The sequence below is a fragment of the Affinirhizobium capsici genome (assembly GCF_977018625.1).
Map to the genome: position 1 here is coordinate 119772 of NZ_CDRNXD010000007.1, position 228813 is coordinate 348584.

Sequence of the window (228813 nt, forward strand, 5' to 3'; positions counted from 1 at the left end):
TACAGACAATGTACTTCTGGTCGGCTCTGGCGTCCGCTACCGTCTTCCACTTGATGCCTGTGGGGAAACCAGCACCGCCGCGACCGCGCAAGCCGCTATGGGTTACCTGAGCAATGATCTCGGCAGGCGAAAGCGACAGAGTCTTTTCCAGACCTTTGAGGCCCTGATAGTGGCGATAGTCTTCCAGCGACAGCGGATCGGTCACGCCGCAGCGGGCGAAGGTAAGCCGTGTCTGACCTTTCAGGAATGGGATCTCCTTCGTCAGACCGTGCCTGAGAGGATGGTCGCCCCCGTTCAGAAATCCTGCTTCGAACAGGGATGGAACGTCTGAAGCCCGCACCGGCCCGTAGGCCATGCGCCCGCTTTCGGTGCGGACTTCGACCAGAACTTCAAGCCACAACATACCGCGTGAGCCGTTGCGAACAATCCGCACATCCTGGCCACGCGCTTGCGCCTCACGTCCAATTGCAGCAGCAACCTTATCGGCACCAACGGCAAGTGCGGCGGCATCGCGAGAAACGAATACAGTAACGCTCATTTGCGCACCTCCGCCAGAATTTCGGTGAGACAGTCTTTATCGAGACGCGCATAAACTTCGCCATCCAGCATGGCTGCGGGGGCAGATGCGCAAAGGCCGAGGCAGAAAATCGGCTCAAGGGTAACGGCCTCATCCGACGTTGTTTCATGCCAATCGATACCAAGGCTTGCTTTCACCTGCTCTGCCAGCGCATCGGAGCCCATGGACTGACAGGCTTCAGCACGACAGAGCTTGAGACAGTGCCGCCCGGCGGGATGATCGCGAAAATCATGATAGAAGGTAACGACCCCATGGACTTCGGCGCGAGACAGGTTGAGCGCTGTGGCAATGACCTGCTTGCCACCTTCTGGAATGAAGCCGAACTCCTCCTGCACGCGGTGCAGGATTGGCAGCAGCGGCCCTTCCAGATGCCGACACTCTTCTACGATTTCGGAGATACGCGTCGCCTCATCCACGGCAACCGCACGAATGTTCATGAGCCAGTCCTCCCAAACCGACCGGATATTCCGTCAGGCAAAGCCACATCTTTCGGAGAAGGCCTCTTCCGCCGGTCGGCCAGATTTGCCTTTTTCAAAGCATGGCGAAAACAAGGGCATCAGGTCAATAATGGCGTACCGTCGGTCGATAGGAAATTTCTATCAAAATCTTGCGCTGCAGCTCGTTGCCGCGCCTCATGTAGGAGAGCTGAGACTAAAGGTGTATGTGGCTCACGGTGCGTGGCAACCAAGCCGACCAGATGCTCCGCATCCGGCTCGCTGATCGGTATCATGCGAATCTGCTCAGGAAAGCCGAATGATTCTGCGACGTTGCGCGGCATGATCGAGGCCCATTGGCCTGTGCGGATATGAGAGAAAAGCACGATCATGGAATTAGATTCCAGTGTTGGCTTGGCCCAGACACCCGCTTCCGCCATGTGCTTATTGATAATCCGCCGGTTCTGCATGTCAGACGTCAATAGACAAAGCCGAAGACCGGACACCTCTTTCCATGTCACGGTTTTCTGATCCGCAAGCGGTGTTCCGGCTGCTGCAATCAGATGATAGCGCTCGGAATAAAGCGGAACAGTTGTCACGCGGCCCAGCGGTTCATTATCGAGGTAAGTAATGCCGGCATCGATCTCGAGATTTTCCAGCTGGCTGAGAACCTGCAACGATGTGCGTGAGGCGACCGAAAAGGTAACCGCCGGATGACGCGCCTGAAACGACTCTGTCAGGCGCGGTACCATGGCGAGGGCCGTTGGAATAACGGCGATGCGAATGTGCCCTGCAAGCCCCTTTCGGGCAGCCTTCATTTCCTCCCGCATCGTACGGGTATCGCCCACAATCCTTCGCGCCCATTCCAGAACACGCTGGCCCTCTGGCGTCAGACCCTGGTATCGCGAGCCACGCACGACAAGGACCACGCCTAGCTGGTCTTCCAGCTGGCGAATGGCGGCAGAAAGGGTCGGCTGTGAAACACCGCACTCTTCCGCCGCCCGTCCGAAATGAGCAGCGCCTGCCAACGCGATGAAAAATTCCAGCTTGTCGATCATGATCTGTCCCTTCACTGCCGCCGCGAAAGATAAGGCCCCGATGATCCCTTTGAAACCATTTTCGTATTTGATGAGGTGCGTCAGTTTTCACTAAGCAAGAAAACTGTTCTATATGACATTCCCAAACAGGCCGCGTCGGCGGCAGCAAGAAGAGTGGAGACAGACGTGGCAGGCGAAAGTCCGGTGGACATCCTCGTAATTGGCGGCGGCATCAATGGCTGCGGTATCGCCCGCGATGCCGTAGGACGCGGCTATTCGGTGACACTGGCTGAGATGAACGACTTCGCCTCCGGCACATCCTCACGCGCCACAAAGCTTATCCATGGCGGCCTTCGCTATCTGGAACATTATGAATTTCGCTTGGTGCGGGAAGCGCTGATGGAGCGCGAAGTGCTGTGGGCCATGGCACCGCACATCATCTGGCCGCTACGTTTTGTTCTGCCCTTCCAAAAAGGCGGCATTCGACCTGCCTGGTTGATCAGGCTCGGTCTCTTTCTCTACGATCATCTGGGTGGCCGTAAACTTTTGCCGGCGACGAAAACTCTTGATCTTCGCACGGATCCCGCTGGCAAGGCGCTCAAGCCTCTTTTTTCCACCGCGTTCGAATATTCCGATGGCTGGGTGGATGATGCCCGCATGGTGGTGCTGAACGCCCGCGATGCGGCCGATAAGGGTGCGGAGATCCTACCCCGTCACAAGGTGGTTTCAGCCCGGCGCGAAGATGGTGTCTGGACTGTGGAATTGCACGATCAGCTTTCCGGCAAAACGCTCGTTCGCGAAGCGCGAATGCTGGTGAATGCCGCAGGCCCTTGGGTTGACCGTGTGATTGCGTCCACAGGCGATAATCGCCGCGCCAGCGTGCGGCTGGTGCAGGGCAGTCATATCGTGATCGCCAAGAAGTTCGAGGGTTCACGGGCCTACTTCTTCCAAAACCCGGATAACCGCATCATCTTTGCCATTCCCTATGAGGATGATTTCACCCTGATTGGCACGACCGATCAAGATTACCTGGGCGATGCCAAGGACGTGGCGATCACGGACGGCGAAATTGATTACCTCTGCAACGCCGCAAGCGAATATTTCGCCAGCCCCGTCACGCGGCAGGATATTGTCTGGACCTATTCCGGCGTTCGCCCGCTTTATGATGACGGCGCATCCAAGGCGCAGGAAGCAACCCGCGATTACGTGTTGAAGGTGGAGCGGGAGCAAAACGGAGCACCAATTCTCAACATCTTCGGCGGCAAGCTGACGACCTATCGCCGTTTGGCGGAGCACGCGCTGGAAAAGATTGAGGAAGCGATTGGCAAGAAAGGACCGGCCTGGACGGCAAAGAGCCATCTGCCAGGTGGTGATTTTGCTGTTCAGGGGCGTGATGCTGAAATCAGCAGGCTGAAGACGGACTATCCCTTCCTCACCAAAGAACAGGCCGACCGCCTGATCCGATCCTACGGCACCAAAGCGCGCGCTATCCTGGGCTCTGCCAAATCGGCGGAGGATCTCGGCGAAGATTTCGGCGCTGGCTTCCATATGGCGGAACTCCGCTATCTGGTGCAGCACGAATGGGCCAAGACGGCGGAAGATGTGCTTTGGCGCAGGAGCAAGCTTGGCCTGAAACTTTCAGATGAACAGCGCGCGCGTGTGGAAACAGCACTTCAGGAAATTGCCTAACTGGAGTGCCACCCTAAATCCTTGACTGCGAGGCAGTGCATTCTCATTGCGCCTCGCAGCGGAAGAGGAGCAAGCGGTGGCCGAGCAAGACAGTGTTCGTTTTCTGGAACTGGATGGACAATCAGCCAAACTGGTGCGTGATTTTGACTGGACAAAGACTCCGCTCGGTCCGATTCATGCCTGGCCAATTTCCCTGAAGACGGCTGTTGCCAATATACTCAGCTCGCATTTCCCTGCGGCAGTGGTATGGGGCGAGGGCCTAACCACCATTTACAATGACGCGTTTCGACCTCTGCTCGGCCAAAAACCAGAGGCCGTGGGACGGCCCTTTTTTGAAATCTGGGCGGAGGTTTGGCCAAGCATCCAGCCAATCGCCGCGAAAGCCTATGCCGGTGAGGCGACATTTATTCAAGATTTCGGCCTGACAATCGAACGCAACGGGTTTGCCGAAGAGGCCTTCTTTACCTTTTGCTACAGCCCGCTCTTCGATGACAACGGCAAGGTTGCCGGGATGCTTGATACCGTCTTTGAAACAACCGCACGGGTTGAGGCAGAGCGGCGCATGCAACTGATGAATGCAGAGCTTCAGCATCGCATGAAGAATATGTTTGCGACCGTCAACTCCATCGTCAGCCAGACCATGCGCGTTGAACGACCAGTTGCTGAACTTCGCGCTTTGCTGCTGCAACGGATTGGAACGCTTTCAAGCGCCCATGCCGTTGTCACCGAGGCCAAGAAGGGCAGCGTTCCGATCCGTCAGGTCATTGAGGCGGCGCTTGCGCCACATCGCACGGGCGCAGGCCGGATGACTCTCGATGGACCAGATATCGCCTTGGCAGAAAAGCCAGCGCTTTCCCTGTCGCTCGCGATAAACGAGTTGGCGACCAATGCCATCAAATATGGGGCCTTGTCACAGGAAGGAGGCAGGATTTCTATCCAATGGGCTGGAGCGCCTGGCGAGACGTTCGAGCTTTCCTGGCACGAGCAAGGAGGACCTGAAGTTTCCTCTCCGCAACGCCGCGGTTTTGGAACAACTCTGATCGAGCGGGTTGTGGCACATGATTTTGCGGGGACCGCCAAAATCAGCTTCGAGCCCTCTGGGCTTCGATATCGACTTGAGACGGATCGGCTGCCTCACCCACAAAGCTGAACCGCTGAAGCGGTTTCCGACAGGAGACGTGCACTGAGAGCAAGCCCGGCCCGCTCATCCGGCGCAAGGTCGGGATGAAGGGTTGCCACCACGCCTTCCCTACCCACAACGCGCGGCAGAGAGAGCGTCACATTCGCCACCTCTTCCACCCGTTCGGTGCGCATCGAGACCGACAGAACGGCCTGCTGATCCAGAGCAATCGCTTTGACCATACGCGCTAACCCACCTCCGATGCCGAAATAAGTCGAACCCTTGCCCTCAATGATGCGGTAGGCAGCATTGCGAACATCATCATCGATCTGCGCACGCACTGCCGCATTGATAGGTTTACCGGTCTGTTCAGCAAAAGCATGGATGGAGACCGAACCCGCACGCGCATTCGACCACGCCAAGACTTCGCTATCGCCATGTTCCCCAAGCACATAAGCATGTACCGACTGTGGCGAAATACCCAGATGGTGCCCGATCAAACTGCGGAACCGCGCCGTATCCAGAATTGTCCCGGAACCGATCACTCTGTGCGGCGAAAGGCCGGATATTGTCGTCGTGATATCCGTCATGACATCGACGGGGTTTGATGCGACCAGCAGTATTGCATCAGGCGCAGATGCAAGCACCGAGGAAACGACGCTGCGAAACACAATGGCGTTGCGCTCCAGTAGGGCCAATCGGCTCTCACCGGGCCTTTGACTTACACCTGCAGCAAGGATAACGACGTCGGCCCCTTTGAGCTCGCTATAGGTGCCCGCGCTGACCTTTGTTGCGGAGTGAAATGGCGTTGCATGCGCGATGTCCTGCGCCTGTGCGAAGGCGAGTTTCTCATTTGCATCAATCAGCACGAGTTCAGTAGCGGTACCAGATAGAGCCAATGCAAAACCGGCAGCGCTTCCGACCATCCCGGCGCCAACTATACCAACTTTCATCTGCCGAACCTCATCCGCACTGGGTGGCCCAGCCTCTCTACGAGCCCCTGCCGTTCAAGGGACCATAGAAAGCAAGGTATAGCCAGCACTGATCCAGATCAAACTAGAGCGCAGAACGATGCTCGAGTTTTTTACCCACCCTTCTGAGTAGATATTTGTACACACATCGCTGCCAGAGCCGCTACACATCATTGCTTGGTACGCGCGGAGGTAGACGCGCTCGAAGATGAAATCTCTAGCAGGAAGGTGGCTGAACTTCATCATTAAGCTGCGCGTGGTACAACAAGTTACCTGCGGATGACAGGCAGTTGCAAACTGCACCACCTTTCATCCGGCATGGCCGAAGTGAATTTGAACGCACTGTCATTCGACGAGGTTCTCCAATGCAAAACGGCGACCCAAGGGCCGCCGCTTCGAGCTTTTGAGATGCCAGAAAATCAGCCTGGCAGAATGTTCTGGTTCAAATGGGTCAGTTCTGACAGCATGTGTTCGAGCTTCGTGCGGTGCTCATCTGTCGGAGCATCCGAGATATCCGCACGCAGAGCGTCAATGCGCTGCTGGAAGAGATCACGATTTGCTTCTTCCTTGGCCACAGCAGATTCAGCGAGAACCGTGCAGCCAGTCGGGAGAATATCAGCGAAACCGCCGAAAACGACGTATTTGCGCGTCTCGCCGGAGACGAGCTTTACCGTCAAGACACCTGGCTTGATGGTCGTCATCGTGGGCGCATGCTTCGCCAGCACGGTCATTTCACCCAGCGTCGCCGGAATGATGACTTCCGTCACCTTTTCGGAAACGAGAAGGCGCTCGGGCGATACCAGTTCAAAATCGAAAGAGTCGGCCATGACGGTCCACTTCTCTGGGCGTTCTGCAGGAGGGAGCGGCGCGCGATAACCGCGCGCCCACTCTCAATGGAATTAAGCGGCTGCTGCCAGCTTCTTTGCCTTTTCGATGGCTTCGTCGATCGAACCGACCATGTAGAAGGCAGCTTCAGGCAAGTGATCGTACTCGCCGTTCACCAGGCCCTTGAAGCCCTTGATCGTGTCTTCGAGAGCAACCAGCTTGCCCGGCGAACCCGTGAAGACTTCAGCAACGAAGAACGGCTGCGACAGGAAGCGTTCGATCTTACGAGCGCGAGCAACCGTCATCTTGTCTTCTTCGGACAGTTCATCCATGCCGAGGATGGCGATGATGTCCTGAAGCGACTTGTAGCGCTGCAGAGTCGTCTGAACCTTACGCGCCACTTCGTAGTGCTCTTCACCGACAATCATCGGGTCAAGCATACGCGAGGTAGAGTCGAGCGGATCAACAGCCGGGTAGATACCCTTTTCAGCGATCGAGCGCGACAGAACCGTCGTTGCGTCCAAGTGGGCGAACGAAGTTGCAGGAGCCGGGTCGGTCAAGTCGTCGGCAGGAACGTAGATCGCCTGAACCGAAGTGATCGAACCCTTGGTCGTCGTCGTAATGCGCTCCTGCATCGCGCCCATGTCCGTTGCGAGCGTCGGCTGATAACCAACGGCAGACGGAATACGGCCGAGCAGAGCCGACACTTCGGAACCAGCCTGCGTGAAGCGGAAGATGTTGTCCACGAAGAACAGAACGTCCTGACCCTTGTCACGGAAGTCTTCAGCGATCGTCAGACCCGTCAGAGCAACGCGTGCGCGCGCACCCGGAGGCTCGTTCATCTGGCCGTAAACGAGGGCAGCCTTGGAGCCTTCGCCGCCGCCGTGCTTGTTAACGCCGGATTCGATCATTTCGTGGTAAAGATCGTTACCTTCACGCGTACGCTCACCAACGCCAGCGAATACCGAGTAACCGCCGTGTGCCTTAGCAACGTTGTTGATCAGTTCCATGATCAGAACGGTCTTGCCAACGCCAGCGCCGCCGAACAGGCCGATCTTACCGCCCTTAGCGTAAGGTGCGAGAAGGTCAACAACCTTGATGCCGGTGACGAGGATCTGGCCTTCCGTCGACTGCTCAACGTAGGCTGGAGCTTCCTGGTGGATGGCGCGGAGTGTGGACGTATCCAGCGGACCCGCTTCGTCAACCGGCTCACCGATCACGTTCATGATGCGGCCCAGAGTCTGGTCACCAACCGGCACTGAAATCGGAGCGCCCATGTCCTTGACCGGCTGTCCACGAACCAGACCTTCGGTCGAGTCCATAGCGATGGTGCGGACCTGGTTTTCACCGAGGTGCTGCGCCACTTCCAAAACAAGGCGGTTGCCGTTGTTGTCGGTCTCAAGCGCGTTCAGGATTGGCGGAAGGTCGCCATCAAATGCGACGTCAACGACGGCACCGATAACCTGGGTCACCTTGCCGTGGGACGAGCCCGTTGCGATAGCCATGATTCTTACCCTCTTTGTTCCTTAGAGCGCTTCCGCGCCCGAAATGATTTCGATAAGTTCCTTCGTGATCTGGGCCTGACGCTGACGGTTATAGGAGAGCGTCAACTTGTTGATCATGTCGCCAGCATTGCGTGTCGCGTTGTCCATTGCGGACATCTGCGCGCCGTAGAAGGAAGCGTTGTTTTCCAGCAGAGCGCGGAAAATCTGCACCGCAATATTGCGCGGCAGCAGGTCTTCCAGGATTTCCTGTTCGCTCGGCTCATATTCATAAAGCGCAGCCGTTGCAGGCACTTCTGCCCCATCGAACTTCGCTGGAATGATCTGCTGCGCCGTTGCCACCTGCGAGATCACAGAGGCAAAACGTGCGTAGAACAGCGTGGCGACATCAAATTCACCGGCATTGAAGAGCGCCAGAACTTTCTGGGCTACTTCGTTTGCCTGAACAAAGCCAAGCTGCTTGACTTCGCGGAACGTGATGTAATCCACGATGTTTTCGCGGAAGCTGCGGCGCAGGATATCGTTGCCCTTGCGGCCAACGGTCAGGATCTTGACGGTCTTGCCTTCCGACAAAAGCTTCAGCGCATGGTCGCGGGCCAAGCGGATGATCGAGGAGTTGAACCCCCCGGCCAAGCCGCGTTCGCCGGTCGCGACGATGAGAAGATGGGTCTGTTCCTTGCCCGTACCGGTCAGGAGCAGCGGAGCCTCTGCACTATTGGCAGAGGCAGCGCTGAGACCAGCAAGAACACGGTCCATCCGTTCCGCATAAGGGCGAGCCGCTTCGGCTGCCTCTTGCGCACGGCGCAGTTTCGCCGCGGCGACCATTTTCATCGCCTTGGTGATCTTCTGCGTCGCCTTGACGGAGGCGATCCGGTTTTTCAGATCCTTAAGTGAAGGCATCCGTTATCGGTCCTTGAGCTTATCCGTTCAGGCGAAAGTCTTGGCGAAGTTATCCAACGCCGACTTCAGCTTTGCACGTGTATCGTCAGACAGCTGCTTTTCCGTGCGGATGGCATCCAGGATAGCCTTGCCGTCGTTGCGAAGGTAAGCGAGCAGAGCCTGCTCGTACTTGCCAACCTGGCTAACAGGCAGCTTGTCGAGGTAGCCGTTCACGCCTGCGAAGATCACCGCAACCTGCTCTTCCGTCTTCAACGGCGAGAACTGTGGCTGCTTCAGCAGTTCGGTCAAACGCGCACCACGGTTCAGCAAACGCTGTGTGGAGGCATCGAGATCGGAACCGAACTGCGCGAAGGCGGCCATTTCACGATACTGGGCAAGCTCGCCCTTGATCGAACCGGCAACCTGCTTCATCGCCTTGACCTGAGCGGCAGAACCAACGCGGGAAACCGACAGACCGACGTTAACAGCCGGACGGATACCCTGATAGAACAGGTCCGTTTCAAGGAAGATCTGACCGTCGGTGATCGAGATAACGTTTGTCGGAATAAAGGCCGAAACGTCGTTACCCTGCGTTTCGATAACCGGCAGAGCCGTCAAGGAGCCAGCGCCCCGCTCGTCGGAAAGCTTGGCAGCGCGCTCGAGAAGACGCGAATGCAGATAGAAAACGTCGCCAGGATAAGCTTCGCGGCCCGGAGGACGACGCAGCAACAGGGACATCTGGCGGTAAGCAACAGCCTGCTTGGAGAGATCGTCATAAGCGATCAAAGCATGCTGGCCGTTGTCACGGAAGTATTCACCCATTGCGCAACCGGCGAATGGAGCGAGGTATTGCATTGGAGCCGGATCGGAAGCCGTTGCGGCGATGACGATGGAGTACTGCAGAGCGCCACGCTCTTCCAGAACCTTCACGAACTGTGCAACGGTCGAACGCTTCTGGCCAATAGCAACGTAGACGCAGAAAAGCTTGTCGTTTTCCGGACCATTATCATGGATGGCCTTCTGGTTCAGGAAGGCATCAAGAATGATAGCGGTCTTGCCGGTCTGGCGGTCGCCAATGACGAGCTCGCGCTGGCCGCGGCCAACCGGGATCAGGGCGTCGATAGCCTTGAGGCCAGTCGACATCGGCTCATGCACGGACTTGCGCGGAATGATGCCAGGCGCCTTGACGTCAACGCGCGAGCGGCGCGATGCATTGATTGGGCCCTTGCCATCGATCGGGTTTCCGAGTGCGTCAACAACGCGGCCCAGCAGTTCCGGACCAACCGGAACGTCCACGATAGCGCCCGTACGCTTGACGGTATCGCCTTCCTTGATGTCGCGGTCGGAACCGAAAATAACGACACCGACGTTATCGGCTTCGAGGTTGAGCGCCATACCGCGGATACCGCCCGGGAACTCGACCATCTCGCCGGCCTGAACATTGTCCAGACCGTAAACACGGGCAATACCGTCACCTACGGAAAGAACCTGGCCGACTTCGGAAACCTCAGCCTCCTGGCCGAAGTTCTTGATTTGATCTTTGAGAATTGCGGAAATTTCCGCGGCGCGGATATCCATCAGCCAACCTCTTTCAGTGCAAGCTTAAGCGTGGAAAGTTTGGTGCGAAGAGACGTATCGATCTGACGCGAGCCGACCTTGACGATCAAGCCACCCAGGATCGATGCATCAACCGTAACGTCGAGCGTGACGCTCTTGCCCGTTACGCTCTTCAGCGTCGATTTCAGTTCATCTTCCTGCGCCGAAGTAAGCGCATGTGCCGTGCGAACCTCTGCAGTCACCTCACCCTTGTGCTGGGCAACAATGGTGCGATAAGCGCTAATCATACCCGGCAGAGCGAAGAGACGGCGATTGCCCGCAACGACCTTCAGGAAATTTGCAACGAGACCGGAAATACCTGCCTTCGCGCAGAGCGCTGCTACCGCACGCGCCTGATCTTCCGAAGAGAAGACAGGGCTTGCGATCAGACGCTTGAGGTCATCGCTCTCGCTGATCATTGCCTGAAAACGGTCAAGATCTCCGCGCACGGAATCAATCGCGTTAGCTTCAAGCGCGAGCTCAAAGAGCGAACTTGCGTAGCGTTCAGCCACGCCGGAGGTCCGATGGGATGTGTCAGCCACGGGCACAATTTCCCTGATTTCTATCCAAGCAACGAGCCTGATTTCGGACTTCAGACAAGCGCTTGAATTTGCTTCTTTTTCTCAACACGGCCAGAGGCCCCCCTCCGCCGTTCTCCGAAATTCGCGGTTCGTCTAGCATAGGAGATGGGGACGCGCAACACGCGGAGGGGTTCAAATCGCCTGTGATCCAAGGCCTTCAAACGATTTTGTCTCTTTTAAAGAAATTGCTGCAATGCGACGAGGCGGCCAATAGCATGAAAATTTCTCAGAAATAGCCCAGAACATAGCCCAGCGGCAGCCCCGCGATCAGCAGTTGAAGCACGGCTAACGCGATGTTCCTGACGGTTAGGCCCCGATCAAAAACAAATGAGACGAGACGTCCGAAGAGGCCGACCGCTACGGATGCGCCGAGCGCCAGATAGGTCCAGTCCTGCGCCAGAAAAAGTGCCGCGAGCGCCAGGCCCAGTTGCATGCCACCGTGAGAACGGGTCGCACCATAGCCTTCGGGCGTAATTTGCCCGACTGAAAAACCGGCAAAACGCAAGGCAGTGGAAGGCAGAACAAGCTGAAACAGCCCGACAAGCGCGAGGAGCGCCGCTCCGAAATAAGCCAGCTGTTCCGGCAATTCGGTGGGAAAATAAAGCTCCATGGCCTTCACCTCAATCTCTTCATTCACAAGCGAATCATGCGGTGAGCGGGATATCAGGAGATGCTTGTCTTTTCAAAGAAAGCTTTGTGGATCGACATCCAGTTGCACATGCACGCTTCCCCGTACCTTGGGGCCTGCCGCCAGCATGGTGCGCAAATAGCTCTGCATGTCACTCGTTTTGCGTCCATGCACCAAGAGACGGAACCTGTGCCGTCCGCGAACGAGAGCAAGCGGTGCCTCGGCAGGGCCTAGAACGCTGATACCGGAAACCTTCGGAGCCGCCGCTCTCAATCCACGCGCATGCGTCTCCGCGTCAGCGCGCGAATCGGCAGATATGATAAGCGAGGCCAGGCGGCCGAAAGGCGGCAAAAGAGCCTTTTCGCGCTCCCCGATTTCCCGCTCATAAAAGGCAGAGGCATCGCCGGAAACGATAGCCTGCATCACCGGATGCTGAGGCTGGTAGGTCTGCAAAAGACCGTGACTTTTCAAACCTGTTCGCCCGGCACGGCCCGTGACCTGGCTCAGAAGCTGGAACGTGCGTTCAGCTGCTCGTGGGTCCCCATTGGCAAGACCAAGATCCGCGTCAACAATGCCGACGAGCGTCATAAGCGGAAAGTTATGGCCTTTTGCGACAAGCTGCGTGCCGATGACGATATCTGCCTCGCCATTGGCAATGGCCTCAAGCTCCAGCCGCATCCGCTTCACGCCGCCCAGAAGATCGGAAGACATGACGATGGTGCGGGCCTGCGGGAAGTGGCGCTCCACCTCCTCCGCAATGCGCTCGACGCCTGGGCCACACGCCACCAGATGATCGAATGTGCCGCATTCCGGGCAGGCTTCCGGTGTGCGTTCTGAATAGCCGCATTGATGGCATTGAATCTGATGGCGGAAACGATGCTCCACCAGCCAGCTGGAACATTGTGGACATTGGAAACGATGGCCGCACACACGGCAGAGGGTGAGAGGCGCATAGCCTCTACGGTTCAGGAAAAGCAGCGCCTGCTGTCCCTTCTCGATCGTCTTGGAAACTGCCCGCAACATGACGGGGGATAGGAACCCGCCCCGCTCCGGCGCGTGCCTGCGCATGTCCACCAGATGCAAATCCGGCATCGCCGCATCACCATACCGAGTAGGCAGATGCACGAGATGATAGCGGCCGGACTGGCCGTTCACCTGACTTTCGACGGAGGGTGTGGCGGAAACGAGAACGACTGGAAAATTGCCAATGCGGGCGCGAACGACTGCCATATCCCGCGCATTGTAGAATATCCGGTCTTCTTGCTTATAGGCTGGATCATGCTCCTCATCCACGATGATAAGGCCAAGCTCTTCAAAGGGAAGAAAAAGCGCTGAACGGGCACCTGCAACCACTCGAATCTCGCCGGTTACCACGCCCCGCCACACTTTTTCTCGCGCACGCGGCGCAAGGTCGGAATGCCATTCCGCAGGTTTTGCGCCGAAACGTGCCTCGAATCGCTCCAGGAAACTCGCGGTCAGTGCAATCTCCGGCAGAAGGATCAATACCTGCTTGCCACGCCGGATCGCTTCCGCAATCGCCTCGAAGTAGACCTCCGTTTTGCCTGATCCCGTCACGCCATCAATCAAGGATGCGGCGAATACACCCGCCTCGACCGTCTCCACAATTTCCGATGCGGCCTGTTTTTGCGGACCTTCGATACGTGGAAGCGTGTAATCCGGGTCTGGCGGCGCCACGAAGGGAGGCGGCGGAAGAAACACGGTTTCGAACAGACCTTGCTTCACCAACCCATCGACCACGCTCAAGGAAACACCTGCCGCATGAGCGAGGCCGCTTCGGGTCCAGGCAATATCGTCCTTCAATACATCCAGAACCCGTGCTCGCGCTGGTGTCACGCGATCAGGTTCGCCACCCACATAGCGCAACGCCTCCACCATCGGCTCCGGCTCCAGCGCCGCCGGTGCGCGAATCGCCATCCGCGCTACGAGACCCGGAGGTGAAAGCGTGTAGGACGACACCCATTCGATGAAACTGCGCATCTCCACAGTCAGCGGAGGGCAATCGAAGACAAGTGTAATGGGCCGCAGTTTCTTCGGATCGATGGTATGCGCGTCTCCACCTTCCCAAACCACGCCAATGTGCTGACGCGGACCGACCGGAACCTGAACGACCGAGCCGGGCTCAACAGCCATGCCTTCCGGGACGGCATAGCTATAGGCTTCCGGCACCGGCAAAGGCACCAGAACGGGGACAACGCGAACCGCGGCCGGAGCATCAAACAACGCGCCGAAAAGACTTTCCGAATCTTTGGTCATTGAGCCGGAACATGCCCTGATAGAGAACAAAAGGGAACCCGGCTGGAATGCTTCACGGCAAAAGCGGCTGGAACCGCGCAGCCGGGTCCTTTTCCAGATTGAAAACGGAGTGATTTTCCAATGCCTTGGTAACCTCGGCAGGATCGCCATCCAGTTCATCGGGAGAAATCATCTTCCCCACGGTGAATTCGAAAAGATCACCCTTCTTGTTCAGCAGCTCGTAGAACACAGTCATGTCCCGCAATTCGGTAGACCATTTGGCAAACCAGTAGAACAGGCCGGAATTGCGCGCCTTCATATGCATGGGCAGGATCGGCAGATTGTATTTTCGAGCGAGGCTGACTGCTGAAGTCTTCCAAGGCCGCTCATTGAGGCAACCATTTTCCCAGTAAGCTATGCGGCCAGAGGGAAACAGCACGGTGACCTTGCCCGTCTCAACCGCATGATTGGTCAACCGTAACGTCTCACGCGCCTTGAGCTTGCTTTTATATTCCTCACGCCACTCCACAGGAATGATCATCTCGGAAAAACGCGGATTGACGCGCACGGCATCCCGGTTTGCAAAAAACATCATATCGGGGCGGCGCGTCTTCAACAGATCGAACACGGCAACGCCATCGGCAATCCCGGTGGGATGGTTGCTGACGAGGATAAAGCCACCCTTGGCAGGAATATTCTCTTCTCCGCGCACGTGAATATTGAGATGCAGCATATCGCTGAGATGCTGAAAGGATTGATGGCCAGAAAGGCCCTGGATATCGTTGGCGAACCTGACAGCCCGTCCGTAACGAAGAAGCGAATACAAAAAAGGGCGCATGACCGGCCAGAGCGGGTGCTTCACGATTCGTGTTCCGCGCTCAGCGATCAGTGTATCGACGATGTGTCCCGGTTGCCCTTGTGAAACCAGAGCAATTGCCTCGGCAATCTGCCCGAAAGTAGATGTCGGTGCTCGGCGTTGCATGAGGTCTCCCGCCAACAGGCTGTCATCATTACAGCGCTGTATGATCGAACTATGACATTCCCGTGCCGCAAGCAATGCTTAATGGAATGGTAACGCCAACGGGTGAATCTGGCATTCGATATTGTAAAATCAACGGATGCTTTTGGCGTGAACGAGATTCTGATCATCGCGGCCCCCGATATCCTTGAGCATCGAGCCCGCTGGCTCGAAAGCCTTGGAAACGAGCGTCGGCTATCTGCCAATACGCTAACGGCCTATGAGCGTGACACGCGCCAGTTCCTGCAATTTTTGACCCGCCACCTCGGCGGCCCGGCAAAACTTGCTGATCTCCACACGCTGAGAACTGCTGATCTTCGCGCCTTTCTCGCACAGAGACGGCGCGATGGTTCCGGTCCCCGCTCCCTTGGGCGGCATCTAGCGGGCCTGCGTTCCTTCCTGCGCTATCTGGAGCGCAAAGGTCTGGTGAATGCTGCCGCTGCAGGGGCGATTCGTGCGCCACGCCAGCCAAAATCCCTTCCCAAGCCCTTGACAGATCGTCAGGCGCTGGAAGTCGTCAGTACGCAAGCGCAATTACAGGAAGAACCGTGGATTGCGGCGCGCGACTGTGCAATCCTCATGCTGCTCTATGGCTGCGGCCTTCGCATCTCGGAAGCCCTGGGACTTACACCTTTGGATGTTCCCGAAGGCGCAACCTCCGTTAGAGTGCTGGGCAAAGGCGGCAAAACACGGCTTGTGCCGCTTCTACCCTCCGTGTTGCAAGCGACCCAGCAATACCAGAAGCTTTGTCCCTACACCCTGCCGGAGGATCAGGCGCTGTTTCGTGGCGCACGGGGCGGCCCGTTGCAGCCAGCCATCATCCAGCGGGAAATGCAAAAGCTGAGAAGCGCGCTCGGCCTGCCGGAAAATGCAACACCGCATGCGCTTCGCCATTCCTTTGCTACTCATTTACTGGCTGGTGGCGGAGATTTGCGGACGATTCAGGAACTGCTTGGACATGCGAGCCTCTCCACCACGCAGGTGTACACAGGTGTAGATGCCGCAAGACTGATTGAGGTTTACGACCGGGCGCATCCGCGTGCATGAGCCTCGATTCTGCTTAATTGCGCTACATAAATCGTTTTTAACTATTCCTATTAAGCCTCTGTCGATGGCTGGCGGATAAGGAAATATCATGACCTCACGCGTGAATGATTCTTCGCTCTCCCGCCGCCTTGGGACTGATGTGCTAAGCCTTTTGGCAACGCTCCATGCTGTCGCCTTCCTTAGCTTTTTGCTGATCGTCATCCTTAGTGCCTTCGGGTGGACAGGCAAAGCCCATGCGGCAGAGCAGGCTTGCAACGGCCAGAACCTGGTAGAGGACCTGAAGCGGAAGAACCCAACAGCCTATCAAAAGCTTGAGCAAGAGGCCGCAAAGGTTGCCAATGGCAGAGGCCTGTTCTGGCAGATTGAAAAACCAGGCACCCCAAAATCCTATCTGTTGGGTACCATGCATGTCACCGATCCGGCCGTTCTGAAAATGCCTTCTGGTGCACCTTACGCCCTGTCGAAGGCGAGCGTGGTGATAGTGGAATCGGATGAAATTCTCGATGAGAAGAAGGCCATGGCTGGCATGCTGGCCAAGCCGCAGCTGAACATGATGCCGGATGGCAAAACCATCGAGCAATATTTGACGCCCGAGAGCAAGGAGAAGCTTGCATCTGCTCTTAAGGAGCGTGGCATCCCGCTCGCCGCTGTATCACGAATGCAGCCTTGGCTCCTTTCCAGCTTCCTCGCCCTGCCTGCCTGTGAGCTGACCCGGAAGGGACAGGGCGCAACCTTCCTTGACAAGAAGATTGCGCTGGAAGCCGCTTCGAAAGGCGTGCCGGTGAAGGGCCTGGAGACTATGGAAGAGCAACTTTCCGCCATGGCTTCGATCCCTGTCGAATTCCACATCAAATCACTGATCGAAATGATCGATCTTGGCCCCCGCATGGATGACGTAACGACCACCATGCGCGATCTCTACCTTTCAGGCGAGATCGGCATGACCATGCCCATGCTGAAAATGATTGCGGCAGATGGCGCCGATGGCGAAGGCTATGCCGAGTTCGAGGAGCGCATTGTCCGGCAGCGCAATCACATCATGGCTGATCGCGCAGAGCCGCTGTTGAACAAGGGCGGAGCCTTCATGGCCGTGGGTGCGCTGCATCTGGTTGGCGATGAGGGGCTGGTTGCACTTCTGAAGTCCAACGGATTCTCGGTTTCACCCGCCAATTGACAAAGTCGTTCGTCAGACCCCCTTTGTCATCCGAGCCAGCACATTGGTCTTCCAGTAGAACTGGTGGACAAGCACCCCAGCGACATGTGCGCCGAGAAGTAGCCACAGCACGACTTTCAGGACATCGGCGTGGAGATCGCCGGCAGAGCCTATGGAGAAGTAGTAGGCGGCGATGCCGGAAAGCGGCATGGCCAGGAGCAGCACGTAGAGCAGGCCATGTGCGGCATGGGCTCCCATGCGAAAGATCGCTGGTTCTCCTGCCGGAGCTTCAGGAACGCCCTGCACAAAGCGGAGCACTATACGTACCAGCGCCAGCGCGAGGATAACGATGCCCACATAAGCGTGGATATTGGCACCTGCAACGTCATCCGACGTTACGGGCTGTCCGCGCCTGACCAGATGGTGCCAATGCTCCATCCCGTCCGCAAAGAGCAAATTGAACAAGATGAGCGCCGCCATGACCCAGTGCAGAATTCGCTGGGGTGCGGAGTAGGATGTTGGATGCATTCGTCACCTCTATAACAATCGGCTTCATGGCATCGACCGGCTTTTGCGAGGATTGGATCGCGAACGAAAAGGGGAACCGACACCGTTGCTATTCTTATTCTTCGCAAAGCTGCAATGAGGCTGAACGAACCAAAAAAACACCCCGCCTGCAAAGCAAGCGGGGTGAGTATGACAAATTCGATTTTAAACTGGAGCCTTACATGTGAAGCGGCTTGAAGAAGGTTGCCAAAGCGGCTTCCTTCACGGCTTCGGACATGGTCGGATGCGCGTGGCAAGTGCGGCCGAGATCTTCCGAGGAACCACCAAACTCCATCAGCACAGCTGCTTCGTGGATCATTTCGCCAGCGCCGAAGCCGATGATGTGGACGCCGAGAACGCGGTCCGTATCCTTGTCGGCCAGAACCTTGACGAAACCATCAGTCACCTGCATGGCGCGTGCGCGACCGTTTGCAGTGAACGGAAACTTACCCACCTTGTAGGAAACGCCAGCGGCCTTCAATTCCTCTTCCGTCTTGCCCACGGAAGCGACTTCCGGCTGGGTGTAGACGACGCCTGGGATAACTTCGTAGTTCACATGACCGTGTTGACCGGAGAGAATTTCCGCCAAGGCCACGCCTTCGTCTTCCGCCTTATGCGCCAGCATGGGGCCTTTCACGACGTCGCCGATAGCGTAGATGCCTGCAACATTGGTGGCATAATGTGCGTTGATTTCCACCCGACCGCGATTGTCCAGCACGACGCCAGCCTCTTCCAGACCGAGACCCGCCGTGTAAGGCTTGCGACCCGTGGCCACCAGCACGACATCCGCATCAATGGTCTGCGCTTCGCCGCCCTTTACAGGCTCGAAGGTTACCTTCGCGCCGTTCTCAGCCTTCGCAACAGCCGTTACCTTGGCACCGAGTTTGAATTCCATGCCCTGTTTGGCCAGCATGCGCTGGAACTGCTTGGAAACTTCGCCATCCATGCCGCCAAGGATCGTATCGAGATATTCAACCACCGTGACCTTGGCACCGAGGCGAGACCAGACGGAGCCAAGCTCCAGACCGATGACGCCGCCACCAACCACAACCATATGGCCCGGCACTTTTTCCAGCGCGATACCGCCCGTGGAGGAAACGATCACCTTCTCGTCAATCTCGACGGCCACGCCCGGGATGCCCGCAACGTCGGAGCCAGTCGCGATGACGATGTTCTTCGTCTCCAGTTCCTGCACCTGGCCATCTTCGCCCGTCACGGAAACCTTGCCGGCAGCAACGATCTTGCCCGTACCGATGAAGCTATCGATTTTGTTCTTCTTGAACAGGAAGGCCACGCCGTCGACGTTCGCCTTCACCGTCGCATCCTTGTGGCCCATCATTTTTTCAAGGTTCAACGTCGTGCCGGAAACTTCAACGCCGAGATCCGCCATGCCGTGCTTTGCATGAGCAAAAACTTCAGAGGCGTGCAGCAGCGCTTTGGAAGGAATGCAGCCGACGTTAAGGCAGGTGCCACCAAATGTAGATCGCTTCTCGATAACTGCGACCTTCATGCCCAGCTGTGCTGCCTTGATTGCGCAGACATAACCACCGGGGCCGGTACCGATTACGACGACATCATAAGCCATTTCATTCATCCTTTGTCTTGTTTCCGCAGCCGCGTTGAAACACGGCAAAATTTATCGAACGCCTCGCGCCCGCTTGAAAAGCTCAGCCCGCCTTCTCTGTTGCGAGCTTCAGGCCCAGCACGATGAACACCGCACCGCTGACCCGATCAATCCACTGGCTAGCGCGGGAGAATGCCGCCCTCATCCGCGCTGTTGTCATAAACGTGCTGACGCCGATGAACCACGCGATCAGGCAGCTGGCCATCACCAGGCCGTAACCGAATTTCACCACCATCGGCGTATGCACGCTGATGACGGCCGAGAAGATGGAGAGAAAGAAGAAAACCGCTTTCGGGTTGAGCGCATTAGCGGCAAAGCCCAAGAGGAAAGCCTTGCCTGCCGATTGCTGCTTCGGCTCCGCATCGACCAAAACGGGGGCCGTTATATCGGTCTTGCCTGCCCGCAATGCCTTCACGCCGATGTAAAGCAGATAGGCGACACCGCACCATTTTACGATATTGAACAGGTAGATCGATTGGGAAATGATGAGACCGAGGCCCAAGATCGTGTAGCTGACATGCAGCATGAAGGCGGCACCAATACCGAAGCTCGTAATGTTGGCTTGGCGGCGGCCGTGCACCAAAGCCTGCCGCATGACCATAGCCAGGTCCGCGCCCGGCGACACGATAACGAAGGCGAAGATTGCCATGAGCGAGGCAAGTTCGAAAAGGTAAGGGTGCATCTTCTGCTCCTAGAGGCCCGCGTTCGGCATTATCAGAACATCAGGACCACAAACATCAAGCCGAGCCCGGCCATGGACCCCAACCAGACGAACGACCGAATATAGGGAATGCCCGCAAGGTAGAGTGGAATATAAATCAATCGACAGGCGAGCCAGAGCCAAGCACCGATCAGTCCCAATGTATGCGGGTCACCCGCAAGAATGAGACCGAAAGCAAGCGCGATAAAAGCGGGATAGGTTTCGCGAAAATTCGCGGAGGCGCGTTCGGCGCGCCCGGCAAGCTTGCCTTTCGGCTTTTCGTTGCCGTCGCGCGGGCCCGCATTCCAGTTTGTGCCAAGTTCTTTCGTTGCAGTCATTCCCTGCAACAGAATGTGCGCCACCAGCAGAACAACGCTCAATCCGATGATTGGCAGAAAGGGTGATGCAGCAAGAAAGGTCGGTTCCATGGGAATGGCTCTCCTTCTGCGCATCTGGCGTTGAGGAAAGCCCTCGATGCGCTCCCTGATATTGGAGCGGCGGAGGCTTTCGCTTCCGCCGTTCGATGCAATTGCTTAGAGATCGAGAACCAGACGCTCGGGATCTTCCAGGCTTTCCTTGACGCGGACGAGGAAGGTCACCGCTTCCTTGCCGTCAACGATGCGGTGATCGTAGGAGAGAGCAAGATACATCATCGGACGGATGACGATCTGGCCGCCGACGACGACCGGGCGCTCCTGGATCTTGTGCATGCCGAGAATACCCGACTGCGGTGCATTCAGGATCGGCGAAGACATCAGCGAACCGTAAACGCCACCATTGGTGATTGTGAAGGTGCCGCCCTGCATGTCGGCCATGCCGAGAGAACCGTCACGCGCTGCCTTGGCAAGGCGACCCAGTTCCTTTTCAACGCCAGCGATGGAAAGCTGGTCGGCATCACGGATGACCGGAACCACAAGACCCTTGTCCGTACCGACAGCCATGCCGACATGGCAGTAGTTCTTGTAGATGATGTCCGTACCATCGATCTCGGCATTGACAGCAGGCAGTTCCTTCAGGGCGTGCGTAACAGCCTTGGTGAAGAAGCCCATGAAGCCGAGCTTGACGCCATGCTTCTTTTCGAACACATCCTTGTAACGGTTGCGCAAGTCCATGACCGCCTTCATGTCCACCTCGTTGTAGGTGGTCAGCATGGCAGCCGTGTTCTGGGCATCCTTCAGACGCTTTGCGATGGTCTGACGCAGGCGTGTCATCTTCACGCGCTCTTCACGAACGGAATCTTCCGCTGTCGATGGTGCGCGAGGAGCCGCCGGAACGGCTGCCGGTGCAGCCGAAGCAGCAGGGCCCTTGGCAATTGCCGCCAGAACATCACCCTTCAGGACCTGACCGCGCTTGCCGGAGCCATCGACATCAGCCGTGGCGATGTTGTTATCGGCAGCAAGCTTGGCAGCAGCTGGCGCGGCAGGCATGGACGTGCCCTGAGCCGGTGCAGCAGACGCTGCAGGTGCCGGGGTTGCAGCAGGGGCCGGAGCCGCAGGTGCAGCAGCCGGAGCGGAAGCACCAGCGGAGCCAGCAGCACCTTCGGCAATCTGGCCGAGCAGTGCGCCAAGACCTACGGTTTCGCCAGCCTGAGCGACGATTTCCGTCAATACGCCGGATGCAGGTGCCGGTACTTCAACCGTAACCTTGTCGGTTTCCAGCTCAACGATAGGCTCGTCGGCCTTTACCGTGTCGCCCACCTTCTTGAACCAGGTGCCGACGGTTGCCTCGCTGACGGATTCGCCGAGGGTGGGGACGCGAATTTCGGTGGCCATGATCTTTTTCCGTTTTTGATCCGATATCGTGTTTCGCTTTGAGAAGAGCGCGACGGCTGAATTAGCCGCCCAGCGCGTCTTCCAGGAAGGCTTCGAGCTGTGCCAGATGCTTCGACATCAGGCCGGTTGCAGGCGATGCTGCAGCTGGACGGCCCGTGTAACGAACGCGCTGATACTTGGCATCGATATGCGCCAGAACCCATTCCAGGTAAGGGTCGATGAATGCCCAGGCACCCATGTTCTTCGGCTCTTCCTGGCACCAGACCATTTCGGCATGGCGGAAGCGCGACAACTCGTTGATGAGCGCCTTGGCCGGGAACGGATAGAGCTGTTCCAGACGCAGAAGATAAACGTCATCAATGCCGCGCTTTTCACGTTCTTCCAGAAGATCGTAATAGACCTTGCCGGTGCACATGACGACGCGGCGGATCTTGTTGTCCTTCTGGAGCTTGATCGGGCCGTCCTTGATCACTTCGGCATCGTCCCACAGCAGACGGTGGAAGGAGCTTTCACCCGCCATTTCAGCCAGTGTGGACGTCGCACGCTTGTGACGCAGCAAGGACTTCGGCGTCATCAGGATAAGCGGCTTGCGGAAGTCACGCTTCATCTGGCGGCGCAGAATGTGGAAGTAGTTCGCTGGCGTCGTGCAGTTGGCCACCTGCATGTTGTCTTCGGCACAAAGCTGGAGGAAACGCTCCAGACGTGCGGACGAGTGCTCCGGACCCTGGCCTTCATAACCATGCGGCAGAAGGCAGACGAGGCCGGACATGCGGAGCCACTTGCGTTCACCAGAAGAGATGAACTGGTCGAAAACAACCTGAGCGCCGTTGGCGAAATCGCCGAACTGGGCCTCCCACAGCGTCAGAGCATTCGGACGCGCCAGCGAGTAACCGTATTCGAAGCCAAGAACAGCCTCTTCCGAAAGCATCGAGTTGATGACTTCATAGCGGGCCTGGTTCGGGGCAAGGTTCGCAAGCGGTATGTAGCGCTCTTCCGTATCCTGATCATAAAGAACGGAATGACGCTGGGAGAATGTGCCGCGTTCGCAATCCTGGCCGGACAGACGGATCTTGTGGCCTTCCGTGACCAATGAGCCGAAAGCAAACGCTTCCGCCATGGCCCAATCGATGCCTTCCCCGGTCTCGACCATCTGAGCGCGGTTTTCCATGAAGCGCTTGATCGTGCGGTGCGCGTTGAAGCCTTCCGGAATGGTCGACAGCTTGCGACCGATTTCCTTCAGGGACTTCATAGGCACTGCCGTCTTGCCGCGACGCTGCTCGTCGGCATTGTCGGCGGAGCGAAGGCCAGACCATTGACCATCCAGCCAGTCAGCCTTGTTGGGCTTGTAGCTCTGGCCCGCTTCGAATTCTTGCTCGAGATGCGCGCGCCAATCGGCCTTCATCTTCTGGAATTCGCCGTCGGAGATCAGGCCCTCGGCAATCAGGCGCTCGGCATAAAGCTCGGTCACAGTCTTGTGGCCGCGGATAACCTTGTACATCTTCGGCTGCGTGAACGCTGGCTCATCGCCTTCGTTGTGGCCGAAGCGACGGTAGCAGAACATGTCTACGACCACCGGCTTGTGGAACTTCATGCGGTATTCGGTTGCAATCTTCGCCGCGTAGGTCACCGCTTCCGGATCGTCGCCGTTCACGTGGAAAATCGGCGCTTCGATCATCTTGGCCACATCGGACGGATAAGGCGAAGACCGCGAGAAGGCCGGGTTCGTGGTGAAGCCAATCTGGTTGTTGATGATGAAATGCAGGGTACCGGCAACGCGGTGACCGCGAAGACCCGACAGGCCCAGAATTTCAGCCGTTACGCCCTGGCCCGCAAAAGCCGCATCGCCGTGCAGCAACAAAGGCAGAACCTTTGCGCGCTCGCGCAGTGGCACAATATCGCCTTCCCAGCTCTTGGTCAGCATGTCCTGCTTGGCGCGCGCCTTACCCATGACAACCGGGTTGACGATTTCCAGGTGGGAAGGGTTTGCCGTCAGAGACAGGTGAACCTTGTTGCCATCGAATTCGCGGTCGGAAGAGGCACCGAGATGGTACTTCACGTCGCCGGAGCCTTCGACTTCATCAGGCTTGAACGAACCGCCCTTGAACTCGTGGAAGATGGCACGATGCGGCTTGCCCATGACCTGAGAAAGCACGTTCAGACGGCCGCGATGCGCCATGCCCAGAACGACTTCTTCAAGCCCATCCTGACCACCGCGCTTAATAATCTGCTCGAGCGCCGGGATCAGCGATTCACCGCCATCCAGACCGAAACGCTTCGTACCCTTATACTTAACGTCGATGAACTGCTCGAAACCTTCCGCCTCGACCAGCTTGGAAAGGATTGCCTTCTTGCCCTCGGCGGTGAACGCAACGCCCTTATCAGGACCTTCGATACGCTCCTGAATCCAGGCTTTTTCTTCTGGATTCGAGATGTGCATGAATTCGACGCCGAGCGTGGAGCAATAGGTACGCTCCAGGATCGCGAGCATTTCCCGAATCGTCGCATATTCGAGACCGAGAACGTTATCGATAAAGATCTTGCGGTCGTAATCCGCTTCCGTGAAGCCATAAGCCGTTGGAGACAGTTCGTTATAATCTTCCACCGGGGCAGCAAGACCGAGCGGATCGAGCTTGGCATGCAAATGGCCGCGCATGCGGTAAGCGCGGATCATCATGATGGCGCGAACGCTATCACGCGTCGCCTGCAGCACATCAGCCGGATCGACAGCCTGGCCGGAGGTTTTGGCAGCAGCTTCAGCCTTTGCCTTTACCTTGGTCTCAATGGCCTTCTCGACCACGGGCCAATTGCCATCCAGCGCGGAAACCAATTCTCCATTGGCGGGAATAGGCCAGTTCTTCCGCTGCCAGGATGCGCCCTGGGCGGCCTTCTTGACATCTTCCGGGTTGTCGGCAAGCGCCTTGAAGAAGGACTGCCACTCTGGCCCCACCGAATTCGGGTTCTCCTCATACTTCGCGTAAAGCTGCTCGATGTAAGCCGCATTCGCGCCGTCGAGGAACGAGGTGATAAGGAACTGCTCGTTGGCTTCTTGCCGTGCCATGGTGCTTTCGCGGACGTGGCGCCCGCCTCCTGACGTATCTTGGATGCCGGTATCGTAGCGCCGGTCGTCGCTGTCATTTCAACTCAGCCGCTCCGGAAGGATTGCTCCATCCATTTGCGGCAGAGGCAGGCGAACCTATGCGGGTTCGCCTGCCTGAAGCTTGTTTAGCTCGCCGTAATGTGGCGTCAGCCCTTGAGGACTTCAACCAGCGTCGTTCCAAGGCGTGCCGGAGAAGGCGAAACCTTGATGCCAGCCGCTTCCATGGCTGCGATCTTGGATTCTGCATCGCCCTTGCCGCCGGAAACCACAGCACCGGCATGACCCATGGTGCGGCCCTTCGGCGCGGTGCGGCCAGCGATGAAGCCAGCCATCGGCTTCTTGCGACCCTTCTTGGCTTCGTCGATGAGGAACTGCGCTGCGTCTTCTTCAGCCGAGCCGCCGATTTCACCAATCATGATGATCGATGTCGTCGCGTCGTCTGCGAGGAACATTTCGAGCACGTCAATGAACTCGGTGCCCTTGACGGGGTCGCCACCGATACCGACAGCTGTCGTCTGGCCAAGACCTTCGTTCGATGTCTGGAACACGGCCTCATAGGTCAGCGTGCCGGAGCGGGAAACAATACCGACCGAACCCTTACGGAAGATGGAGCCCGGCATGATGCCGATCTTGCACTCTTCCGGTGTCAGGATGCCGGGGCAGTTCGGGCCAAGAAGGCGTGACTTGGACTTATCCAGCTTTGCCTTCACGCGAACCATGTCCATCACCGGAATACCTTCGGTAATGCAAGTGATGAACGGGATTTCCGCGTCGATGGCCTCGATGATGGCATCGGCAGCACCTGCTGGCGGAACGTAGATCACGGTCGCATCCGCGCCGGTCTTGTCCTTGGCTTCGGCAACGGAAGCAAAGATCGGCAGGGTTTCACCCTTGGAGCCAGTCCAGGTTTCGCCACCCTTCTTCGGGTGAATACCGCCGACCATCTGCGTGCCGTAATAGGCGAGCGCCTGCTCGGTGTGGAAAGTACCGGTCTTGCCGGTCAGGCCCTGAACCAGGACCTTGGTGTTCTTGTTAACAAGAATGGACATTGTATTCCGGTCCTTCCGATTAGGCGTTGATCGCCGCGACGATCTTCTTGGCCGCATCGTCCAAGTCGTCAGCTGCCGTGATGGCAAGGCCAGATTCGTTCAGCAGCTTCTTGCCGAGTTCCACATTCGTGCCTTCCAGGCGAACAACGAGTGGAACCTTGAGGCCGACTTCCTTCACTGCGGCGATCACGCCTTCAGCGATAACGTCGCACTTCATGATGCCGCCGAAGATGTTGACGAGGATGCCCTCAACCTTCGGGTCCGCCGTGATGATCTTGAAGGCTGCTGCAACCTTCTCTTTGCCAGCGCCACCGCCGACGTCGCAGAAGTTTGCCGGCTCTTTGCCGTAGAGCTTGATGATGTCCATGGTCGCCATGGCAAGGCCCGCGCCGTTCACCATGCAGCCGATATTGCCATCGAGAGCAACGTAGGCGAGATCCCACTTGGAAGCTTCGATTTCCTTGGCATCTTCTTCGGTCTCGTCACGCAGTTCGCGCACGTCATCGTGGCGGAAAAGCGCGTTGCCGTCGAAGGATACCTTGGCATCGAGAACGCGCAGATTGCCATTGGTCATGACGATCAGCGGGTTGATTTCGAGAAGGGACATGTCCTTTTCGTTGAACGCCTTGTAGAGCGTCGGGAAAAGAGACTTGGCGTCTTCAGCGGCAGCAGCATCGAGCGCGAGAGCTGCGGAAATCTTTGCCACGTCATCAGCTGTCACGCCGGTTGCCGGGTCGATAGCGATGGTGTGGATTTTCTCAGGCGTGTCGTGCGCAACAGCTTCGATATCCATACCGCCTTCGGTGGATACGACGAAAGCAACGCGACCAACGGAGCGGTCAACCAGCAGCGAGCAGTAGAGTTCGCGGGCAATATCCGCACCGTCTTCGATGTAAAGACGGTTGACCTGCTTGCCAGCTTCGCCCGTCTGGGCCGTCACCAGCGTGTTGCCGAGCATATCCTTGGCATGTGCCACGACTTCGTCGATGGACTTCGCCAGGCGAACGCCGCCCTTCGCATCCGGGCCGAGTTCCTTGAACTTACCCTTACCGCGACCGCCAGCGTGGATCTGGCTCTTGACCACATAGAGCGGGCCGGGAAGCTGCTTTGCGGCAGCTTCAGCCTCTTCTACGGAATGGATCGCCACGCCTTTGGCGACCGGCGCGCCAAAGCCCTTCAACAGAGCTTTGGCCTGATATTCATGAATATTCATCGTCTGGTCCTTGGAATAGGGGGCCGCTTGGCGATTACTTCAGAGAAGGCGCAATGTTGGTGCAGGCTTCGCACAGACCAGCGACAGCACCGACCGACTTCTCGAACGCGGCCTTTTCATCATTATTGAGATCGATTTCGATGATGCGTTCAACACCACCAGCGCCGATCACGGTCGGAACGCCGACATACATGTCGTTGACGCCATACTGGCCGGAAAGGTGCGCGGCGCAAGGCAGAACGCGCTTCTTGTCCTTGAGGTAGGACTCAGCCATCTCAATGGCGGAAGCGGCAGGCGCGTAGTAGGCGGAGCCGGTCTTCAGGAGACCAACGATTTCCGCACCGCCATCACGCGTGCGCTGCACGATCTGCTCGAGACGCTCGGCAGTGACCCAGCCCATTTTGACGAGGTCGGTCAGCGGAATACCGGCAATCGTGGAATACCGTGCAAGCGGCACCATGGTGTCACCGTGGCCGCCGAGAACGAAAGCCGTGACGTCTTCAACGGAAACGTTGAATTCTTCGGACAGGAAAAGACGGAAGCGAGCAGAGTCCAGAACGCCAGCCATGCCGACAACCATGTTCTTCGGCAGGCCGGAGAACTTCTGCAAAGCCCAGACCATCGCGTCGAGCGGGTTGGTGATGCAGATGACGAATGCGTTCGGGGCGTATTTCTTGATGCCGGCGCCGACCTGCTCCATGACCTTCAGGTTGATGCCGAGAAGATCGTCGCGGCTCATACCAGGCTTGCGGGCAACGCCAGCGGTGACGATGCAAACATCAGCACCTTCGATTGCGGCGTAATCGCTCGCGCCAGAAAGCTTGGCATTGAAGCCCTCAACCGGACCGGACTGGGCAATATCCAGACCTTTGCCCTGGGGAACGCCGTCCGCAATATCGAACAGAACGATATCGCCGAGTTCCTTAAGGCTGGCCAGGTGAGCCAGCGTACCGCCAATCATGCCAGAGCCGATAAGTGCAATCTTCTTGCGAGCCATTGAGAAGTTTCCTCTCTTTCGAAGGCGTGGTCGGCATCAATCCTGTCGACCAATCTGGGCACATCGCATAGCTCTACTTGCTGAAAATGGCAATCGATTCTTTTGTCGCTAATCTTTTCAATCGGTTAAAGCATCAATATCTTACGTAAACGTAAGACATTGCGTCATCAATCTGTCAGGCAGCGGGATGTTTTTCTTGATGAAGCGCCAGATAGTCAGGGCTGCGCATCTCGAAAAGGCGTGAGGCTGTACGGTCAAACTCGAAACCTTCGGTCCCGTTCCGCTCCAAGAGCAATTCTTCCGGTGATGCCTGCGCGGATATAACCACACGAATGGTGCGATCGTAGAATGCATCAATGAGATTAATGAAACGCTTAGTTTCATTTCGCTTATTTAGGCCCATCTGCGGCACCCGCTCAATGAACACAGTGTCAAAGCGGTTTGCTATTTCGAGGTAGTCTGCGGCTCCGAGCGGTTTCTCGCATAAATCGGAAAATGAGAAGCGAGCGGCTGTGCCGAACGCAAACGGAACCGTAATGCTTCGTCCTTTGCGTGGTATCTCTGCAGGCTCGCCTTTGTGACCGCCCGTCACTTGTTGCCAGGCCTTCTCCAGGGCGGCGTCGGTCGCATCATTCAGTGGTGTCAGATACACGGGCAGGCTGGCATGTTTCTCCATGCGGTAATCGGTGGGTGAATCAAGCGTCACCACCTGCACATACTGCTTCAAAAGGTCCAGAAAAGGTAGAAAGAGAGACCGGTTGAGGCCTTCGCGGTAGAGATTATCCGGCGCAACGTTCGATGTGGCCACCAGCACGCAACCCAGACGGAAGAGTTCTGTAAAGAGCCGGCCGAGAATCATGGCATCGGCAATGTCGGTGACCGAGAACTCATCAAAGCAAAGAAGTTCGGCTTCCGCAAACAGACTGGCCGCCACGGGGGGAACAGGATCGGTCTCTTTCGTTTCGCCAGCCTTCAATTTCTGTCGGTGCGCATGAATGCGCCCATGAACATCGGCCATGAATTCATGGAAATGGCATCGGCGTTTTGCTGCCACGGGCGCCTTGCTAAAGAACATGTCCATCAGCATGGTTTTGCCGCGGCCAACCGAGCCGTAAATATAAAGGCCCCTGATGTCTTTATCGGCCGTCTTGCGCTTTGCACCGAACAGCCAGCCCAGCGCGCTGGACTTCTTAGCAGGCACTTTCTCGCGCAAGGATGCGAGCACTTTGTCGAGCGCATTGGACACAGCCATCTGCGCCGGATCAGCCTGAAGCGTACCGGCCGCATTGAGCGCTGTCAGCTCATCACTGACACTGAACTTGAAATCGGGAAGAGATGCCATGGATAAATACCTGCGGCAGGGGCCCGCTTCATAGGAAAAGTCAAAAGCGGGAGAAGGGAGACGCAGAAAATTGCGTCATTTGGTCAATCACGACTGCATCGTGATTTTGAACGGTGCAGCTTTTTCGATCTGCACCGTCGTCGAAATTCGGCTGTTTACGCTTAGCGGCTAAGGCTAAGCTGCTGGCCGGAGCCTGTGGTGCCGTCATAGCGGGTATCGGCGCTCTTATAAACGCGGCCGATCACATCACCATTGCGGTTCTTGAAGAGAACCGTCTTGCCGGATACTTCCCAGGAACCCATGGTCGTCAACTCGCCAACGCAACCACGTGTACCACCGCGCGAGCCGCTTCCAAGGTTCGTCAGCGTCAGGAACATATCGCAACTGGTTCCCGCAGCGTTCACACGCCAATTGCCGACCAGCGCATCCTTGGACACATCCATGGCCGTCGCGGGCTCAGCACCGCCACCCGGAGGCAGAGACGCCATCTGCGTGCCGCCATTGTTAGGGGCAGCAGGAAACTGCGAAGCGTTTGCGCCGCCAGGTGCAGGCAACTGGTTCGATTGAACGGATGGTACCGGCTGCGCTTGCAGCGGCGCTGGACCTGGCAGATTTGTGTAAGGGCTGGAAGATGTCCGCTGGCAACCGGCCAAAGCCATCGTCATCGCAATGCCGGTTACCACATATTTGAACTGCATCATAAAGCTCCCGCTTTCCACTTCTGCACGACTATCACCTGCCGGTGCAGCCGAATTATCGCCAAGGACCATGCCAAATCAAGCCAAGGAACACAAATGGACCTTGGTGTGAAGGTTCTGACCGCGCAGATGGAACACATCTGCGCGAGGTCAAGCGATCATTCATCGCTAGATACGGCGCTCGATCATCATCTTCTTGATTTCAGCAATGGCCTTGGCCGGGTTCAGACCCTTTGGACAGGTCTGGGCGCAGTTCATGATCGTGTGGCAACGATAGAGGCGGAAGGGATCTTCCAGGTTGTCCAAGCGCTCACCCTTTGCTTCGTCACGGCTGTCGATCAGCCAGCGATAGGCCTGAAGCAGAACTGCTGGACCGAGGTAACGGTCACCGTTCCACCAGTAGGAGGGACAGGAGGTGGAGCAGCAGGCGCAGAGAATGCACTCATAAAGGCCGTCCAGCTTCAGACGGTCGTCATGGCTCTGCTTCCACTCCTTGGCAGGCGTTGGAGAAACCGTCTTCAGCCACGGCTCGATGGAACGGTGCTGGGCGTAGAAATTGGTGAGATCGGGAACGAGATCCTTCACGACTGGCATATGCGGCAGTGGGTAGATCTTCACCGTGCCGTTGATGTCTTCCATGCCCTTGGTGCAAGCGAGCGTGTTGGAGCCATCAATGTTCATGGCGCAGGAACCGCAAATGCCTTCGCGGCACGAGCGGCGCAACGTCAAGGTCGGATCCACCTTGTTCTTGATGTAGAGAAGCGCATCCAGCACCATCGGACCGCAATCATCGACATCCACATAATAGGTATCGATCCGCGGGTTCTGGCCGTCATCCGGATTCCAGCGGTAAATACGGAATTCCCGCACATTCGCGGCACCCGTCGGCTTTGGCCAGACCTTGCCTTCGGTCATCTGGGAGTTTTTGGGGAGAGCGAGTTCAACCATTTCTGGACCTTCGATCCTCGGCGGTTACCGCCTTGCTGTTTACCTTGTTATAGTCATCCGGCGCCCATTGCGCCATCGTCGCATTCATCAATCGCATTGGCCGCCCATCACAGGCTGACCAGAGGAGAGCCAGCCGCTCCCGCATTCGTCGCAGCGCCGTCCAGACGGACCGTCCTGGAAGCTTCGGTCCAGCCGCCTTCTTCGCCTCACGGGTCGTGGCAATCACGCTTGCCGCACCGGATTGCATAACAACCCAAGGCGCAACATCCATGACCTTCAGGCCATGCCAAGCCGGTGACCAGAGGAAGTCGTCCGGCGGCATCAGAACCTTGCCCACCCTCGCCAAGAGCTTTTCCGCAGCACTTCGCGTTATGAGATAGGCCGCGGAACCGGAACATGGTCGAAGTGATCGAACCAGCTCCCGATCACCAATCCCTGCAACATGAATAGCCTTTCGGGCGCCTGGCTTATCGATGCCCTCAAGCTTCACGACGGTGTCCTTCAGGCCTTCTTGCCCTATCAGGTCTTCAATCGCCGATTGGAAACCCGCCTGCGGAACGGCATCGTCTTCCAGAACAATGGCGAACTCGAAATCCGATGCCAGAAACGCGCGCCAAGCCAGAACATGTCCGGCAAAGCAGGCCTCCTCCGTCAGCATGAACAACCGGTTGCGATGCACGTTCCACCCCACGCCAAGCGGAGGATGGCGCATTTCGAGCCCACGCACGGCTAAGACGTCTTCAGGCTGCTTGCGCGCATCGATGCCCGCAACACGCTGCAGCGGCCATGGCAGATCGCCGAATCCTTTGACGATTTCATCCCACCGATCTGGAGACCGATCGAGATTAATCGCAAAAAGGCCGAGCGGCCTCCCACCAGGAGCGTTTTTCACCAATCCGGGGTGGGCGACCACATTGCTCATCGATCAGTACACGCGTGCCTTCGGCGCGATCTTGGATAGCTCTATACCGTCCGCGATCAAGTCGGTGTGCACCGGACGGTAGTCCAGCTTCACGTTGCCTGCCTCGCCAACCCAGGCAAGCGTATGCTTGCGCCAGTTTTCGTCGTCGCGACCACCCATTTCGCCGTCTTTGTAGTCTTCGCGAGCATGGGCACCACGGCTTTCCTTGCGGGCCTCGGCGCTGAACACCGTGGTAATCGCGTTCGCCATCAGGTTCTGCAATTCCAGCGTTTCAACCAGATCGGAGTTCCAGATCATCGAACGGTCGGTGACCTTCGTATCCTTCATCTCGCCCCAGATTTCCGTCAGGCGCTGGCAACCACTTTCGAGCGATTCCTGCGTACGGAATACAGCAGCGTCTTCCTGCATGGCGCGCTGCATCTTGTCGCGCAGTACAGCCGTTGGTGTTCCACCGGCAGCATGACGCAGACCGTCGAAGCGATCCATGATCTTGTCGCAGGCAGCGGTGTTGAGTGCCGGAACCGGAGAGTCGCGGTCGATCACCTGGGCAGCGCGGATGGCTGCTGCACGACCGAAGACCACGAGGTCGATCAGCGAGTTGGAACCCAGACGGTTTGCGCCGTGAACCGATGCGCAACCGGCTTCACCCACTGCCATCAGGCCGGGCAGAATGCGATCCGGGTTATTGGCATCAGCGTTCAGCACTTCGCCCCAATAGTTGGTCGGAATACCGCCCATGTTGTAGTGAACCGTCGGCAGAACCGGGATAGGCTCGCGCGTCACATCAACACCTGCAAAGATCTTGGCACTTTCCGAAATGCCCGGCAGACGCTCATGCAGAACAGCTGGATCGAGGTGATCGAGATGCAGGAAGATGTGATCCTTGTTCTTGCCAACGCCACGGCCTTCGCGAATTTCCATCGTCATGCAGCGGGATACAACGTCACGCGACGCCAGATCCTTGGCAGATGGGGCATAACGCTCCATGAAGCGCTCGCCTTCGGAGTTGACCAGATAGCCGCCTTCGCCACGCGCACCTTCCGTAATCAGGCAGCCTGAGCCGTAGATGCCGGTGGGGTGGAACTGGACGAATTCCATGTCCTGCAGCGGGAAGCCGGCGCGTGCCACCATGCCGCCGCCATCGCCCGTGCAGGTATGCGCGGAAGTAGCGGAGAAATAGGCGCGACCGTAGCCGCCCGTTGCCAGAACGACCATCTTCGCAGCAAAGCGGTGAATCGTGCCGTCATCGAGATTCCAGGCGACGACGCCGGTGCAGCGGCCGTCATCGGACATGATGAGGTCGAGCGCGAAATATTCAATGAAGAATTCGGCGTTGTTCTTCAGCGACTGGCCATAGAGCGTGTGGAGAATGGCGTGGCCCGTACGGTCGGCAGCAGCACAGGTGCGCTGAACCGGAGGGCCGGCACCGAAGTTCTGCATGTGGCCGCCGAATGGGCGCTGATAGATCTTGCCTTCGTCGTTACGAGAGAACGGCACGCCGTAATGCTCAAGCTCATAGACCGCCTTTGGCGCTTCCATGACCATGTACTGCATGGCGTCAACGTCGCCCAGCCAGTCGGAACCCTTCACGGTATCGTAAAGGTGCCACTGCCAGCTATCCGGCGTCATGTTCTGCAGGGAAGCTGCAATGCCACCCTGCGCTGCAACCGTGTGCGAACGGGTGGGGAAAACCTTGGTGATGCAGGCGGTCTTGAAGCCTTGCTCGGCCATGCCGAGTGTCGCTCTCAGACCAGCGCCGCCGGCACCGACTACGATAACGTCGTAGGAGTGATCGACATAGGTATAGGCCTTGCCGTTCTGAGCGATGGGAGTGATCGATGCCATGGAATGTTATCCTGCGAATGCAATCTTCAGGGCAGCGAAAAGACAGAGCCCGCCGGCCAGAAGCGAAAAGAAGGAATTGAGCACCAGAAGCGCAAACTTCGTGGTTTCGGTGTGGATGTAATCCTGAATGATCTCTTCCATACCGAGCTTCATATGCACGATGCTGGCAATGATCGTCAGCGCATTGATCGTCGCAATGAACGGGTTCGAAAGCGCCGAAACAACATCCGCATAAGGCTTGCCCGCATACATGATGAGGAAGACCACGTAGAACAGCATGAGCGGAACGAGCGCGAGCGATGTTGTCCGCACTTTCCAGAAGTGGTCGGTACCGCTTTTGGCGGAACCCAGGCCACGAACCTTGCCGAGGGGAGTACGCATATCCATCAATGTTCTCCTCAACGAACGATCAGAACGACGATCCACACAAGGACAGTCAGCGCAATCGAAGCAACCAGGTTGGCCTTGGCGAGCTTGGTCGAGAATTCTTTCTCGAACCCATAGCCCAGATCCCACATAATGTGGCGAAGACCACCCAGAAGGTGATGCAGCATGGCCCAGGTGTAGCCGAACAGAATGATCTGTCCTACGAGGGAACCAAAGAACCAGTTCACATAGTTGAATGCTTCTTCCCCGGATGCGGCGGCAATCAGCCAAGCCGCAACCAGCACCGTGCCGAAATACAATGCGCCGCCGGTAATGCGGTGAACAATCGACATGGCCATGGTGGGGATGAAACGATAAACTTGAAGATGCGGCGACAGAGGCCGCTTATTTGTCACATTCGCCATCATATCCTCGCGGCGTTCGGTGCGCGGTTTGATACGGGCGCGCTCCCGGCAATGCACTCTGCCGAAGATATGTGCATTGCATCATAGGGTGATTTACCTACGGCTCGGCAATATCACAAGCCAATTCAAGAAGGATTTTAAATTTAATCGATTGTGAAACCACATCTCATCGTGGTGAAATTTTTGTTTGCGCGACGAACAGTTCTTTTGCTTGCTTGAGAGAACCAATTATCAATAAATGGCGTTAACCTTCTCTTAACCATACGAGAGAGATGTCGCCATGATGGCCGTATCGCGTAAAATTGCCGCAACCTCGCTTTTTCTGCTGTTGGGCTGTGCCCCGATGGGTCACGCGGAAGGTTTTTCATCCGGTGGGCCAAATACCGTGACGCGCTCCGTTAGCAGCCATCATGAATTTCGCCAAAGAGGCTATCACGACGCCCGAGGCAATGAGCATCACGGAGGCCATTATGGTCGAAGCAAAGGATACCGCCCTGATATCGTCGGCGGAGATGGCATCCCATCCTATGTGAGGGGCCTTGGAACATTTGCTGGTGATCAAGCTGTCGCCCGCTTTCCGCGCAATGGCATCTATTACAGCGCTCAGGCCTTTGCCTCTACCACCCTGCTCCCTCAAACAATCAATGTCCTAGCGCCGAAAGCCAAGGTCATCGTGGTTGATCCATCCTTTGAAGTCGCAAATCCAAAATCCGGCTGCACCATGGAGCACGGCGTTTGCGTCATTCGCGGCGCACCGTAGCATCACCTCTTGAAGCGCCACACAGTCGTGCGCTTAACCTCTGAATCTTCCAATGCGCGAGTTACCGGCACTTCATAGCTCGCCAGACATTCCAAACGATCCTTTGGCAGATAATACCGTCCGGGATCACCCACGATTACATCCACGCCGCTCTCGACCAGCTTGCCGAACCATCTCACGAGAGTGGCAGCGAAGTCCCTGTCGTAGAACACGTCTCCGGCCAGCACCACCTCGCAGGCCAGCGGTGTGTCAACGAGATCACTGCCGTTGAATGCGACAGAAACCTCATTCGCGTCAGCGTTCAGTTGCACGGCGTGGGCAGCCCAGGGATCGATATCGGCGGCCAGAACGTGGGCGGCACCCGCCTTGGCGGCTGCAATTGCCACCAAACCCGAACCAGTGGCAAAATCCAGCACCCGCTTGCCCGCAACCAATTGCGGGTGATCAAGGATATAGCGGGAAAGCCCCTGCCCTCCCGCCCAGGCGAAGGCCCAGAATGGCGGCGGCAGGCCAATCATCTCCAGCTCTTCCTCCGTCTTCTGCCACAGGTCATGTGCCTCATCCGCCAGATGCAACCGGATTTCCGGCACATGCGGCGGAGAGGTAAGCGCCGTATTGGCACGGATGAAGGAAACGGGTTCAGTTTTCAGGATTGGCCCCTATTTTGGAGAGCGAGGTGGATTGTCGAGCCCGCCCATGCGGCACACTTCGAGATATTCCTCTTCCGTCACAGGCTGAACAGAGAGACGCATGGACGTGACCAAAGACATCTTTTCAAGCTTGGGGTTGGCCTTGATGTCTTTGAGCGAAACGGGCTTTGGCATGTCGCAGACGGCACGAATATCCACGCAATCCCAACGCTGATCGCCTTCTGCCGTGGAATCCGGGTGGGAAAGCGCGCACACTTCCGTGATGCCCACCACATCCAAGCCTTCATTCGAGTGATAGAAGAATCCCTTATCGCCAATCTTCATGGCCCGCATGTTGTTGCGTGCCAGATAGTTGCGAACGCCGGTCCACTCCTCGCCCACCTCACCCTTGGCCTTCTGCATCTCCCAGGACCATTTGAAGGGCTCGGATTTATAAAGCCAGTAAGCCATGGCTCATCACGCTCCCGGCTTATTGAAGACCCAGTTATAGGGCTTCACTTCAACCTTCTCGAACAGGCCTGCCTTTGTGTAAGGGTCGGCATCGGCAATCGCCTGTGCTTCTTCCAGGGTTTCCGTCTCAACGATCACGAGGCTGCCATTCGGCTTGCCCTCACCATCCAGAAACGGGCCTGCCATCTTCAAAATGCCTTTTTCATTCAAGGCATTCAGGTGGTCTACATGCGCCGGGCGTGTCTCCATGCGCACATTCAAATGGCCGGGCTTATCGGTGCAGAGGAAGGCAAACAGTGCCATACCGCAAATCTCCTGTTTTGATTTTATTCCGTGGTGATGGGCCGAGACATCAACTGCTCCAGAGCCGTTGCAACGTCCAGCCGCCCTTCGATGATGGCCGCCACCGCATCGGTTATGGGAAGCTCGACGTGGTGACGCTCTGCGAGATCAGATGCAATGGCTGCTGTAAATGCGCCTTCGACCAGCGCTCCGCCAGCCATGGCAGCTGGATGACCTTGGCCCAGCGAAATGCCAAAGCGCAGGTTGCGCGATTGATGGCTGGTGCCGGTGAGAACCAAATCGCCCAGCCCGGAAAGTCCGCGAATAGTATCGCCTCGACCGCCAAGCGCCTCCGCCAGGCGAGACATTTCTGCAAGGCCACGCGAAATGAGGGCGGCGCGGGCGGATTCACCAAGCCCCGCGCCCTCGGCGATACCGCACGCAATGGCCAGCACGTTTTTTAACGCCCCGCCAAGCTGCACCCCCACCGGATCAGCAGAAGCATAGAGTCGGAAGGTCCGCCCGGAAATCACGCGCGCCAGCCGCTCCGCCACCGTTTGATCGGCAGAAGCTACCGCCATGGCAGTGGGCAGACCGCGTGCGATATCTGCCGCAAAACCAGGGCCGGAAAGAACACCCACTGTCAGGTGCGGCAATTCCCGGTTCAACACCTCCGTCAACAGGCGGCCGCTCGAGCGTTCAATGCCCTTGGCGCAGGATACCAGAACGGTTTCCTTAGCCAGGTAAGGACCGTAATGGCGAGCCGCATCCGCATGGGCCTGCGAGGGCATGGCAAACAACACCACGCTCGCCTCTTCCAGAGCGTCCGGCTCAGCGGAAAAACTCAAGCTGTCTGGAAGCCCTACTCCTGGCAGGGCTGCATCATGAACCCGGTCATTGCGCAGATCCGCCATCAGCGAAGGATCACGCCCAATCAGGGTCACCGGCACGCGGCCCTCAAGTGCAATCACGGTGGCAAGCGCGGTTCCGAAGGCACCAGCACCAACAACAACGACAGCCTCATGTCCGCTCATGCCTTTGCTCCTCGTTTTCCCGATCCGATCAAGGCTGCCGCATCCTGGTCCAGCGGCCAGCGAGACCGTGGCGCAACCGATATGGAATCCTCCGGCAGACCCGCCGCCATGCGTTCAAGACCTGCCCACGCAATCATGGCAGCATTATCGGTGCAAAGACGAATGGGCGGCGCGATGAAGCGAAAACGATGCTGATCGCATAGCTCTTGCAAAGTTGCGCGAAGAACCTGATTGGCCGCAACACCACCAGCCACCACCAGCGCTGGTGCCTGAAGTGTCGGGTAACGCTCCTGAAAACGCGCCAGCCCTCTTCCGATCCGGTCCTTCAATGTGCGGGAAATCGCCCTCTGGAACGAGGCACAAATATCAGCAATGTCCTGTTCGGTCAGCGGCTGAATGGCCGTTGCCGCCTGCCTGACTGCCGTCTTCAAGCCGGAGAAGGAAAAGTCCAAACGGCTTTCACCCACGAGAGGCCGGGGAAAATCAAAGCGGCTGGCATCACCTGTTCGAGCCGCCTTCTCAACCGCCGGGCCACCTGGATAGGGAAGACCCAGAAGCTTGGCCGTCTTATCGAAAGCTTCGCCCAGAGCATCGTCTATGGTCGTTCCCCAGCGCTCATAATCGCCAACGCCCTTAACCAGCACCAGCTGGGTATGACCGCCGGAAACGAGCAGCATCAGATAGGGAAATTGCAGACCATCCGTCAGACGCGCGGTCAAGGCATGTCCTTCGAGGTGATTGATCGCATAGAGCGGCTTTCCCGCCGCCATGGCAATCGCCTTGCCGGTCATCAGCCCAACCAACAATCCGCCGATCAGACCGGGGCCAGAAGTGGCCGCAACGGCATCGACATCCTGAACCGTCAACCCCGCCTCGGCCAGCGCCTGATGGATCAGGCCATCCAGCGCTTCCACATGGGCGCGGGCTGCGATTTCCGGTACCACGCCGCCAAAAGCACTGTGTTCTTCCAGCTGCGACAAAACGACATCGGAGACGATCTCCCCGGTCCCATCTTCATGGCGAAGAACCACGGAAGCGGCGGTTTCATCGCAGCTTGTTTCAATGCCGAGAATGCGAATTGGACGGGTCATGGCAGGGCCGAAAGCTCGGATGAATTGCGATACCGGCGAAAGCCGGGTACGAAGCTACCGCGTAACAATGGATGAAGACAGATGCAAACAAAACCTTTCCGCATCGGCACCCGTGGCAGCCCGCTGGCGCTGGCACAGGCTTCCGAAACCCGCGCCCGCTTGATGGCTGCACATGGTTTGCCGGAGGATATGTTCGAAATCGTCGTGCTCTCCACCAAAGGAGACCGCATCACGGATCGTTCTCTGGCGGAGGTGGGCGGAAAGGGCCTGTTTACGGAGGAACTGGAAGCACAATTGCTGACGGGTGAGCTGGATTTCGCCGTTCATTCATCCAAGGATATGCCGACGCTCCTTCCCGCCGGGCTCCAGCTTTCCGCATATCTGCCGCGTGAAGATTTTCGCGATGCGTTCATTGGCCGTACAGCCCCGAGCCTGATGGCCCTGCCGGATGGTGCCACAATTGGCTCGTCTTCGCTGCGGCGTCAGGCTCTCATTCGTCGCAGACGCCCGGATATCACCGTCATCACTTTTCGTGGCCTGGTGGAAACACGCCTCCGCAAGCTGGAAGAGGGCCAGGTGGATGCAACGCTTCTGGCGCTTGCGGGGCTCAATCGCCTTCGTATGACCGATGTGGCGACCGAATTGATGGACCCGGTCGATTTCCCGCCCGCACCGGCCCAAGGCGCAATCTGCATCGAAAGCCGCATTGGCGATCAGCGCGTTCTGGACCTGCTGGACCCGATCAACGATCGCCCCACCTGGGATGCCGTCTCTTGCGAACGCGCCTTTCTGGCGGCACTGGATGGTTCTTGCCGCACACCCATCGCCGGCTATGCAATTTGTGACGGAGAGCACCTGAAATTTTCTGGCCTCATCCTCACGCCGGATGGAACGCAGGAACATGCGGTGGAGATGGAAGGCTTGCGTACCGATGCTGGAATGCTCGGCGTCAAAGCAGGCACCATGGTGCGGGAAGCAGCAGGCACCGGCTTCTTCGAAGGCTGGAGCTGATCCCATGCGGGTGGTGGTGACGAGACCAGCCCCAAGATGCGCCAAAACAGCGGCGAAATTGGCGGTACTCGGTCACCATCCCATCATCTTGCCGTTGAGCGAGGCTGTGCACAGGCCCGAAACGGCTCAGGCCGCCCTTCAGCAAGGCTCGAAAGCCCTGGTCATAACCAGCAGCGAGGCCCTGCGATCCATCGCATCTCTGCCGCTTGCTCCTGTTCTTGAACTGCCGCTTTATGCAGTCGGCAGCGAAAGCGCCGCTGCGGCCACAAGGGCGGGTTTCACGAATGTCATGCAAGGTGGTGGCACTGGTGCAAATCTGGCTGCACTCCTTATCGCCCATGGCGTTCAGGATATCCTCTATCTCGCTGGAAACCCGCGATCACCAGAACTTGAAGCCGCCCTCACCCAGGCTGGCGTGCGCTATCGTGTGGCCGAATGTTATGAAATGAAGCCTCTGTCGTGGGATGAAACGCAACTGGCGCTCCTCACACCTGCGCCAGATGCCGTCTTGCTCTATTCCCGGGAGGCTGCACGCCTTTTTGCGGCTCAACGAAACCTGTTCAACGAGCCACAGAATTGGCGGGATTGCCGGGCGCTTTGTCTCAGTAAAAAGGTGGCTTCCGGTTTGCCGGAGAATTTTCCGCTCGCCATATCAGTGGCGGATAGGCCTACGGAGGATGACCTTTTCGCAAAGCTTTAGAAAGAGATCGGGAACCAAAATACGTTCAGGCTCTTTCAATCGTCTTTCCGGCTGACTAGTTTCAGACAGAACAGTTCTAAAAGAGGTTGCTATGGTTTCGGATAAGCCGCCCCGCCGTTCCCGCTCCGGAAAAACGCCGGCCACACTCGATCTGGCAGCCAATGAGGAGGCGGTTGTTGCTGAACCTGTTCGTGCAAACGATAGCGACGGTTCGATTGACACGTCTGAACCTCGGAAGATCGCGGAACTCAACGAAACGACGACTACAGCTGCGCAGAGTGCTCCAGCTTCCGGTGATGTAGGCCCCCCTGATGAACCAGTGGTGATCAAGACCGAACATGTGAGCGAGACATCAGGCAACACCGCGTCGGATGAACCACCAACCGCTCCCCAGCAATCGGAACCGACCACTCCTTTCGAGCCCAAGGCGGAGGAACCGACCGAAGCCATCGCTGAGCGGCCATATGAGCAGCCATCCGCTTCCGTCTCGCCGCCGCCTGTAAAGCAATCACCGGCCACCTCTTCCATGGTGGCCTCTGGCATTGTGGGCGGCCTCATCGCGCTTCTTCTAGCGGGCAGCATGCAATATGCAGGCATTATTCCGGGCTTATCGCAGGAACGCAGCAGCAGTTCTGCGGATATTGAAGGCTTGAGGCAGCAGGTAGCCGCTTTGCAAAAAGCCGGCCCCTCTGCGGATGTGACGACAAGACTTGACGCATTGGAGAAGAATGCGGGCAATGGTGGCAGCGATGTCAGCCGAGAGGTTCAGGCTCTCCAGCAGGAACTGGCCGATGTGAAATCTGCCAGCGCGGCCATGGGTGATAACAGCGCCCAACTTGGTCAGAAACTTCAGGCGCTCGAACAGCGGATCAACCAGCCAGGCCGTGAACAGGCCATTGCCCGTGCGCTTGCTGCGGCGGGCCTCAAGGCTGCAACAGATCGTGGCGGTTCGTTTGCCGCAGAGTTCGAGACCTATTCCAGCGTTGCGGGTGACGATCCGTCGCTGGCAAAGCTGCAGACTTATGCCGAAAAAGGCGTTCCCACACGGGCCGAACTCGTTCGCCGCTTTCCCTCGGCAGCCAATGCGATGATCGATGCGATCCACCAGCCGACGGAGAACGAAGGCATTGCGACGCGCTTGATGTCGAGCGCCATGCGGGTGGTCAAGGTCCGCCCGGTCGGTGAAGCGGAAGGCGACACGCCGGAAGCCAAGATCGCCCGCATCGAAGAGCGCATCAAGAACGGAAATCTGAAGGCCGCCGCCAGTGAATGGGATGGCCTGCCGGAAGCCGCCAAAACAGCGGGTCAGGATTTCCGCCAGGCACTGGATGCGCGTATCGAGGTGGACGATCTTGCCACAAATACATTGACACGTGCCATGGCCGCCAGCGGCTCGAACGGTTGAGGAGAGACTGAATGATCCGACTTTTCATTTTCGCGGTCGTCACTCTTGCTCTCGGCTGGGGCTTCTCCTGGCTGGCAGACCGTCCGGGCCTCATTGCCATCACCTGGCAGGATCAGCTCATCGAAACAAGCATCATAGTGGCAGCCACCGCTGTCGTTGCACTGCTCGGCGCAGTCATGTTTGTCTGGTGGCTGATCCAGACCATCTGGACCTCGCCCCATTCTGTTCGACGCTATTTCCGCGCCCGCAAGCGCGATCGTGGCTACCAGGCCCTCTCGACCGGGCTGATCGCGGCAGGCGCTGGCAACGCTCTCCTCGCTCGCAAGATGACAGCACGCGCCCGTGGCCTGCTTCGCGCCGACCAAGAGCCTCTGATCCATCTTCTGGAAGCCCAGACCGCACTTATCGAAGGCCGTCACGAGGAAGCGCGCGAGAAATTCGAGAAGATGGCGGATGATCCGGAAACCCGCGAACTGGGCTTGCGCGGTCTTTACATGGAAGCGCGTCGTTTGGGTGCAAACGATGCTGCCCGTCAATATGCGGAAGCGGCCGTTGAGAACGCGCCCTATCTGCCTTGGGCTGCTGAAGCCACGCTTGAATATCGCTGCCAGGCCGGTCGTTGGGAAGATGCCATCCGTCTTCTCGATCAGCAGAGGGTAGCCAATGTCATCGACAAACCGAAGGCCGACCGATGGAAGGCCGTGCTGTTGACGGCACGAGCATCGGATCGGCTTGAATCAGACCCGAAGGGCGCGAAGGAGGATGCAAAGGCCGCTCTCAAGCTGGCCAAGGATCTCGTCCCCGCCGCTATCGTCGGAGCCAATGCCTATCTGCGGGAAGATAACCTGAAACGCGCCGCTGGCCTTCTTGAAGGCGTCTGGAAAATCGAGCCGCACCCGCAGGTCGCTCAGCTTTACGTTCGAGCCCGCCATGGGGATAGCGCCGCCGACCGTATGCTTCGCGCAGAACGGTTGGAAAAGCTGAAGCCCAACAACGTCGAATCGCTTCTTGCCATGGCGCAGGCAGCGCTCGATACGCAGAATTTCAAGCTGGCGCGGGAGAAAGCCGAGGCAGCACTTCGGATGGACGCTCGCGAAAGCACCTATCTCCTTCTGGCGGATATCGAAGATCGTGAAACAGGTGATCAGGGCCGGATCCGTCACTGGATGGCACAGGCGGTTCGCGCACCTCGTGACCCCGCATGGGTTGCGGATGGTAAAGTGTCAGATCACTGGCTGCCTGTTTCGCCGATCACAGGCCGCTTGGATGCATTCGAATGGAAGCGGCCCTTCGGTCAGCTGGAAGGCCCCATCGAGGAAGGCACTCTGGCTGCGGATACGGCCATTGCCAGCCTGCCCCCGGTGGCAAAGACCGCCGCGCCAGAACCTGCACCAAAGCCTGAGGTCGTGGTGAGCCGGGAACAGGCAAGACCAGCTGCCAAATCGCCTAGCCTTTCGGTGATTGAGACCCCGGCACCCGCCGCAAAACCAAAAAGCCCTGAGCTTCAGGGTGACAAAGAACCGCCGGTTGATCCGTTCAATGGCAGGCCGCCGGATGATCCCGGCGTGAAAGATACAGCCACCACCTCTGAGACGCCCACCAGACTGCGATTGTTTTAAGCCATGCTGATGTTTGACCGGATACAGGAATTCTTTCAGGACCTCGGCGTGGGTCGTTCGAGTGACGAATACGCGCCAGATGATCCTCGCGTTGCCTTTGTTGCCCTCTGTTTCCAGTTGATGGAGGCAGATGGCAGCGTATCGGCCAAGGAAAAGACGCGGCTGGAGGATATACTGCGGGAACACTACCAGATGGATAAAAGCCATCTGGACGCGCTGATCGACGCCGGTCGGACAGCAGGTTCGGAAGCGGTGGATTATTACCGCTTCACATCCGACCTCAAGCGCCACCTCACCCCGGAAGAATGCGTGGCTCTCGTTGGCGCCCTATGGGATATCGTCTATGCGGACGGAGAACGTAGCGAGATGGAGGATCACGTTATCTGGAGGATTGCAGACCTTCTTGGCGTGTCGGCACGCGACCGCGTGACGGAGCGACAGAAGGTTGCCGCAAGAACTGTTGGGAGGGACAAGGGAGGCGATTGAAGGAACCTCAGAAATGCTGATGTCACCCAGCCCGCATAATCACAAGCTGCCCATCCTCATCGTCCTTCATCAGGAGCGGTCTTCACCAGGCCGTGTAGGCCAGTTGCTGGTGGAAAAGGGCTATGCGCTTGACATTCGCAGACCCGTCCTCGGTGATCCCCTGCCGGAAACTCTTGCCCATCATTCGGGTGCGGTAATTTTTGGTGGACCGATGAGCGCCAATGATCCGGAACCTTTCGTGGCTCAGGAGATCGACTGGATTTCTGTTCCTCTCAAGGAAAACAAGCCCTATCTCGGGATCTGCCTTGGCGCGCAGATGCTGGTCCGCCATCTCGGCGGCAAGGTGGGCTCGCACCGCGACGGCCTGACTGAAATCGGTTGGTATCCGTTGCGACCCACGGAACACGGTCGACTTCTCATGAAATGGCCTTCGATGGTCTACCAGTTCCACCGTGAAGGCTTTGACCTCCCACGCGACGTCAAGCTCTTAGCGGAAGGCGACGCCTATCCTCATCAGGCAATCCGCTATGGGGAAAACGCCTGGGGTGTTCAGTTCCATGCGGAGCTTACCCGCGCCATGATGCAGAGTTGGGTCGTGCGCGGCGCATCCCGCTTCGTCATGCCCAACGCACAACAGGGCCGTGAGCATCTTGAAGGCCGGATGATCTTCGATGCCCCGCTGAAAGCCTGGCTCCACGAATTTCTCGATCTTGTGTTTGACCGGCAAACATGGGCTGCAAACAAGCCAGTGCAGCCGAAATTTCACAACGTCGAAGCTTGAAAATCACCGATCGGTTGGCGCATCGAGATTATCGATCCGCCGCAGTTTCGGGAAGGACAAGGCCCAGATCACGGCAACGGCCAGCGTGCCGAAACCGCCAATCACTACAGCGGGAACTGCACCAATCAAATGCGCCATGGTGCCAGCGCGGAACTCGCCCAGCTCATTCGATGCCCCGACAAAGACCATGTTGACGGCACTCACACGTCCGCGCACCTCGTCCGGCGTCCAGAGAAGGATAAGGCTTTCTCGGACATAGACGGAAATCATGTCTGACGCGCCCATCAACATCAGCGCGGCAATGGAAAGCCATGGCGCCTGTGAGAGGCCAAAGATGATCGTGCCAAGCCCGAACAACCCGACGCCAATGAACATGGCCAGACCAGCATGGTGACGAATAGGATAGGCGGCGAGCAGCATGGCGACAATCAACGCGCCGATACCCGGCGCAGAGCGCAGCAAACCGAGACCCCAGGGACCAAGTTCAAGCACATCGCGGGCAAAGACCGGCATCAGCGCCACAGCACCACCCAGCAACACGGCGAACAGATCGAGCGAGATTGCGCCCAGAACTACCTTCTCACTGGCGATGAAACGGAAGCCCGCCAGGATTGTCGACCAGCTGACGGCCTTGGAGCCAGTATGTTGCGGCGGCTTCGGTACGCTGATGATCAACACCGTGCCGGCCATCATGAAGATCAGCGCGATGGAATAAGCGGCAATTGGGCTCACGCCATAGAGCAGACCGCCAGCAACTGGCCCGAGAATGGAAGCCGTCTGCCATGACGACGAGTTCCAGGCAATCGCGTTGGGCAGGTCCGCTTCCGGCACCAGATTGGGTGCCAGCGATTGCACGGCAGGGCCCATGAAGGCGCGCTCGATACCGAAGACAATCAGGATCGCAAACACCGGCCAGGGCGAAAAACTATGAGTAATGGTTAGCGCAAGCAGGGCTGCCGTACAGAGGCTCGCCAACACCAGACAGATAGCCACAATGGCGCGGCGGTTATAACGGTCGGCGACCGATCCCGTAATCAGGATCAAAAGCAGCGATGGCAGAAATTGAAACAACCCGATCAGGCCGAGATAGAGCGTATTGCCAGTGACATCATACATCTGCCAGCCAACGGCGACGCTGACAATCTGGATTGCGAAGGCTGCCAGAAAACGGGAGAAGAAAAACTTTGTATAGGCTGAATGCCGGAATGCGGCGAAACGGTCTTCAGAAGCGGATATGGACATCGATTCGGTACGCTTTCGGCAGGGCGTGGACACTTGGTCTCCTGCCCGTTCACTATGATTCGCCTTCGCTAAAACTCAGGCCTTGTTCCTCAACTCGCCAATGTCTACATGTCTGTCAACTGAGAAATGGAGATATAGATGCTCGCGCTGTTTCAGACCATCGATTTGGCCTTGAACCTCTACACCTGGGTTTTGATCCTGAGTGCCATTTTCTCATGGCTATTTGCCTTCAACGTCATCAATTCCAGCAACCAGTTCGTCAATGCCATTGGCACAATGCTCTATAACCTGACGGAACCGGCACTACGCCCCATCCGCCGCGTGATGCCAAACCTCGGCGGCATCGATATTTCACCGGTCATCCTGTTGCTGATCATCTTCTTCATCCGCTCTCTGATGTGGACGACCATCGCCCCCATGTTCATTCGTTGAGCGCTGCCAAGCCCTTCACCGACCATATACGTCTCAGCGTTCGGTTGACGCCGAACGCTTCGCGGGATGCTGTGGAACAGGTGGAGGTCGCCGATGACGGCGAATTCTGGCTTCGTGCGCGTGTCACTGCCGTGCCGGAAGACGGAAAAGCCAACAAGGCGCTCATTCAGCTTCTGGCAAAATGGCTGCGCGTGCCAAAGAGTAGCCTCTCAATTCTTTCAGGCGAAACAGCGCGTAAAAAAATCCTCCGGATCGAGGGCGAACCGGAGGATTTGATGAGCAAAATCAGTGAACGCTTAGAAGGCTAAAGCTTACTTCTGAGCGTTGTAACGCTCAATCGCTTCCACGATCAAACGCTTGGCCACAGTCACATCCTGCCAGCCGCCGATCTTCACCCACTTGCCGGGCTCCAGATCCTTGTAGTGCTCGAAGAAGTGCTCGATCTGCTTCAGCGTGATTTCCGGCAGATCGGTATAGTTCTGGATCTTGTCGTAACGCTGGGTCAGCTTCGGAACCGGAACAGCGATGATCTTCTCATCCTTGCCGCCATCGTCTTCCATGATCATGACGCCAATTGGACGCACGGATATGACGCAGCCCGGAACGAGCGGACGGGTGTTACAGATGAGAACGTCTACCGGATCACCATCTTCAGACAGCGTGTGCGGAACGAAGCCGTAATTGCCCGGATAGGTCATCGGTGTGTAGAGGAAACGGTCAACGATCAGCGCACCGGCTTCCTTGTCCATCTCGTACTTGATCGGATGGCCGCCAACCGGCACTTCTACGATGACGTTAACGTCGTCCGGCGGGTTCTTGCCGATCTTGATCGCATCAATACGCATGGTTCTCCCCAAGAGCGATTTATCGTGAGATGTCGATAATGGGAAATGCCCCGCATTGCAACACAAGCCGGGGGTAGACCGAGGCTTATGAGGGTTGGAGCGCGGGTAAAGACGACAAGGGCGCGAGTGGACGGAACAGCAATTTTCGCGCATTCCATCAGACGTTAATGACTGTCGTCGGGTGCAGCAAACTACCTTGGATTGTTCGTCACCAATCAACACGCTCTGGAAATATGTGCCGCCTGACATAAGATGCATCGATACAAGTCTGCCAGTTTCGTAGGAGCCGCTGTTGCAAAGTTTGAAAGATGGGCGCTGGCTTAACGAGCCGAAAAGAGCAAATGCATCAGACCTCGGACTTTCCGTCACCACTGATGCCAATACTGATTTCTGGCGAGAAACACACTACGGCTTTATCCGGGACAACGGCCACTTCTACTCATTCAATACCGCGGGAGATTTTACCGCTCAAGTAAGAGTTCAGGCACAGTTTGAACATCTATACGATCAGGCCGGGCTCATGGTCAGGCTTGATGAAAGACAGTGGGTTAAAGCTGGCATCGAATTCTCAGACGGACATGGCTTGCTAAGCAGTGTGCTGACAATCGAACGATCCGACTGGGCGACGGGTCGATATACCGGCGACCCATCAGATTTCTGGATCAGGGTGACCGTCCAGAACGGCGTCCTGAGAATTCAGGCGTCGGAAGATGGGCGGACTTGGCCTCTCGTCCGCCTTAGCCCGTTCCCGAAAGCGGACCATTATCTCGTAGGCCCAATGTGCTGCACTCCCGAAAGAGCAGGTCTGGAGGTAAAGTTTAGCGAATGGCGAATTGGGCCTGCGCTGGCCAGGGATCTCCACGACCTGACATAAACACCGGAGTGTTCGTTGCGAAGCTTCCGTCGCTGTTGGCGCATCTCACCAGACTGAGGTACGGCAGACGAAACTCGGTCCGTCCTCTACACCGTAAAACACCCTTCAGAACCACCAACCATGGTGGTTCAATTGGGAATATATTGAGGCCCAGGTGTCCAAACACCCTCGCCGGCCCACTCAAGGCCAGACAAAGCCGATCTTGCGAAGACTAACGGAGCCGAAGCCTTCCATGCCCTCCGCAATATCCTGACCGCCGTGACGACGGAAAAAGCGAACGGCGTGCTCGCTATCTTCCAGGCACCAGACAACAAGGCCGTTGCAGCCGAGAGACCTCAAGAGGCGGCGGGATTCACCGAACAGGCGACGCCCCATGCCGATACCCTGAAACTCCGGGCGCAGGTAGATTTCGTAGATCTCGCCATCCTGCGGCAAGGCCCGCGCCCGGTTAAGGCCAACCGTTGCATAACCGGCAATTGTTCCGGCCACATCCAGAACCAGCAGCGTTGCAGGCCCCTGCGTTGCGCGCCGCCACCAGCTTTCACCGCGGCGTTCCAGCATTTCCGTCAATGGCTTGTGGGGAATGAGACCGGCATAGGCCTGATGCCAAGCCATGCGGTGCACTTCAGACACAGCTGTTGCATCATCGGGTTCGGCCCGTCGCACATCGATTGTGAGTGTCTTCATGACGTCAACCCGGTTTTGCCAGCAAAGCGAGGAATGTTTCGCGACAGTGCCGCAGATCATTCGCGGCGCAGGCAAATTAACGCATCTTTAAGGGGTTGAACAAGACGTCGATCTCAGTGGTCCAAGAAAAAAGGCCCCGGACGAACCGGAGCCTTGATCTTTGTCAGGTCTCTGCGCTGGATTAAAGCATGTCGCGCAAAAGTGTGTAGCGGTTTTGCGAGTACGACATGCTTCAAAACAAAAACCTAAAGCGTGATGAGCGAATCTGAAAGATCGCGAAGAGCTTTAGGCTACGCGGGACTTTTCGAAACGCTTGCGATCGTTCGGATCGAGATACATCTTGCGCAGACGGATGGACTTTGGCGTCACTTCCATCAATTCGTCGTCCTGAATCCAGGAGAGAGCGCGGTCAAGCGTCATGCGGATCGGCGGCGTCAGCTTCACGGCTTCATCCTTGCCAGCGGCGCGGATGTTGGTCAGCTGCTTGCCCTTCAGCACGTTCACTTCCAGATCGTTATCACGGCTATGGATGCCGATGATCATGCCCTGATAGACCTTTTCACCCGGCTCGATAATCATCGGGCCGCGATCTTCCAGGTTGAACATGGCGTAAGCAACAGCTTCGCCCGAACCGTTGGACAGAAGAACGCCGTTGTTACGGCCAGCAATCGCGCCCTTGAACGGCTGATAGCTGTGGAACAGGCGGTTCATGATGGCCGTGCCACGCGTATCCGTCAGCAGTTCCGACTGGTAGCCGATGAGACCACGGGTCGGAGCCAGGAACTTCAGGCGAACGCGGTTGCCACCGGATGGGCGCAGTTCCGTCATTTCAGCCTTGCGCTCAGACATCTTCTGAACAACCACGCCGGAATGCTCTTCGTCGACGTCGACAACGACTTCTTCGATCGGCTCCATGGTCTCGCCGGTCTCTTCGTCCTTGTGCATGACAACGCGTGGACGCGATACAGCCAGCTCGAAGCCTTCGCGGCGCATGGTTTCGATCAGAACGGCCAGCTGCAATTCGCCACGGCCGGAAACAAAGAACGAATCCTTGCCTTCCGCTTCCTCGATCTTGAGGGCAACATTGCCTTCCGCTTCCTTGAACAGGCGGTCGCGGATAACGCGGCTCGTTACCTTGTCGCCTTCCGTGCCAGCCAGCGGGCTGTCGTTGACGATGAAGGACATGGTGACCGTCGGCGGGTCGATTGGCTGCGCCTTCATGGCTTCCGTCACGGCAGGATCGCAGAACGTGTCGGCAACAGTCCCCTTGGAGAGACCGGCAATCGCCACGATGTCACCCGCATGGGCTTCCTCGATGGCCGTGCGCTCAATGCCACGGAATGCCAGGATCTTGGAAATACGACCGGTTTCGATGGTCTTGCCATCCTGGCCCAGAACCTTCACAGCCTGGTTCGGCTTGATCGAACCCGAAGCAATACGGCCCGTGATGATGCGGCCGAGGAAGTTGTTGGCTTCCAGGATCGTGCCGATCATGCGGAACGGGCCTTCTTCAACCGTTGGCTCCGGCACATGCTTCAGAACGAGGTCGAGAAGCGGTGCAAGACCTTCATCCTTCGGGCCTTCCGGGTTTACGTTCATCCAGCCATCGCGGCCAGAACCGTAAAGGATCGGGAAGTCGAGCTGCTCGTCCGTTGCGTCCAGGTTGGCGAACAGGTCGAACACTTCGTTGATGACTTCTTCGTGGCGGCCATCGGGACGATCGATCTTGTTGATCGCAACGATCGGACGAAGACCGACCTTCAGCGCCTTGGAAACAACGAACTTCGTCTGCGGCATCGGGCCTTCGGACGAGTCGACGAGAACGATTGCGCCGTCCACCATCGAGAGAATACGCTCAACTTCGCCGCCGAAATCGGCGTGGCCGGGGGTGTCGACGATGTTGATGCGAACGCCCTTCCACTCAACCGAAGTTGCCTTCGCCAGAATGGTAATGCCGCGTTCTTTTTCAAGATCGTTGCTGTCCATCACGCGCTCTGCAACGCGCTGGTTGTCGCGGAACGAGCCGGACTGTTTCAGAAGCTCGTCAACGAGGGTCGTTTTCCCATGGTCAACGTGCGCGATAATCGCGATGTTGCGAAGTGCCATATTAAAAGTCTCTGGGGCTGTGGCACGTGGACAATGCATGACGCGCCAATTTTCGTTGGCGCGCTCATAACCTGTTTTTCGCATTTGCGAAAGGGGGGCAGCGCATGGAAGCCTTGCACCCCTTGCGTGTCGGCTGTTCTTAAGCGTCGCTGCCCGCCAGTTCCTGCACCATGGCAAGGCCCTTTTTCTTCAGCATGGCATCCGGGTCCGGCAACTTTCCGCGGAAAGCCGTATAGGCTTCTTCCGGATCAATGGAGCCGCCGACAGAATAGATGTTGTTCTTGAGCTTGCGGGCCATTACCGGATCGAACGTATTGCCGGATTCCTCGAATGCCGCAAATGCATCCGCATCCAGAACTTCCGACCACATGTAGGAATAATAGCCAGCCGAATAGCCATCGCCTGAAAACACATGCTGAAAATGCGGCGTCGCATGGCGCATGACGATAGCAGACGGCATGCCGATTTCGGCAAGCACCTCTGCCTGCACCTGCATGGGGTCATCCACGGCCCCACGCGTGTGGAAGGCCATGTCCACCAGCGCGGACGATGTGAACTCCACTGTGTTGAACCCGGCATTGAAGGTGCGGGCTGCCAGAACCTTGTCCAGAAGTGCCTTTGGCATCGGCTCGCCGGTTTCGTAGTGAACGGCATAGCGGGTCAGAATATCCGGCACCGTCAGCCAATGTTCGTAAAGCTGTGAAGGCAGCTCCACGAAATCTCGCGATACGCCCGTGCCTGAAACGGAGGGGTAGGTAACGTTCGACAACATGCCGTGCAGCCCATGGCCAAACTCATGAAACAGCGTGCGTGCATCGTCGAGCGAAAGAAGCGCGGGCTTGCCTTCCGCAGGTTTTGCAAAATTGCAGACATTGTAAATAATGGGCAGCTCACCTTCCGCACCATTCTTCAGCTTCAGCTTATGCTGGCTTTGGAATGAACTCATCCAGGCGCCGGAGCGCTTGGACGAGCGGGCGAAATAATCCCCCAGGAACATGGCCTTCAGCGTACCGTCCTCATCGCGCACTTCAAATACGCGCACATCCGGGTGGTAGGCAGGCGTACCCTTCACCTCGGTAATCGTAACGCCAAACAGGCGATGGGCCACATCGAAGCAGGCTTCGATGATCTTTTCCAACTGCAGATAGGGCTTCAATTCGGATTCGGAGAAGTTGAACATGCGTTCGCGCTGCTTTTCCGCGTAATAGCGCCAATCCCAGGGCTGAACTTCGCCATTGATGCCATCTTCCGCCATCAGGCCAGCAATAGAGGCTTCCTCTTCCTTCGCCTTGGCGCGTGCCTTCCTCCACACTTTCAGCAGCAGGTCATTCACCTTGGCCGGTGTCTTGGCCATAGTGTCGTCCAGCTTGTATTCGGCAAAATTGGCATAGCCGAGCAGCTTTGCCTTTTCCGCCCGAAGGCCAAGAATTTCGCGAACGATGGCGATGTTGTCGCGTGCTCCGCCATTTGCGCCGCGCTTCACCCAGGCGGCAAAGGCCTTCTCGCGTAAATCGCGCCTGCTGGAAGAAGTGAGGAATGGCTCGATGATTGAGCGGGATAGCGTTACAGCGTAAGTCCCCTCTGCGGCACCCCTCTCCTTTGCGGCTGCGGCCATCGCATCCTTCAAAAAGCCCGGAAGACCGGCAAGATCCGCCTCATCCGTCAAAAGCAGGGACCAATCCTTCTCATCGCCGAGCACGTTCTGACCAAACTGGGCGCCAAGACCCGCCAGTTTCTCGTTGATGGAGGCAAGGCGCTCCTGATCACCCTTGGAAAGTTTGGCCCCGGCACGCACGAAGCCTTTCCAGTGCCGCTCTAGAACGCGAAGCTGCTCGGTCGTCAGGCTAAGCGCCTCTCGCGTCTCCCAGAGCGAATTGACGCGTCGAAACAGCGCCTCGTTCATGCCGATCTTCGAATAGTGGCGAGACATCTTGGGCGCGATCTCGCGCTCCAGCGCCTGAATTGTTTCGTTGGTATTGGCTCCCGCCCGGCTCCAGAACAACGAAGAAATCCGCGAAAGCTCATCGCCTGCAATTTCCAGTGCCACGATGGTGTTATCGAAGCTCGGCACCTCACTATTGTCGGCAATGGCGTCGATCTCTGCTTCATGCAGCTTCAAGGCTGCATCGAATGCCGCACGAAAATCGTCGTCACGCACATTTTCGAAGCGTGGAAGCCCATGTAGGCCATTCCATTCCACCAAAGCCGGGTTGATTTCACTCGCCAAAGTCATGGGTCCATTTCCTCAAGGTTCACGCACATCCATCATGCTCGCCAAATAGGCGATTGTAGGAAGCTTCAACTCACCCAATAGAAGAATTATTAACTGATTATTGACAATTGACGGAATTGCAGGGTGAGCTAAAGGTGCGGCACGCTATCCCAACCAAGTGGATATGGCCACCGTGGAAATTACTTCCTTGCATTGGTCGAGCGGCCTGTTCAATCGTGACCAGACCCGCGACACCAGAACCGATAGACCGCAGTTCACGCTCCCTTCGGAAAACCAGCCGGTTTTCGAAGTTCCGGCGGATGCATCCTCGTCACTGGACTTTACGGCCATCTCACCCCGGTTTTTGCGAGAGCTGGCTCTCCAGCGCTACATTGGCGGCGATATCGACCAGAACACCTATATTGCTCTGGCTCAGGAACTGCCGATGGAAACCTCGGACATGGCTGGCAATGTTATCGACCTCTCTCGCGTGACGGACGATACCGAGTTTAATTTCGCTGCCTATTTCAACGATCAGCGCCAGCTTGCCATGCTTATGGGCGATGATGAAAAGGCTCAGACACTCACGTCCGTCATGAAATTCATCCGCGGCTAAATGCGCGCCTCTTCAGGCTGCACGACGTCTCGCGGGTAAGTGACCTGGATCGATCTGGTCAGTGGTCCGCCCACCGTGATAATAAGGATATCTTATTATTCGGAAGAAGAGATCTTGGCAGACAATAATATTCACGGCTTGGGCTTTTTATTGACCGATGCGGCGCGCTGGCTTCGCACGGCTTTCGAGCGGCGAATTTCCGAGGCGGGCCTTGGCGTTACAGCGGGTGAAGCAAGAACGCTTTTAAATGTGTATGCTCTCAAAGATTGCCGCCAGTTGGATATTGCCCAGCGCATGGGTGTGGAAGCCATGACGGTCTGCACCTTTCTCGACAAGCTGCAAAATCTCGGTTTGATCGACCGCCAACCCGATCCCACAGACCGGCGGGCAAAGCGCGTAACCCTCACCCCTGCCGCCATGCCGCTGATCAAGACGATCGAAGATGAACTGGATCGCATGCTGTCTTTCGCAACGCGCGATTTGTCGCCGGAGCAGACGGCAGCACTTCAGGCTGGATTGCAAGGCATGATCATCAATCTGCAGGAAGATGCGGCACAGCCGAGCGACCTTCGCTTGCAAGAAACGAAAATCGCGTGACAGCCGAAATCACTGAAGTGCTTCCGCGCATGTCAGAGCGCCGTGTCACCTATCTCGGCGCACTTTTAACGACGCTTGGCCCCATCTCCATGGCCATTTACACACCTGCCATGCCGGAACTGGTGCGTGCTTTTGCTACTACGGAAGCGGCGATCAAGCTCAGCCTGTCCATGTTCTTCGGCGGCTTTGCCGTGGCGCAATTGGTGGCAGGCCCGCTGTCGGATGCTTTAGGCCGCAAGAAGGCAACGCTCATCTTCATCGGCATCTATCTGGTGGGCTCCATGCTGGCCGCCCTTGCACCCAACGTCGGCACCATCTTGGCCGGACGTCTGATACAAGGCATTGGTGCCTCCGTCGGGGTTGTGGTTGGCCGCGCCATCGTTCGCGATCTTTATACCGGTGCCAATGCTGCGCGCATATTGAACACTATCGGCATATTCCTTGCCATCGGTCCTGCGATGGGGCCAACGCTCGGCGGATTGACCCTTGCCACCTTTGGCTGGCACGCACTGTTTTTGCTGATGATCGCCTTCGGCCTTCTCGCCGCAAGCTGTACGACGCTCTTCCTGCAAGAAACAGTTACCCCGGATCCCGCCAAACTGGAGCGAGAGCAGCTTATCCGTAACTATTGGGAGGTTGCGCGCAACGCACGGTTTCTCGCCACGGCACTCATCCTGAGCGGCACTGTCGGTGCACTGTATGCCCAGGCCACCATGTTGCCCTTCGTGCTGATCAATCGCGTGGGTCTCACCCCAACCCAGTTCGGCATGGGCATGTTGATGCAGTCCGGCTTTTATCTGCTCGGTTCACTTTGTCTGAAATTGGCAGCAAAGCGCCTTGGCAATCCGCGCTGCGCCCTGATCGGCATTATCATGTGCGGGTCGGGTGCAATCGTCATGGCGCTCAGCGTGGCACTTGTAGCGCCCTTCTTTCTCTCGATCATGGCCCCCGTGGCCATCTGCACCTTCGGCCTTGCTTTCCTCACGCCCTATGTTGTGACAGTCGGACTTGCACCCTTTCCGCATATTGCAGGCTCGGCTTCCGCTCTCACCGGCTTTATGCAGATGACCGCAGGCTTTTTCGGCGGTTTTGCGGCTGCCTCCATCGGTGATCCCTTGACTGCTTTCGGCATCATCATTCCGATCATGGAGCTCACAGCCTGTCTCGCCTTCCTCTGGCTCTCTCGCCAGATGCGGCAGACATAAAAAAGCCCGCCCTTCCACAGAGAAGAGCGGGCTGCAATCATCGAAAAATCAAGACGTTACTTGCCGAGATTGCGCTTGGCCAGCGTGCGCAGGCGTAGCGCATTGAGCTTGATAAAGCCTGCTGCATCCTTCTGGTCGTATGCGCCCTGGTCGTCCTCGAAGGTCACCAGCTTGTCGGAATAGAGCGACTTCGGCGATTCGCGGCCCGTGACCATCACATTGCCCTTGTAGAGCTTCAGCGTCACTTCGCCTTCCACATGTTCCTGGCTCTTGTCGATCAAGGCCTGGAGCATTTCGCGCTCCGGCGAGAACCAGAAGCCGTAATAGATGAGTTCCGCATAGCGCGGCATCAACTCGTCTTTCAGATGGGCCGCGCCACGGTCCAACGTAATGGATTCGATTGCGCGGTGTGCGGCCAGCAGAATCGTACCGCCGGGGGTCTCGTAAACGCCGCGGCTCTTCATGCCAACAAAGCGGTTTTCAACGAGGTCGAGGCGGCCGATACCGTTGTCGCGACCGTAATCATTAAGCTTGGCCAGCAGTGTCGCAGGCGACAGACGCTCGCCATTGATGGAAACGGCATCGCCCTTTTCAAAGCCAATCTTGATAATGGTGGCCTTGTCGGGAGCGGCTTCCGGCGAAATCGTGCGCATATGCACATATTCCGGGGCTTCCTGGCTTGGATCTTCCAGAACCTTGCCTTCGGAGGAGGAGTGCAGCAGGTTTGCGTCAACCGAGAACGGCGCTTCGCCCTTCTTGTCCTTCGCCACTGGAATCTGGTGCTGTTCGGCGAAGTTCAGAAGATCGGTGCGGCTCTTGAACGACCAGTCGCGCCAAGGGGCAATGATCTTGATATCCGGATTCAGGGCGTAAGCGGAAAGCTCGAAGCGAACCTGGTCATTACCTTTGCCGGTTGCACCGTGGGCAATGGCATCCGCGCCGGTTTTCTTGGCAATCTCGATCAGATGCTTGGAAATCAGCGGGCGGGCAATGGAGGTGCCGAGCAGGTAGACGCCTTCATAAACTGCATTGGCGCGGAACATGGGGAACACGAAATCGCGAACGAATTCCTCACGAACATCCTCGATGAAGATTTCCTTGATGCCCAGCATCTCGGCCTTCTTGCGCGCGGGCTCCAGCTCTTCGCCCTGGCCCAGGTCAGCGGTGAATGTCACCACTTCTGCGCCAAGCTCCGTCTGAAGCCATTTGAGGATGATGGAGGTGTCGAGACCGCCGGAATAGGCAAGAACGACTTTCTTCACGTCTTTCGGGAGTGCCATGTCGAATAGTTCCGTCTGGAGGGCGCGGAGCTGCCAGCAGATCCGCCATAAATCTTGAATGGCGGCACTTTTAGCGGTTTTGTGTCTGCGTGCAAGGGCATGGCTGTATATGAGCAGCCCCCCTTTGCCGCATTGAAACATCCATGACAGACGCCATATGGCCTTGAGCATTTCCAGCCGAAGATAATCGCTTCGGCGTCGGACAATGCGGTCATGATAGAGACGTAAGAGTATTTCCGATGATCCCCGTGATCACCGGAAATACTCTGGCCTCAAAGGGTCTTGAAGGAGGATATCCATGAACCTGCAACACCCCGCATTCGCCAAGGGCCACGTGGCCGTGATCACAGGTGCCGCCTCCGGCATCGGTCTTGCTGCGGCCAAGGAATTTGCCCGACAGGGCCTTTGCGTCGTACTGGCTGATCTGGAAGGAGACCGGTTGGAAGCCACCTGCCAGGAGGTCAGATTATTGGCCGCCGGTGGCGAGGCGGATGTCGTGGCTATCGCGACGGATGTGTCTCGCCTTGATCAGGTTGAATCCTTGGAAAGAGCCGTGATCCAGCGCTTCGGCCGCGTGCATATTCTGATGAACAATGCCGGCATCCAGCCCGGAAGTGCGCTGTTTGGTCCTCAAGCCAATTGGGATAGCGTCTTGGCTGTCAACCTGATGGGCGTGATCTACGGCACGCGCACCTTCGGCCCCAACATGATGAGCCACAATGATCCGGCCCTCATCATCAACACCGGCTCCAAGCAAGGCATTACCACGCCGCCCGGCGACCCCGCTTATAACGTCTCCAAGGCTGGCGTGAAGGCGTTTACGGAAGCGCTGCAACACGAATTGCGCAATACAGAAGGCTGCCACGTCTCGGCGCATCTTCTCATTCCAGGCTTCGTATACACGTCGCTGACAGCCAATGGCCGCGCGCAAAAGCCGGCCGCTGCCTGGACGCCGGAACAGACAGTGGAATTCATGCTGCAATCCATCGAGCGCGGAGACTTCTACATCCTTTGCCCGGACAACGATGTAGATCGCCGCACGGACGAGCGCCGCATTGCCTGGGCTGCAGGCGATATCATTGAGAACCGCCCACCGCTTTCGCGCTGGCACAAGGATTATCAACAGGCGTTTAAAGATCACCTGGCTTGAATACGAGTCATTGACATAATCTCATAGTTGAAAAATGATGTTAATATTTCAACTATGAGGTTTTAAAATGACGGACTTATTTGCGTGGGTCGTTCCGGCCTATGTCACCGGTTCTCCTGTCGATCACACCTGGGTCACCACATACGACAGCCGGGTCACGCCCTACGCGACGATCAATGATGTAAAGGCGGCGGGGCAGAACAACTGGTTCTGCTGGGGTGACTTTCATCCCAAGGGCGGCACGCCGGTCAACGCGACAGGTTTCATCGGTAGCCAGAAGGGCAATCTTGCGCTGGCGTCATGCCTCGTGGAACCAAACCTGATTTCATCCGGCAATCCGGCGGCACAGGGTACAATCTTCACCTACGGGATTGATGGCGTTTGCCATCAGCTGGCCAATCAGGTGCTTTACTCTACGAAGACTGCCGGTCTTGAGCCTTTGACCGTAAAGGAAGCCCGGGGCTACGCCCTCAGCTCCTTCATCTACGGTACTTACGGCTTGCAACACGCAGCATGGCAACGCAAACTCGCAACATGCACTGGCCAGAAGCTGGTTCTGGCAACAACGCCGGGAGAGCAGGAAATGAATGACGACCTGCCCGATGATTTCGAGAAGCTGGCTCGGGAAGCGCTTGCCGACAAACCGGATGTCCTCAACAGACTGATGAGCCTGCGGGGACAGGTCCAAACCTTCGCGACGGTGGCGACCCCCGGTCTCCTTGCACCCAGCACCGATTACCTCAACGCGCGCAACCAGCACCTGATTGATCAGGCAGCCGCCATTCTCAGTGCGGATGATTTCCGTAAACTCTTCGGCATCGAACCGGGTGAGAAGGTCAATCTGGTCGATCCTGCCGTCAAACGATAGTCACGTTCGGCCAGAGATTGGCAAAACATCGAAGCCGCGATAAAGCTTCGGGACAATCTTGTCCCGAGGCTTCCCCATGGACTTTCTGCCAAGCGCCGCCACCCTCGTCACCTTCACCGGCATGTGCCTGCTTCTGGCGATTACGCCGGGACCGGATATGACGCTTTCGATCAGTCGCGCCCTTTCGCAAGGCAGCAAGCGCGCGCTCTATGTTGTGCTGGGCACCACCATCGGCATCATGATCCACACACTTCTGGTGGCCTTCGGCGTATCGGCGCTCATCACGGCCTCACCCACCGCCTTCTTCCTGTTGAAGACGGGTGGCGCTGCCTATCTTCTGTGGCTTGCCATTCAGGCCGTGCGCTACGGCTCCAGCCTCAAGGTGGAGGCCGTTGAAACAGAAAAGAGCTCGATCTGGAGCAATATATCGACAGGGCTCTGGGTCAATCTCTTGAACCCGAAGGTCATCATCTTCTTCATGACCTTCCTGCCGCAATTCGTTACGGCAGGAGACCCGGCTGTCACGCAGAAGCTGATTTTTCTCGGATTCTTCTTAATTTTCGTGGGAAGCCCGGTCAATGTGCTGGTCATTCTGGCAGCGGATCGGCTTGCAAAGTGGCTGCAAGCCAACCCGAAGGTTCTGCGGGGGATCGATTACACCTTCGCAGGCGTGTTTTCGATGTTCGCCATCAAGATCTTCATGACGCAGTCGAGATAAGGGCAGCGCCCTTATCCGATCAGCAATTCATCATCATCCAGCTTCTGGCCACGGATCTTGCGGAACATTTCAATCAGGTCTTCCACCTGAAGATCCTTGCGGCTATCGCCGGAAACGTCGAGCACAATCTCACCTGCATGAAGCATGATGGTGCGTGTTCCAAAATCCAGCGCCTGACGCATGGAATGGGTGACCATCAGCGTCGTCAGCTTGCGTTCTGACACCACCTGATTGGTCAGGTTCATCACAAACTCCGCCATGCCTGGATCAAGCGCTGCCGTATGCTCATCGAGCAGCAGCACGTCGGAACCGGAAAGCGTTGCCATGACAAGCGATACGGCCTGACGCTGACCGCCGGAAAGAAGATCCATCCGGTCTTTCAAACGGTTCTCAAGACCGAGGTTAAGCGAAGCAATCCGCTCCTGGAAAAAGGCACGACGCTTGGCGCCCAAAGCAGGAAGAAGGCCACGGCGCTGTCCCCGCGCCGCCGCGAGCGCAAGGTTTTCCTCAATGGTCAGCTGGCCGCAACTACCGGCAAGCGGGTCCTGAAATACACGTGCCACCTGTCCTGCGCGGGCAGCGGTCGGCTTGCGTGTCACGTCCGTTTCGCCAATCGTCACTTTGCCAGCAGTCGGCAGCACATCGCCTGCCAGCACGCCGAGCAGCGTGGATTTGCCAGCACCGTTCGAGCCAATCACCGTCACGAAAGAGCCGGTCTCGATAGTGAGATCGATTTTGGCCAGCGCCTTCTTTTCCAGCGGCGTGCCGCGACCGAAGAGGACCTGAATGTTTTGAAGCGAAATCATGCAGCACCTCCCGAACGGCGCAGGCGCGGCAGAATGAGCGCAATCGCCACCAGAACCGCCGTGACGAAATTCAGGTCGGAGGCCTTGAGGCCCAGCACATCGCTGGAAAGCGCCAGCTGAATGGCAAGACGATAGGCAATAGAGCCGAGCACGCAGCCGATGAGCGCCATCAGGATACCACGTGCACCCAGTAGCGTTTCACCGATGATGACGGCGGCAAGACCGACAACGATGGTGCCGACACCGGAGGTCACATCGGCAAAGCCATTGGTCTGGGCAAACAAGGCACCACCCAGTGCCACCAGCGCATTGGAAAGCGCCATGCCAAGATAGATCTGGCGGCCCGTGTTTACCCCTTGCGCCCGCGCCATGCGAGCGTTGGCACCGGTTGCGCGCATGGCAAGACCAGCGTCGCTTTCCAGAAAGCGCCAGACAAGGATCACAGCCAACACGACGAGGAGACCGACGAAAAGCGGGCGAACCAGATATTCAGGAACACCCTGCCCATAGAAAGGCGAGATCATCGTATCCTGGTTGAGCAGTGCCACATTCGGCTTGCCCATCACGCGCAGGTTCACGGAAAACAGCGCGATCATGGTCAGGATCGAAGCAAGCAGATTGAGGATCTTGAAGCGTACATTCAAGGTCGCTGTCACCAATCCAGCTGCTGCACCGGCCACCATGGCGACACCGCTGGCGACCCACGGGTTCAAGCCACTGATGATCAGAACCGCCGCAACGGCTGCACCAAGGGGGAACGAGCCATCGACCGTCAGGTCAGGAAAGTCGAGAATGCGGAAAGCGAGGTAGACGCCGATCGCCACGAAAGCGAATACCAGTCCAAGCTCCACAGCGCCCCAGAAAGCAATTTGGCTCACGGTGAACAGTCCTTGAAAGAAAATTCCCTCTCGCAACAGAGGGCAAAGAAGGGCCGCAGATCAAACAACCTACGGCCCGGATGGTGTTATTCGATGATCTTGGTGGCGCGCTTCAAAGCGGCTTCCGGGAAGGTGACGCCAGCAGCAACAGCTGCCTTCTTGTTCAGCACCAGATCTGTTCCAACGGCAACCTTGGCCGGAATGTCGCCCGGCTTTTCGCCCTTGAGGATGCGAACAACCACTTCACCAGTCTGCTTGCCCACGTCGAAATAGTTGAAGCCGAGAGCAGCAATCGCACCGCGTGCAACTGAATCCGTATCAGCGGCATAGAGCGGAATCTTCGCCTCAGCCGCAACGCCGGCAGCCGCCTCGAAAGCGGAGACAATGGTGTTGTCGGTCGGAACGTACATCACGTCAGCCTTGCCCACCAGCGAACGGGCAGCGCCCTGCACTTCGGAGGACTTGGTGGCAACCGATTCCACGACCTTCAGGCCAGCCTTGTCAGCGGCAGTCTTCAGCGCCGCAAGCGTCGAAACGGAGTTGGCTTCCGCAGAGTTGTAGAGGTAGCCAACGGTCTTGGCATTCGGCGTGATTTCCTTGATCAGCGCCAGATGGTCAGCCACAGGCAGCATGTCGGAAAGGCCCGTCACGTTGCGGCCAGGCTTGTCCATGTCCTTGACCAGCTGCGCACCAACCGGATCGGAAACAGCTGTGAAGACCACCGGAATATCGCGCGTGGCGGCAACAACGGCCTGTGCGGACGGCGTGGAAATCGGAACGATCACATTCGGTGCCTCACCAGCAAACTGGCGCGCAATCTGTGCGGCCGTGCCTGGGTTACCCTGAGCGGATTCGTAGAGGAACTTGAGGTTTTCGCCTTCCTTGTAGCCAGCATCGGCCAAGGCTTTCTTCACACCATCACGTGCGGCATCGAGGGCCGGATGCTCAACAATTGCGGTGACAGCAACAGTAACATTTTCAGCCTTGGCAGGAATGGCCAAAACAGTGGCGGCAGCAAGTGCCAGGATAAGGCGGCGCATAGGGTTCCTCCGAGTGTTTATTCTTGCGCCGTTCTTTTATGCATCCAGCGCCGCTGTGGGAAGGGACTGCACCCACCTTTGCGCGAAAAATGCGCTACTTTAGCAGTGCAATCGCCTCAATCGTCATCCTCGCCATGGCCAGCAATCATCATGGCCTCAAAGGCCAGGCGTTCAGTCTTGCGCATACGCTCTGATTCAGACTTCAACTGGCCGCACGCCGCCAGAATATCGCGACCACGGGGGGTGCGGATCGGCGAGGCATAACCGGCCTGATTGATGAAATCAGCGAACTTCTCGATCGTGGCCCAATCAGAACACTGGTAGTTGGTGCCGGGCCAAGGGTTGAACGGAATGAGGTTGATCTTGGCCGGAATGCCCTTCAGCAACTGTGTCAGAAGCTTTGCATCTTCCAGGCTATCGTTCACATCCTTCAGCATCACATATTCGAAGGTAATGCGGCGCGCATTGGAAAGGCTCGGATATTTGCGGCAGGCTTCCAGAAGCTCCTTCAGCGGATACTTCTTGTTGATCGGCACCAGCATGTCACGAAGTTCATCGCGCACCGCATGGAGCGAGATTGCCAGCATCACACCGATTTCCTCACCGGTGCGATAGATTTCCGGCACGACACCGGAGGTAGACAGGGTAATGCGGCGCTTGGAAAGCGAAAGCCCGTCACCATCGGAGGCGATCAAAAGCGCGGTCTTGACGCTCTCGAAATTGTAGAGCGGCTCGCCCATGCCCATCATCACAATGTTGGTCACTTTCCGCTCACCCGTCGGCACAAAAGCGCCGGGAGGGGAATCGAGACCGGGGAAATCGCCCAGCCGGTCCCGCGCGAGAAGAAGCTGAGCCAGAATTTCTTCCGAAGTGAGGTTGCGCACAAGCCGCTGTGTACCGGTATGACAGAAGGAACAGGTGAGCGAGCAGCCAACCTGGCTGGAAATGCACAGCGTGCCGCGTCCCTCTTCGGGAATATAAACCGTTTCCACCTCAACCGGACGCCCCGCGCCCCGCGGCGGAAACCGCAGCAGCCACTTGCGTGTGCCATCGTTGGAAATCTGTTCTTCAACCACTTCCGGGCGGGCAATGGTGAAATGCCGCTTCAGCATTTCCCGCATGTCCTTGGCCACATTCGACATGGCATCGAAATCGGAAACGCCGCGAATGTAAAGCCAGTGCCACAACTGGCTCACGCGCATGCGCACCTGCTTTTCCGGAACGCCCTTCTCCTTCAGCGCCGCGCCAAGCTCTTCGCGCGTCAGGCCGATCAGTGAGGGCTTGCCGGACATCAGATCCGGTTGTGGCACAAGCGGCGCCTTGACGGCGGGTGCAATGGCAGTGGCATCAATGGCCGACATCACTCAAAATCCTATTCAGCCGGGCGGTCGCGACCACCCCTATCAGGCACACGGAAGCCAAGTAAACCTGACAACCGAAACAGCCAGACCCGCGCCGACAAGACGAGGGACACATGTTGCGTTGCGTGTGAAATGCGAACCAAGCTCAAATTTCACAAGAGGGCCTCTCCTGGAAACAAGCAGTTTTGCGGGGCGTGTAGCACTCTTTTGCGCTTTCGTCACCCCCAACGCAAAAAGGCCGGCGAACCGGCCTCTCAGTCTATTGGGATCGAAATGCGCTTACTTGCAGGTTTCGATCTGCTTCAAGGCCTGCGAAAGACCAGCAAGCGAATAGGAATAGTTGGTGCCGGTGCCACGCGCCGAGGTTGCCTTTACCGTCATGCTGGAGCCACCCTTCATGGCAGCAACCAAAGCCGGCTCTTCAGCGGCATTCTCCACCCAGGCTGCCTTGTCCTTTACGAACATGACAAAGTTTTTCTTGTCGATGGTCACATTCACCTTCGAATCCGCCTTCATGGTGTAACCCATCATGGCCTGCGGCTCATAGGAAATGTTCTGGCCTGGACGCTGCGAGATAATGAAGAAAATATCTCCATGATCCACACTTGCAGGCTCCTTGGTGGTCGGAACAGACAAGACATAGCATACGGTGGAATTGCCAGACTTATAGGAATATGCACCCCAGGCCTTGAATTGCTGAATGCGCGTTGGCGACGGCGCCTGCGCCGCAGCAAATGAAGTGCCAGCGAGCAAGAGTGTCGACGCGATGGCGATCTGTTTTAGAAACATTGTATCCTGCCAGTTTTCTCAAGATAGGGCCGACCGCACGGCATGGCCGGGCCTCAGGGTCGCGATCAGTTAGACTTTGACTTAATTCTGGTTACCAAACCGTCAACAGCGGGATGAAGAAAACTGCCGTCATCCGGTTTTGAGAGATCACCAAAAGGAAGAGGCGTCACATGAGAGCCGATCATCATGAAAGGCGCTCACTGCCGTCCAAGCCAGAGAAATGCGTTGATTTGCGGCAAGAATTAGGCCCACCCCATCGATCCGTGGTGCAGGCATGAGAATGTGATGGAGATCAACCCGCTGGCGCTGGCTTTAAATCCGGGTCGTCGGCCAGTGCACGATCAGCCAGTTGATAGTGATCGTCCTTGATATGCGTCTGAACCATGCGGAAAGCAGCCGCAAGCACTGCAACATCATCTGTAAAACCGACGACAGCCAGGAAATCCGGCACGATATCCAGTGGCATCACAAAATAGGCGAGCGCTGCCAGCAGAACGCCGCGCACCCGCGTCGGCGTTGCAGGGTCTGTCGCACAGTAGAAAGCAGCCACCACATCCCGACTGAAGGGAACATAGCGGGCGGCACGTTTCAATGTCGGCCAGAATTTGGATTGAACCTGTTTCGTTCGACGCTCCTGCGTCTCATCGTCACCCGGAGCCAAAATCTCGCCAATCTTCACGTCGTCCATCTGTTCCTCCGAAATTCGGGAGCGCCTCAGATATGGGGTGGCGGCAGCCGGTGTTCAATGAAATCGGGAAAACGCGCTGCTCATGGCCCTGGCAAGTTTAATATCACGCTCCGTGAGCCCACCGGAATCATGCGTCGTAAGTGTCACATCAACACGAGAATACACGTTGAACCACTCTGGATGATGATCGAGCTTCTCCGCCATCAGGGCGCACTCGGTCATGAAGGCAAACGCCTGCCGAAAATCCTTGAACCGGAACGAGCGGGCGATCGCCAAGCCGTCATCGCGCAAAGCCCATTCCGGCAGGTCGGACAAAGCTTGCGCCAATGCTTCAGCAGTCAGCTTTTCATCCCTCACTGGCAACCTCAATACGATGCAGATTCAGCAGCCAGATCATCCATTGCGTAGGATGCACCGCTCTCAGCCAGCGGAAAAATCTCTTCCGTCACGTAAGGACCGCCGCCAAACGATTCCTTGGAGGACATCAGAACGAAACGCCCCACATTGAAGCTCATCGTGTGGAAATTTCCACGTCCCGCCAGATAATGAACCACGTCGTCCAGCCGAGCATTCTTCAGTCGGGCCAAGGTTACATGCGGCGTAAACTTGCGCGGGTCCGGTGCCAAGCCAATCCGCATGCAGATACGATCAATTTCTGACTGAAGCGCCATGAGTTCTGGCGAGGGAGAAACGCCTGCCCAGATGGAGTGCGGTTTTTTCGATCCGAAGGAACCGATGCCCGTAAGGCTAAGCTGAAACTCTTCCCGGTCGATCCGGTCCAGACGGTCGACGATCTCATCGGCCGTGCGATTATCCACGTCTCCGATGAAGCGCAAGGTGAGGTGATAATTGTCGACATCGATCCATCGCGCACCAGGCAGTCCCCCTCTCAAAAGAGAGAGACTGAGCGCAGCACTGCGCGGAATTTCGAGGGCGGTGAAAAGTCTCGGCATAGCGAACCTCCTCGAATCTTATTCGGTAACAATAGCGGAACACGCATTAGGGTTCCGCGCAAGCTGCTTTTTTTGCCCTGCAAAAATCACTTGTGGGTTGGGAGGGTTTTCATAAAGCTTTCCAAGGTAGGAAGAGACCGTTCTACCATCACCGCAACCCCCTTCGCATTGGGGTGCATGCCATCTTCCAACTGCAGATTGGCTTGTGTCACAACGCCGTCCAGAAAAAACGGATAGAGCGCCACCCCATATTTCTGCGAGAGCTTGGCATACATGCCGTTAAAACGTTCGGCATAATCGCCGCCCATGTTCGGCGGGGCAATCATGCCAGCCAGCAAGACCGGGATCTTGCGTTCCTTCAGCCGCGCCAGCATGGCATCGAGATTCTTCTCCGTCTGGTCGGGTGAAACGCCGCGCAAGGCATCATTGGCACCAAGCTCCAGAATAACCGCATCTGTTCCATCTGGGATGGACCAGTCGAGGCGCGCCAGCCCGCCGGATGTGGTATCGCCCGAAACGCCCGCATTGGTGATTGCCAGATCGTATCCCTTCGCCTTCAGCGCCTTCTCAAGCTGCGCCGTGTAGGATTCGGAAGGCGCAAGCTGGTAGCCTGCCATCAGACTATCGCCAAATCCCACGATCTGAAGTGTCTTGGCCTGCACCGGAGACAGAAGTGCAACTATTGTTCCTGCAATGACAATCACGTGAAGCCAGACTGCTTTGAATTTCATCGTGCTATTCCTAGATTGGGCTCTCCTCCCTCAGGTGGCCTATTCGGCGCCAAGAGGAAGTTTCTCATTCGATATAGGATCGATTTTCGTGAGCAACACCATCATCGAGTTGAAGAAGGCGGATCTGACGCTGGGAAATGCAGCAGCTTCCGTTCACGTGCTGAAAAGCATCGACCTCAAGATTGATGAAGGTGAGGCAGTGGGGATCGTTGGCCCGTCTGGCTCTGGCAAATCGACCTTGCTCATGGTTCTTGCGGGGTTGGAGCGGCTCGATTCGGGCGAAATCCATATTCGCAACACGCCCTTGCACTCCTTGAACGAAGACCGGCTGGCCGACTTCCGTGGCAAGAATATTGGCATCGTCTTCCAGTCCTTCCACCTCATTGCCAATATGACCGCGCTTGAGAATGTCGCCGTTCCTCTCGAACTCGCCAATGTCGCAAACCCGTTCGAGATCGCCCGCAAGGAGCTGACGGCTGTTGGCCTTGGCGAGCGGCTGAATCATTATCCCGGCCAGCTTTCCGGCGGCGAGCAGCAACGTGTGGCCATCGCACGCGCTTTAGCCCCCTCACCTGCCGTTTTGATTGCCGATGAACCGACCGGAAATCTGGATACGGAAACCGGCAAGCAGATTGCTGACCTGCTTTTTTCCAAACAGATTGAGCGCAAGATGACCCTGCTGCTCGTCACGCATGACAATGCCTTGGCGGCGCGATGCTCCCGCCAAATCCGTGTTCGCTCGGGCGAAATCGCGGCGGATAGCAGGTCTGAAACCACTGCAAAGATGGCGCTGGCATGAGGTCGGCCCGCCTTCCCTCCATTTCCATAGCTTGGCGCCTGGCCCTGCGGGAGCTGCGCGGCGGTCTCTCTGGCTTCTACATTTTCCTTGCCTGTATTGCGCTTGGAACCGGCGCAATCGCCGCCGTCAATTCCGTTTCCAAAGCCATTACCGATGCGATTGCAAGCCAGGGCCAAACGCTGCTGGCGGGCGATATCCGCTTCGAGCTGAACAACCGTGAAGCCTCCGGCGAGGAGCGCGCCTTCCTCGATAGCCTGGGGCAGGTCGCAGTCTCCACCGGCCTTCGCTCCATGGCACGACTCACTGATGGTTCCGGTCAGGCGCTGGTAGAGGCAAAAGCCGTCGATGAGCTTTACCCGCTTTATGGCAAGGTCGAATCCGATCCGCAGCGCCCATTGGCCGACCTTCTCGCCAAAGAGGGTGAAAGCTATGGCGTGCTGGCCGCCCCGCTGCTTCTGGAGCGACTGGGCGTCAAGGTGGGTGATGAACTCCTTCTCGGCACGGCAAGGCTCAAGATTTCCGGCATCCTCGTCACGGAACCGGACGCCCTCTCGGAAGGCTTCGGTTTTGCACCACGCCTGTTGATGTCGCAGGATGCACTGAAAGCCTCCGGCCTCATCCAGACAGGCAGCCTTGTTGAACATGCCTACAAGATCAAGCTGAACGATCCCTCGTCCAGAAATACGCTGGGTGCCATTGCCAACAGGCAATTCCCTGCTGCTGGCTGGTCCGTTCGCACAGCAGATCGCGCCGCCCCGTCGCTGACGGAAAATGTGGATCGCTTCTCCCAGTTTCTCACACTTGTGGGGCTGACGGCTCTCATCGTCGGCGGCGTCGGTGTTGCCAATGCGGTGCGCGCCTTTCTGGATTCCAAGCGCACCACCATTGCCACCTTCAAATGTCTCGGCGCACCGGCCTTTGTCGTTACGCTGATCTACCTCTTCCAGATTCTGATGATCGGCGCGGTGGGTATTCTCATCGGCGTCGTGCTGGGTGCCATCGCGCCTTACGCAGCCTTGGGCTTCCTGCGCGACTTTCTGCCGATCGATGCCAGAGCCACCCTCTATCCGGCAGCGCTTGGGCTTGCGGCCCTGTTTGGCCTTCTCACCACTTTCGCCTTTGCCGTGCTTCCGCTTGGTCATGCGCGGGAGGTGCCGGCCACTGCCCTTTTCCGCGAACAAAGCTTCGATCAGAGCCGCTGGCCTTCCTGGCCCTATCTCCTGGCGGGCGGCATAGCGCTTGCGGCATTGGCCGGTCTTGCCATTTTTGCTGCGGAAGATCGCTATATCGCCGTTGTCTTCCTCGCCGCCGTCGCTGGTGCCTTTGTTCTGCTGCGGTTGGTGGCGGCTGGCATTGCCGCTCTTGCCCGTCGCAGCCCTCGCGTTTCCTCGCCCGCCCTTCGCCTTGCCATTGGCAATATCCACCGTCCCGGCGCTCTTACGCCCTCTGTTGTCCTGTCTCTCGGCTTGGGGCTTGCACTTCTCGTCACCCTTGCACTGATCGATGGGAATATGCGCCGCCAGTTGACCGGCGCTATGGCACAGAATGCCCCGAACTTCTTCTTTGTCGATATCCAAAGCAGTGAGAAGGATGGGGTAGTCGATACGGTCAAGCGCCTCGCCCCGGATGGAAAAATCGTCCAGGTGCCCATGCTGCGCGGGCGCATTCTGGCCTTTAACGGTCAGGATGTAAGCCAGATGAGCATTCCCCCCGCTGGCCGCTGGGTGCTGCGTGGTGATCGCGGCATCACCTATGCGCAAAACCCGCCGGAAGGTTCTGACATCGTTGAAGGCAGTTGGTGGCCGAAAGATTACAGCGGTGAGCCGCTCGTTTCCTTTTCCGAGGAAGAGGGCCGTGAGCTAGGCTTGAAGATGGGCGATACCGTCACCGTCAATGTGCTGGGTCGCAATATCACCGCCAAAATCGCAAACTTCCGCAAGGTCGAATGGCGTTCGCTTTCCATCAACTTCGTCATGGTCTTTTCGCCAAACACCTTCCGAGGTGCGCCGCATGCCTGGCTCGCGACCTTGATGGATAGCTCCGCTTCGCCTGAAAAGGAGGGCGAAATCCTCCGCGCCGTCACGACGGCCTATCCAACCGTCACCACTGTGCGTGTGAAGGATGCGCTGGATATCGCAAGCCAGCTTCTCGGCCAGTTGGCGACCGCCATTCGTGCGGCTGCAGCCGTTGCGTTGATTGCTTCCGTTCTGGTGCTGGCCGGTGCGCTTGCCTCCGGCAACCGGGCGCGCACGCATGATGCGGTCATCCTGAAGACGCTCGGCGGCACGCGCTCCATGCTCATGCGCGCCTTTTCCTACGAATATATGATCCTAGGATTGGCAACGGCCATATTTGCGCTTTTTGCGGGTGGCGTTTCCGCTTGGTTCGTCGTCAGCCGCATCATGAAAATGCCTGCCACCTTCCTGCCGGATGTCGCCATCGGCACCATTGTCGGAGCGCTCGTGCTGACCGTCGGCATAGGCCTTGCAGGAACTTGGCGCATCCTCGGACAGAAAGCGGCGCCCGTTCTTCGGGAGCTCTAGTTAACCCTTGGCCGGCATTAAATTTTTGTCACCTGCCGGATTTAAGGCTCAAACACTTGAACCATGAGGCATAACCTCGCATATTCTATGCAGGCTTGCTGAGCTTCGCAGCGGCGCCAGGGGTTTTCCCGACACCGTATTCCATCCGAAGCTTGAGAGGACAAACATATGTCTGACCGTTACAATTTCGACAACCGTGCCGTGCGCGGTGGCGTCCAGGAAGGCGCCATGATCGATCAAGGCCTTCGCAGCTACATGCTGAAGGTCTACAATCTCATGGCTCTGGGTCTGGCGATCACGGGCGTTGCGGCCTTCGCAACATGGCAACTGGCTGTTCAGGATGGCCACATCACAGCCTTTGGCGCTGCCGTTTACCAGAGCCCGCTTCGCTGGGTTGTCATGCTGGCTCCGCTTGCCATGGTGATGTTCCTGAGCTTCCGCATCAACCGCATGAGCGTGGGCGCAGCCCAAACGGCCTTCTGGGCCTACGCGGCGCTGATGGGTCTGTCCCTGTCTTCGATCTTCCTGGTCTACACGGGCCAGAGCATCGTGCAGACCTTCTTCATCACGGCGGCTTCGTTCGGCGCTCTTTCGCTGTACGGCTACACCACCAAGCGTGATCTCTCCGCCATGGGCTCGTTCCTGATCATGGGCCTCTTCGGCTTGATCATCGCATCCGTGGTCAACATCTTCCTCGCCTCGTCCGCTCTTGCTTTTGCGGTATCGGTGCTCGGCGTTCTGATCTTCGCGGGCCTCACGGCTTACGATACGCAGAAGATCAAGGAAATGTACTATGTGGGCGATGATGCGTCGGTCATGGGCCGCAAGGCAATCATGGGTGCACTGACGCTCTATCTCGACTTCATCAACCTCTTCATGTTCCTGATGCAGTTCCTGGGCAACCGTAACAACTAATCAGAACGTTCGATGATATCTATGAAAGGGCGGTCCTTAGGATCGCCCTTTTTGCATTGCGGTAAAGCAGCGGCTTTGATTAGATCAACTTAATCAAGTTGGATGAAATGCCATGACCTACCGCCTGCGCGACCTCAATAGCACTGACCTCCCCGCCATCACTGCCATCTACCGGGACAGCGTACTCAACGGCACCGCGAGCTATGAGCTGACACCGCCGGACGAGGCAGAGATGGCAGAACGTTTCAACGCAATCCGCGATAAAGGCTATCCGTGCATCGTTGTTGAAGGCGGCGCCGGAGCGGTTCTTGGCTATGCCTATGCATCCGCTTTCCGCACCCGCCCCGCCTATCGCTGGCTGGTGGAAGATTCGATCTATCTTGCCCCCGAATCGCGGGGAATGGGCTTGGGTAAACGTCTACTTAGCGAACTGATCGACCGATGCACCGCGCTTGGTTTCCGCCAGATGACAGCTGTTATTGGAGGAGCAAGTCCTGCCTCGGCACGCCTGCATGAAAGTCTCGGGTTTGAGCACGTTGGCATCCTGAGAGGCACCGGCTTCAAGCACGATCGCTGGCTGGATACTATCCTGATGCAACGGGAACTGGGTGAAGGAACATCATCAAAGCCAGATATGGCAATCTATCCAGGCAATTTATTCAAAGCCTGATACGAAACCTATTCGACCAGTTTTAGCACCTTATCAAACACTTTCAAAACCTGCGGCAGTTCATGGCCACGCTTCAACACCATGCCATGCGTGTTCAAAACACTGTATGCGCCCTGCTTGTTCGCCAGCTTGGGGTTCTTTTCGATGCGGAAAAGCGGAAACTCGCCTGATCGTTTGAAGATGGAAAAAACTGCCTTATCCTTCAGCTGATCAATGGCATAATCTTTCCATTCCCCTTCACCCACCATGCGCCCGTAGATCCTGAGGATGGCATCCAGTTCCAGGCGATGAAACATCACCGGCGGGGGCTCGTTGTTCTGTTGGCGGAACTGGTTCAACTCGACAACAACAGCACCATCTGCCTTTTGATCGGTCATGTGAGCTCCTGGGCATCATGTGACAGTTTCGTTTCAGTGTGCCTCAGGCTTGGCAAAATGCAAGCGGCACCGCGCTCAAACCGTTCATTCGAGACCAAGGTTTCGAGAGTGCGGCGAACATGTGTGAGAATTTTCTGAAAATCTATCGGATGCCCGATTTCGAACAAATCCCTGCCGGATTTCTTCGACATCTTCCACGCCATCCAGTTGGCGCCCTGCGCCAGCCGGTCCGGCCCAAGGCGTTGACCTTACCCCCAGCCCCCAACGCTTAGGGCCGGACCTCTGCCGAGGTTCTCTTGCGCCCTGCCATCAGAACTGTTGCGCCGATGATGGAAGCCGGTTCGCCGTTCGGGCCGGAAGATTGCAGCAAAATTGCGCAGCCATCCTTCTTGGAACTGCCCATGCTCTTGGCAGGCAGTGTAATATTCAGCTCCTTGCCATCCCACATGCCAACAGTCTGCACATCATAAACATTGTGCCAGTATTCCATCTGGCGCCCGCTATTGTCGCCACGTTCCACATTCACCGCTTCTTTCTTGGTGAAGTAGGCAACCACCACATCGGCCCTGCCCTCGCCCGGCGGTATGGTGATCTCCATCTCCTCGCCGTTCATGGCCGCCTTGATCGGCACGGAAAGCCCCTGCCCTTCATTGCGCAACTCATCCATCTTCCCGTTGATGGCGGTAATATCCGTGCCCTTCACATGCACCCGGCCATTGATGATAGCCTGCGGCGTATAGACACCGCTTCGTCCCATGGAATGGGCGTAGCCATATTGACGCTCAGTATTTTCCTTGGAGCTCAGCGTATCCGTCCATCCAAGATAGTTCCAGTAATCGACGTGATAGGAGAGCGCCACCACATCGCCCTGCTCCACCAGATGCTTGAGCGTTTCATCGGCAGGTGGACAGGAGGCGCAGCCCTGCGAGGTGAAGAGTTCAACCACGCCACGCGGCGAACCGATATCGCCCGCCATTCCTGCACCTGCTGGCAGAAGACAAACAGCGAGCCAGCAGAGCGGCTTGGAAATGCGCGGAACTTGGAACGACGACAGAAGCATGATGGTCTTTATCGTGTGAGGATCATTGAATTGATAGCAGCCTACCCTGTGCAGGTCATCAATCGAAAGTCACAACCGGGTGACAAATGCTGCAGATCTTCACCACCCTGTTTATTCTCAAAGAAATGCCGCCGGAGGGTAAGTCCGGCGGCACACAATTCAACAGCGAGTGATCAGGCAGCCAGATCGCGCAGAACGGTCTGCAAGATGCCGCCATTGTTGACATAAGTCACTTCGTCCAGCGTATCGATGCGGCAGAGGATCTTGATCTCCTTCACCGTTCCGTCAGCATAAGTGATCTTGGCGGTCTTCCACTCGCGCGGCTTGATCTCGCCGTCCAGGCCTTCGATGGTCACGGTCTCGTCACCCTTCAGGTCCAGCGTCTGCCAGCTGGTGCCTTCTTCGAAGACAAACGGGACAACACCCATGCCGACCAGGTTCGAGCGGTGAATACGCTCGAAGGACTGGGCGATGACAGCCCGTACGCCAAGCAGGTTCGTGCCCTTGGCAGCCCAGTCACGCGAGGAACCGTTGCCATATTCCACGCCTGCGAAGATAACCAGCGGCGTGCCTTCAGCCTTGTACTTCATGGCCGCGTCGTAAATCGACATCTCTTCCTTGGACGGATAGTGGACGGTGTAGCCGCCTTCCTTACCGTTCGGGCCGAGCATGAAGTTGCGGATGCGGATGTTGGCGAAGGTGCCGCGCATCATCACTTCATGGTTGCCACGGCGCGTACCGTACTGGTTGAAGTCTGCAACGGAAACGCCGTTTCCAAGCAGGTAGGCACCGGCCGGAGACTGTGCCTTGATCGAACCGGCCGGAGAAATATGGTCGGTGGTGATCTTGTCGCCGAAGAGACCCAGAACACGTGCGTTGACAATGTTCTCGGTGCCAAGGCCAGCCTGCTTCGGCATACCCACGAAGTAAGGCGGGTTCTGCACGTAGGTGGACTGGTCGTCCCAGGCGTAGGTCTGACCTTCTGGAACCTGAACAGCCTGCCAGTTGGCATCACCCTTGAATACGTCCGCATACTTCGTCTCGAAGAGTTCGCGGGTTACGTATTTCTGGATGAACTCCTGAACTTCTGCCGAAGTCGGCCAGATGTCCTTGAGGTAGACCGGGTTGCCGTCACGATCTTCGCCAAGCGGCTCGGTCGTCAGGTCCTTCTGGACTGTACCAGCCAGAGCGTAAGCAACGACGAGCGGCGGGGAGGCCAGGTAGTTCGCCTGAACGTCTGGCGAGATACGGCCTTCGAAGTTACGGTTGCCAGAGAGAACGCCAGCGGCAATCACGCCCTTGTCGTTGATCGTCTTGGAGATCGGTGCCGGCAGAGGACCGGAGTTACCAATGCAGGTGGTGCAGCCGAAACCGACGAGGTTGAAGCCGAGCGCATCCAGTTCCTTCTGCAGACCGGACTTCTCCAGATATTCACCAACAACCTGAGATCCCGGTGCCAGCGAGGTCTTGACCCAAGGCTTGGACTTCAAGCCCTTGGCAACAGCGTTACGCGCCAGAAGACCAGCTGCGATCAAAACGCTCGGGTTGGACGTGTTGGTGCAGGAGGTGATGGCAGCAATGGCAACATCGCCATGGCCGAGATCAAAATCCGTGCCTTCAACCGCCCAACGGGTGTTGAGCTGACCTGGCTTCTTGTAATCGCCTTCAAGAGCGGTTGCGAAGTTCGGAGCAATGGTTTCGAGCGGCAGACGGCCTTCCGGACGCTTCGGGCCAGCCATGGACGGCACAACGTCGCCAAGGTCGAGTTCCAGCGTATCGGTGAAGACCAGATCGGAACCGTCGCCTTCGCGCCACATGCCTTGCGCCTTGGAATAGGCTTCCACGAGAGCAATGCGGTCCTTGGTGCGGCCAGACATGTCGAGGTAACCCACAGTGGCGTTGTCGACCGGGAAGAAGCCGCAGGTCGCGCCGTATTCAGGGCCCATGTTGCCGATGGTTGCACGGTCTGCCACTGGCAGTGTGTCGAGGCCCGTGCCGAAGAATTCGACGAACTTGGAAACGACGCCCTTCTTGCGCAGCATCTGAACGACCGTCAGAACGAGGTCGGTCGCGGTGACGCCTTCCTTCAGCGTGCCGGTCAGCTTGAAGCCGATAACTTCAGGCAGAAGCATGGAAACCGGCTGGCCCAGCATGGCCGCTTCGGCTTCGATACCGCCAACGCCCCAGCCAAGAACGCCAAGACCGTTGATCATGGTCGTGTGCGAATCGGTGCCGACGCATGTGTCAGGATAAGCGATGGTTTCGCCGTCTTCTTCCTTCGTCCAGACTGTCTGGCCCAGATATTCGAAGTTCACCTGGTGACAGATACCCGTGCCTGGAGGAACGACGCGGAAGTTCTTGAACGCCTGCTGGCCCCACTTCAGGAAGCGGTAGCGCTCGCCGTTGCGCTCATATTCCAGCTCAACGTTGCGGGCAAATGCGTTCGGGTTGCCGAATTCATCGACGATGACCGAGTGGTCAATGACGAGATCGACAGGCACCAGCGGGTTGATCTTTTCAGGATCACCGCCGAGAGCCTTGATGCCATCGCGCATGGCAGCGAGGTCAACAACAGCCGGAACGCCTGTGAAATCCTGCATCAAAACGCGGGCCGGACGGTAAGCGATTTCGTTCTCGACCTTGCCCTTGTTGCTCAGCCACTGGGCAACAGAGAGAATGTGTTCCTTGGTAACGGACTTGCCGTCTTCGAAGCGCAGCAGGTTTTCCAGAAGAACCTTCATGGAAAACGGCAGTTTGGAAACGCCCGGCAGGCCGTTGGCCTCAGCCTTTGGAAGGCTGTAATAAACGTAATCCTTGCCACCGACGGTCAGGACTGACCGACAATTGAAGCTGTCGAGAGATTTGGTCACGGAAAAAACCCCGCTGATATTAAGAGCCAACACGCGCGTGCGGACGCCTATGCACTTCATGCACATCAGGATGCGGGTACGACCATTTCCGCTGTCCGCACGAGAAGACGAATCCTCAGGTCCGGCGCAAAGTGAAAATCACGCCGGCCGCTGGCGTGGTTGCGAAGCTTATAGATAATTTCTAAGAAGTGTTCCAGACCGAGAAGGGTCATCGGCACGATTTTTTTAAAATTGCCGCGCAACCGAGTGAACAAGGGATTAACCCATGCGGCTTGCCGCCGAAAACCTGTCTGCGCATCGTGGCGAGGATCTGATATTCTCCAATATTTCCTTTGAGTTGGCGGGCGGCAGTGCGCTCCTGCTGACGGGCCGCAATGGATCAGGCAAATCCACGCTTCTGAAGGTGGCGGCAGGCCTTCTCAAACCGGCCTCCGGCGACATTTTGTTCTGGTACGATACAACCCGCAAAGCCCCGCGGCTGTCGGAAGCAGCCCATTATCTCGGCCATCGCAACGCCATGAAGCCGGAGCTTTCTGTTCGCGAGAATCTTTCCTTCTGGAAAGATTTTTTCCGCGATCACGAAGGCGGACAAGGGCTTTCCATCGTAGACGCCGCAGCTGCGGTTGAGCTCGAAACGGTACTTCACCTACCTTTTGGCTATCTTTCCGCCGGGCAACAGCGCCGCATGGCCTTTGCCAAGCTGCTTGTCGCCTATCGCCCGGTCTGGATCGTAGACGAACCAACGGCAGCGCTGGACACAAGCGCCGAATCCTTGCTGTCCAGCCTCATGCAGGAACACCAGAAGGCTGGCGGCATGATCCTTGCAGCTACTCATCAGCCGCTGGAGCTTTTGAACGTCACACGACTGGAAATGAGGGGTTTCGAGTTTGCAGCGCAGGAGTTTGCCCCATGATCGCGCTCCTTCTTCGTGACCTGAAGCTCTCGGTTCGGGCCGGTGGCGGCGCCCTCATCGGCATTCTGTTTTTCCTCACGGTGGTGGCGGTCATCCCATTCGGTGTCGGGCCGGATTTGAACCTTCTTGCAAGAATAGGTCCGGCCATCGTCTGGATCGGGGCGTTGCTGGCAGCGCTGCTGGGTCTCGACCGGATGTTTCAGGCCGATCGTGAAGATGGCTCGCTGGATCTACTTTTGATGCAGGAGCATCCGCTGGTGCTCACGGTTCTGGTGAAATGCCTCGCCCACTGGTTGGCCAATGTTCTGCCGCTCGTCATTGCCTCGCCGCTGCTTGGCCTGTTTATGAACATGAGCGAGGTTGCCATTGGCGCGGTGATGTTGACGCTGCTGGTCGGTTCGCCAGCGCTCGCCTTCATCGGAGCGGTGGGTGCGGCCGTTGCGGTCACGCTTCCCCGTGGTGGTTTGCTTGTGTCCATTCTGGTGCTGCCGCTTACCATCCCCGTGCTGATATTCGGTGTCAGCGCATCTTACGCGGCGGTAGAAGATCCCGCCCCCTTTTTTCCACCCTTTCTAATCCTCACAGCCATCACGATGTTTTTTGCCGTCATCGGTCCGCTCGGTGCTGCACTGGCGTTGCGCAATGCCGGAGATTGACTAGAATCAACTTGGGAGAGGGCCTTTTGCCCTAGAAGGACCGCATGAACGAAAGCCTTGCCATTCGCAAATTCAGCGATCTCGCCAACCCGACGCGGTTTCTAGCCCTTGCGGCTCGGCTGCTGCCGTGGCTTGCTGGTCTAACGGCGGTTCTCTTCGCGGTCGGTCTTTATCTCTCCTTCACCACGGAGGGGGATTACCAGCAGGGCGATACCGTTCGCATCATGTATATCCATGTGCCTGCCGCCTGGCTTTCCATGATGTGCTATTCAGTCATGGCGCTTTCCGCCATCGGCACGCTGGTCTGGCGGCATCCGCTCGCCGATGTCAGCCACAAGGCCGCGGCACCGCTCGGCGCTGGCTTCACACTCATTGCGCTGATCACCGGCTCCCTCTGGGGCAAGCCCATGTGGGGCACATGGTGGGTATGGGATGCGCGGCTCACTTCGGTCTTCGTACTGTTCCTGATGTATCTCGGCATCATCGCGCTCAACCGCGCCATGGACGATCCTTCAAAGGCGGCCCGTGTTTCCGCCGTGCTGATCCTCATCGGTTTCGTGAATATCCCGATCATCAAGTTCTCGGTGGAGTGGTGGAACACGCTGCATCAGCCCGCCAGCGTGATCCGCATGGGCGGTTCGGCCATCGATGCGGAATTCCTCCGCCCGCTTTTGGTCATGGCAGCGGCCTACACGCTTCTGTTTTTCACGCTGCACATCATGGCGATGCGCAACGAAATCTGGCGTCGCCGCATTTCAACGCAGCGGCGCATGGCTGCCCGAATGGCAAGCCGGGAAAGCTGATCTCATGAGCCACGCCTTCTACATTTTCACATCTTACGGGGTGACTGCCCTCATCACGCTCTGTCTCATCGGGTGGACGCTGGCCGATGGCCGTGCGCGCCGCCGGGAATTGCAGGAACTGGAATCTTCCGGCATTCGCCGCCGCTCCGCCCAACCGAATTCGGAAGCAACAAAGCCATGAGCAAGGTCGAACGATCAGAGCCGGTGGCTCAAAAGCGGGGCCTCAGCCGCTATGCGCTGGCGCTCATTCCGCTTGCGGTTTTCGTTGGTTTTGCCGGTATCGCTGGCAAGATGCTGTATGATCAGGATGTGAATGGCCGCGATATTTCCGCTATTCCCTCAGCGCTGATCGGCAAACATGCGCCATCGCTCAATCTGTCACCGCTGGAAGGCTCGGATAAACCGGCGCTCACGGATGCGGCGATTAAAGGCAAGCTGACGCTGGTTAACGTGTTTGCCTCCTGGTGCGTGCCGTGCCGTCAGGAGCATCCGCTCCTCAAGGAACTGGCGAAGGACAGCCGTATCAGCCTCGTCGGCATCAATTACAAGGATCGCAACGACAATGCGCTGCGCTTCCTGGGAGAACTTGGCAATCCTTATCAGGCGATTGGTGTGGACCCGAAGGGACAGGCCGCTATCGACTGGGGTGTCTATGGCATTCCGGAAAGCTATCTGGTCGGCGCGGACGGGACAATTCTGTACAAGCGCGTCGGCCCCTTCGATCAGCGTAGCGTGACACAGGAACTGCTGCCCGCCATCGAAAAGGCGACGGGCAAGGCAGCCTCCTGAACCATTACAGCGCGCCCTGCCAAGCCCTGACCGCATCCAGCGGATAGACGAGCATCAGCACGTTGAGCGTCAGATTATCACGAATCAGCCAGCCGGTGAAAATCTCGAACAAAATTGCGACGATCAACGTCAGCCAGATTGGTGCGCGGGCGGCAAACAGAAAGCCGAGCGCCATGAACACCGTGTCCATGGCCGAGTTCAGAATGCTGTCACCCTCATAGCCAATGGCCATGGTGGCTGAGCGGTAGCGATCGATAATAATCGGTGAGTTTTCCAGAAGCTCCCAGGCCGCTTCGATGAAGACTGCGAGGCTGAGGCGTTTGGCAAACGAGGCTTTGCGCAAAAGCACCCAGGCCAGTCCATAGAACAGGAAGCCGTGGATGATGTGCGATGGCGTGTACCAATCCGCCAGATGCTGCGAATTTCCGGGCGTATTCACACCCGGTTCGAACAGCTTCACGTATCCGCAAGTGCATATCCACACCCGGCCCATGAAGTGTTCCGCCAGCACCTGCACTGCCAGCAGAATGAGGGCGACGGCGAACCAGTAATGCTGGCTGCTGCGAGATGGAGAGGACACGTTGGCAAGGCTCATGGCTTCTTGCTCGCATCCTGTTCAATCGAATGCTTCATGATAAGCGGCATCTGGGCGAGCGTGAAGGCGATGGTGATGGGCATGGTGCCCCAGACTTTGAAGTTTACCCAGGTCGCATCGGAGAAATTACGCCACACAACTTCGTTGAGGATGGCGAGGAATAGGAAGAACACGCCCCAGCGGAGGGTGAGCTTCTGCCAGCCTTCCGGTGTGAGCTGGAAGGCTGCGTTGAACACATAGCCGAGCAGAGACTTCCCGAAGAACAGCCCGACAAGCAGCGTAACGCCAAACAGCGTGTTCACGATGGTCGGCTTCATCTTGATGAAGGTTTCATCCTGCAGCCAGATGGAGAGCCCACCGAAAATGACGACAACCACACCAGACACGAAGGGCATGACAGGCAGATGCTTGAAGACGATCTTCGAGACAATCAGCGAAATCACCGTCGCCGCCATGAACAGTCCCGTTGCCACCAGCAGCGGCCCGCCCAGCGTGGAGAGAACCGGAAATTTTGAAACGAGCCATTCGCCCCGCAGATTGGCGAAGAAGAAGACCAGCAGCGGCCCAAGCTCCAGGGCAAGCTTCAGCCCCGGATGTTCCTTTTCCTGCCGGTTTGGAGTGGTATCGCTGTCAAAGCTCTGCATGAACGTGGTTCTCGATATCGTCTTCGGATGAGAAAATTTAACGCGGTCTCTGTGGCATCAATGGGCCACACCGGCAATGGCATGGGCGAAATCTTCAGCCTCAAAAGGTTCGAGATCGTCAATGCCTTCACCGACACCGATGAAATAGACAGGCAGCTTGTGCTTGGCGGCAATGGCAACGAGAATACCGCCGCGTGCCGTGCCATCCAGCTTGGTCATGATGAGGCCGCTGACACCCGCTACGTTGCGGAAGATTTCCACTTGGTTCATGGCGTTCTGGCCGGTCGTTGCATCCAGCGTTTGCAACACGGTGTGCGGCGCTTCGGGGTCAAGCTTGCCGAGAACGCGCACGATCTTTTCCAGCTCGGACATCAGCTCGGCCTTGTTTTGCAGACGGCCTGCCGTATCGATGATGAGAACATCCGATTTGCGCGCTTTGGCCTGCTCGAAAGCATCGTAGGCCAGACCTGCGGCATCTGCTCCCAGTTTGGTGCCGATGAAATCCGAGCCTGTGCGGTCTGCCCAGATCTTCAACTGCTCGATGGCAGCGGCACGGAAGGTATCGCCTGCCGCCAGCATGACCTTGAGGCCAGAGCCGGAAAGCTTTGCCGCCAGTTTGCCGATGGTGGTGGTTTTGCCCGTGCCGTTGACGCCGACGACGAGAATGACATGCGGCTTATGGGAAAGATCAAGCTCCAGCGGCTTGGCGACTGGTGCCAGAACCTTGGTAATTTCCGCCGACATGATGCGCGAGACATCCTCACCCGTCACGTCCTTGCCGTAGCGTTCGGATGAAAGCGTATCGGCAATGCGCATGGCCGTTTCGACGCCAAGATCTGCCTGAATGAGCAGGTCTTCCAGCTCTTCCAGTGTGGCTTCATCCAGCTTGCGCTTGGTGAACAGCGCCGTGATCTGGCCCGTTAGCTGGGCAGAGGTGCGCGACAGGCCCTGCCGCAAGCGCTGGAACCACGAGAGCTTGACCTCTGGTGCTGCTTCGACGGGGATGACCTCCTTGCGGGTGGCGAAGCCTTTGGGGAGCGTTGGTTCGGCGGGAACTGTGGGTGTTGCCTCACCCCCCTCTGGTCTGCCTGTGTCCAGGGTCGAGCCACTCGTCTCGCCCCGTCCTTCGGACCCCACCTCAAGGGGGGGGATCGATTCCGAGCTTCTGTTTTGCTCTACATCTCCCGCTTCAAATGATTTTACCTCGTTTGAACGCGGCGCAACGATTGGAGCCTCAGCAAGAGGATGTTCACGTTGCAACGAGTCGATCTCCCCCCTTGAGGGGGAGATGTCCGGCAGGACAGAGGGGGGTGTACCTTGGCCAGCAACAGGGGCGTCACTTGCGACACCATCAACCTCAGCCTCCGCTTCCGCCTGCAGCAAAGACAGCGGCACCATGCCCAATTCACCGGGCATTTCGCCGGAAGGGATCAGCTCCGGCTCGACAACTTCATCATCATCGGAAGGACCGCCTGCCGTTTCCATCTCTGCCCCGGCAACGGGATCGACAGGTGAGAGAGGAAGATCCTCCTCACGCGCATGCGGTTCGATTTCAGAGGCGAGTGCAGCCTTGTCTTCCGCTGAAAGTTCCGCTTCCGGGGAAGCGGCATCGGCAGGTGTCTTGTCCTTGCCGAAGGTGAAGACTTTTTTGATGAAACCCAGCGCCATGAATGATCCGTTCCGTCACGCCGCTTCAGCAGCGTTGACTTGCATTGTCAGATGTTTGCCGTTGTGGCCCGTAATCGTGACCGAGACCATATCGCGTGGCCTCAGATCCGGCGCTGCCACCAGCGAAAAGTTTTCCGTATGTCCGTAGCCGCTCATTTCCACCAAAATGGTCTGCTGCGTGCCGACCATGCGGGAGAGATGCGTATTCAGCAGTTCCTCACCGCGAACGCGCAAGCGCGCGGCCCGTTCCTTTACCAGCGCCCGATCCAGTTGCGGCATACGAGCCGCAGGCGTGCCGGGACGTGGGCTATAGGGAAAGACATGCAGGAAGGAAAGCCCGCACGCTTCTGCGTGGGCAAGCGCGTTGGTGAACATCTCCTCCGTTTCCGTCGGGAAGCCCGCAATCATATCCGCACCGAATGTCACTTCCGGGCGAAGACGGCGCACCTGCTCCACGAAGGCCAGTGCATCCGCGCTGGAATGCCGCCGCTTCATGCGCTTTAGAATCATGTCATCGCCATGCTGCAAGGAGAGATGCAGATGTGGCATGAAGCGCGGTTCATCGGCCAGAAGATCGAACAGATGGCTATCTGCCTCGATGCTATCGATGGAGGAAAGCCGCAAACGGCGGATATCCGGCACCTGTTTGAGCAGTGTTTTGGCGAGCAGACCGAGCGTCGGCGTCCCGGGCAGGTCAGCACCATAGCTTGTGGCATCCACCCCCGTCAGCACAATCTCTCGATAGCCTTCCGCCACCAGCTTGCGGGCCTGATCGACCACGGCACCCATGGGAACCGAGCGGGAATTGCCGCGACCGTAAGGAATGATGCAGAAAGTGCAGCGGTGGTCACAGCCGTTCTGCACCTGAATGAACGCCCGCACATGCCCATCAATGTGCTTGACCATTTGGGGGGCAGTGGCCTTCACGCTCATGATATCGTTGACGCGAAGCTTCTCTTCCGCCGCGACGCCAAAATCCGGCAGCGCCCGGTAAGAGGTGCTTTTCAGCTTTTCCTCATTGCCAAGAACGGCATCCACTTCCGGCATTTCGCCAAAGGTGGCGGCTTCTGTCTGGGCAGCGCAGCCGGTGACGATGATCCGCGCATGAGGGTTTTGCCGCCGCGCACGGCGAATGGCCTGACGCGCCTGCCGCACCGCTTCGCCCGTGACGGCGCAGGTGTTGACCAGGATGGCATTGTTCAAGCCAGCTTTTTCCGCCTCTGACCGCATGACTTCGGATTCGTAAGTGTTGAGACGGCAACCGAAGGTGATGACTTCGACACCGCTCACTGGGCCTGCACCTCAGCGGCTTCATCGCGCTCGAAGGATCCCCAAAGCGGATCGAGACGGCCAGACCACTCCCATTCCGCCGGTCCTGTCATGATGACATGATCATCCTGCCGCCATTCAATGGAGAGCTTGCCGCGATTGGGGCTTGAGGCCACGATGATATCCACCTTGCGCTCCGTGCGACCCGTGCGGGCACCGGAAACGCCGGCGGAACAGGCAGCGGAACCGCAGGCCAGCGTAAGGCCAGCGCCACGCTCCCAAGTGCGGGTGACCATTTCATTGCGCGAGGTGACATGCGCCAGCGTTATATTGGCCTTTTCCGGGAACATCGGGTGATTTTCGAGAAGGGGACCGAAACGCTCCAGCTCGAAGGACATCGGATCGCGATCCACCCAGAAAATGGCGTGCGGATTGCCCATGGACATGACGGAGGGCGAATGCAGGATCGGCTGATCGATCGGGCCGATTTGCAGCTCGATGCGGCTGGTATCGAAGAATTCTTCCGAAAGAGGGATCCTGTCCCACTCAAAAACCGGCTTGCCCATATCGACGGAAATGGTGCCATCGGCATGTTCTTCCGCGTTCAAAATGCCAGCCAGCGTCTGGAAGGTGAAAAGCTTGCGGCCTGTTTCCGCAGAAAGCGCCTGCACCACGCAGCGCGTGCCATTGCCGCAAGCCTGCGCCCGCGTGCCATCGCAATTGACAATATCGATATAGGCATCCGTGCCAGAAAGCTTCGGATCATGGATCGCCATGATCTGATCGAAATTGGTGGCCGGATCGGCGGCAAGGGCAATGGCGGCTTCAGGTGTCACGCGGTCGGTGCGGCCACGCATATCGACAACCAGAATCTTGTTGCCAAGCCCGTTCATCTTCGCGAATTCGACCACTGCACTCATTGACGCCACCTTGCCTTGCAGGAAAGCCTGCACCTTCGGTCCTAAAGCGCGTCGCGATCTCTCAGATTCGCTCTCCACGCTTTAAGTTTTTGTTTTATCGCATGTTGTTAGCGCAAAACCGCTGCACACTTTTGCGCAACATGCTTTATATGGCGGAAAATGGCGGCTGTTTCCAGTATAGTGCGGGCCTGATCTGTGCCCAAACGCCAATATTCACGCGGCGTTTCAGCCCGTGCTGTGGTGCTTGTTCGGCCGGGGCGCGAAAAGCTGCCTCGTATGGTAGTTAGTAAGTGACACCTCTCAGCGCCCCGTTCAGCGGTTTATGCACGCGACTCCAGTCTCTCTGCCTAGAAGAATGAGCTTTAGCTTTTGACCGCCGCCTGACCGGAAAACCAGTCGGACCCAGACGGCGAAGCTTTCCCTCACCCTTCCCCATGTGTGCCGCACAGGCACGCCCGGCGCGCTCCTTCGGAGATGAAGAGACAGGCTGACGTCCGACGCCTGACCGCTTCCCCCGTTGTCGCCAGAGGGAGACCATTTTCCGCGCACCCGGACATGAGAGTTTTGCGTCTTGCCTCTCACACCCGCGCCGGCCCCGCATCGCCAGCACGCCTGCTGGTGTAACCGTTGCGGAACGGGCAAATTGAAACACAGGTTTTGAGCGTGGTGTATGGAAAAACGCTAAGTGATTGATGGGGTTGGCGTGAGGATGGCGGACGTGCGCGGCGGGAGAGCGTGATTGCATGCGCATCCACGGAAAAAATCCCTCACATCTTGCAGTGGATGCCACAACCGCAGTGACATAACGTGGTTGTGGGACCGGCTTGAACGGGTCTGTCCTGGGGCGTAGAAAACCCCTCCAACGACGGCTGGCATCCACCGCATGAGATGCCCTCTCAGCCATTCTTTGGTGGCTGAGTGCGTGAGCTTGTCTTATAAGCTCTCCACCTTCTATGGCTGGGGAGGCCCTGACGTATGTCCAAGGTGCTTGCACCTAAAGGTCAGGGCGGTCGTTTGTTGGCGATTTTTCTAACTCCCCGGCCGCCAGGGGCCTTACCCAAGCAACTGGCCTTTGGCGTGCCAAACCCTTCGTTCGTGTTTCGTGTGTTGCGTCACGCGCCGTCAGGCTGCGCCGGTTTGTGCTGGCTTGCCTCAAGCCCAAGCCGCACCCGCCGACCGGGAGCCACCAGGCCATGGATGATTATAGTTTCGCAGCCGATCTACTCGCCACCTTCCGCGAATCCCCGGATGCCATCAAGGCGCTATGGCTCATCATTCCACCGGGGTTCGTATTATGTGTATTGAGGCTGCTGCTGTCGTGGCGCGGGATTGGGCAGCGTTGGGGCCGAGGCTTTCGCCAGCCGGTGGTGGAAGGTTTTCAGTCCGCGCGACGGCAAGGTGCAAGACAGGATGCTCTCAGCCATGAAGAGTTAAGCGGTATCGATAGTGTCCAGCCAAGCCAGACCCTGCTTCGCTTGAAGGAATGAAGGGGTGCTTGGCGGCCAACCGCCACTTAGCGCTTCTGATGTATAAATAGCGTCGCGCATTGGGGCGGTGGCTCATAGTGCCCGACGCAAAGGTTTGAGCCTGCCGCTTACACCTGCAAGCATGGCGTCGTGTACCGCGCGACATGAGCGGAGAAGAGCGTGATTGCATGTGCATCCACGGAAAAAATCCCTGACATCTTGTAGTGGATGCCACAACTATAGTGATATAACTTGGTTGTGGGACTGACTTAAACGGGTCTGTCCTGGGGCATAGAAACCCCAATAGTAACGGCTGGCATCCGCGATATGAGATGCCCTCTTGGCCACTAATCGGTGGCTGAGTGTATGAGCTTGCCTTATAAGCTCTCCACCTTCTATGGCTGGGGAGGCCCCGACGCATGTCCAAGGTGCTTGCACCTAAAGGTTGGGGCGGTCGTTTACTATCGGCTTTCTAGCTCCCCGGCCGCCAGGGGCCTTACCCAAGCAACTGGCCTTTGGCGTGCCAAACCCGTTCTTGTTTCGTGTGTTGCGTCACGCGCTATTGGGCTGCGCCGGTTTATACTGGCTTGCCTTAAGCTCATGCCGTACCCGCCGACGGGAGCCATCAGGCCATGGATAATTACAGTTTTGCAGCCGATCTACTCGCCACCTTCCGCGAATCCCCGGATGCCATCAAGGCGCTATGGCTCATCATTCCACCGGGGTTCGTATTATGTGTATTGAGGCTGCTGCTGTCGTGGCGCGGGATTGGGCAGCGTTGGGGCCGAGGCTTTCGCCAGCCGGTTGTGGAAGGTTTTCAGTCCGCGCGACGGCAAGGCGCAAGACAGGATGCTCTCAGCCATGAAGAGTTAAGCGGTATCGCCAGTGTCCAGCCAAGCCAGACCCTGCTTCCTTTGAAGGACTAAGGAGCCCTGGGTCAAAACGGAGCCCATAGCACACGACGCAAAGGTTTGAGCCTGCCGCTTTACCCCCTCTTCCTTGCCAGATTGAGACGCGCGTTTCGCCCTGGCATCCGGCCGGACAGAGGGGGCTATCTTTCGCGAACACAGAAACAAACTACACGAACACCGCCTTGCCGATGACCGGCGTGGAAGGAACCGCCATATCGCGTGGTTCCAGCAAACCTGCCGAGAAGCCGAGCCTGCCCGCTTCGATGGCCAGTGCGAAAGCCTTGGCCATGGTTGCGGGTTGATCGGCACCGGAGACGGCTGTATTGAGCAGCACGGCATCGAAACCCAGTTCCATGACGCTTGTGGCGTGGGAGGGACGTCCGATACCGGCATCGACGATCAGGGGGATATCCGGAAACTCTGCCCGCATGGCCCGCAGCCCATGGATGTTTTGCGGCCCAAGAGCACTGCCGATGGGCGCGCACCAGGGCATGAGAAGCTGACAGCCCGCTTCCAGCAGACGTTCGCCCACCACCAGATCATCCGTCGTATAGGGGAAGACGTCGAACCCATCCTCGCAGAGAATGCGGGCTGCTTCCACCAGCTGGAAGACATCCGGTTGCAGCGTATCCTGATGGCCGATGAGTTCCAGCTTGATCCATTGGGTGGCGAAGAGATCGCGGGCCATGCGTGCCGTCAAAACGGCTTCCTTGACCGTATGACAACCCGCTGTGTTTGGCAGGACATGAACGCCCAGTTGCCGGATGAGATCAAAGAACGCACCGCCGGTTCGCGCACCTGCCGTTTCGCGCCGAAGCGAAACAGTGACGATTTCTGAGCCCGATTGGCTGACCGCCTGCGCCAGATCATCTGGCGAGGGGTAACGGGCCGTGCCGAGAAGAAGGCGGGATTGGACGGTTTTGCCGTAGAGTTCCAGTGTCATTTCAACCTCCCTGCCTTGGGGAAAGCACCTCGATGCTGTCTCCCTCCGTGAGGCGGAAATGCTCTCTCTCCTCACGATGAACCAGTTCCGCATTCACCGCCGTTGCCAGCCACTCGCCCTCATATTCCAGCGCGGATAGAAGGTCGGTGAGTGTTGAGACGGAAAGCTCGTGGGTTTCGCCGTTAACGATGAGTTTCATGCGGTCAGTCTCCGCGTATTGAGAGTGTGGTCGAGCATATCCGCCGCTTGGCGGGCGAGCGAAGGGGCGAGCAGAAAGCCGTGCCGGTAAAGCCCGGCAATGGCCAATCCGTTCGGGGTTTGCAGAACACGCGGCATATTATCGGCAAAGGCGGGGCGAACGCCTGCGCCAAGCTCAAGAATGCGCGCCTCGCCAAAGGCCGGGTCCAGCGTATAGGCGGTGTTCAGCAGTTCCATGGCGGAACGGGCGCTCACCGGCGCATCGTCATTGGCTTCCACCATGGTGGCCCCCAGCATGTAACGCCCCTCCCCACGCGGAACGATATAGACCGGGTGGCGCGGATGCAGCACGCGCACGGTTCGGCTGAGGTGAACATCCGGCGCATGCAGCATCAGCATTTCGCCGCGCACGCCGCGTAAGCCCTCAATTGTGCCAATGGCGGCGGCACCGGTGCAATCCACCTCAATCTCACCTTCCTGGATGGAGGGTGAATTATCTGCATGAGTGAAGCGAACGCCTGAGGAAGCCAATGTTTCGGCAAGCTTTGCCAAGGCTAGACGCGGATCAAGATGCGCTTCGCAGGGGAAGAAAAGTGCGCGGCGGAAGCGGCCGGAAAGGGATGGTTCCAGAGCCGCGATTCCCGCCTCATCCAGCCATTCGAAACCGCTGGTGCGCCGTGCAAAGCGTTCCAGCTCGCCCCTGTCACGATTGGGGGTGACAACGAGCGTGCCTTTGCGCACCACAAGGCCGGGGACTGCCCGATCCCACCAGTCTGCTGCCGACAGCCCCATTTGCAGCACCGCTTCCGAAGCTGCCTCACGCTCGCACCACGGAGCAAGCATGCCCCCCGCATAGTGGGAAGCACCGAGCCCTGCCGCAGGCTTTCGATCATGAACCGTGACATGAAAGCCGCGATGGTGAAGCTCATGCGCCAATGTGAGGCCGGCAACACCGGCCCCTTTGATGAGGATGGACATTTACTGCTCCTGAGCCGGCTCATGAAGGGGCATATAGAGATCGCCGCCTTCGCGGAACTTCGCCGCCATGGCCTCCAACCCCTCCTTCTGCGCCTCGGCGCGGATATCGTGCGAGATGCGCATGGAGCAGAATTTAGGCCCGCACATGGAGCAGAAATGCGCCACCTTATGCGCTTCCTTCGGCAGGGTTTCATCATGATAGGAGCGGGCCGTTTCCGGATCGAGCGAGAGGTTGAACTGATCCTCCCAGCGGAATTCAAACCGCGCCCGCGACAGCGCATCATCCCGCACCTGTGCCGCCGGATGGCCCTTGGCGAGATCCGCCGCGTGGGCCGCGATTTTATAGGTAATGACGCCGACCTTCACATCGTCGCGGTCTGGCAGGCCGAGATGCTCTTTCGGCGTGACATAGCAAAGCATGGCCGTACCATACCAACCAATCATGGCAGCGCCGATGCCCGACGTAATGTGATCGTAACCGGGGGCGATATCCGTGGTGAGCGGCCCGAGCGTGTAGAAAGGAGCCTCGCCGCAGGTCTTCAGCTGCTTGTCCATATTCTCCTTGATCTTGTGCATGGGAACATGGCCGGGGCCTTCGATCATGACCTGGCAATCCTTCGCCCAGGCAATCTTGGTGAGTTCGCCCAGCGTTTCCAGTTCCGCGAACTGGGCTGCATCATTGGCATCGGCAATCGAGCCGGGGCGCAGGCCATCGCCGAGCGAGAAGGACACATCGTAAGCGCGACAAATATCGCAGATTTCGTCGAAGTGTTCGTAGAGGAAGCTTTCCTTGTGGTGATGCAGACACCACTTGGCCATGATGGAGCCGCCGCGCGAAACGATGCCCGTGACGCGATTGACCGTGAGCGGAATGTAATGAAGCCGCACACCTGCGTGGATGGTGAAGTAATCCACGCCCTGTTCCGCCTGCTCGATCAGCGTATCGCGGAAGACTTCCCAAGTGAGATCCTCGGCAATGCCGCCGACCTTTTCCAGCGCCTGATAGAGCGGGACCGTGCCGATGGGCACCGGCGCGTTGCGGATGATCCAGTCGCGAATGTTATGAATGTTACGGCCCGTCGAGAGGTCCATCACCGTATCGGCACCCCAGCGGATGGCCCAGACCATTTTTTCCACCTCTTCCGCCATGGAGGAGGTGACGGCGGAATTGCCGATATTGGCGTTGATCTTGACCAGGAAATTGCGGCCAATCGCCATCGGCTCCAGTTCAGGATGGTTGATATTGGCGGGGATGATGGCGCGACCCTGCGCCACTTCCTGCCGCACGAATTCCGGCGTCACATAATCGGGGATGGATGCGCCGAAGCTTTCACCGTCTCGTTCCAGCTTCTCCTTGAGCGCCTTGCGGCCAAGGTTTTCACGGATCGCAACGAATTCCATTTCCGGCGTAATGATGCCCGCCCGCGCATAGGCAAGCTGGGTTACTGCTTTACCGCCGATAGCGCGGCGCGGACGAGGCTGGATGGGGAAAGCGGGGGTGGCCTTTTCCGCGCTGACGAAGCCGTTGTCTTCCGGCTTCAGATCACGGCCAGCGTAGAGCTCGGTATCGCCACGGGCGGCGAGCCAGTTCTCACGCAGGCGAGGCAAGCCCTTCTCGATATCGATGGAAACGGCCGGGTCCGTATAGGGGCCGGAAGCATCGTAGACATTGACCGGGGGCTCGCCTGAGGTGGGGTGAAGCGCGATCTGCCTGAGCGGCACGCGCAGATCCGGGTGCAACTCGCCGGGAATATGGATCTTGGTGGAGGCGGGCAGCGGGCCGGTGGTGACTTCGGGGGTCGGAAATTGTGGGGCGATATTCATTTTGAGGCTCCAAGTGTTCAGGTTGGAGACCCAGTCATGTCAGCCGGAAAGATGGAAAGACGCCATTTGAGGGCAGCAAAACCCGCAAAACATCAAGCGCTCGCACCGTCCCTACGCCAGTATGAACTGGATCAGGTTCAACGGGTCACCGCGCTGCCTGCTTTTGAAAGCAAGCCCAGCGGAATCTCAGCCCCTTGCGGGACACCCCTGGTGAATGAGCGGCAGTTTGCGAGCCAAATTCCTGGAAGTCAATGCCCGACTTTGCACGGGCATAAACAACCTTAGATAGTCATTTTCGACTATAATGGATAAGTCGGCTTACGCATCTGGAACATCGAAGGCTTCGCCGGGGCGAAGGGCGCGAAACCGTTCCGGCTTGATTTGCGCCGCTTGAAGCGCATTAGAAAGCGCCGCCAGAGGCTCCTCGATCCCCTCATCCGTGAGCTTCACCGTGCCCCAGTGATGGCCGATGGCATAAGACGCCTTGGCGAGCTGCATGCCCGCCACCGCTTCCTCCGGGTTCTGGTGCTGCGCCTGCATGAACCAGCGCGGCTCATAGGCCCCAATGGGCAGGATGGCGAGGCGGAAATTGCCGTGCTTTTCGGCAGCGGCCTTGTAATTGATGCCCTGGTGGAAGCCGGTATCGCCTATGTGGTAGATTTTACCAGCATGGGTTTCGATGACAAACGCACCCCACAGCGCCATGCGCCGGTCATTCAAGCCGCGTGCCGACCAGTGGTGGCAGGGCTCGCAGTGGATGTGAACGTTCTTGCCGATATAATCCTTCGCGCCCCAATCCATGACCGTAATGCGCGGATCGTCGAGCTCAGGCCCGAAGATCGCATCATTGCCAAGGGGGGTGATATAGCGAGGGCGGTGCAGGGCATGAATGCGCTTCAGAGTATCCAGATCAAGATGATCGTAGTGGTTGTGGGTGATAATCACGATATCGATAGCTGGCAAATCGTCCAGCCGTATGCCCGGCTCATTGACACGCTTGGGACCGGCAAAGGAGACAGGGCTTGTTCGCTCTGACCAGACAGGATCGGTAAGGATGTTGAGCCCCGCCACCTGAATGAGCATGGAGGCATGGCCAACCATGGTAACGACAAGGCGATTACCGCTGACGCGCTTTTCCGGCACGGCACCTGCGAAGGGGCTGGGATAGGTTTGCGGCCAATCCACGCTCTTGCCGTTGAAGCGCCATTTCAGCAGGCCCGCAAAGCCTTTTGGTTCCTCTCCACCCGGATTGAAGAAACGCGTTCCATCGAAATGATCCGATATCGGACCCTTATAATAGCGGTTCGCAGCCATTGCTCTCCCTGCGAGCAGCCCACCGCTTAACAGCGCAAGACCGCCGACACCTGATAATTTGAGGAAATTCCGTCGTTTCATGGAGAATCTATAGGGTGCGAGTGAAGGGGCGACAAGCAGAAGCCGAGATTCTCTTGAAGCGACAAATTTAAGATCGCCTTGAAGGATCGCGACCCCATTTCTAGTTGCTGCACCTTACGAGAGAGCTCTGGAGTCAGTTCATGATTTTAAAGCATTTGCTTGCCGTACTCATTGTTGCATCCCTACCCCTTTCCGCTATTGCGCAGAATGTGCCGGCACCGCGCCACGGCGTGAGCTTTGAGGAATGGGCGGCCGCCAGCGCGCGCCTCGCCAATAACGAGGATAAGGAAAAGGTGCTCAAGGTTCTGGAGATCGATGACAAAACCTTTGACGATCTTAATACCTACTATGGCGAGGCCTTGAAGAACGACAAGGATTTCAAACTGATCACGCTTTATGGCGAGCTGTTTAGCAATCCGAATTCAGGACGATTCGCAACGGGCGCTGAGCAGATCGGCAAGCAACGCATACTCAAGACATTTGAGGACTATGCGCGGGTGCAAGGGCATCTGGAAGCTTCAACGGCTGCAAAAATCGATCCGCAGGAGGTTTTGAAAGAACACGGGCTGACGGTCTACCAGTACAGCCAGGACAGCGCTTATTGGGTTGGCAAAATGCGCGAGCAAGGCATGGCAGGCGACACGGATGGCATTCTCAAGTGGAATGCGACGCTCGCCCGCTTTAAGGCTGAATATGCCGCACGCTATGCCAAGAAGTAGCACCGCAAAGGCCAGAAGCCCGGCCTTTGCGGCCGTTGCGCACTTGACTCACACCCGCTTCTCCTATTAAAGCGGCGCGATCTGCTGAAAGTCGCAAGTACTTTAGCCGCCGACCGGGACCCGCAATGGTATAAACAGATCCCGGAGGTCAACACCCGACAGCGCGTTGCGCCCTCGGGTGCTTTTTGGCTATGCGTCTTGTTTTTCGGCAGCAGAGACCCGACGTTTCCGGTCTACCCCGGTCAACGTCTAGAAGGATGAAACGATGTTCGAAAACCTCCAGGACCGTCTTGGCTCCATCTTGAGTGGACTGACCGGCCGTGGCGCGCTCTCCGAGGCCGATGTCTCGGCGGCCATGCGCGAGGTTCGCCGTGCGCTTCTGGAAGCGGACGTGGCGCTGGAAGTCGTTCGTTCCTTTACCGATCGCGTTCGTGAGAAAGCCGTTGGCGCATCCGTTCTGAAGTCGATCAAGCCCGGCCAGATGGTCGTGAAGATCGTTCATGACGAACTGGTCGAAATGCTGGGCTCCGAAGGCGTTTCCATCGATTTGAACGCGCCCTCGCCCGTCGTCATCATGATGGTAGGCTTGCAGGGCTCGGGTAAAACCACCACCACCGGCAAGATTGCCAAGCGCCTGACGGACCGTGATCGCAAGAAGGTGCTGATGGCATCGCTCGACACGCGCCGCCCGGCAGCACAAGAGCAGTTGCGCCAGCTCGGCATCCAGACGGGTGTCGATACGCTTCCCATCATTGCAGGCCAGTCTCCTACTGATATCGCTTCGCGCGCCGTGCAGGCGGCAAAGCTCGGCGGCCACGATATCGTGATCCTCGATACGGCGGGTCGCACGCACATCGACGAGCCGCTGATGGCGGAGATGGCCGAAATCAAGGCCCGCTCCAAGCCACATGAAATTCTGCTGGTGGCCGATTCGCTGACCGGTCAGGACGCCGTAAACCTCGCGCGCAATTTCGATGAGCGCGTGGGCATTACAGGCCTCGTGCTGACCCGTATGGATGGCGATGGACGCGGCGGTGCCGCCCTTTCCATGCGCGCCGTCACCGGCAAGCCGATCAAGCTCATCGGTATCGGCGAGAAGATGACGGAACTCGATGAGTTCCATCCGCGCCGTATTGCCGACCGCATTCTCGGCATGGGCGATATTGTTTCGCTGGTTGAAAAGGCTGCGGAAAATATTGACGCCGAAAAGGCGCGCGCCATGGCCGAAAAGATGGCCAAGGGCAAGTTCGACCTGAACGACCTGGCCGATCAGCTTCGCCAGATGAAGGCCATGGGCGGCATGGGCGGCATTATGGGCATGATGCCGGGCATGGCTGGCATGAAGGACAAGCTTGCCGCCTCCGGCATGAGCGACAAGCTGTTCGACCGGCAGATCGCCATTATCCAATCCATGACAAAGGCCGAGCGCGCCAACCCGGATATGCTGAAGCATTCCCGCAAGAAGCGCATTGCTGCGGGTTCCGGCACGGATGCGGCTGAAATCAACAAGCTTTTGAAGATGCACCGCCAGATGGCCGACATGATGAAAGCCATGGGCGGCAAAGGCAAAGGCGGCATGATGAAGCAGCTGATGGGTGGCCTTGCCGGTAAGATGGGACTTGGTGGCATGGGCGGGGGAATGGGCGGCATGCCGGATCTTTCCAACATGGACCCCAAGCAGCTGGAAGCGTTGGCCAAGCAGGCGGAAGCCGCCGGTTTCAAGCCGGGCTCCATGCCGGGCCTGCCGGGTGGCGGTGGCCTGCCTGGCCTTGGTGGAGCGAAGCTTCCCGGTCTTGGCGGTATGCCGGGCCTGCCCGGTTTCCCGAAGAAGAAATAAGGCTTGAAGGAACGCCAGGATGACCGATCCGAAAGTCAAAGAACAGCTGGGCCGCTACCGCCAGTCGATAGACAATATCGATGCGGCACTGGTGCACATGCTGGCAGAACGCTTTCGTTGCACCAAGGAAGTGGGCGTTCTGAAAGCCCAGCACGATCTGCCACCGGCAGACCCGTCACGTGAGGAATACCAGATCGAGCGTTTGCGCCGCCTTGCAAAGGACGCGGAACTCGATCCGGACTTTGCGGAGAAGTTCCTGAATTTCATCATCAAGGAAGTGATCCGTCACCATGAAGCCATTGCTGCCGAACATGGCGGCGTTAACGAAAAGACCGCCTGACGGCGGCCTCAACAACATGCAGCCCGTCGAAGAAGACGGCCTGAACAGAAAAACCGAAGGAGTTTGAAATGTCCCTGAAGATCCGTCTCGCCCGTGGTGGTTCCAAGAAGCGCCCTTACTACCACGTTGTTATTGCTGACGCCCGCTCGCCGCGCGATGGCCGTTTCATCGCGGTTGTTGGCCACTGGAACCCAATGCTTGGCAAGGACAGCGATCAGCGCATCGTTCTCGACGCGGACGCCATCAAGGCTTGGGTTGCCAAGGGCGCACAGCCGACAGACCGCGTTCTGCGCTTCATGGCAGAAGCTGGTCTTGCTGAGCGCGATGCTCGCAACAACCCAACCAAGGCAAAGCCTGGCAAGAAGGCTCAGGAGCGCGCTGCTGAGAAGGCACAGAAGGCTGCTGACGCCGCCGAAGCTGCTGCTGAATAATTCACCTTTGGGTGTGTGAAAATGATGAGCGGGTGGCGTGGAAACATGCCGCCCGCTTTCTTGTTTCTGATCTAATTTTCGGCACCATGTTTTCATGCAGCGCAATCCGGGTTAGATCGGGTTTGAACAGGCGGTGATGACATGACGAAACTGGAAAATCCCATTCTGATGGCTGTGATCGGCGCGGCGCAAGGCCTGCGCGGCGAAGTGCGCGTGCGCGCATTTACCGACGATCCGACCGCGATTGGCGATTATGGCAACCTTCACAGTGCGGACGGCCGGGTTTTTGAAATCCTGGAAATACGCGAGGCAAAGAACGTCGTTGTCGTGCGCTTCCGGGGCGTGAATGATCGCAATGCGGCGGAAGCATTAAATGGCGTCGAACTGTTCATCGACCGGGAAAACTTACCCGACGACGAGTTGGACGATGATGAATTCTACTATGCCGACCTTGAAGGCATGGAAGCGGTCGATGCCGATGGTGTGAGCTATGGGACGGTTTCGGGCGTTTTCGATTTCGGCGCCGGTGATCTTCTCGAATTGAAGGGTGCAGGCCGCCGCCCCACGCTTATTCCCTTTTCCGAAGCCGCCGTTCTGGAAATTGATCTGGAAAATGGCAGGCTGCTGATCGATCCCATGGCCGCAGGCCTGATCGATACGCCGGACAACGACCTGCCCATCCCGGACGGAAAACCGAAGCCGCCCAAGAACCAGAAGAAGAAGCCGAAGGAAGACTGAGCACGATGCCCTTCCTCGCCACGGTTCTGACACTCTACCCGGAAATGTTTCCCGGCCATCTTGGTCATTCACTCGCAGGAAAAGCGATGGAGCGGCAGGATTGGGCTCTGGAGACCGTGCAGATCCGCGACTTTGCGACAGACAAGCACCGCACGGTGGATGATACGCCGGCAGGCGGCGGTGCGGGCATGGTGCTGAAGCCGGATGTGCTGGCCCGCGCCATCGATTCCTTGGCCGGTGATACGCGTCCACGCCTGCTGATGAGCCCGCGTGGCAAGCCCTTGACCCAGGAGCGCGTGCGCCAGCTGGCGGAAGGTGAAGGGGTGGTGATTGTTTGCGGGCGGTTCGAAGGAGTGGACCAGCGCGTGATCGATGGACGCCAGTTGGAAGAGGTCTCCATCGGCGACTATATTCTCTCCGGTGGCGAGCCGGCGGCCCTGACGCTGCTGGATGCGGTCGTGCGCATATTACCGGGGGTGATGGGCAATGCACTTTCCGGCACGCACGAAAGCTTCGAGACCGGCCTTCTTGAGCACCCGCACTATACGCGCCCGCAGGACTTTGAAGGGCAGAGTATTCCAGCTGTGCTGACCTCTGGCAACCATGCAGCGATCGAGAAATGGCGGCATGAGCAGGCCCTGGCGCTGACGAAGGAACGTCGCCCGGACCTCTTGGGGAAACCCGTTCAGCCCGTGACGAAGTAATAAATTGTCAGCGCGATACCGACGCAGATGACCAGGACGCGCATGACGGTTTGCGGCACGCGCCGGGCAAGCCACACGCCAGCGTAACCACCGGCCGCCACTGCCGGGATCATGATGATAGCCTGCGCCCAACCGACCACGCCGCCACTGACAAAAACGACGATGGCGACAGCAGCAATGACCATGGCCAGCAGATTTTTCAACGCGTTCAGGTGATGATAGGAGCCGCCGGTCGTCAGCCCCAGCACGGCCAGCATCATGATGCCCATGCCTGCGCCGAAAAAGCCGCCGTAAACGGCTGTGAGGCACTGGCCGATGAGCGATGACGCAGAACTGGATGAACGTTCTTCCGAAGATTTTGGCTTCAACAGAGGCCCCGCCGCGAAGATGGCGGTGGCAGCTGCCAGGAGCCAAGGCACCATGGCGCGGAAAGACGGATTATCGAGCGCCAGCAGGATCAGGGCACCGGCAAGCCCGCCAAGCGCGGAAACAACGGTGAGGGCAACGGCGCTTCGCCAGCGCTTCAGAAGCTCATCCTTATAGGCGAGCGTTGAGGTAACATAGCCCGGGAATTGCACGATGGACGAGGTGGCATTCGCTGAAATGGGCGGCAGACCGGCGAGCGTGAGTGCCCCGAAGGTGAGAAAGGTGCCGCCGCCCGCAATGGCATTCACCGCGCCGGACAGGAAGCCCGAAACGAACAAAAGCAGGATGATTGAAATTGTCACTGCATTCCCCTCCCACGCCCACCCTCCCACAGGCCAGACTGCTTCGCAGATAGCCGGGCCAAAGCCGCGCCACAAGCGGAGATTAGGGATTTATCATGCTTGAATCTTACCTATTGCGGGGTGACAAGCATGACAGTTTGGTGTAAAGGCCGACGCGGAAATGGGAGTTGCTCCCGTTGACCGCAACAAAGAATGGCGAATCCGCTCCTGCCTGACGGTTTTCCGGTGGCACGGTTCCAAGGTTTTATCCAAGGAGCTGAAGCTTGAGCGCTCTGGTCGTTTCAGAAGAATCTAGAGGTTAACATGACCAACATTATCGCTCAGCTGGAAGCCGAACAGGCTGCCAAGATTGAAGCCAAGCGCAAGCTGCCTGAATTCTCCCCTGGCGACACGCTGCGCGTCAACGTAACCGTTCGCGAAGGTAACCGTACCCGCGTTCAGGCTTACGAAGGCGTTTGCATCGCTCGCTCCGGCGGTGGCCTCAACGAAAGCTTCACCGTTCGCAAGATCTCCTACGGCGAAGGCGTCGAGCGCGTATTCCCGATCTACTCCCCGCTGGTTGACAGCGTTGAAGTTGTTCGCCGCGGTAAGGTTCGCCGTGCGAAGCTTTACTACCTGCGCGACCGTCGCGGTAAGTCTGCTCGTATCGTTGAGAACACAAACACCCGTACGCGCAAGCTCAACGAAGCTGAGCGCGCAGCCGCTGCCGAGGAAAAGGCGCGTCTGGAAGCTGAAAAGGTTGCAGCAGCACAGGCTCTGGCCGCCGAAAAGGCAGCAGCAGAAGCCGCTGAAAAGGCTGCCGCTGCTGAAGGTGCAGCAGAATAATTCATCCCCTTGGGATGTGATGAAGGCGGGCCTTGGCCCGCCTTTTTTGTTTCTACTTCAGCTGTTTCTTCCTATTTCACCTCACGCAAAATACCGGGAAGACCGGTCAGGATTGCGGTGCGGGCTCTCGCGCTCGGTGAATCCGGCTGCTTTTTCTCATCCTGGATGAGTTGTGCGAACACGACCTTCTTGTTCCCCTGCTCTGCGAAGCCGACGAACCAGCCCCAGGGCCTTGCGTAATCGAAGTCTCCACTCGCGGAACGGGGATAGGCCATGCCGGTCTTGCCCTTGACCTGCCAGCCCGATGCATCAATCGGGAAACTTTCCATGGATGCAATGGCCTGTTCCATGGCCTTAGGTGCAACCGGCAGGCTGCGCTTGGCCAGTTTTTGCAGGAAGGCAATCTGCTCCTGCGGCGAGATTTTCAGCGATGAGGCAATCCACGCCCGATCAAGCCCGTTGTTCTTGGCCGGATCACCGGAGAAATCGGCATTGCCGTAATCGAACTTGCGGGCGTAATCGGTGACAGTCTTCTCACCCAGCGCATGCGTGATGCGCTGCGAGAACCAGACAACGGAATATTTCAGCCAGCGTTCGGCGTCCGTCGGCTTCTTCCACTCCGCCCCGCCCCAATCCGGATCGCCATCTTTGAAATTGAGCACAGGATCATGCGGGCTTTTGAGAAACCCGGAATCAAAACCTATGACGGCAAGCGGGATCTTGAAAGTGGAGGCGGGTGTGACGCGGCTTGCGCAATCCCCCTGTCGTTGGAGGACCTTGCCGGTTTCGGCATCGGCCACCATGGTGCATATGGTTTTGGCCTGTGCGGGCATGGCCGCAGCGCTACTCAGAACCACGGCCGCAGCCAGATAAATACGCATGAATGATCGCTCCTCTCGAATCTTGCCCGCCTCATGTGCGCGAACAAGATGTCGAGAAAGCGGTTCAGCTTACATTTTCACAGCTGAATCCCAGTGCTCATCGGCCTTGCCATCCTTGATGCGCCAGGTGTCGTACCAAGTGGTGGTATAGGTTTTCGATGGGTCTTTCGGGTCTTTTTCCGTACGCACCGTGGCGACTGTCACAAGATCGCCTTCCGCCTGAACAAACACAACCGGCGTCTTGATCTTTTCCGGGATCGGCGTGGGCTCAACTTTCAGAACCTTGGTGAAGAAGTCCACCACGCCCTGACGACCGGAGGCGGCGTTGGGATTATGCTGGATATAGCGCTCGGTAAGGTAATCGCCCGCCTTATCCCAATGATTGGCTTCCAGAAGATCGCGGATGATCTTGTAGGCAACTTGCTTATTGGCATTCAGCTGCGGGTCGGGGCTGGTAAACAAAGCCTCCTTATCGGCGGCTTCGACCACGGCTTCCTGGGCCGAGGCTGAGGTTGCGACGAGTGCGCCAAGCGATGCGGTGGCAAGGAAGAGAGCGGACAACAGCGACTTCATGAAATATCTCCGGATTGAATAGAGCCGGAAAATAGGCGCGTCTTGCAGGCAAAAAAAGAAGGCACATTGAGCACCCATGGTTCCCTTGAAGGAACTGGCCCCGGCAAAGCTGCCGGGGCCGCCATTATCACGCGGCTCTCGTGCGTTTGTTGGCAAGCATTCTGCCCACGACAATGACGAGAATGCCCGCAGCAGCAAGGCAGGCGGCGAGGAAGAACATCGGCGCAATTGTGCTGCCGGTCGAATCCTTGATCCACGGCACGACGTTTTGCGCAATAAAGCCGCCGAGATTGCCGACCGAGTTGATGGCAGCAATGCCCGCCGCCGCGCCCGCACCTTTGAGGAACCTGCCCGGCAGCGACCAGAACACCGGCTGGCCAGCGAAGATACCGGCAGCGGCAATGCACAGCAGCGCAAACTGCATGACAGGCGCGGTAACGACCGCTGAAAGCGCAAGGCAGATCGCACCCACGAAAGCAGGCCCGACGATATAGGGCGTCTTGTTCTCTGTCTTGTCTGCGGCAGAGGGAATGACCCAGAGTGCCAGTGCCACGATGAGCCAAGGGATGATGTTGATGACACCGTTCATGGTGTTGGACACGCCAAAGCCCTTGACGATGGTGGGTAACCAATAGCTGAGGCCATAGGCGGCGAGCGGAAAGCCGATATAGCAGAGCGACATCAGCAGGACGCGCGGGTTGATGAGCGCTTTGAAGCCGTCATCGGCATGTTCATCCATCCCGGAATTTTCAGCCGCGAGCCGTTCGCGCAGCCACTGCTTTTCCGCATCCGTGAGAAACGTTGCCTTCTCAGGCGTATCGTCCAGATAGAAGAAGGTGAAGATACCAGCGATGACTGCCGGAACGCCAGTGGCGAGAAACACCCATTCCCAGCCTGCAAGCCCCATGACGCCATCAAGATCGAGCAGAACGCCACCAAGAGGCGCGCCGATGGCATTGGCAAAGGCGCTGAAGATCATGAAGAGACCGACCATGCGGCCACGGTAATCCTTGGGGAACCAGAGCGTGAGCAGGTAGAGCACGCCCGGGAAGAAGCCCGCTTCTGCAACGCCAAGCAAAAAGCGCAGGATGTAGAACATCGTGGCATTCTGGGTAAAGGCGAGCGCTACAGTGACGAAGCCCCAGCTGACCATGATGCGGGTAAACCAGACACGCGCGCCAAAGCGGTTGAGAAACAGATTGCTTGGCACTTCGAATATAAAATAGCCGACGAAGAAGAGCGACGCGCCAAGGCCATAGGCATATTCGCTCAAGCTCAGGGCATCGACCATCTGCAGCTTGGCATAGGACACGTTCTGCCGATCGATATAGGCGATCAGATAGAGCAGGCCGAGAAACGGCATGAGGCGCCAGGTGATCTTTGCGATCAGCGACTTTTCAGAAACCAACGGGCTTCCTCCTGAATGACTTATCGGGACCCCCATGCCCCAGTTAGGGTGGAAATAGCGGATGCGATGCGCGCGGCAAGAGCAGCCGGCAGACACATGCGAAAGGATGCACTTGCATAGCGGCCCGTTTCCGTGAAAATCAGCACCGCTACACACAAAGGATTTGCCCTCATGCTCTTTCGCCGCCTGTTTTTATCCGGTCTCGTCGCGCTGTTTCTCGCGCCTCTTGGCATAGAACGGGTTGGGGCCGCGGAGCTTCCCGATCTCTCTGGCCGCACCATCGTGGTCGTCACGGAAAATGCCTATCCGCCGCTGCAATTCGTCGATCCGAAAACCGGCACGGCCATCGGCTGGGAATATGATGCGATGAACGAGATCGCCAAGCGCCTGAAGGCCAAGGTGGAATATCGGACAACCGCGTGGGATGCGATGATCCAATCCGTATCCGACGGGCAATTCGACATTGGCATGACCGGCATTACCATCAAGGATGACCGCAAGGACAAAGTGGATTTTTCCGATCCTTACATGCGCTCGGAGCAGTTCATGCTGGTGCGCGGGGATGAGAAGCGTTTCTCGGACGCCAAAAGCTTTGCCGATACCAAGGACGCCCTGATTGCCGCCCAGCCCGGCACCACGCCTTTCTACACCGCCGTCTATTCCGTTCTGGATGGGAACGAACAGAACCCGCGTATCAAGCTGTTCGAGACCTTCGGGGCCACGGTCCAGGCGCTGAAGACTGGCGATGTGGACATGGTTCTGACGGACGGAACCGCAGGCAAGGGCTATGTCGATGCATCGAATGGCGGCTTGAAGCTGGTGGGCGGACCGCTCGGCTCGGAAGATTTCGGCTTCATCTTCAAAAAGGGCTCGGACCTGGTGAAGCCAGTCAATGCCGCAATCGCCAGCCTGAAGGCGGATGGCACCTTTGACGCACTGAACAAGAAGTGGTTCCTCGATTACAAGATGGGCCAATGACATCCGTAAACAGAGCAAGGCCGCCGGCGGATTTTCCCTGGTGGCTGGCCGTTCTTTGCCTGCTTTTCATCACTTTCGCGGCGGTTATTTCAACGGATGATCTCTATTCGCAGATCTTCCTGACCGTGGCAAAGGGGCTTTCCATTACCATCAGCGTGGCGCTTCTGGCCTTTTTCCTGGCCTGCCTGCTTGGAATGGGCATTGCGCTGGCCAGCCTTTCGCAAGTGAGATGGCTTCGCCAATCCGCCCGCTTCTATGTGGAGGTCATTCGCGGACTGCCGATCCTCGTCCTGTTGTTCTATATGGCCTTCGTGGCAGCGCCCGGCATCGTTGCCGCCTATAACTATCTCGCCGCACCCCTCATCGAAAAAGGGCTGCTGCCATCACTGCTGGTTCGGGATTTTTCACTGCTGGCGCGTGCCGTGATGGCGCTCACCATTGCCTATAGCGCCTTCATCGCAGAGATCTTTCGCGCTGGCATTGAGGCAATTCCGCATGGTCAGGTGGAAGCGGCCAAGGCGCTTGGTCTCTCTGGCTTTCAGCGGTTCAGGCTGATCGTTCTGCCGCAAGCCCTGCGCATTGTGTTTCCGCCGCTTTCGAACGATTTTGTCAGCATGGTGAAGGACTCATCGCTGGTATCGGTGCTGGGCGTGGCGGATATCACGCAGATGGCCAAGGTCTACGCCTCCGGTTCATTCCGGTTTTTCGAGACCTACTCGATCCTCGCCTATGTCTACCTCGCCTTGACAATCAGCCTCTCACTGGTGCTGCGGCGTTTTGAGCAGAGAATGCGGTCGCGGCTGGTGTAAAATGGAGAGCGAGGCGGCATCAAGCCGCCTGGATGATGGCGCGGTTTCGCCCAGCCGCCTTGGCTTGGTAAAGCGCATTGTCGACGACCTGAAGCAGCGTGACGCGGTCAAAGAGCCCGTCACCCGTCAATGCACCGCCCACACTAAGGCGAGCCTGCAGCTGCTTGCCCTGCACCACGAAGGGCGGATGAAAGGCCGCAACCAGTTCTTCCGCCAGTTTGGAAAGTATTTCCTTCGTCGCCACGCTCTCGATGAAGATAGCAAATTCATCGCCACCCATGCGCACCACGATGTCTCGATCCGAGAGGACAGCGCGGATACGATCTGCCGCCTGCTGCAATACGCTATCACCCACATCATGGCCAAACGTATCGTTGATGGTCTTGAAGCCATCCATATCGAGGTAAAGCACACCGAGGCTGGAGCGGGCAATGGAAGCCGCCTGTAACAGAGGATCAACCAGAACAGGCAGCGCGCCGCGATTATAAAAGCGGGTGAGCGGATCGGTCAGTGCCGCAAGCCGCAAATCCTGCTCGGCCAGTGTCATCTGGAAGTTAGCCCGTTGCAGCCTGAGCAGCGCCGAGGCAACCGCCGCGAACCGCATCAAACTATCGGCATCCACCGCATCAGCCGCCCGTGGTTCGCAATCCGAAATGCAAAACGTGCCGACGATCAGCCCCCGCTCCAGTTCCAGCGGTGCACCCGCATAGAAACGCAAGTGGGGCTCTCCCTTTACATAGGGCATGTCCGCCAGATCCGGCACGGCGCGCATATCTGGCACGACCAAAATTTTGCGGTTCATAACAACGCGATCGCACACGGAAATGTCGCGTGCAATTTCGGAGACCATGATTCCCGCCTGCGTGGCGATGCGTAGCCAGTCCTCATCCAGAATATGGATGGCGGCACGCTGAACGGCAAAAATCTGCTGACCGAGCTCCGCAAGTGCCTTCAGTTCCGATGTGGGACCAAAGCTTGCCGGGTGGATCGTACGGACGGCATCCAGCCGGTCCTGCTCATCTGGGTCACGACCGGCCATGCATTCCTTCCCGCAGACGTTCGTTTATTGATAGATACTCATAAATGTAGGGCGGGAGGCTATGCAAAATCAACCTTTCGCACGCGCGCTGTTTGGCAATTGCCGGAATATCGAAAAACTGCTAGGAACGGCGCATGGGATCAAAGTTCGGATGCCTTGCGAACCAGTTTATCGTGCTGCAGGACCACAAGCGTCTGCCGGCACGCTTCTTCGCGCGCATTTCCGGCGCTCTGAACAGCCGACTTCGGTGCGCCTGAGCACATTCGAAAGCGATCGGCGGCTGATGCAGCCGAGTTCATAAATCTCATATTTTCCAAGACCAAATGGATGGCAGCCATGAGCGCACCTCGTACTCTCTACGACAAGATCTGGGACGATCACGTCGTTTCCACTGATGAAACCGGCACCTGTCTTCTCTACATCGACCGTCACCTCGTTCACGAAGTGACGTCGCCGCAGGCTTTCGAAGGTCTGCGCATGGCCGGCCGCAAGGTGCGCGCGCCGGAAAAGACGCTGGCTGTGGTGGATCACAACGTTCCAACGACGCCTGACCGTCACATCGGCATCAAGAACGAAGAGAGCCGCGTGCAGGTTGAGGCGCTGGCCCAGAATGCCAAGGATTTCGGCGTCGAATATTATTCGGAAAAAGACAAGCGCCAGGGCATCGTGCACATCGTTGGTCCCGAACAGGGCTTCACGCTTCCAGGCATGACAATCGTCTGCGGCGACAGCCACACTTCCACGCACGGCGCATTCGGCGCTCTGGCGCATGGCATTGGCACGTCCGAAGTGGAGCATGTGCTGGCAACCCAGACGCTGGTGCAGAAAAAAGCCAAGAACATGCTGGTGCGTGTGGATGGCCAACTGCCGGACGGCGTGACCGCCAAGGACATCATTCTCGCCATCATTGGTGAAATCGGCACCGCTGGCGGCACGGGTCACGTCATTGAATTTGCGGGCGAAGCCATTCGTTCGCTCTCGATGGAAGGCCGAATGACCGTCTGCAACATGACGATTGAAGGCGGCGCACGCGCTGGCCTGATCGCCCCGGACGAAAAGACCTTCGAATACATCAAGGACAAGCCACGCGCGCCAAAGGGCAAGGCCTGGGACATGGCGCTCGACTACTGGAAGACGCTGCATTCTGACGAGGGCGCACATTACGATCGTGTCGTCGTTCTCGATGCGGCCAACCTGCCGCCCATCGTTTCCTGGGGTTCTTCGCCGGAAGACGTGATTTCGGTTGAGGGCGTCGTGCCGAACCCGGACGATATTGCCGATGAAACCAAGCGCACATCCAAGTGGCGTGCATTGGAATATATGGGCCTGAAGCCGGGTACGAAGATCACCGATATTGCGGTTGACCGCGTGTTCATCGGCTCATGCACCAATGGCCGCATTGAAGACCTGCGTGCTGCGGCCAAGGTTGTTGAAGGCCGCACGGTGGCTTCCACCGTTTCCGCCATGATCGTTCCGGGCTCCGGCATCGTAAAGGAACAGGCAGAGGCTGAAGGTCTCGACAAGATCTTCAAGGATGCCGGTTTTGAATGGCGCGAGCCGGGCTGCTCCATGTGCCTTGCCATGAACGACGACCGCCTGAAGCCGGGTGAGCGTTGCGCTTCCACATCCAACCGCAACTTCGAAGGCCGTCAGGGCTACAAGGGCCGCACGCACCTTGTTTCGCCTGCCATGGCGGCTGCTGCTGCAATCGAAGGCCACTTCGTCGATATTCGCAAGTGGAAGTAATTTCTGCATTGCCGTGAGGCTGTGCGTTCAGACCGCCGGACCCTTGGGTTCGGCGGTTTTTATTTGGCCGGAAGAAAGATTGACAGGAAGGTGAGCTGCTTCCTACTCTCCACGAGATACGCCACCGGTCCCGCCTCATGTTTATCCTGCATACTCTCTACTGCCTTCAGGTTCGGCTATGAGCCCGACCGTCATTGCGCTCGCGCTGACGGCGGCTGTCATGCATGCCAGCTGGAATGCCTTTCTGCGCTCCGGGGCTGATCGTCTCTGGTCGATTACGGTGATGGGCGTGACGGGGATTGCGGCCGCTTTGCCGCTGATGCTGTACTATCCGCTTCCGAGCCTGACGGGCTTTGGTTTTATTCTCACCTCGGCACTTTTGCAGGTGGCCTATAGCGTCTTCCTCGTTTTTGCCTACCGGTTAGGGGATTTGGGGCAGGTCTATCCCATCGTGCGCGGCTCCGTGCCGCTTCTGGTTTCCTTTGGCGGCTTCCTCATCACCGGGCAGGTTTTGACGGGCGGTCAGTTGATTGGCGTGGCGCTGGTGGCCATCGGCATCATGAGCCTTTCGATCGGGCGGCATCGTGCACCTTTAAGCTCCATTTTGTGGGCGCTGCTGACGGGTGTGATTATCGCGACCTATGCCACGGTGGATTCGAACGGCGTTCGCCACTTTGCCGACCCGAAAACCTATGCGGCCTGGGTTTTGTTCAGCTACGGCGTGGCACTGATTGTGGCCTATACGATCATGCGGGGGCCATTCCGCATGAATTTGGCCGATCGGGAATGCAAGAAGGCGCTTCTGGCCGGGGTTTTCGTGCTGATCGCCTATGGCGTGGTGATTATCGCCTATTCCCTGGGACCGGCAGGGCCGATTACGGCCATCCGCGAAACCAGCGTAGTATTTGCCATGATCATCGGCAGGCTGTTTCTTGGTGAAAAACTGACCGCCAAGCGGATTATCGCCTGCGTGATCGTGGCCGCCGGGGCGATTGCGATTGGGCGATAATATCAGACGAGACCCCGCGACCGTCTTGGATCGCGGGGTCTCGTTTCATGTCAATCAGACGGCAATCTTGCCGCCGCCGACCTTGGTGATGGCGACCACGGCGGGGCGCACCGGCATATCCGGCTTGAAATCCGGCCAGCGGGTGGAGAGATCTTCGTAATAGGACGGACGGCCATGGCCTTCCCAATCCTCACCGCCATCGCCCGGATGCTGAACGGCAACGAAGGCCGTCTCATCATCCGGCGTGAACAGGGGCCCACACATTTCCGCGCCAACCGGCACACGGAAGAACAGCTTGGAGGTGGCGCGGGCCGAACCTTCCGTATCGACCGCCCAGAGACCATCGGTACGGCCTGTCCCCTTCGGGCTATTGCCATCGGTGGCGACCCAGAGGCGACCGGCGCTATCCACCGCACAGTTATCTGGCATGCCGAACCAGCCATTCTTGGTGGTTTCTGTCGAGAAGGTTGCGCCGACCGCCGCGACTGACGGATCGCCACACTTCAACAGAACTTCCCATTTGCCAGCGGTGGAAGCAAAATCGTTATCGTTTTCGGCGATTTCGATGATGTGACCGAAGGCGTTTTCCGCACGCGGATTGGCGGCATTGACCTGATCCGCCTTTCGCTTGGTGTTGTTGGTCAACATGACATAGACCTTGCCGTTGACGCCGTTGGGCTGGATATCTTCCGGACGGTCCATCTTGGTGGCACCCAGAAGATCGCCCGCCTTGCGGGTTTCAATCAGCACATCCGCCTGGCTCTTGAAGCCGTTTTCCGCCGTGAGCGCGCCTTGGCCGTGCACCAGCGGCAGCCACTTCATGGAGCCATCTTCCTCGAACTTGGCGACATAGAGCGTGCCGTAATCGAGCAGGTCCATATTGGCCTTGCGGTCATTCGGGTTGAAGGTACCATCGGTGACGAACTTGTAGACGTAATCGAAGCGCTCGTCGTCACCGAGATAGAAGACGACCTTGCCGCTTTTCGAGACGATGCTCTCCGCACCTTCATGCTTGAAGCGGCCCAGGGCGGTGCGCTTCTTCGGCGTGGAGTTGGGGTCCATGGCATCCACTTCTACGATCCAGCCGAAGCGGTTCGGCTCGTTCGGCTCCTTGGAAAGATCGAAGCGGTCGTAGAAATTGCCCCATTCGTAGGAGCCTTCCGGCACGCCATAGCGCTTGTAATTGGAAGCTTCTGCATGGCCTTCCGGCAGCTTGCCCTGGAAGTAGCCGTGGAAGTTCTCTTCCGCCATGATGTAGGTGCCCCAGGGGGTGACCCCGCCCGCACAGTTGTTCAGCGTGCCGAAAACTTTTTTGCCGGTGGCATCGGCGGAGGTCTTCAAACGATCATGGCCAGCGGCAGGGCCAGTGATTTCCATGGCCGTGTTGGAGGTGATGCGGCGGTTCATCTTGCCATCAAGCACCGGCTGCCACTTGCCATCCACCTTGCGGATTTCGATGATCGTGCCGCCATGGGCCGCCATCTCCACATCCACCTGATCCTTGGAGAGCTTGCCCTGTTTGATCTTGCCATCGACCACCTGCACCAGGCCGGAGAACATGAGGTGCGGATTGGTGTATTCGTGGTTCACCACCAGAAGGCCGTGGGTGGAAGAGCCTTCCAGCGGGATAAAGCCAACGTAATCGTTGTTGTAGCCGAACTGCTTCGACTGCGCTTCCGCCGTCTGCTTCAACGGATCGAATTGTGGTGCACCCGGCAGGACCGCATCGCCCCAGCGAAGGAGCACATCGGCATTATAGCCTTCCGCCACATGGTGCTTGGCATCGACGCCTGCTTCGATCTCGTTGAAGTTAAAGGCAGAGCCAGACTTTCCAGCGGCGCGAGCCTCATCAGCGCTCATCAGCGCAACGGGACTTACGGTTGCGGCAATGGCAGAAACGGCAAGCGAGCCCTGCAAAAAGTTGCGGCGCGAGAAGCGCTTTGAAATGATTTCGCCCATGGTGGCGTTATCGCTGGCGTTGTGGCCTTCGCCATCAGCTTCTTCAAGCTGGGTTGTTGGGAAAGGCTTGTGCGTCATATGTTCGTTCATCGAACGGCCTCCAGTTTTTTGGCTATTTTGAGCCGTTCTAATCTAGAGGCCTCATATTTCAGTCGTGCGACAGTTTCTAGAAATCGGACCGTTACAAGACGCGTACACGCGTGCCCTTGCGGATGTGGGGAAGCAGGCGGCGCATATCCTTCACCGAAACGGCAACACAGCCAGCTGTCGGCTCATAACCTGGCCGGATAAGATGAAAGAAAATGGCTGATCCCCGGTAACGCGCCCGTGATCGCATGTTCCAATCGAGGACCAGACACACGTTATAAAGTCCATCCGCGCGGTACATTTCCTCATGGCTTGGCTTGAAAGGAGCGCGAACCAGACGGTTATAGGAAGCATGCCTCGGCTCGTCGCACCAAAGCATGTTCTTCCTGATTCGTTTCAGGCCGAGCGGTGTTTGGAGAGCAGGACCCTTGCCGCCCCGGACAAAGCCGCCCAGAACCTTCATTTCGGCAATGGGTGTCGCGCCATCTCCCTCCCTTTTTCGGCTGCTGCGACCGCTTCTGCCGATGGCGGCGGGCATGCGAACCGGGCCAAGCGCCACTACTGCACGCGAGCGGCTGACGGGGCTTTGATGCACCGTGATGATGTTGCCCTTGTTCTTGACCTTTTTCCCACCCATTTTGTCTCACATACAATTGCTTTGAATATGATTTGGATTGAAATCATAGCACGATGACAGTTGAATCGAAGCCTGCCGAGCACTCGGCATAACGTTTAGAAAGGCGAAGAGATCGATGGCAGCGCGGACGGTACTGCTGGTGGATGATGACAACGACCTGCGTGAGACGCTGGTCGAGCAGCTTTCGCTCTATGAGGAATTCAGCCTCCTGCAGGAAGCCACGGCGACCAAGGCGATAGCAACCGCCAAGGCAGCCCAAGTCGATCTTCTGATCATGGATGTCGGCCTTCCCGATATGGATGGCCGCGAAGCCGTGAAGCTGATGCGCAAGGGCGGCTTCAAGGCCCCGATCATCATGCTGACGGGCCATGACACTGATTCCGACACAATTCTGGGTCTTGAAGCTGGTGCCAATGATTATGTGACGAAACCTTTCCGCTTTGCGGTTCTGCTTGCCCGCATGCGTGCGCAGCTTCGCCAGTATGAGCAGAGCGAGGACGCGACCTTCACCGTTGGTCCTTACGTGTTCAAGCCAAGCCAGAAGCTTCTGACCACCGATGACGGCAAGAAAATCCGTCTGACGGAAAAGGAAGCCGCGATTATCCGCTATCTTTACCGCGCCGGTCAGAAAGTCGTCACACGGGATATTCTTCTTGAGGAAGTCTGGGGCTATAACTCCGGCGTTACGACCCATACACTGGAAACGCATGTCTACCGCCTGCGCCAGAAGATCGAGCGTGACCCTTCGAATGCCGAAATTCTGGTAACGGAAAACGGCGGCTACAAGATCGTACCGTAAAGGCAAAACCGCCGATGGCGCTTAGCGACGACATTCAGCTCCTGTCCCGGGTTCCGCTGTTTCAAGGCCTTGATGGCGACCAGCTTCGGCTGATCGCCTTTGGCGCGGAACGGCGTAACGTGCAAAAGGGGCAGGCCCTGTTTCGCGAGCACTCTCCGGCGGAGTGCGCCTTCGTGGTCGCCCGTGGGCGCATCGATCTCTACACCGAAGGCCGCGACGGTATTGCAGAACTGAAGGACCGTGCCGAACCCGGCACGCTCCTCTCAGAACTCGCGCTGGTGACCATGGTGGAACGCAAGTTCACCGCCATTGCCGCAGAAGATGGCGAGGTGGTGCGCATTCCGCGCACCCTCTTCCACCGTCTGCTGGAAGAATATCCGCAGGTGGCAGCCTTGCTGGAAGCCCGCATTCGCCAGAACATTCTGGATCTGGCGCGGGCAGCGACGGCGATGGCCGGGCGGTTCACTTAACCGCCGAATTGCCCCCATCAGCAAACAGTGCTGTACCCATGACGAAACTTGAAGCTGGTCCTGCCAGAAATAGAGCGGCTTGAGCTATTTCTTCCGGTTGAGCGATTCGCTTTGCCGCGTGAAGCCCGGCTGCCCAGTCCTTTTGTGCCTGATTGCCTGCCATGCCAGTATCCGTGCCGCCCGGCAAAAGGGCATTAGCGCGAATGTTCAGCGCTCCGTAATCTGCTGTGATGCCCTTGACCAGACCCATGAGACCAGCCTTGGCGGCAGCATAGGCCGACATGCCGGGCAGACCGAAACTTGTTCCGACAAAGCTGGACGTAAAAATGATGGACCCACCGCCACGCTTGAGCATGGGCGGAATTTGCGCACGGCTACCAAGAAAGGCGGCGGTGAGATTTGTTTCCAGTGTCGTGCGCCAATCATCAGGGGAGAGATCAGCCAATGGCTTGATGTCGCCCACCGTGCCTGCATTATTGAAGGCGATGTCGAGACCGCCGAAGGCGCTCAGTGCCTAGGCCACCATGGCGGACTGTGTAGCTTCGGATGCGACATCGCCGACAACCAACCGAACTCGACCGGATTGCTCCTCGATGAGGTGAGCAACCTCTTCCAGAGCCTCCTTCCGGCGTGCGTTCAGAATGAGCGAAGCACCTTCAGCGGCAAACAGAAGCGCCGCTGCCCGCCCGATGCCGGATGATGCGCCAGTGATGAGTGCCACCTTGCCTTGCAGAATTCCCATATCCGTCTCCTTTGCGTTGGAGACTGTTCATTAGGCAGGGAAATTTGGCTTCGACACCCGATTCTTGCCACAGGTGAAAGCTCAAAACCTGAACGTCGCAGTCACCGGCACATGGTCTGACGGGCGGTTCCAGCCGCGGGCTTCTTTCAGGATATCGATCTTTTCAAGGAAGGGGCCGAGATCGGGGGAGGACCAGATGTGGTCCAGCCTGCGGCCACGGTCTGCGGCTTCCCAATCCTTGGCGCGGTAGCTCCACCAGGTATAGAGCTTCTCAGAGGCGGGCACGTGCTGGCGCATCAGATCCAGCCAGCCGCCTTTTTTCATCACTTCGGTCAGCCCCTCGGTCTCGACCGGCGTGTGGCTGACGATTTTCAGCATCTGCTTGTGTGACCAGACATCGTGTTCCAGCGGTGCGATGTTGAGATCACCGACGAGGATGGAGGAAACACCCGGAGAGGAGGCTTTGAGCGCCTTCATTTCTTCCACGAAATCCAGCTTGTGGCCGAATTTGGGGTTCACGCTGCGGTCTGGCTCATCGCCACCGGCAGGCACGTAAAAATTATGGATGCGGATGCGGCGCGAGCCACGTTCGAAGATGGCCGAAATGTGCCGGGCATCGCCGACCCCACAGTAATCCTGACGATGATCTTCCGTCAGCGGCACTTTGGAGAGAATGGCAACGCCGTGATAGCCCTTCTGGCCATGCAGGATGATGTGCTCGTAGCCCATCTTCTGAAGCGGCTCGAGCGGGAATTCCTCAGCGCGGCACTTGATCTCCTGCAGGCAGAGAATGTCCGGCTTTTCGCGCACGATGAACTGTTCGACGATCGGCAGGCGCAAGCGAACCGAATTGATGTTCCAGGTGGTGACGGAAAAGCTCATGCGAAAAACCTCGGGCGTTTATGCGCCGAGGTTTAGGCCGTTTTGAGGGTTGAGGGCAAGGGCGTGAGCACTTGAGAGCGGATTAAGCCCCCTCTGGCTGCCGCCATATCCCCCACAAGGGGGGAGAAAACGTGTGGCGAGGTTTGCGCATAGCGCAGCCCGCCAGCACGAAGCCAGAATTTTCGATGGCGTGGCGAAAATGGTGGCGTCGAGAACCGGAGCGGAGCGTACTTAAATGTAGTCAAGCACCGGAAGCGCAGACGGCGCCATTTGCAGCCCGCCATCGGAAATTCTTAGAGCTTATGAACTTCGTTGTAGGGGATGGTGAATACCTTATCGTCGAAGCGAACGCCCGTCTGGACGTTGTAGATCATGACAGAGGTATCCTTGCCCTGCACATCGGTGATGGTCCACTGGCGCAGATCAAAGGTCTTTGGATCGAACATCATGGTGATGGTGGAATCGCCAAACACGGTCTTGTTGCCCAGCACGATGGTGACGAGATCGGACTCTTCCTTGACGTTACGCACCATCTGGTTCGACAGGTCGATCTTGTTGGCCAGCAGCAGGCTGAGCGGTGTTTTGGACAGTGGATAGATATCCCAGGTCTTCAGCTTGAGATTGCCGATTACCACATTATCGCCGTCGGAAATGACACGGATGGGCGACGGATCTTCAAAGTTGAACCGAAGCTTGCCGGGACGCTCGATGAAGAACTTGCCGCCGGTCTGTTCGCCGCGCGGGCCGAACTGCACGAATTCGCCTGTCATCGTTTTTACCGAGGAGAAGTGATCGGCAATTTTTTGCGCCGTGGCGGTGCTTTGCGCCAGTGCGGGAAACCCAACCAGCGCACCAGCGCCGAGACCCGCCAGACCCAGCATGATGTGGCGACGTTGCAGAGTAGCGGGGGACACTCGGGTCGACATGGTTGTTATTCTCCTTCACGCGGCGGTCTGGCACGCATCGTTCTGGCCGAAAAAGGCGGCGTCTCTGTGACGCCGTTATCCGGTAAAGTGCTTGGTGCCAATGACATTGTTGTCATGGACAGGAATTTCAAACCCGGCAACGGCAATATCCTCGCTCCGGTTCCCGAATGGCTGCTTCATCATCACCTTTCGATGATATCAGCCTCCGTCGGCACCAGTATCTCGCGTTTGCCCGCATGATTGGCGGGACCGATAATACCCTCCTGCTCCATGCGTTCGATCAGCGAGGCAGCGCGGTTATAACCGATACCCAGACGGCGCTGGATGTAGGAGGTGGAGGCTTTGCCGTCTCTGAGCACGATGGCAACCGCCTGATCATAGGGATCTTCCGAATCGGAAAGATTTGCCGTGCCAGCCGGACCGCCACCGCCTTCACCATCGTCGTCATCATCTGCGGTGATGGCATCGAGATATTGCGGTGAGCCTTGTGTCTTGAGGTAGGAGACAATTTCTTCCACCTCGTTATCCGAGACGAAGGGGCCGTGAACGCGCTGAATACGCCCGCCGCCCGCCATATAGAGCATATCGCCCATTCCGAGCAGTTGCTCGGCACCCTGCTCGCCCAGAATGGTGCGGCTATCGATCTTGGAGGTAACCTGGAAGGAAATTCGAGTGGGGAAGTTGGCCTTGATCGTGCCGGTAATGACATCGACCGACGGACGCTGGGTTGCCATGATGACATGGATGCCCGCCGCACGCGCCATCTGCGCCAGACGCTGCACCGCACCTTCGATATCCTTGCCCGCCACCATCATCAGGTCAGCCATTTCATCGATAATGACGACGATATAGGGGATGGGCTTCAGATCAAATTCTTCCGTCTCATACATGGCTTCGCCGGTCTGACGGTCAAAGCCGGTCTGCACGGTGCGGGTCAGCACCTCGCCCTTGGCAATGGCCTGTTCCACGCGGCTGTTGAAGCCATCGATGTTGCGCACACCGATCTTCGACATCTTCTTGTAGCGCTCTTCCATCTCGCGGACGGTCCATTTGAGCGCAACGACTGCCTTCTTTGGATCTGTGACGACAGGGGACAGGAGATGCGGGATACCGTCATAGACGGAAAGCTCGAGCATCTTCGGATCGATCATGATCAGGCGGCACTTCTCCGGCGACAGGCGATAGAGCAGCGACAGTATCATGGTGTTGATTGCAACCGATTTACCGGAACCCGTGGTCCCGGCGACCAGGAGATGCGGCATCTTGGCAAGATCGGCAATGACGGGTTCGCCGCCGATGGTTTTGCCCAGCGCCATGGCAAGCTTTGCCTTGCTGCTGTCGAAATCCTGGCTGCCGATCATTTCGCGCAGGTAAACGGTTTCGCGGGTTTGGTTCGGAAGCTCAATGCCGATGGCATTGCGACCGGGAACGACAGCGACACGCGCTGCAATGGCGCTCATGGAGCGGGCAATGTCATCCGCAAGACCGATGACGCGGGAGGACTTGATACCCGGCGCTGGCTCCAGCTCATACAGCGTGACGACCGGACCCGGACGCACATGGATGATCTCACCTTTCACACCGAAATCTTCCAGCACGCCTTCCAGCATACGGGCATTCTGCTCCAGCGCATCGGCAGAGAGCGTTGCATCGCGGGCCATGTGGCGAGGCTCTGCGAGAAGGTGGACGGAGGGAAGCTGGAAGCCTTCCGGATCGATGAAGGAGGACTGCGCCTCCCGCTGGACGCGCGCACCCGGACGCGGTGCGGAGGCAGGGGCGGAAACACGGGCAGAGCCACGCGGCGCACGAGCCGAAAATGCCGGCTCATCATCATCGTCGGCAAGAATACCAGCGGGACGGGCGGGCATATCATCCTCGTCCTCATCGTTGCCATCGGCAGCTAGCGACGGCGGCGCAATGCGACGGCGGGCGGCCATGACGCCGGACATGGAGCTATCCAGCGACGGCTCAAGCCGATCGCCGGCACGAACCTTCGCCCGAACCGGCTCATTCAGCTTGCCGAACTCATCCTCGTTGAAATCGTAGGGTGCCTCATAGGTGGCAGAGCGGCTGGCGCTTTTCGGGCCTAGACGGAACAGGCGGCGGAACCGCGCCTGCGTGATGTACCAGTAATGCGCCATGGCCCCGAAGGCCACGAAATTGCCGAAGCTGAAGCCTTCGTCATCCTCATCGAGATCGGCAGCCGTGAGGGCCTTGCGACGATTTGGTGCAAAGGGTTCGTCTTCGTCCTCTTCGATCTCTTCCTCTTCATTGCCGATGAGACCAGCGGCAAAGGCGAGGAAACCCGCCGTTGGCACTGCAAATACCACGCCCAGCGCCATGGCAAATACGCCTGTGGGATAGGTGCCGATGAAGAGCGCCGGAAAGCGCAGGATCATATCACCGATGACACCGCCAATGCCATTGGGAATGGGCCAGGTGAGCGGAGCGGGAAAACAGCCAAGCGTGGCCGAGCCCATGAAGGTGCCGACACCCCAGGCGGCGAGCCGCGCAGGCATACGCCGGATGCTGCGGCCAACGATGAGCGCCAAGGCCCAGGACAGGATGGGCAGGAGCGCCAGAATGCTGGCAAGACCCAAAAACTGCATCATCATGTCTGCAAAGACAGAGCCGGGAAAGCCGAGGAGATTGGTGGGCACATTATCCGTGGCATAAGAGAAGCTTGGATCGGCCACGTTCCAGGTGGCAAGTGCCGCGACGGCAACAGCCAAACCGATGAAGATGGCAAACCCCAATAGAGCCAGCACCTGCCGCATGATGAACGCGGCGAGGGCATGGCGTGTGGAATGGTGCGCCATGGCTGCCGATGTACTTCTGCCCATGATTTCTTGCCCGATGGTTCTGTTGCGGTCGATGGTGCAATGCGCAGCGGAAACCCCGCGCGGATTGCGCCTCATTATGGGAAAGCTAACCCGGCTCTGGTTAACGCGGCTTTAACCACGTCCGTGGAGCTAATATTTACTTCAAAATGAAAAAGCCCGGCTCTTTCGAACCGGGCAAGCAAGCGGAGGGAAATCCGCAATGGAAGGATGTGATGACGCCGCCCCGGTGAGAGGCGGCGAAATTCATCAGGAGTGGTAGGCCGCTTCGCCGTGGGAAGCGAGGTCGAGACCTTCGCGCTCGGCTTCAGCCGGAACACGCAAGCCAACGATCACGTCGACGATCTTGTAGAGGATCAGCGAACCGATGCCTGTCCAGGCAAGCGTTACCAGAACAGCCTTGATCTGAACGATGACCTGGCCACCCATGGTCTGCTCGCCCACATAGCCAACGCCGCCGAGCGAAGCGGATGCGAAGATGCCGGTTGCAATGGCACCGAACATGCCGCCTACGCCGTGAACGCCAAAGACGTCTGCCGTATCGTCATAGCCAAACTTGTTCTTCACCACGGAGACGAAGAAGTAGCAGAGCGGGGATACGATGACGCCCATGACGATGGCGCCCATGGGGCCGACGATACCGGCAGCAGGCGTAATTGCGACGAGGCCAGCGATCATGCCGGAAGCGGCACCGAGCATGGAGGACTTGCCGCGTGTGACGGCTTCCACGACGCACCATGACAGCGTTGCGGCGGCGGTGGCAACGAAGGTGTTGACGGTAGCCAGCATTGCGCCGCCGGACGCTTCCAGGTTGGAACCGGCGTTAAAGCCGAACCAGCCAACCCACAGCATGGCTGCACCGACATAGGTCAGCGTCATGGAGTGCGGCGCCATCATGTCCTTGCCGTAGCCGATACGCTTGCCAACCATGATGGCACCGATCAGGCCTGCAACACCGGCATTGATGTGAACAACCGTGCCGCCCGCAAAATCAAGCGCGCCCCAGCCGAAGATCAGGCCGTTGGCATCCCACACCATGTGTGCGACTGGGAGATAAACGAAGGTGACCCAGAGCACGCAGAAGAGAACAGCAGCCGAGAACTTGATGCGTTCCGCAAAGGCACCGACGATGAGCGCTGGCGTGATGGCCGCGAAGGTCATCTGGAACATCACGAAGATATATTCCGGAATGACGACACCCTTGGTGAAGGTTGCAGCCGTTGTGGTGGGATCGACGCCCGCCAGGAACATCTTGGCCGTGCCGCCGAAGAAGGCATTGGTCGCGCCACCGAAGGCAAACGAATAGCCGTAGATGACCCAGAGGATCATGGCAGCGCAGGCAACGACGGTGACCTGCATGAGGACGGACAGCATGTTCTTGGCGCGAACGAGGCCGCCATAAAACAGGCCGAGACCCGGAATGATCATGAACAGCACGAGAATGGTGCAGATGAACATGAAGGCCGAATCGCCCTTGGCAGGCGTTGGAGCAGCTTCTGCGGCAGCAGCAGCAGCGGGGGCTGCATCCTGGGCAAAGGCAATGACTGGCGCCAGAAGCGCTGTGGCGGCGGCACCGGCGCTGACAGCCATGGATTGGAACTTGTTGAACGACATGTAGAAAAACTCCCCTGGATCAGCGGTGCTTACAGCGCTTCAGTATTGGTTTCGCCGGTGCGAATGCGCACAGCCTGCTCGATCGAGTAAACAAAGATCTTGCCGTCGCCGATCTGGCCGGTCTTGGCGCTCGATGCGATTGCTTCAACGGCCTTCTCGACGAGATCGGAAGCCACTGCGATCTCGACCTTCAGCTTTGGCAGGAAGCTGACGGCATATTCCGTGCCACGGTAGATTTCGGTATGCCCCTTCTGGCGCCCGTAACCCTTGACCTCGGTTACGGTCAGGCCCTGGATGCCGACAGCCGTGAGAGCTTCACGCACCTCGTCCAGCTTGAATGGCTTGATAATGGCCATCACGATTTTCATGTGGTTTCCCGTCCTTTGTTATCGGCGAGCGCCGAACTCTCCTTGCCGCTGGCAGAAGCGTGCAGCAGCGACTGGCGCTTTACATTCAAAGGGCGTGCCAGATTCTGGCCACATTACTAAATGGTTGAAATTACGTATTTTTTACAAAATCGCGCAACGGAAATGCAAATGAGCGCCTTTTGGGCGCTCAATTTATGTGCAAAAATTTGCCAATGCTTAAATTTCACTCAGATGCTCGTTTGCGAATCAGGCCCTCTTGGGCAACCGATGCGACAAGCTCTCCTGAGCGGGTGTAGAGCGCACCCCGGGTCATGCCGCGCGCACCGGAGGAACTCGGGCTATCTTGCGTATAGAGCAGCCAATCATTGAGCTGACAGGGCCGGTGGAACCACATGGCATGATCGAGGCTGGCAGCCTGGATGCGCGGATCGAAAATGGTACGGCCATGGGGATAGAGCGAGGTATCGAGCAGGGTCATGTCGGAGAGATAGGCAAGGACCGCCGCCTGGAAGTGGCGATCATCCGGCACCGCACCGGTTGCCCGCACCCAGATGTGCTGCTCAGGCTTTAGCTTTTCTTCCGAGACATAGTGGACGAGGCTGACGGGCCTTACCTCGACAGGGCGCTTGCGACCCCAGTATTTCTTGACTGGCTCCGGCGCATGGGCGAGGAACATCTTCTGGAATTCTTCCTCTGGCATCAGCTGTTCCGGCTGTTTGACGTCAGGCATATCCACCTGATGGTCATAACCCGGCTCTTCGATCTGAAAAGAAGCCGACATCGCGAAAATGGCGCGGCCGTGCTGGATGCCGGTGACCCGACGCGTGGTGAAGCTCGAACCATCGCGCAAACGCTCCACCTGATAGACGATGGGAACCTTGGGATCGCCAGGCAGCAGAAAATATCCGTGAAGTGAGTGGACGAAACGATCATCTGCCGTGGTGCGCTGAGCGGCCATCAGGGCCTGCGCGATAACTTGCCCACCAAACACCCTTTGCCAGCCAATTTGCGGGCTTTCGCCCCGGAACAAATTCTCTTCCAGACGGTCTAGATCGAGCGTCTCGATCAACTGGTCCATGGGCTGCTCTGATGCCTGCGGCATTTTTAACTCTCTCCAACGGTAGGAAGCGGGCTGAGGTTGATCTATATGTCAGGATAAACATTCTCAAGGGCAGCAGGAGTTTAGCGATGCTGGATATGGTGATCGTCGGCGGCGGATATGTCGGCCTTGCAGTTGCAGTCGCCACGAAACAGGCAGCCCCGCACCTTTCCATCGAGGTTGTCGAAGCCGCGCCGGAGAGCGTTTGGCAAAAGGACGAGCGCGCCTCCGCCATCATTGCCGCCGCCACCCGCATGCTGGATGTGCTGGGCGTGTGGCAGGAAATCCTGCCTGAAGCACAGCCCATCAACCGGATGATCGTGACCGATTCCCGCACCGCAGACCCCGTGCGCCCGGTATTCCTGACCTTTGACGGCGATGTGGAAGAAGGCCGTCCTTTCGCGCATATGGTGCCGAATGTTGCCATGGTGCGGGCGTTGCGCGGCGCATGCGAACAAATGGGCATTTCCATCCGCCATGGCGTATCGGCAACCGGCTTCAATGCCGGGCCGACCTCGGCCATACTGACCCTTTCCAATGGCGACACGCTGGAAAGCCGCCTTGTGGTTGCCTGCGATGGTGTTCGCTCCAAGCTGCGCGATATGGCGGGCATTAAGACCGTGCGCTGGGAATATGGCCAATCTGGCATTGTAACGACGGTTGAACATGAGCGTCCGCATGAAGGCTGTGCTGAGGAACATTTCCTGCCGTCTGGCCCATTTGCCATTTTGCCGCTCACGGGAAACCGCTCATCTCTCGTGTGGACGGAACGCACAGCGGATGCTGACCGGCTGGTCGCTTCCGACGATCTGATTTTCGAAGAAGAACTTCAGCGCCGATTTGGCCACAAGCTTGGTGCGTTAACAGTGATCGGTGGGAAAAAAGCCTTCCCACTCGGCCTCACACTTTCCCGCGCTTTCGTATCGCCACGCCTTGCGCTGGCCGGTGACGCCGCCCACGGCATCCACCCCATTTCCGGCCAGGGATTGAACCTCGGCTTCAAGGATGTGGCAGCATTGGCGGAAACCATTGTCGAGGCAGACCGGCTGGGCCTCGACATCGGTGCGCTTAACATTCTGGAGCGTTATCAGGCTTGGCGGCGCTTCGACACCTTCCGCATGGGTGTGACCACCGATGTATTGAACCGTCTGTTCTCCAATGATATCGGCCCGCTGCGCATGGCACGCGATCTGGGCCTTGGACTGGTGGAACGCCTGCCGAAGCTGAAAAACTACTTTATTCAGGAAGCAGCTGGCACCAAGGCCCCCAACAATCCGCGCCTGCTTCAGGGCGAGACAATCTGAGGCTTTGCCTCAATCCTCGATACGACGAGCCTCTGAGACCAGCATGATGGGAATGCCATCGCGGATGGGATAAGCCAGGCGTGCCGTTTCGGAAATCAGCTCGTTGGTCTCGCGGCTATAGACGAGCCGTGTCTTGCCGAGAGGGCAGACGAGAAGATCGAGTAGCTTCGGATCGACCTTGGCGAGATTTTCATCCATCGCAACGCCTATTGGAGAATGGTGTCGGAATCGCCAAAATCACGCGCCAGCAGAATTTCGGTAATGGCAATCAATGTTTCGGCACGGGTTTTCAGGTCCGGGGCTTCGAGCAAAGCCTGTTTTTCAGCAGGGCCGAAGGGTGACATCATGGAGAGCGAATTGACCAGTGTTCGATTGCCAGCACGCTCCACGCTTTCCCAATCGGCCTCGAGCTTGTTGGCATCAAGATAGGCCTTGAAGACGCGCAGCAATTCCTGCCGATCAACAGAGGTTTCGTCATCCTCTGCTGAAAGGTCGCTCATGAATGGCATGATATTGACAGTGCGATAGGGATGGCCCTCGCCAACTTCTTCCATCAGGCGAAAGCGGCAGACGCCGCTGAGCGAAAGGATGTAGCGGCCGTCACCGGTTTCCGCAAATGACGTGATCCGCCCAAGACAGCCGACAGAACTCAATGCAGGGCGCATGCCCTCACCTGCCTCGCCCAGAACAGGCTGCACGATGCCGATCAGCCGATCTCCGGCCAGAGCAGCATCGAACATGGCAAGATAACGTGGTTCGAAGACATTGAGTGGCAATTGGCCACCGGGCAGCAGCAATGCACCCGTGAGCGGAAAAACGGGAACCGCTTCCGGCAAATCCTCGCGCTTGACATATCTGGCGTTACCCACATGCATCGACGTACCCACCCTCAACGCTTTTCCACTATGTGGAGCGGCCACACTCTTTCACAAGAGTAGAGCCGCACTCATCGTCTTCTCAGGAGAAGAGAATAGAAGACAGCTTGCGCCGCGCCGCAATCGTGGCCGGGTCCTTCACGCCCCAGGCCTCGAAGAATTCAAGCAACTGACGCCGCGCACCATCGTCATCAAAGGTGCGGTCCTTCTTCATGATGTAGAGAAGGTGATCGGCTGCCTCATCGCGCTTGCCTTCCACATTGCGGATTTTGGCCAGTTTGATGCGTGTTTCGTGATTGTCAGGATTGACGGACAAGTCCTGCTCGAAGACTGCCGGATCACCCAGCTTGCGAGCCTCAGCCATCTGCTGAAGTTTTAGGGAAACAGCCTGGATTTCAGGCTGCGAGGCGATCTCTTCCGGCAGGGACTCCAGCATCTGCTGCGCACGATCGGCATGGCCGAGTGTGACGAGGCATTCGATCATGCCAGCCGCTGCCTTCGCGTTTTCAGGATCGGCCTGAAGCACGGCCGCATAAAGCTGGGCGGCACCATCCACATCGCCTGCGGACAACAGGCCCTTGGCCTCTTCCAGCACCGATTCGATTTCCGCTGCCTCATCTGCACCAGCGGGACCCGCAATCTTGTCGATGAACTGGCGGATCTGGCTTTCGGGCACCGCCCCCATGAAACCATCCATGGGACGACCGTTGACGAAGGCAATGACCGCCGGGATGGACTGAATGCCAAGCTGGCCGGGAATGGATGGGTGATCGTCAATGTTGAGCTTGACCAGCTTTACACGGCCTTTGCCCTCATTGATGACCTTTTCGAGAACAGGAGTTAGCTGCTTGCAGGGCCCGCACCAAGGAGCCCAAAAATCCACCAGAACCGGCTGGTGGCGTGATTCCTCCATCACATCCCTGGCGAATGCGGCGGTCGTCGTGTCCTTGATGAGATCGCCCCCTGAGACTGATGCAGTTGCGGAGCCCGCGGAGGCAGATGCTGATGCAGAGCCGGAGGCAGATGCTGATGCGTAACTCATCGTGCCGCTCATCTGGCTTCCATAACCGCTGCTGTACGGATTGTTTGGACCGCTCATGGATGTCTCCCCGGGGCTTTGTGCCTGTTCGTTTGCTACTCGCAAAGATCGTATGTCAGTCCGTCACTTTCAAGACAAGCGGCTCATGTCCCGTCGCCTTCAGGAACCGCACCAGATCATCCCTCCCGATGGAGGTGGTCGCATCGTTGGTTAGAGGGTGACCATTGATGATGTCATGGCGCATCAGATCTTCATCCAGCACGAAGGTGACCTGGTTGCCGGTATCGTTGATGGCCCCGAAAACCGTAACGGAACCCGGAACAACGCCAAGATATTCCAGCATTTTTTCCGGGCTGCCAAAGGAAACACGGCTCGATGCGCCGATGATCTTGTGCACCTGCTTTAAGTCGACGCTGGCACGCTCTTCCACCGTAATGACGAAGAAGCGATCCTTCTTGTCTTTCACGAAGAGATTCTTGGTGTGCCCGCCGGGAATTTCATCCCGCAGGCTTTCCGATTCAGCCACCGTGAAAACCGGCGGATGCGACTTGGTGCCGTGGTTGATCTTAAGCTCATCCAGATAGGCGAAGAGTTCGTCCTTGGTCTTTGCAGGTAAGGTCATGTGCAGTTCCGCGTTTCATGTGAGGAGGTGCCGATACGGCACCTGTGAGGGTTGGAAAACATAGACCATTCCTCTTGGCCCGGTTCAACAGCCAGCGGCATCGAACCATTCAGAAAGCGGCAGATTGCCAGTGCCACATGGACAGCTTCTAAAAATTACCCTTTACATACAGTCGGTTACGGAAAAAATTCGAAATTATCGCCATTCATGTCATTTCCCTGTTGCATTCAAAAATCAGTTGGGCCATATAGCCCCCGTCGCCGCAAGCGAGCGACCCACGGTTCAGCGAACTACCCCGAACCGATGGAATGATGAGCGGGTGTAGCTCAGGGGTAGAGCACAACCTTGCCAAGGTTGGGGTCGAGGGTTCGAATCCCTTCGCCCGCTCCATTCTCTCTCAACTAGAGAGAATAGAAGACGAATTTTCCAGATGAACCTTAGCAAACCAATTTGACCAAACAGCCGAATTGCGCTGAATGATGCGTATCAAGCCCACATCCCATGTGGCTCGTGACCGCTGATTTTCAGGAGTATGCTTTGTCTGGTGGATTGGCTCATGCCGAACTGATTGCCGTTCTTGCCGCCGTGACCGGCGATGAGCCGCGCGTGATGACCATTCGTTCCGGCAATACCCTTCCCTCCGGCCCTTTTGAGCTGGCGCATCGCAGCCTTCAGGCTGGCCTTCGCGAATGGGTTGGCGACCAGACTGGCCATCCTGTTGGCTATCTTGAACAGCTCTATACCTTTGCGGACCGCGACCGCACGCCGGATGAAGCACAATCTCGCACCATTTCCATTAGCTATCTCGGTCTTGTGCGCGAACAGGCGGCACCGGGAGCGGGAAAACCCGGCTGGCATGGGTGGTATGAGTATTTTCCCTGGGAGGACCATCGCAAAGGAGAGCCGGAGGTATTGGCAACAATTCTTACCAGCCTGAAGGATTGGTCAAAGCGGGATGCGCTGCGACGGGAGCACCGCCAGCGGCGAATCGATTTCACATTCGGCCAGAATGATTCCCCGTGGAATGAGGATCTTATTCTCCACCGCTACGAGCTGATGTTTGAAGCCGGGCTGGTGGAGGAGGCGAGCGGCGACCCCCTGCCCCAAACCGGACGCGCCATGTTTGCCGATCATCGACGCATTCTCGCCACCGGCATTGCGCGGCTTCGGGCAAAAATCAAATATCGCCCTGTCGTGTTCGAACTGATGCCCGAGAGCTTCACGCTCTTGCAATTGCAGCGCACTGTGGAGGCTTTGGCGGGGCTGACACTGCATAAACCGAACTTCCGCCGCCTGATCGATTCGCACCAATTGATCGAGGAGACGGGGGAGATGACCGGCGAAACCGGCGGCCGCCCTGCGAAGCTTTTCCGTTACCGCCATGCCGTTCTGGAAGAACGTGCCTTTTCCGGATCAAAGCTGCCTCTTTCCCGCAATTGACATAAACTCTGATTGAGAATATGTCTTTGACTACCATATACTCAAATCGAGTATAAAAGGAGGTTCGCATGAATTCCGTCGTTCCCGCTTTAACCCTCTACGATCGTGTCAGCCGCATCATGTCGAAGGCGGAGTGGATGTCGCATGAGGCCGATGTCGAGGCCATTCTGCGACTGAAGCATGAGAAAAATGCCGTCATTCTTGCCCACAATTACCAAACACCTGAAATTTTCCACGGCGTGGCCGATATTGTTGGCGATAGTCTGGCGCTGGCGCGAAAAGCCATGGATGTGGATGCGGACATCATCGTTCTGGCTGGCGTCCATTTCATGGCCGAGACAGCGAAGCTGCTGAACCCCTCCAAGACCGTGCTGATCCCTGACATGGAGGCCGGTTGCTCGCTGGCCGAATCCATCACGCCAGAGGATATAGCCCTGCTGCGTGCCGCCCATCCGGGCGTCCCGGTCGTCACCTATGTCAACACATCGGCTGCGGTGAAGGCGGCATCGGATATCTGCTGCACCTCCGGCAATGCCAAGGAAGTTGTCGAATCGCTCGGCGTGCCGAAGGTGCTGATGATCCCGGATGAATATCTGGCGCAGAACGTGGCACGAGAGACGCATGTGGAGCTGATTGCCTGGAAGGGCCATTGCGAGGTTCACCAGCTTTTCACGCCGCAGGACATTCGCGATTTGCGGGACGCCCATCCCGGCGTGATTGTTCTGGCGCACCCGGAATGCCCGCCAGACGTGGTGCTGGAGGCTGATTTCTCCGGCTCAACGGCTGTCATGTCCGATTTCGTGGCGACCCAAAAGCCGCCGCGCGTGGTGCTTTTGACCGAATGCAGCATGAGCGACAATGTGGCTGCCAACCACCCGGATGTGGATTTCGTGCGGCCCTGCAATCTTTGCCCGCATATGAAACGCATCACGCTTTCCAACATCCGCAAGGCATTGGAAGACGGCACGCATGAAGTGACCGTTGACCCGGCAGTAGCGGACAAAGCCCGTATCGCCGTTGAACGTATGTTGGCTGTAAAATGAACGCTCACCTTACATCAAACGCCCCTGTCGTCATCATCGGCAGCGGGTTGGCAGGGCTTACTGCTGCCCTTTCCCTTGCCCCTTTGCCCGTGTTTCTCATCACGCGCAGCGGGTTGGGGGAGGAAACCTCCAGCGCCTGGGCGCAAGGTGGCATTGCCGCCGCCATGGGCGCGGATGACAACCCGCAACTGCACCTTGCCGATACGCTGGCGGCTGGAGATGGGCTGGTGGATGAGGCCGCTGCCAAAGGCATTCTGGACCAAGCTTCCCACGCCGTTCATTGGCTGGAGGCGCAGGGTGTGCGATTTGATCGCACAGCAGATGGCACGCTGGCGCTTGGCCTTGAAGCCGCCCATAGCCGCCGCCGCATTGTTCATGGCAAGGGCGATGCATCCGGTGCGACAATCATCAAGGCGCTGACGGAGCGGGTGACGGCCACGCCTTCCATCTCGGTTCTTGCCGGCACGCAAGCCAGGTGCCTCATCGTTCGGGATGGGCGCATCGTAGGTGTTTCGCTGGAGCGGGAGGGCCAGAGCTTTGCGCTTGCGGCCCGCGCCGTGGTGCTGGCGACGGGTGGCGTGGGCGGGCTGTTTGAAGCCACCACCAATCCGCAAGGCAATTTCGGCCACGGCATCGCGCTTGCCGCACGGGCTGGCGCAGTGCTTGCGGATATGGAATTCGTGCAGTTTCACCCCACGGCGCTAGCATCTTCCCGCACGCCGCTGGCGCTGATCAGCGAAGCGGTGCGGGGTGAAGGTGCACACCTCATCAACAATCTGGGTGAGCGCTTCATGGTGGACGTTTCCGGCCAGGAACTGGCCCCACGCGATATCGTGGCGCGCGCCATCAGCGCGGAAATTGCACGCGGGCGGCAGGTGTTTCTCGATGCGCGTCCGGCACTGGGCCAACATTTCAGCACGCGCTTCCCCAGCATTTCCGCCCTTTGCCGCGAAGCGGGCGTGAACCCGGAAAGCGAACCGATCCCCGTTCGCCCTGCTGTTCACTACCACATGGGCGGGGTTGCGACGGACATCAATGGCCGCACCAGCGTGGAAGGGTTGTGGGCTGTGGGCGAAGTCGCTTGTACCGGCCTGCACGGTGCCAATCGGCTGGCCAGCAACTCGCTGCTGGAAGCAACCGTGATGGGACGGCTGGCGGCGCAGGATATCGCAGGACAGACGCTGAGCGGTGGAGCGACGTTCGGAACCTCAAAGTCGTTCGCCAAACCATCCGCTGCAAGCGTTCGCCGCCTTGTGTCAAACGCGCTTGGCGTTTTGCGCGATGCCGAGGCGATCAGGCAGTTGATCGCCGCCTTGCGACCGCTGGTGGAGCAGAATTCACCCGCTGCCGACCCGGCTCTGGTAGGGCTGTCCATCGCGAGTTTCGCGCTGCTGCGGGAGGAATCACGCGGCGCCCATGCGCGCACCGATTATCCGGCAAAGGCTGAGACAGTAAGCCGCCGGCGCATGACGATGCAGCAAATTCTTCAATTCGCGGATGAGCTGGGAGAAACCCCGCTTGCCCGCAGTGCATGAGGTGCGTTCACGATGTCGCTCATTCCTCTGCCCCGCCCTATTCTTGAACCCGCAGTGCGGCTTGCGCTACACGAAGATTTGGGCTCTGCGGGCGACATTACCTCCGCCGCCGTCGTGCCACGTGAGCATCGCTCCACCCTCGTTTTCCGCGCCCGCCAACCGGGATGTCTGGCAGGGCAGGATGTGGCAGCGCTTGCTTTTGAACTGATCGACCCCACGATCCGCATGACCCACCACATTCAGGATGGCGAACGGCTGGAACCCGGCGCAATCATTGCGACTGTGGAAGGCCCCTCGCACGCGCTTTTGACGGCGGAGCGAACGGCGCTGAACTTCATGGGCCATCTCTCCGGTATTACGAGTGTCACCCGCTCCATCGTGGATGCCATTTCCGGCACGAAGGCGAAACTCGCCTGCACCCGCAAGACAACGCCGGGGCTTCGCGCCCTGGAAAAATATGCCGTGCGGGCGGGCGGCGGCATCAACCATCGCTTTGCGCTCTATGATGCCATCCTGATTAAAGACAATCACATCGCGATTGCAGGCGGCATTCAAACCGCCATTCGCCGCGCCAAGGCCGCCGCCGGCCACATGGTGAAAATCGAGGTGGAAGTGGACACGCTCGACCAGTTGCGCGAGGCGATGGAAGAAGGCGTGGATGCCGTGCTTCTCGACAATATGACCCCGGACCGGTTGCGCGAAGCTGTGAGCATCGTACACGGCAGAGCGCTGACCGAAGCCTCCGGCGGCATAACCCCTCAAACCGCCCGCGCCATTGCCGAAAGCGGCGTCGATCTGCTCTCCGTGGGCTGGATCACCCACAGCGCCCCGGTGCTGGATATCGGGCTGGATTGGGAGGCGAATGGGTGAGGCAACTCACCCTTTCTTCGCCTGATCATGGTGCCATTTGATGGCGTAGAACATGCCGACCCCGAGCACGAGGATTTTCAGCGGGAAGAAAACGAAGGGAAACCAATCCCACATATCAGACGACTGCATGTGTATCACTCAGCACTGTTTAAGTTCGTGTGAGCAGTAGCTGGAAAGCAGCGCAGGCGACATCGGCCATCTTGACGCAGATCAAGTTTGGGTTGGGAGTTTGGGGATTCCTAAGTTTTGTGGGCTGGCCCACATGGGTTTCAGTAAGACTGACTTGGCTGGAAAGCGCCAATTGGGGTCATCCAAAAAGATGGAGCAGCCGCCAGTTGAGAATGCTGACAACCAACCCGGCCAAAGCGCCAAGCGGTGTGAATACCAATACCCCGATTGGGCCTGCGAGTTCATAGCCGAGCCAGCCACCGAGGATCAGCCCGATTGTGCTTAAAATGAACGTGATTGCTTTGTGCAATTTTCTCATGGCACAAGTGTAATCGTCGCAAATGTCGGGATCAATTACCGCTTCGGGCCGAAAGCGGGCACTCCCCTTCCTCCCCCATCATCCCCCCGCCCTTGGCCCGACATAGCGGGATTGGGGGCGGATGAGGCGGCCGGTTTGTTCTTGTTCCAGCACATGGGCGGTCCAGCCTGCCATGCGGCCGGCGGCGAAAACATTGGTGAAGCTGGATCTTGGGAAGCCGACGGCTTCGAGAAGAAGTGCGGTGTAGAATTCCACATTGGTCTGGAGGGGGCGGAGCGGCTTTTTCTCCTTCAACAGGGCGAGTGCTGCCTCTTCGACTTTGCCAGCGAAGGCGATGCGATTCGAGCCGTCTTTAAGCGTGGAGACGGCAGCTTTCAACACATCGGCGCGTGGATCGCGCACGCGGTAGATGCGGTGGCCAAAGCCCATAAGCCGTTCGCCCTGCGCCAAGGCATTCTGCAACCATGGCTGAATGCGGGCATCATGGCCAATCGCATCGAGCATATCCAGAACCGGCCCCGGCGCACCGCCATGCAGCGGGCCTTTCAAGGCGCACAGCCCGCCGACCACGGAGGAAAACATTCCGGCTTTTGTGGAGGCAATGACGCGGGCGGCAAAGGTGGAGGCGTTGAAGCCGTGATCGGAAACGGTAACGAGATAGGTATCGAGCGCCTTCACCTGGGCTGGCTGTGGTTCCTCGTTGCGCAGCATGGCGATGAAATCTGCCGCATGGCTGTGAGAAGCATTGGGGGCAACGGGGCTTAAGCCTGCCTCCTGCCGCGCAATGGCTGCGGCAAAGACGGGAACGGCGGCGACCGCCAGAATATGATGTGGCTCCGGTGCTGCATCCGGCAGGGCAGAGAGCAGAAGCCGCAGCGCTTCCACAGGCGCAAGGCCTTTCAGGTGGGGCAAGAGCGGCTGCATGATCTTGAAAGCCTTGGGCCGGGCCTGGCCAAGAGCTGACTTGATGTGCTTTGCGGTGAGAACCTGCGGTGTCTGATCTGCCCAGAGCAGTTCCAGCAGTTGTTCGAAACTCCAATCCGCCAGTTCCGCCAGATGATAGCCGCGAATGATAAGTTCGCCCGCTTGGCCCTCCACATGGCTGAGCATGGTTTCCGCTGCCACCACATCATCAAGGCCGGGGCTTGCAGGCTGGCTGATCAGGTTTGGCTTCGACATGGCAAATCTCCTTCAACATCAAACATTGACAGGAGGATGTTGCAGCGCACATATATCGTCAATCTTGATAAATATAATCAATGTCAGAGATTATGCAGCACAAGGACAAGTTCATCAGCGCGGATCGTGCGGCGGCAGAACTCGGCATTAACCGGGCGACGCTCTATGCCTATGTGAGCCGTGGATTCATTCAAACCAGCGGAGCGGCGGATGACCCGCGGCGAAAGCTTTACAGCGCTCATGACATTGAGGCGTTGAAGAAGCGCAAGAAGGTTGGCCGCCGGCCTGCCCAAGTTGCCGCCACCACGCTGGATTGGGGGCTACCGGTTCTGGAATCCTCTATCACCGAGATTGCAGATGGTGAGCTTCGATACAAAGGCCGCAACGCGCTTGACTTTGCCGAGACGCAGACTCTGGAAGATGTTGCCCGTCTGCTGTGGGATTGCGGAGAGGCTGATCCTTTTGCCGACGAGAAGGCGGCACCGGCGCACTGGCCGCAACCTTTGTTGAATTTGGCGGAACCGCTGCCCCTGACGGAGCGATGCCAAGCGCTTTTGCCGCTGGTGGAGGCAGGCCGGATGACTGCCTGGAAACGTGAGCACAAGCGGCTTTGGCCAAGTGCCGCAGTTTTGTTGCGCGCCGTTGCGGCGGCTTCGATTTCTCAACAGCCAAGTGCGCTGCCGGTTCACCTCTATCTCGCGAACCATTGGGGGCTGGACGAGAGAGGCACGGATTTGATCCGCCGCGCTCTGGTGTTGCAGGCGGATCATGAACTGAACGCATCGGCCTTTGCTGTGCGGGTGGTGGCATCCACTGGCGCATCGCTCGGCGCCTGCATTAATGCGGGCCTCTCTGCACTCAGTGGTCCCATGCACGGTGGCATGACCAGCCTTGTGGAACTGCTATTTGACGAGATGGAGCGCGATGGCAATGCGGAGCGCGTGGTGGAAGAACGCTTGCGCCGTGGCGAAACCATTCCCGGCTTTCACCATCCGCTTTATCCCGGTGGCGATCCGAGAGCCTCTGGCATTCTGCCATTTCTGCCGCCGGATCAGCGGCGAGAGGCGCTGTTGAAGGCGATGCTGGAGACGGCGGGCCAGATGCCCACCTGCGATGTGGCGCTGGTGAGCCTGCGCCGCAGCCTCAACCTGCCGCGCGGAAGTGCCCTTGCCCTTTTTGCCATTGCCCGCACCACAGGCTGGATTGCCCATGCGCTGGAGCAGATGAAGGACGAGAAGCTGATCCGTCCCCGCGCCCGCTATGTGGGTGTTTGAAAAAAATCGTCCTTGATGCGGAATAAATTTTAGCGCCGCTCCGTATACTGGGGCATGAGCGACAAGAGAAACCCGTTCGATGTTCTGAACCAGCTGGCAACGCTTCGGCGTTACGCCCGTTCGCTCGTTCGCAATGCGGATGACGCGGAAGATCTGGTTCACGATGCGCTGGTGAAAGCCTATGAGCGCAAGAGCACGTTTCGCACGGGCGGCAACCTGCGCAACTGGCTGCTCTCCATCGTTCATAACACCCACATTGACCGGCTGCGCCGCCAGAAATCCAGCGACAACCGCCACCATGCGGCAGCAGAGGTTTCAGAAACCGCGCATCACCCGGACCCGGATCAATCGATCCGCCTGAAACAGTTGCGGGAGGCCTTTTTTGCCCTGCCGGAAGAACAGCGCGATGCGCTGCATCTGGTGGCGATTGAAGGGCTTTCCTATTCGGAAGCGGCGGCAGCCCTTTCCATTCCCGTCGGCACGCTGATGTCGCGTATTTCGCGCGCGCGCCAGCGCTTGCGCGAATTTGAGGAAAGCGGGCGCAAGCCGCTGGATGCCAACCATCTCAAAGTCATTGAAGGAGGGCGCGATGAACCCCGTTGACCCGATCCAGACCTCCGATATCGAGGCCTATGTGGATGATCAGCTGGATGCCAGCCGCCGTATTGAGGTGGAGGCTTATCTCTCTGAAAACCCGGAGATTGCCGCACGCGTGATGGCGGATCTGGCCATCAAGGGCGAGCTTCGTCTCGCGCTTGCCGATAGCCACCATCATGGCCGGGCCGATACGCGGGAAGCCGCACGCCGCCTTCAGGCTGCCTTGTCTCGCGGGGCTTACTTGCGCCCGCTACAGAGGCTGGCCGCCACGGTGGCGCTGGTAGCGGCGGGCTGGATGCTGAGCAATCTTTACGGCCCGCTCACGGTATCGCGCGTTGAAGCCTCGACACCGGCACCCGCCTTCGTGGAGGAGGCAATCCGTGCCCATAGCACGACAGCGCTTCGGGAGAGCATGAGTTCGCAAGGCTCATCCCGCTTCGATGCGGCGGAAATTCGCTCGGCAACGGCGATTGTCGTTCCACAGATCCCGAAGGACTGGAAGGTCAGCGACGTGCAGATTTTCCCATCCGCTTTCGGACCAAGCGTGGAAATGTCGCTGCTGGATGAAGGCCAGACAAAGCTTTCGCTGTTTGCCGTGCGCCCAGGCTTCTTTGCCGTGCAGCCGGTCACGCAGGCCCGGGAAGGCGCTGTGGAAGCCTCATACTGGCAGATTGGCGAGGTTGCCTACGCGCTGGTTTCAGAACGGCAGAATGCCCCGCAGCTTCGTGAAGAAGCGGAGCGTTTGGCCCGTTCTCTCTATTAATCACCCTTAACCTAACAGGAGTACGCCATGAATCCGCGTTTCGGATACAATTCGGCAGTCCAGTCCCAGGCCGCATTTGACGAGGGACTGCGCCAGCACATGCTGCGCGTTTACAACTATATGGGCCTTGGCCTGATCATCACCGGCATCGTTGCCTTCATCGTGGGCACGACGCCTGCCCTTTATGTGCCGATCTTCTCCAGCCCGCTGAAGTGGGTGGTGATGCTGGCACCGCTGGCCTTTGTCTTCTTCTTCTCGTTCAAGATCCAGACAATGTCAGCCTCCACCGCGCAGATGACCTTCTGGGCCTTCTGCGGCGTGATGGGCCTTTCGCTCGCCTCGGTCTTTCTCGTCTACACAGGCACGAGCATCGCCCGCACCTTCTTCATTGCCGCCACCATGTTCGGCGCAACCAGCCTTTATGGCTACGTGACGAAGCGTGATCTCGCGAAATTCGGCTCCTTCCTGATCATGGGTCTGATCGGTGTGATGATCGCCTCGATCGTCAACATCTTCCTTGGCTCCAGCGCCCTGCAGTTCGCCGTATCGGTGATCGGTATCGTGGTCTTCGTCGGCCTGACCGCCTGGGATACCCAGAACATCAAGGAACAGTATGCAGAGAACTTCGATCAGGAGAGCCAGCAGAAGCTTGCCGTCTTCGGTGCGCTGTCGCTGTACCTCAACTTCGTCAACATCTTCCAGCTTCTGCTGAGCCTGACCGGCCAGCGCGAAGAGTAAACAGTCCAACCGAACCCCAAGGAGGAATTCATCGATGGACTACAACGACCGCCAGGCGATCGAGGGGCTTTTCGGCAAGCTCTCCCATGTGGAGAGCCAGTCGGGACCGCGCGATGCGGAAGCGGATGCCTTCATTCGTGATCGCATCGCCAGCCAGCCAGGAGCCCCTTACTTTATGGCGCAGACGATCGTTGTGCAGGAGCAGGCGCTGAACGATGCGCAGAGACGGATAGAGGAACTGGAGTACCAGCTTTCCTCCCGCCCGGCATCTGGTGGCGGTTTCTTCTCCAGCCTGTTTGGCAGCGGAACGCAGCCAGCACGCCCCGCACCGCAAACACAAGGTCCACAGGGCATGATGCCCAATGGCCCGCAGGCAGGCCCGCGCAACCCATGGGGCGCACAGCCCCAGCAGGCACAGGGCTTTGGCCACGCACAGCCAGCCCGTGGCGGCGGCTTTCTGGCCGGTGCGGCCCAAACGGCCATGGGCGTGGCCGGTGGCGTGCTGCTCGGCAATGCGATTGCGGGAATGCTGGGCGGTGACGAAGCCCAGGCGGCCGAAACGCCCGCGGAAGAACCCGTGGACGACGGCGGCATGGATGAAGATATGCAGTTCTGATCATTGATGATCGACGAATAGGGGGCGCTCAAACCCGTTTTGAGCGCCCCGTTTTCATGAATACCTCATAAAGTTGCAATGAAATGGCCACCTTTGGATGGCAAGACTTCTTCCATCATCAACCAGCCGTTCGCGGCTCATTGAGAATTTCATGGCCCTTCCAGAACCTTCGCCAGTCTTTTCGGATGCCGACAGTGAGCGAGGTCCTGAACCGGAGCGGCCAAGCAGCTTCTCCCATATTTTGCGCGAATTGGCGGACGATGCCTCCCGCGATAGGATCGCCGTCAGCGACCTGTTGCTAGCAATGAAGGATCGCGCTTTTGGAGCGCTGATCTTCATCTTTGCCATGCCGAACACGATCCCCACGCCGCCGGGAACCTCTGCCATTCTGGGCATTCCACTGGTGTTCCTCAGCCTTCAAATGGCGCTTGGAAGAAAGCCGTGGCTGCCGCAACTCATTGCGAAACGCTCAATGCTGCGGTCCGATTTCGCGGGAATGGTCGGTAAGATCGAACCATGGATTGCCAAGGCAGAGCGCATGCTGAAGCCCCGCCTCTCCGCGCTCTCTTCCCCCGGCATGGAAAAGGCTATCGGCGTTTTCTGCCTGGTCCTGTCGATCATTCTGGCACTGCCCATTCCGCTCGGCAACATGCTGCCGGCGGTAGCTCTTTGCATCATGGCCTTCGGCATTCTGGAAAAAGACGGGCTGTGGGTATTGCTTGGCATCGGCTTAGGCATCGTCTCCCTCTTCCTCGTGGCAGGCGTGATCTACGCCATCTTCAAGGCGATCCTGTTTTTTGCCGCCTCGATCTTCACCTGATTACAAGGCGAAGGATGAAAGACGCTGACCCAGCGCGCTGATGCCTTCGACATCTGCATTGGCGAAGGCAAAACGCAGATAACTTTCCTGCCCCTCACCGAAGTAGCTGCCAGGAATGCAGGAAACGCCCACATTTTTCGCCAGTGCCTCCGCCACCTCTGCTGAGGACTTTCCCTCATAAGGATGGCGAATGAAGGCGAAGTAAGCGCCAATGGCGTCTAGCTGCCAGCCCGGAAGCTCAACCATCACGGCTCGCAACGCATCCGCCCGCCGCATGATTTCCTGCCGGTTTTCCTCACGCCAGGATTGGAGACGTGGGATGGCCTCTGCCACAGCAGTCTGTGCTGCCCGTGGTGCGCAGATTTGCAGGTTATCCATGATCTTGGCGACCTGGCGCACAAAGTCGGGACCTGCCGTGATGGCACCCAGCCGATGCCCCGGAATGCAGAAGCTCTTGGAGAAGCTGTAGAGCGAGGCTATGTGATCCTGCCAGTCCGGCTGGGAAAACAGTGAATGCGGCCGCGCTTCAGCATCGGGTAGAAAATCGCGATAGGTCTCATCCAGAATAAGCCAGATACCGTGGCTCTGGCAGAGGTCTGCAATCTCTTCCAACAATGCAGGGGGATAGACCGCGCCTGTTGGGTTATTGGGCGACACGAGTGCTAAGGCCTTGACCTTGGGGGTGATGGCGCCTGCGATATCCTCCACTCTTGGCAGAAAGCCGCGTTCTGCCGAACAGGCCACAAGCCTTGTGCCAATGCCGAGCATGGCAAGGGTCGTCTGATGGTTGAAGTAGTAGGGGTTGGTCATCAAGACGGCATCGCCAGCACCTGCCACCGCCATGACGGCGCAGATGAAAGCCTGATTGCAGCCAGACGTGATATGAACGTTTTCCGCCGTCAGCGCAGCCGAGTAGACACCTGCCAAATGGGCGGCATAGGCGGCTCGCAAGACCGCCTCCCCTTCAATCGGGCCATAGCCGGTGGATGCGCGCGAAGAAGCAGCCTGACCCAAGAGTTCGAGCATTTGCGGATGTGGAGGATAGCCTGGAACCGCCTGCGACAGGTCGATAAGCGATCCCATTGCACGATCATAGCTGCGCGCCCATGCCTGAACGGAAGGCACGGGCGGAGGTGAGATACTTTCGATCAGCGGGTTGTAACCGGCCATCGGCGGTCTTCCTGTTCAGCTTTTGCTGAACACGTAATCCGTTTCCTGCCGCAAAACCTCGCCCGAACGCAGGACCGCATTCGGGAAGCCCTGATGATTGATGGCATCCGGCCAGATCTGCGTTTCAAGGCAGAGAGCGGCATAGGGTCCATAGAGCTTATCGGCGAGCCCCGGCACCGTGGGCTTCAGTTTGAAGCCTGCATAAAGCTGAACGCCGGGCTCTGTGGTGCGAACTTCAAGCGACACGCCGGAATTGACACTGCGCACGAGCGCAATGGAGCGCTTCTCCGTGCGCTCCGTGGACAGGCAGTAATTATGATCGAACTCCACCTGATGGCCCTTGCCATCATCGCGGCGGATTGGGCCCAGCTGGCGCAGATCCATCGGCGTGCCTTCAACGGCAATCTGCTTGCCGGTCGGCACCTGATGCTCATCCAGTTCGAGATAATGATCGGCGGCAATCATGATATCATGGCCGAGGATATCGTCACGGCCATCGAGGTTGAAATAGGTGTGTTGGCAGATATTGGCGAGCGTTGGCTGATCCGTCACGCTCTCATAGAGAACGTTCAGAACGCCGTCATCCTTCAGCTCGTAGGTGGCCGTGACCGTGCAATTACCCGGATAGCCGCCGCGACCATCCGTATCCGTCACCTGAAGGATCACCTTGTTTGGCGAATGCGCGATGATGGTCCAATTGGTTTTGGCAAGGCCATCACTTCCGCCATGCAGATGCGTGTTGCCTTCCTGGTTCAGATCCACCTGATAGCTCTTGCCATCCAGCGTGAATTGACCCTTGCCAATACGGTTGGCCACGCGGCCCGGCGTCGCGCCAAAGTAAGAGGAATATTTCGGATAATCCTCGAAATTCTTGAAGCCCAGAACCAGAGGCGCATCATGCCCTTCCAGACGCAGATCCTGAATGACGGCACCCCAGGTAATGACATGCGCTGTGAGCCCACCGCCGGAAATCTTAACCCGGTAGACGGTTTCGCCCTTGGGTGTGGTGCCGAAAATCTCGCCTTGCGTCGTCATGCCTGTCTTCCTGTCATGCTTTGAAACCGGGCGGCAAACTGCGCCATTTTCGAATGCACTGCAATGCGCAAAAGCGGCTTTTAAAGCACGTTGCGGCTCGTCAGTCTCATGCCACGCGCTTCAAATAGCTGGTTTAGCGCATGTCGTTATCGCAAAACCGCTGCACACCTTTGCGCGACATGCTTTAGACCGTTCCGATCTTGTCCAGATCATAATGCGTGGTCTGGTAGATCTCGTTGATCCAGTTGCCGAAGAACAGATGCGCGTGGCTGCGCCAGCGGTTCTGCGGCGTCAGCGCCACGTCATTGTGCGGGAAGTAATTGTGCGGCATCTTGATCGGCACGCCCGAATTCACATCGCGGAAATATTCATCCGCCAGCGAGGTGGAATCATATTCGACGTGATTGAACATATAGAGCCGGTTGCACTTTTTCTCATGCACCAGGCACACGCCCATTTCTTCCGATTCCATCAGGATCTCAAGGCCCGGCACCTTCTCGATATCGGCGCGACGAACCTCGGTCCAGCGAGACACAGGGACCTGGAAATCATCGGAGAAGCCGTTCAGGTAGATGGATGACGGGCAGAGATTGCGGTGGCGATAAACTCCGAAGGCCTTCGCCTTCAACTCATGCTTTGGCACTTTATGGAAGTGATAGATGGCAGCCATTGCCCCCCAGCACACATTCAGCGTGGAGTGGACATTGGTGGCGGTCCAATTAAAGATCTGCTGCATCTCATCCCAGTAGGTGACTTCCTCGTAGGGAAGAAGCTCCACCGGCGCGCCTGTGATGATGAAGCCATCGAACTTGCGATGCTTCACTTCTTCCCAGGTATTGTAGAAGGAGAGAAGATGTTCTTCCGACGTGTTCTTCGCCTTGTGCCCACCGACGCGCACCAGCGAAAGCTCCACTTGCAGCGGCGATGCGCCCACGAGACGCGCCATCTGCACTTCCGTCTTGATCTTGTTCGGCATCAGGTTCAGCAGACCGATTTGCAGCGGGCGGATATCCTGGCGCACGGCGACCGTTTCGGTCATGACCCGCACGCCTTCGCTGACCAAAGTTTCAAAGGCAGGCAGGGTATCTGGAATCTTGATCGGCATGGTTCGAACTCGACAAACAAAAAAACCGGTCACAACGGACCGGTTTCATACCCGGTCTTTTTAGCCACTTGTTTAACGTGGCTGCAAGCCGACCGGCCAAATCACCACGATGAGAATTCTAAATAGGCGCTTCTTCCCAATACGTCAATCAGACCGAGGGAAGGTCGTGTGGTCATCACACCTCACACGACCAAAGCGCTTTATCACCAGTCAGCGATTATCCCCTGAAACACCCACAAAGCCAAGTCAACCACGCACGCAAGTGCTTTGCTTCGCGGGGCCGAATAGGCTATGGGCTGGCGCATGAGCACACCGACCTTTTCCATTCTGCTTGGCGGCAACATTACCGTCACCGATAGACTTCGCGCCGTGACCAGCGGCAGCCGTGTGATTGCGGCCGATAGCGGCATTCGCCATGCGCAACCGCTAGGCTTGACGCCGGAAATCTGGGTGGGTGATTTCGATTCCAGTGATGATGCGCTCAAAGCCGCCTATCCGAAGGTGGAGCGTCGCGCCTACCCCGTTTCCAAGGCAGCGACCGATGGCGAGATTGCCATTGCGGAGGCGATTTCTCGCGGGGCGGAACGCTTGATCCTGGTGGGTGCTCTGGGTGGCGAACGGTCGGACCATGTGTTGCAGCATTATCTTTCGGCTCTCAGCCTCGCGGAAGATAATTTCGAAGTGATGCTGACCTCCGGCGATGAAGAGGCCTTTCCGCTGTGCAATGATGGCGGCATGGAACTGGACCTGCCGAAAGGCGCGCTGTTTTCCGTGCTTGGCTTCACGGCGCTGGAGGGACTTTCAATCCGCAATGCCCGCTACCCGCTGAAGAATTTCAAATTGACCTTCGGTTCATCGCGCACCATTTCCAACGTAGCGGAAGGCGTGATCTCCGTAACCCTGTCGAAAGGCCGTGCCCTGCTCTTGGCCCGCCCTTACGACCGCAGCGGAGCTTGAATCATGGCACCTCCAATTCTTAAACTCGACGATATTCGCCTCAGCTTCGGCGGCACGCCGCTTCTGGACGGAGCCAACATGCAGGTGGAACCGGGTGACCGCATCTGCCTTGTCGGCCGCAATGGCTCTGGCAAATCCACGCTGATGAAAATTGCGGCGGGTCTGGTCGAAGCCCAATCGGGCGAGGTGTTCCGCCACCCCTCCTCCACCATCCGCTATCTGGAGCAGGCCCCGGATTTTGGCGGCTTCACCACGGTGCAGGCCTATTGCGAAGCGGGCCTTGGACCGGGCGACGACCCCTACCGTGTGACCTACCTCTTGAACCACCTGGGCCTGACCGGACAGGAAGACCCGAAGCGCCTTTCCGGCGGCGAGGCCCGCCGCGCGGCTCTCGCGCGGGTGATGGCACCTGAGCCAGACATTCTGATGCTGGATGAGCCGACCAACCATCTGGACCTGCCGACAATCGAATGGCTGGAAGGCGAATTGCAAAAGAGCCGCAGCGCACTGGTCCTGATTTCGCACGATCGCCGCTTTCTGGAAAAGGTTTCGACCGCTGTCGTCTGGCTGGATCGCGGCCTTTCCCGCCGCTTGGATCGCGGCTTTGGCCATTTCGAAGCATGGCGTGATGAAGTGCTGGAAGCTGAAGAGATCGAGCAGCACAAGCTGGGACGCCAGATTGAGCGAGAAGAACACTGGCTTCGCTATGGCGTTTCGGCCCGCCGCAAGCGCAATATGCGCCGTCTGGGCGAGTTGCAAAATCTACGTGCCGACTATCGCGGCCATCGTGGTCCGCAGGGCACCATTCAGGCAGCGGTGAGCGAAGGCCGCGAAAGCGGCAAGCTGGTGATCGAGGCGGAAGCCATTACCAAGAGCTATGGCGAGCGCCAGATCGTCGCGCCCTTCTCGCTTCGCGTCCACCGTGGAGATTGCATCGGCCTTGTGGGCCCGAATGGTGCTGGCAAGACGACGCTTCTTAAAATGCTGACAGGCCAGCTGGAGCCGGATTCCGGGACCATAAAGCTCGGCACCAATCTGGAAATCGCAACGCTGGATCAGAAGCGCGAAGACCTGAACCCGGAAGACTCGCTCAGCCATTACCTGACAGATGGACGGGGGGAGAGCCTGCTGGTGAATGGCGAGCAGCGCCATGTTGCGGGCTATATGAAGGACTTCCTATTCCAGCCGGAGCAGATGCGCACTCCAATCCGCAACCTTTCCGGTGGTGAACGGGCGCGCCTGATTTTGGCGCGGATCATGGCAAAGCCCTCCAACCTGCTGATCCTCGACGAGCCGACCAACGATCTGGATATCGAAACGCTGGACCTGTTGCAGGAAATTGTCGCGGGCTACAGTGGCACCGTCATCCTTGTCAGCCACGACCGTGACTTTCTCGACCGCACGGTCACCTCCACCATTGCACCGGCAAACCCGGATGCACCGGATGGACGCTGGATTGAATATGCCGGTGGCTATACGGACATGATGGCGCAGCGCCGCGGCGCACAGGAGGAAAAGAAAAAGGCCGAGCGTGAAAAGGTAAAGTCCGAAATCGCTTCTGCTCCTGCACAGTCCAGAAACCAATCCAAGCTTTCCTACAAGCAGAAATTCGCGCTCGAAAATCTGCCCAAGGAGATGGAAAAGATTGAGAAGGACATTGCCGCTCGCGAGGCCAAAATGGCTGATCCGAACCTCTTCACCAAGGACCCCACTTCCTTCAACCGCATTGCTGCAGAACTGGAAGGTTTGCGCAATAAACTGACTGCGATGGAGGAAGAATGGCTCGAACTGGAAATGCTGCGTGAGCAACTTGAGGGGTAGAAGCGGTCTTCTACAGCCTTAAGTAATTGTTTGGATTAACGTTCCGTTAGTATTCACCAGCATCAACTAAAACCGGAACAATTCCCAAATTGGCACGTTCGGGACTTTGATGGCAGGACATGATGTTACTGCTGATCAGGTTTCAACGAAGGGGATGGTCCCATGTCGACTCAAGTTATGCGTCGTCGGCTGGAAGATGCAGCCATGAATCAAAGAGTTCTGATCGTCGAAGACGAGTTTTTGATCGCTCTCGATATCGCCGAAACGGTGGAAGAAATGGGCCTGAAAGTGAGCGGCTTTGCCAGTGCAAGGGAGCATGCTTTGCGGCTTGCGCCCACGGCTGATATTGCGTTCGTGGATGTCAATCTTTCCGATGGCGCGACGGGGCCCTCCATCGGTCGCGAATTGGCGGAACGGTTCGGTATTACCGTCGTGTTCATGACGGCCAATCCTGAGCAGCTTGCTGGACACGATGCTGCGACGCTTGGGGTGCTGACCAAACCTGTGATGCCACACATTTTGCAGGAAACCGTGGCCTATGCCGTTGCCAATCGGCTGGGTGGCATTGCTGCCGTTCCCTATCAGCTGCGCGCACTGGCCGCGAACCAGTAAAGGGCAGCTTGATACCTGCCGCTTGCCAAGAACAGCGGCTCTGATTACACATCTGCTAGCTCTAACGGGGTGCCACGAGAGTGGCTGAGAGGCTGAGGAGACCCAGCCAACCCGCGGAACCTGATCCGGCTAACACCGGCGGAGGGATTAGACGGCATCCATCGACGCCTATTCCCAAGTTTTAAGATGTTTGGAGGCGTTGAACCATGAAGTCCCTGCAAATTTCTCTGGCCGCACTTTCCGTGCTCCTTGCCGCGGGCTCTGCCCATGCGCAGGACAAGAAGAGCCTGACGGTCTACACCTATGAGAGCTTCCTCTCTGACTGGGGACCGGGACCGAAGGTGAAGGCCGCCTTTGAGAAAACTTGCGACTGCACGGTGAATTTCGTGGGCGTGGCGGATGGCGTCGCCCTTCTGACGCGTCTCAAGCTGGAAGGCCAGACCTCCAAGGCAGATGTGGCGCTAGGGCTTGATACCAATCTGATCGAAGAAGCAAAACAGACCGGCCTGTTCGAAGAGCACGGCATAGATACATCAGCTGCCAAAATCCCAGGCGGCTTCACGGACAGCACGTTCGTTCCCTATGATTACGGCCACTTCGCAGTGGTTTACGACAGCGATACACTCAAGAATGTACCCAAGAGCCTGAAGGAACTGGTTGAAGGCGATGCCTCCCAGAAGATCGTGATTGAAGATCCCCGCACCTCTACACCCGGCCTCGGCCTGCTATTGTGGGTGAAATCTGTCTACGGCGACAAGGCACCTGAGGCCTGGGGCAGGTTGAAGAACCGCGTTTTGACTGTGACCCCCGGCTGGTCGGAAGCTTACGGCCTCTTCACCAAGGGTGAAGCGCCCATGGTTCTTTCCTATATTACTTCGCCAGCCTATCACATGGTGGAGGAAAAGACGGATCGATACAAAGCCGCGAAGTTCGAGGAAGGTCATTACATTCAGATCGAAGTGGCAGGCGCACTCAAATCCTCGCAGAACAAGGACCTTGCGCGAAAATTCCTGGCTTTCACGCTATCGCCTGAGTTCCAGACCATCATTCCAACCACCAACTGGATGATGCCAGCGGCTGCCACGAAAGACCCTCTGCCTGACGCTTTCTCGAAACTGCCGGACGTGGGCAAGACCTTTCTTATGTCACCGGAAGAGGTGGCAAAGAACCGGCAGGGTTGGATAAGGGAATGGCTGAGTGCCATGAGCATGAAGTGAGGCTAAACGGAGGATGCTGACGAAACGCCAGCAGCGAAATGGCCTTGGCTTAGGAATTGCAACACTGGCAGGGCTTTCGCTGGCTATCCTGGTGCCTGTTTTAACGCTGTTGGGCGCGGCTGCTCCCTCAAGCGGACTGCTGTTTGATGACTACACCATCGGCATTCTCCGTTTTACTTTGCTTCAGGCCGTGCTTTCCACGGCTTTGTCCATCCTGTTCGGTGTTCCGGTGGCACTGGCACTGGCACGGCAGACACGCTTTTCCGGACGCATCTGGCTCATTCGGCTGATGGCAGTTCCCATGGGTCTGCCTGTGTTGATCGGCGCTCTAGGGCTGATTGGGATTTTCGGTCGCCAGGGTGTCTTCAACCAAATGCTGGCGGAGCTTGGTATTCGCCAGCCGATCAGCATTTACGGGTTGAGCGGAATTCTGATTGCCCATGTTTTCTTCAACCTGCCGCTGGCTGCGCGGCTGCTGCTGGCGACACTGGAGCGGCTGCCCCAGGAATATTGGCGCTTGAGCGCCAGCCTTGGCATGTCCAGCTGGAGCATCTTCAGGCTGATTGAGCTTCCCATCCTCATGCGCAGCATGGCGGGCGCGGCGGGTCTGATTTTCATGCTCTGCGCCACGAGCTTTACCCTGGTTCTGGTTTTGGGTGGCGGACCGGCGGCGACAACGCTGGAAGTGGCAATCTATCAATCCCTGCGGTTTGATTTTGACCCGCCTCGCGCCGTTGCGCTTTCCATGCTGCAAATCGGCCTGACCGTGATTGTGCTTACTGCGCTCTCCCTGCTTCCGAAAGCGGAGGATGACCGAGTTGGCGAAGGCCGCCGTCTGCGCCGCTTCGATGGAACCGCTGTCAAGAATAGAGCGTGGGACGGGCTGGTCATCCTGCTGGCGAGCCTGTTTCTGCTGCTGCCTCTCGGGGCGATTTTAGTGCGCGGGTTGAATGCAGACCTCGTGCGGCTTGCCTCATCCTCATCCTTCCATCAGGCCTTGGCAACGAGCCTTATCATCGCGCTGATGGCGGGGTTGATGTCTGTTTTTACGGCCTTCGCCATCTTGCGGGCTCAAGCAGCCATTCGCGATATCGGCAGCAAGCGCTGGTCTCACCACACCTTGAATTTGGCGCTGTCCAGCCTGTCCTCGCTTGTGCTTCTGGTGCCTCCGGTGGTGCTGGGAACCGGCTGGTTTTTGCTTGCCAGAAGCCTTGGCGAGGTAAACCGGCTCGCGCCCTTCATGATTGCTGCGATCAACATGCTGATGGCGTTGCCTTTCGTGATCCGCGTGCTGGAGCCAGCTTATCGCGCTCATCTGGCCCAGACCGATCGCCTCAGCGCAAGCCTTGGCCTTGTCGGCATCACCAGATTGCGGATCGTGGATTGGCCGATTTTGCGAAAACCATTTCTCATGGCGCTTTCCTTTGCCATGGCTCTATCGTTGGGAGATCTGGGTGCCGTTGCTCTCTTTGGCTCGCAGGATCTCGTGACACTGCCTTGGCTGGTTTACAGCAGCATGGGAAGCTATCGTACCAACGATGCCGATGGACTGGCCTTGGCGCTGGGCCTGGTGTGCCTCGCCCTCACTCTTCTGGGCACAACGAACTCCGGGGAGTGGCGGCGTGACAAACACAATGGTTGAATTACGCGCTACCCGGCTTCGGCTGGGCGACAAGAATTTCGCCTTCGATTGCAAGATCGAGAAAGGCCGTATAACCGCGATTGTCGGACCCTCCGGTTCAGGTAAATCGACCCTGCTCAACCTGATTGCGGGCTTCGAGACGCCATCTGAAGGTGCTGTTTTCATTGATGACAAGGATGTGACCACGCTTCACCCGGCAGAACGCCCCGTATCTATCGTGTTTCAAGATAACAATCTCTTTGCCCATCTGGATGTGGCGACGAATGTCGCACTTGGCCTTAACCCGGCGCTGAAACTAAACGAAGCGGATTGGCACGCCGTGGCAGCCGCGTTGAGCCGAGTGGGCCTTGGCGAGTTGGGCAATCGCAAACCTGGCACGCTTTCCGGTGGAGAGCGACAACGCGCCACCTTTGCCCGCGCCCTTGTGCGGCGAAAGCCGGTACTGTTACTGGATGAACCATTCGCCTCACTGGATAGTGATCTGCGTCAGCGGATGGCGGACCTGCTTGCCGACTTGCATCAGGAGACAGGCCAGACCATTATTTTAGTAAGTCATAATGCGGATGATGTGGGACGCCTGGGAGCCCGTGCTATAACTGTTCAGGACGGCAGGATTAGCGCCGCTTAGTGGGCGATGCGGACGTGGCAAGAGCTTCCGCCACATTTTAGACGTTCATCAGTGCAATGCCGCATTGCAGAAAAAAGCGGAATGATGCTTGCTTGCACCTGCTATTCCTTTCTGGAACAGTTATGGTTCATGTGAGTGATCTGGCCATCCGCGATGAACGCAGGAGATCGCGGCCAACGTGGATGCCGCAGGATGCGCCGGATGGCGGGCTTGGAAGAATGATAATTCCGACTGGACGTGATGATAACGCCGGCAAGATGAATGTTGGCACGGTGAATGGCATGAGCCGCCCAGCACGGCGACGCGCCTCCTTGCGCGCCCCAGCGCGGCGGCGCGCCCACTTACGCATCATGTCGAGCCTGCTTGCCGCTGCCATTGTTCTGAGCGGCTGCCAGTCGATCATTGACCAGACCTATACCGCCGACCTCAAGCCTTCGACCAATCCGCAAATTGTCGATACGGTTCAGAAAAACGATCCCCGCGCTGCCATGGGTGCGCGCGAACATCCGCGTATCGTGGCGAGCTATGGCGGCGAATATCACGACGCCAAGACAGAGCGATTGGTGGCGCGAATTGCCGGTGCGCTGACGGCTGTCTCGGAAAACCCGAACCAATCCTATCGCATCACCATCCTCAACTCTCCGGCCATCAACGCGTTTGCTCTGCCCGGCGGCTATCTGTACGTCACTCGTGGATTGCTGGCTCTTGCCAATGACGCCTCGGAAGTGGCGGCGGTTCTGAGCCACGAAATGGGCCACGTGACCGCAAATCACGGCATCGAGCGCCAGAAGCGCGAAGAAGCAGAAGTGATTGCAAGCCGTGTCGTGGCTGAAGTTCTCTCCAGCGATCTGGCGGGCAAGCAGGCCTTGGCTCGCGGAAAGCTGCGCCTTGCCGCCTTCTCGCGCCAGCAGGAATTGCAGGCCGATGTTATTGGCGTGCGCATGCTGGGTGAAGCCGGTTACGACCCCTATGCCGCGGCCCGCTTCCTGGATTCCATGGCCGCCTATGCGCGCTTCTCCTCCGTCGATCCGGAAAACGACCAGAGCCTCGACTTCCTCTCCAGCCACCCGAACGCGCCGCAGCGCGTGGAACTGGCGCGCCAGCACGCCCGCGCCTTCGGGCAGGAAGGAAGCGTTGGCGATCGGGGTCGCGACTATTACCTGACCGGCATTGACGGGCTGCTTTATGGTGACAGCCCGGAAGAAGGCTATGTGCGGGATCAAACCTTCCTGCATGGTGGCCTCGGCATTCGATTCGATGTACCGCCGGGCTTCCGCATTGATAACAAGGCTGAGGCCGTGCTGGCGACGGGGCCAGATGAGACGGCAATCCGCTTCGATGGCGTGGAAGCGCCTGCAAACCAAAGCCTCACAAACTATCTGACGAGCGGCTGGGTGGCAGGCTTGCTGCCAGACACGGTGCAGGAAACGACCGTTAACGGCATGCCAGCGGCAACAGCAAAGGCATCGGCAGAGCGGTGGGATTTTGACGTAACAGTCGTGCGCATGGACAAGCGGATTTTCCGCTTCCTGACCGCCGTGCCAAAGGGTAACACCACACTACAGGCCACAGCAGAAACGCTGCGCAACAGCTTCCGCAAGATGACACCGCAGGAAGCGGCGAGCCTAAAACCCCTGCGCGTTCGCGTGCTGACTGCACAGCCGGGCGATACGATCACCACACTTTCCGCCCGCATGATGGGCACAGACCGTAAGCTCGATCTCTTCCGGCTCATCAATGCGCTGCCGACGGGTGCCGCTATCTCACCCGGTCAGCGGGTGAAGATCATTTCGGATTGAAGCAAGGCGTCAAGCCCGTTCTGTATACACAGCATATAGCGTAGTGCGGTATACGGCCACTCGACGACTAATCTTGGCTTATCAATTGACAGATTGTATACAGTCAGCCACTCTTCCTTATCAGGAGGAGAACTGATCATGTCTAAGCCAACCTTTCCCATGAATGCCTGGTACGCTGCTGCCTATGATGTGGAGCTGAAGCATGCGCTTCTGCCGCGCACTATCTGCAACAAACCTGTTGTGCTGTATCGCAAGAAAAATGGCACGCCAGTCGCGCTCGCGGATGCCTGTTGGCACAGGCTCGTGCCGCTATCGCTCGGGCGCCTGGAAGGCGACAATGTGATTTGTGGCTACCACGGCCTTGAATTTGATGAGACAGGTCGGTGTGTATACATGCCCTCACAGGAAACGATTAATCCTTCGGCTTGCGTGAAATCCTACCCGATTGCCGAAAAGCACCGCTTCATCTGGATCTGGCCGGGCGATCCGGCGCTGGCAGACCCATCGCTCATCCCTGACCTGCACTGGAACCAGCACCCGGATTGGGCAGCCGACGGCAAGCTGATCGAGGTGAAATGCGATTACCGGCTCGTGGTTGATAACCTGATGGACCTGACCCACGAAACCTTTGTTCACGGCTCCTCCATCGGCAACCGCGAGGTGGCAGAAGCGCCCTTCCAATCAAGCCATTCCGACCGCTTCGCCTACATCACCCGCTGGATGGACAACATCGATCCACCACCTTTTTGGGCTAAGCAATATGGCCGCCCCGGCAAGGTGGATCGCTGGCAGATCATTCGGTTTGAGGCTCCTTGCACCGTCACCATCGATGTGGGCGTGGCCGAAGCCGGAACCGGTGCCAAGGATGGTGACCGATCAAAGGGTGTCAACGGCTTTGTGCTGAACACAATCACCCCCGCAACGGACAAGACCTGTCTTTATTTCTGGGCCTTCGCCCGCAATTATGATCTTGGCAACCAGGCGCGTACCCATGAATTGCGTGAAGGCGTGGCAGGCGTTTTCCGGGAGGACGAAGTGGTGCTGGAAGCACAGCAGCGAGCTATCGATGCCAATCCCGATCACACCTTCTACAATCTCAACATCGATGCGGGCTCCATGTGGGCGCGCAAGCTCATCGACAGAATGATCGATGCGGAGACACGTCCACACGCCGTTGCTGCGGAGTAATATGGTGGGCTTGGAAACTGAACGTGAACCGAAGCAGCAAAGTGCCAAGGCGCTGCTGGCACTGCGCGATCTCGTCCTGACGGGCGAGATCGAACCGGGGGAGCGGCTGTCAGAGGTAGCTTTGGCGCAGCGCCTCAACGTGTCTCGCACGCCGCTTCGCAGTGCCCTGCAGCGGCTGGAGCAGGAAGGGCTGGTAGCGCTGATACCATCTGGTGGCTATGCGGTTCGCTCCTTCAGCAAGCAGGAGGTCATGGATGCTATTGAGCTTCGAGGTGTCCTGGAGGGGACTGCGGCCAGATTGGCCGCTGAGCGCAGCGTAAAACCCGCTCAACTTCGCAAGCTTGAGGACGTAGCAAGACAGCTCGACCTCGTGATGCAGGCAGATGCGCATGAGATGGATTTCGAACGTTACGAAGTGCTGAATGGGGAGTTTCACCGCCTGCTCTGGAGCCTTTGCGAAAGCGAGCTTTTGTTGCGGGAAATAGAGCGGATGACAAGCCTGCCCTTCGCCAGCCCCAACGCCTTTGTGAATCCACGTGCGGACATACCAGCGTTCCACCGAACACTGATCGTAGCGCAGATGCAGCATAAGGCCATCGTATCAGCCATTTCACTGAAGGAAGGATCGCGCGCTGAAGCTGTGGCGCGAGAACATGCGCGGCTTGCGCGGCAAAATCTAGATTTCGTGGTGGAGGAGCAGCCCGATCTGCGCAGAAAAGTGATGGCTCTGACCCTGATGTCGGGCTGAGAAGAACGACAAGACTATTTTGGAGGAGGTATTCATGCGTTCCAAACTGGAATGGCGCGCAGCTCGCGTTATTTCTATTGAGAACCCGGCAGAGGATGTGCGGGCGGTGACTTTTGCCGTCGATGGTTTGCAAGCGCAATTCGATCCCGGGTCTCACACAAATATCAAAGTGATGATCGGTGGTGGCCCGGCAATACGCACCTATACGGTATTGCCAAGCGCGCCGGGCACGCTGAAAATCGCGGTGAAACTACACCCCAACAGCCGCGGTGGCTCGTCCTTCATCTGGACACTCTCTCCCGGCGACCGAACGGAAGTGACTGAACCGGAAAACCGCTTTGAGCTGTCCTGGCGCGCTTCACATTACCTGCTCGTTGCTGGCGGCATTGGGATCACCCCCATCTACGGCATGGCGAAGGTACTTGCTGCACGCGGACAATCCATTCGGCTGATCTATGGGGCAAAAAGCAAAGAGCAGATGGCCTTCATCGATGAACTGCGCAACCTTCTCGGTGATCGATTGGAAACCTTTGCGCAAGAGGAGGGACAAGCTTTCGATCTGGCTGCTGAATTTGCGAGCCTGCCACCGGATGGAGAAGCCTATCTTTGCGGCCCCCATGGCATGCTGGAAGCGGCACGCAATCTATGGCGGGCAAGCGGTCGTCCGATGAGCCGCCTGCGCTTCGAAGTGTTTGGCGATAGCGGTCGGGTTGCCGAGCAAGCCTTCACCGTTGCCATTCCGCAGCATGGACGCAGTGTTGAGGTACGCGCTGACCAGACAATGCTGGATGCGCTGATCGATGCTGGTATTGATATGATCTATGACTGTCGGCGGGGAGAATGCGGTCTGTGCGCTGTGAACGTCGTTGAAACCTCAGCGCCAATCGATCACCGCGATGTGTTTTTCTCAGAAGAAGAGCGCCATCACGAGGTGAAGATGTGCGCCTGTGTTTCACGCGCTGTTGGTGGATGCGTGACAATCGATACGGGCTATCGCAAAGAACATGCGCCTAGCAGCCCTCAATTATCAAGCGCTACTGCGTAGAAACAGACAAAGAGTAAAGTCTGGGAAGCCGTCATCATTCGGCTTCCCCGATTTTCAGAAACGTCAGCAGGCTGCCGCCATCTGTGGGTTGAGATGAACCAGGGCCGATTTCAGCTTTTCGATCGCTCTGCTTTCGATCTGGCGAACGCGCTCCTTGGAAATACCAAGCTCCGCACCCAAAGCCTCAAGCGTTGCGCCATCATCCGTCAAGCGGCGAGCCCGAATAATCTTTTTTTCGCGGTCGTTAAGCTTGGTCAGCGCACCCTGCAGCCACTTCATGCGGCGCTCGCCGTCGATCATGCCCGAGACCTGCTCATCCGGCAGCGGCTCAGCACTTTCAAGCAGATCGAGACGCTCGGCACTATCGGAATCGCCAGATATTGAAGGAGCCTGCAAGGAAGCATCATTGCCAGAAAGGCGGGCATCCATGGTTTGGACATCAGCAACACTCACACCCAGAGCAGTTGCGATTTCTTCGTGAATGGCGCGGGCCGTCAGATTGCTATCGCCCCGAGCGAGCTTTGCACGCAGACGGCGGAGATTGAAGAAGAGCGCCTTTTGGGCGGAACTGGTGCCGCCACGCACGATAGACCAGTTCCTCAAAATGTAATCCTGCATGGAAGCTCTGATCCACCAGCTGGCATAGGTAGAAAATCTCACATCACGGGCTGGCTCAAACCTTGCCGCCGCTTCCAGTAGCCCTACATAGCCTTCTTGAACAAGGTCGCTCATCGGCAAACCGAACCCGCGGAATTTGGATGCCATGGCGATAACGAGACGCATGTGAGCCAAGGCGATCTGGTTGCGAGCATCCTGATCCTGATCGTCCTTCCAGCGCACGGCAAGGTCGCGCTCCTCCTCACGGGCGAGGTAGGGAGCAGACATGGCGATTTTGATCATGTTGCGGTCTGCGGACATGGCGTTCATAGCGCTCTCCATGAAACTGATTGACCTGAAAATTGCGCATGCGAGCGCGCCCTGCGGCACGACCGCGGGCGGCTTGGCTCTGAAATAGGCCTGAATATCATGCGTTCATGTTCCCCTGGCTCGAAATGCGAGCCCTTCGATGGCCGAATGGCTTGAATTCCGTTGCGATGGCGACAAGTGCAAAAAGGCAGCACTTCTCGCCGTTCCGGCGGGTTAACGCTTCAAGGGGTCAGAAGTTCCCATAAAAAAACCCGGCTTTCGCCGGGTTTTCAAAATCAGCTTTTGAAGCGGAAGCTTATGCAGCTTCCTCAGCTTCTTCGTGCGCTTCATCTTCGTCAACTGTTTTGCCGCGTTTCGGGCTTTTCGCCAGATTCGTCTCGACCAGACGCACAGCTTCCGTTTCCGACATCTTGTTCACGGCAGCAATTTCCCGCGCCATGCGATCAAGAGCAGCTTCGTAAAGCTGACGTTCGGAATAGGATTGCTCTGGTTGATTTTCAGCGCGATAAAGGTCACGAACGACTTCCGCGATGGAAATCAGATCGCCGGAATTGATTTTGGCATCGTATTCCTGCGCACGACGCGACCACATGGTACGCTTTACACGCGCCTTGCCTTGAACGACCTTTAATGCACGTTCAACAAAATCAGTTTCGGAAAGCTTGCGCATACCAATGCTGACGGCCTTTGCGACCGGAACCTTGAGACGCATCTTGTCCTTTTCAAAATCGATGACGAAAAGCTCCAGCTTCATGCCAGCCACTTCTTGCTCTTCGATTGCCGAGATAGTACCCACTCCGTGCGCCGGATAGACGATGGCCTCACCGGTCTTGAATCCGTGGCGCGCTGAAGATTTTTTCTGCTGGGTCGTCATTCGTTTAACAAACTCCCTGTTACGCACCCAGCCATCCATGGCTAGGGCCGGGTCAGTCAGGCCCGGATGAGACGGGGGAACCGTCGGGTGACTCCATACTGGTCCGCCAAACGCGCGCGAAAACTAACACCCTGCGCAATTATCATCGACAACGTCCATACACATGACTTGTCACGGAGACCGCGCTGGTTGCTATGTTGCTTTCGTGATGTTTTTTGGGCACGCGAATGCCGCTTTGTGGAACAGTTTTTATGGTGTACCACAAAAATTGGCGTAAATCAACGATTTGGTTTCACCGTCACACGAATGCAACGATTCGCAAGTGTCTAATCCTTAAGCAAGCCTTAAAGATCGCAGATCAGGAGAGCTTAGTCGCCCTTGCCTGGCTCGGCAGAAAAGTACTGCTCGAACTTGTTTTCAACACCATCCATTTCCTTTGCCTCGGGCAAGGCATCGCGCTTGACGGTGATGTTTGGCCATACCTGCGCGTATTCGGCGTTCACCTTCAGCCACTTGTCGAGGCCCGGCTCAGTATCGGGCTTGATGGCTTCGGCCGGACATTCCGGTTCGCACACGCCGCAATCGATGCATTCGTCCGGATGGATGACCAAAAAGTTCTCGCCTTCGTAGAAGCAATCCACCGGACAAACTTCGACGCAGTCGGTATATTTGCAACGAATACAATTATCGGTCACGACATACGTCATGAGGCACTCCAACGACATCTAGCGTTACGGCACCGGTTGGACGAAGAACCGGCACTGGCGCGAGGCAAGCCCGCACTGAAGGGAAGATAAAGCAGGCGTACTGCTTTTACACCCTGTCCCTAAAGGCTTTGGCAGAGCTTGGCAAGAATGAACAATCCGCAGATTCCTGCAGAAAGGATGGTTTCACTCAGGGAAGTCCAGCCAGAGGATGGAATTTTCACAAAGGGGCAAAGCCTGAAATTCGGTCTATTTGAGAGACTTCACCGACCGCTGCGCCCGCTCGAACGGCGTCATTCGTTCGCCCGGTTGCGACTGGTCACTATAAAGCTGCATTGCTTCGGAAAAAGGCCCGCGACGCTCTCCCGCCGCCCGGACAAGCACCACCTTGTCCCCACCTTCGAGTGCAAGATCGATGCGATCTCCCACCTTCACCATTCGGCTGGATTGCTGAACAACCTGCCCGTTGATGCGCACGAAACCATGGTGGATGAGGGTTTGTGCCAAGGCACGCGATTTAACTAGCCGAGTAAAGAAGAGCCACTTGTCGATGCGTTGCCGCTGTTCTCCAAGTGGCTCGTCCGTCATCTTACTTCTTCATCTGCTCTTTCAGCGCAGCCAGCTTTGCGAAAGGTGAATCCGGGTCCATCGGCTTCTCCTTGCGTGGCGGCTTAGCTTCGAAACGAACCGGTTGCGGCGATTTGCCACCCCGGTCCTGACGCTCGTTACGTGGGCGCTCGTTACGGCCTTCGGGACGACGCTCATTGCGATCGCGGTTCGGCTTACCGCCGTCGCGATTGTTGCGGTTGCCCTGCTCGTTGCGTTCGCCGCCATTGCGCTGGTCGCGACGATTTTCGCCCTGACGCTGCTGACCTTGGCCCTGAGGACGACGATCACCCTGCGGGCGGGCGCCACGCTGGTTCTCGGTGCGGCCGCCGCCTGGACGCCACAGCAGGACGGGCTTTGGCTCTTCAGGTGCCGATGCTTCACCCGCCTCCGCAGAAGGCGCTTCCACAGCCTGTGCTTCCGCTGGTGCAGGAGCCTCGCTTGTTTCCGAAGTCCCTTCAGAAGACGAATCGGCATCAGCCGTTGCATCCGCTTCCGTTGTCGTTTCGACAGAAACTTCAGCTGTTGCAGGCTGCTGGCTTGTCAGATGTGCCTGAGCCTCTTCCGGCGTTACCGCATCGGCGCGATAGCCAAGACCCTTGAGAATTTCTTCCATATCGTCCGGTGTTGCACCGAGAATGGAAAGCATTGCGGTCGTCGTCGTGAAACGGCGGCCGTCATAAGCTCCTTCCGGACGAGGGCTTGTGCCCGGCTTCCACTGGAGGAGCGGGCGAATGAGATCGGCCAAACGCTCGAGGATATCTACGCGCACGGCACGCTTCCCAAGGAAGCGAAAACCCGCCAGCTTGTAGAAAGTCCGCTCAAATGTCGGTTCCGTCACCACAGAGGTACGGCCAGCTGCCAGCGCAGGAATAAGGTCGCCATAGCCCGGCTTGTCGAGACCGTCATTCTTCAAGGCCCAGAGCAACGTGATGAGTTCCGCAGGTGCGGGCTTTAAAAGAGCCGGCATGAAGATGTGGTAAGCGCCGAAGCGAATGCCATAGCGGCGCATGGAAGCGCGCGCATCCTGATCCAGCGACTTCACATCGTCTGCGACGTCACGGCGGAAGAGAATTCCGAGGTTTTCCACGAGCTGGAATGCCAGCCCCTTGGCCAGACCCTGCAGATCCTCCGCACGCGAAAGATCATCCAAGGGCTTCAGCACGGTCGCAATATGGTGATTGACGAAGCGCTCAAGACGAGCGGCAACATGGTCACGGGCGTTGCCGGTCAACTGCTCATCAGCAAGCAGGATGACGCGCGGATGCATGATGTGATCGCTTGCGGAAAGCTTTGCGACAGGCTCACCCAGCCAACGGAGGGAACCGTCAGACCCGATGGCCAGATCGTTGTTGCCACAGGCATAGAGACGGGCAGCACGGGCCTCGAACTCCAGCGCCAGCGCCTTCTGCGCCGCACCCTGGATGGCCTTGGCATCCGGACCTTCCGTACCCGCAATCGGCGTAAACCGGAAACCGGCTAGTTGACCGACGTGATGTCCCTCGACGAAGACATCTCCATTCACACTGATTTCAGCTTCCAGCATCGCATTCTCTCTCAGGCGCTTCATGAGCACAGATGTCCTGCGATCAACAAAGCGTTTCGTCAACCTTTCATGCAGCGCGTCCGACAACCTGTCCTCGATTTCCCGAGTCTTTTCTTGCCAGTGTGTCGGATGCGCCAGCCAACCGGGCCGGTTGGATACATACGTCCAAGTTCGAATCTGGGCAATGCGCGCCGAGAGAGTATCGATCTCTCCATCCGTACGGTCGGCGCGCTTTACCTGTTCGGCCATGAAATCTTCATTCACCCAGCCGATTCGCACCAGATCCGAAAATATAGTCGAAATCAGGTCCGCGTGCTGGGCTGGCGTTATACGCCGGTAATCGGGAAGAGCACAGGCCTCCCACAACTTTTCCACGCGTTCAGGCGTGGTCGCGAGGTCGATAATCTCTGGATAACGGGCCAGATGGTCCAGCGCTTGGCTATCGGTCGAGGGCAGAGCACGCGTCAGACCCTGAACGGCAGGCGCGACATCGAGGCTGGCACGCAGATTTCTGAGCGACGAATAATCCAACGCCTTTGAGCGCCACTGCAACACTTTTACCGAATCGAAGTGATGCGATTCGATCCGCTCGACCAGTTCCTCGTCAAATGGCGCGACCTGTCCGGTCACACCAAATGTGCCATCACGCAAATGACGTCCGGCTCGGCCAGCGATCTGCCCCAACTCGCCAGGATTGAGATTGCGAAACTGGTAGCCGTCGAACTTTCGATCTTGCGCAAAGGCCACATGATCGACATCGAGGTTCAAACCCATGCCGATCGCATCGGTCGCCACCAGATATTCCACATCGCCGGATTGATAGAGGCCCACCTGCGCGTTGCGGGTGCGCGGGCTCAAAGCTCCAAGTACCACGGCTGCACCGCCGCGCTGACGGCGGATCAATTCCGCAATTGCGTAAACTTCATCTGCCGAGAAGGCGACGATGGCGGTACGTTGCGGAAGCCGAGTGATCTTTTTCTGCCCTGCATAGAACAGCGTGGAAAGGCGTGGCCGCTCGATGACTGTAATACCAGGGAGAAGCTTTTCCAGAATGGGCCGCATGGTGCCGGCACCAAGAAGAAGCGTCTCCTCCCTTCCACGCAGATGCAGGATGCGGTCCGTAAATATATGGCCGCGCTCCAGATCACCTGCCAGCTGAACTTCATCGATAGCAACAAAGGCCGCTTTGGTTTCCCGCGGCATGGCTTCAACAGTACAGACGGAAAAGCGGGCATTGGGCGGCGAGATCTTTTCCTCGCCCGTGACCAGAGCCACATGCTTTGCCCCAACCTTCTCAACCAGACGCGTATAAACCTCACGCGCAAGCAAACGCAAAGGAAGGCCGATTACCCCGGAGCCGTGCGCCACCATGCGCTCAATGGCATAATGCGTCTTGCCGGTATTGGTGGGGCCGAGGACCGCGGTGACGCCGCGACCGCTCAAGATCATGGGCTGGGAATTCAAAACCTTGTATCCGCATCTCAGTGAGCGCCAGCGTTCCGGCGTAAACCCACACATGGCGATCCCTGATCGGAATGGCAAGCACAAATACAGGCCACCAGTGGTTTTGCTTGCAGCAGGCTCTTCTGCCTCCTCCAAATCTACGGGATTTCTCATCCAATTCTGGATGGTTTTAGCGTCGGGTCACATCCGCAAGAAATGCAGGAAAAAGAAAAACATGGATGGAACCAAAAGCCTCGGCTGTCGTTTTCGCCGCACGGACAATAAAACGCCGCATTCCTGCATCGGAGGCCAACATGCTAGGCACTATTCTTCTCGTGATTTTGATCCTGCTCTTGATCGGCGCTCTGCCGAACTGGGGATATAGTCGCGGTTGGGGATACGGCCCTTCTGGCGGACTGGGACTCGTGGTTCTCATCATCATCATCCTGCTGCTGATGGGCAGGATCTAAGGTTTAATAAGATCAAGGTTTAACAGGGAAGGAACTGGACCCATGAAAAAGATTATCGCTGCAGCCGCAATGGTCGGCGCTCTTGCATCCTGCACAGCAACAGAACGAGGCACAGCTATCGGCGCTGGCACGGGAGCCGTGATCGGTGGCGCTGTAACAAATAGCTGGGGCGGTGCAGCTGTTGGCGCTGTTGGCGGCGGTCTCGTCGGCGCAGCGATTGGCCAGTCCCAGGAGCGTCGTGGCTATTGCGTCTATCGCGACCGTTATGGCCGCACCTACGAGGCGCGTTGCCGCTAATTTCTTCCCTCAGGAAGTTGAAGGAAAGGCCGGTCCAGCACCGGCCTTTCTTTTTATGTATTAGACGAAATACTGGCCGCCATTCGCTGTGATCGTCGAGCCAGTAATAAAGCCAGCTTCATCTGAGGCAAGGAAGACAACGCAACGTGCGATTTCCTCTGGCTGACCCAGGCGCCCGACCGGAATTTGCGGTAGGATACGTTCGTTCATGACCTTTTCTGGCACGGCCATGACCATTTCCGTCGCAATATAACCGGGGCAAATGGCGTTGACGGTGATGTTTTTGGCCGCCCCCTCCTGCGCCAGAGCCTTGGTAAAGCCGATATCGCCAGCCTTGGCGGCGGAATAATTCGCCTGTCCCATCTGGCCTTTCTGGCCATTGATCGAGGAAATATTGATGATGCGACCGAAATTGCGGTCACGCATGCCAGACCAGACGGGGTGCGTCATGTTGAAGAGGCCAGTCAGATTGGTGTTGATCACCTCGTCCCACTGGGCAGGCGTCATCTTGTGGAACATGGCATCCCGCGTGATGCCAGCATTATTGACCAAAACATCCACCGGCCCCACCTCGGCCTCCACCTTGGCAATACCAGCCACACAGGCCTCGTATGAAGAAACATCCCACTTGAATACGGGAATGCCTGTCACATCGCGGAAAGCGTGGGCTTTTTCCTCATTTCCGGCGTAAGTGGCGGCGACCTTATAGCCTGCCGTTTTCAAAGCGAGTGCAATAGCTGCGCCAATCCCTCGCGTTCCACCTGTCACCAAGGCAGTTCTGGACATGCTATATTCCCCCTCTGTTGGTTGGTCCGGCCCCGTGCACGGACGAAAAAAGCGCTTTCTGAATAAATATTTCAGCAGTAGAGAAGGCTCCGCCGGGAGCCTTCTAAAGTTCGCGATCTAAAATGATCGATCAGAGTGCTTCGAAGCACATGGCAACACCCATGCCGCCGCCGATGCAGAGTGTTGCAAGACCCTTCTTTGCGCTACGGCGCTTCATTTCAAACAGAAGCGTGTTGAGTACGCGGGCACCCGACGCGCCAATAGGATGGCCAATCGCAATCGCACCACCGTTGACGTTGACGATAGATGGATCCCAGGCCATGTCCTTGTTCACTGCACAAGCCTGAGCGGCAAAAGCTTCGTTTGCTTCCACCAGATCGAGATCGCCCACGGACCAGCCAGCCTTTTCAAGTGCACGGCGGGAAGCGGGGATGGGGCCAGTGCCCATGATCTGCGGATCGACGCCAGCCGTTGCCCAGGAAACGATGCGGACCATCGGTGCGATGCCACGGCGGGCGGCTTCTTCTTCTGTCATGAGAAGGGCGACAGCCGCCCCATCATTGATGCCGGACGCATTGCCCGCGGTCACTGTACCTTCTTTATCGAAGGCAGGGCGAAGCTTCGTCATGCCCTCAAGCGTCGCACCGGCACGGATATATTCGTCTGCATCCACCGTCACATCACCCTTACGGCCCTTGATGATGAAGGGGGCGATTTCATCGGCAAAGCGACCGGCTTTCTGGGCGGCTTCCGCTTTGTTCTGAGAGGCAACCGCGAACTGATCCTGATCATCGCGGGAAAGCTGCCACTGGCGGGCAATGTTTTCCGCCGTGATGCCCATATGGTAACCATAGAAGGCATCCGTCAGGCCGTCCTTGATCATGGTGTCGATCATCTTCATGTCACCCATCTTGGTGCCATTGCGAAGATGCGCACAATGGGGCGCCATGGACATGGATTCCTGACCACCGGCAACGATGATCTTGGCATCGCCGAGCGCGATCTGCTGCATACCGAGTGCAATTGCGCGAAGACCGGACCCGCAGAGCTGGTTGAGGCCCCATGCAGTCTTTTCTTGCGGGATGCCCGCCTTCATGGCCGCCTGGCGCGCCGGGTTCTGCCCTTCGCCGGCAGGAAGAACCTGTCCGAGAATGACTTCATCCACCTCAGCCGCTTCAACCTTTGCGCGTTCCAACGCGGCCTTGATTGCTGCAGCGCCCAACTCGTGGGCAGGCACGTTCGCAAACGCACCATTGAAGGAACCCACTGCCGTGCGGGCTGCGGATGCGATGACGATGGATTGTTGGCTCATTGGGTATCCTCCAGAATCCTTTGTGTCTTTGCACCAAAGACTGGCAAAGCTTTCGTTGCAAGTCAAAGGGGCAGGCAAAAGGAATTTACGTGGCATTTGTCAAATCTGCGCAACATGGAATGCTGCATCGCAAAACTTCACTCGCTCTTGCATTGCACAAAAACATTGTCAGTCGTGCGCATTTGAGCGTAATGTCCCGTTTCGGGAGCAATAAAATACGAACTATATTGACGGGATGAGGAGGTAGATATGGCCAAGACGGATGGTGACGTTGTCATAAAAAAATATGCCAACCGCCGGCTCTACAACACAGGCACAAGCACCTACGTGACGCTTGAAGACTTGGCGCAAATGGTCAAGCGCGGAGAAGATTTTACTGTTCAGGATGCGAAAAGCGGTGAGGATATCACCCATTCCGTGCTGACACAGATCATCTTCGAGCAAGAATCAAAGACGGGCAACACGCTTCTGCCGATATCCTTCCTGCGCCAACTGATTTCCTATTATGGCGATCAGATGCAGATGGTGGTGCCGACATTCCTCGAACACTCGATGAAGACCTTTACCGACCAACAGGCGCAGATGCGCGAGCACATGACACGCGCCTTGGGTGAGTCTCCGCTGACCAAGAACTTGCAGATGCCAATGCAGATGATGGAGGAGCAGGTGCGTCGCAACACCGAGATGTTCCGTCAGGCCATGCAGATGTTCTCCCCCTTCGGTGCTACGGCAGGACAGACGGGCGAGGCGAAGAAGAACACCGATCCACGCGATCTGGATGAGTTGAAGGAACAGCTGCGCAGCCTGCAAACGCGTCTGGACAGCATGGGCTCGTAATTCCGCGTCAGACTTTGCATTGCAAAAGCCGTAGCTCTTCGCTGCGGCTTTTTTACATTTTGGCATCTTATTGAGCTGAAATGAAAAACTCACGTTCCCGTGTTGTCGAGAGCTGGAACTGTGACCGCATTCTCCGGTTAGCCGCATGTATAGAGGAGAAAAACATGCGTGCCATCAACCTGATCACACTTCTTTTAGTCATCATCGGCGGTCTGAACTGGCTGCTCGTCGGTCTTGCCCAGTTCGATCTCGTCGCAGCGCTTTTCGGCGGTCAAGACGCCACGCTGTCCAGGATCGTCTACATTCTCGTCGGTCTCTCTGCCCTGTGGCAGCTGATGCCGTTCATGCGGGCCATGCAGGTGGGTGAAACGGCTGCGGAAGCCAATACCCTCCGCCGTTAATCCGGTAGCCTGCTCGAATTCTTCAAAGGCCGGAGCTCTTCCGGCCTTTATTTTTTACCGTATCAACAGCAAAAAGGCCGGCGAAACGCCAGCCCTTGTGCAATCGCTGATGCGACAGGAAAAGCGTTATGCGCTTTCCTTCGGCGTCAGAACCTGACGACCACGGTACATGCCGGTCTTCAGGTCGATGTGGTGCGGACGACGCAGCTCACCCGAGTTCTTGTCTTCGACGAAGGTCGGGTTCTTCAGGGCGTCAGCCGAACGGCGCATACCGCGCTTTGACGGGCTCACTTTTCTCTTCGGTACTGCCATTTTCGTTACTCCAAATAGCGTGCAAAGCTTAAGTCGTCGGTCAGTTTTAGACCGCACATGACCCGCCTCGATCTCGGAAATTTGCCGGGCTTATACATGCCACAGGCAGCTTTGAACAGTCCCCACAGGTATTTTTTCGCATCCGCTCGCTGATTCACGCCTCATCGGCGGGCACCACCCAGGTTTCCGCCAAGGCAGCGTCACGCCAGGCTATCCAAGCGGGATGCGCCTGCATGGCTTCCATGTAAGCCTTGGCGTTGTCATCCACTGGAATGTCATAGACGTCAAGCCGATTGACGACGGGCGCGAACATGGCGTCTGCACCGCTGAAGGCTCCGAACAGGAACGGCCCTCGTGAGCGCTGACGCATCGTCTTCCAGATCTCGGTGATCCGGCCAACATCCTGCATCACACCTTCCGGCAGTTCGATAGCGCGTTTCTCGCGGCGAATGTTCATCGGGCAGGCGCCACGAAGCGCGCGGAAGCCGGAAAGCATTTCCATGGAAATCGAGCGTGCCATGGCACGATCTGCCGGGTCGTAAGGCCATAAACCTGCATCCGGAAAAAGCTCGGCCACATATTCGATAATGGCAAGCGATTCCCACACATGCAGAGCCCCATGCTGGAGAACCGGCACTCTTCCAGTGGGAGAGAACTCCTTGAACTTCGGATTTCCGCCAGCATCGTCAAAAGGGATGAGCACTTCCTCAAATGCGATGCCTGCTGCCGTCATCGCAATCCATGACCGGAAGGACCATGAGGAATAGTTCTTATTGCCGATGTAAAGCTTCAATCCGTCCATGGCCCACTCCCCATGCATCCCAAAGGCTTTGTGTCAGGTTAGAGCAATCTTTCCGGCTCATCCAATTGCAATTTGTGAGGTCAGCCATAAAGGCAGGAAATATATCCGCCCGCACCACGAACTCGACGTTCCACAATGCCTGCAAGACGCTGCATGCCTCGGCCCGGGCGACTTGCCACGCGTGTGAAAGGGTTGGGCAAAGCAACAGCCAGAAGTGCTGCCTGCCTGCGGCTCAGCTTGCTCGCCGGAACCTTATAGTAATGTCGTGCTGCCGCATCGACACCATAGATGCCAGGTCCCCACTCGGCGATGTTGAGATAGATCTCCATCATTCGGCGCTTGGACCAGACAAGATCGGCCCAGAGCGCGAGAGGCAATTCCAGGCCCTTGCGAACGAACGACCGGCCGTTCCACAAAAACAGGTTTTTGGCCGTTTGCATGGGAATGGTGCTGGCCCCGCGCGTGGACTCGCCATCCAGAGCATCCTGAACAACACCACGCATCTGCACCCAATCCACCCCGCCATGAGAGCAGAATTGGCCGTCCTCCGACATCATCACTGACTGCACCAAAGCAGGTGCGATATCATCGAAAGCCACCCACTGCCTGTCATAGCCGCGAAGCAGCGCAAGATCGGCGAACATCAAAGTGGAAACGGGGCGAATAAACGGCAGAGCATAAAGCAGAACGAGCACATAAGGTAGAACGAGGAGCACCACCAGGGCTTTCAGCACGCGCCGGGGCCACGGACCATGCAGAAAACCGCGCCTATCCTGCGCTGCGGGCTGCTCTTCGTCCTCGGACTGCTGGTCAGGTGTGATGTCCAACATTCATACTCGTTTAAGGCTGTCTTGATTGTTCATAACCAGTGCATGGGCCGAAAGCTACTCGCAAGACTTGCTTTCACAGGTGCTTTTTCGCAAATCTCCGTTGCCTCTGCCGCCCTCTCATGCAAATGAACCGGCATGAGCACTGTTGATAACGCCGAATTTGACAAGCACTTGCGCCAATCTGCGGCCGAGATGGAGGCGCTGATTGCGCAGCTTCTCGACCACGCCACACAACCCGATGAGATTGCCCGCCCGCAACATTTATTGGCGGCCATGCGTCACGGAACATTGAATGGAGGCAAGCGCCTGAGGCCATTTCTGGTGCAGGAAAGCGCAAAGCTCTTCGGCGCCAATGCGCAAGCGGCGGCGCGTGTGGGTGCAGCCCTGGAATGTCTTCACAGCTATTCGCTGGTGCACGACGATCTTCCCGCCATGGACGACGACGATTTGCGGCGGGGACTGCCGACCGTGCACAAGGCTTTTGATGAGGCAACCGCCATACTTGCGGGCGATAGTCTACTGACCTTTGCCTTCGATATCATTGCCGCACCGGAGACGAGAGTTGAAGACGCAGCCAAAGTCCAGCTTGTGCTGGCGCTCTCGCGGGCAGCCGGTATTGGCGGTATGGCGGGCGGGCAGGCGCTCGATCTGGCCGCGGAAACGAACGCGCCGGATGAAGATGGAGTTGTCCTGCTACAGTCGATGAAAACCGGCGCACTGTTGCGGTTTGCCTGTGAATCAGGGCCAATCATGAGCGAAGCACCCGCCGAAGATCGCCAACGCCTTCGCCGCTTCGGCGAGATAATCGGCAGCGCCTTCCAGATCGCCGACGATGTGCTGGACGTGACTTCGGATGCCGAGACCATGGGCAAGGCGACCGGCAAGGATGCGGGGCGCGGAAAGGCAACGCTGGTTGCCCGCCACGGCCTGTCCTGGGCAGAGCAGAAGCTGGATCACCTCGTTCAGGAGGCCATTGCGGTGCTCAAGCCCTATGGCGAAAAGGCGGAAATGCTGATTGCCACGGCTCGCTTCGTGGCAAACCGCAAGAACTGACCTATCGATTCCGGTGAGCAATCCCATCAGATAAAGTCGCGTGTTCTGGCAGGTCTCTCGCGATAAGGCTAGATATCTGGAGGATTCCCATGTCAGAATTGATGCAGCATTGGCCGCAACTGGTGGCGGCCTATACGGTTTATTTCGTCGCAGTCATTACGCCCGGCCCGGCCAATCTTGCCATTATGGGAACGGCCATGAATGAAGGTCGCCAGCGCGCCATCATCATGGCGCTTGGCATTTTTACGGGCTCATTCACATGGGCCACGGCGGCAGCGCTGGGTTTGGCAGCGTTGCTCACCCGTTATGGGCAGGTTCTGGAAATCCTGAAAATCGTCGGCGGGCTTTATATGCTTTACCTCGCCTTCAAGGCGGCCAGGAGCCTGCGCAAATCAACGGCTAATCCTGCACTGGAAACGGCGATTCAGCGGAAGAAGGCGTGGCAAATCTATCTGTCAGGTTACGGCATACACTTGACCAACCCCAAGGCGATCTTCGGCTGGCTTGCCACAATTTCACTCGGGCTGCCGCCGGGCGCATCCACCAGCTCAGTCGTGTTGATCGTCGGAGGGTGCCTACTGACCGGCATCACCGTGTTCCTGACCTATGCCCTGCTATTCTCCACCTCGCGTGCGGTGCAGATCTATCGCAGCGCCCGCAAGCCGCTGGATGCGCTGATGGCACTTTTCTTCGGAGCAGCCGGGGTTAAAATGCTCTCCAGCGCGCTTTGAAGGCTTGAACCAAAAAAGGCGCCGGTTTCCCGACGCCTTTTAAATTCACGTAAGCCCAGCAAATCAGCCTTGAATGATCGGTGCGATCTGGATTTCGACACGGCGGTTCTGCGCACGTCCAGCTGGTGTCGCATTCGAGGCAACAGGCTGGGATGGGCCAAAGCCAAGCGTTGACATGCGGCGCTGATCCACACCGCGACCACCGAGGTAGTTGGCAACGGAAGCTGCGCGGCGCTCGGATAGCTCCTGGTTATGCGCAGCACTTCCGGTCGAATCCGTATGGCCATTCACGTCGATCAGCGTGCGGTTGAACTTGTTCAGGACAAGCGCGACGGAGTCCAGCGTCGGATAGAAGCCCGGCAACACCTGATCCTGATCCGTCGGGAAAGTGATGTTGGATGGCATGTTCAGGATGATACGGTCGCCAACGCGGGTGACCGAAATTCCGGTGCCCTGAAGCTGGGCGCGCAGTTCGCTTTCCTGCTGGTCCATATAGTTGCCAACAGCACCACCGGCCAGAGCGCCGAGACCGGCACCGATAAGGGCTGCATTACGGCGTCCAACCGGCGAACCGCCTACGGCAAGGCCTGCCAAGGCACCGAGACCAGCACCGATTGCGGCACCGCCCGTGGTGTTGGACACCTTCTGCTGACCCGTATAGGGGTCGGTGGTGGTGCAGGCAGAGAGATAGGTCGCGCATGTCGCGACAATAATGATTTTCTTCAGCATCGAATCGTCCGTCCCCGTCGTCTTGGAGGCGATTCCTTTACCATGAATTGCGGCAAGAGCGAGGAGCTTCCCGGCTCACATAAAAATCATTCCGCTGCTGCTGTCTTCTGGCCGAAACGCTTCTCGATATACTCAGCAACCAAGGTCTCGAATTCCGAAGCGATATTCGGCCCCCTCAGCGTCAGAGCCTTCTGGCCATCGATGAAGACCGGAGCAGCCGGTGTCTCGCCGGTCCCAGGAAGCGAGATTCCGATATCGGCATGCTTGCTTTCACCCGGACCATTGACGATGCAGCCCATAACGGCAACATTAAGTGCCTCGACGCCTGGATACTTCTCGCGCCAGACCGGCATGTTCTTGCGGAGATCGTCCTGAATGCGCTGGGCAAGTTCCTGGAACACGGTGGAGGTGGTGCGACCACAGCCGGGACAGGCGGCAACAACGGGCACGAACTGACGGAAACCCATGACCTGCAGCAGCTCCTGTGCCACCTGCACTTCGCGGGTGCGATCGCCGTTCGGCTCCGGCGTCAGTGAGACGCGGATGGTATCGCCAATGCCGTGTTGCAGCACATAACCCATGGCAGCAGACGAGGCGACGATGCCCTTGGTGCCCATACCAGCTTCGGTGAGGCCCAAATGCAGCGCGTGATCTGAACGTTCAGCCAGCATCCCGTAGACAGCAATCAGATCCTGAACCTGACTGACCTTGGCCGAGAGGATGATGCGATTGCGTGGCAGGCCAATCTCTTCCGCCAATTGCGCCGACAGCAGCGCTGACTGGCAGATGGCTTCGTGCATGACTTCACGCGCCGAAAGTGGCGAACCATTGGCCTGGTTCTCGTCCATCAGGCGGGTGAGCAAATCCTGATCCAAAGAACCCCAGTTTACGCCGATGCGAACGGGCTTGTCATAGCGGATCGCCATTTCAATGATATCGGCGAACTGCTTGTCCTTCTTGTCCTTGAAGCCGACATTGCCCGGATTGATGCGATATTTCGCCAATGCTTCGGCACAATCTGGATGGTCGGACAAAAGCTTGTGGCCAATATAGTGGAAATCCCCCACCAGCGGCACATCCATACCGAGACGAAGCAGGCGATCGCGGATCTTCGGCACTGCAGCAGCACTTTCATCCCGATCTACTGTAATGCGCACGATTTCCGAACCCGCCCGGTGAAGAGCGGCAACCTGGGCAACAGTCGCGTCAATATCGGCGGTATCCGTATTCGTCATGGATTGAACCACAACAGGCGCGCCACCACCGACGATGACGCCTCCCACATCGACGGCAACGGAGGCACGGCGAGGCTTCGGATCATAAGCGGAAGACATGGGATCACCTTTGCAATAAAAAGTGCCTTTCAGGTGGATCAAGCACGGGTGCTTGTCAACACCCGTCGCCAATCACATTCAATGCCCGCCCCCTGCACTTCCATCCGCATGACGTGCCAAGCCGGACAGGAAAAGCACCACGATCAACAGAAGCGGCAGAGAAGTGAACACAACGGCCAGACCCACATGCTCTGCAATAAAGCCGATAAGCGAAGGCGCAACCAGAATGCCGGAATAGCCCATGGTTGTGACAACAGAAAGACCGATGCCCTGCGCCATGCCCGGCAGGTTACCCGCAGCGGAGAAGGCGATCGGCACCATGTTGGAAATTCCAATCCCGGCAATTGCAAAGCCGAAGATGACGACGGTCGCGTTCGGCGCAAAGCCTGCAATCAGCAGGCCGACAATGGCCATAACCGTGCAGATGCGCAGCGTCCGCACAGCACCCAGACGATCCCGCACGATATCTCCGGCAAAGCGCATGACCGCCATGGTGAGAGAGAAGGCCGCATAGGCAAAGCCGGAAAGCTGAACTGAAGCACCCAGTTCGTTGCGAAGATAAAGAGCGCCCCAATCCAGAACCGCGCCTTCCGGTACCATGGAAAACAGCGCCATCATGCCAAGCAACCAGGGAAGCGGCGTCATAGGCAGACGTACCTTCTGCTTGGCCTCCTCCGGGTGTGGCTTATCCGTCAACAGCATCGGCCAGCCAATGGCAACGGCTGCCGCCGCAAAAATGGTTGCAAAGGCGGCGTGCCCGAGAACGCCTACCCAGGCAATCAAGAGGCCACCGGTTGCCGCACCAATCAGGCCGCCAAGGCTCCAGAAGGCATGGCAGGACGACATGATGGAGCGGCGCATATGCTTTTCCGTCGCCACCGCATTGGCATTCATCGCCACATCCATGGCTCCAATCAGCCCGCCGAACAGAAAGATGGCGATGGCAGCGGTCCAGACAGAGTTGACGAGGGACAGCAATAACAATGTGGGAAGCGCCATGACTGCCGCCACCCGTGTGACCCAGGTTGAGCCGAAACGGGCAATCTGCATGCCTGCAACGGGCATCAGTGTGATCGACCCAAGGCCAAAGGTCAGAATCATCAGGCCCAAGGCGCTTTCACTCAGCGAAAGGCGGCTGGCGAATTCCGGAATTTTCGGCGCCCATGCACCCACCAGAAAGCCATTCATGAGGAACATCAGCGCTACGGCTGCACGCTCGCGGGTGATAATGGGAGCACGGCCAGCGCCCATGGTAGAAGCGGATAGGTCGTTCATGTCTGACTTTCTTATGAGCTTCGGGCAACAACGATGTGGCAACCAGCCTGTCGGGCAGGTTCGAGCTGGACAGCATCTGACCCCTCTTCCACAACCAAACGCTGATATTGCCCTGCAACTGCGATGGTGAAGGGGGCAGGTGTGGCAAATTTTTCCCTGGAGACGGCAGTAACAACCTGCTTGCTGCGCCGAACCACCGCACGCTTGAACAAGGCATCTTCATGATTATGGGCAGAAAGCCTGCCGTCTTCGTCATAACCACATGTTCCGATGATGCAGAGGTCAATCGTCAGTTGATTGATCTCTGCCACAGCCTGCGCGCCCAAGGCACCGCCAACGATGCGATCCAGACTTCCCCCGATGAGAATCGTATCGACGGACGGCTTGTCGGCAAGACAAACAGCGATAGCCGGAGCATTGGTGATGGCGGTGAAAATCAGGTCGTCGGGAAGGCTTTCAGCCGCTAAGAGGTTCGTGCTTCCCGCATCGAAGAAGACGGTGGCACGCGGCTCGATCATGCGCGCCAGTTCGCGTGCGAGAGCAAGTTTAACATCTTTGCCCACCGTTGCGCGTTGAGAGAGGCTCGCACGCCCTTTGCCGATCGGAAGTGCTCCACCATAAACCCGCTCGCACAGACCGGCGGAGGCCATCTCACGCAAATCCCGGCGGATCGTGTCTTCAGACACACCAAACTCTTCCGCAAGCGTTGCGGCCACGACACGTCCCTCACGCGCTAAGCGCTCGCGGATACGTTTCTGCCGCTCCATCAACATCAGTTCCGACACCACGCCTCCAAACGTGCACGATCATGCATGAACAGGCGTAAACGCGATCACACGTCAAGGCAAGAGGAAGAGATGCGCGTTTTTCGCCTGAATCTCATAAATGCGAAACGCATGGAAAAATATTTGCGTTTGCCTATGTCTAGAAGCAGTTTTGGATGCAGCAATCGCCCTGTCTTTATGGGAAAGATGCGCCACTTCATTCCCAAGGAGATAAAAATGAAGCTTCTTAAAGCTCTTGCTGCCGTAATCGCGCTTCAGGCAGCCACCTTCGGCCCGGCTCTTGCGGGCGAAAACCTCGATGCCGTCAAGAAGGCTGGCGTGCTGAAGATCGGTACCGAGGGCACCTATGCACCGTTCACTTTCCATGATGCCTCCGGAAAGCTTGTCGGCTTCGACGTGGAAATCGGCGAAGCCGTTGCGCAGAAGATTGGCGTGAAGGCCGAATTCATTGAAGGCAAATGGGATGGTTTGATCGCCGGTCTCGATGCCAAGCGCTATGACACGGTCATCAACCAGGTTGGCATCACCGAAGCGCGCAAGCAGAAGTATGATTTCTCCGAGCCCTACATCGCTTCCAAGGCCGTTCTGATCGTTCGGGAAGGCGATGATTCCATCAAGTCCTTCGCAGATCTGAAGGGCAAGAAATCCGCTCAGTCGCTTACGAGTAACTTCGGCAAGCTGGCACAGGAAGCAGGCGCCGAACTCGTGGGCACCGATGGCTTCGACCAGTCGATCCAGCTCGTTCTGACGCGCCGGGCGGATGCAACCGTCAATGACAGCCTCTCCTTCCTCGACTTCAAGAAGCAGAAGCCAAACGCTCCGGTGAAGATCGTGGCTGAACAAGCCAATGCCGATTATTCCGGCATCATTATCCGCAAGGGTGAGCCGGAACTGCTGGAAGCGATCAACAAGGCGCTGACCGATATCAAGGCGGACGGCACCTACAAGAAGATTTCCGACAAATACTTCGGCCAGGATGTTTCGAAGTAATTCCACATAGCTGTTTTCTTTCTGAAATAGGCATCATATTCAGCGATGAGGCGGGGCCGGAAACGGCATCCGCCTTTTCGCAAGGAGACCAAAAGTGCCGCACTGGCTGCAATTGATGACGGATTCCCTGCCCTCCCTGTTATGGGCAGGCGTCAGGTTCACGATCCCTCTCACCCTTCTTTCCTTCACCTTTGGCCTCGCGCTGGGTCTTTTGACCGCGCTTGCGCGTCTCTTTGCGCCAAAACCAGTGTCTATGATCGCCCGCTTTTATGTCTGGGTGATCAGAGGCACACCATTGCTGGTGCAGTTGTTCGTGATCTTCTATGGCCTGCCAAGCATCGGCGTTCTTCTCGATGCATTCCCGGCAGCGCTGATCGGCTTCACGCTCAATATCGGAGCCTATAGTTCCGAAATCATCCGTGCTGTGATTTCCTCCGTGCCAAAGGGTCAGTGGGAAGCCGCCTATTCCATCGGCATGTCTTGGCGCCAAGCGATGATCCGCACCATCCTGCCGCAGGCAACGCGGGTGGCAGTACCGCCACTCTCCAATACTTTCATCTCGCTGGTGAAGGACACATCGCTTGCTGCTGCCATCACAGTGCCGGAACTGTTCCAGGCTGCCCAACGCATTGTTGCCACCACCTACGAACCGCTCATTCTCTATATCGAAGCAGCCTTGATCTATCTCGCTCTCAGCACGGTTCTGTCGCAGTTGCAGGCTCGGCTGGAAAAGCGCTTCGCCCGCTATGGCGGCATGATGGAGGCCAATTCATGATCAAGCTTTCACAGATCGAAAAGCGTTTCGGCGACGCCGTGATCCTGAAGGATATTTCCCTCTCCATGGAAGAAGGCAGCGTAACGGCGCTCGTCGGCCCATCCGGCGGCGGCAAAAGCACGCTTCTACGCTGCATCAACCTGCTGGAAATCCCGACATCCGGGAGCCTGACACTTGGACCTGAGACGCTGAGCTTCACACCCGACCAGAAGACACCATGGCAATCGATCCAGCGCATTCGTCGTCAGACCGGCATGGTGTTCCAGAACTTCCAGCTTTTCCCGCACCAGACGGCGCTGCAAAATGTGATGGAAAGTTTAGTGACGGTGCTGGGTTGGCGTAAAGACAAAGCCAAAGCCCACGCCATGGAGCTTCTGACCAAAGTGGGCATGGCGCACAAGGCCGATGCCTGGCCTGCCACGCTCTCCGGGGGACAGCAGCAGCGTGTGGCCATAGCCCGCGCCCTTGCGCCCTCGCCTCGTGTTCTTCTCTGCGATGAGCCCACCTCAGCGCTTGATCCGGAACTGGCTGCAGAGGTGGTGGATGTTCTGGCAAAGCTTGCCAGCGAAGGCACAACCATGGTGATGGCAACGCACGATTTGCGGCTGGCCTCCAGCATCGCCAATCGTGTTGTTTTCCTGGAAGCTGGCCGCGTGGTGGAAAGCGGAACCGCTTCCGATATCTTCCAGCAACCGCGCGAAGAGCGCACACGCCGTTTTGTGGCGAGCGTTACGGCAGCGCAGACAACCGGCGCCTGAAACGCAAAAGCGCCGCGATAAACCGCGGCGCCTCCTGCATGTCAGCAATACTCAACCCGCGTAAACGACCAACAAATCCTTGGCGTCGATCTGGTCGCCAGCCTTGACGGCCACTTCGGTGATTTCGCCATCCTTTTCGGCATGCAGCGCCGTTTCCATCTTCATGGCTTCGATGGAAAGCAGCACATCGCCCGCCTTTACCTTCTGACCGGCAGAAACGAATACACGGGAGATGACACCGGGCATAGGTGCGCCAAGTTGGGCGGCATTGCCTGCTTCCGCTTTACGGCGTGCCACAGAGGTTGCGGCTCGGCTGCGATCCGGCACCTTGATACGACGCGGCTGGCCGTTCAACTCGAAAAATACCGTGACCAGACCTTGCGCATCCGGCGCACTGGCTGCCTGATTGACGACAACCAGCGTCTTGCCGCGTTCGATATCGGCAAACAACTCCTCGCCATCGGCCATGCCGTAGAAGTAGGCAGGAGTCGGAAGCACCGAAACCGGACCATAGGTATCGCACGCCAGCGCGAAGTCCGTGAAGACCTTTGGATACATAAGGTAGGAGGCGAATTCGAAGTCATCGACAGAGCGGCCAAGCTTCTCCTCGATCACCTTGCGCTCGGCATCGAGATCCGCTTCCTTCAGCAACGAGCCCGGGCGCACCGTATAGGGCTTGTCACCCTTTAAAGCCTTCTTCTGCAAAGCTTCCGGCCATCCGCCCGGAGGCTGACCGAGATCGCCGCGCAGCATGGAGACAACCGAATCCGGGAAGGCAATGTCGCGGCCCGGATTTTCAACATCCTCAACCGTCAGGTCCTGACTCACCATCATCAGCGCCATATCGCCGACAACCTTGGAGGATGGAGTGACCTTCACGATGTCTCCGAACATCTGGTTCACATCGGCATAGGTCTGGGCCACCTCATGCCAACGGGTCTCCAGACCAAGAGAGCGAGCCTGTTCTTTCAGGTTGGTGAACTGTCCGCCCGGCATTTCATGCAGGTAAACTTCCGAAGCCGGGCCCTTTAGATCGCTTTCGAACGCCGCATACTGGTGGCGAACGGCCTCCCAGTAGAACGAAATACGCCGAATCCATTCGGGGTCGAGGCCCGAATCCCGCTCTGTGCCAGACAAGGCCTCAACGATGGAGCCAAGGCAAGGCTGCGATGTGTTGCCAGAGAAAGCATCCATCGCCGCATCCACGGCATCCACACCGGAATCAATGGCTGCCAAAACGGTGGCCGCTGCAATGCCGGACGTATCATGCGTGTGGAAGTGGATCGGCAGGCTGGTCGCTTCGCGCAGCGCCTTGAACAGCACACGGGCGGCGGCAGGCTTTAACAGGCCTGCCATATCCTTCAGCGCGATGATATGCGCGCCAGCCTTTTCCAGCTCTTCCGCCAGCGAGACATAATATTTCAAATCATACTTCGGGCGGGCGCTATTCAGAAGATCGCCGGTGTAGCAGATCGTTGCCTCGCATAACTTGTTCTCTTCCTGAATGGCATCCATGGAGACACGCATGTTCTCGACCCAGTTCAGGCAATCGAACACGCGGAAGAGATCGATGCCGCCCTTGGCGGCCTGGCGCACGAAGTACTTCACCACGTTATCAGGATAATTGGTGTAGCCAACGCCGTTCGCGCCGCGCAGCAGCATTTGAAGCAAGAAGTTCGGCGCACCCTCCCGGATCAACGCCAACCGCTCCCACGGGTCTTCGGTCAGGAAGCGCATGGACACGTCAAAGGTCGCACCACCCCAGCATTCCAGCGAGAAGAGGTTGGGCAATGCGCGGGCATAAACAGGTGCGATGCGGGCAATATCGAAGGTGCGCATGCGCGTTGCCAGCAGCGACTGGTGACCATCGCGCATGGTCGTGTCGGTAAAGAGCACGCGCTTTTCGTTGCGCATCCATTCCGCAAAGCCCTTCGGACCCAGTTCATCCAGCTTCTGCTTGGTGCCGGACTGCACTTCGCCTTCGATATACGGCACAACAGGCTTTGGAGCCTTGTCGGACGGCTTGGGACGGCCCTTGGTTTCCGGATGGCCATTAACGGTCACATCCGCCAGATAGGTGAGAAGCTTGGTGGCGCGGTCCTGACGCTTCACCTGCTGGAAAAGCTCCGGCGTCGTATCAATAAAGCGGGTGGTATAGGAATTATCCCGGAAACTTGGATGGCCTATAATGGCTTCCAGGAAGGTAAGATTTGTCGCGACGCCGCGTATACGGAATTCACGCAAGGCGCGGTCCATGCGGCTGATCGCTTCCTGGGGACTGCCGCCCGATGCCGTGACTTTCACCAATAGCGGATCGTAATAGCGGGTAATGATAGCGCCAGTGTAAGCAGTCCCGCCATCCAGACGAATGCCGAAGCCAGCCGCAGAACGATAGGCAGTGATGCGGCCATAATCCGGGATGAAGTTCTGTTCCGGGTCTTCCGTGGTGATACGGCACTGAAGCGCATGACCGTTGAGGCGAATATTCTCCTGTGCGGGAACACCGGATTCTGGTGTGCCGATGGCCGCGCCTTCCAGAATGTGGATCTGCGCTTTCACGATATCGATGCCGGTGACGACTTCAGTTACCGTATGCTCAACCTGAATGCGCGGGTTCACTTCGATGAAGTAGAATTTACCCGTATCGGCATCCATCAAATACTCAACGGTACCCGCCCCAATGTAATTCGTGGCTTGCGCAATCTTGAGCGAATAGCCAGCCAGTTCCTGGCGCTGTGCTTCTGAAAGGTAAGGAGCCGGTGCGCGTTCCACGACCTTCTGGTTGCGGCGCTGGATGGAGCAATCACGCTCAAACAGATGGACCACATTCCCATGGGTATCGCCAAGAATCTGGCTTTCCACGTGGCGCGCACGCTCGACAAGCTTTTCAAGATAGACTTCATCCTTGCCGAAGGCGGCCATGGCCTCACGCTTGGCTTCGGTTACTTCCTTGGCCAGATCCGCCTCGGATCGGATGACGCGCATTCCGCGACCACCACCGCCCCAGGAAGCTTTCAGCATGACCGGATAACCGATCTCCGCCGCCATTGCTTTCACGGTTTCCATATCGTCCGGCAGCGGCTCCGTTGCTGGCACAACAGGAACGCCAACGGAAATTGCCAGATTGCGCGCTGCAACCTTGTTTCCCAACTGGCGCATGGTATCGCCCGTCGGGCCGATGAAGATGATGCCGGCTTCACGACAAGCGTCGACAAATTCTGGACTTTCGGACAGAAGACCGTAGCCGGGGTGGATGGCATCAGCACCGGAAAGCTTGGCCACACGAATGACTTCGGGAATGGAAAGATAGCTTTCGATAGGTCCGAGATCGCGCTTCAGATGTGGCCCACGACCGACCTGATAGCTCTCATCCGCCTTGAAGCGATGCAGGGAAAGTTTGTCTTCCTCAGCCCAGATGGCGACCGTTTTTATGCCCAGTTCATTGGCCGCGCGAAAAACGCGAATGGCAATTTCGGAACGGTTGGCGACAAGAATCTTCCTGATTTGCAAAAGCTATCCCCCTCAGCGCTATCACTCTTTGAAGCCTTGCTGATTTGACACAGCAATAGGCGGCTCCAACTGTGCGCAGCAAATGCTGCACCCGCGAAGAACATTAGCGCCATTTTTAGGAATGGCAATTTCCCAAAAGCGGCATGGGATAAAATATGTCAGCCAGATGTCAGGTAACGAGACCTGAACGGAAGGCCAGCGCAATAACGTGCTGCCGGTTTCTGGCGTTAAATTTCTCCTGGATCACGTTGATGTACCAATCCACTGTGTGATTGGAAATTTGCAGCGCCTTGGCGATTTCATTGGACGTTAATCCATCCGACAGCAACCGCAGAACCTCCATCTGGCGCTGCGTAAGTTCCGCATCGACCGCCACCGTCTTTTCCAGATCGGTGGCCGTCCCACGCAGCTCCAGCAATCGCCAGAGCATTTTACGGGCCACCGCATCGAACAGGCAGATTTCCGCAGGTGTTAAATCGATCGCCTCCCCCGAGAAGCTCATATTTCCGAGCAAGCCAGTGCGCCCATAGATTGGGAATACATAGCCATCATGCAAACCGTTGCGGGCCGCGTCTCTCAGGAGACGAAGAGCTCTCTTGCGATAAGGATCATCGTGATAGGCGGCTATTGCATCGCGCCAGCGGAAAGGCCGCTGCGTAACCGCCAGCATCCGCCGCAGGGGATCGATTGTGGCATATTTTTTCTCCGCATAGTGGCGACGCCATCCATTCGGCCACTGCCCGATGAGCATCGTATCGCTCCAATCGGCAAAAACTTTGTGATGAAACCAAATTCCGTAATAATGAAAACCATATCGAGCCAGAAGCGACTCCAACTCGCCGACCAGCTCTGCTTCGGAATCTGCCTCGTGCGCCAGCGCCAGAAACTGTATTATGGAGTGAATATTCACCCATGCCCCCCGCCGGGAAAAACCGGCTCCAAATGCAGCAAGTCGAACGTGTTATACACATTCAGGCCGATTGCCTGAACTTAGTTTACGTAAGGTTTCAAAATCACTGCCTGATTTTAGGGCGGAGCAAAGAGCTTGGCCACGCTCAGTCAGTTCATGCCCTCAATACCATGGCAAACGCGCGTTCACACTGCATACAGGTCGCATCTGCTATGCATCAATGAAAAGATCAGCATGAGGTAAGGTCGTGAGCCTAATACAAGTCTATGCGCGCGCTCTGAAATATCTCGGCGCACACCGCATTCGAGTATCGATGGTGGTGATTGCCAACATCGTTCTCGCCGTGATCACGATTGCGGAACCCATTCTGTTTGGTCGCATCATCGATGCCATTTCCGGAAAAGGAGATGTAACACCGATTCTGCTGATGTGGGTTGGTTTCGGCATCTTCAATACGATTGCCTATGTTCTGGTGGCGAGAGAGGCAGACAGGCTGGCCCATGGCCGCCGCGCATCTCTATTGACCGAAGCGTTTGGCCGCATCATTTCCATGCCGCTTTCCTGGCACCATCAGCGTGGCACATCAAATGCTCTGCACACCCTTCTGCGTGCGAGTGAGACCCTGTTCGGCCTCTGGCTGGAATTCATGCGAACGCATCTGGCAACCATCGTTGCGCTAACGCTGCTTATCCCGACAGCCTTCTCCATGGATTGGCGTCTCAGCTCCGTCCTGGTCGTGCTCAGTATCTTCTACTGGATTATCGGTCGCGTGGTGATGAACCGCACCAAGGAAGGCCAAGCCTCCGTCGAGGGGCATTATCACACGGTTTTCTCGCATGTGAGCGATTCCATCAGCAACGTCACCGTGCTGCATAGCTATAACCGCATCGAGGCCGAAACGAAGGCGCTCAAGAGCTATACTGAACGCCTGATCTCCGCCCAATATCCGGTTCTTGACTGGTGGGCTTTGGCTAGCGCCTTGAACCGCACGGCTTCGACTGTTTCAATGCTGATTATTCTGATCATCGGCATTGTTCTGGTCCGCGATGGCGAGATAAAGGTCGGGGATATCATCGCCTTTATCGGTTTTGCCAACCTCCTGATTGGCCGCCTTGACCTGCTGCGCCAGTTTGCAACGCAGATTTTCGAAGCACGCTCCAAGCTGGAAGACTTCTTCCGTCTGGAAGATTCCGTAAAGGAACGCGAAGAGCCTGCCAATGCTGGCGAGCTGGGTGCCGTGCGCGGCGAAGTGGAATTCCGCAACGTCTCCTTCGACTTTGCCAATACGACGCAGGGCGTGCGCGAGGTTTCCTTCACTGCCAAGGCTGGACAGACCATTGCCATTGTTGGCCCGACGGGCGCAGGCAAGACCACGCTCATCAACCTGTTGCAGCGCGTCTACGATCCGCAGCAGGGCGCGATCCTGATCGATGGGACCGATATTGCAACAGTAACGCGCCGTTCGCTGCGCCACTCCATTGCCACTGTTTTCCAGGATGCAGGTCTGCTGAACCGCTCAATCAGCGACAACATTCGCCTTGGTCGCGATGGGGCCACTGACGAAGATGTGATCGCCGCGGCGGAAGCAGCAGCAGCCACGGACTTCATCGAGAGCCGTCTTGCCGGCTACGAGACGGAAGTGGGCGAACGCGGCAACCGCCTTTCAGGTGGCGAGCGTCAACGAATCGCAATTGCCCGCGCCATCCTCAAGAACGCACCAATCCTTGTGCTGGACGAAGCGACCTCGGCGCTTGACGTGGAAACCGAGCAGCGCGTGAAGGAAGCCATCGACCGGCTGCGCCAGAACCGCACCACCTTCATCATCGCGCACCGTCTGTCAACCATCCGCGATGCCGACATGGTGCTGTTCCTCGATCACGGCCGCATCATCGAAAAAGGCACCTTCGACGAACTGAGCGCCATGGGTGGCCGGTTCGCCTCGCTGCTCAAGACCAGCGGCATTTTGGCGGAGGAGCATAAGCCCGCTCTGGAACAGAGACTGCTCCAGAAGGCTTGATAAGGCCTTCTTCATGATTTGCTTGCAAAGGCCTGCCATCGCGCAGGCCTTTCTTTTTGGGCGAAACCTTCCGGGGCATTCAGAGGACTTAATGAACGACAATGCTGTCTGGACGATAGGGCGGGCAAAAGACGAAGAGTTTGAAGCGTTGCGCCAAATCGAACTGGCGGCCTTCCGGACACTTTCAAACGCGGGCGCCGTGACCGGATTGCCGGAAGCAACCGGAACGGAGGAGTTTGCCAACTACCTTCAGCAAGGCTTGCTGCTATCCGCCATCGATGTCCATGCGCAGCCCATTGGCTTCGGTGCCGCCCTAGTAATGTCTGACACGCTGCATATCTGCGAAATGGATGTGCATCCGGCCTGGCAGCGAAGGGGCATCGGGCGGGCGCTGATCCAGAGGCTCCTGCAGGAGCGGCGAGGTTTGGGATTGAAGCAAGCGACGCTGACCACGGATCGCTATGCCCCCTTCAATGCACCATTTTATGCACGATTGGGCTTCCAGATCGTGAGGGACGACGAGCTGCCGGATTTCCTGACGCGCATCCTGGCTGAGGAGGCAGCAAAAGGTCTCGATCCAGAGAGACGCGTGGCAATGGCTACACCGCTTTGAGTTAACTCAGCACATGCACCATTGCGCTGACGGTCATTGAAAAGCCCGGCCTGCGATCCGCAAGCCGGGCGCAACTTCACCCTTGATATGCTTTGCAATCAGGCGATTGCAAAGCCCTCGTTTTCGGCAACAGCGGCACCATTGATCGTGACTGATACCTCGCTTGAACCGGCAGCCTTGTTGACCTTGATGGCGAAGCTCTTGCCATTCAGGTTCAGCGTGGCTTCAAAGCCAGTCCATTCGCTTGGCAGTGCCGGACGAACGAAGACACGGTCTCCTTCGCGGCGAATGCCAAGAATGCCCTCGACCGCAGCGCGATAGAGCCATCCGGCAGAACCTGTGTACCAGGTCCAGCCACCACGACCTGTCAGATCGCCAACGCCATACACATCGGCAGCAACCACGTAAGGTTCGACGCGGTAACGCTCCGCCTCATCCTGGGTTTGTGCATGATTGACGGGGTTGAGGATCTGGAAGGCTTTCCAGGCATCGTCTCCGCGCTTCAGTTCAGCCAGTGCCAGAACGACCCAGGTTGCTGCATGGGTGTACTGACCGCCGTTTTCACGAACGCCAGGTGGATAGGCTTTGATATAGCCGGGGTCCTTTGGTGTTGCCGCAAGAGCAGGTGTGAAGAGGCGGATAACACCATCCTTCTCATCCACCAGCTTTTCCACAACCGCATCCATGGCCTGACGCTGCCGCTCAGGATCACCTTCGCCGGACAGAACACTCCAGGACTGACCCAGAGAATCGATGGCGCATTCCAGATTGCCTTCTGCACCGAGTGGGCTTCCATCGTCGAAATAGCCACGGCGATAATAGTGGCCATCCCAACCGGCGGTTTCCAGCGCAGTCTTGAGCGCTTCCAAATGCTGGGCCCAGCGATCGATGCGCGCCTGATCATTGCGTGCCTCAGCATGCGGCAGGAAGCGCCGCAGTGCCGCCGCCAGGAACCAGCCAAGCCACACGCTGGTACCCTTGCCGCCAACACCAACGCGGTTCATGCCATCGTTCCAGTCACCGCCGAGGATCAGCGGGAGGCCGTTGGAGCCAGTGCGCTTGATCGCAAGATCGAGCGCGAGAGCGGCATGTTCGTAAACACTTGCCGTCTCTTCTGTCTGCTCCGGCTTGTAGAAGGCGTCGTGCTGGTTCACGGCCAAGGCAGGGCCGGTCAGGAACGGGATCTGTTCATCCAGCACCGACATGTCGCCGGTCGTCTTTATGTACTGATCGGCAGCATAGGCCAGCCACACCACATCGTCAGAAATGGTGGTGCGAACGCCAGCGCCTGTCACCGGCAGCCACCAGTGTTGAACATCGCCCTCTGGGAACTGGCGTCCCGCAGCGGTGACGATCTGGCGGCGTGCAAGGTCCGGCTCATGCAGCATGAAAGCCAGCGTATCCTGCAACTGGTCACGGAAGCCGTAGGCACCCGAAGACTGGTAGAAGGCCGTGCGCGACATGATGCGGCAGCTAAGCGCCTGGTAAGGCAGCCAGTGATTGATCATGTTGTCGAGCGCCTTATCCGGCGTCGAGATTTGCAGTCGGCCGGTAAAGCCCTTCCAGAAGTCACGGCCAGCTTCGACCACCTCCTCTGTGCGGAGCGTGCGAACTTCGCTCACCAATGCGGAGGCTTCATCACGCGACGCGCAATCACCCATGAAGAAGGTGATGGCCTTTTCCTCGCCCGGCGCAAGCTCGATATCGCAGGCAAGTGCGGCACAAGGTGCACCATCCGGCTCCAGCGAACCGGAGAGCGCGGATTGTGCCGTCACAGCCACTGGAGAGGCCATGGTGCCGAAGCGACCGAGGAATTCACGACGGCTCGTCGTGAAGCCCGATGCTGCAACATCTGAACCAAAGAAGGCCGTGCGGTGGTAATCGATGCTGAACGGGTTCGTGGCCAACAATGCACCACTTGCTTCATCCCGCGAAGACAGGATGAAGGATTGAGTGCGCTGCGGATTATTGCCCAAAATCCATTCCGCATAGCCATAGACTCGCAAGCGACGGGCCTGACCGCCGGTATTCTTCAGCACCAGCTTGGACAGCTTGACCGGACGGTTGCGATCCACTGTCTGCGTAACCCTCATGTCGATGCCTTCGTCTTGCGAACGGAAGATCGAATAGCCGAGGCCATGGCGGGCTTCGAAACTCACCGAGGGACGGCGCGACAGTGCGGCATACGGCGTTGAAATAACACCGCTCTCCAGGTCAGCAACGTAGATCGCCTCTCCCGGACGGTTGGAAACCGGATCGTTGGACCATGGTGTCAGCTGATAGTCGCGCGAGTTCTGACTCCAGGTGAAGGCGGCACCTTCTGCCGAAACGTGGAAACCGAACTTCTCGTTGGAGATGACGTTGATCCACGGATGCGGAGTGGCAGCACCACCCTGCAAGCGCACGACATATTCATCCCCGCTGGCTGAGAAGCCGCCGTAACCGTTCCAGAAATCGAGATCGGATGCGCCGCTTTCATTGGCAACGGTGCCGAAATCAGCGGAGGACAACAGAACACGACGGTCCGTTTCCACATCCACACCACGGGGCGCAGAGAAGAGCGAAACGGCACGGTTGACCTGGTCCTCGATCTTGCCATTGCGGGCATGGAGCACGACACGCGATGCCGCAATGAGCGCCGCCCATGTCGCCTCATCCATCAGATCACGACGAAGCGCAAAGACCTGCTGGCGCCCTTCCGACTGCCCGGAGCGGCGAATGCTTTCGCTGACATAGTCAATCGCGTGCTGCATATCCTGGGCGTAAGAAGACGCCTTCTCGTTGACGATGACCAGATCGGCCATGACGCCACGCGAACGCAGATATTCCTGCGCAGAAAGCGCTTCCTTGACGACTTCCATGTCCATCTCATCGTTCACGCGCAGCGTGAAGATGGGCAGGTCGCCGGAGATGGAGAGACCCCAGAGCTGACGCTGGGACGCGAGACCGGATTCGACCGTCGCCGCATCTGCACGCAGGTGCATATCCGGATAGACCAGATAGCGACCGAGATGCTGGAAGGCGGCGGCCTGTTGTGAGCTGATGCCGATATGGCGCATTTGAACCTGAACGCGGGTCCAGGACTGGGTGAGTTCCGAGCCAAATGCATCCGGGTGACGGTAGCGCTCGACGGCGATATCCAGTTCTTCACGGCTCGGTGCGGCAATCGTCCAGAAGATCACACTTACCTTCTTGCCGGCCGGAACGCGCACGACGCGACGAAGCGACAGGATTGGATCGAGCGTAAAGCCATCCGTGCCGGAGAATGTCGCATCCGCATCGAAGGCGGCGGCTTCGGCAAGCGTGCGGCCACGACCGATGAAGCGGCGACGATCGGTCTCGAATTCTGTCGGACGCGAGGAACCGGCATTATCGGCAGCCAGATGCGCAAGCTGCATCGACGGCTCATTTGGGTTGCGGCGATTGCGCCATGCGCGGATCACATCGCCACGACGACCGATTTCCGTGCGAATAAACATGCGCGAGAAGACAGGATGCGCGTTGTCATCGTCCTCATGCGAAAGCACAGGCTCCAGATAGGAGGTCACTTCGATGAAGCGATCTTCCGTGCCTGTGTTGAGCAGCGTCAGGCGGCGGCCTTCTGCATCGTGCTCGGTCGCGACAATCACTTCTACCGTGCTGGTGAGGGTGCCGACGGTCTTGACGAATTCGGCCTTTTCATCGCCGAACACGGTCTTGACCTTCTCGCCCTCCGCACGGCGCGGTTCTGCCGTGGTGGACCACCACTGGCCGCTTGCCGTATCGCGCAGGAAGAGGAAGTTGCCCCAGCGATCCTCAACCGGATCAGCCTTCCAACGGTTGACGGAAAGACCATTCCAGCGGGAATAGCCGGTTCCGGTTGCTGTGAGCATGGTTGAGTAGTGACCGTTGGACAGGAGAACCAGTTCGCGGTCGCGACCGGCTGGGTCCTGAATCGTGCGCACTTCCGAACGCAGCAGATCTGCTTGGCCCTTGCCAGGTGTTTCCGGCTCATACTTGGAGCCCATCACCGGCACTTCGCGTGGTGCCTTTTCCTGCAACAGCAGTTCAGCCGCTTCCACGACCGGATCGGCATGGAAGAGTTCGCGCAGCTTGCCGTTGTTGACGACGTTGGCAATGGCCGCAATCGACATGCCATGGTGGTGGGCATAGTAGTTGTAAACAACCGCGCAACGCTTGCCTTCCGGCACGCGCGTCGGGGTGAAGTCCACCGCGTCGTGGAAGCCGTAGCGTCCAAGAGCCCCAACCGCCCGCAGCTTTTGCAGGTTTTCCAGCGCCTCCAGCGGCTTGTACTGGCTGGCAAGAATGGACGCATAGGGCGCGATAACCGCGTTCTGGCCGAGACCACGCTTCAACCCGAGCGTTGGCACGCCGAAGTTGGTGTACTGATAGTTCAGGTTATGGTCACGCGCATTGAAGGCGGCTTCGGAAATACCCCAAGGGATGTTCAGGCGGCGGCCATGGTTCATCTGCTCTTCGACGATCAGGTTGTTCGTCTGGTTCAGAATGCCACCCTGACGCTCCTGCATGACGAGCGGCGGCATCAGATATTCGAACATGGAGCCTGACCAGGAGATCAGTGCGCCACGCGCACCAATCGGCACCACCTGACGGCCCAGACGATACCAGTGTTCGGTCGGCAAATCGCCCTTGGCAATCGCAAAAAGGCTGGTCAACCGGCACTCGGACGCCAGAAGGTCGTAGCAAGCTTCGTCGAGATCGTTGCTTTCCACGCGGTACCCAATGGAAAGGAGGCGACGGTCCTTGCGGTAGAGGAAAGTGAAGTCCATCGCGAAAGCAAGCTGGCGGGTGCGATCCCGCAGCTGGATGAGGCGCTGACGCAGCGGCTCGATATTGGTCATATCGAAGGTGCTGTCGGTAATATGCGCTTCACAGGCCTGCACGAGCGATTCCGCCCATTGAGTGACCTCGGCTGTCTGGCTGGAGCCGACTTCATGATCGAGGTTTGCAGCGAGCTTTTGAATGTCGCGCGCCAGCACGGCCAGATTGATGATGCGGATGGATGCAAATTCATGCTCGCGCTTCACAGCCGCCAGAGCGTTGGCAAAGCCTGTGATGCGTTCATCCAGACGTCGACGCAGCGGGCGAACCGTTTTGCGATCATCCGGCAGTTCCTTCAGCACTTCGGCAAGAATACCGGCCACATCGCCGATACCATCAAGATTGGCCTGAAGATGCGCGGAGGGCGCTTCCGCCCATTCACGGCAGGCGGAAGAAACGGCAATCAGGTGACCAGCGAGGTTACCGCTGTCTACAGTCGAAACGTAGCGAGGGCCAAGCGTCGCCAGCGTATCTGTATGATACCAGTTGTAGAGATGGCCGCGGAACTTCTCCATCTTCTCAACGGTCGCAACCGTCTGCTCGATTCGCTCCAGCGTTTCCTGGAAGCTCAACCAGCCGAAGTGACGGCCTGAGACAACCGAGAGAAGATAGACGCCGATATTGGTCGGAGACGTGCGCTTGGCAACGATGGGCTCCGGAGTTTCTTGGAAGTTATCCGGCGGCAGGTAGTTTTGATCTTCCGTCGTGAAGGCCTCATAATAGCGCCATGTGCGACGTGAAATCTTGCGAAGCTCGACTGATACGGCTTCCGGCACGAACAGACGATCTTCCGTTTCAGCTGATTGGCTAACATACCAAGCAACGACAGGCGAGAAAATCCAGAGAAGTGCGAAGGGAATGCCGACAAAGAAGGCATTATCCGCTGGAAGCGCTGCAAACATGATCGCCAGAATGGCGGCTGCTGGCGCATGCCACATGGACCGGAAATAGGCCTGCGGACTGCCCTGAGCAGATGACTGGACACTGGCTGCCGTCTTCCATTCCAGCATCAGCTTGCGGCTGACGAAGAGGCGATAGAGCGAACGAATGATCGCATCCATCATCATGAAGGCGGAATCGGCAATGAAGACGATACGCAGCGCGACCTGGGCGTTGGCTGAACGGATATCCGACCAGACAGAATAGAAATGCGCGCGCGGCACGATGTCTGTCGAACGCGGCACGATGCCGGTAATGAGAGAGAGTGTCGGGGCGACAAACAGCGAGAAAATCAGCAGGATCTGCCAGATCAAGGCGCCAAATGGCGTCATGAAATACCAGCCGAGAACGGAAGCAAAGAACCAGGCAATCGGCGTCAGCGAGCGGCGCAGGTTATCGACCATCTTCCAGCGACCGAGAGCAGTCACGCCACGCATCGGATCGAGGATGTAGGGAAGAAGCTGCCAGTCGCCACGCGCCCAGCGATGCTGACGCGACACTTCCACCTCATAGCGGGTCGGAAAGTCTTCAACCAGTTCCACATCCGTCACAAGTGCGCAACGGGAGAAAGAACCTTCAAGAAGGTCGTGGCTGAGAACCGCGTTCTCTTCGATACGTCCACGAAGGGCAGTCTCAAAGGCATCAACGTGATAAAGGCCTTTCCCTGTAAAGCTGCCTTCGCCGGTCAAATCCTGGTATACGTCCGATACCGTGAACACGTAAGGATCGATACCGCGGCTCATCGAATAGACGCGCTGGAAGACGGAAGCGTCCTTGCCTGTCGTCAGCGATGGCGTGACACGCGGCTGAAGCAGTCCGTAACCATGGATCACGCGGCCAGACTTCGGATCGTGAACCGGACGGTTGATCGGGTGATGCAGCTTGCCAACGAGCTTGGTCACCGCATCGCGCATCAAGCGCGTGTCGGCGTCAAGGGTCATCACGTACTGGACGTTTTCCGGAACGGTGTTTGCGCCCTGAAGATAGGACGTGTCTTTATCGCCACGCAGCAGCAGGTTCAGCTCATGCAGCTTGCCGCGCTTGCGCTCCCAACCCATCCACACGCCTTCCGACGGGTTGAACAGACGGCGACGATGCAGCAGATAAAAACGCTGCTTGCCATCGAAGGCATAGCGACTGCTGAGGGATGCCACTTCTCGACGCGCATATTCCAGCACTTCCAGATCGGCATCGGTCTGCTCGACCGCGCTATCCTTCCAGTCGCTGAGAAGCGCGAAATAGATCTCACCGTGCGGATTGGCGAGATAATGAACTTCGAGATTGCGGATAAGCTCATCAACCGTGTCGCGGTTGGTGATGAGGCACGGCACGACGACAAGTGTGCGCGCCTCCTCCGGAATACCTTCCTTGAACTCATAGCCCACAAGCCGCGCCGGCTTCACCACATAGGTGACCAGCGTGTTGAAAAGGCCCGTCGCGCCTTCCGAAGCCGGCAGCGAGAACATCAGCAGGAACAGTAGGATGACCGGCCACGACATGCCGGAATGGGCGAGGAAGCCACCCACAATGGCAAGGGCCAGGAAGGTGAGGAACAGAACGGGTGCCGCAACGGCAAACCAGTTCATGTTCTGCACAAGGCGAAGCGTCTTCTGTGCAATATTCGGGGTATAGCCGACGCGCTTTTCCAGCTCGGCACGATACATGCCGTTGAGGAAGGCACCGACATTGGCCTTGTGTGGATCAGGATTGGGCGCGTTCGCTGCTTCCTGAGCAAGCGCGATAGCGGCATGGGCCACTTCGATTTCGGTCTTTTCGCAGTGGCGTGCAAGCTTTTCGATACGGTTTCGATAGGAATTGCGTGAACCAAAATCGAGATCGTTGTAATCGCTCTGCTCACGCAGAACCTTATCGACCAAGCAGACGTCTTCGAACCAGACGCTCCATTCGGTATCGTCGATTTCACGCAGGCTCTTGATGATATTGCCCATCGTGACGTTGCCGGAAGAGAGACGGTTCTGCTCCGCCATCATCACTTCTTCGGTGTCCGTACCAGCCGCCGTCAACCGTGCTTCCAGCCAGTGGATAGCAAAGCTCGGCGACTGCGAGGCATTGCGCAGGCGGTAGAGGAACTGCGTGGAGAAGGTATTGTCATCCGTCAGCGGCTCGATCTTCTTCAGAAGCTCGGCGCTGGCTGCCTCGTCGTTCAGCTTGATGATGGCATCGGCGGCTTCATTCGCCTGTTGGCGCATACGCCGGGATTTTTCCACCCGAATCGAGATGCGTCGCAGGTTTTCGATCAAAACGAAACGCAGGAACGAGGGTAGCGCCCAAAGCTCACCGATTTCCAGAGACTGGTGAAGCTGGAACCCTTCTGTCATCGCCGTCAGATTATCGCGATTGACCGTGCTGTGCGTGTGAGCAACATAAAGCCAGGCCAGCGCCAGAACACGCGGGATTTCCATCGAGCCAACGCGCATGGTTGGCAGCTGGCGATAGAACTTGCGCGGAAAATCGCGCCGCACTTCCTGGATAGCTTCTTCCACGATGTAGTGGTTGTCGAGCAGCCATTCCGCAGCAGGCGTGATGGTCGCACCCGCCTCGACATCCTTCGCAGTGGAACGGTAGACGCGCAGGATTTCGCGCTCATTTTCCTTATGACGCTCACGAAACTCGAAGTTCATGAAGCCCGGAAGAGATTGCGCACCATCGCGCGCAAGGGCTTCGCCGCAGCTGCGCAGGGCCTCGGCATTGAAGTAGGTGGCGCGGATCGCTTCGTTATGATCGATCTGCTTGCCTTCAGTTTCACGCGGAGAGGAAGCTGGCGTATTATGAAATGACATTGTGTCGACTTCTAATCATGAGTGGAATGGCGACGAAGGTCCGAGAGGTGGGAGATCAGGACCAGGAATGACGCAAGTTGCGGCCTGAGAGACCGGAGAAAAACAGGACAGCATCACGCCTCAAGGCGCGGAAAGCACAGACGGAAGACTTGTTTGTGGTCAACGGTCTCTCCAAAACTATCACCGTTCGCCTCTAGCCGTGTAGGCATGAATGAAACCTGAACGTTTAAAGCGATTTGATTCATAGAACGCAGTGCCGGGGCGAGGATTTCTCACAAGGAACCTTGCCCAACCCCCTATAATTCAGCCTGCCTGTTCATGTTCCATGACACCTAGAACTTCTCTCTTCAAGAGAGTTTCTTTGAATGACCATAGAACCTGGACAAACGCCAAATTAAGACAGCACGCATGAAACCGTTTCGCAGCGCGAAATGGGCTGCTATGTCTGGCGAAAGAATGACATGAAAGGGTACCCAATGACGGTCCATTTCCAGAACGACATGCCGGACCTCGTCGCCGTGCGCCGGTTTCTTCACCAAAACCCGGAGATTGGGCTTTCAGAGTTCAAGACGTCGGATTTTATCGCAGAGCATCTGACGGCGCTGGGCTATGAAGTCACGCGAGGGCTGGCGAAAACCGGCTTGGTCGCCACCATCAAGAACGGCAGCAGCGATCGCGCGATCGGGATTCGCGCTGATATCGATGCACTGCCGATCGTCGAGGAAACTGGGCTGGACTATGCGAGTGAGACGCAAGGCATGATGCATGCCTGTGGCCATGATGGTCACACCACCATGCTGCTGGGCGCTGCAAAGGCGCTTGCGGAACGGCGGAATTTTGATGGCACCGTACATCTGATTTTCCAGCCTGCGGAAGAAAACTTCGCGGGCGCCAAATTGATGATTGATGACGGCCTGTTCGAACGCTTTCCCTGCGATGCAGTATTTGGGCTGCACAACGATCCCACGCTTCCCTTCGGCAAGATCGGGGTGAAGGAGGGGCCAATGATGGCGGCGGCTGACGAATGCCTGATCGTGGTCAATGGACGTGGCGGACATGGTGCGGAACCGCAAGATGCGTCCGATCCCATCGTTTGTGGCGCAAGCATCGTCATGGCCTTGCAAACCATCGTATCACGCAATCTCCATGCCATGGATCAGGCCGTCATCACGGTCGGCGCCTTCAATTCGGGCAAGGCGAGCAATGTTATTCCGGAACGGGCAGAGCTTGCGCTGACCGTTCGCTCCTTCGACCCGAAGGTACGCGACATGTTGGAAAAGCGCATTCGTGAGATTGCTCAAGGCCAGGCCGCCAGCTTCGGCATGAGCGCGACAATCACCTATGAGCGCGGCTATGAGCCGACCATCAACCACGCTGCTGAAACAGAGTTCGTGCGCCGAGTAGCAACAAAGGTTGTGGGCGCGGAGAATGTTCTGGAACTGCCTCGTCCTACCATGGGCAGCGAAGATTTCGCCTTCATGCTGGCAGAACGTCCCGGAAGCTATTTCCTTCTCGGCACTGCGCGCACAGAAAGTGATCCGCCGCTGCACCACCCGAAATTCGACTTTAACGACGATGCACTGCCGATCGGCGTCTCGATGTGGGTTGAGGCCGCGGAAACATTCCTGGCCAAATCCTGACTTCGAAAGCAAAAGACCTTCCGCAGGACGGCTGCGGAAGGTCATCATGAATGGAGTATATGCAGAAGTCTTTAGGCGAAGACGCCGAGCGTGACTGCGCCTATGAAGATAATTGCCGCGAATGCGATAACCGTTGGCAAGAGCGCGGAAACTGGCCGTCTAGCGGCAGCACTCGAACCTTTGGAAACAAATTCTTGTTCGATCTGATGCAGGGTATGGCTCATGTAGTCCTCCCGTCACAATTCTGCCTTATAGGTTGAGACTACCTTAAGTCTACTGATTTGATAGACATGACATTCCTGTTGACGCACTCCTTGGGAAATATTCTTCCAAACTTCTTCCTCCCGCGTTAGATGCACGCATAACGGAGGGTACGATGGATATTGATGTCGTCGTGGTGGGAGCGGGTGTCATCGGCTTGGCCGTTGCACGCGAGTTGTCCGGCCACGCCATGTCCGTCCTCATACTGGAAAGCGCAAGCGCCATCGGAACCGGAACATCCTCTCGCAACAGCGAAGTCATTCATGCGGGCCTCTATTACCCTAAAGGCAGTTTGAAAGCCCGGCTTTGCATTGAAGGCAAGCAGATGCTTTATGCCTTTTGCGAAAGCCATGGTGTTCCCTTCAAACGCTGCGGAAAACTGATTGTAGCGTCAAGCGAGGCGGAGATTGCTGCCATTGAAGCCCTTCTGCGGAAGGGCGTGGCAAATGGCTGCACCGACCTCCAGCTACTTACGCGTGAAGAGGCGCTGGCCCTGGAACCGGAGCTTGAATGCGCGGCAGCGCTGCATTCACCATCCACTGGCATTCTCGATAGCCACAGCTACATGCTGGCACTGCTTGGCGATGCAGAAGATGCAGGCACTTCGCTTGCGCTGAACACACCACTTCGCTCGGCAAAAGCCCTCGAGGGTGGCTTTCACATTGCGGCAGGCGGAGCCGAGCCGATGGAGCTGAGCTGCCGGATGCTGATCAATGCCGCTGGCCTCCACGCCACCGATGTTGCAAGGTCCATCGGAGGGCTTTCACGCGAATGCGTTCCAACCACCGGCTATGCAAAGGGAAACTATTTCCGGCTTTCAGGGCGTGCGCCATTCCAACATCTCATCTACCCGGCACCGCACACCCATGGACTAGGCGTTCATCTGACGCTTGATCTGGGCGGTCAGGCAAAATTTGGCCCTGATATCGAATGGGTCGATAGCATTGATTACAGCGTGAACCCCGACAGCGCAGACAGTTTTGCGGAGGCGGTGCGCCGCTACTGGCCGGGAATGCCGAAAGATTCACTGATTCCCGCCTATAGCGGCATTCGGCCAAAAATTTCCGGTCCATCCGATCCCGCCGCAGATTTTCGCATTGACGGACCAAAGCATCACGGAATTTCCGGGCTCATCAATCTGTTCGGCATCGAAAGCCCCGGATTGACCTCCTCACTTGCCATTGCTCGCTATGTTGCTGCAATGCTCTGATCTTCATCAGAACCAAGTGCTGCAAAACGTAGCAGAGCCTTGATAGGCAGATGGTCCGAGGCCAGACGTGCAAGCGCCGTATCATGCACATGAACCTGCTCAATCAATCCGTGATGGGAGCACATGATGCGATCCAGAGCCAGCACCGGCAAGCGCGATGGAAAACTCGGGACTGCGGGCGGCATTCCACGAAAATGAGACGCAAGCGAAATAAGCGAAGACCGGCTGCCAAGCCGCCATTCGTTGAGGTCACCCATCAACACGGTTGGAATTTCAGCACGGAGAGCCAAGAGATCGAGGATCATGCGGGCCTGCTGCTGGCGAGACCGATTAAGAAGGCCGAGATGGGCGGCCACGATGCGCAGACTTGCGCCATTCGCCAAATCGATTTCCGTCATAAGAGCGCCACGCGGCTCAAGGCCCGGCAACTTCACCTGATGCACATCCCGCACGATGCCGTTTCGAAGAAACAGCACGTTGCCGTGCCAGCCATGCGCCTTGGTGACACCGGACACAGGCACTGGGCTCAAGCCCGTTTCCCGCTCCAGCCAGTGAAGATCCAAGAGGCCGCGCCTTTCACCAAAGCGGGTATCTGCCTCCTGCAAGGCAATGACATCCGGGTTGATTTCGTGAATGACGGAGGCAATTCGGCCCGGATCAAACTTCCCATCAACCCCAACGCATTTATGAATATTGTAGGAGGCAACCAGCAGACCATCCGCTTCCTGCTGTCCTGCATCCAGAGCGGAAAGACCGCGCTTCTTTCGATTGCGAATACTGGAAATCACCTGAGCGGGAAAAGTTTTCTGCTGGTTCATGCTTCGGCAACAAGTCTGTTAAAGGTGAAGTTCGAACGAAGAAGCCCGGCATTTTGTTCAAAGATAAGGCGATCCAAGCCATAAAAAGCGCTCGAACAGGCGGACAGGAAATGGCCTGCTGCGCAACTGCTCCAGGCTCACCGCTGTTGCCGTTTTGATGGAGCGGTCGATCCGCGCTTCAAGCTCCTCGGCAAAAGCAAGGTCGAACACTTCCAGATCGACTTCGAAATTGAGGCGTAGCGAACGCGGGTCGAGATTGGATGAGCCGACATAGGCCCAGCGGCCGTCAATCACCATAAGCTTGGAATGATTGAAGGGACCGGACGCTCGCCAGATTCGGCAATCGCCCTTGAGCACCTGATCGAATTGCGCCGTCATGGCCCGGTCCACCAAGGTCAGGTTGTTGGCTGCCGGCACGACAATATCCACCTTCACACCCCTGCGTGCTGCCGTGGCAAGAGCGCTGATTAATTCCCGGTCTGGCAGAAAATAAGGGGAGACGATGCGAATGGAGGTACGCGCGATGGAGAAAGCCCCCATCAGCATCTTGTGGTTGGTTTCGACGCTGCGGTCAGGGCCGGAAGCCACTGCGCGGATAAGCTTCGGCGCGCCCGGTCGCTCTGCCGGCACCTCGATCTCCCAGGCATCGCCTTGCAGGATCTCGCCGCTTGAATAGTGCCAGTCTTCTGCCGCGATGGAAAAGAGATCCGCCACAACCGCGCCGGTGATGCGAAAATGGGTATCAATGGCGCAATCTTTCCCGGCGCATTCATAGGTAAAGCCTTCGCGGATATTCATGCCACCGGTAAAGGCAACCGCACCATCCACAACCATGATCTTGCGGTGCGTGCGAAGGTTCGCATAGGGCAATCTAAGGCCCACGATGACATTGCCGTTAAAGACGGCAACCTCGGCGCCGCCTTCCTTCAGGAGCCCTAGAACGCTTGGCACGGAATAACGCGCGCCCACCGCATCAATCAGCACACGAACGGCAACGCCGCGCTTTACCGCGTCCGCAAGCTCTTGCGCAAATCGTTTGCCAATCTGGTCGCGGTCAAAAATGTAGGTTTCCAGAATGATGCTGCGCTTGGCAAAGCGGATAGCTTCCAGCATCGCATCATAGGTGGCATCACCGCCGTCCAGCAGCCGAATATCGTTGCCGCTCATCAATTGATGGCGCGTCACCCTGTCGCCGAGCGTTTTCATGGCCAGGAAACGACGGCCGAAGTTCGAAGCAACCGTCGTATCCTCTGCATCATACAGGTCGAGATGCGCCCATACGCCGCCTTGCCGCAAAATACGCCGGTTGTAGACGACCGACCGCCGGATACGATTAATGCCGGCAATCAAATAGAGCAGCGCACCGATAATGGGCGACAACAGAATGACGCCCACCCAGCCAACGGCAGAGCGGACCTCCTCCTTGGTCATGGCCACGTGCACGGCGGCTGTCGCCCCCATGACGACCGACAAAACAAAGACGATATGCGGCCAGTAGGACGACAGGATTTCGAACATGAGGCCAGATATAGGCGCTTGTTTAGAAGACGCAATCTCTCAGACGTACAGCCTCTTGAGAAAAGCGTAGTCTTAGCGAACAGTCATGGCCGCGATGGGAGGCTCGGCACCTTCGGGGATGGGACTGCGATAGCTCTGCCCCTTTAACCGACGCTTCAAATCCGCCCAGGCCGCCTCACGCAATTGCGGATTTTCGATAGCGGCAAGGCCGGTTGCCGCCATCACCTTGGCGACCGCTACCATGCCCTTATGCGCCAGCGGGCTCTTGCCCTGCGCCACCACCTGCCATGTGTGAAGCTGCGTGCCGATGGCGAGCGTCGGGCCATAGGCCTGCACGGTCGGCACCACCCAGCTGACATCGGCCACATCCGTGGAGCCGCCCATTTGGCGAACCTCATTATGACGTGGCAGAATGAAATCCGGCAGTGCCAGATCGCGCTGTTCCAGCCGCTCCTGTGCCCAACTTGCGGCGATATCTTCGGCAGACAATGTTGCCTGAATGGATTGCGCGAAGGCTAGGTCCTTCTCGTCAAATTCGGGGGTGCCGAGGCTTTCCCATATGTCCTGCATCGCATCCATCAGCGGCGTGTTGACGATGAGGTTGGATACACCGGCAAGAGTTGTGCTTTCAACGGAGGTCTCGGTCATCAGGGCGGCACCTTGCGCGACCTTTTTCACGCGCTCGATCAGGGAAAACAGACCGGCAAGCTCTGGCGCACGAATAACATAGCGCACCTTGGCGTGGGCCTGCACCACATTAGGCGAAATGCCGCCAGCATCCAGAAGCGCATAATGAATTCGGCAATCCTGCTGCATATGTTCGCGCAAATAGTTGACACCAACATTCATCAGTTCCACGGCATCGAGTGCACTACGGCCAAGCTCAGGGCTGGCAGCCGCATGAGAAGCGCGACCAGTAAAGGTAAAATCGACACGACAATTGGCCAGCGAGGTTTCGCGCTGCACGCCTGCAAAATTGCTCGGATGCCAGGAGATGGCGATGTCGACGTCTTCGAATGCGCCTGCCCGCACCATAAAGGCCTTGGCTGCGCCACCCTCTTCCGCCGGGCAACCGTAATAACGTACCCGGCCGGGCGTGCCCGTTGCTTCCAACCAATCTTTGAGCGCTGTGGCTGCCAGGAGGGAGGCCGACCCTAGAAGATTGTGGCCACAACCATGGCCGTTTGCGCCGGCAACCATCGGCTCATGATGCGTGAGGCCTGCCTTTTGGCTGAGACCCGCAAGTGCGTCATATTCTCCGAGAAAAGCGATGACTGGGCCGCTTTCACCAGCCTCTCCGATCATTGCAGTCGGAATACCTGCTACGTTTTCCGTGATGCGGAAGCCCTGCGCTTCAAGCATTTCGCGATGCGCAGCAGCAGATTGAACCTCCATGTAACAGGTTTCCGGCGTAGCCCAGACCCTGTCGCTCAATTCCAGAAACACCTCCCGCTTCTGATCGATCCTGTCGAAAACCTCGGGAAGATTATGGCTGGCTGCGGGCATGGGAATTTCACCTGTTCATGGCATTACGGAGCATCAACCCTAGCCGAAAGGTGCTCCCTCGCCAACCTTTGCATAAATTTTAAGACTGCCATTTTTTAGAGCAAAGAGCGTCTTCAACCCGCTCCCATTCGCTCTCCGTTGGCAGGCCGACACGCAGGAAACGCGGCCTTTCCGCAAATCGCCGCACTAGAATACCTGCCTCACCGAGAGCTCGATGTATGTCTATAGCCTGTTCATGCTCGACATAGCGAAACAAGCTTGTTCCGCCGACGACTGGTAAACTGGCTTGGGAAAGAAGAGCATTCAGCCGTTCAGCATCCTGGACCAAACGCTGCCGCATGTTTGTCTGCCATGCTTCGTCAGCCAGAGCCTCAAGACCGATGTGAAGTGTTGGACCAGGGATGGCCCAAGGCCCAACCAGATGGCGCAGATGCTGCGTATGAACCGGTGCAGCAACGGCAAAGCCCAGCCTTATGCCAGCAAGGCCATAGAACTTGCCGAAAGAACGCAGGACCGCAAGTCCTGAATGCACATGGCGCGTAAGCGAAGACGGCTCGTCCATCACATCGCGAAAGGCTTCGTCCACGATCAGCAGTCCGCCCCTCGCCGCAAGGGAGTGCGAAAGCGCCAGCAGGGCCTCATCCGCGATCATGCGGCCATCAGGATTATTCGGGTTAACGACAACGGCCAGATCCGCAGCCTCAAGCGCTGACAGATCCCTCACCTGCCTTGTTTCAAATCCTAGCAATTGAGCGGTCTTGGCGTGTTCCGCATAGGTGGGAGACAAAATGGCGGCAGTGAGATTTTCGCGCACCCGCCCTGCAAATACCGTTTCCACCAGCATCGGCAGAAACAAATGCGTTCCTGGCGCTGCGGCAATATGATTGCCAGAGATGGCATCGTAAGCACGGGCAGCAGCGATGCAGAGTTCGTTGAGAAGCGAGGGTTCTGGCAGTCGTGAGAAAGCGGTGGCAGGTAGCGGAGAATACGCATAAGAATGCGGATTAATGCCGGTGGAGAGATCGATCCAAGGCTGAGGCGCATTGGGAAATGCGCGTGCGGCCTGGGAAAGACTTCCCCCATGTTCGATTGCGTTTCCCTCAATACTATCCATTGCGCTCACCATGGCTTTTTCAATCGCCTTTCTCGCCCTGCTTATTGAACGTCTCTTTGGCTATCCGCAATGGCTTGTTGCACGGATTGGCCATCCCGTGATGTGGATTGGCAAGCTCATTTCGGAACTTGAGACGCGCTTCAACGATAAGAACAGCAATTTCGAAACACGCCGCCGCAATGGGTTAATCTGCTTCATTCTGCTGCTGGCGTTCACTTTTACGGTCTGCGGCATCATAGAAAGCATCCTGCTGTTGCTGCCGCTTGGTTTTGTAGTGGTCGCCATTCTCGGCTCCAGTCTTCTGGCGCAAAAAAGCCTGGAAGAGCATGTGGAAGCTGTTGCCATTGGCCTTGAAACGGGTGGACTTGCCGCGGGACGCAAGGCTGTATCGATGATCGTGGGCCGCGACCCGGATCAATTGGATGAAGCGGGTGTTTGCCGCGCCGCGATTGAAAGCCTTGCCGAAAACTTCTCCGATGGCATCACCGCACCAGCCTTATGGCTTGGGCTTTTAGGGCTGGCTGGCGGCGCCGCCTACAAGGCAACAAACACAGCCGACAGCATGATTGGCCACAAGAACGAACGCTATCACGCCTATGGCTGGGCAGCGGCGCGCTTCGATGATCTGGTCAACCTGCCCGCTTCCCGCCTCACCGCGCTTCTCTTCGTGGCAGCCGCCCTCGCCACACCCGGAGCCTCAGCTTTGAAGGCATGGGAGGCTGTGAAACGCGATGCCTCCAAACATAAATCCCCTAATGCCGGATGGCCGGAAGCGGCCATGGCGGGCGCCTTGGGCCTCGCGCTGGCAGGACCGCGCGTCTATGGCGGCACACTGGTTGACGATCATTTCATGGGCGAAGGCGGGAGGCGAAAGGCCAATGCTGCCGATATTCGCCGCGCTCTTTCGCTTGCCCGAACGGCTGATCTTTTGTTGCTCATCCTGTTCGGCTTGATCGCGACGGTTCCTACCGCGCTATTTTAAACAGGGCATCGATATCCAGATGCTTCTCCAGATGCGCGGCCAGCAGGTCTAGCACATCTTCCACTCCCTGCTCATAATCCATGCGGGATTCTACCCCGCCAAGGCGGGTAAGCCAGGCAGACCTTTGCTCATCATCGGCAAAAAGCCCATGCACATAGGTTCCGGATACAAGACCTGAGGCAGAAACCGCACCTTCGGGGCGGCCTTGGATCGTCGCGAACGGGCGAGTGCAATCCTGCCCAGTCGTTTCTCCGACATGCATTTCATACCCGGAGCAGCTAATGCCATCGCTAGTGGTGCCGAAGACGGCTTCCAGACGCTTATCTCCACTCAATCGCGTTTTGACATTGAGTAATCCAAGGCCTTCCTCAACTGCCCCTGCCGGACCTTCAACACCATCCGGGTCAGCCACCGAATTTCCTAGCATCTGGTAGCCACCGCAAAGGCCGATTACGGGCTTGCCCTGCCGCACATGGGCTTTGATATCGATATCAAAGCCAGCAAATTTCAGGGCCTGAAGATCGCTGATCGTTGCCTTGGAACCGAGCAGAAGCACGAGGTCCGCATCGCGAGGCAGGGCATTGCCGGGGCGGATGCGAACCAACTCCACATCCGGCTCCGCATCCAGTGGATCGAGATCATCGAAATTGGAAACATGCGGCAGGATTGGCACAGCAATTTTGATTTTTGCCCCAGCCTTCCGCTCCGGTTTAGAATTCAGCGCCAGCGCATCTTCTGCTGGAAGCCTTGAGGCTTGGGCGAAATGCGGCAAAAGACCAATGGGATTCCAGCCGGTGAAACCGTGGATCATCCGCATGCCTTCATCAAAAAGGCTTGGGTCGCCCCGAAAGCGGTTGACGATAAAGCCTTCAATCATCGCAGCATCCTGGGGATCAAGAACGGCCTTCGTTCCCGCAAGACTTGCGATGACACCGCCCCGATCAATGTCGCCAATCAGGATAACCGGTACATTCGCTGCGCGGGCAAAGCCCATATTGGCAATGTCGTTACGGCGAAGATTGACTTCAGAGGCGCTGCCCGCCCCTTCCACCAGCACCAGATCGGCTCGGGATTTGAGATGTGCGAAGCTTTCAAGCACGCGCGGCATGAGGCCTGCCTTGATTTGCTGATATTCCGCGGCGCGGGCATTGCCTTCCACTTTACCCTGCACCACCAGCTGCGCGCCCACTTCGCTTTGCGGTTTCAGAAGCACCGGGTTCATGTGAACAGAAAGCGGCACGCGGGCTGCACGCGCCTGAAGCGCTTGCGCCCGGCCAATCTCGCCACCATCTGCCGTGACCGCCGCGTTGTTGGACATGTTCTGCGGCTTGAAGGGCAGGATGCGCAAGCCTCGGTTTACGAAGGCACGCGCAAGACCGGCAACGATCAGCGACTTGCCGACATCGGAACCCGTTCCCTGAAACATCAGAGCTTTGGCTTGCCCACCAGCCATCAGAATTCGATCCCGGCTTGCGCCTTCACGCCTGCCTTGAAGTGATGCTTCACCAGCGTCATCTCGGTCACCATATCAGCCGCCTCAATCAGCGCAGGCTTGGCGTTACGGCCTGTTACGATCACATGCAGGTCCGGACGGCGCGACGACAGCTCGGCAACAACCTTATCCAAATCCAGATATTCGTAGCGGAGCGCGATGTTCAACTCGTCGAGTATGACAAGGCCCACTTCCGGCAGCGCCATCATTTCCAGCGCCTTTTCCCAAGCACGTTCGGCGGCTGCAACATCCCGCTTCAGATCTTGCGTGTCCCAGGTAAAACCCTCACCCATGGTGTGCCAGATCACGCGATCACCGAAGGCTTCCAGCGCCACTTGCTCGCCCGTATCCCACGCGCCTTTGATAAACTGAACGATTGCGATCTTCCGGCCATGGCCGAGCATACGAAGCCCCAGCCCGAAAGCTGCGGTGGACTTGCCCTTGCCCGGACCCGTGTTGATAATGAGGAGGCCCTTTTCAATGGTTTTCGAAGCAACTTCCGCATCCTGGACGGCTTTTCGGTTGGCCATTTTGCGCCGATGCCGCTCCGCTTCGCTTTCCTCGATATTTTTCATCCGGCCTGCCTCATCTCTCTCTCGTCTCAACGCGCGGGACTATAGCCAAACCCAGCCTTGCGACAATGCCCCACGGAAACTGACGCGCCGCGCGGCATTGACATGCTGCCGTTCAACCGCATAGTGAAGAAGACGGTCTTTTCCCGGCAACGGGGAAAGCTAAGAGGGAACGTGGTGCGGTATATGCCTAAACCACGGCTGCCCCCGCAACTGTAAGCGGCCCCCGCAGGATCTGCGGGAAACCCAGCGCATCATGCCACTGAAGACAATTCGGGAAGGTAGCGCCAGGGGTAAACCGCGAGCCAGGAGACCTGCCGTCTTGAAGAATGGTCCAACCGGGCGGGGTGCTCCGGCAGGGATAGTATGAAAGGCACGCATGCACTTGGCTTGCGCGCGCCTGCACCCCATGACAATTTTTGAGATGAAGGGGTGCGTCTTGGATTTCCAGCCGCAACATCAATCGGACGAACCTGTTGCCGCGCAAGCTCGGGTTACCATCCATGTCTGCGAAACCTGCCGCAGCGGAACTGAAGCCGTCGATGCACAGCGTGACGGTGCCAATCTCGCAGCGCATACGATGTCTCTGGCTGAGCGCGGCATAGACGTGGTGTCTGTTGCCTGCCTCGCCAACTGCAAGCGTGCCTTAAGCGCTTCCATTCAACGCGAAGATGGCTGGTCTTATGTGTTTGGCGAGCTTGACGTGGATTCCGGCTCTGACCTCATCGAAGGTGCCCGTCTTCTCGCCTGTTCTTCCGATGGGCTGATGCCGTGGAAGGGACGACCCGATGCTCTCAAACGCGGCATGATTGCCCGCATTCCACCGATGCCCACTCGATTTTCGAAGATTTGAAGGACCGATTTCATGACCAATACCCTCACCCGCATTCCCTGCACCGTCGTGACCGGGTTTCTTGGAGCTGGCAAAACGACGTTGCTGCGCCATGCGCTGGAAAACATCAAGGGCAAGCGGCTCGCGGTCATCGTCAACGAGTTCGGTGATGTCGGCATCGATGGCGAAATCCTGAAAAGCTGCGGCATTGAGAACTGCCCGGAAGACAACATCATCGAGCTGGCAAACGGCTGCATCTGCTGCACAGTAGCGGATGATTTCGTGCCTGCGATCGACAAAATTCTGGCTATGGAGCCAAAGGTCGATCACATCCTGATCGAAACCTCTGGCCTTGCACTGCCAAAGCCACTCGTTCAGGCCTTCCAATGGCCAAGTGTTAAAAGCCGTGTGACCGTGGATGGCGTTGTCGCCGTAGTGGATGGGCTGGCGCTTGCGGAAGGCCGCGTGGCAGACGATATGGAAGCACTGGCCGCTCAACGGGCAGAAGATGAATCGCTTGATCACGACGATCCGGTCGAAGAAGTTTTCGAAGATCAGATCGCCTGCGCCGATCTTGTGATCCTGACGAAATCCGACCTGCTTTCAGCTGACGATCTTGCTAAGGCCCATGCGCATGTGGAAGCGCATCTTCCCCGCGCCGTTCGTATCGTGAATTCGCAGAACGGCGAGATCGATCCGACCATCTTCATTGGCCTGGGTCTGGCCGTGGAAGACGACATCGAAAACCGCAAGACCCACCACGACGACGAGTTGGATCACGAGCACGACGATTTCGACAGCTTCGTTCTCGATATTCCGGCCATTGCCAGCCCGGAAGAACTGACGAAGCGCATCGCCGATGTGACGGATGCGGAAAAAGTGCTGCGGATCAAGGGCTATGTGGAAGTATCCGGCAAGCCGATGCGCCTTCTGGTGCAGGCGGTCGGGCCCCGTGTGAACCACTATTTCGACCGGCCCTGGGCTGCCAGCGAAGCGCGCCGTTCGCGTTTGGTGATCATTGGTGAAAAGGGCATTGATGCCGAAAAAATCGGGAAGCTTCTGGCCGCCTGATGCATATTCTCGCCACCACATCCTCGTCTCTGGACGATCTGATAGAACCGGTCGATCTGAACCAGACGCCGGGGGATGTGGTGGTGCTGTCTTTCACGGATAGCGACCTGAACGGCATCGCTGCCGCATGGGAACGCAATGAGGTGAAGGGGAACTTGAGCCTTCGCCTCGCCCAATTGAGCGATCTTCGCCATCCCATGTCCATCGATCTGTGGATCGACAAAGTGGCAAGTCACGCCAAGCTTCTGCTCGTGCGCATTCTGGGCGGCTATGACCGCTGGCGCTACGGCGTGGATGAACTGGCTCGAAAAGCGAAAGAACGCGGCATCTGCCTCATTCTCCTTCCCGGTGAATGCAGCGAAAGCGATGAGCGGCTCGCAGAGTCCTCAACGGTTGATGCCGCTGAGATTGCCCTTCTCCTCTCCTATTTTCGTTCAGGCGGACCAGATAACCTTGGCAAACTCGTTAGCCGACTTATCGCTAAGGCAAAGCGAGAGGACCAGATACCAGAGCAGGCGCAAGAACTGCCACGAATGGGGTTTTATCGCCCCGGAGCAGGCGTCGTTTCGCTGGATAGGGCGCTGGGGAGCCGCGGTTCGAGACCACTGGTTCCGCTGCTTTTCTATCGCTCCATTCTTCTGGCTGGCGATATCGAACCCATCGATGCGCTGACGGAGAACCTTGAGCAGCGCGGCATTGCCGTTCTACCCGTTTTCGTTCCCGGATTGAAGGAACGCGATCTACTGTTCATCCTTCAACAGCAGCTTCAGCCTTTAATCCCTGCTGCCATCATCACCGCAACGGCTTTTGCCAGCCAAGCGGATCTCGATGGGCAAACACTTTTTGACCAGTTGGGCGTTCCGGTTTTTCAGGCGGTGATTGCCACAACCAAGCGGCAAGCATGGGACGAAAACCAGCGTGGACTTGGGCCTTCTGATCTTGCCATGCACGTTGTTCTGCCGGAGCTGGATGGACGTCTGCTCTCTGGTGTTATCTCGTTCAAGGCAGAGCGAGAAGCAGGTTCGGATTACGGCTTTGCGGGCTTTGGCAACCGGCCAGAGCCGGATCGCGTCGATGCCGTCGCTGCCCGGATTGAAAAACACCTCGCCCTTTATGCCACGCCAGCGGCAGAGCGAAGGATCACCATTATCCTACCGGATTATCCCGGCGCGGATGGTCGCACAGGTTATGCAGTTGGACTGGACGTGCCGGAAAGCGCCCGTCAAATGCTGATCGAACTGCGTGACAACGGCTATGATGTCGCTGACATCCCCGTATCCTCCGCTGAGCTTCTGGACCGGGTTCTACGAGGGTCTGAAAACCTGCCGATAGACCAATATCATACCGCTTTTGATGACCTCCCGGTTTCTGCGAGACAATCCGTCACAGAATGCTGGGGCGATCCGTTAGCCGACGAAGGATCTAGTGCCGAGGGATTTTGCTTTCGTGCCGCCCGCTTTGGTTCTGTCACTGTGGCGCTCGCACCGGATCGTGGGCGCGAGGCGGACCGGCGCACGGATTATCATGATCCCACACGCCCTCCGGCCCATGCGCTTCTGGCCTTCGGCTTCTGGATGCAGCACGTCATCAAGACGCAAGCCATTATTCATGTTGGCGCGCATGGTACGCTCGAATGGTTGCCAGGAAAGAATGTCGCCCTCTCCCGCAACTGCTTTCCGGAGATCGTCACGGGCAATCTGCCGGTCATCTACCCGTTCATCGTTTCCAATCCCGGTGAAGCGGCAGTTGCCAAGCGGCGTATTGCGGCGCTCACCATCGGGCATATTCCTCCCAAGCTGGTAGGTGCGGGCCTCTCGCCCCAGCAGCAGAAGCTTGAGCAGTTGGTGGATGAATATGCGCAGGCTGATGGGCTTGATCGACGCCGCCGCGACCGGCTTGCAAAGCTCATCGTGGAAACCGCCGACGAGGTCGGTCTGATAGAAGAAGCAGGCGTCAGCCGCTCTGATGATCCTGATACAGCTTTGGCACGGATCGACGCCTTCCTCTGCGACCTGAAGGATTTTGCCATCAAGGATGGCCAGCACATTTTCGGGCGCTCGGAACCGGATGAAACAGAAATCTTGCGGCTGGAGAGCGCACAGTCTGAGCGAAAAGCGCTACTGAATGCTCTGAATGGCTGCCATGTTCTTCCCGGACCCTCGGGATCGCCCTCCAGAGGCAGGTTGGATGTGCTGCCAACAGGGCGCAATCTTTACACATCCGACCCCCGCACCATGCCGACCTCAACAGCTTTTGAAATGGGGCAGAGGGCGGCGGACGAGGTGTTGCGGCGCTATCTTCAGGATCACGGCGATTGGCCAAAACGTCTCGTTATCGATCTTTGGGGTAGCGCAACACTCCGCAGCGGCGGTGAAGAGGTGGCCCAGGGCCTGGCGTTGATGGGCGCTCGCCCGGTTCAAGACCCGGCGACCGGTCGCGTCACAGGCATCGAAGTTCTGTCGCCAGCTCAATTGGGTCGTCCCCGCGTGGATGTTACGTTCCGCATCTCCGGCCTGTTCCGCGATATGTTTCCCACTTTGATTGCCCTGATCGACATGGCAACGCGGTCAATCGCAAGCCGCGTGCATGAAGCACCGGGGGATAACCCGCTGGCAGAACTTGCCACCACCCAGGCTGGCGCTCCTGCTCGCATTTTCGGTTCCGCTCCCGGCACTTATGGGTCGGGGATCGAGGAAAAACTGTCTGATGGAAACTGGCAAAGCCGCGAAGAACTGGGCCGGTCCTATCTTTCCATGTCCCGCCACGCCTTTGGCGGTGCAGAGGGTGAGGCATTCGATGCGGGCGACAGTTTCGAGGCATTGGTTAAGGATGCCGATCTGCTGGTGCATACGGGGGATGATCCGGGCCGCGATCTTCTGGATGGATCGGGTGATGTTGCCTTTATCGGTGGTTTTGCGGCGGCAATGGCAGCCCTTGGCAGCAAGGCAGACCTGATTGCCCTCGACACGACAAACCCGGAAAAACCACGCGCGCGTTCGCTTGCGGAGGCGATCACTCGCGTGGTTCGTGCACGGGCAGTCAATCCACGTTTCATTGAAGGGCAGATGCGCCATGGGCCACGCGGCGCTTCGGAATTTGCCGAGACGGTGGATCGGCTGGTTGGCTTTGCCGAAACCACCGAACTGGTGCAGCAGAGCCTGATTGAAGCCGTTTACGATGCCTATATCGCCGATGAGCGGGTACGCGATTTTGTTCTCGACCAAAACCCGGAAGCCGCCCGCTCCATCGCAGACCGGTTGATGTCGGCGCGTCGCCGGGGTCTTTGGCATCCAAGGCGCAATTCTGCGGACCGTGATCTGGAAATGCTTCATGTCGCCGCCAGCCGAAAGGCACGCTCATGAATGCGGCAGCGCTTGATATGGCGCGCGGCGCTTGTCCCGCACTCGATGCGCCCATGCAAACCGGCGATGGGCTGCTTTCCCGCATGGCGTTGATGGACTGGATTTCGCCGCGAGATTTGGCAGAAATCTGCAAGCTTTCCATTCGTCATGGCAATGGCATTCTCGACATTTCCCAACGCGGCAATTTGCAGGTGCGCGGTTTGACGGCGGAAAGTGCCATCTCCCTGGAAGTCGATATTCGCAGCTTGAACCTGCCACTGCGGGAAGGCTTGGCGGTGGAATGGACGCCGCTTGCTGGAATGGAGCCGGGTCTCGCTTGCGATCCCCGGCCGCTCGGACGCTTGATCATCGATCATGCCAGCGCTCTGCGAGGCAGACTCGCACCGAAACTCTCCATCGTTCTCGACGCTGGTGGCGCGGTCGGCTTTGATGATCTTCTGGCCGATATTCGCCTGACGGCACAACGGAATGCGGATGCGCTTTGCTGGGAGATACGCCTCGGTGGCACAGCCGAAAAGGCGCTTCGCCTTGGCTTGGTGGCAGAGGCGGATGCTCCAAGCTTGGTCGCCCTGCTCCTCAACCATATGGCAGAGCGGGGGTCGAAAGTGCGGGGACGCGATCTTGCACCCGGCAGTCTTCCGGCGTCGGCCATGGCGCTGGTGAAGCCTGGGACAAACAAAGCGCCGCTTCAGAAACAGGCAAGCCTGGGCCTGCTGAACCTGTCAGGAAGCCTCGGCGCCCTTCGCATTGGCCTTCCGTTTGGACAGCAAAATGCAAATGTGTTGGCTGAATTTTGCGAATATGCAAAATTCGTTGGCATTGATCGCGTCCAACCAGCACCGAACCACACCTTGATCCTTGTTGGAGAAACAGCCACCTGCGCATTGCTGCTCAAAACCGCCAAAACAAGCGGCTTTATAACTGAAAGCGATGATGCTCTCTCCGCCATCGATGCTTGCTCGGGCAGGCCCGCCTGCCGTTCCGCATCTCTTTGCACACACGAGCTGGGACGGTTTGCGGCAGCAGAGATGCCCGACCTGTTTGACGGCTCACTGCGGCTTCATCTCTCCGGTTGCGCCAAAGGTTGCGCCCATCCCACCGCATCGACCCTAACATTCGTCGGAACGGAAACAGGTAGCCGTCTTGTATTCTGCGGAAAAACCACCGATACCGCTGTGAAACAGCTTGCCCCTCATAAAGAGAAGGCCGCGCTTGCCAGCCTGACCCGCCTCATTGGCGCGGAACGGAAATCCGGCGAGACGAACCACGACTGTCTGACGCGCCTTGGCTCCGAAAGAATCGCGGCTGCGCTGGACGAAGGACATTGATGACGGACTACGACTATATCCGCGATGGCGATGCGATTTATCGCAAGTCCTTTGCGATCATCCGCGCGGAAGCGGATCTTTCTGCCTTTTCGGAAGATGAGGCGGATGTTGCCATCCGCATGATCCATGCCTGCGGTTTGGTGGAAGCGGCGGATCATTTTCAGTTCTCAGCCGGTTTCGTCGAGGCAGCTCGCGTCGCCCTTCAGGCAGGAAAGCCGATTTTCTGCGATGCGCAAATGGTGGCCCACGGCGTTACCCGCGCGCGCCTGCCCGCCGGCAACGATGTGATCTGTACGCTTCGCGACCCACAGACTGCCGAACTTGCCAAACAGGTTGGTAATACGCGCTCGGCTGCCGCACTCGAATTATGGCGTGACCAGATCGAAGGTTCTGTCATTGCCATTGGGAATGCGCCGACGGCCCTCTTTTATCTCTTGGAAATGCTGGAGAAAGGCTGCCCCAAGCCCGCTGCCATCATCGGCATGCCTGTTGGCTTCGTCGGAGCGGCGGAAAGCAAGGAAGCCCTTGCAGAAAACAGGCACGGCATCCCGTTTGCCATCGTTAAAGGCAGGATGGGCGGCTCCGCCATGACCGCCGCTGCGGTGAACGCGCTGGCAAGGAGCGGGCTGTGAACACTATTGCTCCCGGCAAAGTCTATGGCGTCGGCACCGGCCCGGGTGATCCAGACCTTTTGACACTAAAGGCCGTCAAAGCTCTGAATGGCGCGGATGTTCTGGCCTTTTTCAGCAAACGTGGCTCTCGCGGCAATGGGCGCACCATTGTGGATGCGCATGTACGCGCTGATATACTGGAGCTGCCGCTCGTCTATCCCGTCACCGTGGAAGAGGACAAGGACACCGAGAGCTACAAAAGCGCTATAGACAGCTTCTTTGACCGTTCCGCAGCAGAAATCGCCATTCATCTCCAGGCCGGCCGCAACGTCGCGGTCTTGAGTGAAGGCGATCCGCTGTTCTACGGCTCCTACATGCACCTTCACTTAAGGCTTGCACCGCATTTTCCGGCAGAGGTCATTCCAGGCGTCACAGCCATGTCCGGCTGCTGGTCGCTGGCTGGCCTGCCTCTGGTGCAAGGAGACGATATCTTGAGCGTGCTTCCCGGCACTCTTCCGGAAGAGGCGCTCACGGAACGGCTGAACGGCACAGATGGCGCGGTTATCATGAAGGTAGGCCGAAACCTGCCGAAAATCCGCCGTGCGCTGGCCGCCGCAGGCAAACTTGCGGGCGCGATTTATGTGGAACGCGGAACGATGCCAACCGGCCACGCCATGCCGCTGGCCGAGCGGGATGAGACGCCCGCTCCCTATTTCTCGCTTGTTCTGGTTCCCGGCTGGAAGGGCCGCCCGCAGGGATTGGTGCCATGACGGGCAAGCTTACCGTCGTTGGCCTTGGCCCGGGCAGTCCGCAGCAGATTACGCCGGAAGCCATGGCGGCGGTTGCGGAAGCATCCGACTTTTTCGGTTACGGCCCTTACGTCGAGCGGCTTGAGTTGCGCGCCGATCAGCGACGACATGCTTCGGACAACCGCGAAGAGATTTCCCGTGCTGCGGCGGCTCTAACACTTGCCGCGCAAGGTGCTAAGGTCTGCGTGGTGTCGGGCGGCGATCCCGGTGTCTTTGCCATGGCAGCTGCCGTCTGTGAGGCTATGGAAACCGGCCCTGTGGAATGGCGTAATCTCGATTTTTCCGTCGTGCCAGGCGTCACGGCCATGCTGGCGGTTGCTGCCCGTGCCGGTGCGCCGCTTGGCCATGATTTTTGCGCCATCTCGCTTTCGGACAATCTGAAGCCTTGGGATGTCATTGCCAATCGGCTGAAAGCGGCAGCACAGGCGGGTTTCGTGATGGCCTTCTACAATCCCGTCAGCAAGGCGCGCCCGCACCAGTTGGGCGAGGCCTTCGAGATCCTACGTCAGAATTTGCCTGGCACAGTGCCGGTTATCTTTGGCCGCGCCGCCGGGCGCCCAGACGAAAGGATGAAGGTAGTTCCACTCTCCGAAGCGCATTCGGATATGGCCGACATGGCCACCTGCATCATTGTCGGCTCCACGGAAACGCGACTAATGGCGCGGGATGGACAACCGGATCTCGTCTATTCGCCGCGTTCCTGGGGTGGAAAGGCCTGATCCACATGGGCAATGAGCGCATCGACGGTTTCAAAGGACAAGGCTTCCGGCAAATTCGGTCGCTGGATCATGACCACCGGCAGCCCGAGCTTTCGTGCTGCGGCGATCTTGCCGTAGCTGGCAGAACCGCCCGAGTTCTTCGACACCAGCAATTGGATGCCTTTGTCTTGAAGCAGCGAAAGCTCATCTGCTTCGTTGAAGGGTCCTCGTGCGGTGATGTAATCAACATCCGGCAATGCAAGCGGCGGCACCACCGGGTCCACGCTGCGCACCACATAGCGATGCTGCGGCGCCTGTTCGAAGGGCAGAAGCTCCTGACGCCCCAGTGCGAGGAAAACCGTTCGGCTCGCCTGCCCCAACGCATCCACAGCAGCCTCGACGCTTTCGACTTCCAGCCAGTGATCCGTGTCCTGACAGTTCCAACCGGGCCGACGCAGCGCAATCAAAGGCTTTTCCGCAAGAGCGGAAGCCTGAACGGCGTTGGCCGAAATACGGGCGGCATAGGGATGGGTGGCATCGATCAGCAGATCGATTTCTTCGTTACGAAGATATTCCGCCAAGCCCGTCACGCCACCGAAACCTCCCACACGGGTCGGCACCGGCTGTTTAACTGGCGCAATCGTTCTGCCAGCCAGCGAGAGCATCAGGCGAAAACGGTTCAAGTTACCGAGCTTTCCAGCAAGTTCCCGCGCTTCCGTTGTTCCGCCCAAAATAAGAATGGAGTTCAAACTCATGGCTCCTGACAATCACAAGACCCATGTCACGGAAGCCGTGTGGTTGTCCATTGTCGGCATTGGCGAGGATGGACTGGCCGGCCTCAGTCAATCCGCTATTGCGGCAATTTCCGAAGCAGAGTTTGTTTTTGGCGGTCAGCGCCATCTGCAACTGGCGGGAAACGCTATTCACGGAGAGGCCCACCCCTGGCCGCAGCCTTTTGACCCGGCCATGGAAGCGGTTGTGGCCCTGCGTGGCCGTCGCGTTTGCGTACTCGCCTCGGGTGATCCCTTCTTCTTTGGCGTAGGCGTGACTTTGGCTCGCCATATGGAAAGGCACGAATTTGCGGCTTACCCTGCGCCGTCTGCCTTTTCGCTTGCGGCCTCGCGCCTCGGCTGGGCGCTTCAGGAAGTTGAGACCGTTTCGCTGCATGGCCGCTCCGTCGATCTCATCCGGCCCTATCTACACCCAGGTCGCAAGATCGTTGCGCTTACCTCCGATGGCGAAGGACCTGCCTCCATTGCACGGCTTCTCACCGCTTCCGGCTTTGGAAAAAGCCGGCTCACTATTCTGGAGGCCTTGGGTGGAGAGAGGGAGCAATGCCGTAAAACCGTAGCCGATGCTTTCAATCTCCAAGCGGTTGATCCGCTCAACGTAATCGCCATAGAGGTTTTAGCGGAAAAATCCGCCCGTATATTGCCGCTCGGCTTTGGGCTACCCGATGCGTTGTTCGAGCATGACGGCCAGATCACCAAAAGCGAAATCCGCGCCATGACACTGGCAGCGCTTTCACCACGCCGCGGAGAACTGTTATGGGATATCGGTGCCGGGTCCGGTTCCATCAGTATTGAGTGGATGCTTTCCCACCCCTCCATGCGTGCCATTGCCGTTGAACATCACCCGGAACGCGCAGCACGGGTTACGCGGAACGCGAGTGCGTTCGGCGTGCCGGGGTTGCGGGTAGTTGAAGGGAAAGCGCCCTTTGCCCTGGCAGGCCTGCCGCAACCGGACGCCATTTTCATTGGCGGAGGCGGCAGCCGCGATGGTGTTGTGGATGCAGCCCTTGCAGCATTGCCGTTTGGTGGCAGACTGGTAGCCAATGCCGTGACGCTGGAAATGGAACGTGTGCTGCTCGATGCCCATGCACGACTTGGTGGCCGGCTCATTCGCATGAGTGTGGATCGCGCCGAACCGGTTGGTGGAATGACGGGCTGGAGGCCAGCCATGCCGGTCACACAGTGGTCTATCATCAAGGAAGCGCTGTGATGCTGGCCGTTGGCATCGGCTGCCGAAAAGGCACCTCAGCCTCGACCATTGTCGAGGTCATTCAAGCGTGTCTTGAAGCGTATGAACAGCCGGTTGCGTCTCACCTCATTGTGGCAACCGGCCAGATAAAGGCTCAAGAGAAAGGCATTCGAGAGGCTGCTGCGGAACTGGAAGCCGAACTCCTGATACTCGACGATGCCGCTCTGCAAAAGGTAGCAAATCGCACCCTCAGCCGCTCTGAATTCAGTATCGTCCATTCAGGCCTTCCCAGCCTCTGCGAAGCTGCAGCCCTTGCTGCTGCTGGTGCAGAGGCGCGGCTGCTTGGTCCAAGGCATGTTTCCAAAGGCGTAACCTGCGCTATTGCCCTATCGGAGGAAAGATCATGACGGTTCATTTCATAGGTGCAGGTCCGGGTGCCGCAGATCTCATTACGGTGCGCGGGCGAGACCTTATTGCGAAATGCCCGGTTTGCCTCTTTGCGGGTTCGATTGTTCCACGAGAACTGCTGGACTACTGTCCGCCTGACGCACGGATCGTGGACACGGCATCGCTCTCGCTTGATGAAATCGAAGCGGAATATGTGCGCGCATCGGAAGCAGGAGAAGATGTGGCCCGCCTGCATTCCGGCGATCTTTCCGTCTGGAGTGCGGTGGCAGAACAGATGCGCCGGCTGGATCGGCTCGGGCTCGACTACACGCTCACGCCTGGCGTTCCTTCCTTCGCGGCAGCGGCAGCGGCTCTGAAGCGGGAATTGACAATCCCCGAAGTGGCGCAAAGCCTTATCTTGACCCGTGTTTCAGGCCGCGCCTCCAAAATGCCGGAGGGCGAAACGCTTGCCAATTTCGCCGCGACCGGCGCGACGTTGGCGATCCATCTGGCGATCCATGCATTGGATAGGATTGTAGAGCAGTTGACGCCAGCCTATGGCAGCGATTGCCCGGTCGCTATCGTTGTCAAAGCCAGTTGGCCGGATGAAAAGATCGTGCGCGGAACACTTGCCGATATCGCCGCTAAAGTGGCCGAATTGCCGATTGAAAGGACAGCACTGATCTTTGTCGGCCCCGGTCTCAAGGCAGAGGATTTTCGCGAAAGCGCCCTTTACAGCACTGATTATGTGCGGCGGTTCCGGTCTGGCTGGGATGGGTCCGACACCTGATCCGATAGCGCAAAAGGCGCTTCACCAACCAGCCTGCCCTGACGGTCGAATACCAGCACTTCCAGCGCAATTTCGGGGGAGTTCAGCGCCTTTGCAGCAGTCGTCCAGGCCAAAGAAGCAATTCGATTCCCAAGGTCGAGTCCTTCAGCCTCGGCCAGTTGAAACGCCTGCGAAACAGTGTTGGCCGCTGCGATCTCCTTAGCAAGCTCCGCATCCGCACCGGCATCCACCGCGACCTTGGCAAGGGCATCGAGATCAGCAAGTCCGCGCTTGGAATGCACATCCAGCATTCCTTGAGCAAGCTTGGTCATCTTCGCCACACCACCCGCGACAGTAACTTTGGACACGGGATGCTTGCGCAGGTATTTCAGCATCCCGCCAACGAAATCACCCATATCCAAGAGGGCCGTTTCCGGCAGAGCGTGATGCTTCTGCACCGCCTGCTCGGTCGTCATGCCGGTGGAGCCCGCCACATGGGACAGTCCTTCTGCCCGCGCGACATCTATGCCCCGCCAGATAGAGTGAATCCAGGCGGAACAGGAAAAGGGAATGACGATGCCGGTGGTGCCCAGCACGGAAAGGCCACCGACAATGCCAAGCCGGGGATTAAGCGTGCTTTGAGCCAGCACCTCACCTCCGGGAATGGAGATCTCGACCTCGAAATCGCCATTTTGTCCGGCCACTTCCGTAATCGCGGCTGCAATCATCTGGCGCGGCACAGGATTGATGGCTGGTTCACCCGGCGGAATCGGCAAGCCGGGGCGAGTTACGGTTCCCACGCCCTCGCCTGCTTGAAAAGTCAGACCGTTTCCTGGCCCAGAGCGGCGCACCGTCGCTACCACAAGAGCTCCATGCGTCACGTCGGGATCATCTCCCGCATCCTTGACAATACCGGCCTTGGCGTAATCTGGGCCACGCTCCTCCATCGCCAGTGCGAATGCAGGTTTCTGGCCGCCTGGCAAAGTGACTTCGATGAGGTCGGGAAAGTCATGACGAAGCAAAGCCATGCACGCGGCCTTCGCAGCTGCCGCAGCGCAGGTTCCCGTGGTCCAGCCACGACGCAACTCTTTGCCTTCCGTTTCCATATGCGCATCTATATCGTTGACGACACCACGCGTCACCGGCAAAAGCAGTTGCATGAATCAGGCCAAGACACTTCCTCCACGCGCACTTATCATTGGTGCGCCCCGATCCGGCTCCGGCAAGACCAGCGTGACCATCGGGCTGCTGCGCGCCTTTGCACGCCGGGGCATTCGGGTGCGAGGTGTGAAATCAGGACCAGATTACATCGATCCAGGCTTTCACCATGCAGCAACCGGCCTTCCGGGGCTTAACCTGGACAGCTGGGCGATGGAGCCCAACTTGATGGCCGCACTTCTGCACGATGCAGCCGAAGGCAATGAGTTGCTGCTAATTGAGAGCGCCATGGGCCTGTTCGATGGTATTGATGGTGGTGAGGGCCGCACCGGATCGGCGGCGGATATCGCTCGGCTGCTCGGAATTCCCGTGCTGTTGGTGCTGGATGTTTCGGGCCAAAGCCAGACGGCGGCCGCCGTTGCAGTGGGTTTTCGCCATTACGACCCCAAGGTGAAAGTGGCTGGAACCGTGATTAATCGCGCGGGTAGCGAACGGCATATCCGTCTGTCCCGAACCGCTATCGAGGCCGCAGGCATGACGGTCGTAGGTTCGGTCATGCGCAATAGCGAACTCAGCCTGCCGGAACGCCATCTTGGCCTCGTCCAGGCGAGCGAGCATGACGGGATACAAAACCACATAGACCGGCTGGCCGATGTGATGGAGGCGTCGCTTGATCTCGATGCCATTCTTTCGCTCGCAAGCGAAGTGAATCTACGTAACGGCTCGTATGAGGCAGCGATTGCACCACCTGGGCAACGTATCGCGATTGCATCCGATGCAGCTTTTACCTTCCTCTATCCGCATCTTGGCGCACATTGGCGAGCACAGGGCGCGGAACTCGTGCCGTTTTCCCCACTGGCGGACGAAGGGCCGACACTGGATTGCGACACCTGCTGGCTTCCCGGCGGCTATCCAGAGCTTCATGCGGGTCAATTGGCAACCGCCAATCGTTTTCGCAATCGGTTGCGGCACTTCGCACAGATGAAGCCGGTGCATGGCGAGTGCGGAGGCTTCATGGTTTTAGGCAACGGATTGGAAGATGCCGATGGAATGCGTCATCAGATGACGGGCCTCCTTTCCCACTCCACCAGCTTTGCCAAGCGCAAGATGAACCTGGGCTACCGGCAAGCACGGCTGCTTACCGACAGCCCATTGGGCTCTGCCGGTGACATGCTGCGCGGCCATGAGTTTCACTATGCCAGCATCACCGATCCCGGTCGCGACGAACCCGTAGCCGAAATTGCCGATGGCACAGGCCAGCCTCTTGGTCTTTCCGGCGGGCGGCGCGGCCATGTCAGCGGAACCTTTTTCCACGCCATTGCGCGGACAGCGGTTTGAGGCAAGGCCCCGATGGAAAAGCGCAGCCCCCCCGCTCTTCGCCCCCTTCTAAAGGTTGAGTTTCCTGAAGCAGAACGATTGGGGCGTGGAAAGATCGAGCTTCTGGAACACATCCGCGCCACCGGCTCCATCTCTGCGGCGGGTCGGGAGATGGGTATGTCCTATCGTCGCGCATGGCTGCTGATTGACGCCATCAACCACATGTTTTCAACGCCCGCCGTGGAATCGCAGCGAGGGGGCAAGCAAGGCGGCGGCGCAATGCTAACTCCTTTTGGAGAAGAACTGGTTGCCCGATTTCGCAGTATGGAAAAGACGCTAACGGAAAGCTTGGCTAGCGACATGGACTGGCTGGAAAAAAACAGAGCAAAGGCTGGTTAACTTGCGTCGAGCGCCACGGTCTTGATGATGGCGTAAACGGGCTTTCCTGCAACAAGGGCAAGCCGACCGGCAGACAGTGTGGTGATTCGGGAAATTAGCCTCTCCCTGCCGCAGATCAGTGCAACATCGGCCACGCCATTCGGGCGAATGCTGATATGCTCAACGACCGCTTCCAGAATATTGAGAGCGGATATTCCTTCCGGCCGAACCGTTGCGAGCAAAACTTCTCGCGAGGGAATATGTACGCGCAAACGTTTCCCCTGTTCAAGGCGCCCACGCGGTACGATGAGCTCGCAACCGGCAAGTATGATTCGTGCAACGTCAGGTTCATCCGCTGCCCATTGCACTTCACCGGAAAGAACACTTCCCGCCTCCCGCTGCGTGACACCACTCGTAACTGCGAGGATATCGGAAGCTGTCCCAATGGCCGTGACCTTCCCTTGATCCATGGCGATCACCTGATCTGCCAGACGCGCCACCTCGGACCCGGAGTGACTGACATAAAGAATGGGTAGTCGCAACTCATCCCGCAGCCGTTCGAGGTAAGGGAGGATTTCGGCTTTGCGTGCCTCATCCAAGGCAGAGAGCGGTTCGTCCATCAACAGCATTCGGGGGTAAGATAGAAGCGCGCGACCGATGGCAACACGCTGCTTTTCGCCGCCGGACAGACCGGCGGGACGGCGTTCGAGAAGCGCCTCCATGCCCAAAAGTTGAGTGATCCGCGAAAGGTCGTCCGCTGCTCGCGTCTTCGACGCAAACCAGCGTCCATAAATCAGGTTCTGCTTGACGTTTAGATGCGGGAAAAGTCGCGGCTCCTGGAATACATAGCCAAGCTTGCGGCGATAAGCAGGCACAAATACACCCGCTTTCGTATCCAGCAAAACATCGCCATCCAGCACAATCCGTGCAGCGTGTGGACGAACAAGCCCGCCCAGAATGCGTAGCGCCGAGGTTTTGCCAGAGCCGGATGGCCCAAACAAAGCCGTAACACCACCATCGGAGGTAAAGGCGAGATCAAGTTGGAAATCACCCTGCCGATGCAAAATTTCTACCTGAAGGGTCATTACGCCTGCACCTTCCTGCCAATGATCCGCCCCAAAGCTTCTGAGGCAAGCAGTGCTGCCATGGAAATACCAATGGAAACCAAGGTGAGTCGGAAGGCCCCTGCATCGCCACCCGGCACCTGCGTGAAGGTGTAAATCGCGGCAGAAAGCGTCTGCGTTTCCCCGGGAATGTTGGAGACGAAGGTAATCGTTGCGCCGAACTCGCCCATTGCCTTGGCAAAGGCCAGAACAAGCCCAGCAATGATGCCGGGCAGCATCAATGGCAAGGTTATCGTCAGGAACACAAAGGTTGGCGAGGCACCCAGGGTTTTCGCTGCCTCCTCCAGCTTCTGATCCACGGCTTCTATAGAAAGACGAATGGAGCGAACCATCAGCGGAAAACCCATGACTGCGCAGGCAAGTGCGGCACCCGTCCAACGGAAGGAGAAGATCAAGTCGAACCAACGCTCAAGGAAGGCACCGGCTATTCCCTTCCGCCCAAAGGCAATCAGCAGAAGATAACCGGTGACGACTGGAGGCAGGATGAGCGGCAGATGCACGATGCCGTTGAGTAGCGAATGCCCCCAAAACCGACAGCGTGCTAGCAGGTAGGCGATGCCTATGCCGAATGGTAGGCTGAAGGCCACCGCCACGGCAGAAACCTTAAGGCTAAGAGCAATTGCGGACCACTCCTCCTGGCTCAGTTCAAGTCCGCTCATAGGCCCTCAGTCTGCACTTTTTCATAGCCTTTGTGCCACCTCACTTCAGCACAGTGAAGCCCTGATTTGTGAAGAAGCTTTCTGCTTCAGGCGATTCGAGGAACTTCAGATAGCTGGCAGCGCCTGCACTCTTGCTCTCCCTGAGCTTTGCCACAGGATAAACGATGGGCGGATGGCTCTCTTGCGGGAAGATGCCAACCACAGTCACACCCGGGTCCGCTGCTGCATCGGTCTGGTAGACGATGCCGTAAGGTGCCTCACCTCTTGAAACAAGGGCGAGTGCGGCACGTACATTTTCAGCTCCTGCCACTTTGCTTTCAACTGACTTCCAGACGCCAAGCTTCTCCAATGCTGCCTTTCCATATTTGCCAGCCGGTACGCTTTCCACCGCGCCCATGGCGAGCCGACGACTATCCAGAAGGCTGGCGAGATCGAAACCCTGGTTGATCTGGACCGGCTTGGCTTCTTCCTTCGGTGCAACCAGTACGAGGCGGTTGCCAAGCAGGTTCTTTTTAGAATTGCCATCTATCAGGTCTTTCTTGGCGAGATAATCCATCCAATCCAGATCGGCGGAGATGAAGACATCGGCAGGCGCTCCGGCTTCGATCTGTTTCGCAAGCGCTGAACTGGCAGCATAGGAAACAGACACCTCCGTTCCTGTCGCTTTGGTATAGGCAGCGTTTGCAGCATCAAGAGCTGTTTTCATGCTGGCGGCGGCAAACACGGTCAGCTTTTCAGCAGCTTTGCTCTCCTGCAAACCGGGCAACAAGAGCAGGAAACCAAGTGCGGCGACGGCAATAGTGTGCGTGATGAAACGAGGCTGGAACATTGACCCTCCAAAGGCGAAATATTTCACGGAATATAGCGATTCAGGATGAATGCGCCAGCGTTATATTCAAGAGAACATAGAGAGATTTCCCAGACTCCAATGGCAGCAAGTAGCGTAAATACCGAGTGCGTTATTGATGCCCGAGATGAGGAGGCACTATGCCGAACGAACATGAGGCTGAACCACATCCTGCTTTGAAGGCTGCGGTCCATCTTTTGCGTATGATCCAGGAGTTGCATGTGGCGGGTTTCCAGCGCGTTCGCTTTTCATCCGGCATGTCTCCCAGCGGGGTCCATTGGCGATGCGCAATCACACATATCGACAATATGACCGAAGACGGCCTTTCAATTATGGATCGCTCTCTGGAAGATGAGGTTGCTCACTACACAACAGGCTCATTGGATCGCTACTTTGGCTGGCCTGATGCGCAGGGGCGCTCTGCAAAAGAACTCGCCGCCTTGTTCTCGGAGCGATTTCCAAGAATAGTTGAAAAGGGAGCCGGTCGCGATTGGTCTTATGCGGGCTGGCTGACCGAGATGATTGGCCGGGCCGAAATCGGAGAAGCTCCCAACTTACCAGTCTTCTTCGCAGATTACCCTATAACTCTCCATACCCTCGATTTGCCCCCCACGGTGCAAACCCGGCCTCCACAAAAGAGCCTTTGGAACGCGTTGCTCTATATTGCCAGAAAACAGGCCCACCATATGTAAGATCCATGTTGGGGGCGGCGGCGCAAAGACCGCCAATGCGGGTAGACCTTTCAAAGATCAGTCCCCATATCCACCGAAGCTAAGCCTTTGCGCAAAGGTCCTAGGCATTGGCTCAGCGACCTGCGAAATGAAAAGATCGACAGCGGAAGGAATGTGGCATGAGCAGCGAAGACGATGTGACGAAGCTGACAGCGACGAAGCGCAGGTGGGCAGCGGAAGGCAAGTTTCTGACAGGCCGCATATCACGCCCCGAAACAGAGCGCCTGCCGCCTGGCCAGCATCTTGTGAAGAACTGGCCGGTTCTCGACCTTGGGCAGCAGCCGGAGATTTCAGCGCTTCAATGGCGGCTGGACATTCGAGGCGAGGTGGAGACGCCTATGACCTTCACCTGGCAGCGCTTCTCCAATTTGCCACAGCAGGAGTTTCTAACCGATATTCACTGTGTCACCACCTGGTCTCGCTATGACAACCATTGGCGCGGTGTATCCGTGCGGGATCTGCTCGACCTGGTGCATCCGCGCTCGGAAGCGGATGCCGTGATGCTAACGAGCTATGATGGCTACACAACCAACCTCCTTCTCAGCGATTTTGCTTCCGAGGAGGCTATTCTCGCGACGCATTGGGAGGGAGAAGCGCTGACTGCCGAACACGGAGGGCCAATGCGGCTCATCCTGCCGCATCTCTATTTATGGAAAAGCGCCAAGTGGCTGACGCGGATCGAATTTCTTCGCCGCGATCAGCCAGGTTTCTGGGAAAAGAACGGCTACCACATGCGCGGCGATCCGTGGGCAGAAGAGCGCTACTCCGACGACTGATCAGTCTTCCTTGAAAATCGGATCATTGACGAAGTTGCCACCCTGATAGACATGCAGCGCGGCCTTCGGGTCGGGTTTGCCGAGGGTGGCATCCAGTTCGGAGCGGTAGACTTCCGCATTATCCTGCGGCTTCCAGCCCAGATAAGCGGCGTGGGAATTATCCCACCAGCGGCTATCATTGTTGGAGATACCCCAGATGATCGGGCAACCCAACATGGGAGCGCGGAAGACGCATTCGATCAAGAGCTTGAAGTCATTATAGGACATCCAGCTGGATAGCATGCGGTGGTTGCTGGGTTTTTCCATGCAGGAGCCAATGCGCACCAGAGCCGTTTCCTGCCCAAACTTTTCGAAATACATTCGCGCAAGATGCTCACCGAAGCATTTGGACACGCCGTAAAGACCATCCGGACGCATCGGCGCCGTCACGTCGATATGTTCATCCTGTCGATAATAGCCGACCGTGTGATTGGAGCTGGCAAAGAGAATGCGCGGCTGGCCATTCGCACGCGCTGCTTCATAGAGATTATAGAGCCCAAGCAAGTTGGCATTCAAAATTTTGGAGAACTTATCCTCCACCGAAATGCCGCCCAGATGAATAATTCCATCACAGCCAGCGACCAGTTCATGAACCGCCGCGGCATCGCCAAGATCGCATTGAATGCATTCCTCGTTCGGTCCCGCCGCTTGCATTGGGCTGATGTCCGAGAACCGCAATGTCTCCGCCAGTCCAGCCAAACGTGGACGCATGGCGCGACCCAGCGCTCCGGCTGCGCCAGTGATCAAAAGCTTTTTCAAGAATTCCTCCATAGAACGAGCCTGAGGCGAGCATACAAGCTTCACGCATCAGCGTAAATTTATCATACATGTTGGCATTCTTGCGTCAACACGCTACAGCTATACAAGGACTGGGCAGTAATCAGCCTGGCAATGCATGAGGACGCCAATGCAGCAGATTGCAAACAAGGACCGCACAGGCAGCGGAATAGGCACGCTCTCTTCACGCCTGAGCGAAACCTTGCGACAGTCCATTCTCGCCGGGCAATACGCGCCAGGCACCAAACTGCCAAGCGAAGCGCAACTTGGGGAAGCTCACGGGGTCAGTAGAACCGTGGTTCGCGAGGCTATTGCTGCCCTTCGCGCCGACCGCTTGGTGGAAGCGCGGCAGGGCGCTGGCGTCTTCGTTCTTGAACCGCCGATGCAGCCGGCCAGCACTTCCATGTCGCTGGAAAATATCGACCATGCCCGCGTTTCCTCCGTCATTGAATTTCTGGAATTGAGAACTGCAGTGGAAGTCGAAGCCGCAGGCTTGGCTGCACTCCGTCGCTCCCCCGCGCAAGAAGAGGTCATTTTTGAGAAGCATTATGCGGTTCAGGGCTGCTTTGAGGCGGGAAAGCCAACCAGCGAAGCGGATTTCGCACTTCATCTAGCGATTGCCGAAGCGACCAACAACACTCGCTTTCGAGACTTTCTGGCGCTGATTGGCAAGAACATCATTCCTCGCGCAGCGCTTCGCGACGAGGACAGGGATGCCGACCAGGCGGGGTACATCAAACTGCTGAATGACGAGCATAATGCTATCATTTCCGCGATTTCTGCAGGTGATGAGGACGGCGCACGCGAGGCCATGAGGCGCCATCTGCGGGGGAGCCAATCGCGTTACCGCGCGCTCCTCAGGGAGCAGCGTCAATTTGTAAGATAACTTATTGACACTTGTATGTTGAATAGCTAGGACAGTGACCGGAGGAACTTCTACCAAAGGATATTTCGAAAATGACGCCTCAAGATATCAAGGCGGCGCTGGGCGCTGGCCTTCTGTCCTTCCCTGTCACCCATTTCGATGGCGAAGGTCAGTTCCAGCCTGAAAGCTATCGCCGCCATGTTGAGTGGCTGTCTGGTTTCGAAGCGCCGGTTCTGTTTGCAGCTGGCGGCACCGGAGAATTCTTTTCCCTCTCGCCCGATGAAATTCCTGGCATCGTGAAAGCCGCCAAGGAAGCATCCGGCAAAACCGCAATCGTTTCCGGCTGCGGCTTTGGCAGCCATGTGGGTGTAGAGCTTGCAAAATCGGTCGAGAAGGCTGGCGCGGATGGCATCCTGCTGCTGCCTCACTACCTGATCGATGCTCCTCAGGAAGGTCTTTACCAGCACGTCAAGAAGATCTGCCAGTCGGTTGGCATCGGCGTCATGGTTTACAACCGCGACAATTCTATTCTGTCTGTGGATACGCTGAAACGGCTCTGCGACGAATGCCCGAACCTGGTCGGCTTCAAGGACGGCACTGGCGATATCGGACTCGTACGCCAAGTGACAGCCACCATGGGCGACCGCCTGATGTATCTCGGTGGCATGCCAACGGCGGAACTCTTTGCGGAAGCCTATCTCGGTGCAGGGTTTACCACCTATTCCTCAGCCGTCTTCAACTTCGTGCCGGGTCTCGCGGTCGAATTCTATAAGGCTCTGCGTTCGGGTGAGCGTGAGCATTGTGAAAAAATCCTGCGAGACTTCTTCTACCCGTTCATGGCCATTCGCAATCGCCGCAAAGGCTACGCCGTTGCTGCCATCAAGGCAGGCGTGCGGCTTCAGGGCTTTGATGCGGGCAAGGTTCGCCCGCCACTGGATGACCTGACCCGCGAAGAGGAAGAGATGCTGCTCAACCTCATCGGCCCCTGGAAGCGTGGCTGAAGGAACACCTTATGAAGATCGCTGAAGTCCGTACGCATCTTTTGGAACACCGGCTGGACGTGGCCTTTGAGAGCGCCTCAATGCGCTTTGATCGGCGCGCGCACATTCTGGTGGAGATCGTTTGTGACGACGGCACAACGGGTTGGGGCGAATGCCTCGGCCCGGCGCGGCCCAATGCGGCAGTTGTGCAGGCCTATTCCAACTGGCTGATTGGCGAAAATCCGCTGGAAACCGAGAAGATTTGGGCGCGACTTTACAATGCGTTGCGCGATCAGGGGCAGCGCGGACTGACGATTACCGCTCTCTCCGGTATTGATATTGCGTTGTGGGATATCAAGGGCAAACATTTCGGTGTCTCGGTTTCCACGCTTCTTGGTGGCCGCTTCCGCGAAAGCATCAAAGCTTATGCAACCGGCAGCTTCAAGCGCGATGGCGTCGACCGTGTGGAAGACAACGCAACGGATGTTGCCCGCTATTGGAAAGAAGGCTTTCACGCCACCAAGATCAAGATCGGCTTTGGCGTCGAGGAAGATCTGCGTGTTGTTCGTGCCGCCCGCGACGCGGTGGGTGCGGATATGCGCATCATGGTGGATGCGAACCATGGTTATGACGTGGTGGAAGCTGTTCGTTTCGGTCAGGCGGCCGCGGAATTGAACCTTGATTGGTTCGAAGAACCGGTGGTGCCAGAACAATTGGCCGCATACCGCGAAGTGCGCGCGCGCCAGCCTCTACCTGTTGCAGGCGGAGAAACATGGCATTCCCGCTGGGGCATGCGTGAACCTATTGAGACACGCTGCGTCGATATTCTTCAGCCTGACCTCGCTGGTGTCGGTGGCTTCACAGAAGCCAAGCGCGTGGCGGATCTGGCAGCCCTTCACGGTATCCGCGTGGTTCCGCATGTTTGGGGTACTGCCGTTCACATTGCCGCTGCGCTCCAATTCATGGCTGCCATGGTGCCGAGCCCGGTTCGTGTGAACCCCATCGAGCCTATTCTGGAGTTCGACCGGACCGACAATCCGTTCCGCCAGGCCGTCATCAAAACCCCGATCGAGCACGTCAACGGCGTGGTTGCCATTCCGAACGGCCCGGGCCTCGGTATCGAAATCAACCGGGATGCGCTGACCGAATTCAAGATGAAGGATATCTGATGCTGATCCGCCCCACCTCCGGCCGCAAACCATCCATTCAGTTGCCCGCCGGAGCAGTGGACGCTCAGATGCATATGTATCTGCCGGGCTTTCCGGCCCTGGCCGGTGGGCCACCGCTTCCAGCTGGCGAACTGCCGACACCAGATCAGTATCGTGAAGTCATGGGCTGGCTCGGAATTGATCGTGTAATTATCACCCAAGGCAATGCCCAACAGCGCGATAACAGCAATCTTGTCGCCTGCCTGAAGGAGATGGGCGACGTTGCGCGTGGTGTAGCAGCCGTCGGACCGGATGTTTCCGAGGATGAACTGGACAAACTTGAGGAAGCCGGCGTCATCGGCCTGCGGATCATGGATTTGCCAGGAGGCGCAACCGATCTCTCAGCCCTTGAGGCCCTGGATGCCAAAGCCGCCGCACGGGGCTGGATGCTGGCAGTGCAATTCGATGGCAGCAATATAGAGGAACATGAGCCGCGCTTGAAAAAGCTCGCCTCGCGCTGGGTTCTCGACCATCACGGCAAATTCTTCTGCGGCGTAACACCGGAAAGCCCACAGATCGCAACCCTCAAGCGGCTGATCGACGTTGGAAAATGCTGGTTCAAATTCGCTGGCGTCTATGAAAGCGCAAAAGAACCGGCACCGGATTTTGCCGATGCCGCAGCGGTTGCCCGCGATGTGGGAGCCTATGCCCCAGAACGGATCGTATGGGGCACCAACTGGCCGCACAACCTTGCCAGGGAACAGAAGGATTATCCAGACGACGCAGCTCTGACCGAAACGGTTCTGAGCTGGCTGAGCGATGACGCTGCTCGCCACCGCGCGCTCGTTGACAATCCCGAGGAACTTTTTGGTCTGCCACGGTGGACAATGGTCTGACCCAAACATACGCGCGCAGGCGGAGGAGACGACTGCGCATCTTGAGGAGGAGAATGCAATGAAACTGTCTAAAATTCTGGGGCTGGCTCTTGGTCTTGCCATGAGCACCGCCCTCACCGCCCAGGCGCAGGAAATCACCCTGCGTTCCGCAGACATCCACCCGGATGGCTACCCGACCGTGGAAGCGGTCAAATATATGGGCAAGCTCGTTTCGGAACGCAGCAATGGCCGCATTGCCATTCAGGTGATGAACAATTCCGTTCTCGGCAGCGAGAAGGATACCATCGAACAGACGCGCTTCGGCGTTATCGACATGAACCGCGTGAATGCGGCCCCATTCAACAATCTGGTCAAGGAAACGGTGGTGCTTGGCATGCCGTTCCTCTTCCGCTCGACCGACCATATGCACAAGACGGTCGATGGACCGATTGGCGATGAAATCCTGAAGGCCTTTGAGCCGCACGGCTTGGTGGGTCTCGCCTATTATGATTCCGGCGCACGTTCTTTCTACACTACCAAGAAGCCGGTCGAGAAACTGGCCGACCTCAAGGGCCTGAAGATCCGCGTTCAGCAATCCGACCTCTGGATCGCCATGATGCAGGCTTTCGGCGCAAACCCAACGCCGATGCCCATGGGTGAGGTTTATTCCTCACTGGAAACTGGCGTGGTGGATGGTGCTGAAAACAACTGGCCGTCCTACGAATCTGCTCGTCACTATGAAGTTGCCAAGAACTATACGCTGACCGAACATTCCCTGAACCCGGAAATCCTGGTCATGTCCAAGATGTCCTGGGACAAGCTGAAGCCGGAAGACCAGAAAATTATCCGCGATGCTGCCAAGGAATCCGTGGTGAAAATGCGCGAACTATGGTCGGCACGCGAAAAGACTTCCGAAGAGAAGGTTCGTGCCGCCGGCGTGAACGTCATCAAGGTCGACAAGGCAGAATTCTCGGCAGCCATGAAGCCGGTCTACGACAAATTCGTCACTGATCCAAAGCTGAAGGACCTCCTCACCCGCATTCAGGATGTCAAATAATCAAGAAAAGCCGGTTCATTGCGAGCCGGCTTTTTCCATTCAATGCGCGGGATAAGACAGCGCAAGGGAAATTGGGGACATGAGAAACTTCATGCGGGGTATACGCCCCCTACTACACGGCCTCAGCCGTCTTTCTCTTTACATCGCCGGTCTCGGCATGATCATCATGACTGTTATTGTCGGCTGGCAGGTCTTCGGTCGCTACGTGCTCAATGACTCCCCGAGCTGGTCGGAGCCACTGTCGCTCTACCTGATGCTCTGGTTCATCATGCTGGGCGCGGCCGTTGGCGTGCGCGAAAGCGTACACCTCGGCCTCGACATCGTCCGCCACGTCATGCCTCCAGCCGTTCAGAAGGCAATGGATCTTTTAAGCCTCGGCCTGATCGTTCTATTCGGCATTGGAATGGCCTACTACGCTGCTCTTCTTGCGGCGGGAACCTGGTCAGCCACCCTTCCCGTCCTCGGTTGGCCAGGCGGCGTTGACTTCATTCCTATGATCGTCGGCGGTGCGATGATCGCAATCTTCGGGTTGGAACGGTTCGCGGATGTCGTGCTTGGCGATGAAATCGCTGCGGACGTCGTAGTTCAGGAAGCAGCATAATGGCCTACACAATTCTCTTCGGCTCCTTCACCTTCCTGATGCTGATTGGCATGCCCATCGCCTTCTGCCTCGGCATAGCCTCCTTCGCTACCATCCTCTACATGGGCCTGCCGCCGGTCGTTATTTTCCAGCAGTTGAATTCCGGCATGAACGTTTTTGCCATGATGGCGATCCCGTTCTTCATCTTCGCCGGTGACTTGATGGTTCGCGGGGGTATCGCCGTTCGGCTGATCCGCTTTGCGGCAGGTCTCGTTGGCCATATGCGCGGCGGCCTCGGTCAGGTCAACGTCGTTGCCTCCACATTGTTTGGCGGCATTTCCGGGTCAGCTGTTGCGGATGCATCGGCTGTCGGTGGCCTGATGATTCCGCAAATGGCGGCACGCGGCTATGACCGGGACTACGCGGTCAACGTAACGGCCAATGCCGCGATCATCGCGTTGATGATCCCGCCGTCGCACAACATGATCCTTTATTCGATCGCCGCTGGCGGCAATGTTTCGGTCGCCGATCTTTTTACCGCTGGCATCATTCCCGGCATCCTGCTTGCCGGAGCGCTGATGTTCACCGCATGGTGGGTTGCCGTCAAGCGCGGCTATCCGGCAGACCCTTTTCCGGGTTTTGCCCGCGTTGGCTACTATCTGCTCGCCTCGCTGCCCGGCATCCTGCTGATCGCCATCATCTTCGGCGGCGTCCGCTCGGGCATATTCACGGCGACTGAAAGCTCGTGCATTGCCGTCATCTATGCTTTCCTCGTTGCCATGCTGGTCTACCGCGAACTGAACTGGGACGGTTTTGTCGAGGCAGTCATGGGCGCAGTGCGCACGACGGCCATGGTGCTGCTTGTTATCGGTACTGCTGCATCCTTCGGCTGGCTCATGGCATTCTTGCAGGTCCAGACACTGATCATCGCTGCTATCAGCGCGATCTCGGACAATCCGATCATCGTTCTTCTGATGATCAACATCATCCTGTTGGTGCTTGGCACCTTCATGGACATGGCGCCTATGGTCATCATCGCGACGCCGATCCTGCTGCCCGTCGTCAAGGCTTTTGGTATCGATCCCGTCCATTTCGGCGTCATCATGATCCTCAATGCAGGCATCGGCCTCAACACACCGCCGGTCGGCACGGTTCTCTTCGTCTCCTGTGCTGTCGGCAAGATTACTATTCGGGAAGCCATGCGCACTATCTGGCCCTTCTTTGGAGCAAGCCTCGCTGTGCTGATGCTAGTAACCTACATACCGTCGCTGTCGCTCTGGCTGCCAAGCCTCTTCCGATAAAAGATCCCAGCACACAAAAGGCCCGGCAAGAACATATGTCTTGCCGGGCCTTTCTCATGTCCTTGGGAGGACGCTTATGGGTAAATCACACCCTTTTTAAGGATAATGTTGGCGTAAAGGCGGGGTTCTCCGGTTTGAATAACCGTATGCGCTGCCTTCACACGAGGGTAGAAATCCGGGCCAAGCAGCGGCTTGACCTTGCGCTGTGGCTCATGCTTTGCGCAGCAGGCAATCATTTCCTCATGAACCGGATCGAGCTTCTCTAACTCCTTGCCAACCGTGGAACGGAAGATGGCTTCCGGCACGAAATCATCGACCGGCATGACGGATAGAACAGCATCGAGAACCGGCATCAGATGATGACCATCCAGGCGGATCAGGCGTCGTGCATGTTCAAGACCAGGATAATTGCCATCGACGATGGCGATCTCATCGCCGTGGCCCATAGCGCGAAGGGTGTAAAGAAGTCCGGGGCTAAGCAGCGGATTGAGGCCCTTGAGCATCAGGTCAGTTCCTTAAACAGTACGTTTTGATCTATGAGGTAACGAGCGAAGATGGGAAGGCTGGCACCGCCGACTGCGCGTGCCTGGGAGCCAACCGCGCCCTCGATGATTTCCGGGATGATCACGCCCTGAAGGTCGAGTTTTGCGACTGCGGCGATGGTCGCTTCCACCATGCGCTTTCGCACCCAGGGCGGAAAACCTCCATCGATGACAGCAGCACCGAAATCAATGACGGAGGCGGAAGCAACCACAGCTTGAGCCAGCGCCTCGCCGGCATCACGAATCCAGATCTCCAAGGGCTCACCAAAATCCACCCACTCATCGGCGGAATACCAGAGCGGTTGCGGATCGATACCACGCTCCAGCAGCAGCTTTTCGAGCACGAAGATCGAGGCGATATCCAGCAACTGCCGGTTCTCGCCATTCTTGCCGCGAACAGGAAGCGGGCCAAGCGCCCCTGCGGTTCCGGTGCGACCGGAAAACACAGCTGAGTTCAAGACAATGCCGCCGCCGATGAAGGAGCCAATGAAGAAATAGACGAAATCAGGATAGGAAGGTCCGACACCAAATACCAGTTCTGCACCACAAGCGCTGGTCGCGTCATTTTGGAGATACACCGGATGGCGAACGCGAGAGGCAATCTCCGCCTGAAGATCAAAGCCACGCCATTCATCCATGACGCCCGGTGGTGCGCCCACTTCTTCCGCCCAGTTCCAAAGCTCGAAAGGTGCCGCAATGCCAAGTCCGGCAATCCTAGTCAGTTGCTCAGGAGACATCTGCGCCTCCAGCGTTTCGATACCGGACATGATGATAGAGATGATTTCGTTCGGCTGAGGATAGGCGTAAATCTGGCGAACCTGTTGCCGAATCCGTCCGACAAAATCCATCAACACGACATCGGCACTGCGCCGACCGATTTTCACGCCAAACGAGTAAACAGCATCGGGGTTAAGCCGCATGGGAATGGACGGCTGACCCACACGCCCACGCACCGGAGCGCCCCGCAAAAGCAGTCCATCGTTTTCAAGCGAACGCATGATGACGGATACAGTCTGCGCAGAAAGCCCGGTCGCCCGGGTAATATCAGCCTTTGAGAATGAGCCGTGCAAACGCACCAGCGAAAGAACAAGCCGCTCATTATGGGCGCGGACGCGCACCTGATTGGAGCCCCCGCCGAAGCTGACAGCGGGCGGCGGCATGCCGCTCTCGGTCTGGTTGTTGTGAATGGTCATGGTCACCCCTCCCTAAGGTCCCCTGGCCTCCTCAAGAGTTAACTTAGCGACAGCCAATTAATAAATCAATTGGATTTAATTATTGACAGCGTGAGAAGTTTCGACATTATGAGGGTACGGGCAGGCGGCTTGGAGGAGGCGTCGGTCACCATACCGGTCGAAGCCCGCTTTCAATCCGCACTGCGGAAACGCTCACATCCTGGGAGGGAGCTTTATGAAGAAAACTGTTCTCACTGCTGCTTTCGCAACTCTGGCGCTTGGCGTGGCATTTGCTGCTCCCGCTTCGGCAGCCGGAGTTTCGGCTTGCTTGATCACCAAGACCGATACGAACCCATTCTTCGTTAAGATGAAAGAAGGCGCGACGGCCAAGGCCAAGGAACTTGGCGTTACGCTGAAGTCTTACGCTGGTAAGATTGACGGCGACTCTGAAAGTCAGGTCGCAGCAATCGAAACCTGCATCGCTGACGGCGCCAAGGGTATCCTCATCACTGCTTCCGACACCAAGGGCATCGTGCCTGCCGTTGCTGAAGCACGCAAGGCTGGCCTTCTCGTTATCGCTCTCGACACGCCGCTCGATCCTATCGATGCAGCTGACGCGACTTTCGCGACCGACAACCTTCTCGCTGGCAAGCTCATCGGCCAGTGGGCTGCAGCAACGCTTGGCGACAAGGCCAAGGATGCCAAGGTTGCCTTCCTCGACCTGACGCCTGCACAGCCTTCCGTTGACGTCATGCGCGACCAGGGCTTCATGATCGGCTTCGGCATCGACCCGAAGGACCCGAACAAGATCGGTGACGAAAACGATCCGCGCATCGTCGGCCACGATATCACCAATGGTAACGAAGAAGGTGGCCGTACGGCCATGGAAAACCTTCTCCAGAAGGACCCGAACATCAACGTCGTTCACACCATCAACGAACCGGCTGCTGCTGGCGCATATGAAGCGCTGAAGGCTGTTGGCAAGGAGAAAGACGTTCTGATCGTTTCCGTCGACGGCGGCTGCCCGGGCGTGAAGAACGTCAAGGAAGGCGTGATTGGCGCAACGTCGCAGCAGTATCCGCTGCTGATGGCATCCAAGGGTATCGAAGCAATTGCTGCTTTCGCCAAGGACGGCACCAAGCCGAAGCCAACCGAAGGCAAGAACTTCTTCGACACCGGCGTCTCGCTCGTGACCGACAAGGCAGCCAAGGGCGTTCCGTCCATCGACACCAAGGAAGGCACGAACAAGTGCTGGGGTTGATCCCGGCTCTTGCCTGATCAGCATACGGAGGGGCGGCTTCGGCCGCCTTTCTTGACTATTCATTGCGCCGCAAGGCACCCCTTGCCGTCAAAGATAGAAGAATGATTTTTCCATCGCCGACAGAGTAATTCTGTTGAAGTTCTGTCGGCTCTCGCATCCCGAACGCGATGCACAAGGGAGGGAAACATGAGCGAGCCACAAGCCGCCAGCAAACCGCATCTTGAATATGAAAAAGTGCTTTCGGGAAGCTCGACACAGGTCGCGCAATTCGACGGCAACGACAAAACGCCGATCCAGAAGTTCCAGCATTTCCTGCACGGCAATCCTGCCGCCGTGCCTCTGCTGGTTCTGCTTCTATCGGTCGCGATCTTCGGCTCCATCCTTGGAACCAAGTTCTTTTCCGCCTTCTCCCTGACGCTCATTTTCCAGCAGGTTGCCATCACTGGCATCATCGGCGCAGCCCAGACGCTCGTCATCCTGACTGCCGGTATCGACCTTTCGGTTGGCGCAATCATGGTTCTGTCATCCGTCGTCATGGGCCAACTCGCCATTCACTATGGCATACCCACGCCGCTCGCCATTCTCGCCGGTTTTGGCGTCGGCGCAGCCTGCGGCTTGATTAACGGCCTGCTGGTCGCGCGCGTCAAGCTGCCGCCGTTCATCGTGACGCTCGGCATGTGGCAGATCGTTCTGGCATCGAACTTCCTCTATTCCGCCAACGAGACCATTCGTTCGCAGGATCTGGCAGCCAATGCGCCGCTTCTGCAATTCTTTGGCTATAACCTACGCCTCGGCAGCGCCGTGCTTACCTATGGCGTCGTGGCCATGGTGCTACTGGTCGCCGTGCTTTGGTATGTGCTGAACAACACTGCCTGGGGCCGCCATCTTTACGCAGTGGGCGACGATCCGGATGCTGCGGAATTGGCCGGCGTGAACGTGCGCCGCATGCTGATTTCCGTCTACACCATCTCCGGCATCATCTGTGCGCTGGGCGGTTGGGCACTCATCGGCCGCATCGGGTCAGTTTCCCCGACAGCTGGACAGTTTGCGAATATCGAGTCCATCACTGCGGTTGTGATCGGCGGCCTATCTCTTTTCGGCGGACGCGGCTCCATTCTCGGAATGCTCTTCGGCGCACTGATCGTCGGCGTGTTCCAGCTTGGCCTGCGCCTCATCGGAACAGACCCGCAATGGACCTACATGTTGATCGGTCTTCTCATCATCGCTGCTGTTGCAATCGACCAGTGGATCAGAAAGGTAGCAGGCTAATGGCACAAGAACCCATTCTCTCCGCACATGGTCTGGTCAAGCGTTATGGCAAGGTGACGGCGCTCGATCATGCAGACTTCGATCTCTATCCAGGCGAAATCCTCGCCGTTATCGGCGATAACGGTGCTGGCAAATCATCCCTGATTAAGGCCATATCCGGTGCCATTACGCCGGATGAAGGCGAGATCAAGCTGGAGGGCAAGACCGTCAGCTTCCGCTCACCCATAGAGGCGCGCAAGGCCGGTATCGAAACGGTCTATCAGAATCTCGCTCTTTCTCCGGCTCTTTCGATCGCAGACAATATGTTCCTCGGTCGCGAAATCCGCAAACCAGGCGTGATGGGCAGCGTCTTCCGGGCTCTCGATCGTCCAGCCATGGAAAAGTTTGCCCGTGAAAAGCTCTCTGAACTTGGCTTGATGACGATCCAGAACATCAACCAGGCTGTTGAAACGCTCTCGGGCGGTCAACGCCAGGGTGTCGCTGTCGCTCGTGCCGCAGCATTCGGCTCCAAGGTCATCATTTTGGATGAACCCACGGCTGCACTCGGTGTGAAGGAAAGCCGCCGCGTTCTGGAATTGATCCTCGACGTGCGCTCTCGCGGCATTCCGATCGTGCTCATCTCGCATAATATGCCGCACGTATTCGAAGTGGCGGACCGTATTCACATTCACAGGCTTGGACGCCGCCTCACCGTTATCAATCCGAAGGACTATTCGATGTCTGACGCGGTTGCTTTCATGACTGGCGCCAAGGCTCCAGAACCGCTGGCGGCTTAGATCTCCTGACCGACAGCCTAGTTGGGTCACGCACGAACCCCGGCGTGGCCCATTTTTTATGCTGAAAGCCTTGCTACCGGAACTGCGCAAGGACCTTCTCCGTTTCATAGGAAAGGAGAGCATGATGACCGACGACAAGAGCGCACAAAAATCTATCGAGCAACAGGACGTCAATTCAAAGCCGGATCGAGACATGCCTGCTGCCGGACCTCATGCACGCGACACCTTGACCGACCATGAAAAAACGC

219 protein-coding genes, 1 tRNA gene, 1 pseudogene and 4 riboswitches (2 of these 225 running past the window's edge) are annotated in these 228813 nt (G+C 57.6%); of the genes and pseudogenes, 105 read left to right on the plus strand and 116 right to left on the minus strand.

Features of this window, described 5'->3' with window-relative positions:
- The 3 genes from AC0JZ1_RS18765 to AC0JZ1_RS18775 all read right to left on the minus strand — a co-directional run.
- On the minus strand, positions 1-538 hold the 5' portion of the coding sequence (locus AC0JZ1_RS18765; protein ID WP_471883963.1) for a formate dehydrogenase beta subunit. Its footprint begins 1019 nt before the window's first position; the window shows 538 of its 1557 coding nt (coding positions 1-538); it begins with the start codon at positions 536-538; its stop codon lies off the left edge, out of view.
- Positions 535-1014, minus strand: a complete 480-nt coding sequence (locus AC0JZ1_RS18770; RefSeq protein WP_471883964.1) for a formate dehydrogenase subunit gamma — start codon at positions 1012-1014, stop codon at positions 535-537. Before AC0JZ1_RS18770 ends, AC0JZ1_RS18765 begins: the two co-directional genes overlap by 4 nt.
- 119 nt (positions 1015-1133) lie before the next feature.
- Positions 1134-2069 carry a LysR family transcriptional regulator gene (locus AC0JZ1_RS18775; protein WP_471883965.1) on the minus strand — a complete coding sequence of 312 codons (936 nt, stop codon included), beginning with the start codon at positions 2067-2069 and terminating at the stop codon, positions 1134-1136.
- Between the two features lie 165 nt (positions 2070-2234).
- On the opposite strand from AC0JZ1_RS18775, the gene glpD reads away from it, so the two are divergent.
- Positions 2235-3737, plus strand: coding sequence for a glycerol-3-phosphate dehydrogenase (gene glpD / locus AC0JZ1_RS18780; protein WP_471883966.1), 1503 nt, complete (start codon positions 2235-2237; stop codon positions 3735-3737).
- Positions 3738-3813: 76 nt separating this feature from the next.
- Complete coding sequence (locus AC0JZ1_RS18785) at positions 3814-4887, plus strand: HWE histidine kinase domain-containing protein (RefSeq protein ID WP_471883967.1); 1074 nt, start codon at positions 3814-3816, stop codon at positions 4885-4887.
- Here the strand turns inward: AC0JZ1_RS18785 and AC0JZ1_RS18790 are convergent.
- From AC0JZ1_RS18790 to AC0JZ1_RS18830, 9 genes are all read right to left on the minus strand, one after another.
- Positions 4872-5810 carry an L-lactate dehydrogenase gene (locus AC0JZ1_RS18790; protein ID WP_471883968.1) on the minus strand — a complete coding sequence of 313 codons (939 nt, stop codon included), beginning with the start codon at positions 5808-5810 and terminating at the stop codon, positions 4872-4874. The genes AC0JZ1_RS18785 and AC0JZ1_RS18790 overlap by 16 nt on opposite strands.
- A gap of 437 nt (positions 5811-6247) precedes the next feature.
- Positions 6248-6655 carry a F0F1 ATP synthase subunit epsilon gene (locus tag AC0JZ1_RS18795; protein WP_471883969.1) on the minus strand — a complete coding sequence of 136 codons (408 nt, stop codon included), beginning with the start codon at positions 6653-6655 and terminating at the stop codon, positions 6248-6250.
- A 72-nt stretch (positions 6656-6727) separates the two neighbouring features.
- Positions 6728-8158, minus strand: coding sequence for a F0F1 ATP synthase subunit beta (gene atpD / locus AC0JZ1_RS18800; protein ID WP_471883970.1), 1431 nt, complete (start codon positions 8156-8158; stop codon positions 6728-6730).
- A gap of 21 nt (positions 8159-8179) precedes the next feature.
- Positions 8180-9055, minus strand: coding sequence for a F0F1 ATP synthase subunit gamma (locus tag AC0JZ1_RS18805; protein ID WP_471883971.1), 876 nt, complete (start codon positions 9053-9055; stop codon positions 8180-8182).
- Positions 9056-9082: 27 nt separating this feature from the next.
- Positions 9083-10612, minus strand: coding sequence for a F0F1 ATP synthase subunit alpha (atpA, locus tag AC0JZ1_RS18810; protein ID WP_471883972.1), 1530 nt, complete (start codon positions 10610-10612; stop codon positions 9083-9085).
- Positions 10612-11178 (minus strand): F0F1 ATP synthase subunit delta, encoded by a 567-nt coding sequence (locus AC0JZ1_RS18815; RefSeq protein WP_471883973.1) that lies wholly within the window; start codon positions 11176-11178, stop codon positions 10612-10614. Before AC0JZ1_RS18815 ends, atpA begins: the two co-directional genes overlap by 1 nt.
- 259 nt (positions 11179-11437) lie before the next feature.
- Positions 11438-11848 (minus strand): AGROH133_08824 family phage infection protein, encoded by a 411-nt coding sequence (locus tag AC0JZ1_RS18820; RefSeq protein ID WP_471883974.1) that lies wholly within the window; start codon positions 11846-11848, stop codon positions 11438-11440.
- A gap of 45 nt (positions 11849-11893) precedes the next feature.
- Complete coding sequence (locus AC0JZ1_RS18825) at positions 11894-14113, minus strand: primosomal protein N' (protein ID WP_471883975.1); 2220 nt, start codon at positions 14111-14113, stop codon at positions 11894-11896.
- 52 nt (positions 14114-14165) lie between these two features.
- Entirely contained in the window at positions 14166-15074 is a 909-nt protein-coding gene (locus AC0JZ1_RS18830) for a GNAT family N-acetyltransferase (protein ID WP_471883976.1), read from the minus strand.
- Positions 15075-15221: 147 nt separating this feature from the next.
- Here AC0JZ1_RS18830 and AC0JZ1_RS18835 point away from each other — a divergent pair, with 147 nt between their 5' ends.
- Both AC0JZ1_RS18835 and AC0JZ1_RS18840 read left to right on the plus strand, forming a co-directional pair.
- Positions 15222-16157 carry a tyrosine recombinase XerC gene (locus tag AC0JZ1_RS18835; protein WP_471883977.1) on the plus strand — a complete coding sequence of 312 codons (936 nt, stop codon included), beginning with the start codon at positions 15222-15224 and terminating at the stop codon, positions 16155-16157.
- 88 nt (positions 16158-16245) lie between these two features.
- Positions 16246-17331: a TraB/GumN family protein gene (locus tag AC0JZ1_RS18840; protein WP_471883978.1), complete on the plus strand. Its 1086-nt coding sequence runs from the start codon at positions 16246-16248 to the stop codon at positions 17329-17331.
- A gap of 12 nt (positions 17332-17343) precedes the next feature.
- On the opposite strand, the gene AC0JZ1_RS18845 is transcribed toward AC0JZ1_RS18840, so the two are convergent.
- From AC0JZ1_RS18845 to sdhC, 16 genes are all read right to left on the minus strand, one after another.
- Entirely contained in the window at positions 17344-17838 is a 495-nt protein-coding gene (locus AC0JZ1_RS18845) for a cytochrome b (protein WP_471883979.1), read from the minus strand.
- Between the two features lie 196 nt (positions 17839-18034).
- Positions 18035-19441, minus strand: coding sequence for a dihydrolipoyl dehydrogenase (lpdA, locus tag AC0JZ1_RS18850; RefSeq protein WP_471883980.1), 1407 nt, complete (start codon positions 19439-19441; stop codon positions 18035-18037).
- An 82-nt stretch (positions 19442-19523) separates the two neighbouring features.
- Positions 19524-20162, minus strand: coding sequence for a LysE family transporter (locus AC0JZ1_RS18855; protein WP_471883981.1), 639 nt, complete (start codon positions 20160-20162; stop codon positions 19524-19526).
- A 32-nt stretch (positions 20163-20194) separates the two neighbouring features.
- Entirely contained in the window at positions 20195-20608 is a 414-nt protein-coding gene (locus AC0JZ1_RS18860) for an MAPEG family protein (protein ID WP_471883982.1), read from the minus strand.
- A 105-nt stretch (positions 20609-20713) separates the two neighbouring features.
- Positions 20714-21952 (minus strand): 2-oxoglutarate dehydrogenase complex dihydrolipoyllysine-residue succinyltransferase, encoded by a 1239-nt coding sequence (gene odhB, locus AC0JZ1_RS18865; protein WP_471883983.1) that lies wholly within the window; start codon positions 21950-21952, stop codon positions 20714-20716.
- Between the two features lie 61 nt (positions 21953-22013).
- Positions 22014-25010: a 2-oxoglutarate dehydrogenase E1 component gene (locus AC0JZ1_RS18870; protein ID WP_471883984.1), complete on the minus strand. Its 2997-nt coding sequence runs from the start codon at positions 25008-25010 to the stop codon at positions 22014-22016.
- A 185-nt stretch (positions 25011-25195) separates the two neighbouring features.
- On the minus strand, positions 25196-26098 hold the full coding sequence (gene sucD / locus AC0JZ1_RS18875) for a succinate--CoA ligase subunit alpha (RefSeq protein WP_471883985.1): 903 nt from the start codon (positions 26096-26098) through the stop codon (positions 25196-25198).
- 19 nt (positions 26099-26117) lie between these two features.
- A complete protein-coding gene (sucC, locus tag AC0JZ1_RS18880; protein ID WP_471883986.1) occupies positions 26118-27311 on the minus strand; it encodes an ADP-forming succinate--CoA ligase subunit beta in 1194 nt (397 codons plus the stop codon).
- A gap of 34 nt (positions 27312-27345) precedes the next feature.
- Entirely contained in the window at positions 27346-28308 is a 963-nt protein-coding gene (mdh, locus tag AC0JZ1_RS18885; protein WP_471883987.1) for a malate dehydrogenase, read from the minus strand.
- A 175-nt stretch (positions 28309-28483) separates the two neighbouring features.
- Positions 28484-29650 (minus strand): cell division protein ZapE, encoded by a 1167-nt coding sequence (gene zapE, locus AC0JZ1_RS18890; protein WP_471883988.1) that lies wholly within the window; start codon positions 29648-29650, stop codon positions 28484-28486.
- A 161-nt stretch (positions 29651-29811) separates the two neighbouring features.
- Positions 29812-30348, minus strand: coding sequence for a protease inhibitor Inh/omp19 family protein (locus tag AC0JZ1_RS18895; protein ID WP_471884181.1), 537 nt, complete (start codon positions 30346-30348; stop codon positions 29812-29814).
- A 168-nt stretch (positions 30349-30516) separates the two neighbouring features.
- Positions 30517-31296: a succinate dehydrogenase iron-sulfur subunit gene (locus tag AC0JZ1_RS18900; RefSeq protein WP_471883989.1), complete on the minus strand. Its 780-nt coding sequence runs from the start codon at positions 31294-31296 to the stop codon at positions 30517-30519.
- Positions 31289-32218 (minus strand): glycosyltransferase family 25 protein, encoded by a 930-nt coding sequence (locus tag AC0JZ1_RS18905; RefSeq protein ID WP_471883990.1) that lies wholly within the window; start codon positions 32216-32218, stop codon positions 31289-31291. The genes AC0JZ1_RS18900 and AC0JZ1_RS18905 overlap by 8 nt, the downstream gene beginning before the upstream one ends.
- 3 nt (positions 32219-32221) lie before the next feature.
- Positions 32222-34063, minus strand: a complete 1842-nt coding sequence (sdhA, locus tag AC0JZ1_RS18910; protein ID WP_471883991.1) for a succinate dehydrogenase flavoprotein subunit — start codon at positions 34061-34063, stop codon at positions 32222-32224.
- A gap of 6 nt (positions 34064-34069) precedes the next feature.
- Positions 34070-34450, minus strand: a complete 381-nt coding sequence (gene sdhD, locus AC0JZ1_RS18915) for a succinate dehydrogenase, hydrophobic membrane anchor protein (RefSeq protein WP_471883992.1) — start codon at positions 34448-34450, stop codon at positions 34070-34072.
- 11 nt (positions 34451-34461) lie between these two features.
- Positions 34462-34854 carry a succinate dehydrogenase, cytochrome b556 subunit gene (sdhC, locus tag AC0JZ1_RS18920; RefSeq protein ID WP_471883993.1) on the minus strand — a complete coding sequence of 131 codons (393 nt, stop codon included), beginning with the start codon at positions 34852-34854 and terminating at the stop codon, positions 34462-34464.
- A 280-nt stretch (positions 34855-35134) separates the two neighbouring features.
- Between sdhC and AC0JZ1_RS18925 the strand changes: the two genes are divergently transcribed.
- Positions 35135-35614: a hypothetical protein gene (locus AC0JZ1_RS18925; RefSeq protein ID WP_471883994.1), complete on the plus strand. Its 480-nt coding sequence runs from the start codon at positions 35135-35137 to the stop codon at positions 35612-35614.
- Between the two features lie 2 nt (positions 35615-35616).
- On the opposite strand, the gene AC0JZ1_RS18930 is transcribed toward AC0JZ1_RS18925, so the two are convergent.
- From AC0JZ1_RS18930 to tsaD, 5 genes are read right to left on the minus strand one after another with little or no spacing between them, the layout of a single operon-like run.
- The gene (locus AC0JZ1_RS18930) at positions 35617-36264 is read right to left on the minus strand and encodes a class I SAM-dependent methyltransferase (protein ID WP_471884182.1); all 648 of its coding nucleotides are present in this window, start codon (positions 36262-36264) and stop codon (positions 35617-35619) included.
- Between the two features lie 9 nt (positions 36265-36273).
- The gene (locus AC0JZ1_RS18935; protein WP_471883995.1) at positions 36274-36714 is read right to left on the minus strand and encodes an EVE domain-containing protein; all 441 of its coding nucleotides are present in this window, start codon (positions 36712-36714) and stop codon (positions 36274-36276) included.
- Between the two features lie 6 nt (positions 36715-36720).
- Entirely contained in the window at positions 36721-37017 is a 297-nt protein-coding gene (locus AC0JZ1_RS18940) for a YciI-like protein (RefSeq protein WP_471883996.1), read from the minus strand.
- Between the two features lie 23 nt (positions 37018-37040).
- On the minus strand, positions 37041-38030 hold the full coding sequence (locus tag AC0JZ1_RS18945) for an NAD(P)H-dependent glycerol-3-phosphate dehydrogenase (RefSeq protein WP_471883997.1): 990 nt from the start codon (positions 38028-38030) through the stop codon (positions 37041-37043).
- Complete coding sequence (gene tsaD / locus AC0JZ1_RS18950; RefSeq protein ID WP_471883998.1) at positions 38027-39121, minus strand: tRNA (adenosine(37)-N6)-threonylcarbamoyltransferase complex transferase subunit TsaD; 1095 nt, start codon at positions 39119-39121, stop codon at positions 38027-38029. Before tsaD ends, AC0JZ1_RS18945 begins: the two co-directional genes overlap by 4 nt.
- An 81-nt stretch (positions 39122-39202) precedes the next feature.
- Between tsaD and hemC the strand changes: the two genes are divergently transcribed.
- The 6 genes from hemC (at position 39203) to AC0JZ1_RS18980 (ending at position 45123) form a co-directional block, all read left to right on the plus strand.
- Positions 39203-40132 (plus strand): hydroxymethylbilane synthase, encoded by a 930-nt coding sequence (gene hemC, locus AC0JZ1_RS18955; protein ID WP_471883999.1) that lies wholly within the window; start codon positions 39203-39205, stop codon positions 40130-40132.
- Positions 40133-40136: 4 nt separating this feature from the next.
- On the plus strand, positions 40137-40832 hold the full coding sequence (locus tag AC0JZ1_RS18960; protein ID WP_471884000.1) for a uroporphyrinogen-III synthase: 696 nt from the start codon (positions 40137-40139) through the stop codon (positions 40830-40832).
- Between the two features lie 91 nt (positions 40833-40923).
- Entirely contained in the window at positions 40924-42237 is a 1314-nt protein-coding gene (locus tag AC0JZ1_RS18965) for a COG4223 family protein (protein WP_471884001.1), read from the plus strand.
- A gap of 11 nt (positions 42238-42248) precedes the next feature.
- The gene (locus AC0JZ1_RS18970; RefSeq protein WP_471884002.1) at positions 42249-43856 is read left to right on the plus strand and encodes a heme biosynthesis HemY N-terminal domain-containing protein; all 1608 of its coding nucleotides are present in this window, start codon (positions 42249-42251) and stop codon (positions 43854-43856) included.
- A 9-nt stretch (positions 43857-43865) separates the two neighbouring features.
- Positions 43866-44342 carry a tellurite resistance TerB family protein gene (locus AC0JZ1_RS18975; protein ID WP_471884183.1) on the plus strand — a complete coding sequence of 159 codons (477 nt, stop codon included), beginning with the start codon at positions 43866-43868 and terminating at the stop codon, positions 44340-44342.
- Positions 44343-44355: 13 nt separating this feature from the next.
- Positions 44356-45123, plus strand: coding sequence for a glutamine amidotransferase (locus tag AC0JZ1_RS18980; RefSeq protein ID WP_471884003.1), 768 nt, complete (start codon positions 44356-44358; stop codon positions 45121-45123).
- Between the two features lie 3 nt (positions 45124-45126).
- Here AC0JZ1_RS18980 and AC0JZ1_RS18985 read toward each other — a convergent pair whose 3' ends face one another.
- Positions 45127-46365: an MFS transporter gene (locus AC0JZ1_RS18985; RefSeq protein ID WP_471884184.1), complete on the minus strand. Its 1239-nt coding sequence runs from the start codon at positions 46363-46365 to the stop codon at positions 45127-45129.
- A 138-nt stretch (positions 46366-46503) separates the two neighbouring features.
- Here AC0JZ1_RS18985 and AC0JZ1_RS18990 point away from each other — a divergent pair, with 138 nt between their 5' ends.
- Both AC0JZ1_RS18990 and AC0JZ1_RS18995 read left to right on the plus strand, forming a co-directional pair.
- Complete coding sequence (locus AC0JZ1_RS18990; protein WP_471884004.1) at positions 46504-46797, plus strand: YggT family protein; 294 nt, start codon at positions 46504-46506, stop codon at positions 46795-46797.
- Positions 46794-47105, plus strand: a complete 312-nt coding sequence (locus AC0JZ1_RS18995) for a DUF167 family protein (protein ID WP_471884005.1) — start codon at positions 46794-46796, stop codon at positions 47103-47105. The genes AC0JZ1_RS18990 and AC0JZ1_RS18995 overlap by 4 nt, the downstream gene beginning before the upstream one ends.
- 3 nt (positions 47106-47108) lie before the next feature.
- Here AC0JZ1_RS18995 and ppa read toward each other — a convergent pair whose 3' ends face one another.
- Positions 47109-47642 (minus strand): inorganic diphosphatase, encoded by a 534-nt coding sequence (gene ppa, locus AC0JZ1_RS19000; protein ID WP_471884006.1) that lies wholly within the window; start codon positions 47640-47642, stop codon positions 47109-47111.
- 292 nt (positions 47643-47934) lie between these two features.
- On the opposite strand from ppa, the gene AC0JZ1_RS19005 reads away from it, so the two are divergent.
- Positions 47935-48516: a DUF1349 domain-containing protein gene (locus tag AC0JZ1_RS19005; RefSeq protein WP_471884007.1), complete on the plus strand. Its 582-nt coding sequence runs from the start codon at positions 47935-47937 to the stop codon at positions 48514-48516.
- Positions 48517-48696: 180 nt separating this feature from the next.
- Here the strand turns inward: AC0JZ1_RS19005 and AC0JZ1_RS19010 are convergent, their stop codons facing one another.
- The 3 genes from AC0JZ1_RS19010 to AC0JZ1_RS19020 form a co-directional block, all read right to left on the minus strand.
- Positions 48697-49203: a GNAT family N-acetyltransferase gene (locus AC0JZ1_RS19010; protein ID WP_471884008.1), complete on the minus strand. Its 507-nt coding sequence runs from the start codon at positions 49201-49203 to the stop codon at positions 48697-48699.
- A 285-nt stretch (positions 49204-49488) separates the two neighbouring features.
- Positions 49489-51309: a translational GTPase TypA gene (gene typA / locus AC0JZ1_RS19015; RefSeq protein ID WP_471884009.1), complete on the minus strand. Its 1821-nt coding sequence runs from the start codon at positions 51307-51309 to the stop codon at positions 49489-49491.
- 139 nt (positions 51310-51448) lie between these two features.
- A complete protein-coding gene (locus AC0JZ1_RS19020; RefSeq protein WP_471884010.1) occupies positions 51449-53542 on the minus strand; it encodes a M3 family metallopeptidase in 2094 nt (697 codons plus the stop codon).
- Between the two features lie 172 nt (positions 53543-53714).
- Here AC0JZ1_RS19020 and AC0JZ1_RS19025 point away from each other — a divergent pair, with 172 nt between their 5' ends.
- From AC0JZ1_RS19025 to AC0JZ1_RS19035, 3 genes are all read left to right on the plus strand, one after another.
- Entirely contained in the window at positions 53715-54137 is a 423-nt protein-coding gene (locus AC0JZ1_RS19025) for a hypothetical protein (protein WP_471884011.1), read from the plus strand.
- A gap of 114 nt (positions 54138-54251) precedes the next feature.
- Positions 54252-54734, plus strand: a complete 483-nt coding sequence (locus AC0JZ1_RS19030; protein ID WP_471884012.1) for a MarR family winged helix-turn-helix transcriptional regulator — start codon at positions 54252-54254, stop codon at positions 54732-54734.
- A 29-nt stretch (positions 54735-54763) separates the two neighbouring features.
- Positions 54764-55939, plus strand: a complete 1176-nt coding sequence (locus AC0JZ1_RS19035; protein ID WP_471884185.1) for a multidrug effflux MFS transporter — start codon at positions 54764-54766, stop codon at positions 55937-55939.
- A gap of 56 nt (positions 55940-55995) precedes the next feature.
- Here AC0JZ1_RS19035 and AC0JZ1_RS19040 read toward each other — a convergent pair whose 3' ends face one another.
- Positions 55996-57219: an argininosuccinate synthase gene (locus AC0JZ1_RS19040; protein WP_471884013.1), complete on the minus strand. Its 1224-nt coding sequence runs from the start codon at positions 57217-57219 to the stop codon at positions 55996-55998.
- A 298-nt stretch (positions 57220-57517) separates the two neighbouring features.
- Here AC0JZ1_RS19040 and AC0JZ1_RS19045 point away from each other — a divergent pair, with 298 nt between their 5' ends.
- The 3 genes from AC0JZ1_RS19045 (at position 57518) to AC0JZ1_RS19055 (ending at position 59955) form a co-directional block, all read left to right on the plus strand.
- Positions 57518-58369 carry an SDR family NAD(P)-dependent oxidoreductase gene (locus AC0JZ1_RS19045; RefSeq protein ID WP_471884014.1) on the plus strand — a complete coding sequence of 284 codons (852 nt, stop codon included), beginning with the start codon at positions 57518-57520 and terminating at the stop codon, positions 58367-58369.
- A gap of 67 nt (positions 58370-58436) precedes the next feature.
- Positions 58437-59237 (plus strand): hypothetical protein, encoded by an 801-nt coding sequence (locus AC0JZ1_RS19050; RefSeq protein ID WP_471884015.1) that lies wholly within the window; start codon positions 58437-58439, stop codon positions 59235-59237.
- Positions 59238-59313: 76 nt separating this feature from the next.
- Positions 59314-59955, plus strand: coding sequence for a LysE family translocator (locus tag AC0JZ1_RS19055; RefSeq protein WP_471884016.1), 642 nt, complete (start codon positions 59314-59316; stop codon positions 59953-59955).
- 11 nt (positions 59956-59966) lie between these two features.
- Here the strand turns inward: AC0JZ1_RS19055 and AC0JZ1_RS19060 are convergent, their stop codons facing one another.
- From AC0JZ1_RS19060 to AC0JZ1_RS19100, 9 genes are all read right to left on the minus strand, one after another.
- Entirely contained in the window at positions 59967-60761 is a 795-nt protein-coding gene (locus tag AC0JZ1_RS19060) for an ABC transporter ATP-binding protein (protein ID WP_471884017.1), read from the minus strand.
- Complete coding sequence (locus AC0JZ1_RS19065) at positions 60758-61639, minus strand: ABC transporter permease (protein ID WP_471884018.1); 882 nt, start codon at positions 61637-61639, stop codon at positions 60758-60760. Before AC0JZ1_RS19065 ends, AC0JZ1_RS19060 begins: the two co-directional genes overlap by 4 nt.
- Before the next feature lie 86 nt (positions 61640-61725).
- Positions 61726-62679 carry an ABC transporter substrate-binding protein gene (locus AC0JZ1_RS19070; protein WP_471884019.1) on the minus strand — a complete coding sequence of 318 codons (954 nt, stop codon included), beginning with the start codon at positions 62677-62679 and terminating at the stop codon, positions 61726-61728.
- Positions 62680-62795: 116 nt separating this feature from the next.
- Positions 62796-64040 (minus strand): dual-specificity RNA methyltransferase RlmN, encoded by a 1245-nt coding sequence (gene rlmN, locus AC0JZ1_RS19075; protein ID WP_471884020.1) that lies wholly within the window; start codon positions 64038-64040, stop codon positions 62796-62798.
- A 279-nt stretch (positions 64041-64319) separates the two neighbouring features.
- A complete protein-coding gene (locus AC0JZ1_RS19080) occupies positions 64320-64829 on the minus strand; it encodes an invasion associated locus B family protein (RefSeq protein WP_471884021.1) in 510 nt (169 codons plus the stop codon).
- Between the two features lie 292 nt (positions 64830-65121).
- Positions 65122-65517 carry a YkvA family protein gene (locus AC0JZ1_RS19085; protein WP_471884022.1) on the minus strand — a complete coding sequence of 132 codons (396 nt, stop codon included), beginning with the start codon at positions 65515-65517 and terminating at the stop codon, positions 65122-65124.
- A gap of 54 nt (positions 65518-65571) precedes the next feature.
- On the minus strand, positions 65572-65874 hold the full coding sequence (locus AC0JZ1_RS19090; RefSeq protein ID WP_471884023.1) for a 4a-hydroxytetrahydrobiopterin dehydratase: 303 nt from the start codon (positions 65872-65874) through the stop codon (positions 65572-65574).
- An 8-nt stretch (positions 65875-65882) separates the two neighbouring features.
- Complete coding sequence (thpR, locus tag AC0JZ1_RS19095; RefSeq protein WP_471884024.1) at positions 65883-66470, minus strand: RNA 2',3'-cyclic phosphodiesterase; 588 nt, start codon at positions 66468-66470, stop codon at positions 65883-65885.
- An 86-nt stretch (positions 66471-66556) separates the two neighbouring features.
- Entirely contained in the window at positions 66557-67201 is a 645-nt protein-coding gene (locus AC0JZ1_RS19100) for an arylesterase (RefSeq protein ID WP_471884025.1), read from the minus strand.
- An 88-nt stretch (positions 67202-67289) separates the two neighbouring features.
- Between AC0JZ1_RS19100 and AC0JZ1_RS19105 the strand changes: the two genes are divergently transcribed.
- The 4 genes from AC0JZ1_RS19105 to AC0JZ1_RS19120 all read left to right on the plus strand — a co-directional run bounded on the left by AC0JZ1_RS19105 (position 67290) and on the right by AC0JZ1_RS19120 (position 72128).
- Entirely contained in the window at positions 67290-68000 is a 711-nt protein-coding gene (locus tag AC0JZ1_RS19105) for an ABC transporter ATP-binding protein (RefSeq protein ID WP_471884026.1), read from the plus strand.
- Complete coding sequence (locus AC0JZ1_RS19110; RefSeq protein ID WP_471884027.1) at positions 67997-70543, plus strand: ABC transporter permease; 2547 nt, start codon at positions 67997-67999, stop codon at positions 70541-70543. The genes AC0JZ1_RS19105 and AC0JZ1_RS19110 overlap by 4 nt, the downstream gene beginning before the upstream one ends.
- Before the next feature lie 168 nt (positions 70544-70711).
- Positions 70712-71458 (plus strand): Bax inhibitor-1/YccA family protein, encoded by a 747-nt coding sequence (locus AC0JZ1_RS19115; protein ID WP_471884028.1) that lies wholly within the window; start codon positions 70712-70714, stop codon positions 71456-71458.
- A 112-nt stretch (positions 71459-71570) separates the two neighbouring features.
- Positions 71571-72128 carry a GNAT family N-acetyltransferase gene (locus AC0JZ1_RS19120; protein WP_471884029.1) on the plus strand — a complete coding sequence of 186 codons (558 nt, stop codon included), beginning with the start codon at positions 71571-71573 and terminating at the stop codon, positions 72126-72128.
- A gap of 8 nt (positions 72129-72136) precedes the next feature.
- Here AC0JZ1_RS19120 and AC0JZ1_RS19125 read toward each other — a convergent pair whose 3' ends face one another.
- The 3 genes from AC0JZ1_RS19125 to acnA form a co-directional block, all read right to left on the minus strand.
- The gene (locus tag AC0JZ1_RS19125) at positions 72137-72505 is read right to left on the minus strand and encodes a DUF2794 domain-containing protein (RefSeq protein ID WP_471884030.1); all 369 of its coding nucleotides are present in this window, start codon (positions 72503-72505) and stop codon (positions 72137-72139) included.
- 268 nt (positions 72506-72773) lie between these two features.
- On the minus strand, positions 72774-73481 hold the full coding sequence (locus AC0JZ1_RS19130; protein ID WP_471884186.1) for a DUF1223 domain-containing protein: 708 nt from the start codon (positions 73479-73481) through the stop codon (positions 72774-72776).
- Between the two features lie 257 nt (positions 73482-73738).
- Positions 73739-76435 (minus strand): aconitate hydratase AcnA, encoded by a 2697-nt coding sequence (acnA, locus tag AC0JZ1_RS19135; protein ID WP_471884031.1) that lies wholly within the window; start codon positions 76433-76435, stop codon positions 73739-73741.
- Positions 76436-76700: 265 nt separating this feature from the next.
- Between acnA and ccmA the strand changes: the two genes are divergently transcribed.
- From ccmA to AC0JZ1_RS19160, 5 genes are read left to right on the plus strand one after another with little or no spacing between them, the layout of a single operon-like run.
- Positions 76701-77348 carry a heme ABC exporter ATP-binding protein CcmA gene (gene ccmA, locus AC0JZ1_RS19140; RefSeq protein ID WP_471884032.1) on the plus strand — a complete coding sequence of 216 codons (648 nt, stop codon included), beginning with the start codon at positions 76701-76703 and terminating at the stop codon, positions 77346-77348.
- Positions 77345-78004 carry a heme exporter protein CcmB gene (gene ccmB / locus AC0JZ1_RS19145; RefSeq protein ID WP_471884033.1) on the plus strand — a complete coding sequence of 220 codons (660 nt, stop codon included), beginning with the start codon at positions 77345-77347 and terminating at the stop codon, positions 78002-78004. The genes ccmA and ccmB overlap by 4 nt, the downstream gene beginning before the upstream one ends.
- A gap of 44 nt (positions 78005-78048) precedes the next feature.
- Positions 78049-78807, plus strand: a complete 759-nt coding sequence (locus tag AC0JZ1_RS19150; protein WP_471884034.1) for a heme ABC transporter permease — start codon at positions 78049-78051, stop codon at positions 78805-78807.
- A 4-nt stretch (positions 78808-78811) separates the two neighbouring features.
- A complete protein-coding gene (gene ccmD, locus AC0JZ1_RS19155) occupies positions 78812-78988 on the plus strand; it encodes a heme exporter protein CcmD (RefSeq protein WP_471884035.1) in 177 nt (58 codons plus the stop codon).
- On the plus strand, positions 78985-79596 hold the full coding sequence (locus AC0JZ1_RS19160) for a DsbE family thiol:disulfide interchange protein (protein WP_471884036.1): 612 nt from the start codon (positions 78985-78987) through the stop codon (positions 79594-79596). The genes ccmD and AC0JZ1_RS19160 overlap by 4 nt, the downstream gene beginning before the upstream one ends.
- 4 nt (positions 79597-79600) lie before the next feature.
- On the opposite strand, the gene AC0JZ1_RS19165 is transcribed toward AC0JZ1_RS19160, so the two are convergent.
- The 5 genes from AC0JZ1_RS19165 to dapF are packed head-to-tail and all read right to left on the minus strand — an operon-like array spanning position 79601 to position 84692.
- The gene (locus AC0JZ1_RS19165; RefSeq protein ID WP_471884037.1) at positions 79601-80191 is read right to left on the minus strand and encodes a DUF2585 domain-containing protein; all 591 of its coding nucleotides are present in this window, start codon (positions 80189-80191) and stop codon (positions 79601-79603) included.
- A complete protein-coding gene (locus AC0JZ1_RS19170) occupies positions 80188-80835 on the minus strand; it encodes a septation protein A (protein WP_471884038.1) in 648 nt (215 codons plus the stop codon). Before AC0JZ1_RS19170 ends, AC0JZ1_RS19165 begins: the two co-directional genes overlap by 4 nt.
- A gap of 57 nt (positions 80836-80892) precedes the next feature.
- Positions 80893-82503: a signal recognition particle-docking protein FtsY gene (gene ftsY, locus AC0JZ1_RS19175; RefSeq protein ID WP_471884039.1), complete on the minus strand. Its 1611-nt coding sequence runs from the start codon at positions 82501-82503 to the stop codon at positions 80893-80895.
- A 15-nt stretch (positions 82504-82518) separates the two neighbouring features.
- Positions 82519-83793: a tRNA (N(6)-L-threonylcarbamoyladenosine(37)-C(2))-methylthiotransferase MtaB gene (gene mtaB, locus AC0JZ1_RS19180; RefSeq protein ID WP_471884040.1), complete on the minus strand. Its 1275-nt coding sequence runs from the start codon at positions 83791-83793 to the stop codon at positions 82519-82521.
- Positions 83790-84692, minus strand: coding sequence for a diaminopimelate epimerase (gene dapF / locus AC0JZ1_RS19185; RefSeq protein WP_471884041.1), 903 nt, complete (start codon positions 84690-84692; stop codon positions 83790-83792). The genes mtaB and dapF overlap by 4 nt, the downstream gene beginning before the upstream one ends.
- A gap of 1193 nt (positions 84693-85885) precedes the next feature.
- Here dapF and AC0JZ1_RS19190 point away from each other — a divergent pair.
- Positions 85886-86179, plus strand: coding sequence for a hypothetical protein (locus AC0JZ1_RS19190; protein ID WP_471884042.1), 294 nt, complete (start codon positions 85886-85888; stop codon positions 86177-86179).
- 611 nt (positions 86180-86790) lie between these two features.
- Entirely contained in the window at positions 86791-87084 is a 294-nt protein-coding gene (locus AC0JZ1_RS19195) for a hypothetical protein (RefSeq protein WP_471884043.1), read from the plus strand.
- 151 nt (positions 87085-87235) lie between these two features.
- On the opposite strand, the gene AC0JZ1_RS19200 is transcribed toward AC0JZ1_RS19195, so the two are convergent.
- From AC0JZ1_RS19200 to AC0JZ1_RS19220, 5 genes are all read right to left on the minus strand, one after another.
- A complete protein-coding gene (locus AC0JZ1_RS19200; protein ID WP_471884044.1) occupies positions 87236-88012 on the minus strand; it encodes a thiazole synthase in 777 nt (258 codons plus the stop codon).
- Position 88013: 1 nt separating this feature from the next.
- Complete coding sequence (thiS, locus tag AC0JZ1_RS19205) at positions 88014-88211, minus strand: sulfur carrier protein ThiS (RefSeq protein WP_471884045.1); 198 nt, start codon at positions 88209-88211, stop codon at positions 88014-88016.
- Positions 88208-89188 carry a glycine oxidase ThiO gene (gene thiO / locus AC0JZ1_RS19210; protein WP_471884046.1) on the minus strand — a complete coding sequence of 327 codons (981 nt, stop codon included), beginning with the start codon at positions 89186-89188 and terminating at the stop codon, positions 88208-88210. Before thiO ends, thiS begins: the two co-directional genes overlap by 4 nt.
- The gene (gene thiC / locus AC0JZ1_RS19215) at positions 89189-91012 is read right to left on the minus strand and encodes a phosphomethylpyrimidine synthase ThiC (protein ID WP_471884047.1); all 1824 of its coding nucleotides are present in this window, start codon (positions 91010-91012) and stop codon (positions 89189-89191) included.
- Between the two features lie 90 nt (positions 91013-91102).
- A riboswitch (TPP riboswitch) is annotated at positions 91103-91231 on the minus strand.
- Positions 91232-91330: 99 nt separating this feature from the next.
- Complete coding sequence (locus tag AC0JZ1_RS19220; RefSeq protein WP_471884048.1) at positions 91331-92407, minus strand: MBL fold metallo-hydrolase; 1077 nt, start codon at positions 92405-92407, stop codon at positions 91331-91333.
- Positions 92408-92547: 140 nt separating this feature from the next.
- Between AC0JZ1_RS19220 and AC0JZ1_RS19225 the strand changes: the two genes are divergently transcribed.
- From AC0JZ1_RS19225 to trmD, 6 genes are all read left to right on the plus strand, one after another.
- Positions 92548-93126: a hypothetical protein gene (locus tag AC0JZ1_RS19225; RefSeq protein ID WP_471884049.1), complete on the plus strand. Its 579-nt coding sequence runs from the start codon at positions 92548-92550 to the stop codon at positions 93124-93126.
- A 265-nt stretch (positions 93127-93391) separates the two neighbouring features.
- The gene (gene ffh / locus AC0JZ1_RS19230; protein WP_471884050.1) at positions 93392-94963 is read left to right on the plus strand and encodes a signal recognition particle protein; all 1572 of its coding nucleotides are present in this window, start codon (positions 93392-93394) and stop codon (positions 94961-94963) included.
- Between the two features lie 19 nt (positions 94964-94982).
- Positions 94983-95303 carry a chorismate mutase gene (locus AC0JZ1_RS19235; RefSeq protein WP_471884051.1) on the plus strand — a complete coding sequence of 107 codons (321 nt, stop codon included), beginning with the start codon at positions 94983-94985 and terminating at the stop codon, positions 95301-95303.
- A 68-nt stretch (positions 95304-95371) separates the two neighbouring features.
- Positions 95372-95734 carry a 30S ribosomal protein S16 gene (rpsP, locus tag AC0JZ1_RS19240; protein WP_471884052.1) on the plus strand — a complete coding sequence of 121 codons (363 nt, stop codon included), beginning with the start codon at positions 95372-95374 and terminating at the stop codon, positions 95732-95734.
- A 141-nt stretch (positions 95735-95875) separates the two neighbouring features.
- Positions 95876-96472, plus strand: a complete 597-nt coding sequence (rimM, locus tag AC0JZ1_RS19245) for a ribosome maturation factor RimM (protein WP_471884053.1) — start codon at positions 95876-95878, stop codon at positions 96470-96472.
- A gap of 5 nt (positions 96473-96477) precedes the next feature.
- The gene (gene trmD, locus AC0JZ1_RS19250; protein ID WP_471884054.1) at positions 96478-97176 is read left to right on the plus strand and encodes a tRNA (guanosine(37)-N1)-methyltransferase TrmD; all 699 of its coding nucleotides are present in this window, start codon (positions 96478-96480) and stop codon (positions 97174-97176) included.
- Here the strand turns inward: trmD and AC0JZ1_RS19255 are convergent.
- A complete protein-coding gene (locus AC0JZ1_RS19255) occupies positions 97158-97904 on the minus strand; it encodes a sulfite exporter TauE/SafE family protein (protein WP_471884055.1) in 747 nt (248 codons plus the stop codon). The genes trmD and AC0JZ1_RS19255 overlap by 19 nt on opposite strands.
- 303 nt (positions 97905-98207) lie before the next feature.
- Here AC0JZ1_RS19255 and rplS point away from each other — a divergent pair, with 303 nt between their 5' ends.
- The gene (gene rplS, locus AC0JZ1_RS19260; protein WP_471884056.1) at positions 98208-98729 is read left to right on the plus strand and encodes a 50S ribosomal protein L19; all 522 of its coding nucleotides are present in this window, start codon (positions 98208-98210) and stop codon (positions 98727-98729) included.
- A 71-nt stretch (positions 98730-98800) separates the two neighbouring features.
- Here the strand turns inward: rplS and blaOXA are convergent, their stop codons facing one another.
- The 3 genes from blaOXA to AC0JZ1_RS19275 all read right to left on the minus strand — a co-directional run bounded on the left by blaOXA (position 98801) and on the right by AC0JZ1_RS19275 (position 101591).
- The gene (gene blaOXA, locus AC0JZ1_RS19265) at positions 98801-99610 is read right to left on the minus strand and encodes a class D beta-lactamase (RefSeq protein WP_471884057.1); all 810 of its coding nucleotides are present in this window, start codon (positions 99608-99610) and stop codon (positions 98801-98803) included.
- A gap of 69 nt (positions 99611-99679) precedes the next feature.
- Positions 99680-100183, minus strand: a complete 504-nt coding sequence (locus AC0JZ1_RS19270) for a nuclear transport factor 2 family protein (protein WP_471884058.1) — start codon at positions 100181-100183, stop codon at positions 99680-99682.
- A gap of 127 nt (positions 100184-100310) precedes the next feature.
- Positions 100311-101591, minus strand: coding sequence for an MFS transporter (locus AC0JZ1_RS19275; protein ID WP_471884059.1), 1281 nt, complete (start codon positions 101589-101591; stop codon positions 100311-100313).
- A 171-nt stretch (positions 101592-101762) separates the two neighbouring features.
- On the opposite strand from AC0JZ1_RS19275, the gene AC0JZ1_RS19280 reads away from it, so the two are divergent.
- The gene (locus AC0JZ1_RS19280) at positions 101763-102569 is read left to right on the plus strand and encodes a transporter substrate-binding domain-containing protein (RefSeq protein ID WP_471884060.1); all 807 of its coding nucleotides are present in this window, start codon (positions 101763-101765) and stop codon (positions 102567-102569) included.
- Entirely contained in the window at positions 102566-103378 is an 813-nt protein-coding gene (locus AC0JZ1_RS19285) for an amino acid ABC transporter permease (protein WP_471884061.1), read from the plus strand. The genes AC0JZ1_RS19280 and AC0JZ1_RS19285 overlap by 4 nt, the downstream gene beginning before the upstream one ends.
- Positions 103379-103397: 19 nt before the next feature.
- Here the strand turns inward: AC0JZ1_RS19285 and AC0JZ1_RS19290 are convergent, their stop codons facing one another.
- Positions 103398-104417 carry a sensor domain-containing diguanylate cyclase gene (locus tag AC0JZ1_RS19290; protein WP_471884062.1) on the minus strand — a complete coding sequence of 340 codons (1020 nt, stop codon included), beginning with the start codon at positions 104415-104417 and terminating at the stop codon, positions 103398-103400.
- A 336-nt stretch (positions 104418-104753) separates the two neighbouring features.
- Between AC0JZ1_RS19290 and leuC the strand changes: the two genes are divergently transcribed.
- Together leuC and AC0JZ1_RS19300 are read left to right on the plus strand one after the other, a co-directional pair.
- Positions 104754-106163, plus strand: a complete 1410-nt coding sequence (gene leuC, locus AC0JZ1_RS19295) for a 3-isopropylmalate dehydratase large subunit (RefSeq protein WP_471884063.1) — start codon at positions 104754-104756, stop codon at positions 106161-106163.
- A 178-nt stretch (positions 106164-106341) separates the two neighbouring features.
- Positions 106342-107172 (plus strand): EamA family transporter, encoded by an 831-nt coding sequence (locus tag AC0JZ1_RS19300; RefSeq protein WP_471884064.1) that lies wholly within the window; start codon positions 106342-106344, stop codon positions 107170-107172.
- 54 nt (positions 107173-107226) lie between these two features.
- Here AC0JZ1_RS19300 and AC0JZ1_RS19305 read toward each other — a convergent pair whose 3' ends face one another.
- Entirely contained in the window at positions 107227-109221 is a 1995-nt protein-coding gene (locus AC0JZ1_RS19305; RefSeq protein ID WP_471884065.1) for a PhoX family protein, read from the minus strand.
- A 91-nt stretch (positions 109222-109312) separates the two neighbouring features.
- Complete coding sequence (locus tag AC0JZ1_RS19310; RefSeq protein WP_471884066.1) at positions 109313-109855, minus strand: L,D-transpeptidase family protein; 543 nt, start codon at positions 109853-109855, stop codon at positions 109313-109315.
- Positions 109856-109970: 115 nt separating this feature from the next.
- Here AC0JZ1_RS19310 and AC0JZ1_RS19315 point away from each other — a divergent pair, with 115 nt between their 5' ends.
- Both AC0JZ1_RS19315 and AC0JZ1_RS19320 read left to right on the plus strand, forming a co-directional pair.
- On the plus strand, positions 109971-110654 hold the full coding sequence (locus AC0JZ1_RS19315; protein ID WP_471884067.1) for a response regulator transcription factor: 684 nt from the start codon (positions 109971-109973) through the stop codon (positions 110652-110654).
- A 14-nt stretch (positions 110655-110668) separates the two neighbouring features.
- Entirely contained in the window at positions 110669-111124 is a 456-nt protein-coding gene (locus AC0JZ1_RS19320) for a cyclic nucleotide-binding domain-containing protein (RefSeq protein ID WP_471884068.1), read from the plus strand.
- Here AC0JZ1_RS19320 and AC0JZ1_RS19325 read toward each other — a convergent pair.
- The 7 genes and pseudogenes from AC0JZ1_RS19325 to tesB form a co-directional block, all read right to left on the minus strand.
- Positions 111117-111866: pseudogene (locus AC0JZ1_RS19325) on the minus strand (SDR family oxidoreductase). The gene AC0JZ1_RS19320 and the pseudogene AC0JZ1_RS19325 overlap by 8 nt on opposite strands.
- An 81-nt stretch (positions 111867-111947) precedes the next feature.
- Positions 111948-112748 (minus strand): exodeoxyribonuclease III, encoded by an 801-nt coding sequence (locus AC0JZ1_RS19330; RefSeq protein WP_471884069.1) that lies wholly within the window; start codon positions 112746-112748, stop codon positions 111948-111950.
- 293 nt (positions 112749-113041) lie between these two features.
- A complete protein-coding gene (locus AC0JZ1_RS19335) occupies positions 113042-113629 on the minus strand; it encodes an outer membrane lipoprotein carrier protein LolA (RefSeq protein ID WP_471884187.1) in 588 nt (195 codons plus the stop codon).
- A gap of 227 nt (positions 113630-113856) precedes the next feature.
- Complete coding sequence (locus tag AC0JZ1_RS19340; RefSeq protein WP_471884070.1) at positions 113857-116517, minus strand: FtsK/SpoIIIE family DNA translocase; 2661 nt, start codon at positions 116515-116517, stop codon at positions 113857-113859.
- 246 nt (positions 116518-116763) lie between these two features.
- The gene (locus AC0JZ1_RS19345) at positions 116764-118128 is read right to left on the minus strand and encodes an ammonium transporter (RefSeq protein WP_471884071.1); all 1365 of its coding nucleotides are present in this window, start codon (positions 118126-118128) and stop codon (positions 116764-116766) included.
- Between the two features lie 29 nt (positions 118129-118157).
- Complete coding sequence (locus tag AC0JZ1_RS19350; protein WP_471884072.1) at positions 118158-118496, minus strand: P-II family nitrogen regulator; 339 nt, start codon at positions 118494-118496, stop codon at positions 118158-118160.
- A 223-nt stretch (positions 118497-118719) separates the two neighbouring features.
- Positions 118720-119598 (minus strand): acyl-CoA thioesterase II, encoded by an 879-nt coding sequence (gene tesB, locus AC0JZ1_RS19355; protein ID WP_471884073.1) that lies wholly within the window; start codon positions 119596-119598, stop codon positions 118720-118722.
- Between the two features lie 86 nt (positions 119599-119684).
- Between tesB and AC0JZ1_RS19360 the strand changes: the two genes are divergently transcribed.
- Positions 119685-120899: a ubiquinone biosynthesis hydroxylase gene (locus tag AC0JZ1_RS19360; protein ID WP_471884074.1), complete on the plus strand. Its 1215-nt coding sequence runs from the start codon at positions 119685-119687 to the stop codon at positions 120897-120899.
- Between the two features lie 9 nt (positions 120900-120908).
- Here AC0JZ1_RS19360 and AC0JZ1_RS19365 read toward each other — a convergent pair whose 3' ends face one another.
- The 4 genes from AC0JZ1_RS19365 to AC0JZ1_RS19380 form a co-directional block, all read right to left on the minus strand.
- The gene (locus tag AC0JZ1_RS19365) at positions 120909-121097 is read right to left on the minus strand and encodes a Trm112 family protein (protein ID WP_377401723.1); all 189 of its coding nucleotides are present in this window, start codon (positions 121095-121097) and stop codon (positions 120909-120911) included.
- A gap of 8 nt (positions 121098-121105) precedes the next feature.
- Complete coding sequence (locus AC0JZ1_RS19370; RefSeq protein ID WP_471884075.1) at positions 121106-121774, minus strand: LON peptidase substrate-binding domain-containing protein; 669 nt, start codon at positions 121772-121774, stop codon at positions 121106-121108.
- 82 nt (positions 121775-121856) lie between these two features.
- A complete protein-coding gene (gene trxA, locus AC0JZ1_RS19375; protein ID WP_471884076.1) occupies positions 121857-122873 on the minus strand; it encodes a thioredoxin in 1017 nt (338 codons plus the stop codon).
- 55 nt (positions 122874-122928) lie between these two features.
- Positions 122929-123435, minus strand: a complete 507-nt coding sequence (locus AC0JZ1_RS19380; RefSeq protein ID WP_471884077.1) for a prolyl-tRNA synthetase associated domain-containing protein — start codon at positions 123433-123435, stop codon at positions 122929-122931.
- Positions 123436-123750: 315 nt separating this feature from the next.
- Here AC0JZ1_RS19380 and AC0JZ1_RS19385 point away from each other — a divergent pair.
- The 5 genes from AC0JZ1_RS19385 (at position 123751) to nadC (ending at position 128323) form a co-directional block, all read left to right on the plus strand.
- Positions 123751-123825 (plus strand) — tRNA-Gly (locus AC0JZ1_RS19385).
- A gap of 111 nt (positions 123826-123936) precedes the next feature.
- Positions 123937-124875 carry an NUDIX hydrolase gene (locus tag AC0JZ1_RS19390; protein WP_471884078.1) on the plus strand — a complete coding sequence of 313 codons (939 nt, stop codon included), beginning with the start codon at positions 123937-123939 and terminating at the stop codon, positions 124873-124875.
- Between the two features lie 68 nt (positions 124876-124943).
- A complete protein-coding gene (nadA, locus tag AC0JZ1_RS19395) occupies positions 124944-125918 on the plus strand; it encodes a quinolinate synthase NadA (protein WP_471884079.1) in 975 nt (324 codons plus the stop codon).
- Complete coding sequence (locus AC0JZ1_RS19400; RefSeq protein ID WP_471884080.1) at positions 125915-127453, plus strand: L-aspartate oxidase; 1539 nt, start codon at positions 125915-125917, stop codon at positions 127451-127453. Before nadA ends, AC0JZ1_RS19400 begins: the two co-directional genes overlap by 4 nt.
- Before the next feature lie 12 nt (positions 127454-127465).
- A complete protein-coding gene (gene nadC / locus AC0JZ1_RS19405) occupies positions 127466-128323 on the plus strand; it encodes a carboxylating nicotinate-nucleotide diphosphorylase (protein ID WP_471884081.1) in 858 nt (285 codons plus the stop codon).
- Positions 128324-128329: 6 nt separating this feature from the next.
- On the opposite strand, the gene AC0JZ1_RS19410 is transcribed toward nadC, so the two are convergent.
- Together AC0JZ1_RS19410 and AC0JZ1_RS19415 are read right to left on the minus strand one after the other, a co-directional pair.
- Entirely contained in the window at positions 128330-128452 is a 123-nt protein-coding gene (locus AC0JZ1_RS19410; protein ID WP_471884191.1) for a hypothetical protein, read from the minus strand.
- A gap of 436 nt (positions 128453-128888) precedes the next feature.
- Positions 128889-129989 (minus strand): citrate synthase/methylcitrate synthase, encoded by a 1101-nt coding sequence (locus AC0JZ1_RS19415; RefSeq protein ID WP_471884082.1) that lies wholly within the window; start codon positions 129987-129989, stop codon positions 128889-128891.
- Between the two features lie 80 nt (positions 129990-130069).
- Between AC0JZ1_RS19415 and AC0JZ1_RS19420 the strand changes: the two genes are divergently transcribed.
- The 6 genes from AC0JZ1_RS19420 to AC0JZ1_RS19445 all read left to right on the plus strand — a co-directional run bounded on the left by AC0JZ1_RS19420 (position 130070) and on the right by AC0JZ1_RS19445 (position 134797).
- Positions 130070-131263, plus strand: coding sequence for a citrate/2-methylcitrate synthase (locus AC0JZ1_RS19420; RefSeq protein ID WP_471884083.1), 1194 nt, complete (start codon positions 130070-130072; stop codon positions 131261-131263).
- A 54-nt stretch (positions 131264-131317) separates the two neighbouring features.
- Positions 131318-131866, plus strand: coding sequence for a sigma-70 family RNA polymerase sigma factor (locus AC0JZ1_RS19425; protein WP_471884084.1), 549 nt, complete (start codon positions 131318-131320; stop codon positions 131864-131866).
- A complete protein-coding gene (locus AC0JZ1_RS19430; protein WP_471884085.1) occupies positions 131853-132623 on the plus strand; it encodes an anti-sigma factor family protein in 771 nt (256 codons plus the stop codon). Before AC0JZ1_RS19425 ends, AC0JZ1_RS19430 begins: the two co-directional genes overlap by 14 nt.
- Before the next feature lie 27 nt (positions 132624-132650).
- Positions 132651-133361 (plus strand): Bax inhibitor-1/YccA family protein, encoded by a 711-nt coding sequence (locus AC0JZ1_RS19435; RefSeq protein WP_471884086.1) that lies wholly within the window; start codon positions 132651-132653, stop codon positions 133359-133361.
- Positions 133362-133395: 34 nt separating this feature from the next.
- On the plus strand, positions 133396-133977 hold the full coding sequence (locus AC0JZ1_RS19440; protein WP_471884087.1) for a DUF2076 domain-containing protein: 582 nt from the start codon (positions 133396-133398) through the stop codon (positions 133975-133977).
- Positions 133978-134128: 151 nt separating this feature from the next.
- Positions 134129-134797 carry an exopolysaccharide biosynthesis protein gene (locus tag AC0JZ1_RS19445; RefSeq protein ID WP_471884088.1) on the plus strand — a complete coding sequence of 223 codons (669 nt, stop codon included), beginning with the start codon at positions 134129-134131 and terminating at the stop codon, positions 134795-134797.
- Here AC0JZ1_RS19445 and AC0JZ1_RS19450 read toward each other — a convergent pair whose 3' ends face one another.
- From AC0JZ1_RS19450 to metA, 3 genes are all read right to left on the minus strand, one after another.
- Positions 134798-135967: an aminotransferase gene (locus AC0JZ1_RS19450; RefSeq protein WP_471884089.1), complete on the minus strand. Its 1170-nt coding sequence runs from the start codon at positions 135965-135967 to the stop codon at positions 134798-134800.
- A 15-nt stretch (positions 135968-135982) separates the two neighbouring features.
- Entirely contained in the window at positions 135983-137002 is a 1020-nt protein-coding gene (locus AC0JZ1_RS19455) for an aldose epimerase family protein (RefSeq protein ID WP_471884090.1), read from the minus strand.
- A gap of 184 nt (positions 137003-137186) precedes the next feature.
- The gene (metA, locus tag AC0JZ1_RS19460; protein ID WP_471884091.1) at positions 137187-138107 is read right to left on the minus strand and encodes a homoserine O-acetyltransferase MetA; all 921 of its coding nucleotides are present in this window, start codon (positions 138105-138107) and stop codon (positions 137187-137189) included.
- 39 nt (positions 138108-138146) lie between these two features.
- Positions 138147-138225, minus strand: a riboswitch (SAM riboswitch).
- A 185-nt stretch (positions 138226-138410) separates the two neighbouring features.
- On the opposite strand from metA, the gene AC0JZ1_RS19465 reads away from it, so the two are divergent.
- From AC0JZ1_RS19465 to AC0JZ1_RS19510, 10 genes are all read left to right on the plus strand, one after another.
- On the plus strand, positions 138411-139064 hold the full coding sequence (locus AC0JZ1_RS19465) for a thiamine diphosphokinase (protein WP_471884092.1): 654 nt from the start codon (positions 138411-138413) through the stop codon (positions 139062-139064).
- Positions 139065-139067: 3 nt separating this feature from the next.
- A complete protein-coding gene (locus AC0JZ1_RS19470) occupies positions 139068-140885 on the plus strand; it encodes an ABC-F family ATP-binding cassette domain-containing protein (protein ID WP_471884093.1) in 1818 nt (605 codons plus the stop codon).
- Between the two features lie 162 nt (positions 140886-141047).
- The gene (locus tag AC0JZ1_RS19475; RefSeq protein ID WP_471884094.1) at positions 141048-141497 is read left to right on the plus strand and encodes a response regulator; all 450 of its coding nucleotides are present in this window, start codon (positions 141048-141050) and stop codon (positions 141495-141497) included.
- 55 nt (positions 141498-141552) lie between these two features.
- Positions 141553-141661, plus strand: a riboswitch (TPP riboswitch).
- Positions 141662-141703: 42 nt separating this feature from the next.
- On the plus strand, positions 141704-142714 hold the full coding sequence (gene thiB, locus AC0JZ1_RS19480; RefSeq protein ID WP_471884095.1) for a thiamine ABC transporter substrate binding subunit: 1011 nt from the start codon (positions 141704-141706) through the stop codon (positions 142712-142714).
- 13 nt (positions 142715-142727) lie between these two features.
- Positions 142728-144356, plus strand: a complete 1629-nt coding sequence (gene thiP / locus AC0JZ1_RS19485; protein WP_471884096.1) for a thiamine/thiamine pyrophosphate ABC transporter permease — start codon at positions 142728-142730, stop codon at positions 144354-144356.
- The gene (locus AC0JZ1_RS19490) at positions 144337-144984 is read left to right on the plus strand and encodes a thiamine ABC transporter ATP-binding protein (RefSeq protein WP_471884097.1); all 648 of its coding nucleotides are present in this window, start codon (positions 144337-144339) and stop codon (positions 144982-144984) included. The genes thiP and AC0JZ1_RS19490 overlap by 20 nt, the downstream gene beginning before the upstream one ends.
- Before the next feature lie 257 nt (positions 144985-145241).
- Entirely contained in the window at positions 145242-146783 is a 1542-nt protein-coding gene (locus AC0JZ1_RS19495; protein WP_471884188.1) for a M48 family metalloprotease, read from the plus strand.
- Between the two features lie 138 nt (positions 146784-146921).
- A complete protein-coding gene (locus tag AC0JZ1_RS19500) occupies positions 146922-147971 on the plus strand; it encodes an aromatic ring-hydroxylating dioxygenase subunit alpha (protein ID WP_471884098.1) in 1050 nt (349 codons plus the stop codon).
- 10 nt (positions 147972-147981) lie between these two features.
- The gene (locus tag AC0JZ1_RS19505) at positions 147982-148719 is read left to right on the plus strand and encodes a GntR family transcriptional regulator (protein WP_471884099.1); all 738 of its coding nucleotides are present in this window, start codon (positions 147982-147984) and stop codon (positions 148717-148719) included.
- 34 nt (positions 148720-148753) lie between these two features.
- Positions 148754-149764 carry a PDR/VanB family oxidoreductase gene (locus tag AC0JZ1_RS19510; RefSeq protein WP_471884100.1) on the plus strand — a complete coding sequence of 337 codons (1011 nt, stop codon included), beginning with the start codon at positions 148754-148756 and terminating at the stop codon, positions 149762-149764.
- 63 nt (positions 149765-149827) lie between these two features.
- On the opposite strand, the gene AC0JZ1_RS19515 is transcribed toward AC0JZ1_RS19510, so the two are convergent.
- The 5 genes from AC0JZ1_RS19515 to AC0JZ1_RS19535 form a co-directional block, all read right to left on the minus strand.
- Positions 149828-150691 carry an RNA polymerase factor sigma-32 gene (locus tag AC0JZ1_RS19515; RefSeq protein WP_471884101.1) on the minus strand — a complete coding sequence of 288 codons (864 nt, stop codon included), beginning with the start codon at positions 150689-150691 and terminating at the stop codon, positions 149828-149830.
- Positions 150692-150986: 295 nt separating this feature from the next.
- A complete protein-coding gene (locus AC0JZ1_RS19520; protein ID WP_471884102.1) occupies positions 150987-151565 on the minus strand; it encodes a CarD family transcriptional regulator in 579 nt (192 codons plus the stop codon).
- Positions 151566-151933: 368 nt separating this feature from the next.
- Complete coding sequence (gene fdxA / locus AC0JZ1_RS19525) at positions 151934-152272, minus strand: ferredoxin FdxA (protein ID WP_471884103.1); 339 nt, start codon at positions 152270-152272, stop codon at positions 151934-151936.
- 246 nt (positions 152273-152518) lie between these two features.
- A complete protein-coding gene (locus AC0JZ1_RS19530) occupies positions 152519-152857 on the minus strand; it encodes an RNA-binding S4 domain-containing protein (RefSeq protein WP_471884104.1) in 339 nt (112 codons plus the stop codon).
- Between the two features lies 1 nt (position 152858).
- The gene (locus tag AC0JZ1_RS19535) at positions 152859-155870 is read right to left on the minus strand and encodes a helicase-related protein (RefSeq protein WP_471884105.1); all 3012 of its coding nucleotides are present in this window, start codon (positions 155868-155870) and stop codon (positions 152859-152861) included.
- A 308-nt stretch (positions 155871-156178) separates the two neighbouring features.
- Here AC0JZ1_RS19535 and AC0JZ1_RS19540 point away from each other — a divergent pair, with 308 nt between their 5' ends.
- Together AC0JZ1_RS19540 and AC0JZ1_RS19545 are read left to right on the plus strand one after the other, a co-directional pair.
- A complete protein-coding gene (locus AC0JZ1_RS19540; RefSeq protein ID WP_471884106.1) occupies positions 156179-156334 on the plus strand; it encodes a DUF3309 family protein in 156 nt (51 codons plus the stop codon).
- 42 nt (positions 156335-156376) lie between these two features.
- Positions 156377-156631, plus strand: a complete 255-nt coding sequence (locus AC0JZ1_RS19545; protein ID WP_471884107.1) for a glycine zipper domain-containing protein — start codon at positions 156377-156379, stop codon at positions 156629-156631.
- 60 nt (positions 156632-156691) lie between these two features.
- Here the strand turns inward: AC0JZ1_RS19545 and phbB are convergent, their stop codons facing one another.
- The gene (phbB, locus tag AC0JZ1_RS19550) at positions 156692-157417 is read right to left on the minus strand and encodes an acetoacetyl-CoA reductase (RefSeq protein WP_471884108.1); all 726 of its coding nucleotides are present in this window, start codon (positions 157415-157417) and stop codon (positions 156692-156694) included.
- Between the two features lie 130 nt (positions 157418-157547).
- Positions 157548-158729 carry an acetyl-CoA C-acetyltransferase gene (locus AC0JZ1_RS19555; RefSeq protein ID WP_471884109.1) on the minus strand — a complete coding sequence of 394 codons (1182 nt, stop codon included), beginning with the start codon at positions 158727-158729 and terminating at the stop codon, positions 157548-157550.
- Positions 158730-158978: 249 nt separating this feature from the next.
- On the opposite strand from AC0JZ1_RS19555, the gene phaR reads away from it, so the two are divergent.
- Together phaR and AC0JZ1_RS19565 are read left to right on the plus strand one after the other, a co-directional pair.
- Positions 158979-159566 (plus strand): polyhydroxyalkanoate synthesis repressor PhaR, encoded by a 588-nt coding sequence (gene phaR / locus AC0JZ1_RS19560; RefSeq protein ID WP_471884110.1) that lies wholly within the window; start codon positions 158979-158981, stop codon positions 159564-159566.
- 164 nt (positions 159567-159730) lie between these two features.
- Positions 159731-159967: a DUF378 domain-containing protein gene (locus AC0JZ1_RS19565; RefSeq protein WP_471884111.1), complete on the plus strand. Its 237-nt coding sequence runs from the start codon at positions 159731-159733 to the stop codon at positions 159965-159967.
- Between the two features lie 126 nt (positions 159968-160093).
- On the opposite strand, the gene rpmF is transcribed toward AC0JZ1_RS19565, so the two are convergent.
- The 3 genes from rpmF to mtgA form a co-directional block, all read right to left on the minus strand.
- Positions 160094-160279 (minus strand): 50S ribosomal protein L32, encoded by a 186-nt coding sequence (gene rpmF, locus AC0JZ1_RS19570; protein WP_377401619.1) that lies wholly within the window; start codon positions 160277-160279, stop codon positions 160094-160096.
- A 154-nt stretch (positions 160280-160433) separates the two neighbouring features.
- Positions 160434-161081, minus strand: coding sequence for a glutathione S-transferase family protein (locus AC0JZ1_RS19575; protein WP_471884112.1), 648 nt, complete (start codon positions 161079-161081; stop codon positions 160434-160436).
- An 80-nt stretch (positions 161082-161161) separates the two neighbouring features.
- Positions 161162-161908: a monofunctional biosynthetic peptidoglycan transglycosylase gene (mtgA, locus tag AC0JZ1_RS19580; RefSeq protein WP_471884189.1), complete on the minus strand. Its 747-nt coding sequence runs from the start codon at positions 161906-161908 to the stop codon at positions 161162-161164.
- Between the two features lie 138 nt (positions 161909-162046).
- On the opposite strand from mtgA, the gene AC0JZ1_RS19585 reads away from it, so the two are divergent.
- Together AC0JZ1_RS19585 and AC0JZ1_RS19590 are read left to right on the plus strand one after the other, a co-directional pair.
- Positions 162047-162964, plus strand: a complete 918-nt coding sequence (locus AC0JZ1_RS19585; RefSeq protein ID WP_471884113.1) for a polyprenyl synthetase family protein — start codon at positions 162047-162049, stop codon at positions 162962-162964.
- An 89-nt stretch (positions 162965-163053) separates the two neighbouring features.
- Positions 163054-163695, plus strand: coding sequence for a LysE family translocator (locus AC0JZ1_RS19590; RefSeq protein WP_471884114.1), 642 nt, complete (start codon positions 163054-163056; stop codon positions 163693-163695).
- Positions 163696-163758: 63 nt separating this feature from the next.
- Here AC0JZ1_RS19590 and AC0JZ1_RS19595 read toward each other — a convergent pair whose 3' ends face one another.
- From AC0JZ1_RS19595 to AC0JZ1_RS19610, 4 genes are all read right to left on the minus strand, one after another.
- A complete protein-coding gene (locus AC0JZ1_RS19595; RefSeq protein ID WP_471884115.1) occupies positions 163759-164424 on the minus strand; it encodes a YiaD family glycine zipper/OmpA-like lipoprotein in 666 nt (221 codons plus the stop codon).
- 86 nt (positions 164425-164510) lie between these two features.
- Positions 164511-165758 carry a flavodoxin-dependent (E)-4-hydroxy-3-methylbut-2-enyl-diphosphate synthase gene (gene ispG, locus AC0JZ1_RS19600; protein WP_471884116.1) on the minus strand — a complete coding sequence of 416 codons (1248 nt, stop codon included), beginning with the start codon at positions 165756-165758 and terminating at the stop codon, positions 164511-164513.
- Positions 165759-165836: 78 nt separating this feature from the next.
- The gene (locus tag AC0JZ1_RS19605; protein WP_471884117.1) at positions 165837-167033 is read right to left on the minus strand and encodes an MFS transporter; all 1197 of its coding nucleotides are present in this window, start codon (positions 167031-167033) and stop codon (positions 165837-165839) included.
- An 11-nt stretch (positions 167034-167044) separates the two neighbouring features.
- A complete protein-coding gene (locus AC0JZ1_RS19610; protein ID WP_471884118.1) occupies positions 167045-167818 on the minus strand; it encodes a DeoR/GlpR family DNA-binding transcription regulator in 774 nt (257 codons plus the stop codon).
- Positions 167819-168034: 216 nt separating this feature from the next.
- Between AC0JZ1_RS19610 and AC0JZ1_RS19615 the strand changes: the two genes are divergently transcribed.
- From AC0JZ1_RS19615 to AC0JZ1_RS19625, 3 genes are all read left to right on the plus strand, one after another.
- On the plus strand, positions 168035-168808 hold the full coding sequence (locus AC0JZ1_RS19615; RefSeq protein ID WP_471884119.1) for an amino acid ABC transporter substrate-binding protein: 774 nt from the start codon (positions 168035-168037) through the stop codon (positions 168806-168808).
- Positions 168809-168902: 94 nt separating this feature from the next.
- The gene (locus AC0JZ1_RS19620) at positions 168903-169583 is read left to right on the plus strand and encodes an amino acid ABC transporter permease (RefSeq protein WP_471884120.1); all 681 of its coding nucleotides are present in this window, start codon (positions 168903-168905) and stop codon (positions 169581-169583) included.
- Positions 169580-170341: an amino acid ABC transporter ATP-binding protein gene (locus AC0JZ1_RS19625; RefSeq protein WP_471884121.1), complete on the plus strand. Its 762-nt coding sequence runs from the start codon at positions 169580-169582 to the stop codon at positions 170339-170341. The genes AC0JZ1_RS19620 and AC0JZ1_RS19625 overlap by 4 nt, the downstream gene beginning before the upstream one ends.
- 51 nt (positions 170342-170392) lie before the next feature.
- Here the strand turns inward: AC0JZ1_RS19625 and pyc are convergent, their stop codons facing one another.
- The gene (gene pyc, locus AC0JZ1_RS19630; RefSeq protein ID WP_471884122.1) at positions 170393-173851 is read right to left on the minus strand and encodes a pyruvate carboxylase; all 3459 of its coding nucleotides are present in this window, start codon (positions 173849-173851) and stop codon (positions 170393-170395) included.
- Between the two features lie 169 nt (positions 173852-174020).
- Positions 174021-174761 carry a LuxR family transcriptional regulator gene (locus AC0JZ1_RS19635; RefSeq protein ID WP_471884123.1) on the minus strand — a complete coding sequence of 247 codons (741 nt, stop codon included), beginning with the start codon at positions 174759-174761 and terminating at the stop codon, positions 174021-174023.
- 247 nt (positions 174762-175008) lie between these two features.
- Between AC0JZ1_RS19635 and AC0JZ1_RS19640 the strand changes: the two genes are divergently transcribed.
- On the plus strand, positions 175009-176778 hold the full coding sequence (locus AC0JZ1_RS19640; RefSeq protein ID WP_471884124.1) for a glucan ABC transporter ATP-binding protein/ permease: 1770 nt from the start codon (positions 175009-175011) through the stop codon (positions 176776-176778).
- 91 nt (positions 176779-176869) lie between these two features.
- Entirely contained in the window at positions 176870-177391 is a 522-nt protein-coding gene (locus tag AC0JZ1_RS19645; protein ID WP_471884125.1) for a GNAT family N-acetyltransferase, read from the plus strand.
- A 98-nt stretch (positions 177392-177489) separates the two neighbouring features.
- Here AC0JZ1_RS19645 and AC0JZ1_RS19650 read toward each other — a convergent pair whose 3' ends face one another.
- A complete protein-coding gene (locus AC0JZ1_RS19650; RefSeq protein ID WP_471884126.1) occupies positions 177490-185973 on the minus strand; it encodes a GH36-type glycosyl hydrolase domain-containing protein in 8484 nt (2827 codons plus the stop codon).
- A gap of 461 nt (positions 185974-186434) precedes the next feature.
- Between AC0JZ1_RS19650 and AC0JZ1_RS19655 the strand changes: the two genes are divergently transcribed.
- Positions 186435-187613 carry a M20 aminoacylase family protein gene (locus tag AC0JZ1_RS19655; protein WP_471884127.1) on the plus strand — a complete coding sequence of 393 codons (1179 nt, stop codon included), beginning with the start codon at positions 186435-186437 and terminating at the stop codon, positions 187611-187613.
- Between the two features lie 71 nt (positions 187614-187684).
- Here the strand turns inward: AC0JZ1_RS19655 and AC0JZ1_RS19660 are convergent, their stop codons facing one another.
- Positions 187685-187837 carry a hypothetical protein gene (locus AC0JZ1_RS19660; protein WP_471884128.1) on the minus strand — a complete coding sequence of 51 codons (153 nt, stop codon included), beginning with the start codon at positions 187835-187837 and terminating at the stop codon, positions 187685-187687.
- 152 nt (positions 187838-187989) lie between these two features.
- On the opposite strand from AC0JZ1_RS19660, the gene AC0JZ1_RS19665 reads away from it, so the two are divergent.
- Positions 187990-189084 carry an NAD(P)/FAD-dependent oxidoreductase gene (locus tag AC0JZ1_RS19665; protein ID WP_471884129.1) on the plus strand — a complete coding sequence of 365 codons (1095 nt, stop codon included), beginning with the start codon at positions 187990-187992 and terminating at the stop codon, positions 189082-189084.
- Here the strand turns inward: AC0JZ1_RS19665 and AC0JZ1_RS19670 are convergent.
- The 4 genes from AC0JZ1_RS19670 to cobD form a co-directional block, all read right to left on the minus strand.
- Complete coding sequence (locus AC0JZ1_RS19670) at positions 189063-189902, minus strand: endonuclease/exonuclease/phosphatase family protein (RefSeq protein WP_471884130.1); 840 nt, start codon at positions 189900-189902, stop codon at positions 189063-189065. The two genes, AC0JZ1_RS19665 and AC0JZ1_RS19670, sit on opposite strands and share 22 nt — an antisense overlap.
- Positions 189903-189959: 57 nt before the next feature.
- Complete coding sequence (gene cls, locus AC0JZ1_RS19675; RefSeq protein WP_471884131.1) at positions 189960-191420, minus strand: cardiolipin synthase; 1461 nt, start codon at positions 191418-191420, stop codon at positions 189960-189962.
- Between the two features lie 72 nt (positions 191421-191492).
- A complete protein-coding gene (locus AC0JZ1_RS19680) occupies positions 191493-192926 on the minus strand; it encodes a M20 family metallopeptidase (RefSeq protein WP_471884132.1) in 1434 nt (477 codons plus the stop codon).
- Positions 192927-193005: 79 nt separating this feature from the next.
- Entirely contained in the window at positions 193006-194040 is a 1035-nt protein-coding gene (gene cobD / locus AC0JZ1_RS19685) for a threonine-phosphate decarboxylase CobD (protein ID WP_471884133.1), read from the minus strand.
- Between the two features lie 10 nt (positions 194041-194050).
- Between cobD and cbiB the strand changes: the two genes are divergently transcribed.
- Positions 194051-195022 carry an adenosylcobinamide-phosphate synthase CbiB gene (gene cbiB, locus AC0JZ1_RS19690; RefSeq protein WP_471884134.1) on the plus strand — a complete coding sequence of 324 codons (972 nt, stop codon included), beginning with the start codon at positions 194051-194053 and terminating at the stop codon, positions 195020-195022.
- On the opposite strand, the gene AC0JZ1_RS19695 is transcribed toward cbiB, so the two are convergent.
- Both AC0JZ1_RS19695 and cobO read right to left on the minus strand, forming a co-directional pair.
- Complete coding sequence (locus AC0JZ1_RS19695) at positions 195006-196475, minus strand: cobyric acid synthase (RefSeq protein WP_471884135.1); 1470 nt, start codon at positions 196473-196475, stop codon at positions 195006-195008. The genes cbiB and AC0JZ1_RS19695 overlap by 17 nt on opposite strands.
- The gene (gene cobO / locus AC0JZ1_RS19700) at positions 196475-197089 is read right to left on the minus strand and encodes a cob(I)yrinic acid a,c-diamide adenosyltransferase (protein WP_471884136.1); all 615 of its coding nucleotides are present in this window, start codon (positions 197087-197089) and stop codon (positions 196475-196477) included. Before cobO ends, AC0JZ1_RS19695 begins: the two co-directional genes overlap by 1 nt.
- A gap of 116 nt (positions 197090-197205) precedes the next feature.
- Positions 197206-197422: riboswitch (cobalamin riboswitch) on the plus strand.
- Positions 197423-197525: 103 nt separating this feature from the next.
- Here cobO and AC0JZ1_RS19705 point away from each other — a divergent pair.
- From AC0JZ1_RS19705 to AC0JZ1_RS19735, 7 genes are read left to right on the plus strand one after another with little or no spacing between them, the layout of a single operon-like run.
- Entirely contained in the window at positions 197526-197939 is a 414-nt protein-coding gene (locus tag AC0JZ1_RS19705; protein WP_471884137.1) for a DUF1636 family protein, read from the plus strand.
- A 12-nt stretch (positions 197940-197951) separates the two neighbouring features.
- On the plus strand, positions 197952-198989 hold the full coding sequence (gene cobW / locus AC0JZ1_RS19710; protein ID WP_471884138.1) for a cobalamin biosynthesis protein CobW: 1038 nt from the start codon (positions 197952-197954) through the stop codon (positions 198987-198989).
- On the plus strand, positions 198989-202351 hold the full coding sequence (gene cobN, locus AC0JZ1_RS19715) for a cobaltochelatase subunit CobN (protein ID WP_471884139.1): 3363 nt from the start codon (positions 198989-198991) through the stop codon (positions 202349-202351). Before cobW ends, cobN begins: the two co-directional genes overlap by 1 nt.
- Entirely contained in the window at positions 202348-203679 is a 1332-nt protein-coding gene (gene cobG / locus AC0JZ1_RS19720) for a precorrin-3B synthase (protein ID WP_471884140.1), read from the plus strand. Before cobN ends, cobG begins: the two co-directional genes overlap by 4 nt.
- The gene (locus tag AC0JZ1_RS19725; RefSeq protein WP_471884141.1) at positions 203679-204311 is read left to right on the plus strand and encodes a precorrin-8X methylmutase; all 633 of its coding nucleotides are present in this window, start codon (positions 203679-203681) and stop codon (positions 204309-204311) included. Before cobG ends, AC0JZ1_RS19725 begins: the two co-directional genes overlap by 1 nt.
- Positions 204308-205060 carry a precorrin-2 C(20)-methyltransferase gene (locus tag AC0JZ1_RS19730; RefSeq protein ID WP_471884142.1) on the plus strand — a complete coding sequence of 251 codons (753 nt, stop codon included), beginning with the start codon at positions 204308-204310 and terminating at the stop codon, positions 205058-205060. Before AC0JZ1_RS19725 ends, AC0JZ1_RS19730 begins: the two co-directional genes overlap by 4 nt.
- On the plus strand, positions 205057-205818 hold the full coding sequence (locus tag AC0JZ1_RS19735) for a precorrin-3B C(17)-methyltransferase (protein WP_471884143.1): 762 nt from the start codon (positions 205057-205059) through the stop codon (positions 205816-205818). The genes AC0JZ1_RS19730 and AC0JZ1_RS19735 overlap by 4 nt, the downstream gene beginning before the upstream one ends.
- Here AC0JZ1_RS19735 and AC0JZ1_RS19740 read toward each other — a convergent pair.
- Complete coding sequence (locus AC0JZ1_RS19740; RefSeq protein WP_471884144.1) at positions 205785-206552, minus strand: cobalt-precorrin-6A reductase; 768 nt, start codon at positions 206550-206552, stop codon at positions 205785-205787. The two genes, AC0JZ1_RS19735 and AC0JZ1_RS19740, sit on opposite strands and share 34 nt — an antisense overlap.
- On the opposite strand from AC0JZ1_RS19740, the gene cbiE reads away from it, so the two are divergent.
- The 3 genes from cbiE to cobM are packed head-to-tail and all read left to right on the plus strand — an operon-like array spanning position 206551 to position 208954.
- Positions 206551-207798 carry a precorrin-6y C5,15-methyltransferase (decarboxylating) subunit CbiE gene (gene cbiE / locus AC0JZ1_RS19745; protein WP_471884145.1) on the plus strand — a complete coding sequence of 416 codons (1248 nt, stop codon included), beginning with the start codon at positions 206551-206553 and terminating at the stop codon, positions 207796-207798. The genes AC0JZ1_RS19740 and cbiE overlap by 2 nt on opposite strands.
- On the plus strand, positions 207798-208184 hold the full coding sequence (locus AC0JZ1_RS19750) for a cobalamin biosynthesis protein (RefSeq protein WP_471884146.1): 387 nt from the start codon (positions 207798-207800) through the stop codon (positions 208182-208184). Before cbiE ends, AC0JZ1_RS19750 begins: the two co-directional genes overlap by 1 nt.
- The gene (gene cobM, locus AC0JZ1_RS19755) at positions 208181-208954 is read left to right on the plus strand and encodes a precorrin-4 C(11)-methyltransferase (protein WP_471884147.1); all 774 of its coding nucleotides are present in this window, start codon (positions 208181-208183) and stop codon (positions 208952-208954) included. The genes AC0JZ1_RS19750 and cobM overlap by 4 nt, the downstream gene beginning before the upstream one ends.
- Here cobM and AC0JZ1_RS19760 read toward each other — a convergent pair.
- Complete coding sequence (locus AC0JZ1_RS19760; protein ID WP_471884190.1) at positions 208909-210039, minus strand: cobalt-precorrin-5B (C(1))-methyltransferase; 1131 nt, start codon at positions 210037-210039, stop codon at positions 208909-208911. The two genes, cobM and AC0JZ1_RS19760, sit on opposite strands and share 46 nt — an antisense overlap.
- A gap of 52 nt (positions 210040-210091) precedes the next feature.
- Between AC0JZ1_RS19760 and AC0JZ1_RS19765 the strand changes: the two genes are divergently transcribed.
- Positions 210092-211429 (plus strand): cobyrinate a,c-diamide synthase, encoded by a 1338-nt coding sequence (locus AC0JZ1_RS19765; protein WP_471884148.1) that lies wholly within the window; start codon positions 210092-210094, stop codon positions 211427-211429.
- A gap of 12 nt (positions 211430-211441) precedes the next feature.
- The gene (locus AC0JZ1_RS19770) at positions 211442-211807 is read left to right on the plus strand and encodes a winged helix-turn-helix domain-containing protein (RefSeq protein ID WP_471884149.1); all 366 of its coding nucleotides are present in this window, start codon (positions 211442-211444) and stop codon (positions 211805-211807) included.
- Here AC0JZ1_RS19770 and modC read toward each other — a convergent pair.
- From modC to modA, 3 genes are read right to left on the minus strand one after another with little or no spacing between them, the layout of a single operon-like run.
- Positions 211804-212871 (minus strand): molybdenum ABC transporter ATP-binding protein, encoded by a 1068-nt coding sequence (gene modC, locus AC0JZ1_RS19775; RefSeq protein WP_471884150.1) that lies wholly within the window; start codon positions 212869-212871, stop codon positions 211804-211806. The two genes, AC0JZ1_RS19770 and modC, sit on opposite strands and share 4 nt — an antisense overlap.
- The gene (gene modB / locus AC0JZ1_RS19780) at positions 212871-213569 is read right to left on the minus strand and encodes a molybdate ABC transporter permease subunit (protein WP_471884151.1); all 699 of its coding nucleotides are present in this window, start codon (positions 213567-213569) and stop codon (positions 212871-212873) included. Before modB ends, modC begins: the two co-directional genes overlap by 1 nt.
- Positions 213570-213609: 40 nt before the next feature.
- Positions 213610-214398: a molybdate ABC transporter substrate-binding protein gene (gene modA / locus AC0JZ1_RS19785; protein WP_471884152.1), complete on the minus strand. Its 789-nt coding sequence runs from the start codon at positions 214396-214398 to the stop codon at positions 213610-213612.
- 158 nt (positions 214399-214556) lie between these two features.
- Between modA and AC0JZ1_RS19790 the strand changes: the two genes are divergently transcribed.
- Together AC0JZ1_RS19790 and AC0JZ1_RS19795 are read left to right on the plus strand one after the other, a co-directional pair.
- A complete protein-coding gene (locus tag AC0JZ1_RS19790; RefSeq protein ID WP_471884153.1) occupies positions 214557-215108 on the plus strand; it encodes a hypothetical protein in 552 nt (183 codons plus the stop codon).
- Between the two features lie 158 nt (positions 215109-215266).
- On the plus strand, positions 215267-215923 hold the full coding sequence (locus AC0JZ1_RS19795) for a sulfite oxidase-like oxidoreductase (RefSeq protein WP_471884154.1): 657 nt from the start codon (positions 215267-215269) through the stop codon (positions 215921-215923).
- On the opposite strand, the gene AC0JZ1_RS19800 is transcribed toward AC0JZ1_RS19795, so the two are convergent.
- On the minus strand, positions 215924-216721 hold the full coding sequence (locus AC0JZ1_RS19800; RefSeq protein ID WP_471884155.1) for an NAD-dependent epimerase/dehydratase family protein: 798 nt from the start codon (positions 216719-216721) through the stop codon (positions 215924-215926).
- Between the two features lie 148 nt (positions 216722-216869).
- Between AC0JZ1_RS19800 and AC0JZ1_RS19805 the strand changes: the two genes are divergently transcribed.
- From AC0JZ1_RS19805 to AC0JZ1_RS19835, 7 genes are all read left to right on the plus strand, one after another.
- The gene (locus AC0JZ1_RS19805) at positions 216870-217625 is read left to right on the plus strand and encodes a FadR/GntR family transcriptional regulator (protein WP_471884156.1); all 756 of its coding nucleotides are present in this window, start codon (positions 216870-216872) and stop codon (positions 217623-217625) included.
- 71 nt (positions 217626-217696) lie between these two features.
- A complete protein-coding gene (gene kdgD / locus AC0JZ1_RS19810; RefSeq protein ID WP_471884157.1) occupies positions 217697-218605 on the plus strand; it encodes a 5-dehydro-4-deoxyglucarate dehydratase in 909 nt (302 codons plus the stop codon).
- An 11-nt stretch (positions 218606-218616) separates the two neighbouring features.
- On the plus strand, positions 218617-219753 hold the full coding sequence (locus AC0JZ1_RS19815) for a mandelate racemase/muconate lactonizing enzyme family protein (RefSeq protein ID WP_471884158.1): 1137 nt from the start codon (positions 218617-218619) through the stop codon (positions 219751-219753).
- A complete protein-coding gene (locus tag AC0JZ1_RS19820) occupies positions 219753-220628 on the plus strand; it encodes an amidohydrolase family protein (RefSeq protein ID WP_471884159.1) in 876 nt (291 codons plus the stop codon). Before AC0JZ1_RS19815 ends, AC0JZ1_RS19820 begins: the two co-directional genes overlap by 1 nt.
- 58 nt (positions 220629-220686) lie before the next feature.
- Entirely contained in the window at positions 220687-221664 is a 978-nt protein-coding gene (locus tag AC0JZ1_RS19825) for a TRAP transporter substrate-binding protein (protein ID WP_471884160.1), read from the plus strand.
- A 79-nt stretch (positions 221665-221743) separates the two neighbouring features.
- Positions 221744-222265, plus strand: a complete 522-nt coding sequence (locus tag AC0JZ1_RS19830) for a TRAP transporter small permease (RefSeq protein ID WP_471884161.1) — start codon at positions 221744-221746, stop codon at positions 222263-222265.
- On the plus strand, positions 222265-223545 hold the full coding sequence (locus AC0JZ1_RS19835; protein ID WP_471884162.1) for a TRAP transporter large permease: 1281 nt from the start codon (positions 222265-222267) through the stop codon (positions 223543-223545). The genes AC0JZ1_RS19830 and AC0JZ1_RS19835 overlap by 1 nt, the downstream gene beginning before the upstream one ends.
- Positions 223546-223619: 74 nt before the next feature.
- Here the strand turns inward: AC0JZ1_RS19835 and AC0JZ1_RS19840 are convergent, their stop codons facing one another.
- Complete coding sequence (locus AC0JZ1_RS19840) at positions 223620-224048, minus strand: RbsD/FucU family protein (RefSeq protein WP_471884163.1); 429 nt, start codon at positions 224046-224048, stop codon at positions 223620-223622.
- On the minus strand, positions 224048-225280 hold the full coding sequence (locus AC0JZ1_RS19845) for an ROK family transcriptional regulator (protein ID WP_471884164.1): 1233 nt from the start codon (positions 225278-225280) through the stop codon (positions 224048-224050). The genes AC0JZ1_RS19840 and AC0JZ1_RS19845 overlap by 1 nt, the downstream gene beginning before the upstream one ends.
- A 214-nt stretch (positions 225281-225494) precedes the next feature.
- Between AC0JZ1_RS19845 and AC0JZ1_RS19850 the strand changes: the two genes are divergently transcribed.
- The 4 genes from AC0JZ1_RS19850 to AC0JZ1_RS19865 all read left to right on the plus strand — a co-directional run.
- Positions 225495-226520, plus strand: coding sequence for a substrate-binding domain-containing protein (locus tag AC0JZ1_RS19850; RefSeq protein ID WP_471884165.1), 1026 nt, complete (start codon positions 225495-225497; stop codon positions 226518-226520).
- Between the two features lie 186 nt (positions 226521-226706).
- Positions 226707-227789, plus strand: a complete 1083-nt coding sequence (locus AC0JZ1_RS19855; protein WP_471884166.1) for an ABC transporter permease — start codon at positions 226707-226709, stop codon at positions 227787-227789.
- Complete coding sequence (locus AC0JZ1_RS19860; protein WP_471884167.1) at positions 227789-228565, plus strand: ATP-binding cassette domain-containing protein; 777 nt, start codon at positions 227789-227791, stop codon at positions 228563-228565. The genes AC0JZ1_RS19855 and AC0JZ1_RS19860 overlap by 1 nt, the downstream gene beginning before the upstream one ends.
- Before the next feature lie 124 nt (positions 228566-228689).
- A protein-coding gene (locus tag AC0JZ1_RS19865; protein WP_471884168.1) for a hypothetical protein crosses the window boundary here: on the plus strand, positions 228690-228813 show its 5' portion. Its footprint extends 59 nt past the window's final position; only the first 124 of its 183 coding nucleotides appear in the window; its start codon is at positions 228690-228692; the stop codon falls past the right edge of the window.

Coding starts and splice junctions, on each gene's coding strand:
- ppa (WP_471884006.1), bottom strand. CDS start 47,642: ATGCGTATTGATGCGATCAAGATCGGCAAGAACCCGCCGGACGACGTT.
- AC0JZ1_RS18870 (WP_471883984.1), bottom strand. CDS start 25,010: ATGGCACGGCAAGAAGCCAACGAGCAGTTCCTTATCACCTCGTTCCTC.
- AC0JZ1_RS19410 (WP_471884191.1), bottom strand. CDS start 128,452: ATGCAGTCGTCTGATATGTGGGATTGGTTTCCCTTCGTTTTCTTCCCG.
- cobD (WP_471884133.1), bottom strand. CDS start 194,040: ATGGATAGTATTGAGGGAAACGCAATCGAACATGGGGGAAGTCTTTCC.
- cobO (WP_471884136.1), bottom strand. CDS start 197,089: ATGAAAAATATCGAGGAAAGCGAAGCGGAGCGGCATCGGCGCAAAATG.
- AC0JZ1_RS19160 (WP_471884036.1), top strand. CDS start 78,985: ATGAGCAAGGTCGAACGATCAGAGCCGGTGGCTCAAAAGCGGGGCCTC.
- AC0JZ1_RS18980 (WP_471884003.1), top strand. CDS start 44,356: ATGCTGATGTCACCCAGCCCGCATAATCACAAGCTGCCCATCCTCATC.
- AC0JZ1_RS19790 (WP_471884153.1), top strand. CDS start 214,557: ATGCCGAACGAACATGAGGCTGAACCACATCCTGCTTTGAAGGCTGCG.
- thiO (WP_471884046.1), bottom strand. CDS start 89,188: ATGTCCATCCTCATCAAAGGGGCCGGTGTTGCCGGCCTCACATTGGCG.
- AC0JZ1_RS19575 (WP_471884112.1), bottom strand. CDS start 161,081: ATGGACGGATTGAAGCTTTACATCGGCAATAAGAACTATTCCTCATGG.
- AC0JZ1_RS19330 (WP_471884069.1), bottom strand. CDS start 112,748: ATGAGCTTTTCCGTCACCACCTGGAACATCAATTCGGTTCGCTTGCGC.
- AC0JZ1_RS19465 (WP_471884092.1), top strand. CDS start 138,411: ATGAGCACACCGACCTTTTCCATTCTGCTTGGCGGCAACATTACCGTC.
- AC0JZ1_RS19530 (WP_471884104.1), bottom strand. CDS start 152,857: ATGACGGACGAGCCACTTGGAGAACAGCGGCAACGCATCGACAAGTGG.
- hemC (WP_471883999.1), top strand. CDS start 39,203: ATGCAAACAAAACCTTTCCGCATCGGCACCCGTGGCAGCCCGCTGGCG.
- tsaD (WP_471883998.1), bottom strand. CDS start 39,121: ATGACCCGTCCAATTCGCATTCTCGGCATTGAAACAAGCTGCGATGAA.
- AC0JZ1_RS19200 (WP_471884044.1), bottom strand. CDS start 88,012: ATGACACTGGAACTCTACGGCAAAACCGTCCAATCCCGCCTTCTTCTC.
- AC0JZ1_RS19235 (WP_471884051.1), top strand. CDS start 94,983: ATGACCGATCCGAAAGTCAAAGAACAGCTGGGCCGCTACCGCCAGTCG.
- AC0JZ1_RS18830 (WP_471883976.1), bottom strand. CDS start 15,074: ATGCAACGCCGAGCACCGACATCTACTTTCGGGCAGATTGCCGAGGCA.
- AC0JZ1_RS19595 (WP_471884115.1), bottom strand. CDS start 164,424: ATGCTGAAGAAAATCATTATTGTCGCGACATGCGCGACCTATCTCTCT.
- AC0JZ1_RS19380 (WP_471884077.1), bottom strand. CDS start 123,435: ATGACCTTACCTGCAAAGACCAAGGACGAACTCTTCGCCTATCTGGAT.
- AC0JZ1_RS19360 (WP_471884074.1), top strand. CDS start 119,685: ATGCTGGATATGGTGATCGTCGGCGGCGGATATGTCGGCCTTGCAGTT.
- AC0JZ1_RS19475 (WP_471884094.1), top strand. CDS start 141,048: ATGTCGACTCAAGTTATGCGTCGTCGGCTGGAAGATGCAGCCATGAAT.
- mdh (WP_471883987.1), bottom strand. CDS start 28,308: ATGGCTCGCAAGAAGATTGCACTTATCGGCTCTGGCATGATTGGCGGT.
- thiP (WP_471884096.1), top strand. CDS start 142,728: ATGCTGACGAAACGCCAGCAGCGAAATGGCCTTGGCTTAGGAATTGCA.
- AC0JZ1_RS19855 (WP_471884166.1), top strand. CDS start 226,707: ATGAGCGAGCCACAAGCCGCCAGCAAACCGCATCTTGAATATGAAAAA.
- AC0JZ1_RS19420 (WP_471884083.1), top strand. CDS start 130,070: ATGTCAGAGATTATGCAGCACAAGGACAAGTTCATCAGCGCGGATCGT.
- AC0JZ1_RS19170 (WP_471884038.1), bottom strand. CDS start 80,835: ATGCAGAGCTTTGACAGCGATACCACTCCAAACCGGCAGGAAAAGGAA.
- AC0JZ1_RS18855 (WP_471883981.1), bottom strand. CDS start 20,162: ATGCACCCTTACCTTTTCGAACTTGCCTCGCTCATGGCAATCTTCGCC.
- nadC (WP_471884081.1), top strand. CDS start 127,466: ATGTCGCTCATTCCTCTGCCCCGCCCTATTCTTGAACCCGCAGTGCGG.
- modA (WP_471884152.1), bottom strand. CDS start 214,398: ATGTTCCAGCCTCGTTTCATCACGCACACTATTGCCGTCGCCGCACTT.
- AC0JZ1_RS19625 (WP_471884121.1), top strand. CDS start 169,580: ATGATCAAGCTTTCACAGATCGAAAAGCGTTTCGGCGACGCCGTGATC.
- AC0JZ1_RS19125 (WP_471884030.1), bottom strand. CDS start 72,505: ATGACCGATCAAAAGGCAGATGGTGCTGTTGTTGTCGAGTTGAACCAG.
- cobW (WP_471884138.1), top strand. CDS start 197,952: ATGACCAATACCCTCACCCGCATTCCCTGCACCGTCGTGACCGGGTTT.
- AC0JZ1_RS19130 (WP_471884186.1), bottom strand. CDS start 73,481: ATGGCGGGCGATATCGGTTCGCCGCGTGGCGTGGTTGAACTCTTCACC.
- AC0JZ1_RS19740 (WP_471884144.1), bottom strand. CDS start 206,552: ATGAGTTTGAACTCCATTCTTATTTTGGGCGGAACAACGGAAGCGCGG.
- AC0JZ1_RS19040 (WP_471884013.1), bottom strand. CDS start 57,219: ATGGCACTCCCGAAAGACGTGAAGAAAGTCGTTCTTGCCTATTCCGGC.
- AC0JZ1_RS19080 (WP_471884021.1), bottom strand. CDS start 64,829: ATGTTTCTAAAACAGATCGCCATCGCGTCGACACTCTTGCTCGCTGGC.
- thiB (WP_471884095.1), top strand. CDS start 141,704: ATGAAGTCCCTGCAAATTTCTCTGGCCGCACTTTCCGTGCTCCTTGCC.
- AC0JZ1_RS19545 (WP_471884107.1), top strand. CDS start 156,377: ATGAAAAAGATTATCGCTGCAGCCGCAATGGTCGGCGCTCTTGCATCC.
- AC0JZ1_RS18990 (WP_471884004.1), top strand. CDS start 46,504: ATGCTCGCGCTGTTTCAGACCATCGATTTGGCCTTGAACCTCTACACC.
- ccmB (WP_471884033.1), top strand. CDS start 77,345: ATGATCGCGCTCCTTCTTCGTGACCTGAAGCTCTCGGTTCGGGCCGGT.
- AC0JZ1_RS19760 (WP_471884190.1), bottom strand. CDS start 210,039: ATGGAAACGGAAGGCAAAGAGTTGCGTCGTGGCTGGACCACGGGAACC.
- trxA (WP_471884076.1), bottom strand. CDS start 122,873: ATGAGCGGTCCAAACAATCCGTACAGCAGCGGTTATGGAAGCCAGATG.
- AC0JZ1_RS19520 (WP_471884102.1), bottom strand. CDS start 151,565: ATGACGACCCAGCAGAAAAAATCTTCAGCGCGCCACGGATTCAAGACC.
- AC0JZ1_RS19305 (WP_471884065.1), bottom strand. CDS start 109,221: ATGAACGAACATATGACGCACAAGCCTTTCCCAACAACCCAGCTTGAA.
- metA (WP_471884091.1), bottom strand. CDS start 138,107: ATGCCGATCAAGATTCCAGATACCCTGCCTGCCTTTGAAACTTTGGTC.
- AC0JZ1_RS19555 (WP_471884109.1), bottom strand. CDS start 158,729: ATGAGCCAACAATCCATCGTCATCGCATCCGCAGCCCGCACGGCAGTG.
- sdhD (WP_471883992.1), bottom strand. CDS start 34,450: ATGGATATGCGTACTCCCCTCGGCAAGGTTCGTGGCCTGGGTTCCGCC.
- AC0JZ1_RS19415 (WP_471884082.1), bottom strand. CDS start 129,989: ATGTCGAAGCCAAACCTGATCAGCCAGCCTGCAAGCCCCGGCCTTGAT.
- AC0JZ1_RS19345 (WP_471884071.1), bottom strand. CDS start 118,128: ATGTCGTTCAACAAGTTCCAATCCATGGCTGTCAGCGCCGGTGCCGCC.
- AC0JZ1_RS19340 (WP_471884070.1), bottom strand. CDS start 116,517: ATGGGCAGAAGTACATCGGCAGCCATGGCGCACCATTCCACACGCCAT.
- nadA (WP_471884079.1), top strand. CDS start 124,944: ATGAATTCCGTCGTTCCCGCTTTAACCCTCTACGATCGTGTCAGCCGC.
- AC0JZ1_RS19515 (WP_471884101.1), bottom strand. CDS start 150,691: ATGAACGCCATGTCCGCAGACCGCAACATGATCAAAATCGCCATGTCT.
- AC0JZ1_RS18895 (WP_471884181.1), bottom strand. CDS start 30,348: ATGCAGTTCAAATATGTGGTAACCGGCATTGCGATGACGATGGCTTTG.
- AC0JZ1_RS19455 (WP_471884090.1), bottom strand. CDS start 137,002: ATGACGACGCAAGGCGAGATTTTCGGCACCACACCCAAGGGCGAAACC.
- cobN (WP_471884139.1), top strand. CDS start 198,989: ATGCATATTCTCGCCACCACATCCTCGTCTCTGGACGATCTGATAGAA.
- AC0JZ1_RS19150 (WP_471884034.1), top strand. CDS start 78,049: ATGAACGAAAGCCTTGCCATTCGCAAATTCAGCGATCTCGCCAACCCG.
- AC0JZ1_RS19035 (WP_471884185.1), top strand. CDS start 54,764: ATGTCAGAGCGCCGTGTCACCTATCTCGGCGCACTTTTAACGACGCTT.
- AC0JZ1_RS19795 (WP_471884154.1), top strand. CDS start 215,267: ATGAGCAGCGAAGACGATGTGACGAAGCTGACAGCGACGAAGCGCAGG.
- AC0JZ1_RS19365 (WP_377401723.1), bottom strand. CDS start 121,097: ATGGATGAAAATCTCGCCAAGGTCGATCCGAAGCTACTCGATCTTCTC.
- AC0JZ1_RS19285 (WP_471884061.1), top strand. CDS start 102,566: ATGACATCCGTAAACAGAGCAAGGCCGCCGGCGGATTTTCCCTGGTGG.
- modC (WP_471884150.1), bottom strand. CDS start 212,871: ATGACCCTTCAGGTAGAAATTTTGCATCGGCAGGGTGATTTCCAACTT.
- AC0JZ1_RS19195 (WP_471884043.1), top strand. CDS start 86,791: ATGGATAATTACAGTTTTGCAGCCGATCTACTCGCCACCTTCCGCGAA.
- blaOXA (WP_471884057.1), bottom strand. CDS start 99,610: ATGCGTATTTATCTGGCTGCGGCCGTGGTTCTGAGTAGCGCTGCGGCC.
- AC0JZ1_RS19165 (WP_471884037.1), bottom strand. CDS start 80,191: ATGAGCCTTGCCAACGTGTCCTCTCCATCTCGCAGCAGCCAGCATTAC.
- AC0JZ1_RS18940 (WP_471883996.1), bottom strand. CDS start 37,017: ATGGCACTGTTTGCCTTCCTCTGCACCGATAAGCCCGGCCATTTGAAT.
- AC0JZ1_RS19830 (WP_471884161.1), top strand. CDS start 221,744: ATGAGAAACTTCATGCGGGGTATACGCCCCCTACTACACGGCCTCAGC.
- thpR (WP_471884024.1), bottom strand. CDS start 66,470: ATGCCGAGACTTTTCACCGCCCTCGAAATTCCGCGCAGTGCTGCGCTC.
- AC0JZ1_RS19390 (WP_471884078.1), top strand. CDS start 123,937: ATGTGGCTCGTGACCGCTGATTTTCAGGAGTATGCTTTGTCTGGTGGA.
- AC0JZ1_RS19770 (WP_471884149.1), top strand. CDS start 211,442: ATGGAAAAGCGCAGCCCCCCCGCTCTTCGCCCCCTTCTAAAGGTTGAG.
- AC0JZ1_RS19605 (WP_471884117.1), bottom strand. CDS start 167,033: ATGAACGACCTATCCGCTTCTACCATGGGCGCTGGCCGTGCTCCCATT.
- AC0JZ1_RS19045 (WP_471884014.1), top strand. CDS start 57,518: ATGAACCTGCAACACCCCGCATTCGCCAAGGGCCACGTGGCCGTGATC.
- sucD (WP_471883985.1), bottom strand. CDS start 26,098: ATGTCCATTCTTGTTAACAAGAACACCAAGGTCCTGGTTCAGGGCCTG.
- AC0JZ1_RS19100 (WP_471884025.1), bottom strand. CDS start 67,201: ATGAAATTCAAAGCAGTCTGGCTTCACGTGATTGTCATTGCAGGAACA.
- trmD (WP_471884054.1), top strand. CDS start 96,478: ATGCCCTTCCTCGCCACGGTTCTGACACTCTACCCGGAAATGTTTCCC.
- AC0JZ1_RS19350 (WP_471884072.1), bottom strand. CDS start 118,496: ATGAAAATCGTGATGGCCATTATCAAGCCATTCAAGCTGGACGAGGTG.
- AC0JZ1_RS19050 (WP_471884015.1), top strand. CDS start 58,437: ATGACGGACTTATTTGCGTGGGTCGTTCCGGCCTATGTCACCGGTTCT.
- AC0JZ1_RS19055 (WP_471884016.1), top strand. CDS start 59,314: ATGGACTTTCTGCCAAGCGCCGCCACCCTCGTCACCTTCACCGGCATG.
- AC0JZ1_RS18975 (WP_471884183.1), top strand. CDS start 43,866: ATGTTTGACCGGATACAGGAATTCTTTCAGGACCTCGGCGTGGGTCGT.
- tesB (WP_471884073.1), bottom strand. CDS start 119,598: ATGCCGCAGGCATCAGAGCAGCCCATGGACCAGTTGATCGAGACGCTC.
- AC0JZ1_RS19115 (WP_471884028.1), top strand. CDS start 70,712: ATGTCTGACCGTTACAATTTCGACAACCGTGCCGTGCGCGGTGGCGTC.
- AC0JZ1_RS19435 (WP_471884086.1), top strand. CDS start 132,651: ATGAATCCGCGTTTCGGATACAATTCGGCAGTCCAGTCCCAGGCCGCA.
- zapE (WP_471883988.1), bottom strand. CDS start 29,650: ATGGCATCTCTTCCCGATTTCAAGTTCAGTGTCAGTGATGAGCTGACA.
- AC0JZ1_RS19500 (WP_471884098.1), top strand. CDS start 146,922: ATGTCTAAGCCAACCTTTCCCATGAATGCCTGGTACGCTGCTGCCTAT.
- AC0JZ1_RS19120 (WP_471884029.1), top strand. CDS start 71,571: ATGACCTACCGCCTGCGCGACCTCAATAGCACTGACCTCCCCGCCATC.
- sdhC (WP_471883993.1), bottom strand. CDS start 34,854: ATGGCGAATGTGACAAATAAGCGGCCTCTGTCGCCGCATCTTCAAGTT.
- AC0JZ1_RS19650 (WP_471884126.1), bottom strand. CDS start 185,973: ATGTCATTTCATAATACGCCAGCTTCCTCTCCGCGTGAAACTGAAGGC.
- leuC (WP_471884063.1), top strand. CDS start 104,754: ATGAGCGCACCTCGTACTCTCTACGACAAGATCTGGGACGATCACGTC.
- AC0JZ1_RS19840 (WP_471884163.1), bottom strand. CDS start 224,048: ATGCTCAAGGGCCTCAATCCGCTGCTTAGCCCCGGACTTCTTTACACC.
- AC0JZ1_RS19110 (WP_471884027.1), top strand. CDS start 67,997: ATGAGGTCGGCCCGCCTTCCCTCCATTTCCATAGCTTGGCGCCTGGCC.
- rpmF (WP_377401619.1), bottom strand. CDS start 160,279: ATGGCAGTACCGAAGAGAAAAGTGAGCCCGTCAAAGCGCGGTATGCGC.
- AC0JZ1_RS18860 (WP_471883982.1), bottom strand. CDS start 20,608: ATGGAACCGACCTTTCTTGCTGCATCACCCTTTCTGCCAATCATCGGA.
- AC0JZ1_RS19370 (WP_471884075.1), bottom strand. CDS start 121,774: ATGCATGTGGGTAACGCCAGATATGTCAAGCGCGAGGATTTGCCGGAA.
- AC0JZ1_RS18960 (WP_471884000.1), top strand. CDS start 40,137: ATGCGGGTGGTGGTGACGAGACCAGCCCCAAGATGCGCCAAAACAGCG.
- AC0JZ1_RS19820 (WP_471884159.1), top strand. CDS start 219,753: ATGCTGATCCGCCCCACCTCCGGCCGCAAACCATCCATTCAGTTGCCC.
- AC0JZ1_RS19510 (WP_471884100.1), top strand. CDS start 148,754: ATGCGTTCCAAACTGGAATGGCGCGCAGCTCGCGTTATTTCTATTGAG.
- ffh (WP_471884050.1), top strand. CDS start 93,392: ATGTTCGAAAACCTCCAGGACCGTCTTGGCTCCATCTTGAGTGGACTG.
- AC0JZ1_RS18805 (WP_471883971.1), bottom strand. CDS start 9,055: ATGCCTTCACTTAAGGATCTGAAAAACCGGATCGCCTCCGTCAAGGCG.
- AC0JZ1_RS18845 (WP_471883979.1), bottom strand. CDS start 17,838: ATGCATCCAACATCCTACTCCGCACCCCAGCGAATTCTGCACTGGGTC.
- phbB (WP_471884108.1), bottom strand. CDS start 157,417: ATGTCCAGAACTGCCTTGGTGACAGGTGGAACGCGAGGGATTGGCGCA.
- kdgD (WP_471884157.1), top strand. CDS start 217,697: ATGACGCCTCAAGATATCAAGGCGGCGCTGGGCGCTGGCCTTCTGTCC.
- AC0JZ1_RS19060 (WP_471884017.1), bottom strand. CDS start 60,761: ATGATTTCGCTTCAAAACATTCAGGTCCTCTTCGGTCGCGGCACGCCG.
- AC0JZ1_RS18825 (WP_471883975.1), bottom strand. CDS start 14,113: ATGACCAAAGATTCGGAAAGTCTTTTCGGCGCGTTGTTTGATGCTCCG.
- AC0JZ1_RS18905 (WP_471883990.1), bottom strand. CDS start 32,218: ATGAGCAATGTGGTCGCCCACCCCGGATTGGTGAAAAACGCTCCTGGT.
- AC0JZ1_RS19020 (WP_471884010.1), bottom strand. CDS start 53,542: ATGACTTTGGCGAGTGAAATCAACCCGGCTTTGGTGGAATGGAATGGC.
- AC0JZ1_RS19655 (WP_471884127.1), top strand. CDS start 186,435: ATGAAAGGGTACCCAATGACGGTCCATTTCCAGAACGACATGCCGGAC.
- AC0JZ1_RS19315 (WP_471884067.1), top strand. CDS start 109,971: ATGGCAGCGCGGACGGTACTGCTGGTGGATGATGACAACGACCTGCGT.
- cobM (WP_471884147.1), top strand. CDS start 208,181: ATGACGGTTCATTTCATAGGTGCAGGTCCGGGTGCCGCAGATCTCATT.
- dapF (WP_471884041.1), bottom strand. CDS start 84,692: ATGAGTGCAGTGGTCGAATTCGCGAAGATGAACGGGCTTGGCAACAAG.
- sdhA (WP_471883991.1), bottom strand. CDS start 34,063: ATGGCATCGATCACTCCCATCGCTCAGAACGGCAAGGCCTATACCTAT.
- rimM (WP_471884053.1), top strand. CDS start 95,876: ATGACGAAACTGGAAAATCCCATTCTGATGGCTGTGATCGGCGCGGCG.
- AC0JZ1_RS18775 (WP_471883965.1), bottom strand. CDS start 2,069: ATGATCGACAAGCTGGAATTTTTCATCGCGTTGGCAGGCGCTGCTCAT.
- cls (WP_471884131.1), bottom strand. CDS start 191,420: ATGTTCGAAATCCTGTCGTCCTACTGGCCGCATATCGTCTTTGTTTTG.
- thiS (WP_471884045.1), bottom strand. CDS start 88,211: ATGAAACTCATCGTTAACGGCGAAACCCACGAGCTTTCCGTCTCAACA.
- modB (WP_471884151.1), bottom strand. CDS start 213,569: ATGAGCGGACTTGAACTGAGCCAGGAGGAGTGGTCCGCAATTGCTCTT.
- AC0JZ1_RS19070 (WP_471884019.1), bottom strand. CDS start 62,679: ATGCGCCGCCTTATCCTGGCACTTGCTGCCGCCACTGTTTTGGCCATT.
- AC0JZ1_RS19440 (WP_471884087.1), top strand. CDS start 133,396: ATGGACTACAACGACCGCCAGGCGATCGAGGGGCTTTTCGGCAAGCTC.
- AC0JZ1_RS19765 (WP_471884148.1), top strand. CDS start 210,092: ATGAATCAGGCCAAGACACTTCCTCCACGCGCACTTATCATTGGTGCG.
- AC0JZ1_RS19085 (WP_471884022.1), bottom strand. CDS start 65,517: ATGGACGACGTGAAGATTGGCGAGATTTTGGCTCCGGGTGACGATGAG.
- AC0JZ1_RS19280 (WP_471884060.1), top strand. CDS start 101,763: ATGCTCTTTCGCCGCCTGTTTTTATCCGGTCTCGTCGCGCTGTTTCTC.
- AC0JZ1_RS19825 (WP_471884160.1), top strand. CDS start 220,687: ATGAAACTGTCTAAAATTCTGGGGCTGGCTCTTGGTCTTGCCATGAGC.
- AC0JZ1_RS19320 (WP_471884068.1), top strand. CDS start 110,669: ATGGCGCTTAGCGACGACATTCAGCTCCTGTCCCGGGTTCCGCTGTTT.
- AC0JZ1_RS19470 (WP_471884093.1), top strand. CDS start 139,068: ATGGCACCTCCAATTCTTAAACTCGACGATATTCGCCTCAGCTTCGGC.
- AC0JZ1_RS19335 (WP_471884187.1), bottom strand. CDS start 113,629: ATGCTGGGTCTGGCGGGTCTCGGCGCTGGTGCGCTGGTTGGGTTTCCC.
- sucC (WP_471883986.1), bottom strand. CDS start 27,311: ATGAATATTCATGAATATCAGGCCAAAGCTCTGTTGAAGGGCTTTGGC.
- AC0JZ1_RS19430 (WP_471884085.1), top strand. CDS start 131,853: ATGAACCCCGTTGACCCGATCCAGACCTCCGATATCGAGGCCTATGTG.
- AC0JZ1_RS19290 (WP_471884062.1), bottom strand. CDS start 104,417: ATGGCCGGTCGTGACCCAGATGAGCAGGACCGGCTGGATGCCGTCCGT.
- AC0JZ1_RS19835 (WP_471884162.1), top strand. CDS start 222,265: ATGGCCTACACAATTCTCTTCGGCTCCTTCACCTTCCTGATGCTGATT.
- AC0JZ1_RS18925 (WP_471883994.1), top strand. CDS start 35,135: ATGATGGCCGTATCGCGTAAAATTGCCGCAACCTCGCTTTTTCTGCTG.
- AC0JZ1_RS19585 (WP_471884113.1), top strand. CDS start 162,047: ATGAGCACTGTTGATAACGCCGAATTTGACAAGCACTTGCGCCAATCT.
- rpsP (WP_471884052.1), top strand. CDS start 95,372: ATGTCCCTGAAGATCCGTCTCGCCCGTGGTGGTTCCAAGAAGCGCCCT.
- AC0JZ1_RS19695 (WP_471884135.1), bottom strand. CDS start 196,475: ATGGCTGGTGGGCAAGCCAAAGCTCTGATGTTTCAGGGAACGGGTTCC.
- AC0JZ1_RS19815 (WP_471884158.1), top strand. CDS start 218,617: ATGAAGATCGCTGAAGTCCGTACGCATCTTTTGGAACACCGGCTGGAC.
- AC0JZ1_RS19805 (WP_471884156.1), top strand. CDS start 216,870: ATGCAGCAGATTGCAAACAAGGACCGCACAGGCAGCGGAATAGGCACG.
- cobG (WP_471884140.1), top strand. CDS start 202,348: ATGAATGCGGCAGCGCTTGATATGGCGCGCGGCGCTTGTCCCGCACTC.
- AC0JZ1_RS19220 (WP_471884048.1), bottom strand. CDS start 92,407: ATGAAACGACGGAATTTCCTCAAATTATCAGGTGTCGGCGGTCTTGCG.
- AC0JZ1_RS19190 (WP_471884042.1), top strand. CDS start 85,886: ATGGATGATTATAGTTTCGCAGCCGATCTACTCGCCACCTTCCGCGAA.
- AC0JZ1_RS19225 (WP_471884049.1), top strand. CDS start 92,548: ATGATTTTAAAGCATTTGCTTGCCGTACTCATTGTTGCATCCCTACCC.
- AC0JZ1_RS19400 (WP_471884080.1), top strand. CDS start 125,915: ATGAACGCTCACCTTACATCAAACGCCCCTGTCGTCATCATCGGCAGC.
- AC0JZ1_RS19750 (WP_471884146.1), top strand. CDS start 207,798: ATGCTGGCCGTTGGCATCGGCTGCCGAAAAGGCACCTCAGCCTCGACC.
- AC0JZ1_RS19450 (WP_471884089.1), bottom strand. CDS start 135,967: ATGGCCGGTTACAACCCGCTGATCGAAAGTATCTCACCTCCGCCCGTG.
- ccmD (WP_471884035.1), top strand. CDS start 78,812: ATGAGCCACGCCTTCTACATTTTCACATCTTACGGGGTGACTGCCCTC.
- AC0JZ1_RS18770 (WP_471883964.1), bottom strand. CDS start 1,014: ATGAACATTCGTGCGGTTGCCGTGGATGAGGCGACGCGTATCTCCGAA.
- AC0JZ1_RS18985 (WP_471884184.1), bottom strand. CDS start 46,365: ATGTCCATATCCGCTTCTGAAGACCGTTTCGCCGCATTCCGGCATTCA.
- AC0JZ1_RS19310 (WP_471884066.1), bottom strand. CDS start 109,855: ATGGGTGGGAAAAAGGTCAAGAACAAGGGCAACATCATCACGGTGCAT.
- AC0JZ1_RS19010 (WP_471884008.1), bottom strand. CDS start 49,203: ATGAAGACACTCACAATCGATGTGCGACGGGCCGAACCCGATGATGCA.
- AC0JZ1_RS19645 (WP_471884125.1), top strand. CDS start 176,870: ATGAACGACAATGCTGTCTGGACGATAGGGCGGGCAAAAGACGAAGAG.
- fdxA (WP_471884103.1), bottom strand. CDS start 152,272: ATGACGTATGTCGTGACCGATAATTGTATTCGTTGCAAATATACCGAC.
- AC0JZ1_RS19680 (WP_471884132.1), bottom strand. CDS start 192,926: ATGCCCGCAGCCAGCCATAATCTTCCCGAGGTTTTCGACAGGATCGAT.
- atpA (WP_471883972.1), bottom strand. CDS start 10,612: ATGGATATCCGCGCCGCGGAAATTTCCGCAATTCTCAAAGATCAAATC.
- AC0JZ1_RS19495 (WP_471884188.1), top strand. CDS start 145,242: ATGAATGTTGGCACGGTGAATGGCATGAGCCGCCCAGCACGGCGACGC.
- AC0JZ1_RS19725 (WP_471884141.1), top strand. CDS start 203,679: ATGACGGACTACGACTATATCCGCGATGGCGATGCGATTTATCGCAAG.
- AC0JZ1_RS18840 (WP_471883978.1), top strand. CDS start 16,246: ATGACCTCACGCGTGAATGATTCTTCGCTCTCCCGCCGCCTTGGGACT.
- atpD (WP_471883970.1), bottom strand. CDS start 8,158: ATGGCTATCGCAACGGGCTCGTCCCACGGCAAGGTGACCCAGGTTATC.
- AC0JZ1_RS19850 (WP_471884165.1), top strand. CDS start 225,495: ATGAAGAAAACTGTTCTCACTGCTGCTTTCGCAACTCTGGCGCTTGGC.
- AC0JZ1_RS19660 (WP_471884128.1), bottom strand. CDS start 187,837: ATGAGCCATACCCTGCATCAGATCGAACAAGAATTTGTTTCCAAAGGT.
- phaR (WP_471884110.1), top strand. CDS start 158,979: ATGGCCAAGACGGATGGTGACGTTGTCATAAAAAAATATGCCAACCGC.
- AC0JZ1_RS19860 (WP_471884167.1), top strand. CDS start 227,789: ATGGCACAAGAACCCATTCTCTCCGCACATGGTCTGGTCAAGCGTTAT.
- AC0JZ1_RS18945 (WP_471883997.1), bottom strand. CDS start 38,030: ATGAGCGGACATGAGGCTGTCGTTGTTGTTGGTGCTGGTGCCTTCGGA.
- odhB (WP_471883983.1), bottom strand. CDS start 21,952: ATGGCCACCGAAATTCGCGTCCCCACCCTCGGCGAATCCGTCAGCGAG.
- AC0JZ1_RS18900 (WP_471883989.1), bottom strand. CDS start 31,296: ATGGTTGAACTCGCTCTCCCCAAAAACTCCCAGATGACCGAAGGCAAG.
- rplS (WP_471884056.1), top strand. CDS start 98,208: ATGACCAACATTATCGCTCAGCTGGAAGCCGAACAGGCTGCCAAGATT.
- AC0JZ1_RS18935 (WP_471883995.1), bottom strand. CDS start 36,714: ATGGCTTACTGGCTTTATAAATCCGAGCCCTTCAAATGGTCCTGGGAG.
- AC0JZ1_RS19540 (WP_471884106.1), top strand. CDS start 156,179: ATGCTAGGCACTATTCTTCTCGTGATTTTGATCCTGCTCTTGATCGGC.
- AC0JZ1_RS19665 (WP_471884129.1), top strand. CDS start 187,990: ATGGATATTGATGTCGTCGTGGTGGGAGCGGGTGTCATCGGCTTGGCC.
- AC0JZ1_RS18965 (WP_471884001.1), top strand. CDS start 40,924: ATGGTTTCGGATAAGCCGCCCCGCCGTTCCCGCTCCGGAAAAACGCCG.
- AC0JZ1_RS19670 (WP_471884130.1), bottom strand. CDS start 189,902: ATGAACCAGCAGAAAACTTTTCCCGCTCAGGTGATTTCCAGTATTCGC.
- AC0JZ1_RS18795 (WP_471883969.1), bottom strand. CDS start 6,655: ATGGCCGACTCTTTCGATTTTGAACTGGTATCGCCCGAGCGCCTTCTC.
- cbiB (WP_471884134.1), top strand. CDS start 194,051: ATGGCTTTTTCAATCGCCTTTCTCGCCCTGCTTATTGAACGTCTCTTT.
- AC0JZ1_RS18790 (WP_471883968.1), bottom strand. CDS start 5,810: ATGAAAGTTGGTATAGTTGGCGCCGGGATGGTCGGAAGCGCTGCCGGT.
- rlmN (WP_471884020.1), bottom strand. CDS start 64,040: ATGTCGGCCATTGATGCCACTGCCATTGCACCCGCCGTCAAGGCGCCG.
- ispG (WP_471884116.1), bottom strand. CDS start 165,758: ATGTCTTCCGCTTATGATCCGAAGCCTCGCCGTGCCTCCGTTGCCGTC.
- AC0JZ1_RS19425 (WP_471884084.1), top strand. CDS start 131,318: ATGAGCGACAAGAGAAACCCGTTCGATGTTCTGAACCAGCTGGCAACG.
- AC0JZ1_RS19845 (WP_471884164.1), bottom strand. CDS start 225,280: ATGACCATTCACAACAACCAGACCGAGAGCGGCATGCCGCCGCCCGCT.
- AC0JZ1_RS19535 (WP_471884105.1), bottom strand. CDS start 155,870: ATGATCTTGAGCGGTCGCGGCGTCACCGCGGTCCTCGGCCCCACCAAT.
- ccmA (WP_471884032.1), top strand. CDS start 76,701: ATGCGGCTTGCCGCCGAAAACCTGTCTGCGCATCGTGGCGAGGATCTG.
- lpdA (WP_471883980.1), bottom strand. CDS start 19,441: ATGGCTTATGATGTCGTCGTAATCGGTACCGGCCCCGGTGGTTATGTC.
- ftsY (WP_471884039.1), bottom strand. CDS start 82,503: ATGGCGCTGGGTTTCATCAAAAAAGTCTTCACCTTCGGCAAGGACAAG.
- AC0JZ1_RS19565 (WP_471884111.1), top strand. CDS start 159,731: ATGCGTGCCATCAACCTGATCACACTTCTTTTAGTCATCATCGGCGGT.
- AC0JZ1_RS19445 (WP_471884088.1), top strand. CDS start 134,129: ATGGCCCTTCCAGAACCTTCGCCAGTCTTTTCGGATGCCGACAGTGAG.
- AC0JZ1_RS19615 (WP_471884119.1), top strand. CDS start 168,035: ATGAAGCTTCTTAAAGCTCTTGCTGCCGTAATCGCGCTTCAGGCAGCC.
- cbiE (WP_471884145.1), top strand. CDS start 206,551: ATGGCTCCTGACAATCACAAGACCCATGTCACGGAAGCCGTGTGGTTG.
- AC0JZ1_RS19590 (WP_471884114.1), top strand. CDS start 163,054: ATGTCAGAATTGATGCAGCATTGGCCGCAACTGGTGGCGGCCTATACG.
- typA (WP_471884009.1), bottom strand. CDS start 51,309: ATGGCACTTCGCAACATCGCGATTATCGCGCACGTTGACCATGGGAAA.
- AC0JZ1_RS19735 (WP_471884143.1), top strand. CDS start 205,057: ATGACGGGCAAGCTTACCGTCGTTGGCCTTGGCCCGGGCAGTCCGCAG.
- thiC (WP_471884047.1), bottom strand. CDS start 91,012: ATGAATATCGCCCCACAATTTCCGACCCCCGAAGTCACCACCGGCCCG.
- AC0JZ1_RS19270 (WP_471884058.1), bottom strand. CDS start 100,183: ATGAAGTCGCTGTTGTCCGCTCTCTTCCTTGCCACCGCATCGCTTGGC.
- AC0JZ1_RS18970 (WP_471884002.1), top strand. CDS start 42,249: ATGATCCGACTTTTCATTTTCGCGGTCGTCACTCTTGCTCTCGGCTGG.
- AC0JZ1_RS19300 (WP_471884064.1), top strand. CDS start 106,342: ATGAGCCCGACCGTCATTGCGCTCGCGCTGACGGCGGCTGTCATGCAT.